The following is a 204,095-nucleotide window of genomic DNA, read 5'->3' as shown; positions in this document are numbered from 1 at the left end:
GCGCCCAGCAGTGGCATGCCGTAGCGCAGGTAGGGTCCGACGGTGGTGACGACCACGGTGGTGCGTGCGGTCATGGTCTCGAGTGCGGCGCGGTCGGTGGCGTCGACCACGATCAGTTCCCAGCCTGCGGCTGTGGGGCCGAGGTCGTCGCGGACGGTGGTCAGTTTGTCCAACGATCGTCCTGCCAGGGCGATGCGCGCGGATTCCGGTGCGGCGCCGGCGAGGTATTGCGCGGTCAGTGTGCCGACGAAGCCGGTCGCACCGAATAGGACCAGGTCGAACTCCCGAGCGCCGGACTCCTGAGCACTGCCTGCCATGATCATCTCCATCCCTGGTATGTCGCGATCACCGATGCTGTGGGCTGCTTTGTGGGGTTGTTCGATGCGGTTGTTCGGCGGTCGACAATCCAGGTGCGGTAGCCGTCGGCGAGGCAGACGGATCGATCAGTCTCCGAGGGGCAACTCCGGGGCGGTGAGCACATGTGTACGCGCGTTGAACACCTCCGGCGCCCCGCCGACGCGAACCATGCCTTCGACGGCACTCCACACCAGCATGGTGAGATAGTCGATCACGGTCTCGTGGGGCAATGACTTGTGGGTGGTCCACCAATGCGTCGCCAGTTGGATGCCGCCGACCAGCATGTACGAGGCCAGCTCCGTGCCCTCGGTTCGGACTCCGTGTTTCTGTGCGCGGTCGGTGATGACCGTGCACACCACCTCTGCGAAGAGTTTTTCGAACTCCGCGAGCGAGGATTGGTCGGCCGCGCCATTGCCCATGATGAAGCGGTAGACCTCGGGGTCTTCGTCGACGGTGCCGACGTACTCCGACAGCGCGGAGCGAACCAGCTGATATTCGTCGGCGTCCAGGCTGATCGCGCTGTAGACCCGCGGCATCAGCGTCGTTTCGATGAACCGCTGCATGGTTGCACGCACCAGGTCGTTCTTATCGGAGAAGTATCGGTACAGCACGGTCTTGGACACACCGATCTCCGCGGCGATCTCATCCATGCCTGCGTTGCTTCCGCGGGCGCGTACCGCGGCGAGCGCGCCGTCGACGAGTTCTTCTCGGCGATCGATCTTGTGCTGGCGCCACCGGCGTTTGCGGCCGTCGGTCCGGGCGCCGTGTACCGCTGACGATCGTTCGCCGACATCGACAAGGTCGTTGGTGGACAGCATCGGCTCCTCGTCTGTCGGTGCTCGGTCCGCTCCAGCTTATGTGCCGAGTACGTCGATCGGGGTGTTTTGGGGGGTGGATGCGGCAGGAACCACAGTGCCGACTGCCGGGCGTGCCGAGATTCGTTCGCGACTCGACTGCACTCCGGGGCACAGCAGAATGGGACCCATGGAGAAAGCCCCCGGCAACACCGCGGTGTCGAACCGCCCCGCCGAGCCGCTCGGTTTGGCCGCTGCGCTCGGCGAGGCGGACAAGCGCCGCGATCTCTGGCGAATGAAGGCGTTCGCCACTGGCTTGCTCGCTCTGGCCACGGCGATCTATCTGTTCTGTCGCTGGACCGAGTCACGCGGCGCGGGCGGCGATTGGGTGGGGTATGTGCGCGCGGCGTCGGAGGCGGGCATGGTCGGCGCGCTGGCCGACTGGTTCGCGGTGACCGCTCTGTTCCGGCATCCGCTGGGTATCCCAATTCCGCATACTGCGATCATCCGGCGGAAGAAAGATCAGCTCGGCTCGAGTCTGGGTTCGTTCGTCGGCACGAATTTCCTTGCACCAGAGGTCGTTTCGGCGAAACTCAAGTCCGCGGAGATTTCCTGGCGGGTGGGGCGGTGGATGGCCGATCCCGGTCATGCCGCTCGGGTAGCGCAGGAGAGTTCGATGATTCTGCGTGCCCTCGTCGGGGTACTACGCGACGAAGACGTCGAGCAGGTGATCGACAACACCATTGTGCGGCGGATCGCCGAGCCGCAGTGGGGTCCGCCTATCGGCCGGGTTCTGGCGGAACTACTCGCCGACAATCGTCAGCGGGCGCTGTTGGACCTGCTCGCCGAGCGTGCCCACCAGTGGGCGCTCGGAGCGCAGGAGACCATCGATCGAATCGTGTTGCGGGACGCGCCACCGTGGGCGCCGAGATTCGTCAATATGCTGCTTTCCGAACGGATCTACCGGGAAGTGGTCGAATTCACCTGGAAGATTCGATCCGATCCCGATCATGAGGTGCGGTCGGCGGTGAATCGCTTTCTGGAGGAGTTCGCCGATGATCTGCAGTACGACGATGCCATGATCGCCAAGGCAGAGCGGGTCAAGGCGCAGATCATGGGTCGTGAGGAGATCACCGGAATGGCCGAAGCCACGTGGCGCGCGGCCAAGCGGCTCATCCTGGAGTCCGTGGACGACCCGAACAGCACCCTGCGCCGCAAGGTCGCCGAGAATGTTCAGCAGTTGGGTGAGCGACTGTGCGCCGATGCCGATATGCGCGCCACAGTGGACGGGTGGCTCGACCGCGGCGCTCGCTACCTGGTGGAGAACTACGCGGACGAAATCAGCACCCTGGTCACCGACACGGTTGCCAGGTGGGACGCCGAGGAAGCCAGCAAGAAGATCGAACTCCAGGTCGGCCGGGATCTGCAGTTCATCCGGATCAATGGCACCGTGGTCGGTTCGCTTGCCGGACTGACGATCTACACCATTTCCCATCTGATGTTCGTCGGCTGATCGACACCCTCCGGGGTGTTTGCCGCACATCTGCTAGCAGACTGCTTGCAATTGCTAGCGCCCAACCCTAGAATCGATCCCGTACAACCGCCAGAAGGTGAGTGATGGCAGACCAGTCCGAGGTTCCAGCCGAGTACACCGACAGATCGGATGAGCACCCGTTCGACATCGGGGAACGCGGGGGCCGCGTCGCCAGCGCGGCGCACGACATCGGAGGCTTCATCAGGGCGCAGCGGGAGGCCGCACAAGTTTCGCTGCGACAGCTCGCTCAACTGGCGGGGGTGAGCAACCCATATCTGAGTCAGATCGAGCGCGGGTTGCGTAATCCGTCTGCCGAAGTGCTCACGCAGATCGCCAAGGCACTGCGGGTCTCCTCGGAGGTCTTGTACGTACGCGCTGGCTATCTCGAGCAGCGGGCGCCCAGTCCGGTCAGGGATGCCTTGCTCGCCGACACCTCGATCACCGAGCGCCAACGGCAGGCGCTGCTGGAGATCTACGAATCGTTTCGTCGGGAAGCCGAGGAAGCGATGAGGGGGGAACGCATGGGACAGCGACGTTCCGCCGGGACAACACACACTCCGCCACGTCAGGAGAACGAACCACTATGACCGAGACGAACGCCACCGTGACCAAGCCTTTGTTCGCCACCATCGGCGCGGGTGATGCTCTCTATGCGACGGTCAACGACATCGTCGCGCAGGTACGCGAGCGTGCCACCACTGCCGAGGTGCAAAGTCGGGTGGAGGACGCGCGCGAACGTTGGGCCGCGATGCCGGCAGATGTGCAGGCACAGTTCGAGTCGTTGCGTGAACGGTTGGCCGGGCTGCCTGCGGAACTGCCCGACGATATTGCCGAATTGCGCGAGAAGTTCACCGGTGACGAGTTGCGCGCATTGGCCGAGAAGTACTATCGCCAGACCCTGGATACCTACGCCGACCTGGCAGAACGCGGCGCGGAGACACTCGAACGGCTGCGGAGCAACCAGCGTGTCGATGAGCGGATCGGCCAGGTCGAAACACTGTACGACGACGCGGTGCATCGCGCCGAGGACGTGGTCGACCTGATCAACGGGCTGCTCGGGCGCCCGGTCGAGACCGACGATGCTCCGATCGTCGAGGCCGAAGTCGTCGAGGTGACCACCGAGTCCACGCCGGTTTCCGCTGGCAACGGTGCATCGACGAAGGTTGCGGCCGAGGAAACGGTGGCCGAGGAAACCACGGCCGAGGAAACTGCGGCCGACGAACCCGCGGCCACCGAGGCGCCGACCAAGAAAGCCCCACCCAAGAAGGCCTGAACACTTCGACGGTCGGTAGCCGCCGAAGCACTCTCGGAAAGAAGTGACCCGCCCGAAGCCTCGAGCGCCGCCTGGTATCGGTGCTCGGGGCTTCTATGATGGGTGATGTGAACATGGTGCAGAGTTGGGCCGGGAACATTCTGCTGGTGTTGCAATTGGCTGCGCTCGGGGCGACCGTCTTCGCGCTGATCCATGCCATACGCCAGCGTCCGGATGCCTTCACGGCGGTGGACAAGCTGACCAAGCCGATCTGGCTGACGATCCTCTCGGTGGCTGCGGTCGTGCTCCTTCTGGTTCAAGGCCTGCTCGCATTCGTCGCGATCATTGCCACCGGCGTCTACCTGGCCGATGTGCGTCCCAAAGTGGACGAGGTACAGCGCGGTCCGCGCTGGTGAGCCGATAGCGGCCCGGTCAGGAGAACACGACCGTGCGGCGGCCGTGCACGAGTACGCGGCCCTCCAGGTGCCAGCGCAGCCCACGGGCAAGCACCACCCGCTCGATGTCGCGCCCCTGGCGGACCATGTCGCGCACATTGTCGGCATGGTCGATCCGAATGACGTCCTGCTCGATGATCGGCCCCGCGTCCAGCTCCGCGGTCACATAGTGACAGGTGGCGCCGATCAATTTGACACCACGGCCGAAGGCTTGGTGATACGGGCGAGCCCCGACAAACGACGGCAAGAAGCTGTGGTGGATATTGATCGCCTTGCCTGCCCAGTGTTCGCACAGCTCGCCGGGTAGCACCTGCATGAACCGAGCAAGGACGACCGCGTCGGGATCGTAGCCGTCGACCAGAGCCCGGACTTCGTCGAAGGCGGGGCCGCGCTCGGTTGGGTCGGCGGAGAACGGCACGTGATGGAATTTCACGCCATGGGCCTCGGTCATCGCTGCCAGATCCGCGTGATTGCCGATCACTGCGTCGATGGTGGCCGGCAACTCGCCACTGAGCGCGCGGCCGAGCAGGTCGTGCAGGCAGTGCCCGTCTTTGCTGACCAGTAGTACGGCGTGGCGGCGCTCGCCGGAGTCGAGCAGTTGCCACTCGGCCGCAGGCAGATCGGCAGCAAGCTCGGTGAACCGTTCACGCAGCTGCGCGACCCCGAACGGCACCGTGGCAGCACTGATCGCCTGGCGAGTGAAGAACCAGCCGGTGTCCGGGTCGGAGTGATAGCCGGCCTCGACGATCGAGCCGCCGAAGCCGGCAATGAACGACGTGATCTCCGCGATGATGCCGGGGCGGTCCAAACAGCCCAAGGTCAGCACGTAGCGGCGGTCGTCCGGGGTGTGTGGAGCGGAACCCATGGTCACATCTTCTCAGGCGCACAATGTTGCTGCTGCGCGCGCCCATGGTGTCACCTGTGCACATTCGGCGCGGCCAGCCGAGCTAGGCGCTGGTATCGGTGTCAGAGGTTGTAGAACGGTTCCGCGAAATGGAACTCGCCGACTATTTGCGAGTCGTAGGCCGATAGCGATCGGACTTGAAAGTGGCCCACCCACGCGGGCTCGTCGAGGGTGATGCCGAGCCGCGCGGCCGGGACGAAGCCGAAGCGTGGGTAGAACTCCGGGCTGCCGAGCAGGCCGACCAGCGGCTCGTCGAGTGCGTCGGCGGCGCCCAGTGCCGCGTGTATGAGGGCCGACCCGACTCCGGCGTTCTGATGGTCGGCCAGCACACCTGCCGGGCCGAGCGCCAGTACCGGGAAAGGGCCGACGGTGGCTCGGGTCAGGCACAGGTGGCCGACCACGGTGTCGTGCTCGATCGCCACCAGCGCCAGTGTGGGAATCCAGCCCGCGTCGGCGCGTAGCCGGGACACGAGGCCCACCTCCGGCGGGTCCGCGCCACGGTCGGTGGACGCGTCGACCCCATCGGGTACCTTGGCGTACCGAGGTGCGAAGGCGCTGCGATACACGGCCGCAATTGCAGCGACATCGTCGGCGCGTTCGCGACGGATCAGCAAGATCGTCTCCTCCCGGGCGAAGTAGGCCTCATCCGTACACCCTGATCGACAGACCGTGGGTTCCCGTTCTTCGATGCGCCACCAGCTACGAGTGTGCGCGAAGCGGTGGAGCCATGCAAAGGGATTCGACGCTGGGTATGCCAGACTGTCGGCTCATGGCACAATCCGCGTCGCTGACCAGGGCCGAAGTGGCCGCCATGATCGACCACACGCTGCTGGCTCCGGATGCGACCGACGCGGCAGTCGCCGCGGCGATCGCCGACGCGCAGGCGCTGGGAGTTCTCGCTGTCTGCGTGTCGCCCTCGATGCTGCCGGTGCGCGCGTCCGGGCTCGTCGTCGCCACCGTCGCGGGTTTTCCTTCCGGGAAACATCATTCGTTGGTCAAGGGCGCAGAAGCGCGGTTGGCAATCGATCAGGGCGCGAGCGAGGTCGACATGGTGATCGACATCGGCGCCGCACGCGCCGGCGACTACGCGGCGGTGCTGGCCGACGTCGTCACGGTGCGCGAGGCCATCGGTGATCGTGCGCTGCTCAAGGTGATCATCGAATCGGCCGCGCTCTCCGACGAGCAAATCGTGCAGGTGTGCCAAGTTGCCGAACGTGCCGGCGCGGAGTTCGTGAAGACCTCCACCGGTTTCCACCCCGCCGGCGGCGCAACCGCACATGCAGTGCGCGTGATGGCGGAAACGGTCGGCGGCCGGCTCGGTATCAAGGCCAGCGGCGGCATCCGGACCGCCGAGGCCGCAGCCGAGATGATCGCCGCGGGTGCGACCAGATTGGGACTGTCGAGGTCGCGCGAGGTGCTCGAGGGCTTTCCGGCTCGAGCACGGGTCTCCGAGGGAGATTCGGGTAGCGCATCGAATACATAACAGTCGCCCACGGTTCAGCATTGCATGCCCGAGCTGCCATCCGCGGGCTCGAGCTGAGTGCGACCGCCGGCGAGCTCGACCGCGATACCGGAATCGGTGACTTCCACGTGTGTCGCTGCCAATCCGAGTGGGTAGCTCTGCAGTTTTTCCGTAAAGGTGTCGAGGATGCTCTGGACCAGGTCGGAGGGAATGCCGATACCGAACAGTTGCGCGGATGTCGTCTCCATCTGCACTGTTCCGTCCTGAATTTGCGGCTTCAATTCGAGTTGACCGAAGCCACCGAGCACGGTCAGCGTGAGCACGCCGGAGCTCGGCGAAGAACTCACTCGGCTGACCATTCCGCCAAGGGTCTGTTGAATGCCCTCGTTGCTCCAGGTGACATCGGCCGAGGAGCTGCCGATCACGCCGCCGTTCTGGTCGGCGACATCGACATCGTGCAAGACGGCGTGCACGGACATTCCGACCGCGCGGCCGAAATTGGCGTCGTCGGCGTCGACTCGTACCGACGACAGTTTGCCGTCCATCCAGGTGACGAGCATCGGCTTGGCGCCGAAACTCACATCGACCTCCGATCCCATCTCCTTCTCGAATTGGGTACTGATGCAGCTGGCGACCGCGTGCCTGGCGTACAGCTCGCCACCGATCAGGACCGTGGCGAGCAAGACCACGACCACCGACAGCGCGATCAACAGGGTGCGCCGGGTGATCCTCGAGGCGGACAGAGCGTTGGTACTCATGGCGGCGATTCTTCCCGACCTTTCTGTGCCATTTCTGAGGCAAGATTGAGGGGTTGGAAATGTGATATAGACCACTGCGGTTGAGCGTAGCCTGATCCGCATGGCCGGCGATGGGGCGAGCCACATGACCAGATCTGCAGAACAAGGATGGCGTGTCCTGCGGGGTTGGGCCGGTCGGCACGCCGGCTTCTTCACCATTCGGCAGGCAACGCGCACCGGGTGCGCGGCACGGGTGCGTGCCGGTCTCGACGACGGCTCGGTGATCAGGGTCGGGGCGGGGGTCCTGCGTTTGTCCGAGTGGCCCGAGCACCCACTCGACGAATACGCGATGTGGGCAGCCTGGTTCGACGGCGGTGTGGCGGTGTCCCACCACAGTGCCGCGGAACTCCACGGGCTGGGCACACTGCGCCCGCGGTACATGCATCTGTCGGTCCGTGTGGGTCGCGCGCCCACGACGCCCAGGGTGGTGGTGCTGCGCCGGACGCTGACCGAGGGAGATGTGCAATCAGCGGGGTCGTTCCTGGTGACGACGCCGGTGCGTACCGTGCTCGACCTGGCCGAGACCGGTATCGGGCAAACCGCTTTGAACGAGGTGGTGGCGGATGCGGTCGCTATTCACAGGTGTGCGGTCGCCGAGATCGTCGATGCCGGCGCCGCATTGTCGCCGCGCGCCGCGAACAGGATGTATCGGGCGGTGACGATGGCATAGCGGGGACGCACAGGGAGCGGCGCGTCGGGTGTTCAGGCCGAACCGAGTGGAGCCACTGCCGACCATGGCACCGACAGCACATTGTCGCGGAGGCGACGGCGGTAGTGGCGGACCGGGAAACCGTCGTCGCGCAGCAATTGCACCGCCGCGCGCCAGCGGACCCGGGGACCGAAAGGGGCCGATGTGGCGGCCCGGGCCCAGGCGTGGTCGGCGGCGGTGAGCATGGTGTGGATCGGCTCGCCAGGAACGTTGCGGTGGATGAGTGCCTTCGGTAAACGTTCGGCCAGATCCGACGGTCTATCGACGGTGAACGGATCCCATGCCAAGGTGAGCGACCGGGGGCCATCCTGGTCGAGCAGAACCCATGCGCATCGTCTCCCCAGCTCGTCGCATGTGCCCTCGATCAGCAGTCCATTGGGCGCGAGCCTGGATCGGACGGTCGACCACGCTTCGGTGACCGCTGTCTCGGGATACTGGCGCAACACGTTGAACGCGCGTACCAAGACCGGGCGCAGACCGGCCAATTCGAATCCGCCGCGGGTGAAGGCCACGCCGTCCTGATCGGCCGCTACACGTTCGGGGTCGATCTCCAGTCCGACCACCGACACGTCGGCGCGCACGGTGCGCAGTCGCGCAGCCAATTCGAGCGTGGTCCACGGATTCGCGCCGTACCCGAGGTCCACCACCAGTGGGTTCGACGCAGCGCGCAGGCGCGTGGTGACGACTTCGTCGTTGATCAGCCAGCGGTCGCTACGGCGTAGCCGGTTGACGCCAGTGGTGCCGCGGGTGATGGTGCCGACCGGTTTGGTCAGCGGGTAGGGTGATGATCTTCCAGCCATTGGGTTGTGAACTCGGCTTCGGCGCGCAACAGGTCGACGAGATTCACCAGCATCAGCTGTTCCAGCCGGGGACCGACCATGGGGATGAATACCTTCGCCTCCGAAGAGTAGCGCAAGGTGCAGCCGGTTTCGGTGGGGAACAATCGCATGGTGCCGCGCAGGGTTCCCGGACCGGCGGGAATGGACGCCGAGTATTTCCCGGTGATCTCTTCCGGCTCGTAGGCGCCGTAGTTCTCCTTGCGCGTGATCACCATGTCCTTGCGCATGACCGTTTGCGCGATTTCCGGAAGCATGTCGCGGGGTAGAACGTGGTTCAGTTCGATATCGATTCCGCCATCTCCCGCGTCCAGCCGGGCCACGTCGTGGCTGGGGGAGTACTTCCGCATTTCGGCCATTCGCGCGTGCCAGTAGTCGGGGTCCGACAGCACCGCGTACAGCTCTTTCGTCGTGTGTAACGGGTAGCGGGCGGAATAGTCCAGTCGGCGTGCCATGGGGACACAGGTTACTGGTTGCGCGGCGCGCACCCCGGCGGGCGGGTGATACCCGCGGGCGCGTCGCTCGCGGTGTGCGCTCGGCGCCGCCGCAGCGCCGGGCCGGTCGGGCTCGGTGGGCGCCGGCGCGGCTCAGCGGGCTGCGAGCCAGTCGGCCGTGAACTCGGCTTCGCGCTTCAGCAACTCGGTGAGGTGCTCGGCGATGGCCTTCTCGATCTTGCCGCCGAACAGCGGAACTTTCACCTCGATGGTGCCATCGGCGGTGACGGTGGCGGACGTGGCGTCGCCCGCCAGTGTGAGGGTGCCGCGAACTTCGGCGGGCGCGCCTTCGACCCGCGCTTGGAAGGCGCCCGTGTTTGCGTCCCACTGCTCGACTCGCGAAATGACCAGGTCGCCGGGGCGCACCGCGGTAATGGCGGCGGGTAGCTGTTCAGCGGGGATGGCTTGCACCAGTTCGACGCGCAGCCGGTCACCGTCGCTCGTGATCGATTCCAGCCGCGCATCGGGACCCCCGACCGCCGCGACGCGATCCTTCCAGTACCTGTCGTCTGCGAACGCTGAGAGCACAGCGGCGTGGGGGTGGGAATAGTGGGCCGTGTACGCCAGCGGTGTCGCCATGACCGGACACGCTACCGTCTGGTCGTGCGAAGTTCACGAGCGATGCTGTGGGACCTGCTCGCCGACACCGGTGCGCAGCTGCGCACCGACGTACAGCTGGCGGAGTTGACCACCTTACGAGTGGGTGGGCCTGCCGCGGTAGCAGAATGCACGACGACCGAATCGGTGGTCGCGACGGTGGGCGCCCTGGATGCGGCCGGTGTGCCGACACTGCTGGTGGCCGGCGGGTCCAACCTCCTCGTCGGGGACGACGGCTTCGACGGCGTGGTCGTTCGGATAGCTACGACCGGTGTCGACATCGGTACCGATGGAGTGATCGCCGAGGCTGGAGCGAATTGGGATGCGGTGGTCGGCTCGACGGTCGCCGCGGGCTTCGGTGGGCTGGAGTGTTTGTCGGGCATTCCGGGTTCGGCGGGTGCGACTCCGGTGCAGAATGTCGGAGCCTACGGCGCCGAGGTGGCCGGTCTGTTGCGCCGAATTCGTTTGCTCGACCGGGGTAGTGGCGAAATCCGTTGGGTGAGGCCCGACGAACTCGGGTTCGGCTATCGCACCAGCGTGCTCAAGCACCGAAGCGAGTCGGTGGTCCTCGCTGTCGACTTCTCGTTGCGTGCCGACGGTTCCAGCATTCCGCTGCGTTTCGGTGAACTCGCCGCCGAGGTGGGTGCCACGGCTGGTCGATCCCAGCCCGCGGCCCAGGTCAGAGACGCGGTGCTGCGGTTGCGTGCGGGTAAGGGCATGGTGCTGGATCCGGCCGACCACGACACCTGGAGCGCCGGCTCGTTCTTCACCAATCCGGTGATTTCGCCGGAACAGGCGCGTCACCTACAGCAAGCGGTCGCTGCCGAGATGGGTGAGATCACCATGCCGACCTGGCAGGCGCCCAACGGTGTGAAGCTTTCGGCCGGCTGGTTGATCGAGCACGCTGGATTCGTCAAAGGGTTTCCGGGCAGCGCGGCGCCTGCTCGACTGTCGACGAAACACGCACTGGCGGTGACGAATCGTGGTGGGGCCCGGGCGGCCGATCTGGTGGCATTGGCCAGGACGGTGCGCGACGGGGTTGCCGAGCGCTTCGGGATTCGGCTGGAGTTGGAGCCGGTTACCGTCGGCGTCGCGGTCTGATCGCCACGTCAGCCGCGCCGCGCGAATCGACCTGCGTCCGCCTGGTCGCGTGGCTTGACGACGATCTGATCCAGATTGACATGTTTCGGGCGCGATGCCACGAATCCGATGACGTCGGCGATGTCTTCGGCGACCAGCGGGTCGATGCCTGCGTAAACTTTCGCCGCGCGCTCGGCGTCACCATCGAAACGCACCAGCGAGAACTCGGTTTCCACTGCGCCGGGCGCGATTTCGGTCAGCCGCACGGGTTTTCCCAGCAGCTCACCGCGCAGGGTGCGGTGGAGCACGCCCTGTGCATGTTTGGCGGAGGTATAGCCGGCGCCGTAGTCGTAGGGGGTGAGTGCCGCGATCGACGTGACCGTGACGATCAACCCGTCACCGGAAGCGATCAGTTCGGGCAGCAAAGTCTTCGTGACGCGTAGGGTGCCGAGCACGTTGGTCTCCCACATCCAGCGCCAGTCGTCCACATCGGTGTCGGCCACTGCAGCCAGGCCCTTTGCGCCTCCTGCGTTGTTGACCAGCACGTCCACCCCGTCGATCGCGTCGGCGAACGACTGCACCGACTCGGCTGAGGTGACGTCGAGCTCCACTGCGGTACCACCGATCTCGTCGGCGAGGCGGTGCAACCGGTCGAGCCGGCGTGCACCGACGTAGACGTGGTAGCCCATTTCGGCCAGCTTGCGGGCGGTGGCCGCACCGATGCCCGAGCTGGCCCCGGTGACGACGGCGCTACGAGTGCTCATGGCCTCATCGTAGGTGTGCCGTCGGTCGGGTCCGGCAACCGTGGTCGGGATGATGGTTAGCCTGAAAGGCGTGGCTGTTCGGGACGTGTCGAGCGCGGATGGAACGACCATCGTCTACCGGGTGAGTGGCCCCGCCGATGCCCGTCCACTCCTGCTGGTGCACGGGTGGTCGGCGAACCTGTGCTGCTGGGGTCGCGCGGCCGACGATCTCGCGGCACGCCACCGGGTGATCGCCGTCGACCTGCGTGGCCACGGCTACTCGGGCACGCCGACCACGGGTTACGACGACCCCGGGAATTGGGCCGCCGATATCGCGGCGGTATTGACCGCCGAGAAGATCACCTCGGGTGCGGTGCTGCTCGGATGGTCCTATGGCGGGGTGGTGCTATCGGACTACCTCACCGTGCACGGCGCCGATGCGGTCGCCGGCGTCGTGTACGTCGGCGCGATGGCGAACATCGGTCCGGACGTGCCCGGTGCGACCACCGGGAGCCTGATGCAGGAGGCGATCCCCGGGGTGTTCGAGCACAGCGCCGGTCGGGCGGTGCGCGCCTTCGCCGCGTTCGGTAATGCCAATACCGGACCCGGCGCAGACAAGGGGGCCGATGCCCAGCGGTTGTTCGGGACCAGCCTCGCCACCGCGCCTGAAGTGCGCAAGGCGCTGTTCTACCGGACGGTGGACAATACCGCGACGTTGCGTGCGTTGGATGTTCCGGTGCTGGTGATGCACGGCACCGCCGATCGGGTCGTTCCGGTGGACAACGGCCGGTACATCGTCGATGCCGCGCCGAATGCACGCGGGTCCTTCTGGGAAGGCGCTCAGCACGGTTTGTTCATCGAGGACCGCCCGCGGTTCGTCGCCGAGGTGGAGACCTTCGCCGATAATCTGTGACTTATATCACTACCACAATGTGATAGGTCTCACTCGGTGCAACCAGGATGTCCGAGGCGGGCAACCCACCATGCACTATGAAGGTGTGAGTCAGCGCCTGGGCCGATGGCCGAACCGTATCGCGGTGCTTTCAGTGCACACCTCACCACTAGCCCAGCCAGGGGTCGGGGATGCGGGCGGGATGAACGTCTACATCCTGCAAACGGCCGTCGAACTGGCTCGACGCGGCATCGACGTGGAAATCTTCACCCGGGCGACCAGCTGGAATGCACCGCCGGTCGAGCAAGCGGCGCCCGGCGTCCTGGTGCGCAATGTGGTGGCCGGTCCCTTCGAAGGACTCGACAAGCACGACCTACCCACCCAGCTGTGCGCTTTCACCGCGGAATTGCTGCGCCACGAGGCCGGGCGAGTGCCGGGCTACTACGATGTCGTCCATTCGCACTACTGGCTGTCGGGGCAGGTCGGCTGGCTGGTCAAGGACCGCTGGCGCGCGCCGCTGGTGCACACCGCCCATACGCTGGCGGCGGTGAAGAATGCCGCCCTGGCCGAAGGGGACTCTCCCGAGCCGGCGACCCGGGAGATCGGCGAGAAGCAGGTGATCACCGAGGCGGATCGGCTGGTCGCCAATACCGCAGAAGAAGCCCGTCAGTTGGTCGGTTTCTACGGTGCCGACTCCGAACGGATCGACATCGCGCCTCCCGGCGCGGACCTGGCACATTACCGCCCCGGTGACCGGGATGCCGCGCGTAGGGCACTCGGATTGGCTGCCGGTGAGCAGATCGTCGCGTTCGTCGGCCGGATTCAACCGCTGAAGGCGCCCGACGTGCTGGTACGGGCCGCGGCCGAGGTACTGGGCGCCGATCCGCGGCGAAACCTGCGTGTGTTGATCGTCGGGGGACAGTCCGGCAGCGGGCTCGAAGGGCCGCGTGCGCTGCTCGAGCTCGCCAGCGAGCTGGGTATTGCCGATCGGGTCAGCTTTCTGCCGCCACAACCCCCGGAGCAATTGGTCCTGATCTACCGCGCCGCGGATCTGGTGGCGGTACCGAGCTACAACGAATCCTTCGGACTGGTCGCGCTCGAAGCGCAGGCCAGCGGCACTCCAGTGCTGGCCGCCGACGTCGGCGGCCTCGGCACAGCGGTGCGGCACGAGGCCTCCGGCGTCCTGGTTCGGGGGCACCGGACCCAGCACTGGGCCGATGCGTTGCGCCATCTACTCGACGACCCGGACCGGTTGCTCCGGATGGGCGCGCGTGCCGTCGAACATGCCGGGAACTTCTCCTGGGCGCACACCGCCGACGGATTGCTCGCCAGCTACGCCGCGGCGCTGGCCGGCCGTGCCGAGGCTGGCGCACCGTCCAGCGAGCGGATCGCCGCACTTCTCGGCGAGAGCAGCCAGGCCCGATCACAGGCGCTGTGGCGCCGTCGAACCGGAGCGCGCCGATGAATCGGGTACCAGCGATGGCGCAGGTCGTCGAGGACACGCTGCGCGACCGGGAGATCGACTACACGCGTTCCGGTGAAGCGACCTTCATCGTCGTGCTTCCTGGTGAGCGCAAGCTCAGGACCACCGTGATGCTGACGGTGGGCACACACGGCGTTCGGGTCGAGTCGTTCGTCTGTCGCAAGCCGGACGAGAACTTCGAAGGTGTCTACAAATACCTGTTGCGGCGTAACCGTCGGCTCTACGGTGTCGCCTACACTTTGGACCGGGTCGGCGATATCTATCTCGTCGGCCGCATGGCCGCGCACGCGGTGACCGCAGACGAGTTGGATCGGGTGTTCGGCCAGATTCTCGAGGCCGTCGACGCCGACTTCAATGTCCTGCTGGAGCTCGGCTTCGCCGAATCCATTCGGCGGGAATGGAAATGGCGTGTCGCACGCGGTGAGTCGCTGCAGAATTTGCGTGCGTTCGAACATCTGGTGGATTTCGGCGATCAGTCCTGACCGATTCGGTCGCCGGTCCGCTGTGCGTGGCCGGGATCGAACAGGGAGGCGAGGGGGTAGCTCTCGCTGTGGATATCGGGGCGCCGACGTTCGGCGTCCGGGGTGGTGGGGTCCGGGTTGCGCGGTGAACGCGGTGGTTCGGGTCGGCGTGCCGTACGCGGGGGAACCAACGCGACCCGGCCGAACACCCGTGGGAAGATTGCAGCATGACCCACACCCTTGTGCTCCTGCGCCACGGCGAAAGCGAATGGAACGCCCTGAACTTGTTCACCGGCTGGGTGGACGTGCGCCTGACCGACAAGGGCATTGCCGAAGGGAAGCGCGCCGGCGAGTTGCTGGCCGAGCATGGCATCTTGCCGGACGTTGCCTACACCTCGTTGTTGCGTCGCGCGATCTCCACGGCGAACATTGCACTGGATACAGCCGACCGGCACTGGATTCCGGTGGTTCGCGATTGGCGACTCAACGAGCGCCACTACGGCGAACTGCAGGGTAAGAACAAGGGGCAGATTCGGGACAAGTACGGCGACGAGCAGTTCATGCTGTGGCGCCGCAGCTACGACACCCCACCGCCACCGATCGCGGCGGACAGTGAATACAGCCAAGAAGGCGATACACGGTATTCGGGCATCGATGTCCCGTCCACCGAATGCTTGCTCGATGTCGTAAACCGTATGATTCCGTACTGGGAATCCATTATCTCCAAAGATCTATTGTCCGGCCGGACCGTGCTGGTTGCTGCCCATGGCAATTCACTGCGCGCATTGGTCAAGCACCTCGATCGGATCTCCGACCACGACATCGCAAATCTGAACATCCCGACCGGCATTCCGCTGCGCTATGAACTCGACGAGGACCTCCGCCCGGTGCGTCCGCACGAATATCTGGACCCGGACGCCGCGGCCGAGGGCGCTGCCGCCGTTGCCGGCCAGGGTGGCAAATAGCCTTTCCGGCAACCGAACTCGACACAACGCGCTGTCACCCATCTGGGTGACAGCGCGTTGTCGTTTCGACCTGTTCAGCGCGTCACACGGCGTGTTGCACGACACGCCGCGTGTGCGTGCGCAATTTGGCGATTTCGAGGTCTGTGGTCTGGGAAGTGAGCCATCATTCGGGCACTAGTGCAGGCCATGATCGGCATGGCCGGCCAATCGTGAGGGTGGGGGTCGAGCGATGCGGGATCGGCGCCAGTGAACGGTATACCAAGCCGCAGTTGATGTTACCCGGTATTCAAACCAACGGGTAGGTATGTAAAATCTGGTCGTTCGACCAGCTGAGAGGTGGATCACGTCCAATGAAGCACGCGTTGCGAGCCGTGGTGGCGGTAGTTGCCTCTGCACTGCTCGTTCCCTTTCTCGCGAGCGGCGCCGTTGCCGCGCCGCCCACCGGCCCGGATGGCGGGGCCGCAGGAGCAGCCTGGGAGGCAACCCATGATGCTCCCCAGGCGTATCCGAGAATTCATATCCAGTGGGATGTCCCCATCACCATGAGTGACGGCACCGTACTGAAGGCCAACGTCTATCGGCCGGCGGATGCCTCCGGCCGGCCGGCCCACACCCCGACGCCGACCATCGTCAACCTGACGCCCTATACCAAGCTGTTGGCGAACCTGATCGATCACTCGCAGTCCATTCCAGGATTGTCCGACGCGCTGATCCAGTTCTTCCGGCAGACCGATCTGACTGGCACCCCGTTCTCCGGCATCACCGATCTGACCAAGTCGTTCGGCGGTGGTCACCTGCGCAATTTCACCGTCGATCGCCAGCTGGTCAAGAGCGGCTACACGCAGTTGGTCATCGATGTGCGCGGCACCGGCTTTTCTCAGGGGATCTGGGATATCTTGGGCGCCCGCGAACAGCAGGACACCATCGAGGTGATCGAGTGGGCGGCGCGGCAGCCGTGGTCCAACGGACGCATCGGCATGAGTGGGGTCTCCTATTCCGGGATCAACCAGGTCCAGGCAGCAGAGAAGCGTCCGCCGGCATTGCAGGCGATCTTCCCGATCGTGCCGGGCAGCGATCTGGTCAACGACGTGCTCGCACCCGGTGGCGCGCTGGGTACCGGCTTCATTCCGCTGTGGCTGACCGCGGTCAACGGGCTCGGGCTGATTCCCGACGTGGCCTCGATCCTGTCCGGGCAGTTCGACACAACGTGGCTGGCCGATCGCCAACGCGATCCCTTCACGTTCATGGATGTGCTGTTCAATGCCATGACCACGGAAAACATCGAGGACGTCGACCCTCGGGCTCGGGACCTGCTGTCCGGGGACTCCGAAACGCGCCGTGACTGGATGGGTGATCCCAGTCGGATTCGAATACCGACCTTCGTCGTGGGCGGATGGCACGACCTGTTCTCGTACTCTCAGCCGATCATCTACAACGAGATCCCCGTGCCGCCAGGCCAGAAGCAGTTGCTGATGGGTAATACCTATCACATCAACTCGGGTAACGAGTACGGCCAGCCGGGGTTGCCGCCCCGGTTGGACGTGTTGCAGCGCGCATGGTTCGACAAGTGGCTCAAGGACATCGACAACGGGATCGATCGATTCGGTCCGGTCACCTTGCGCCAACAGGGTGGTGGTTGGATCACCACCGATTCGTTCGCCGAGCCGGCGGCCGAGGTGGACACTCAACAGACGGTGCACCGCAGAATGTACCTGTCCGCCGTGCCCAGCGGCACCGCGAACAGCGTCTATGACGGTTCGCTCAGCGCCGACCCCACCGGCGAGACGGCGCGCTTGACCGTCGCGCCCGGCTTGACCGGACTGTGCTCCAACGACGCCGCGCAGAACACCGCCGGAGTGTTGTCGGTCCTCGATGTCTGCGCGAAGGATTCCAGAATTCAGGAGTTGAATGCGCTGACGTTCACCAGCGTCCCGGTGGTCGAACCGACCACGATCTCGGGGCAGGTCGCTGTGCGGCTCAATACCGTCCAGGACGCGGCCGATGGCTATTGGGTGGTCACGGTGAACGATGTCGCACCCGACGGCCGGTCCAGCGTGTTGTCCTCGGGACAGATCCTGGCTTCGATGCGGGCCATCGACGAAGCGAACAGCACCCGATCGGCCAGCGGCGACTACACCAACCCGCGTCCGTTCACCTCGCTGGAGCATCGGCAGCCGACAATTCCTGGGGTGCCGACCACGCTGGACATCGCATTGCCGGCCACCGAAGCGATCCTGCAGCCAGGTCATCGTCTGCGCGTGGATGTCTATGCGGGGAACTTCCCCAAAGGGTTGCCGATTCTTCCGATGCTCATCGATACCGGGCTGCGGCCAGAGCACTTGCAGTTGGATCCTGCGCAGCCGAGCTTCGTCAATATTCCGGTCCGCGGCAACCCTGGTTGGTAGACCCGCGAGCATTCCGGGCGCCGCGGGTTCTCGCGTGCTGGGAAGCACTCGTCTCGGCCACTGCCGAGTTGGCTCCACTGCCGAGTTGGCTCCACTGCCGAATAGGCTGGGGCCGAGTCGAGTCCGCCGATGTCCGCCAGCACCGCAAGCCGGACGATCGGTACTGGTAGGGCAATGCGCGATGTCGAACACAACGTAAACCCCCGCCCAACACCACGGAAAGGGGGTGTGACCTGCGCGAAACTTCGTGTACCCGGAGTTGGTCGCCCGGTTGACGACCGTACGATTCAAGTGTGAGTGTTGCGCAGGCCGTGTTGTTCGCCGTTCTTGCGGCCGCCATCGGTCTGGCAGTGGGGGGACTGCTGATTCCCTATGTGAATGCTCGGCAGGCTGCCCGTCGGCAGGCCGAGTCCGGACTCACGACGTCACAGGTCCTCGATCTGATCGTGCTCGCTTCCGAGAGTGGCATCGCCGTCGTCGACGAGCATCGGGACGTCGTGTTGGTGAATCCTCGCGCGGAGGAACTCGGGTTGGTCCGCGACCGATTGCTCGACGAGCGAGCGTGGGCAGCTGTGGAAAAGGCGTTGGCCAGCGGCGAGTCCACCGAGTTCGACCTCACCGCCAAGCACCCCGTCCCTGGTCGCGGTCGGATCGCGGTGCGCGGCGTTGCACGGCAACTGTCGCGCGACGAGACCTCCTTGACCGTCCTGTTCGCCGACGACGACTCCGAGCAGGCTCGGATGGAGGCCACCCGCCGTGATTTCGTCGCCAACGTCAGTCACGAGCTCAAGACTCCCGTCGGCGCCATGAGTCTGTTGGCCGAGGCCCTGCTGGAATCGGCCGAGGACCCGGTGGCCGTACGTCATTTCGGTGAGCGCGTGCTGGGCGAATCGCGCCGGCTCGGGAAGATGGTGACCGAACTGATCGCGCTCTCACGTCTCCAGGGCGCGGAAAAGCTACCCGAACTCGAGGTGGTGGACGTGGATACCGTGGTCACTCAGGCCGTCGACCGCTCCGATACCGCAGCCGAGGCCGCAGGGATCACCGTCAGCACCGACAGACCGAGTGGACTCGAGGTGCTCGGTGACGAAACCCTGCTGGTCACTGCGTTGTCCAATCTGGTGGAGAACGCGATTGCCTACTCGCCGCCCGGTTCACATGTCTCGGTGAGTCGATCGCTGCGCGGCGACAACGTCGCGATGGCCGTGACCGACCGCGGCATCGGCATCGCCAAAGAAGACCAACAACGGGTGTTCGAACGATTCTTTCGGTCCGACAAGGCGCGCTCACGCGCCACCGGCGGCACCGGCCTGGGTCTGGCCATTGCCAAACACGTAGCCGCCAATCACAACGGAGAGATCACCCTGTGGAGCAAGTTGGGCACGGGATCGACTTTCACATTGCGAATACCTGCTCATTACGAAGCGAACTCCGATGACGACAGCGCTGTGATGAGTTCGAATGAAACAAGCCCGCGTCCCGTGGTACCGGGCCGATCGAATGGTGTGGAGGCACGCAGATGACGAGTGTTCTGATCGTCGAAGATGAGGAGTCGCTGGCCGATCCGCTCGCGTTCTTGCTGCGCAAGGAGGGATTCGAGGTGACCGTGGTCGGCGACGGCCCCTCGGCGCTCGCAGAATTCGACCGATCCGGCGCAGACATAGTCCTGCTCGACCTCATGCTGCCCGGTATGAGCGGCACGGACGTGTGTAAACAATTGCGTAGCCGCAGCGGCGTCCCTGTGATCATGGTCACGGCACGCGATAGCGAGATCGACAAAGTGGTGGGCCTCGAACTCGGCGCCGACGACTATGTCACCAAGCCGTATTCCGCGCGCGAACTCATCGCGCGCATCCGTGCGGTGTTGCGCCGTGGCGCAAGTGAAGAATTGGAGGGAGTCGGCGACACTGGCGTGCTGGAAGCCGGTCCGGTGCGCATGGATGTCGATCGACACACCGTGCTGGTGAACGGCACCGCGGTGACGTTGCCGCTCAAAGAATTCGATCTCCTCGAGTACCTGCTGCGCAATTCCGGGCGCGTGCTCACTCGGGGCCAGTTGATCGACCGCGTATGGGGCGCCGACTACGTGGGCGACACCAAGACCCTGGACGTACATGTCAAACGGCTGCGCTCGAAGATCGAAACCGATCCGGCGAAACCGGAGCATTTGGTCACCGTGCGCGGCCTCGGTTACAAACTGGAATCCTGACCGTCGGCAGGTGCGATCGTCTGGTCGCGCATTCGGTCGGCGTGCACGGTGGCCGGGTGGATGGCGATCAGGCCGAGTCCTTCCCGGCGCGTGCAGTGCCGCGCCAGCTCGTCGTAGGCCGGCGCGCCGAGCAACTCGGTCAGCTCGGCTGCATACGATCGCCATACCGGCCGCTGTCCAGTGTGCGCGTCGGGGGAGCCGGAACAGTACCAATCCAGATCGGCCCCGCCCGGCCCCCACCCGCGGCGGTCGTATTCGCCGATCACAGTGCGCAGGATCTGGACACCATCAGGGCGGTCCACCCACTCCTGCGTGCGCCGGATCGGCAGTTGCCAGCACACGTCCGGTTTCACTTCCAGTGGTTCGATTCCGCGGCGCAAGGCCATGGTGTGCAGCGCGCAACCGACACCGCCGGTGAAGCCTGGGCGGTTGAGGAAGATGCACGCGCCGTCTACCCGACGGGTCCGTAGCGCTGGTTCGTCGTCCAGTTCGTCGCGTTCCAGATAACCCTTCTTGGTGATCTTGCCCTGCGCGTTCGTGGCCTCGGGCATCAGCTGCCAATCCTGTGGCGTGAGCATTTTCACAGCTCGGCGTAGTCGCTTGCGGTCGTCGTCGTCGGAGAGGAACGCACCATGCGTACAGCATCCGTCGTTCGGCCGGTAGGCCAAGATGCCTTGACAGGCCGGTGTGCCGAATACGCACGTCCATTTCGACAACAGCCACGTGAGATCCGCGACAATCAGATGCTCATCGTTCGCTGGGTCGATGAATTCGATCCATTCACGAGGAAAGTCGGAATCGACCTCGGGGGCCGGAGCGATCTTTCCCGCTGGTGCCGGCCGGGTCGAGCCGCTTGTGGATGCGCCTACCGTCACAGTAGAGGACGCTAACAGTTCGGTCGCCTGGGCTGAAGTTCCGCCGTACCCAGTACCGTGTTGATGTGCGGCTCGGGGTACTCGATGTTGGAAGCAATACGGTCCACCTGCTTGTGGTGGATGCGCATCGTGGTGGTCACCCGCTACCGATGAGCTCGACGAAGGCCGCACTGCGACTAGCGGAGAACATCGATGATGCCGGTCGGATCACCGATGTCGGTGCCCAGCGGTTGATCGACACCGTCGCCGAGTTCGCCAGCATTGCGGAGACGTCGCGTTGCGTGGAACTGATGCCTTTCGCCACCTCGGCACTGCGAGAAGCGGCCAATTCCGACGAGGTTCTCGCCCGGGTGCGCGCCGCGACCGGCGTCGATCTGCGCGTGCTGTCCGGCGTCGACGAGGCGCGACTGACTTTTCTCGCGGTACGCCGGTGGTACGGCTGGAGCGCAGGACGCATCCTGAATCTGGATATCGGCGGTGGTTCGTTGGAAATGAGCAACGGCGGTGACGAAGAACCCGACGTTGCACTGTCACTGCAGGTGGGCGCGGGTCGCCTGACCAGGGAGTGGCTGCGTGAGGATCCGCCTGGCAAGCGTCGTGTCGCCGTACTGCGCGACTGGCTCGACGCCGAACTGGTGGTTCCAGCGAAGACGCTGCTCGAGCCGGGTAGGCCCGATCTCGCTGTCGGCACATCGAAGACATTTCGGTCACTCGCACGGTTGACCGGGGCTGCTCCGTCGGCGGCGGGGCTTCGGGTTCGTCGGACACTCACCAGTTCGGGTCTGCGCCAACTGATTGCGTTCATCTCGCGGATGACGGCCTCCGACCGTGCAGAATTGGAAGGCGTGAGTTCCGATCGGTCACGGCAATTGGTGGCTGGAGCATTGGTCGCGGAGGCGAGTATGCGGGCGCTGTCGCTGGATACCTTGGAGATTTGCCCTTGGGCGCTGCGTGAGGGGCTCATCCTGCGCAAACTGGATACCGATATGGATGGTGGACCCGAGGCACCCTGCTCTGTGGGACCGGCGACCGGAGACGGCACGCGGACCGGCGGTAGCACGCGGTTGCCCGGCTCGATCGGAGCAGTGTCGTCATGAGCGAGGATTCCAAGCAGCTGTCGGTTGCCGAACTGTTGGCTCGCAATGGCCAGCAGGGTGCGACTCCCTCTGGCGGTGGCAGGCGCCGCCGCAATGGCCGGAGTGTCTCGGTTGCAGAGCTGACCGGCGAGTTGCCAGTCGTTCGGGAGGGCGCCAGCCATTCGGCACATGCCGCGCCCGACTCCGAGACAGACGAGCCCGCGCAGGCTCCGGCGGTGGCCGACGCACCGGCCGTGGAGCCGGTGTCTGTCGCGTCGACACCCGGTATGGCATCCACGTCGTCGAACTCGGCCGTCCGGAGTTGGGAGCTGCCCACCCCTGGGCCAGCCGCCGCGCCCGAATCGCTGGCTGCGGATACTTCGATGGCCGATGCGTCGTTCCCTGGCCCGGTCGCAACGGACGCGTCGCCCAGCGACGCGCCGCCCGCTCGGTCCGGGCGTAGACGTCGACGTAGGCGGCCGGAGGAAGAAGTCGTCGCGGTAGGGGACGAGAGCAAACCATCCGACCACAGTGCTGTGGCAGATTTCGCGAGCGCCGATTCGAGCGACGGCCGGGTGGACACAGAGGAGCCCGGTTCCGCAGGGCCGGAGCGAGGTCGATTACACGGGCTCGCCGAACATTACGGAGTCCGCGGTGGCCGTGCCGCACGCCGCCGAGCGGCGGAGGCGGCAGAAGCACGGGAGGCGGCAGAAGCACCGGAAACAGCGGATTCGGTAACGGATCTGGGCCCGCCCACTGCGGCATGGTTGACGCCGCCCGCCGATTCCGACTCCGTTTCGCACCCGCTGCCCGACTCTGCGCCATCCGAGCCCGACCCGAGATCACCGGTCTCCGCTGCTGCTCAGCCGGAGGTTCGTCGCAGACCGTCCAGGCGCAGTGGTATGGGCGGGGACGGTCTGCCTCCATGGTCCGCGCGACGGCATCGGATGCCGGCTCCGCGGGACACTGCGCGTGAATCCGCCGATATGCCGACCGCGGCGTGGTCGTTGGCCAGTCAGGATCAGCAGCTCGTCTCCGGCCAGACGGTCGCCGGCGATCTGTTGCGTGGCAGTGTCGAGCGCGCCGAGCAGGACGACATGGATCGGCACGGGAGCACGGACGCCGGGAGTTCCGCGGACATGGGACGTTCCGAGGTCGCGGCATCCGAGGGTGTCACAGACGTCTACCAACCGATCGACGTGGCCGAGAAGGACAGCGATACCGGTATCGAGCGTCGCTCTCCGGACTCGGTGTCGCGTCCGATGCGTTCGGTGCATCAGGAGTCCAGACCGCACAGGGAGACCGGGATACGGGGCAAGGGGATTCGGGGCAAGGCCGGGATTCGGGGTAAGACCGGGATCCGAGGCAAGGCGGGGATTCCGGGCAAGGCGGGGATTCCGGGCAAGGCGAGGATTCGGGGCAAGGCGGGGACACAAAGCGAGACGCGGGCACCGAACAAGACCAGGACGCAGGGCAAAAAGACGACACTGCGAGCCGCGCCATCCGCTGGCAACCGGCGCCAATGGATGATCCTGGGAGGTCAGAGCGCTGGTGCGGCCGTCGCGGGAATAGTGTTGTTCAAAGGTTTCGAGCGTATGTGGGAAGTGCTTCCCTGGATGGCGCTGGTGCTGGCAATGATCGTGATTCTCGGCATGGTGGGTCTGGTGCGAGTTCTGCGGCGCACCGACGACATACTGAGCACCGTGATCGCGGTCGTCGTGGGCACTTTCGTGACGCTGGGGCCGCTGGCCTTTCTGCTCAGCACGAACTGAGTAGGGAGTGATCGTGGGAGATATCGAACGAGCTGGTCGGACCGAAGTGCGGCATGAGTCCGATCCGGCCGTGCCCTCGGCAGCCGTCTCTGCAGGTCGGACAGGTGGTACACCTCGGCACAAACCCATTGCCGTCGGTCTGTCGACCGCGTCGGTGTATCCGCAGAACACCGAGGCAGCGTTCCGCTACGCGGCTGAACTCGGCTATGACGGTATCGAGTTGATGGTCTGGGCCGAACCGGCGAGTCAGAGCATCGCGACCGTGCAGGGGTACTCGCGTACCTATGATGTCCCGGTGCTCGCGGTGCACGCACCGTGCCTACTGATCTCCCAGCGTGTGTGGGGCTCGGATCCGATCGCCAAGCTCGCGCGCAGCGTGCGCACTGCGGAGGCGGTCGGTGCACATACAGTGGTCGTCCACCCACCGTTTCGGTGGCAGCGCCAGTACGCGGCCGGGTTCTCCGACCAGGTGGTCGAGCTCGAGGAGTCCAGTCCAGTGATCGTCGCGGTGGAGAACATGTTCCCCATGCGGGCGGACACGCTGTTCGGCCGAGGCGACGGCGCGGTCAAACGTCTGGCACGACGCGGCCCGGGTCCTGCGCTCACTGCCTTCTCACCCTCTTACGATCCGACACTCACCGGTTTCCGCCACTACACCCTCGATCTGTCGCATACCGCGACTGCGGGCACCGACCCGCTGGCGATGGCGTCTCGTATGGGTTCCGGTCTGGTCCACCTGCACTTGGCCGACGGCCGCGGCGCCGCGCACGATGAACATCTCGTTCCGGGCGAGGGCACCCAGCCATGCGCAGACGTGTGCGCGAGTTTGGTCCGTAGTGGCTTTTCCGGTCAGGCGGTTGCGGAGATCAATACACAGAATGCACGCACGACCCAGGAGCGCGCGGCGATGTTGAAGCGTACACTGGTCTTCGCGCGCAAGCACTTGGATACGTCCTCGGCCCGTACGCCCGTGATCACGCAATAGCATGCGGGCGATCACCCCGCTGTGATGACTGTCGCATTTCCACCACCGGGAAATTCAGCGCGCATCCCCCCTGGTTCTACGCTGTACGAACAGCTCGTTGCGGCAGGCGACACGTGGCGCAGCGATGTCATCGCAACGTGCCCGTAGAGGATCAGGAGTAAGGATGACGACGGAACTGACAGCCGATATCGGCACAGTGGCCGCGAATGACGCGCCTTTCAGTCGGGTGTGTGCGCTGACTCCGTTGCCGGCGTCCGCTCCGGATTCCGGCCGCTACCTGGGCACCATCGACGGAATCTGGACCATTGGCACCAAGCTGCACGGCGGCACGATGGTCGCGGCAAGCGCGGCGGCGGCGACGAACTGGCTGCGGTCCTCTGAAGCCGCCCCGACCGGTATGGCTCCGATCGCCGCGAGTTCGGACTTCCTCGGTGCTCCGGATCCTGGTGAGGTCGAATACGAGGTGCGCGTGCGCAAGAGGGGTCGCCAGATCTGTCTCGCCGATGTCGACCTCGTCCAGGGCGGGAGGGTCATGGTTCGCACCGCTCTCACCTTCGGCCGGCTCGACGATGCCGATCCGATTCATATTTCGCACGACGTCGACATGCCGGTGCAGCCATCCGAGGATGCATTCAGCTATGAACCGGGCACCCCGATGGGTGAGGTGGTGCACGTGGGTCAGGGCGCCGAGGCCTATCTCGACAGTGAATGGGCTCGCTTCGCGCGTGGCGAGACCGGTGAACCCCGCCTGCGGATGTGGATACGTCCACGCGCGGCCGACGCGCAGGACCCCGATGTCGCCATGTTCTTTGCGATGATGAGCGCCGACATGAGCCCGCCGGTACCGATGAACCTCGGTCGTGTGGGGTGGGCGCCCACCGTGCAGCTGACGACATATCTGCGGCGTCGGCCGGCGCCGGGTTGGCTACGCATCATCGCCTCGGCGCACGAGGTGGGCGAGCGAATCTTCGACGAGGATCAGACGGTGATCGATTCCACCGGGGCGGTCGTCGCGCAGAGTCGGCAATTGGCCTTCGTTCCCCAACGTTGGGAGTGATCACGTCCCGTCTAGCCTTGAGGCCCATGACGAGAATTGCGGTAATCGGTGGTGGGCGAATCGGGGAGGCGTTGACCGCCGGGTTGCTGGAGTCCGGACGGATGACCAAAGACTTGGTCGTCGTGGAGACCCATCGAGAACGTGCCGATGTGATCGCCGGTCGTTTCGGTATTCGGGTCACCGACGACGTGGCCGATGGAGTGGTCGGTGCCGATCTGCTGGTGGTCGCGGTGAAGCCGCGCGATGTGGACAGTGTGTTGACTGCGCTGAGCAAGGCCGAACTCAGTGGCGACCGCGACCAGATACTCGTCTCGCTGGCGGCCGGGACGACGACAGCTCGACTGGAGGGCAAGTTGCCTGCGGGATTTCCTGTCGTGCGCGTGATGCCGAATACGCCAATGCTGGTGGGGCAAGGTATGAGCGTGATCGCGCCGGGCCGTTACGCGCGGGCAGAACATCTGGACCTGGTGACCGACGTGCTTGCCGCAGTCGGCAAGGTGGTCACCGTTGCGGAGAACCAGATGGATGCGGTCACAGCGGTATCCGGGTCCGGGCCCGCCTATTTCTTCCTGGTCGTCGAGGCCATGGTGGAGGCAGGCGTCGGCCTCGGTCTCGCCCGGGACGTCGCTACCGAACTCGTGGTGCAGACCATGATCGGCTCTGCCGCGCTGCTGGACAGTTCGGACCAGACGGCCGCGGAACTTCGTGTCGCGGTCACCTCGCCTGCAGGCACGACCGCGGCTGCGATGCGTGAGCTGGAGCGCGGTGGACTGCGTTCGATGTTCCTGGAAGGAATGCACGCGGCCAAGCGGCGCTCGGCTGAACAGGGCTCGTCGGTGGAGTGACCGTTTCGTTTCCGATTGGCCGAGCCTGATTTCTCACTCCCGTCGCAGTAACACCACTGGTCCCGCTAAGCTTCAAGGAGCACGTGCGTGTCTGTTCCGCCGGTGGGGAAGCCGGTGGCGCGGACGTGCCGGAGGTCGATGGTGCGATGGTGTCTTCGAACAAGATGTCTGCGGATTCTGGAACGTCCGGCGGCTCTGGCTCTGCAGGCGGCCGGGGCAGTTCCCGTGTGCAGCGCGAGGTCGGTTCGCCCGGGCAGTCCGTGCTCGGCAGCGGTACGCAATTCCTCACGGTTGCCGAAGTGGCGACTCTGATGCGGGTATCCAAGATGACGGTTTATCGGCTGGTGCATTCGGGCGAGTTGCCTGCTGTGCGGGTCGGCCGCTCGTTTCGGGTGCACGCCAAGGCTGTGCACGACTACCTCGAAACATCCTATTTCGACGCTGGATGAGGCGGTTTCGGAACCACCGGGGCGAGCCGGTACCATTCTCCTCGGTTCGTGCTCGCCCGTCGGTGCCAATGCTCTGAGTTGCCTCGAGCTGTCCGGCGGCGTGAACACGGGGCGTGAGCCTTGCCGAGCAAACCCAGCCGGGTCGGTTGGGATCCTCGGCGGACGTCCGGCAATCGCGCACGGGGAGCGTGCGCGCCGAGTAGAAAGAACGCGAGGACAACCCGATGGGTTCAGTGATCAAGAAGCGCCGCAAGCGTATGTCGAAGAAGAAGCACCGTAAGCTGCTTCGCCGCACGCGTGTCCAGCGTCGCAAACTCGGCAAGTAAGACTCGCTGTGCGATAGCCGACAAGACCCGTCACCAATTTGTGACGGGTTTTTTCGTTTGAAACTTTCAATTTTGAAATCGCCATCCGTATCGCGTGACTGAAGTCATCGTTAGATCCTGGTTAATATTCTGAGTGATCGGGTACCGAGCGGCTACGCTAGGGACTGGGAATAATCACTGTGGCGCCTGGCAATGGGAAGCGAGTGCCGGTGGGTTCTGAGGGTCGCGAAGGGCATACACCGAGGGTCGTGCTGGTCACCGGAGCCAGCCGGTACTTCGGTGGTATGGTCGTCGCCCGACTTGCCCAGGATCCCGGTATCGAGCGCATTCTGGCGGTCGACACGATGACACCTGGACGAGATTCGCAGCGGCGACTGGGCCGCGCGGAGTTCATCCGCGCGGATATTCGAAACCCATTGATCCGTAAGGTCATCGACGGTAGCGGAGTGGACACTGTGGTGCATGCCGCAGTGCTGTCGCGCCCACCGATGGGCGGCGGCCGCGCGGTGATGAAAGACCACAATGTGCTCGGCGCGATGCAACTGTTCGCGGTGTGTCAGAAGGCGCCATCGGTGCGCCGGGTCGTACTGCGGTCCTCGTCGGCGGTATACGGGTGCAGTGCGAAAGATCCGGCAAAATTCAGCGAAGAAATGAGTGCGCGTACCCCTCCGCAGGGTGGGTTTGCCCGCGATATGGTCGAAATCGAGGGCTACGTTCGCGGCTTGGCTCGCAGGCGCCCAGATATCGCCACGTCAATTCTGCGATTTGCCCCGATCGTCGGTCCTCGGCTGGCCGCGCGCGGCGTGCAATATCTGGGTTCACCGGTAACGCCCACCGTATTCGGTCGGGACGCGCGTATGCAGCTGCTGCACGAAGAGGACGCAGTAGCAGCGCTCACTTCGGCGGCGCGGACGGCAGCCAGTGGCGCCTACAACATCGCAGGTGACGGCGCGCTGGCCTTGTCCCAGGCGATTCGGCGGGCGGGCCGAATCGAATTGCCGGTGCCGTTCACGGTGTTCCGCACGGCGGGCCGTCTGCTCATGGGCCCGGTGATGCGTGAGTTCTCCGCCGAACAGCTCGAATACTTCTATTTCGGGTGTGGCCTGGACACCACGCGCATGCGAACCGTACTCCGGTTCGCGCCGCGTTGGACGACGGTGCAGGCATTCGATGACTTCATCGGGGGCGCAGCGTTGCGGCCCGTGGTCGATCCGGCGTGGATCGACGCCGCAGAACACAAACTGCTCGGCCTGATCGGGGCCGGTACGGGAGCATATCAATGAATGACGTAGCGAAGGTCATCCAACTCCATGACCCGCAGGCCGACGCGCGTCGACGGTCCATCCCGCAACGTTTGTCCGCTCCGAGGCCGGTGACATCGCTGGTGGAACATCGCGCAGCGGTCACGCCCCCCGCCGCGCAGTCGCTGTCGGGCCTGGTACGCGGCACACTCGGCAAGAGCATTACCAAGACTGCCGATTTCGCGCGGCGTAGGCTCAGCGGCGACTATCAGGTCGATGAGTTCGGCTTCGACGAGCACCTGCTCACATCGGTCGTCCTACCGGCGTTGCGCCCACTGTCGAACCTGTGGTTTCGGGTCGAGGTCAGCAGGATGGAGAACATCCCGGAGGCAGGCGGAGCGCTGATCGTGGCCAACCACGCAGGCACGGTGCCCATAGACGGTCTGATGCTGCAATTGGCTGTGCACGATCGCCACCCCAAACAACGGGTGTTGCGCCTGCTTGCTGCCGACCTGGTCTTCGAGATGCCGGTACTCGGCGCTGCCGCACGCCGAGCCGGGCATACGTTGGCATGCCGGGAAGACGCCGAGCGCCTGCTGCGCAGCGGCGAACTGGCCGGGGTATTCCCGGAGGGATTCAAGGGCGTCGGCAAGCAGTACGCCGACCGATACAAACTACAGCGCTTCGGGCGCGGCGGTTTCGTCGCCGCCGCCGTGCGCACCGGGGTACCGATCATCCCCTGCTCCATTGTCGGTTCGGAGGAGATCTATCCCAAGCTGGCCGATCTCAAGCCGCTGGCCCGGCTGCTGGGTTTGCCGTATTTCCCGGTGACGCCACTGTTCCCCCACCTGGGCGCATTGGGCGCGGTGCCATTGCCGTCGAAGTGGTACATCGAATTCGGTGCCCCCATCCCGACCGATGCCTACGAGCCGGAGGCGGCCGACGACCCGATGACCATGTTCGAGGTCACCGATCAGGTGCGCGAAACGATCCAGCACACGCTGTACAAACTGCTCACCAAACGCCGCAACGTCTTCACGGGCTGAGCGGTTTCACCGGCTGAGCGGTTTCACCGGCCGAGTGGTCTCGACATCGCGTTGCGTGCTCGAACGGGCTGGATGTGGACTCGGCGCAGACTGCCGAGGTCAGGCGTTGTCTCGGCGTCGCGTCACAGCTGCGGCGATAGCGCCCCCTGCCGCGCCCAGGACGAGGGCAGTCGGCACCCCGATCTTTGCGGCTTTACGCCCGGTTCGAAAGTCGCGGATCTCCCAGCCACGATTCTTGGCAACCTCTCGAAGATCCGAATCCGGGTTGATCGCCACGGCGGTACCGACCAGCGACAGCATCGGAACATCGTTGTGGCTGTCGGAATATGCGGTGCATCGCTTGAGGTTCAGGCCTTCTCGGATCGCGAGCGTGCGTACCGCGTGCGCTTTGCCGAGACCGTGCAGGATATCGCCAACCAGGCGGCCGGTGAACCTCCCCTCCACACTCTCGGCGACCGTGCCCAACGCGCCGGTCAACCCGAGCCGTTTCGCGATCACTTGGGCCAACTCGACGGGCGTCGCGGTCACCAGCCACACCTGTTGACCCGCATCCAGGTGCATTTGCGCAAGTGCGCGGGTGCCGGGCCAGATTTTGTCGGCAATGATTTCGTCGTAGATGTCCTCACCGAGGGCAGCCAGTTCGGTCGTCGAGCGCCCGGCGATGAACGCCAGCGCCTTTTCCTTTCCGCTGGCCATATCGGTGCTGTTTTCTTTGCCGGTGACCCGGAACTTCACTTGTTTCCAGGCGACGTCCATCAGATCGGAGGTCTTGAAGTACTTGCGGGCCGCCAGACCACGCGCGAAGTGCACGATCGACGCACCCTGCACCATGGTGTTGTCCACATCGAAGAATGCCGCTGCGGTCAGGTCTCGTGGCGCCTCGGCGAGTGTGGGCTGCGCCGTGCCCGCGGCGGCCAACTCTGCGTCGTGCAGTGTCAGCGCAGCATCCGCGCTCGCCTCGCCCGCCAGATTGGCGCGCAATTCCTCCTTGCTCGGGCCGAAGGGGCTGCGCGAGATGCGAGCGAGTTGGTCTTGCAAGCCCTGGCCCACCTGACTCAGGTTCCATCGCGCCGGAAACTCACCGAATCGTCCCGCGATGAATCCGGCCCTTGCCACCTTCGATCGTTCCGGCACCAGTACCTCCGCCCGTCGCGCGAACCAAGTCAACACTAGCCGGATCGAGTAACGGCTACCGCATAAGGCAGGGCCTGACACAATGGTGTGGCGAGGACCATGTCGCGGCTGGCGTCCGACCCTCGTTTCAATGTCCCTATGACAACTTCCACGCATTCGGTGACATTGCTGACGCGAGTGGGTTGTGGCCTGTGTGCCAACGCACTCGAGCAGCTACGCGTCGTCTGTGCCGAATTCGACATCGAACCCGAGACGGTCGACGTCGACGAAGCCGCCGAAACCAATCCCGAGGTGCGCGCAGAGTACGGAGACCGACTTCCCGTCGTTCTGCTCGACGGCCGCGAACACAGCTATTTCGACGTCGACGAGGCGCGATTGCGCGCGGATCTGCAGCGCTGAGCGCCGGCGCCGAGCCCGGTTCGGTCGTAGTGCTGGTGGAGGCCCAAAATGAGGCCAATTTCACCGACTTTGTCCAGGGCTTCACAAGCAGTTACGGTGGTGACACGCGACCCGCACGCCGAGGCCTGCGGGGCCGCCCGTAATCCGAAACTTCGACACCATGGCACCGGCCCGCCCCGGGCCAGAGGGTCGAGCGACGAACCTGTTGCCCGAGGGCCAGGACGAGGAGTCGACGACGTGACAGAGCAGCATGAGGCGTCATATGGCGTCTCCGGCAGGGCTCTGCAGAAGGACATCCCGCAGGCCACGGTCGGGCGGCTGGCTACATATCTTCAAGTTCTCGCCACATTGGCCGACGACGATATTTCCATCGTATCGAGCGAGGAACTCGCCGGCGCGGTGGGTGTCAATTCGGCCAAGTTGCGCAAGGACCTGTCTTTCCTCGGCCCCAGCGGTGTTCGCGGTGTGGGCTATGACGTGGCCAAGCTTCGCTCCCGGATCGAGAATGTGCTCGGCCTCGCGCACGGTCATCGCGTGGCCTTGGTCGGCGCTGGAAACCTGGGACGGGCACTGGTCGGCTACGACGGGTTCCAGCAGCGGGGCTTCACCGTGGTCGGCATCTTCGACAGCGATCCCGACGTGGTCGGCCTGTCGGTTGCTGGACTGGAAGTACGCGACATCGCCGGATCGAACGCTGCGATATCGGAGTTGCAACCCACCATCGCGGTCATCGCGGTCCCCGATCACGCAGCGCAACAGGTATGTGACCGACTGGTCGCGGCGGGTGTGCAGTCGATTCTGAGTTTCGCTCCTTGCGAGTTGATCACACCGCCGACGGTCGAGGTTCGCCGCGTCGATCTGGCGGTCGAAATGCAGATGTTGTCGTTCGATCGGGTGCGCAGTGCGGAGCAGGCCTCGCCGCCCGAAGTCGTGCACGCTGGTTCACGCCGGGTCGCGCACCGTCCGTCGACGCAGCGCCCGGCGCCCCCGCATCCGGCACTCCAGCATTCGACAACTCCGCATGCAGCAGCCTCGCATACGGCAACGGAGCCAAGCAGCAAGGGATCGGTGGTCACACCATGAGTGAGCGCAGCGAGCGAATCGATCAGCGCGCCTGGAGGAGCGGTCGAGTCCGGAGGAGGCAGCAAAGCATGACCAGCCACGGGTCGGCGCATGCCGGAAAGGGTGTGGCATGAGTGTTCTCCTGGTGGGCATCTCGCACCGCAGCGCGCCGGTGTCGGTGCTGGAGCGGGTGGCTGTCACCGACACCGACCGGCCGAAGCTGATCGACCGCCTGCTCGCCTCCAGCCACGTGTCCGAAGCGATGATCGTCTCCACCTGTAATCGGGTGGAGGTCTACGCGGTGGTCGACGCCTTCCACGGCGGGCTCGCCGAGATCAGCGACCTGCTGACCACGCATTCCGGCTTGCCGTTGGGTGAATTGACCAAGTACGCCTACGTCCGTTACGCCGAGGCCGCCGTCGAGCACCTGTTCGCGGTGTCCAGCGGCTTGGATTCGATGGTGGTCGGCGAGCAACAGGTGCTCAGCCAGATACGCGGCGCCTATATCTCCGCCGATGCGCAGCAGGCGGTCGGGCGGACCCTGCACGAGCTCGCTCAACAGGCACTGCGCGTCGGCAAGCGAGTGCACGCCGAGACCGGCATCGATCGTGCCGGCGCCTCGGTGGTGTCGGTTGCGCTGGATCGGGCGCAGCAGGCGCTGGGTCCGTTGGCCGGACGGACGGCCGCAGTGGTCGGGGCGGGCGCGATGGGCGGCCTTGCGGTGGCTCATCTTTCGCGTGCAGGAATCGGGCGCATCATCGTGGTGAATCGCACTCTCGGGCGAGCAAGCAGGCTCGCGGAGACCGCCGGTACCTACGGGGTCGCGGCCCACGCGCAGGACCTGTCTCGGATGGTCGAGGCATTGGCCGCGGCCGACGTGGTGGTGACTTGTACCGGAGCGGTGGGTGCGGTGGTGACGTTGGCCGATGCTCATCGCGCGCTCGCCGAACGTGAGCGAGGCGAGCAGTTCGCCGAGGCAGAAAGACCTCTTGTGTTCTGTGATCTCGGATTGCCGCGTGACGTCGAGCATGCCGTGGCCGGGCTCCCTGGGGTGGCGCTCATCGATATCGAGACATTGCAACGGGATCCTGCGGCGGGCGCCGCCTCCACGGATACTGCCGCTGCCCGTTCGATCATCGCCGAGGAACTCGCCAAGTACCTTGCCGGACAACGGATGGCCGAGGTCACTCCGACGGTTACCGCATTGCGGCAGCGTGCCGCGGAGGTGGTCGAGGCAGAGTTGCTCCGCCTGGATTCGCGGCTACCCCGGCTCGCCGACCCGGAGCGCGTCGAGGTCGCGCGCACGGTGCGCCGAGTGGTCGACAAGCTGCTGCATGCGCCCACGGTGCGCGTCAAGCAGTTGGCCTCCACCCCGGGTGGAGACAGCTACGCCGAGGCACTACGTGAGCTGTTCGAACTGAAACCCGGTGCCGCACAGGCAGTGGCCGCACCGATGGAGATCACTGCCCCGCCCGTCGGTGAACGCGCGGAGATCGCACTGACAGATGGAGAGATCGCGTTGGCCGACGACTTCACCGTTGGACATCGTGGCGAGGAACAGGGGCAGACGGCATGACCATGGTGCATCGACAAGGCGATGCGGCAGCCGACGGCGCTCGTGCGCCGTGGCGGATCGGAACCCGAGGCAGCCAGCTCGCGCTCACCCAAGCCGGGATGGTGCGCGACGAACTGGTCGCCGCGGGACACGAGGCCGAGCTGGTCGTGGTCAAGACCGCGGGCGACCTGTCGGCCGACCCGGTACAGAAGATCGGTGTCGGCGTATTCACCTCCGCATTGCGCGACGAACTGGCCGCCGGCGCGATCGACATTGCGGTGCATTCCTACAAGGACCTACCGACCGCGCAGGACCCGCGCTTCACCATTGCCGCAATCCCGCTGCGGCAGGATCCGCGGGACGCCTTGGTGGCGCGCGACGGTTTGGTGCTCGGTGAGCTACCAGCGGGGGCCAGGATCGGGACCTCGGCGCCGCGTCGTGCGGCGCAGCTACGAGCACTCGGCCTGAGCCTGGATGTCGTCCCGCTACGCGGCAATTTGGATACCCGGTTGCGCAAGGTCCATGAGGGTGAGCTCGACGCCGTTGTGGTGGCTCGGGCTGGACTCGCCCGCACCAACCGGTTGGATGCGGTCACCGAGGCATTGGAGCCGATGCAAATGCTGCCGGCCCCCGCTCAGGGAGCGTTGGCAGTGGAATGCCGCAGCGACGACGCGGCTCTGCTCGAGATCTTGCCGGGCCTGGATCATGCAGCGACCCGGGCCTCGGTGCTCGCCGAACGGTCACTGTTGGCGGAGTTGGAGGCCGGCTGCACGGCGCCGATCGGCGCGCTTGCAGAGGTGGTCGAATCGCTCGACGACGAGGGACGTCTGGTGGACGAACTCTCGCTACGCGCATGTGCCGCGGCTGTCGATGGATCCGATGTGTTGCGTGCATCGGTGATCGGCTCTCCAGCGGATGCGATGGAGCTCGGCCGCTCACTCGCCCGCGAGTTGCTCGACATGGGGGCGCGTGACCTGCTCGCCCTCGAAATGGACGACGGTCCCAGCATTCCAGTGACCAACTCGCCCACCACCGACTTGCCCAATCCCAGCCCAATGGAGAACAGCCAATGAGCGAGCGAAACACAGGCAGTAAGCCTTCGGGCGTGCCCGTGCCCAGCGCAAGCGAGGTGCAGGCATGAGTCGAGCCGCCAAGAAGCACCCCGGTCGGATCCTGTTCGTCGGGTCGGGTCCCGGAGATCCGGCGCTGCTCACTGTACGAGCCCGTGAGGCGATCGGTCGGGCGACGTTGGCGTTCACCGACCCCGATGTCGACAAAGGCGTCCTCGCCATGATCGGTAGCGCGGTCGAACCGGACCCCGATGGCGAGCGCCCGGTCGATGTGCGACCCGCTCTCGGTGAACCTGTCGATGTGGCCAAGACGTTGATATCCGAAGCCCGCGCTGGTCGCGACGTGGTCCGCGTGGTTGCTGGCGACCCGTTGACCACCGATTCGGTCATCGCCGAGGTCAATGCCGTTACTCGGTCGCACATGGTTTTCGAGGTACTGCCAGGTCTGCCCAACGGATCCGCTGTGCCCAGCTATGCGGGCATCGCGCTCGGCTCCGGACACACCGAGGCCGACGTACGCGGAGAGGTCGACTGGGCCGCCCTCGCTGCTGCTCCCGGCCCCCTCGTGCTGCATGCGACATCCGGGCATCTGGCCGAGACCGCGAGCGCTCTGGTCGAGCACGGAATGGCGCCGCAGACGCCGGTCGCTGTGACGGTGCGAGGAACCACACGCCAGCAGCGCACTATCGAGGCCACCCTGGCCACACTCAACAGTGCGGCCTCCGAATTGGTCGGCTCGCTGGTGGTAACCATCGGCAAGGTGGTCGGACACCGCTCGAAGATGTCGTGGTGGGAATCGCGTGCCCTGTATGGCTGGACCGTTCTGGTGCCGCGTACCAAAGACCAGGCTGCCGAGATGAGCGAACGACTCGTCACGCACGGCGCCATTCCGATGGAGGTCCCGACCATCGCAGTGGAGCCGCCACGCAGTCCGGCGCAGATGGAGCGCGCGGTCAAGGGGTTGGTCGACGGACGCTACCAGTGGGTGGTGTTCACCTCCACGAACGCAGTGCGAGCGGTGTGGGAGAAGTTCGCCGAGTTCGGCTTGGACGCCCGCGCGTTCTCCGGTGTGAAGATCGCTTGCGTCGGTGAGGCGACTGCGGACAAGGTCCGCTCCTTCGGCATCAATCCCGAGATGGTGCCCACCGGCGAACAGTCCTCGGAGGGACTGCTGGCCGACTTCCCGCCCTACGACGACGTATTCGACCCGGTGAACCGGGTGTTGCTGCCTCGCGCGGACATCGCTACCGAGACGCTGGCCGAGGGGCTGCGTGACCGCGGGTGGGAGATCGACGACGTGACCGCCTATCGCACGGTGCGCGCTTCGCCGCCGCCCGCGGAAACGCGTGAGATGATCAAGACCGGCGGGTTCGACGCGGTCCTGTTCACCTCCTCCTCCACGGTGCGCAATCTGGTGGGCATCGCGGGTAAGCCACATGCCCGCACGATCGTTGCCTGCATCGGCCCCAAGACCGCAGAAACTGCCATCGAGTTCGGGCTGCGCGTCGATGTGCAGCCGGACGTGGCACAGGTCGGTCCCCTGGTCGAGGCCTTGGCCGAGCATGCCGCCCGCCTGCGTGCCGAAGGGCTCCTGCCGCCGCCGCGCAAGAAGAGTCGCCGCAGTCGCTGACCCCCGGACGCGGTGACGCGGACGCGAAACGACCCTGGCCGAGTGCGGAACGTATCGCGTTGTCTCGGAATAGGTTTCGCGACCATGGCGAAAAAGGGCCGACCATGCTGTCGGCCATGTGCGCGCGCCGGCCCGCGGACAGCTCGGTCGCGTTGTCCGCGGGACACGACACGCGGTCTCACCCATGGGAGCTCAGTACCGCTTGCGCATCAGCGTGCGCACCATTGTGCAGGTGACGTCCGATGGTCGGCGGATGCCGATCAGCTCCGCGGTGTGCCTGATGCGCTTGTCGGTGGCGTAACTCGGTGCGTAGACACCCGAATCGAGCAGAGCGATCGCCAAGCGCATGGCCTTCAGCCGCCGGTTGTGGGTGACATACCATGCCCGTGGACGGCCCGGCGGTAGTGCGTGCTTTCGGATGGGGGCGTAGGGGCGATCGATGAGAACGGTTCCCGGCGTGTGCACTGATGTCCCTCCCGTGGAAATCAGGGGCGAGGCCCCTCGGGTCGTCTTCGATTCTACCGTGCCGGGACGACAAACTTCGCTGGCCACAACGATTTTCGCGTTTTGGGCCGGTGGGCGAGGGGCGTCGATACCGTGGCAGCCGTGGATCGCCGAAGACCACGACGTGCTCGCGCACCTGCCCGGTGTGGCCGTTGCACCCCGGTTCCGCATGGGTCTGAGCGTTCGCGAGGATCACACCGGGCGTATCGTGCGTTCCATGACCGGAATGGACCGCCCACGGCGGTTGCGCCGAACGCCGGCTCTGCGTCGGCTCGTGGCCGAAACAACACTGCAGCCACGGCAATTGGTCTTGCCGATGTTCGTGGCCGATGGTCTGGACGAGCCCCGTGCGATCGGCTCGATGCCCGGCGTCGTGCAACATACCCTCGACTCGCTGCGCAAGGCGGCCGCCGACGCGGTGACGGCGGGTGTGGGCGGGATCATGCTGTTCGGTGTGCCTCGCCCCGAGGACAAGGATGCGGTCGGCAGCGTTGCGTCCGACCCCGAGGGGATCCTCAATCGTGGGCTGCGCGCGCTCGCCGGCGAGGTGGGCGACGCCACTGTCGTCATGGCCGACACCTGCCTGGACGAGTTCACCGACCACGGCCACTGTGGCGTGCTCGCGGCCGATGGCGGCGTCGACAACGACGCATCCGTGGACCGCTATGTGCAGATGGCGCTCGCTCAAGCCGAGGCGGGCGCGGACCTGCTCGGCGCCAGCGGAATGATGGATGGACAGGTCGGCGCGATCCGTCGCGGTCTCGATGCAGTCGGACGAACCGATACCGGCATCCTTGCCTACTCTGCGAAGTACGCCTCGGCGTTCTACGGCCCCTTCCGCGAGGCGGTGGGTTCCTCGCTGGTCGGCGATCGCAGAACCTACCAACAGGACCCGGCCAACCGTCGTGAGTCGGTTCGGGAATTGGAGTTGGACCTGGCCGAAGGTGCGGACATCGTCATGGTCAAGCCGGCGTTGTCGTATCTGGACATTCTGCGTGATGTCGCCGACCGGTCGAGTGTCCCGGTGGCCGCGTATCAGATCTCCGGTGAGTACGCCATGATCACGGCGGCGGCCGAACGAGGCTGGATCGATCGTCGGGGCGCCGTTGTCGAGTCATTGCTCGGCATTCGCCGTGCCGGCGCGGACATCGTGCTCACCTACTGGGCCACCGAGGCCGCGCACTGGCTGGCGTGATCACCATGGCAGGACCGTTCGGCACTCGGCCAGCCCAGGTCTCGATGCCGAAGGACGTCGGTACCGCGCAGCAGTTGTGGTGGAGCGTCATCGGCCTGGGTGTGGTGTACCTCGTGGCGTCGATCGTTGCCTTGTTCACCCAGCGGCGGGTGGTCGCCGAAGACTTGATCGAGCAAGCTCGTGCGCAGGGCACGGCGCTGACGATGGCCAGCGCCGAGTCGATGGTCACACTCGCGTTCGTGGTCGTGGCGCTCGTCGGGCTGGCATTCACGGCGCTGGCTCTGGTGATCGTGCGCCAGTTCGCCCGCGGCAAGCGTTGGGCCCGGACGGTTCTGACGGTGTTCGGTGTCTGGGCGGCGGTGACCGGCGTCGGCGCACTGGTGGTGACCGAATCGGCGGCCGGGATCGCTGCGCTGGTGGCGGGCGGTGTGTCCATCGTGCAAGCAGTGTTCGCGGTCGGTGCAATCTATCTGTCCCATCGTCCGGACTCGGCTGCCTACTTCCAACCGGGCAGGCACTGAGTTGGTGGTGGAACAGGTTCTCGGTTTGTCCGAGACAGTTCGACCTGTACAGTGAGAGCTGTCACAGTGGACAGGGAAGCTGGTAGTCGAGTGCCTTGCGGTGGTTCGCGATACGTGCGGGAGTTCGACAGATGGCTTCGAAGGATCGGAGGCATCGATGCGAGTGGTGATCCAGCAGTCGCAGAGCGTTCGGCGAGATCTGGCCGTGTGGAGCCTGCTGGTTCTGTTCGCGGTGCTGACCATCGCCCTGTTGTTGTTGCCCGGCAGGACCCACTGATTTCACTCTCCATGGTTTCGCCCCGTACGGCCGTCTTGGTTTCGGCGTGACGGCGCCTGCGGTTCTGTTCTCCGAACCGGGTGCCCGCTGGCGGGCGGTGGCCTATGGGCCGATTCTGTGCGCTGTCGTTCTCGTTCTCGAGTTCGGTACGGGCGAATCCGTGCACTGGTTCGCCTTGGCATTCTGTGCGGTACTGATCGCCGGCTTTGTCGCGCTGCAGGTCGTCGCGGGTAAGCGGCACGTGAGTGTCGAACTCACCCCCACAACGTTGCGCTCGGGTACGGAGTCGATCGCGGTGACCGCGATTGCGCAGGTGCTTCCCGAACGCGACGAGAAGTTCCGGGGCGCGTTGGAGTGGGAATCGGCTCCAGCGCTGGGCGAATTGACCGGAGTGCCGCGCCGCCGCACGGGTATCGGGCTGCGACTGGTCGACGGCGCGCTAGTGCAGGCATGGGCCAAGGATCACAAGTCGTTGCGCGCGGCACTGGCCACGGCGACTGACCAGCCGGCCGCTCTGCGGCAGAACACTGTTGTGGAGCCCGGTGCCGACGAGGACGGAGTCGGCAGGTGAGGCGCCGGGGCATCGCGGTGCTGTTGGAGTTGGTTCTGGCGGTGCTCGCGTTGCTGGGAGCAATTGCGAGCTGGCGCAACAGTGTCCGTACCACAGACTTCGCGCCCTCGGGCGATGTGCCCGGATTCACCGCCGTACGCTACGCCCCACCTTGGCAGATCCTGGCTGCGGTGCTGGTCGCGGTGGCGGGGGTGCTCGCGATCGACGCTGTGGCCAGGATCGCGCGTCGGATCCGCGGACCGATCGACAGCGTGCGCTGACTCAGCGGCCGCTACTCGCCCTCGTCTCGGCGCCGATGCCTCCTGCGCGTGGTCGAGAATATTCGTGCAGCCGTTAGTATTTCGGTTGCAGTTGAAACGCGCCTCGATGAAGGAAGTGCTTGATGAGCAGACGTGTCGTGAAGATCTGTGCGGCGTTCGCCGTGACGGCGGCCCTGGGCGCCCCGGCCGCGCAGGCGAGCGCAGAGCCGGGCTTGCCGTTGCAGGACACGACCGCTGTCGATCTGCCGATTCTGGTACCGGATTCCGGTTCTGCGGGTCCATACAACTCGTTCATGTGTTTGCTGCATACGGTATCGGCCGAAGCGCCCTGCATGTACACCTGATCTATCGTCACTGTCCTCGATTCCAGTGCTGATAGATATCGAGAACGCGGCCGCCGTGCGTACCGGGGGCATTGAGATAGACGGTGACCGTCCCATCCGGATGCTCGGCCGCCTCCAGTACGACTTGGCGCAGTGACGCGTGCACCCGGCCGTGTTCGTCTCGGTAGATGGTCGAGTCGCTGCGCAGGCCAGCACCGATTCGGTCGGGTGGCACGATCATGGTGATCACTGCTGGAATCGGCCCTCCGGCCAAGGTCGTGGTCGCGTCGTGGTTGAGATGGATGCCGATTCGGCCGTCGCCGAGCCGGTCTCCGGGCTCGGCGACGGCGGAACCGGAGCCCAGCGCCGTGCCGACGGCGGCGATCCCAGCGAGCACACTCACGCTCATGATGGCAATCCGCATGCAGACCCTCCCAGCCGGTGGACGATGTCCCCGACATTACGCATCAGCAACCGATCAGCGATCGAAATCCGCGCGAATCATCACTCCGGCGTGTTGTCCGAGGCCCCCGGACCGGCTCGCCGCACTACACCCTGTCGTCGGATAGTTTCGCCCGGGCTGAGAGACTGGACATCGTGAGTTCTTCTCCGCGTGTGACCGGCGCAGCGGCGTCGGTTTCCACCCAGCTGTTCGACCGAGCGAGTTCGCTGATTCCGGGCGGGGTCAATTCCCCGGTGCGGGCATTTCGATCCGTGGGCGGCACGCCGAGATTCATCGCCTCCGCCGAGGGTTGCCGACTCGTCGATGTCGACGGCAACGAGTATGTGGACCTGGTCTGCTCCTGGGGTCCGATGATCTTGGGGCATGCGCACCCCGCGGTCGTCGAGGCGGTGGGCCGGGCGGCTCGAGCTGGCCTGTCGTTCGGTGCGCCCACCGAGGCCGAGGTCGAGCTCGCCGACGTGCTCGTGGACCGAGTCGCTCCGGTGCAGCGTGTGCGCCTGGTGAACTCGGGGACCGAGGCCACGATGAGCGCGGTTCGACTGGCTCGCGGGTTCACCGGTCGCGCCAAGATCATCAAATTCTCGGGCTGTTATCACGGACATGTGGATGCCTTGCTCGCCGACGCGGGATCCGGCGTCGCGACGCTCGGCCTGCCGACCTCGCCTGGTGTGACCGGTGCTCAGGCCGCCGACACCCTCGTGTTGCCGTACAACGACCTGGATGCGGTCGCCGCGGCGTTCGCGGAGAACCCGGGCGAGATCGCCTGCGTGATCACGGAGGCGGCGGCCGGCAATATGGGCGCCATCGCTCCCCTACCCGGGTTCAATGCGGGCCTGCGGGCACTGACCAGCGAGCACGGGGCCCTGCTGATCATGGACGAGGTGATGACCGGATTCCGGGTCGGCCGAGCAGGCTGGTTCGGCCGGGAAAACGTCGCCGGCGACCTCTATACCTTCGGCAAGGTGATGAGCGGGGGACTGCCTGCTGCAGCGTTCGGGGGGCGCGCGGATGTCATGGATCATCTTGCGCCGCTGGGACCGGTGTATCAGGCGGGTACGTTGTCGGGCAACCCGGTTGCGGTGGCAGCAGGACTGGCAACGCTACGCGCCGCCGACGACGGCGTCTACGCTGCGCTGGACCGCAATGCCGAACGACTCGGCGAATTGCTCGGTGCGGCGCTGTCCGCTGTGGGGATCGGGCATCGCGTCCAGTTCGCCGGCAATATGGTGAGCGTGTTCTTCGCCGAACGCCCGGTCACCGATTACGCCGCCGCTCAGGCGAGTGAGACCTGGCGCTATCCAGCGTTCTTCCACGCGTTGCTCGACCACGGTGTCTACGCGCCGCCGAGTGCGTTCGAAGCATGGTTCGTTTCCGCGGCACTCGATGAGAATGCGTTCGACCGGATCGCAGCCGCCCTGCCCGCCGCCGCACTCGCGGCGGCCGCCGCCACACCCGAAGGATCCCGCGCGTGAGCTCCGATCTCGATCAGCCCGATGCCGGCCGGCCCGATGAGCAAACCATCACGACCGGCGTCGACGCCGGTGGCTCGACTTCCGGCGAGGAGGGGGTCGGGGCTGCGCGAAACGTGGATACCGCGCCGCCGGCCACCGAGCCGGGTGGCGCGGCCTCCGACACGGCCGACCCGGCAGCGGGCATCGTCGCTGAAGCGGCAGCGGGCATCGTCGCAGAAGCGACCGTGATCGATGCGGGCGAGCAGTTCGCCAGCGCGGGTGCCGCGAGCGAGTCCCCGACCACGGCTGCCGATTCCACCGAATCCAGTGTTGTCGACGCGGGTGCGCACTTTGCCGCAGCCGCCGCGCGGACAACCGGTCCTGGAGAGGGGAATTCGGTCGATCCGGCCGAAAGTGAAGGTTCCGCTGCCGATTCGGCCACACCCGTCACCTCGGCCGCAAACCCGACCCTGACCGGTCGACGGCCGCACCCGGGCGCTACCGCGCCGGTGGAGACGATCGTGCATGTGTTGCGGCACGGCGAGGTGCACAACCCGAACGGCATCCTCTATGGGCGACTGCCCGGCTTCAGTCTGTCGGTCACCGGCCGAGCGCAAGCCGGTGCGGTGGCGCGGACACTGAACGATCACGACATCGCGTTGGTCATCGCCTCCCCGCTGCAGCGAGCGCAGGAGACCGCTGAACCGATCGCCGCACAGCACGATCTGCTCGTACAGACGGACGAGAACCTCATCGAGGCCGGTAACACGTTCGAGGGGCTGCGCGTTTCGGTCGGAGACGGCGCACTTCGCAAGCCGCGCCATTGGTGGAAGTTGCGCGATCCGTTCACCCCGTCCTGGGGGGAGCCCTACCTGCAAATCGCACACCGCATGCTCGCCGCAGTGAACAAGGCGCGCGTCCAGGGGGCCGGCCGCGAGGTCGTGCTGGTTTCCCACCAGCTGCCGGTGTGGACGCTGCGCAGATTCCTGCAAGGCCAGCGGCTCTGGCACGACCCACGCCGTCGGCAGTGTTCGCTCGCGTCACTGACATCGCTGGTCTATCAGGGAGACACTCTCGTCGACATCGTCTACTCCGAACCGGCAGGTGGTTCGAACCCCGCGGTACACGGCGCATGACTGGCTCGACCGCGGTAGTCGCCACTCGCAACCGGCGGGTGCTGTCGGTTCTACTCGCGTGTACGACCGTGGTCGCCGTGCTCGCCGGATGTGCGACCGGTTCGGACGCGGTCGCCTCGGGCGGTACGTTCGATTTCGTTTCGCCGGGCGGCAAGATCGATATCTTCTACGATCCGCCCGACACCCGCGGCACCATCGGTGAACTGTCCGGTCCGGACCTGATGGAGGACGGGAAGATCACCTCGGTCGCGGACTACCCGGGCGAGGTCGTGGTGCTCAACATCTGGGGTCAGTGGTGCGGTCCGTGCCGGGCCGAGGCGCCGGCCCTGGAGGAGGTCTACGAGGCGACCAAGGACAAGGGCGTCGCGTTCCTCGGCATCAATGTCCGAGACCTCCAGCAGGCCAAGGCCCAAGATTTCGTCATCGACAACAATGTCGGATACCCGTCCATCTACGACCCGTCCATGCGCACCTTGCTCGCGCTGGGCGGCAATTTTCCCACCAGTGTCATCCCCACCACGCTCGTCCTGGACAGGCAGCATCGGGTGGCCGCAATATTCTTGCGGTCCCTGCTCGCCGAGGATCTGCGACCGGTGGTCGACCGTATCGCCGCGGAGGAATCACAGTGAATCGCGACCGCCGTACCCGCAACACCCCCCGCGCCTGTCGGCCGCGTCAGGGCGCCCGACGCATCGGCGGGGGGTGGGCTGTCGACGATCGGTGGGCGGGGATCGCTACCGTGCCGCGCAGCGTTGCCGCGGCATCCTTGCTGGAATTCGCCGTAGTCGACGTCACCGCGGACGAACAGCAGCAAGAGCCGGCCGCAACGGAGCGTCGAGTATCGCTGCTCCGCGGCGGTCGCTCGAACGACGATGCCCGAGACGAGTCGGTGTGTGACCCGGGCGCACCGTGCCAGACGTCGGGGAGGCCCTGCCATGGTGCTTGCCGGAGTAGGTGAGTCGTTCCAGCAGACAGCCGCCTCCGGGCCGCTATTGCTGGCATTCGGCGCATGCTTGCTCGCGGGTCTGGTGTCGTTCGCCTCGCCGTGCGTGGTGCCGCTCGTGCCGGGGTACTTGTCGTATCTGGCCGGCCTGGTCGGCGCCGAAGCGCCACCCGTGACCGCTGCGGAGGCCGCGCGATCTCGCAGTCGACGACCGGTGGCGGGCACCATGGCACGGTCGTTGCGTTCGGGACGGGTCCGGGTTGCCGGCGCGGCCGGACTGTTCGTCGCCGGGTTCACGGTGGTTTTCGTACTGGCTACCGCCACGGTGTTCGGAGTCATACAAACGCTCAATGTCAACCGTGAGCTGTTGCAACGCATCGGCGGCGTGGTGACGATTCTGATGGGCTTGGTGTTCATCGGTTTGGTGCCGCTGTTGCAGCGTGACACCAGAATGGAGCCACGCAGGCTCACCGGTATCGTCGGCGCGCCGCTGCTCGGCGGAGTGTTCGCTCTGGGGTGGACGCCGTGTCTGGGTCCGACCCTCTCCGGGGTCATGGCGGTGGCCGCGGGTACCGACGGGACGACGGCAGCGCGCGGCGTCGCCTTGATCGTCGCTTACTGCCTCGGTCTGGGATTGCCGTTCATCGTGCTCGCGTTCGGGTCGGCCAGTGCGTTGCGTGGGGTCGGCTGGCTGCGCCGACATTCGCACAGCATTCAAATTGTCGGGGGCATGCTGCTCGTCGCAGTCGGCATCGCACTGGTCACCGGACTATGGGATCAGTTCGTAGCCTGGGTGCGCGATGCATTCGTCTCCGAGGTGATTTTGCCGATATGACCGTGACCGACCAGCCCCGCACGGCCCAGATCCCCGACAGGCCCCCACGCCAGTCCCGGGCCGGTAGGGTATGGGCGCTGTTGCGCAACACCTGGCGGGGGCTCACCAGTATGCGCACCGCACTGGTGCTGCTATTTCTGCTCGCGCTTGCGGCGGTCCCCGGTGCATTGCTGCCACAGCGCGACCTCAACGAGCAGAAGGTCGCGCTATACCTCGCCAACCGGCCCACGCTCGGTCCATGGATGGATCGCTTCCAACTGTTCGACGTGTTTTCCAGTTTCTGGTTCACGGCCATCTATGTGTTGTTGTTCATCTCGTTGGTCGGTTGCATCCTGCCGCGGTCCCTGGACCACTACCGTGCGCTGCGGACGCCGCCGGTGCGCGCGCCCCGCAATCTGGCGAGGCTGCCGTACCACTACTCGAGCACCGTCGCGCAATCTCCCACCGCGGTGATGGAGCGCACTCGAGCTCAGCTGCGCGGCTGGCGTGCGGAAATCCGCACTGGTCCTCGCGACGGCGAGCTGGCCCTGTCCGCGGAGAAGGGCTACACCCGGGAGTTGGGCAACCTGGTGTTCCATCTGGCGCTGGTCGGGCTACTGGTGGCGATCGCGTTGGGCAAGCTGTTCGGCTACGAGGGTCATGTCATCGTGTTGGCGAACAATGGCCCCGGCTTCTGCACCACCTCGCCGGCGGCGTTCGACTCGTTCAGAGCGGGCAATGTCAACGACGGTACCGGTATGACTCCGATATGCGTGCGTGTCCAACGTTTCGAGGCCGACTACCTGAGCAATGGACAAGCCGAGATGTTCACCGCGGACATTACCTACCAAGCGGGCGAGGACCTGCGGACGAATACCTGGCAGCCCACCCGGATACAGGTCAATCACCCGCTGCGAGTCGGCGGCGATCGGATCTACCTGCAGGGTCACGGGTACGCACCGACCTTCACGGTGACCTTCCCCGACGGACGGACCCGCACCGAGACCGTTCAGTGGCGTCCCGACGATGCGATGACCTTTCTGTCCAGCGGAGTTCTGCGCATCGATCCACCGGGCGGCATGTACCCCACCGACGAGGAGCGCCGCCGGAACCAGATCGCCATCGAGGGCTTGTTCGCGCCGACCGCGCGATTCCACGGGTCACTTCTGACCTCCGCATTTCCCGAAATGAACGACCCAGCCGTCGCGGTGGACATCTATCGTGGCGACACCGGCTTGGATACCGGCAAGCCACAGTCGCTGTTCGCCCTGGATCCCGAACAGATCCGCCAGGGTCGGCTGACCAAGGAGGACCGGGTCAATCTGCGCCCCGGGGAGTCGACCACCTTGCCCAACGGCACCACGGTCACGTTCGACGGCGCGCAGGAGTTCGTGAATCTTCAGGTCTCGCACGATCCTGCGCAGCAGTGGGTGTTGGTGAGTTCGGTGTTGATGATGGCGGGGCTGTTGGTCTCGCTGTTGGTCAAGCGGCGGCGAATCTGGGTGCGCGTGCACCTGGCCACGGACCCTGCGGGTACTGTAGGGCAACGACGCACAGTAGTAGAGATGGGTGGACTCGCCAGGACGGATCACGCCGGTTGGGGAGGCGAGTTCGACCGGCTACGCGTGCGTTTGTTCGATGACCCGACAGACGCAAAGGCAGTCGTGCCGCAGGGCGCCGACACTACTGCGCCACACGCCAGTGAGACCACTGCCACGGGAGAGTGACGATGCCGATCGACGAAACTCTGGCCAGATACAGCGATTTCTCGTTCAAGACGGCGATCGTGGTGTACGCGCTGGCATTGACCCTGCTGTTCTGGCAGTACGCGACGGCACGCGGCCACCGGGTCGTCGAACGCGAATTGGCATCGGTGGGTGGCGGGGCCGCGCCGCAGGGGCCGGGCCGGATCATCGAGCCCCAGCGCCGCTCGCTGTCGGAGCGAGTTGGGAACATGGCATTCTCGGTGCTCGTCGTTGCCGTCGCATTGCACGTGGTCGCCATCGTGTTACGCGGCTTTTCGACCCATCGCTTCCCACTGGGCAATATGTACGAGTTCATCACCATGGCGACGGCCGCAGCCGTGCTCACCGGGTTGTTGTTCCTGCGCGAACAGCGGCATCGGTCGGTGTGGGCGTTCCTGTTGGTGCCGGTGCTGATCCTGTTGTTCCTCGCGGGCACCGTGCTGCACAGTGAGGCTGCCCCGGTGGTGCCGGCGTTGCAGTCGTACTGGTTGCCGGTGCATGTCACCATCGTCAGCGTCGGCAGCGGTGTGTTCTTGTTCGCGGGTGTGGCGAGCATCCTGTTTCTGTACCGGTTGCGGCGTCAGCCGGACGGCGCGGAGTCGAACAATGTATTCGGGTCCATCGCCCGCCGGCTGCCCGATGCCCGCACCTTGGATCGACTGGCCTACACGGCCACCGTCATCGGTTTCCCGCTCTTCGGCGCGGGCGTCATCCTGGGCGCCATTTGGGCCGAGGCAGCTTGGGGACGCTACTGGGCCTGGGATCCCAAGGAAACGGGTTCGTTCATCACCTGGGTCCTCTACGCCGCCTACCTGCATGCCCGCGCCACCTCTGGCTGGCGGGCCACCAGAGCGGCGTGGATCAATATCGCGGCGTTCGCCGCAAACCTGTTCAACCTCTTCTTCATCAACATGGTGGTCAACGGTCTGCACTCGTATGCCGGGCTGAACTGATCGGGCTTGCCGGCTACTCGTTCGGGGGTCCTCAGTACGCGGTGGTGCCGAATCGGGCCTCGGGAACGTCCCGGGCCGGGACCCGCGGCGCGCGCAATGGATCGCAGGAAGGCTCCGCCGTCGAAGTCGCCGTCGAAGTCGCGGAATTGCTGGTCGGCTACCCGAGCATCGACGCCAGGACCACAGCTGCAGTGACGAAAGTCATGCTCCCGGCTGCGAACTCGTGGAGGACACGAAGCGGTACGAACATCGTCGCCGTCTCGAGTCGTGCCGGTGCCCACCGAAGTGGGCAATACCGCAGCAGCGCACATCTCTGGTGCTGCCCCGTCGACCCGCCTGTTGGCCCGTCGCACGACGCCGTGCGACGAGGAACTCACGGACGTCGAGCACAGCGGGGCTACCGCGGGCGACGCGGTCGCGCCGCGTCGATGTTTCTCAGGACCGAACTCAATGGTCCCCGGGACCGGGCTCGCCGTCGCGGTGCTGGCGGGATAGGTGCCAGAGGAACTCCGGGTCGTCATCCGGTCCGATGACGCGCTTGCGTTGTGGTGAACGGGTTTGCGGGGCGGTGGGTCCGGTCCTCTCCAGGCCGAACGCCTTCCAGCACAACACCGCGATTGCCACCACTGCGATGAGTGCCAACAGGTACGTCACGTCGCTCACCTCCTGATTACGAGGGTAGTCGCGGACGTGACCCAGGCACACTGCGGATACCAAAATTCAGCTGGGAACGAGACGGGCCCGTTGCCCGACGGGCCCGTCTGCCGAGGATCAGTGCGCGCTCGCCTCGGTGGTCAGCGACTTGAGCAGCTGGAGTACTTCGGACTCGCGGAACCGGCGATGTCCGCCTGGTGTCCGCAGTGAGCCGAGGCGTCCGGCATGGGCCCAGCGCGTTACGGTCTTGGGATCGACATGGAACAGGGCCGCAACCTGGCCCGGAGTCAGCAGGGTGTCCTGGCCGCCGACGGTGATCGCACTCATAGCAAACCTCTCCGTTCTCGACAGTTCCCTCATCAGATGGCGCCATCGTCGCACTGAAACCCCTAGGTACTCGAACTATCTACAGTTGGTAAAGCGGAGGTAATGGACAAAACGGATGTGCGCCTGCCCCGGTTCTGGGTCTGCACCGGGGGTGGGCAACAGCTTCGCATAGGCTGGAGCCGTGCGTGACGTAACTCCATCAGAAAGTGGTTCGGGACAGCGAACCACCGCCGCACGACGTCGGCTCGTCCCCAATCTGGCGCTGTACACCGGCGCCCGGTTGGTATTGGTGGTTGCGCTGACCGCGGTGATCATCCTGGCCGCGAGGCCGGTGGGGGTGGAGGTCCCCTTGGTGGTCGCGGTGTTGCTCGCCTTGATCATCGCCATGCCCCTGTCGCTGACCCTGTTCAAGGGGCTGCGTACCCGGGTCAACGAGGATATCGCCGTGATCGACGAGCGCAGGCGTAGCGACAAGGCTCGGTTGCGCGCTCAGCTGCGCGGCGTGGACCCGCAGATCCCGCCCGACGAGCCGACATCGCCGTGAAGTCCTGTGATCGCAGCGTGCCGCGTGACTGGGTCGACAATGCGGTGCGACTGATCGACGCCGATACCCAGCGCAGCGCGGACACCCATTTGCTGCGATATCCGTTACCCGTCGAATGGAACGTGCAGCTGTACCTCAAAGACGAGTCCACGCACATTACCGGCAGCCTCAAGCACCGTCTGGCTCGTTCGTTGTTTCTGTATGCGATCTGCAACGGCTGGATCACCGAGGGCACTACGGTGGTGGAGGCGTCTTCCGGCTCGACCGCGATCAGCGAGGCCTACTTTGCGAAGTTGCTCGGTCTCGACTTCGTCGCGGTGATGCCCGCGAGCACGTCCCCGCAGAAGATCGCGCTGATCGAGGCGCAAGGGGGTCGCTGTCATTTCGTGCAGCGCGCGTCGGAGATGTACTCCGAGGCGGCGCGGCTGGCGACCGAATGCGGTGGTCACTACATGGACCAGTTCACGCACGCCGAACGCGCCACCGACTGGCGGGGCAACAACAATATCGCCGAATCGGTTTTCCAGCAGATGGCTTTCGAGACCAACCCGGTGCCGGAGTGGATCGTGGTCGGCGCGGGCACGGGCGGCACCAGCGCCACAATCGGCCGCTATATACGGTATCGCAGGCACGCAACGAAATTGGCTGTGGTCGATCCGGAGAACTCCGCATTCTACGGTGGTTACGAACTGGGCGATACGGCCTACGGAACCGGAATGCCTTCGCGTATAGAGGGGATCGGTCGTCCCCGTGTGGAACCGTCTTTCGTCCGCCAGGTGGTCGACCGCATGTTCGAGGTGCCCGACGCAGCCTCCATCGCGACCGCCAGATGTGCGAGCACACGCCTGGGTCGCCGGGTTGGCGGATCGACCGGCACCAATCTATGGGGCGCCTTCGCGCTGATCGCCGAGATGATCGCCGAGGGATGCGCCGGCAGTGTGGTCACCTTGCTGTGCGACGGCGGGGATCGTTATACGGGAACGTATTTCGATGACGAGTGGGTCGCGGCCCAGGGATTGAGTCTTGCTGAGCCCACCGCGATCCTGGACAAGTTTCTGATGACCGGGACCTGGGACGCCTGAGCGGGTTTCCGAGTCCGCGATGACTGGACTCGAGCGGTCGTCTTGTTCGCCGACGCCGGAATCGGTCCCTGCGCGCCGTCGATCGTCAACTTTGCTTGACGAATGCACGGCCGTCAAGTTTAATTGACGCCATGAAGAAGGCAACCATTCTGGCGGACGCCGCGGGTAGTCCCGACCCCGAGGTCGGGCTGCGCGCGGTGCTCGCACTCCGACGGCTGCTCGAACGTCTCGAGGCGATCCAGGTGAACAACGCCCGTGCCCAGGGCTGGTCCTGGCAGGCGATCGCCGAAGCGCTCGAGGTCAGCAAGCAAGCAGTCCATCAGAAGTACAACAGGAAAGGCAGGGTTCGCTGATGTTCGAACGATTCAGCCGGTCGGCGAAATCGGTGGTCGTCGGTGCGCAGACAGAAGCGCGTTCCTTGCGCTCATCGACCATCGATGTGGAACACCTACTGCTCGGACTGTTGGCACAGGGTGAGCCGGAACTGACGGCATTGCTCGTACAGTCGGGGATCACCAGAGATGGCGTGCGCCGCAAGCTCTCGGAGAGCGGCAAGGGTGATCCCCTCGGCGTTGAAGACGCTGAGGCCTTGCGTTCCATCGGTATCGATCTCGACGCTGTCCGAGAATCGCTGCAGGCCCATTTCGGCGAGGACGCGCTCGATGATGCCGTCGCGCAATCACCGCGCTCCGGTCGCTCTTGGGGCTATCGGCACATTCCGTTCACCAAAGACGCCAAGAAAGTACTCGAGTCGGCGTTGCGCGAGGCTGTCTCCCGCAAGGACAAAACCATCGAGTCCGGACACATCCTGCTCGGCATCCTGCGGGTGTCGAACCAGACCACACTGCCTCTGTTCGTCACCGCCGCCGCGCTCGACGATTTGCGGCCCAAGGTGCACGCACTGCTCGACCGCGTCGCCTGAGCGAGCGGACATGTGTTGTCGTGGTCCAATCCAGGAGCGCATGTCTGCCACATGGGCCTAGCATTGGCCCATGCAGCTTGTGGTTCGGTTGATCATCAACGCGGCGGCGATATGGCTGGCCGCGGTCTGGGTCGACAAGATCGATGTCATCACCCCCGCTGAGGGCAATGGCGCGAAGATCATCGTCCTGCTCGCAGTCGCGGTGGTCTTCACCATGGTGAATGCGCTGGTCAAACCGATTGTCAAGCTACTGTCGCTGCCGCTGCTGATCGTTACGCTCGGTTTGTTCCTCCTCGTGATCAACGCCCTCATGCTGTGGCTCACCGCGGAGATCACGGCGCTGACCGACTATGGTTTGCGGGTCGAGGGGTTCTGGGCCGCAGTGTTCGGCGGCATCATTGTCTCGATCGTCAACTGGGTGCTCGGCGTTTTGGTCCCGGACTCCGACTAGAGCTCGTCGGGCCGGATGTGTTTCACGGTCCGACCGAGCCGGTAGCGAGTGCGGGGCTAGCCGAGTGCGAGCGCAAGAGCGACGGCGGCCGACCAGACCAGCAGTGTAAGGCCGGAGTCCCGCAGCGCAGGAATCAGTTCCGGACCGCCTTTGCCGCGACGCACCGGTGCGTTGGCCCGAATGGCCAGCGGAACAGCGATCAGGCCGGCCAGCGCCCACGGTGTGCGCACCAGCAGTACCAGCGTTGCGAGGAAGGGCACGGCGAGCAGTGCGAAGTGTACGACGCGTGTCCGCCTGTCGCCGAGTTTCACTGCGAGAGTGATTTTTCCGGACTCGGCGTCGGTCGGCGCATCGCGCAAGTTGTTCGCGACGAGTACTGCGCTGGAGCACGCACCCACCGAGACCGCGAGCAGGATACCCACCCAGTCGATCCGGTTGGCCTGGACGAACTGGGTGCCGAGCACGCCGACCAGACCGAAGAACACGAACACTGCGAGTTCACCGAATCCGCTGTAGCCGTAGGGCTTGTTTCCTCCGGTGTAATACCAAGCGCCAGCCAGGCAAGCGGCGCCGATGAGCAGCAGCCACCACGCACTGGTGGCGACGAGCACCAGGCCGACGAGGGCACCGGCGGCAAGGCTCACGATCGCAGCGTTTCGTACTGCGGTGGGCGCGGCCAGTCGCTGTCCGACCAGCCGTAGCGGGCCGACTCGGACGTCGTCGGTACCGCGGATCCCGTCGGAATAGTCGTTGGCGTAGTTCACGCCGACGATCAAAGCCATCGATACCAGCAGCGCGAGAACGGCTTTCCACCATACTGCCGCGTCGGCAGCCATGGCGGCGCCGGTTCCGGCGAGTACCGGGGCGATCGCATTGGGCAGGGTGCGAGGTCGCGCGCCCTCGATCCATTGCGCTGCAGTAGCCATGCCCCGCAGCCTAGTGCTCGCGTGGTGATCAGGTCTGGTCGGCCGTGGCCGCCTCCTGCAGTCGAGCGAGCCCGTTTTCGAAGTCCCGGCCAACGGACCTGTCCATGCGCAAGAGTTTGCCGATTACTGCGGTGAGTCCAGATTGAGTTCCGGTCATGCGCCAGGTCACCTCGGTGCCGGTCTCGACCGGATCCAGGATGAAGGTCACCTGGTTGGTTGCTTTCATCGGTTTCGAAAAATCCAGGCGCAGTGCGATCTCTCGCTGTGCGCTGTCGACGATCTCCATGGCGCCCGCACCCACTGTGCGGTTGCCGCTCCAGGCATAGCGTGCGCCGACACCGGAATTCCTACCGGAGTAGCTACGACGCATCTGCGGGTCGCGATCTTCCCACGGCGACCATCTGATCCATTCGTGAAGATCGTTGATCAACGCGTGCACTCGCGCGGGTTCGGCCGTGATCACGGCCGAACGGACCACCTCGAACTCAGCCATGTGGTGAGCCTAGGTGAGCGATCGCCTGGAATCGTGCAGCGCGCACCGTGTCGTCCGCTCGTGCTCGGCAGCGGCGACGACCGAGTGTCCCGCACGTGATCAGCGGACGGTCGGATGGGTGGACGCGCCTAGGGCGTCGAGTCGGTCAGCAGGTATTCCCGCAGTTTCGCTCGGTCGGGCTTGCCGGGACCGCGTAACGGGATCTCATCGAGGAGAGCCAGTTCGCGCGGGGCAGCGATGGCATCCAACTCCGCGACCACGTGTTCCCGCAATTCGGCCAGGCTCGGCGCTGCGCCCGCAGCGGGGACCACCGCGACCACGACGCGTTGCCCCAAGCGTTCGTCCGGCAGTCCCAGCACCACCACTTCGGAGATCGCCGGATGGTTGAGCAGTACCGCCTCGACGACCTGGGGAATCACCAGCAGGCCCCCGGTGGTGATCGCTTCATCGAGTCTTCCGGTGACGGTCAGCACACCATGGTCGAGCGTGCCCGCGTCCTCGGTGCGGAACCAGCCGGGATCGGCGAACGCGGGATGCTCGGGCTGATTGCGGTAGCCCGAGGCGATCACCGCGCCGCCGAGGATCACCCGACCGTCCTGGATGCGCACCTGTGCACCGGCGAGCGGCACACCGTCGTACACACAGCCACCACAGGTCTCGCTCATGCCATAGGTGCGCACCACCCTGATGCCTGCGGCGCGTGCCCGCTCGTAGACCGGCATCGGAGTCGGTGCGCCGCCGACGAGCACACCGTCCAGTTCGGCCAGCGCCGCGGCGGCGACCGGTGTGTCGAGAATCTTGATCAGCTGGGTCGGCACCAACGCGGTGTACCGGCGCTCACCACGCATGCCGGCAATGGCGCCGGCCATCGCCTCGGGCAGGAACCCGCCGGAAACATCCAACACTGTGGGTTCGGTTCCGGCCAAGATGCTCCGCAGCAGCACCTGCATGCCCGCAATGTGGTAAGTGGGCAGAGCCAGCAGCCAGGTGCCGGGTCCCCCGAGCCGTTCATGTGTTGCGACACCGCTGGCGCGCAGGGCTGCGGCCCCCAACATTGCGCCTTTCGGTACCCCGGTCGTGCCCGACGTGGTGACCACCAAGGCCACGTCGTCGTCGATCGGCTCACCTGCCGACAGGGCGTCGCTCAAGCGCCTGGCTTCGCGGCGATTGTTGGTGGGAATCGGCAGCCACGCTGCCCCGCTTCCATCGAGTGCCTCGCGCAGGTGTGGCAGCACGTCGCCGATACCCGATCCGGTGGGCATCGGCAGAATGCGCAGCGCCTTGCTCATGACCGGCCGTGCCATTCGATGGGCTGGGGGATGCTCAGCGCCGTCGAGGTCTCGGCGCGTGTGCTGCGCTCCTTCACGGTAGGGATCGTGTCATGTCCGCGTCATCGCACGCGGAACGGGTCGGTATGTCGCCGTGGTGCACTGGGGGAGCGCTCACCTGGACGGACTGTGGCTCAAGCACGACAGGCATCGAGACTGCGATTCATTCGTCGGATGGGGTACAGACCGGCCCGCCCGGACATCTCTGGCCGGGCGGCAGCCCGAGCGTTATCGTGCTCGCCGGTTGGCGCATTGGCAACTCGGCGCGACCTGCCCACGTGCCTACTGGCACCGATGCTACGCCGGCGACCAGCGTGAATCGCGTCGGAGCGGATGCGTGGGCGGGACCTCGACGACAACGATCGGCACACCGTCGGGATCTCGTACCCACATTTCGTGCAAGCCCCAGGGCTCCTGGGTCGGTGGACGGTCGATCGTGATGCCCTTGCGGGACAGTTCCGTGGCAGCGAGCCGCAGATCACGAACCTGCAGCCAGATCGCGCCCGAGAACGGCGACGAGGCGCCGTCCCCACCATGTCCGGCCACTTCGATCAGCGACTGACCAGCGAAGAAGACCGTGCCACCGGGGTATTCTCGCGCAATGGCCAAGCCCAGTCCGTCGCGGTAGAACGCAAGGGTGGTCGGATAGTCGGCGGGCCGCAGAAGGATCCGGCTGCTGAGGATATCCACGTCAGAAGTACCAGGGATAGGGAGTCCAGTCCGGTGTGCGTTTCTGCAGAAACGCGTCGCGGCCTTCGACGGCTTCGTCGGTCATATAGGCCATCCTGGTTGCTTCTCCGGCGAACAGTTGCTGGCCGACGAGCCCGTCGTCGAGCAGATTGAAAGCGTACTTCAGCATGCGTTGTGCTTGGGGAGATTTGCCGTTGATCTCCGCGGTCCATTCCAGGGCGACGTTTTCCAACTCGGCGTGGTCGACGACCTCGTTCACTGCCCCCATCCGGTGCATCTGCTCGGCGGTGTAGGGGCGGCCCAGGAAGAAGATCTCGCGAGCGAATTTCTGTCCGACCATCTTGGCCAGGTAGGCACTGCCGTAGCCGCCGTCGAAACTGCCCACATCTGCGTCGGTCTGCTTGAACCGGGCATGTTCGCGGCTGGCCAGAGTCAGGTCGCAGACCACATGCAGACTGTGACCTCCGCCTGCGGCCCAGCCGTTCACCAGTGCGATCACCACCTTCGGCATGAAGCGAATCAGTCGCTGCACCTCGAGGATGTGCAGTCGGCCGGCCCGGGCTCGGTCGACGGTGTCGGCGGTTTCGCCGCTGGCGTACTGATAGCCATTGCGGCCGCGGATACGCTGGTCGCCGCCGGAGCAGAAGGCCCAGCCGCCGTCGGTGGGACTGGGTCCGTTGCCGGTGAGCAGCACTGCGCCGACGTCGGCGGTCATTCTGGCGTGATCGAGGGCTCGATAGAGTTCATCGACGGTGTGCGGGCGGAACGCGTTGCGCACCTGTGGTCGATCGAATGCCACACGGACAGTGCCCTGCTCGATGTGTCGGTGATAGGTGATATCGGTCAGGTCCTCGAATCCCGCAACCGGGCGCCACAGTCTCGGATTGAATGTCACGGCTGCGATTATCGCGTGCTGCTGGTCCGATGGCAGCGTGCCTGTGGTCCATCACCCGACTTGACGGTGTAAAGCCACGCGTTACCGTGCAAGTATGAGCGAGCGAGTGAAACCTGTTATAGACCGGAGTGCGGTGAACGAATCCCGATACGAGGAACACGGCCGATTTCCGAAGGTCTCCCGTGCGCACGTCGGCCCGAACTTCGGCCCCTACATCGAAGCCATGCGGACGCTGCAGGATCTGGCCGTGTCCGTGGACGCACCCGACGACGTCTTCGCAGCGGCTGCAGCCAAAGCAGGTGAACTGATCGACCTCCTCGAGCCCTACCGTGCACCGGAGTTGCACGGACCCGCCGGGCGCACTGTCGAATTACCCGGGCGCGGCAGTCTTTTGCTGCCGCCCTGGCAGGTGGTCGAGGCCGGGCCGGGCGGTATCGAGATGACCGGGACTTTTCGTCGCTACCACCTCGGTGGCAACGGGGCGGCGCACGGCGGCGTACTGCCGCTGTTGTTCGATGACCTGTGCGGCATGATCGTGCACTACGCCGGTCGGCCGATCAGTCGCACTGCGTATCTGCATGTGGGCTATCGCCAGATCACTCCCCTGAACGTGTCGCTCAAAGTTCGCGGGCGGGTCGAACGGGTCGAAGGACGCAAGACTTTCATTTCCGCAGAATTGCGCAGTGAGCAGGACGATCTCCTCTCGGAATGCGAAGCGCTGATGGTGCAGTTGCAGCCCTGGCAGCCGTAGCCGGGTGAACGCTGGCGTGGGTGCGTATAGTTGCCCTCGCTCGATTATCGAAACCGATCCGAAGGAACCTGAAAGTGGTTGCAGCACTGTCTGAATCCCTGCTCGGCGACGTCAAGCGCCCGGCATTTCTCGCCGATGCCGTCGAGGTTCTCGACGCCGAGGTCTCGGACAAGAGTGGTGCGTCCGGCCTGGCAGTGAAGGGTGGCTACGCGGCGGTCAAGAAGATCGGCCCGTCCATCGTGCCCGATGCGCTGGAGTCGATGGCGCCCAAGCTCGTTGCGCAACTGGAGCCGTTCTGGCAGGAGTACGGTGCGTCGGGCTCCGGCAGATTCGCCGACCTGCTCGTCGCCCGATCCGACGCCGTCGCCGAGGCACTGCTCTCCGTCACCGACGCACGCGCGGAGGCATCGACCCGGCCCGCGCTGAAGAAGGTCTACTCCTCCATGCGTTCCGCGGCCAAGAAAAACGTGATCGAGGCCCTGCCGCGGGTCGGCGACCTGGTGGAGAAGCACGCCCGCTGACCGGAGAGGTCACACGGCGGGGTGGTGGAATTCGAGGTGGTAACGGTGGCGACCGGGTCACTGTAGGGCCACGATCTCGAGGCCGCACCGCTGCCGTGGAGCGCCCATCGCAATACAGCGCCCATCGCAATACAGCGCCCATCGCAATACAGCGCCCATCGCAATACAGCGCCCATCGCAATACGTGGCGAAACAGACACCTCCCGACGGCGACGTCGGTGAGGTCGTCTGCCAGGCTGGAGGCGTGAACCCGTCTACAGCACAAGCCCAGGTCGTCGTCGACGAACTGGTGCGTGGGGGTGTGCGGGACGTCGTCCTGTGCCCCGGCTCCCGCAATGCACCGTTGGCCTTCGCCCTGCAAGCCGCCGACGGCGCCGGGCGACTGCGGCTGCACATGCGGATCGACGAGCGGACGGCGGGCTTTCTCGCCATCGGTCTCGCTGTTGCGAGCCGGCTCCCGGTTCCGGTGGTGATGACCTCGGGGACCGCGGTCGCCAACCTCGGTCCCGCCGTGTTGGAGGCCAATTACGCCAGGATCCCGCTGGTGGTGCTCAGTGCGAACCGGCCGTATGAGTTGCTCGGCTCCGGCGCCAATCAGACCATCGAGCAGTTCGGCCTGTTCGGCAGCCAGGTCCGCGCCACCATCTCGCTCGGTCTTGCCGAGCAGGAGGCCGGCGACGCCGACCATCCGGCCTACGACCGGCAGAACAGCCAATGGCGTTCGGCGGTATGTCGGGTCCTGGCGGCGGCGCGTGGAACCCGCTCCGGGAACGCAGGGCCGGTGCACTTCGACGTACCGCTTCGTGAACCCCTCGTGCCCGAACCGATGTCCGAGCAATCGGCTCCCGCGGGTCGCTCCGATGCACACCATGCCTGGACCGAGACGCAGTACGCGACCCTGGATGTGCCGCTCGAACTCGATCTCACTCCCGACACGATCGTCATTTCCGGTCACGGGGCTGCGTTGCGTCCGGAGTTGGCTGCGGTGCCGACCGTCGCCGAGCCCACTGCCCCGATGCACGGCCCCGGGTTGCACCCGCTGGCGCTGCCGTTGTTGCGCCCTCGGCAAGCGATCATCACCGGTCGGCCCACCTTGCATCGACAGGTATCCAAAGTGCTGGCCGATCCGAGTGTCCGTGTCTACGCACTCACCACCGGACCGCGTTGGCCCGATGTTTCCGGCAATGTGGTCGGCACCGGGACGCGCGCGGTCACCACCGGTGCGCCGAGCGGTCAGTGGCTCGAGCGCTGTCGTGAACTGGATGCGCGAGCGGGCCAGGCGGTTCGTGCCGAGCTCACGCGGCATCCGAAGCCGACCGGGCTGCACGTCGCCGCCGTCGTCATGGATGCACTGCGGGCCGGTGATCGGTTGTTGCTCGGGGCATCGAACCCGGTGCGCGACGCCGCACTGGTTTCGCATCCGCGAGCCGGAGTCGAGGTGCTGTCGAATCGCGGAGTGGCGGGCATCGACGGCACGGTGTCCACCGCAGTCGGCGCCGCGCTGCAGCACGATGGGCGAACGATCGCACTGATCGGTGACCTCACCTTTCTGCACGACGCCTCCGGCCTGCTCATCGGGCCCGGCGAGCCGCGACCGAGCGACCTGACCATCGTGGTCGCCAATGACGACGGTGGTGGCATCTTCGAGCTGCTCGAACAAGGCGACCCGCAGTATGCGGGGGTGTTCGAACGGGTTTTCGGTACGCCGCACGGCATGGACCTTGCGGCGTTGTGCGCGGCATACCGCATTCCACACCGCCAAGTCGACCCCGAAGGACTGGCCGGCGAGTTGACTGGGCGTGCGCACGGCATCCGAGTGCTCGAGGTGGCCACCGAGCGATCGGGTCTGCGAGAACTCCATGCGGCGGTCCGGGCGCAGATTCACCTCTGATCCGAGCAGGCCGCTGGTTCTGGGCTCGGGTACCACTCGTTCTCGGGCTCAGTACGCAGACTCACCGTAGGAGGAGTCACCGTAGGAGGAGTCACCGGGGTCGTCGTCGAGCGGGACCTCGATGGACTGTTCGGCTACGTCTGCAGGGTCGGCGTCCCACACGTCGTGTTCCAGGACGCCACGCTCTGCGTCGTCACTCGGATCGGTTGCATCATCGGGATACGCCGCGTCGTCCGGGTACGCCGGAATGGACTGCTCCGCGAGATCAGCCTCCGGAACTGCATCCGTGGTGCGATCGGTCATCGCGTGCTCCTCTCCGCGTAGGCCGCTCGAAGGGTGCCCGCGGTAGCACACCGCCCTCGAGGCGGATGGTCGACTCCGACAGCATCGACAATGCCCGTGGTCGGGCCATAGGGCAAGCGATTCGTCGTCGATTGTCAATACACGTCGCGGACGTAACGCTTCTCGGTGACCAACTGTTTCCGGAACGCCAGCGCAGCGTCCTCGTCGAGTTTGCCATGAACCCGCGCGATCTGAAGCAATGCTTCGTCGACGTCTTTGGCCATGCGGCTCGCATCGCCACAGACATAGATGTTGGCGCCATCGCGCAACCACGACCACAGTTCGGCACCATGCTCGATCATGCGGTGCTGCACGTAGATCCGTTCCCGCTGGTCGCGGGAGAAGGCCAAATCCAGGCGAGTGAGGAAGCCGGATCGGAACATGTCCTCCAGTTCCGCGCGGTAGTAGAAATTCTGCTTCGCGTACTGCTCGCCGAAGAACAGCCAGTTGCGTCCCGTGCTGCCAGCGGCTCTGCGTTCCTGAAGGAAGCCACGGAACGGTGCAATGCCGGTACCCGGTCCCACCATGATCATCGGTACGGTCGGATCGCTGGGCGGACGGAAGTGCGGCGCACGCTGGAGGAAGATCGGTACCGGCACATCCACACGGTCGGCGAGGAACGTGGAGCACACCCCGCCACGACGTGTGGCCGAACCGGTTGCCGACGGGTCACCGTACCGCACGACCGCGACGGTCAGCTCCGCCTCCGCGGGGCTCACCAGAGGGCTCGACGAAATGGAATACTGACGCGGCTGTAGCTTCTTCAGCACACCGAGCCACTCGACCAGGTCCGCTCGAACCGGAAAATCGCGCAGCACGTCGACGGCCTGGCGATCCCACAAGAAGTTGGCCAACTCGTTGCGGTTGTCTTTGCGCAGTAACTTGGCCAGCCGGCCACTGCGATTGCGCTCGGCGAGGAAGCCGAGCAGCTCCCGGCTGACCTTGGTGACATCGAAATGTGTCCGCAACGCCTGGGCCAGCGGCAGTTCCTGCCGGCCGACCTCGACTACCCGGCGACCGTCCAGCTCGGTAGCGGCCAACCATTCGGAGACCAGCGAGTCGCTGTTCACCGGCCAAACTCCCAGCGAATCCCCTACCTCGTAGGTGGCGCCCAAGTCACGAAGATCGAAACCGAACCTGCGGACTTCTTTCGATGAATCGCGCGCCGAGAGCACCTCGTTGCGCACCAACGGTGCATACAACGGGGCGGTGCGAGTGAACAGCGCCGGCACGCGCGCGGTGCGGCTGGGTCTGGCAGTGGCGCGGGTCGCGGCCATTGTCGCAACACCGCCGTGCGCCGATACGTGGCCCGAGTCCTCCGGTTCGGGCGCCGGAAGATCGGGCGGCCGGGTCGAGGAGTCGGGCGTCGTTTCGGCGAGTGTGGCGAGCACGTTCTCGAGCCAGATCTCCGCCGCGGCCTCGTAGTCGGGCTCGCTGTCGGCGCGCGGGAGCAACCGCGTCGCACCCAATTCGGTGAGCTTCTCGTCGAGCTTGCGTCCGTATCCACAGAAATCGTCGTAGGAGGAATCGCCGAGCGCGAACACTGCGTATCGCACCCCGGTGAGTACCACGGCGCCGGTAGTGAGACGATCCCAGAAATCGGCGCCGTTGTCCGGTGGACCTCCGTCGCCGAATGTGCTGCTGATCACCAGGATGTCGCCGTCGATCGCGCCCGGGTCACACGAATCGAGCTCCAGAAGTTGCGGTGCGAATCCCTCTTCGGTCAAACGCTCGGCAACCCCGGCGGCGAATTCTTCTGCCGTCCCGGTCTGCGAAGCCCACAGGATGGTGATCGTGCGCGCCGAGGTCGCCTCGGTGGTCGTGGGAGCCGACCTCGCCAGGTCGGCGACGGGTGCAGCGCGTGAATACATTCCGGCCAACAAGCCATCGACCCACAACCTGCCCTGCGTGGACACTGGAGCCGCCTCCGGGAGCACGGGCCGGCCGGCGACCGGAAGCGCTTGCAGCGCGGCCAGAAAGCCACTGAGATAGATTCGCTCCGACTCGGTGAACGTCGGCGTGGTATCGGAAGCGAGGCCCAGTACGGTCGCCAGCGGATGAGCCGGTCCGGCTGTCGGCAGCGCAGGGGAAATCTCGGATCGGGGCCCCGCAGCGACCCGCCGCAACGTCACCGCGCACGCTTTGAACTCCGGCTGCAGGGATGTCGGGTCGACCGCGTCGTTGGTGACCGCGTTGATGGTCAGATACTCGCCCTGTTCGTCGTTCCAATGGAACGGCGCGAAGCAATCGCCCGGGCGTACGCGGTCGCTGATCTGGATCGGTAGTACGGCCCGGCCTCGCCGAGACGCGATCTCGACCTGGTCACCGGCGTGCATACCCAGGCGTTGCGCGTCGGTCGGGTGTACCTCGACGAATGGCGCGTCGTTCAGCTTGTTCAGCTTGCCGATCTTGCCGGTCTTGGTCATCGTGTGCCACTGATGCTGCAGTCGGCCGGTATTCAGCACGAACGGGAAGTCCTCGTCCGGCATCTCCTCCGGCAGCATATGCGGTCGTGGCCAAAAGACCGCGCGGCGGCTCGGCGTTGCGAAGGCCAACCGAGGCCGATGGCCGTTCTCGTCGACATACAGTGGCTGGTTGACCCCGTCGTTGCGGTATCGGATCGGATTGCGCCGGCTCGCCGATTGCGCACACGGCCACTGTATCGGTCCTGCCCGCAGCGCCTCGTAACTGACACCACGCAGGTCGTAACCGGTCGCCGGATTGGTGAACTTGGTGATCTCGGCAATGACCTCGGCGCTGGAGGCGAAGTCGAAGCCGGCAAAACCCATTGCAGTCGCGATATCGGCGATCAGCCGCCAGTCCGGTCGCGAGGCGCCCACCGGCGGGACGGATTGCTGCAGCAAGGTGAGGTTGCGTTCGGAATTCACCATGACCGCATCGGCTTCCGCCCACAGCGTGGCCGGCAGCAGTAGATCGGCGTAGGCATTGGTTGCGGTTTCGGTGTAGGCGTCTTGGGCGATGACCAGTTCGGCCGCCTCGAGGCCCGCGATCACGGTCTTCCGATTCGACACGGTGGCCACAGGATTGGTGCAGATTATCCACGCCGCTTTGATCGCTCCGGCGGCCAGACCGCGGAACATCTCGATCGTGCCCACGCCGGGCTCGGTACGCAACGTACCCGGCTCGAGGTCCCATGCTGTCTCTACGAATGCTCGGTCGGTAGCGGAGAGCAGGCTGCGTTGGCCGGGCAGCCCGGGACCCATATAGCCCATCTCGCGTCCGCCCATCGCGTTCGGTTGCCCGGTGAGCGAGAACGGCCCGCTACCAGGGCGACAGATCGCTCCGGTAGCGAGGTGCAGGTTGCACAGCGCGTTGGTGTTCCAGGTGCCGTGTGTGGACTGGTTGAGTCCCATCGTCCACAGTGACATCCACTCACCGGCCGCGCCGATCCACCGTGCCGCCGTGCGGATGTCGGCCTCGGCGAGCCCGGTGATCTCGGCCACTCGCTGCGGTGGATACTCGGCCAGAAACTCTGGCATCGCGTCCCAGCCCTCGGTGTGCTCGGCGATGAACTCGGTGTCGATGTCGCCTTCGACGACCAGCAGGTGTAACAGTCCGTTCAACAGCGCGAGGTCGGTGCCTGGGGCGATCTGCAGAAACAGGTCGGCACGCGCGGCGGTATCGGTGCGGCGGGGGTCGACCACGATGAGTTTCGCGCCTGCCTTCAGGCGGTCGGCCATCCGCAAGAACAGGATCGGATGGCAATCTGCGGTGTTCGCGCCGATGACGAAGAACAGATCGGTGTGGTCGAAATCATCGTAGGAGCCCGGCGGTCCGTCCGCACCGAGAGACTGCTTGTAGCCTGTCCCGGCGCTGGCCATGCACAGTCGTGAGTTCGCCTCGATGTGCGCAGTGCGCAGATAGCCTTTGGCGAGCTTGGTCGCGAGATACTGCGCCTCCATTGACATCTGCCCGGAAACGTAGAGTGCGATCGCGTCCGGGCCGTGCTCGTCCATGATCGCGCGGAGTCGGGTGGCCGCTTCGTGTACGGCCTCGTCGACGGGCAGTGGTGCCGGGACCTGGCCTCGTTCCGAGCGTCGATAGGCGGTCTCCATTCGCCCGGTGGCGCGCATCAGCTCTGCGTGGGTTGCGCCCTTGGTGCAGAGCCTTCCTGCGTTCGCGGGATGCAACTTGTCGCCGCCGACTTTTGTGATCACCGGTTTCCCGGTGTCATCGGCGGTGGTCTGCACCGTCATCCCGCAGCCCACGCCGCAGTACGAGCACGCCGTTCGGGCGGTGCGGTCGCTGCGGTCGGCCGCTGTGTCGGACATGCCTTCGATAATGCGGACCGCCGATTGCACATGATTTACCGTGCGTTATCGGCAGGTGACATTCAGCCTCACCGTGAGTGAATCGACCTGTGAGGTGTGATGGACGTCTCCGATTCAGCCCAGCTTGTATGCCCGGTGCACGGCGACCACGCCGCCGGTGAGGTTGCGCCAGCGCACCGTCGACCATCCGTTGGCCGAGATCCGGCGTGCGAGATTGCGTTGGTCGGGCCACTGCGTAATCGATTCGGCAAGGTAGGCATAGGCGTCGGGATTGCTGCTCACCAGCCGCGCCACGGTCGGCAACGCCTTCATCAGGTACTCCAGATAGATCGTGCGGAAAGGCTGCCGCACCGGAGCGGAGAACTCACACACCACCAGCCGGCCGCCGGGTTTGGTGACGCGGAGCATCTCGCGCAGCGCGAGGTCGACGTCGGCGACGTTGCGCAGACCGAACGAGATCGTCACCGCGTCGAAAGAGTTGTCGCCGAACGGCAGCGCCATCGCGTCGGCCGCCACCATCGGCACAGCGCGGAATCTGCCTGCCGCGAGCATGCCGCGCGAGAAGTCGGCGGCCAAGCACCATGCCCCGGATTTCCGTAACTCTCGAGTGGATACACCTGTCCCGGCAGCGAGATCGAGCACGCGCTCGCCCGGCCGAGGCAGCAGAGCCCTGCGTGTCGCCCAGCGCCAGTAGCGATCCTGTCCCGCAGAGATGACCGTATTGGTCAGGTCGTATCGTCGCGCGACGCCGTCGAACATCGACGCGACTTCGCGCGGCTGTTTGTCCAACGAGGCACGGTTCGGTTGCGTCTTCGCCACGCCACGACCCTAGCTCGCCGATCGGGCGGACCGGGCACGGCCATGGACGCGCGCCGGTGAGCTCTGAGCGCCAGCTCAGGCTGTGCGTGGCCACCGAACCCGTGGGCCGGTCACGTCGAGGTAGTGATCGATCAACTGCGCGCACACGACCGGCCAGGTGCGTGACCGCACCGACTGTCGGGCCGCGTTCGACAATCGCGTCCGCGCCGCGGGGTCGTGCATCGCACCGACAGCACTCGGCAGCAGCTCACAGAACCGTTGCACCGGAAGCAGATAGCCGCTGCGGCAGTGTGCGATCAAGTCGCGTGGCCCGCCCGCATCCGGTCCGACCACCGGCACACCGGACGCGAGCGCCTCCTGGACCCCTTGGCAAAACGTTTCGTGTTCACCCGGATGCACCATGACGTCCAGGCTCGCGTACGCCTGCGCCAAGTGGTCGCCACCCAGCTCGCCGGTGAAGACGGCGGTCGGCATCATTCTGGCCAGCCGCTGTCGCTGCGGTCCGTCGCCAACGATCACCAACTGGATCGTGGGGTCGGCGGCGAGCACTGCGAGCCGCTCGACGTGCTTCTCCGGTGCGAGCCGTCCGACGAAGCCGACCAGCAGGCGCCGTCGGCCGGCGAGCCAGCCGTCGCGCAGTCGGGCGGATCGAGCGTGCGGTGTGAAGCGGGCGCTGTCGACGCCGCGTGCCCACAGATGCACCCGTGGGATGCCATGCTCGGCCAGGGCGTCCGCTGCCGCTCGGGACGGGGCCAGGGTGCGGGTGGCGTGGGTATGAATGCGTCGCGTCCATCGCCACGCGGCTCGACTGGTCAGTCCGAGACCGTAGCTGCGTGCGAAGCCTGCGACGTCGGTCTGATAGATCGCGACAGTCGGTAGATCCAGGCGTAGGGCGGCGCCGAGACCGCCTGCGCCCAGGAGAAACGGCGAGGCCAGATGCACCACGTCCGCGCGGAATTCGTCGATGGCCGAGATGATTCCCGGCTGGGGTAATCCGACCGGTAGCGAGCTGACCTTCGGTACCCGGACTGCCGGCACTCGGTAGACCTGGAAACCTTCGTAGCCACTCGGCGCGGCCGGGAGGTCACCAGGGGTGTCCGGCGCAATGATCAGCGCGTCGTGTCCGTTTCGCTGCAGGTGCGTCAGCACCTGCAGCACAGAGTTCACGACACCGTTGGTATTGGGCAGAAACGATTCCGCGACGATCGCCACGCGCACGGCTTCAGCGTGGCCGGTCCACCGCACCGTGGCGCCACACCAGGGTGAAGCACCCGGAAAGTCTCGGCGAACTTCGCTGGACTCGGAGCCCGACCCTGCTGGAAGCTTCGTCTGCAGGAATTCAGTCTGCAGGAATTCAGTCGGTATCGACACGCATCCGGGCACGCGACAGTAGCCACAGTGCCGGCAGTCCGATGAGCCAGACGACCGCGAGGACGGACAGCGCGGGCACGAGCGCGACACGGACGTCACGGCCCTCGACCCGGACCAAGTCGGGATCGCTGCGGCGGTATTCCACCCGGATTCGTTCACCCGCGGTGAGGTTGGTCGGGTACAGGACGCCGAGCTTCGGATTGTGTGTCTCGCCGTCCGGCGTGACGTACCTGACGGCCGAGCGCAGCTGTCCTGCCGAGAGGACCTCCGCGGTCGCACTGCCTTTGTCGGAGCTGATCAGATGATCATTGCGCCACGCAGCCAGCACGAGCAGAACCATGAGCGCGCTGAGGGTCGTGGCGGTGATCAACACTCCGATCCCGGCCCGTCCCAGGCGAAACGTCCGCCTGGGCGACTGGCTGGTTTCCGACACCGCCACAGGCTACCGAGTCTCTGGGTTACGGTATCGGCCATGTCCCGAAATTTCAGCTTCACCGTGCCCTATGGTGTCCCGGTCGAAGAACTGCACCGGGTACTCACCGCTGATGATGTCTGGCGGGCTCGCTTCGCCGACACCGAGTCGGCGACGCTGGAGGTGTCGCACCCCGACGGTGTGGACACCATCTTTCTGCAGATGACCGAAAAGCCCGCGGCCGACAAGGTTCCGGCCCTGGTACGCAAGGTATTGAAAAGCGACCTCACCTTTTCTCGCACCGACAGGTGGCAGCCGCTGGTCGGAGAGGTTGCCAAGGGTACGTTCCGGGCTACCACCGGTGGCATCAACAGCACCATGGAGGGCACCTACCACATGCGCTCCACGGCCGAAGGCTCAGAGATCGAGGTGGTCGGCACGGTCGAGGTGCAGGTGCCCGTCGTCGGCGGAGCCATCGAACGTCTCGCCGAACAACTGCACCACCGAGTACTGGGCGGTGAACAGAAATTCATCGAGGAGTGGTTGGCCGCTGAGCCGACCGCCTGAGATCGCCGACCGCCCGATATCACTCACGACCGATGCCCTGGCGCACGCTGGGGCATCGTCGGCGTGCTCGCAGACTCGGCCGCCGATGGGTGGCTACGGTCGCTCGAAGCCGGTGATTCCACCGCCAGGAGTCGCTAGCCGAACGGCTGCCGTTCATCCAGGCGCAACGATGCTCGCCCTGCGGCCCGCCAGGCCCGAGCGGTCAGGTCGACATCCTCGTCGGTGACGAGATTTCCCATGACGCGAACGGCGGTTCGCCGCAGATATTTCGAGCGCATGACCGGGGGGCCGCCGAGCGGAACCACGCGCGGATGGGTGGCCATGCCGGCTATGCGCCGCGCCACCGAGAACGTGCGCCCATAGCGTGTCCGTAGCACCTGTGGCCAGATCCTGGTGAAGTCGGGCTCGGCCAGTAGATCGGCGAGCATGTGGCCGCTCTCCAAGCCGTAGTCGATCCCCTCGCCGTTGAGCGGGTTCACGCAGCCTGCGGCATCGCCGAGCAGTACCCAGTTGCGTCCGGCGACATTCGAGACCGCGCCGCCCATGGGCAGCAAGGCCGACGCCACCGAGCGCAGCGACCCTTCGAACTGCCATTCCTCCCGGCGTGCCGCGGTATAGTGCGCGAGCAGTGGTCGCAACGCGATCTGGGAGGGCCGTCGCTGCGTCGCCAGTGAGCCGACACCGATGTTCACCTCACCGTTGCCCAGTGGAAATACCCAGCCGTAGCCGGGAATCAGCTCGCCGGAAGCGTCGCGCAATTCCAGATGCGAGGTGATCCACTGGTCATCGCTGCGACCGGATGTGACGTAGGCGCGCACTGCGGTGCCGAAGGCATATTGCCGATGCCACGCGCGCCCGAGCAGCCGTCCGACAGGTGAACGCACGCCATCGGCGACCACCAAGGTCCGGCAGGCGATCGTTCGCGGTCCGGCGGTCGTGCGCGTGACGACGTGGGTGACCCGATCGCCGTCGCGGCCGAGGTCGATCACCTTGGTTGCATCCCACATGCGTGCCCCGGACTGGATCGCGGTCTCGCGCAGCTTGTCGTCGAGTTGCGTGCGTGGAATGGCACTTCCGTAGCTCGGGAACGAACCGCCCGGCCAGCTCAGCAGAGCCTCACGGCCGAATCCGGTCATCCGGAGGCCATGATTGACAATATGTGTACGCACCCACTCACCGAGGCCGAGCTGTTCCAGTTCGGCAGTCGCGCGCGGGGTCAGGCCGTCACCGCAGGTCTTGTCTCTGGGAAAGGTCGCGGAGTCGATGAGCGTGACATCCCATCCGGCCCGCGCGGCCCATGCGGCCGCCGCCGAACCGGCGGGGCCCGCGCCGACGACCAGCACCTCGGTTTCGCTGGGTACGGCGTCCTCGGTGCGCGGGGGAGTGGTTTCGGGTACACCCATGCGGTCCATACTTGCAGGGCCGGCTCGATCACCTCGACGCCGGTCGTGCTCGAGCAGGCCTTGGCCGAGAGCGGGTGTGGTGTGCGAGAGTGGCCGATCCATCGCAGAGTGACGGTGTCGATGAGCCCTCGATGAGGACACGCTAGGTTCTCTACCGTGGGGTCGGAGGCAGCGCTGGGAGAAGAGATGAGCAGATCGGCCATGAGCGAGCGCGGCGAGCGAATGACGGACACCGCGCGTCACGCGCGCGATAGCGATACCGCGCGCCACACGCGCGATAGCGATACCGCGCGCCACACGCGCGATAGCGGCCTGCGTGACGGCACCACGGTCGTGGCCGGGGTCGACCTCGGGGATGTCGCGCTCGCCGCGACTGTGCGCGACGGGTTGGACCGAGTCGAACAACTGTTGGTCGACGAATTGTGTGATGGTGCGGAATTCCTGCAGGAAGCGGCGTTGCACCTGGCGAAGGCGGGAGGTAAGCGGTTTCGACCGCTGTTCACCGTTCTCACCGGACAACTCGGGCCGCGTCCGACCGATCCTGCCTTGATCACCGCGGGTGCGGTGGTCGAACTCGTGCATCTGGCGACTCTCTACCACGATGATGTGATGGACGAGGCGTCGATGCGGCGTGGCGCTCCGAGCGTCAACTCGCGGTGGGGTAACAACATCGCGATCCTCGCCGGCGACTACTTGTTCGCGCACGCCTCGCGGCTGACGTCCACTCTGGGCCCCGACGCGGTGCGCATCATCGCCGAGACCTTCGCCGAACTCGTCACCGGCCAGATGCGCGAGACCGTCGGCGCCCGCGAATCTCAGGATCCGGTCGAGCACTACCTGCGGGTGGTGTGGGAGAAGACCGGTTCACTCATCGCCGCGGCCGGACGCTTCGGCGGCACCTTCTCCGGCGCGGGCGACGAGCAGGTCGAGCGCCTGTCGCGTCTCGGGGATGCGGTGGGTACGGCATTCCAGATCTCCGACGACATCATCGACATCTCCTCGGCAGCCGAGCAGTCCGGGAAGACTCCGGGCACCGACCTGCGTGAAGGCGTGCACACCCTGCCGGTGCTCTACGCGCTGCGGCAAACCGGCGCCGACGGCGATCGGCTCCGTGAGTTGCTCGCTCGCCCACTGGCGATCGACGGTGAGGTCGAGGAGGCGCTCGATCTGCTGGCCGGCTCGCGCGGCATGGCCTTGGCCAAACAGAAGCTGCAAGGCTATGCCGACCTCGCGCAGGCAGAGTTGTCGGCACTGCCGGCTGGGCCGGCCAACGACGCGCTGGCGCGGCTGGTGCACTACACCATCGAGCGCGTGTCCTGAACGATCGGCCGTGGAACCGTGCTCGTAGCCTCTGGCGCTGGAACTTTGCCCGGAACCCCCTTCGTTGAGCAGTCGTAGGACAGCTCGATGGATGGGGAACGGCGAGGAGACACATGCACGGGCGCGGATATGGGAACGGACTGAAGACCTTCGGACTGATGATCGGCCTGTCGGCCTTGATCGTGTTCGCGGGTGCGATGTTCCGGAGCCCGACGATCTTGGTCTTTGCGATCCTGCTCGCGGTGGGTACGAACGCGTACGCGTACTTCAACAGCGACAAGATCGCACTACGGGCGATGCATGCACATCCGGTCAGCGAACTGGAAGCGCCCGTGATGCATCGAATCGTGCGTGAGCTCGCCACCACCGCACGGCAGCCGATGCCGCGGTTGTACATCAGTCCGACGAATGCACCCAACGCATTCGCCACTGGACGGAGTCCGCGACATGCCGCGGTCTGTTGCACCAGCGGGATTCTGCAGATTCTGGACGAGCGAGAATTGCGTGCCGTCCTGGGACACGAACTCTCCCACGTCTACAATCGCGACATTCTCATTTCCTCGGTCGCGGGCGCGCTTGCGGCCGTCATCTCCGGGTTGGCCAACCTCGCCTTCTTCGCGTCCATGTTCGGTGGCAATCGCAATGGCGAAGGTCCCAATCTGATCGGTGTGCTACTGGTGTCGCTGCTCGGCCCGATCGCTGCGTCACTCGTCAAATTGGCCGTCTCTCGCGCGCGTGAATTCCAGGCCGACCAGTCCGGCGCCGAACTCACCGGCGACCCGCTGGCCCTCGCTTCTGCCCTACGCAAGCTCGAGCGGGGTGTCCAGGCTGCCCCGCTGCCACCCGAGCCTCGGCTGACGGCGCAGTCCCATCTGATGATCGCCAACCCGTTTCGGGTGGGGGAGCGGGCTGCGCGGTGGTTCTCCACCCATCCGCCGATGGCGCAACGCATCGCGCGATTGGAGGAGATGGCCGGCGGACCCCGTCGGTATTGACGGTGTCGCTCGCCGCGGCCCGAGGTCAGCGGTAGTTGACGAACTGTAGGGCGATACCGAAATCCGCGCCCTTCAGCAACCCGATGACCGCCTGCAGATCGTCACGTTTCTTGCTGCTCACGCGCACCTCGTCGCCTTGGATCTGGGTTTTGACGCCCTTGGGGCCTTCGTCGCGGATCAGTTTGGCGATCTTCTTCGCATGTTCGGAGTCGATGCCTTGCACCAGTGAGCCGGTGATCTTGTACACCTTGCCGGAGGAGGCCGGGTCGCCGGCGTCGAATGCCTTCAGGGAGATGTCGCGGCGAATCAGCTTCTCCTTGAAGACCTCCAGTGCGGCGCGGACGCGTTCCTCGGCAGAGGCGCTGAGCACGATCGTGGCGTCTCCGGACCATTCGATCGTGGCGCCGGTGCCGCGAAAGTCGTAGCGGGTGTTGAGCTCCTTCTCCGCCTGATTCAGGGCGTTGGCGACCTCCTGCCGGTCGACCTTGCTCACGACGTCGAAAGACGAATCAGCCACACTGCGCTCCTGTTCTGACGGTCCGGCGGGTCGGGCGATCCGAGTGCCGACCGGACACCGTCGGCTCGGCCCGGAACTCGAGAGTAGTCGGGTCGTCGGCACGATAGCCAGCCGGTTTGCATTCAGGGTGTGGGTTCGATGTATTCTGCTCAGCGCGCAGTAACAGTGCGTAAACGGCAGGTTGCCCGAGCGGCCAATGGGAGCAGACTGTAAATCTGTCGGTGAAAGCCTACGTAGGTTCGAATCCTACACCTGCCACTCCCACGAGGGCCTTGTACGACACCAGAGATGCGTACAAGGCCCTTTCTCGTCATTTGTGCTTGCCCGCTCCGCGTGCCCGATGCCGGCGTCATCCGCTGGCGCAGGTGTGCCGGACTCGGTAGCCGCAGATTTGGCAGCGCTTGTCGATGTCGCCAACTCGGCGTAGCGCTGCGAGTTATGGCTAGAACGGTTCTGACCACGCGGTTTGGTGGTGAGACTGGTAAGTGTGTAACCTCGTTCAAGACTTCGTCGCGCTGAGGTCGAATCCGCGGGCTCGGTGCGAGAGTAGTCATGCCCCCTTAGCTCAGTCGGCAGAGCGTTTCCATGGTAAGGAAAAGGTCAACGGTTCGATTCCGTTAGGGGGCTCGCCGGATTGCCGGTGGTGACCGACTCGGCATCGCTTTTCGTAGCCGCGGGTTGGGCTCGGCACCATGGTAATGCGACGCCGTGGCGGTGTAGCTCAGTCGGTAGAGCAAACGACTCATAATCGTTGTGTCGCCGGTTCAAGTCCGGCCATCGCTACCACAATCGATCAAGCCCATCAGGTACTGGAAAGAAGGCATATCGTGGCCGCGAAGTCCACCGATGTCCGGCCAAAGATCACCTTGGCCTGTGAGCAGTGCAAGCATCGCAACTACATCACCAAGAAGAACCGGCGAAACGATCCGGATCGGCTGGAACTGAAGAAGTTCTGCCCGAACTGTGGCACCCATCGGGCGCATCGCGAGTCCCGCTAGGCCTGCCCGTCACAATCCGCACCAGGACGTGTCGTCGACGTATGTGGGACCGTGACACCGCAAGAATCGAGCGTCGTAGGTCCCTGAGACGCTGCGACGGAAGGGAGTTCGCGGTGAACGCTTCGCGGACTCCGAATGGTCGATGGGGCCGGATAGGTACAGTCCTCCCGTGACAATCAACACCGGTACGAACGAATCGGTTCGAGCAGGCGAGCCTCTCGATCCCGCTGGCAACGCCGCGGTCATGGTCGGTCACCACTACCGCGTCGACGACTATTACGAGGTCGGCCGCGAGAAGGTGCGGGAGTACGCCCGGGCTGTGCAGGACTACCATCCGGTGCATTGGGACCAGCGTGCGGCCCAGGAATACGGCTACGACGACGTGCTTGCTCCGGTGACGTTCATCTCTCTGGTCGGGATCCTGGCCCAGCGCAAGCTGTTCGAACAGATCGTGTCCGGCTACGACCTGAGTCCCCAGGTCATGCAGACCGACCAGATTCTCGAATTCCACCGCCCGATCAAGGTCGGCGACCGACTCACCTGCGATGTCTACCTGGACTCGTTCCGGCAGGCGTTCGGCGGCGACATCATCGTGACCAAGAACATCGTCACCGCGCAGAACGACGAGCACGTGCTGACCACCTACACCACCCTCGTCGGCCGAAGCGGAAGCGACATCGACCCCAACCTCACCGCCGCCGTGCACAACGTGCTGATGCACGGCATCGGTGACGACGCGCCCGAGCCCCACTCAGGAGGCGCTCACCGTTCAGGAGGCGTTACTGCCTCGCCGACGCCGGCGACCGCGGTTCGAGCGCCCTCCACACGGTCCGCCCAACCGGTCACGGTCACTCCGAGGGATACCCACGGCACCAACGCTCTCGCCTTCACCGACATCGCCGTAGGGGACGAGTTGCCTGCCCGCACAGTTCGGCTCACCCGCGGCGATCTGGTGAACTACGCCGGGGTGTCCGGTGATGCGAATCCGATCCATTGGAGCGACGAGATCGTCGGGTTGGTCGGCCTCGACGGCGTGGTCGCGCACGGCATGCTCACCATGGGTCTCGCCGGCGGCTTCGTCACCTCCTGGCTCGGTGACCCCGGCGCGGTCAAGGAGTTCAACGTCCGGTTCACCAGCCCGGTCTATGTCGGAACCGACCGTGCCGCAGAAGTCCAGTACACCGGCAAGGTGAAGTCGGTCGATCCAGAGACCAGGACGGCTGTGGTGGCGATCGTGGCCAAGTCGGCGGGCAAGCGGATCTTCGGCCGCGCGACCGCGACGGTACAGCTCACCTGAGCTGGCGTAGCATCCCGGATTGGCTAATGGGGTGCGCGGTAACGTACACTCAGGTCTCTGGGGTCACCAGCCGTTGCGCGCTGCTCTGTGGGGCTGGCTCCACACGGTTCGTCAGAACCGTTTGTGGGCCGCGACCTAACGGAGTGGCGCGCGTGTTGTGTGGCAACGAGCACAAGTGAATCATCGAAACGTGGTTGGACAGCCGGCACCGTCCGACCGAAGGGGCGTAGCTCAATTGGCAGAGCAGCGGTCTCCAAAACCGCAGGTTGCAGGTTCAAGTCCTGTCGCCCCTGCCCTGGATGCCAGCGACGAGAGAGGATCGACGTGAGCGACGAGCGGGACACTCGCCGCGGCGCGCATGCGGCCGACGAGGGCGATGGCACCGCCGCAGCGACCCGGCCGAGCGGTAAGCGATCCGCCCGGCGGGCTCGTGGTGCGTCGTCGGAGCCCGACACGGGTGCGATCGCAACACTCGACCGTCCGTCGCGCACGGCAGCCACGAAGACCGATCGGGCCGAACGCAAGAAGCCGGGTAATCCGCTCAAGCGGGTGATCAAGTTCCTGCGGGAAGTCATCGCAGAACTCCGCAAGGTGATCTGGCCCAATCGGAAGCAGATGGTCACCTATACGAGCGTTGTTCTGGTGTTCGTGATTTTCATGGTCGCGTTCATCAGCGGGTTGGATCTGGCGTTCACCAAGGGTGTCACCTGGCTGTTCGGTTAGCCGAACGACGCCGACGCCGGTAGCCGAACCTGGGGCGGACGTGAGGGCGAGTATTGCTCACCATGCGCCCGGCCCGGCACGCAGAGGATGTACGTGACGACACAGGAAGCGAGTGCCCAGTGAGCACCCCGGAGAACGACACACACGACGAGTTCCCGGTCGATGACGCGGTGGCCGAGCCCACCGACTCCGTCGAAGAGGTCTCGGCCGGTGAGCCCGCGGTCGAGAAATCGGAGCCCGCTGCCACCGCTTCGACCGATGTCGATCCTGTTGCCGAGATGAAGGCTGCACTGCGCCGTGCTCCTGGCGAGTGGTATGTGATCCACTCCTATGCCGGGTACGAGAACAAGGTGAAGACCAACCTCGAAACCCGGGTGCAGAATTTGGACCTCGAGGACTACATCTTCCAGGTCGAGGTGCCTACCGAAGAGGTCACCGAGATCAAGAACGGGCAGCGCAAGCATGTCAACCGCAAGGTACTGCCCGGCTACATCCTGGTTCGCATGGAACTCAACGACGAGTCGTGGGGCGCGGTGCGCAATACCCCGGGCGTCACCGGGTTCGTCGGCGCCACCGCGCGGCCGTCGCCGTTGTCGTTGGACGACGTCGTGAAGTTCCTCGTGCCGGCCGCGGAAAAGAAGAAGAAGCCAGCGGCGGCCGCCGCGGTTGCCGAGACCACGCCCGGCGAGGTCGCACCGAAGCCGGTCATCGAAGTCGACTTCGAGGTCGGCGAGTCCGTGACCGTGATGGACGGCCCCTTCGCCACGTTGCCTGCCAGCATCTCCGAGGTCAATGCCGAACAGCAGAAGCTGAAGGTGCTCGTGTCGATCTTCGGCCGCGAGACTCCGGTCGAACTCGCATTCACGCAGGTGGCCAAGATCTAGTTGCGACGATCCGGTCGTGACGCATCACGACCGGCACGGCTACTCGCACGCAGCCGCCACCACGACTTGCAAAGAGCAAGGACAACAATCACCGAGGAAAGTACAGATGCCCCCCAAGAAGAAGAAGCTCGCCGGGATCATCAAGCTTCAGATCCAGGCCGGCCAGGCGAATCCGGCCCCTCCGGTCGGTCCCGCGCTGGGTCAGCACGGCGTCAACATCATGGAGTTCTGCAAGGCGTACAACGCTGCGACCGAGTCGCAGCGCGGCAACGTCGTCCCGGTCGAAATCTCGGTGTACGAGGACCGGTCATTCGACTTCAAGCTGAAGACGCCACCCGCCGCCAAGTTGTTGCTCAAGGCTGCGGGGGTGCAGAAGGGTTCGGCTGAGCCGCACCGCAACAAGGTCGCCAAGGTAACCCTCGAGCAAGTGCGCGAGATCGCCAAGACCAAGCAGGAAGATCTGAACGCCAACGATATCGAGCAGGCGGCCAAGATCATTGCGGGCACCGCGCGTTCGATGGGCATCACCGTCGAGGGCTGAGTGCTCCTGCGGTCCATCCGTGGAGTGCTCCTGCGGTCCATCGGTGGACAGACCGCGAACCAGGTGGGAGGGTCGGCCAGACCCGCTGACCACGCCTGAACCATGAATACGCCGGCGTCGGCCGACCAGCGCGCGAGCGCTCGAGACCGAGATCATACAGAGGTCCGAAGCACAGTCGGGTGATCGCCGCCGATCGAACAAGGACAGAGGAAGATGGCAAAACGAAGCAAGGCATACCTCGCCGCGGCCGAAAAGGTCGATCGGAGCAAGCTCTACTCGCCGTTGGCCGCCGCGCGGTTGGCCAAGGAGACCGCTACCACCAAGACCGATGCGACCGTCGAGGTCGCGGTGCGTCTCGGTGTCGATCCGCGCAAGGCCGATCAGATGGTCCGTGGCACTGTCAATTTGCCGCACGGTACCGGTAGAACAGCTCGGGTGATCGTGTTCGCCGCGGGCGAGAAGGCAGCCGAGGCCGAGAATGCCGGCGCCGATGCAGTCGGCGCCGAGGATCTGATCGAGCGGATTCAAGGCGGCTGGTTGGACTTCGACGCCGCGATTGCCACCCCGGATCAAATGGCCAAGGTCGGTCGCATCGCACGCATTCTCGGTCCCCGTGGTTTGATGCCGAACCCGAAGACCGGCACGGTTACCACCGATGTGACCAAAGCTGTCAACGACATCAAGGGCGGAAAGATCAACTTCCGGGTCGACAAGCAGGCCAACCTGCATTTCGTCATCGGCAAGGCGTCCTTCGACGACAGCAAGCTGGTGGAGAACTACGGCGCCGCGTTGGACGAGATCCTGCGCGCCAAGCCGTCGACCGCCAAGGGGCGCTACGTCAAGAAGGTGACGGTTTCGACGAACACCGGACCGGGCATCCCGGTGGACCCGAACCGCACCCGCAACCTCTTGGACGAGGACGCCTAGCGGCAGGACGGCCGATCTCGACGGTGGGAAGACCTCGCGCTTCCCACCGGACCTGCCAACAGCAGCGTCCCACTGTCCGACGTTCGCCACCGTTTTGGCGAATGACCCTGTACCCAGGTACAGTTGAGCAAGTTTTCGACCGAGTTCGATCACTACCTCAATTCGTTCTACCGAAGACCGTTGGTCGCCGTTCCCGCCTGGGTTCGGTCGAAGGTTCGGCACCATTGCCGGCGGCCCGCGCAGGGAGACCGAGGCTGGAAATCGATCCGGGTAGTACCCGGAATTGTCTACCTTCCGCCCCGGAACGCTCTGCGTTCGGGGCGTTCGTCGTGTCGTCGACCCCTGATCGGTAGTTCGTATCCACGAACCGACCCTCAGAGAGGAGGCGAAGTATGGCAAAGCCCGAAAAGGTCACCGCGGTTGCGGAGATCGCAGAGCAGTTCAGGAACTCGACGGCCACCGTGGTCACGGAATACCGTGGCTTGTCGGTGGGCAAGCTGACCGAGCTGCGGCGCGCTCTCGGCACCGACGCCACCTACTCCGTCGCCAAGAACACGCTGGTCAAGCGAGCGGCTGCCGAAGCCGGAGTGGAAGGTCTCGACGATCTGTTCGTCGGACCGACCGCAATCACCTTCATCTCGGGCGAGCCGGTCGATGCTGCCAAGGCTCTGAAGACCTTCGCCAAGGAGAACAAGGCGCTCATCATCAAGGGCGGCTACATGGACGGCGCTCCGCTGTCCGTGTCCGAGGTCGAGCGGATCGCTGATCTGGAGACCCGTGAGGTCTTGCTGGCCAAGCTTGCCGGTGCACTGAAAGGCAACCTCACGAAGGCCGCTGGTCTGTTCAATGCTCCCGCGTCGCAAGTGGCCCGGCTGGCCGCCGCGCTGCAGGAGAAGAAGCAGGCCGAAGCCGGCGGAGCTGCCGCCGAGTAACTCGCGGGGTGACTGGGCTGTAGCTCGCTCCTCAAAGCTCGCCCCCCGAGACATCACCTATCGAAAGGAAGACAACAATGGCCAACGTCGACGAACTGCTCGAGACCTTCGGCAACATGACCCTGCTCGAGCTGTCGGACTTCGTGAAGAAGTTCGAGGAGAAGTTCGAGGTGACCGCCGCTGCGCCCGTCGCAGTCGCCGCTGTCGGTGGCGCTGCCGCACCGGCCGAGGCGGTCGAGGAGCAGGACGAGTTCGACGTCGTTCTCGAAGGCGCCGGCGATAAGAAGATCCAGGTCATCAAGGTGGTCCGGGAGATCGTCTCCGGCTTGGGTCTGAAGGAAGCCAAGGACCTGGTCGAAGGTGCGCCGAAGCCGATCCTGGAAAAGGTCGCCAAGGATGCTGCCGAGGCCGCCAAAGCGAAGCTGGAAGACGCTGGCGCGAAGGTTTCGGTCAAGTAATTCGAGATCGAGAACAGCACTACGGGCGGGCTCCCTTTGGAGCTCGCCCGTAGTGCTATTCGACAGTCCGAACGTTGTCGCGGATAACAATAGTTCGTCGGGTTACTCTTCAGTCAGGTTCTGATGTGCCCTCTCTTGCATATGGGTTACAGTGACCGAGCCCACTAGTACTACATAGCGCACTGCAATCACCGAGCGAGCGGTGCGTCAGGTGGGTGGCTCGCTGAGAATTGTGGAGGTAGCCGTGGGCGTCGAGGTCAGAACCGAAGGTGTAACCAAGTCCTTCGGTTCGCAGCGAATCTGGCAGGACGTATCGCTGACGTTGCCGTCAGGCGAGGTCAGCGCGCTGCTGGGTCCGTCGGGTACTGGTAAGTCGGTATTTTTGAAGTCCTTGATCGGCTTGCTGCGTCCCGAACGCGGAGCGATCTATATCGACGGCACGGATATCACGACGTGTTCCAATAAGCAGCTGTACGAGATTCGCAAGCTGTTCGGTGTGCTGTTCCAGGACGGCGCATTGTTCGGATCGATGAACTTGTTCGACAATGTGGCCTTTCCGTTGCGCGAGCACACCAAGAAGAGCGAATCCGAGATCAAGAAGATCGTCATGGAGAAGCTGGAGCTGACCGGTCTGCTCGGGGCCGAAGCCAAGTTGCCCGGCGAGATCTCCGGTGGCATGCGCAAGCGAGCCGGATTGGCCCGCGCCCTGGTGCTCGATCCACAGATCATCCTCGTCGACGAGCCGGACTCGGGTCTCGACCCGGTACGCACTTCGTACCTGAGTCAATTGTTGATCGATATCAATGCGCAGATCGACGCCACGATTCTGATCGTGACCCACAACATCAACCTGGCCCGAACCGTGCCGGACAACATCGGCATGCTCTTCCGTCGCCAACTGGTCATGTTCGGTCCGCGGGAGGTCTTGCTCACCTCGGAGGAGCCGGTGGTCAAACAGTTCCTCAACGGTCGCATGATCGGCCCGATCGGGATGTCCGAGGAGAAGGACGAGGCGCAGATGGCGCGCGAGCAAGCACTGGTCGACGCCGGGCATCACCATGGCGGTGCCGAGGAGGTCGAGGGAATCATCCCGCAGATGCGCGCGACCCCGGGCACGCCGGTGCGCCAGGCCGTATTACGACGCAAAGAGCGCGTTCGCGAGATCATGCATACGCTGCCGCATGCCGCTCAGGTTGCGATTCGTGAGTCACTTGTGGAGAACGACGACACCCAGGTGATGGCCTACAACCACGGTGACCTGGCGAATTATCAAGGCGCCGACTACGGCTCCACCGTGCGCCGTAGTGCGACCAACGGGTAACATCTGCGATCGTGAATTCCACTCTGGCGCGATTGCGAGCACCCCTGGAGTCGGGGTTTGCCCAAGCCGGCAACATCATTGCGCTGCTGATCGACGTTGCGCGCAAGACCTTTCGCCGGCCCTTCGAATGGCGGGAGTTCATCGAGCAGTCGTGGTTCATCGCGAGTGTCTCGATTCTGCCCAGTGCATTGGTTGCGATCCCCTTCGGTGCGGTCGTGGCATTGCAGACCGGTTCGCTGATCAAACAGTTGGGCGCCGAAGCCTTCACTGGTGCAACCAGCGTGCTGGCGACGGTTCAGCAAGCGGCACCGGTCGTGACAGCGCTGATCATTGCGGGTGCCGCGGGCTCGGCTGTGGCCGCAGATCTCGGTTCGCGCACCATCCGCGAAGAGATCGACGCACTCGAGGTGCTCGGCGTCGACCCGGTGCGCAAGCTGGTGGTTCCCCGCGTGATCGGCATGATGCTGGTAGCGCTCCTGCTCAACGGTCTGGTTTCGGTGGTCGGCATCGCGGGCGGATATTTCTTCAATGTGCTGTTGCAGGGCGGCACACCGGGCGCTTACTTGGCGTCGTTCTCCGCTCTTGCGCAACTGCCCGACCTATGGATCGGTGAGATCAAGGCAGCGGTGTTCGGTCTGCTCGCCGGCGTCATCGCCGCATACAAGGGGCTGCATCCCAAGGGAGGCCCGAAAGGAGTCGGTGACGCGGTGAACCAATCCGTGGTGATCACATTCCTGGTGCTGTTCTTCGTGAACCTCGTTTTGACCTTGGTATACCTACAAATCGTCCCGGCCAAGGGCGCCTGACCTATGGCGACGTCGTATCGAACCCCGGTCGGCAAGTCCATGCACCGGGTTGGTGAAGTCGTGCGCAGCCCGTTGAACGTCATCGATCGCGCGGGCGAGCAGATGTCGTTCTACTCGCGGACCATCGCTTGGATACCGCGCACGATCGTGCACTACCGCAAGGAGGTCATGCGGCTGCTGGCCGAGGTCACCTTCGGCAGCGGTGCGCTCGCGGTGATCGGCGGCACCATCGGGGTCATCGTGTTCATGTCCGGCTCGGTCGGTGTCGTGGTCGGCCTGCAGGGCTTCAAGGCGCTCGATTCCCTCGGTAGCGGGGTACTCACCGGCTTCCTCACCGCCTACGTGAATACTCGAGAGATCGCGCCATTGGTAGCCGCGCTCGCGCTCTCGGCCACGGTCGGTTGCGGATTCACCGCGCAGTTGGGTGCCATGCGGATCTCCGAAGAGATCGACGCACTCGAAGTGATGGCCGTGCCTGGCATACCCTTCCTGGTCACCAGTCGAGTGATCGCCGGTTTCCTCGCAGTGATCCCGCTGTACATCGTGGGTCTGCTGGGCACGTTCGTGGCATCACGCTCGATCAGCATCTGGTTCAACGGCCAATCCAGCGGCTCCTACGACCACTACTTCAGTCTGTTCCTACCGCCAGAGGACGTACTCTATTCGTTCCTCAAGGTGCTGGTGTTCGCACTGGTGATCATCATGGTGCACTGCTACTACGGCTTCCATGCCACTGGCGGACCCGCCGGCGTCGGCGTCGCCGTGGGGCGCGCCGTCCGCGCCGCGATCGTCCTGGTGAACGTGCTCGACTTCTTCCTCAGTCTCGCGATCTGGGGGACCACGACGACAGTGCGGGTGGCCGGATGAGCCCGCGGACCAGGCCTTCGCGTTCGCTGCAGACGTTGCGTATCCGGGTACTCGGCATCGCCTTCTTCGTCGTGGTTGCGGTGTTCGTGTGGACGACGATCGCGATCTACAACAAGGAGTTCGTGCGGACCGTACACGTGGACCTGAAGACCGACAGCGTGGGTAATGCACTGACCCGGCACGCGGACGTGAAGGTTCGCGGGGTCACTGTCGGCCAAGTGCGGTCCAGCCGTTCCGAGAGCGGCGAAGTGACGCTGGACCTCGCGATAGATCCGGATCGGGCCAGCCAAATCCCGGTCAACGCCACTGCTCGGCTGCTCCCCAAGACGGTCTTCGGTGAGCGTTACGTGGACTTGGTGATCCCGGACGACCCCAGCGCGCAGCACCTGTCCGACGGTGTGACGCTGTATCAGGATGTCAGTGGCAATGCCATCGAGGTGAGCCAACTCCTCGACGACCTACTCCCGTTGCTGCGCGCCATTCCACCCCAGGATCTGGCCGCTACATTGGGTGCGTTGTCGCAGGCGCTGGCCGGTCGCGGTGCCGAGCTCGGTGAGACGGTGGACCGGTTGGACGATGCTTTCCGCGAGATCAATGGAGTGCTTCCGGACCTGCAGTCCGGCCTGCGCAGCTTCGCCGAAGTAGCCGCCACCTATTCCGACGCCGCGCCACAGTTGATTCAGGCATTGGACAACCTGCGTACCACCAATGCCACCATCGTGCAGCGGCGCACCGATATCGACGCGCTTCTCGCCATCGCGACGCCGACCGCGGCGAGCACAGCCGAATTCCTGATCGCCAACCGTGACAACATCATCGACCTGTCCGCGGATTCTCGGCCCGCGCTGGAATTGTTGGCGTACTACTCGCCGAACTATGTCTGTACCTTCGCGAACTTCGCTCAGCTGAAGCCGCGCGTCGACGAAATCTTCGGACAAGGCACCGGCCGTCCCGGCTCACGAGTGACGCTCGAGTTGACCAACCCTCGCGGCAGGTACCTCCCGAATCAGGACGAACCCCGCTGGCTGGACACTCGAGGACCGTGGTGTATCCCGGAAATGCCATTGGGCGTCGACCCCGGTCAGTTCACCGGCGGGCCGAACAACGACGGCTCCTACGCGGTACCCAGCCGTAACCCCGGTGACCAGAACATCGGCCATCTGTCACCGCCGCAGTACGGGACGTTCCCGGCGAGTGCAACACCGTCGATCGCAGGCTCGCCGATGGAGCAGCAGGTGCTGGCCACCATCTATGGCGCGGCCAACGGTGTCCCGCCGGACGAAGTACCGAGTTGGGTGACCCAGGTCGGTGCGCCGGCGTTCCGGGGAAGCGAGGTGAGTGTGCGATGAATGCCATGCGACAGCAGCTGCGCGGCTTGGGAGGGCCGCTGAGCAAACTGATCGTCTTCATCGTGGTAACGCTGTTCGTGACCGTCGTGCTCGCGCTGTCCATCGCCAATTACAGCGGTTCCGGCTCGGGGTTCAAGGCTCGGTTCACCGATGTCACCTCGCTCAACCCCGGCGACGAGGTTCGTATCGCGGGTGTACGGGTCGGCAAGGTCACCAAGGTCTCGATCGTCGATACCCGCTTGGCGGAGGTGGAGTTCGACCTCACCGACCGAGATTGGCTACCCGCCTCGACCACCGCAATGATCCGATACCGCAACTTGGTCGGCCAGCGCTATATCGCGCTGGAGCAAGGGGTCGGAGAACAAGGTCGTAAGTTGAACGCGGGCGCCACCATTCCCTTGGAGCAGACCCGGCCGGCCCTGGACCTCACCACGCTGTTCAATGGCTTCCGACCGTTGTTTCGCACGTTGACCGCGGAGGACGTGAACAAACTGTCCTTCGAGATCATCCAGGTGTTCCAAGGGGAGCAGGGCACCATTCACGATTTGGTCGCAACCACGGCGAATCTCACCAACAAGATCGCGGACAAGGACGCCGTGATCGGTGAACTGACCCGGAATCTGACTGCTGTTCTGGACACGATCAACGACCGTGGCGACCAGTTCGATCAAATGATCGTGAATACCGAGGCCCTGATCAGTGGCCTTGCCGCGGACCGCGACACCATCGGTCGATCGGTGACTTCGCTGGCCGACTTGACCTCGGCCACCGCCGATCTGCTCGTGCCGGTCCGTCCCACGCTCCAGGGGTCGATCGCCGGACTCAGAGAGCTCACCGGCACCCTGGTCGAACGCCAGGACGAGGTGAACGAGGCGCTGTACAACTTGCCGCTCAAGATGGAGAAACTCGGCCGAGTGGGCAGCTATGGCTCGTGGTTCCAGTTCTATCTGTGCGGCATCGACATCGTCGTCGGTCCAGGAGTGGCCGACGCGCCTGCGCTCAACCTGCCCGCGGGAATGCCGACGATCAACCAACCGCTCTACACCAATGCGGCGCCACGCTGCCACGGAAAGGCTCGTTGATGGACGATCGCATCCTGCTCGGCAGGCGCAGCCCAGCGTTCATGGGCGTGCTGGGCCTGACCATGGTGCTGTTGGTGACAGTGTCGGCGTTCTATCTGGATCAGCTGCCCATCGTGGGGGCCGGTACCAAGTACACCGCCGAGTTCTCCGAGGCCGCGGGCCTCAAAAAGGGCAACGAGGTTCGGATCGCCGGCGTGAAGGTGGGCGCGGTATCCGACGTCCGGCTCGACGGGGACCGCGTGGTGGTCGACTTCCGTACACGGGACGCCTGGATCGGCAATGAAACCACCGCCTCCATCCAGATCAAGACACTGCTCGGCCAGAAGTACCTGGCATTGGACCCTCGTGGATCGGATCCTGCGGACCCGGGAACGCGGATTCCGTTGTCGCGCACCGTGTCGCCCTACGATGTGGTGGATGCGTTCAGCGATGCAGCACGCAATATCGACCAGATCGACACCGACCAGCTCGCCACCAGCATGCAGGTGCTCTCCGAAGCATTCGCCACGACGCCGCCGGAGATTCGTGCCTCCATCGACGGAGTAGCCCGGTTGTCGGAGACGCTGGCCAAGCGGGACGAAGAGCTGAAGAAGCTGTTTGCCGCGACCAGGCAGACCACCCAGGTTCTCGCCGACCGCAGCGCCGAGTTCGAGCGATTGCTCGCCTCGGGTGGTCAGCTACTGGCCGAACTGAACTTCCGGCAGCAGTCCATCGCGCAACTGTTGTCCACCGCCCAAACGGTGTCTGCGGAGTTGACCGCGTTGGTGCAGGACAACGAGGAGCAGATCGGACCGGCACTGACGAATCTGCGTGCCGCGATCGATCTACTCAATGCCAACCAGCAGAACATTTCCAAGACCTTGGAACTGGCGGCGCCGTTCTACGGCTTGTACGCAAACGTGTTGGGCACCGGTCGCTGGTTCGACGCTGTGATCGTCAACGTGGCACCGCCCGGCCTGCCCGAGATTCCCGGTGATCGTCCGCCGGTCCGCACCATGGGAGGTAGATGACGTGGCGGAGAACTGGCGCAGCGATCCCCTTGGGGCGGTGCGACATTCCAGCCGGGGCGCCAAGGCGACCATGGTGCTGGTGGTCGTCCTTGCAGTTCTGGTGGCCGGAGTGCTCTGGTGGTTGTTCAACCGGATGAACACTACCAAGATCACCGCGTACTTCGATCGTTCGGTCGGCATCTACGAGGGTTCGGATGTGCGCATCCTCGGAGTCCCGGTCGGCTCGGTGGATTCGGTGCGGCCACAAGGCGACCAAGTCGAAATCGTGATGTCCGTGAACCGCAGGTTCGACGTGCCCGCCGATGCGCGGGCAGCGCAGATCACTCCCTCGGTGGTGTCGGACCGCTACATTCAGCTGACACCGGTCTACACCGAGGGGCCCAAGATGCCTCGCAACGCCACGATCTCCCGTGATCGCACCGTCACCCCGGTTGAGATCGACGAGATGTACAAGAGCATCACCGAGCTGTCGGAGGCGTTGGGACCCAACGGAGCCAATGCCGAAGGCGCAGTGAACGAGTTGGTGCGCACAGGCGCTGCGAACCTGGCGGGCAATGGCGAAGCGTTGGCCAACAGTTTCACCCAGTTGTCGCGCGCGGCGCGATATCTGTCGGAATCACGCGGCGACATCTTCGACACCATCGAGAATCTACAGACTTTCGTCAGTATGTTGGCGCAGAGTGATCAGCAGGTGCGGCAATTCAATACGCAATTGGCCGACGCATCGACCTTTCTGGCCAGCGAGCGCGAAAATCTCGGCGCCACATTGAATCTGCTGTCGATCGCGCTCGGTGACGTGGCTCGATTCATCGACGACAACCGGGATCTGGTTGCCAGCAATGCCGACGCTTTGGTCACACTCACCAAAACGCTGGCCGACCAGCGTGATGAGCTCGCTGCCGCCTTACCGGTGTTACCCGTGGCGCTGAGCAACCTGGTCAATATCCACAATGCCGAGTCGGGCACGCTCGATATGCGCGCGAACTTCCCGGAGTTGCAAGACCCGTTCGGGGTTGTGTGCAAGTTGCTCGATCTGTCCAAATTGCGGCCCGGTGATCCCCAGTTCGAGGCGCTCGGTCGGCAAATGCGGCCCGTGCTCGATCACTGCAAGGAGATCACCGACCAGATCACCGCCGGAGTGAAGACGCCGACACTGATCTTGCCGTTCGGCATTCTCAGCGGTGAGAACGAGCAACGCGATCCGGTGCCGGGCTCCGTGCCCGGCACACCGTCGGATCGGCTTCCGCCGTCGCAGGAGGGGAACCGATGACCGCACGAATCCGTACCGCCACCCGCGGACTCGGCGCCGCGCTGGTGCTCGGTGTCTCCGCGGTCCTGGTCACCTCATGCGGCGGCAACGGCATCTATGCTGTGCCGTTGCCCGGTGGCGCCGATGTCGGCGCCACCCCGATGCACATCGATATCCAGTTCGAAGACGTCCTCGACTTGGTGCCCCAGTCGGCGGTCAAACTCGAAGGAGTACCGGTCGGCCGGGTCGAGGAGATCACTCTCGGTGCCGACCAATGGACCGCTACCGTACGGACGTTGGTGAACTCCTCGGTGGAGTTGCCGGCCAATGCGCATGCCGAGGTCAGGCAGTCGAATCTGCTCGGTGAGAAGTTCATCGAGCTATCCCCGCCCACGGCCGATCCGGATCCGCAGCGGCTGCGTGACGGCTCGGTGATCTCGCTCGAACGCACCAGACACGCGACCGAGGTGGAGCAAGTACTCGGTGCGTTCTCGCTGCTGCTCAATGGTGGTGGCGTCGCTCAGTTGAAGCCGATCGTCACCGAATTGAACAAGACCCTCGGCGGTCGCGAGGACCGAGTGCGTTCCCTGATCGAGCAAGCGAACACGCTGATCGGTGGTCTGAACCAGCAGGTGGATGACATCACCAGGGCGTTGGACGGCCTCGACACGCTCAGCAGCAGGCTCAGCGGCCAGACCGACCAGATCGGCAAGGTTCTGGAGCAACTGCCCGAGGGCATCACGATCCTGGAGGAGCAGCGTCCGCAACTGGTCGGTCTGCTCGGCCAGCTGGATCGCCTCGGCCAAGCCGGCTTCGATGTCCTGAATACCGCGAAGGACGATCTGATTCGCGACCTCACCTCGCTGCGGCCCACGTTGCAAGAACTCGGTCGCGCCGCGCCGGATCTGGTGACCGCCTTTCCGCTGATCCCGACCTATCCGTTCCCGGACTCCTCGCTGGAGGGAACGTTCGGCGGACAGGTCAACGCCTGGCTGTCGGTGGACCAGCAGATCGGTGTCACCCTCGGCAATCTCGGCGTGGGCAAACCCGACCCGGTATACATACCGCCCGTCGGTCCGGAGGTTCCGGTGAACCCGACCAACCCCTATTACAACGGTAATGGCCCGCGGCCGGGCTGGCCGACGGTCTCGCTGTTCCCCTTGCCCCCGATCATTCCACCGCCACCTGCCGCAGGGCCGCCGCCGGCTCCGGATGCGCCGCCCGCGCCAGCGGTGGCGCCCGATCCGTTGGGCACGATCCTCGAGCAACTCGGTGTAGGGAGTGGTCCGCAGTGACACGTCTGGTCCGGTGGCAGTTGGTCGCCTTCGTGGTGATCGCAGTGGTGGGGGTCGTTTTCGTCGGTGCTAAATACATCCGACTCGATCACATGCTCGGATTCGGCGAATACACGGTGAAGTTGCGGGCTGCGCATACGGGCGGCATCTACAAGGGTGCCGAAGTAACCTACCGGGGCGTTCCGGTGGGCAGGGTCGGCGAGTCGGAGATCACCGGGGACGGTGTGGTGATGGACCTTCTGGTCGATACGGGCGCCCCGAAGATTCCGGCGTCGACGAAGGCGGTGGTGGCCAATCGCTCCGCGATCGGTGAGCAGTACGTCGACCTGCAGCCCGAGTCCGACTCGGGCCCGTACCTGCGGAACGATTCGGTGATCACCTCGGCGACGTTGCCGGTGCCGGTCGATGAGTTGATCGCCAGCGTGGACGGGTTCGCCAGCTCGGTGGACTTGACCGCATTGGGCACCACCGTCCGTGAGCTCGGCACAGCCTTCGACGGCAAGGGCGACGATCTGCAGGTTCTGGTCGATTCGCTCAACACGTTCAGTGAATCGCTCCACGCGACGCTGCCGCAAACCGTTCGGCTCATCCAGGACGGTCGAATCGCATTCGGCACCCAGGCCGAACAGTCGAGCGCCATTCGCCAGTTCGGCGACGGTCTGGACAAGCTCACCGCCCAATTGCGCTCCAGCGATCCGGATATTCGCAGGCTGATCGGTACTGGAACCGACGCGGGGGAGCAAGTCGGCGCACTGCTCGACGAGAGTGCTGGCACGCTCACCGAAGATCTGGCCAACGTGCGGCTGGTCTTGCAGGCGGCTTCGCCGAAGTTCTTCGCGCTGAGACCGTTGTTGCAGATGCTTCCGCAGTTGTCGATCGGCGGGTCTTCCACGGCGCCGGGCGATGGGACCAGCCATTTCGGCCTGGTGCTGGAGACCAACAATCCGCCGGCCTGTACGGTGGGCTACGAGGGCACCTATCGGATCCTCGAACAGATGAAGGCGCAGAACCCCGATTTCGACGACACGCGCGACGATTTTCCGTTCAACAAAGACGCCAAATGTCTGGTTCCATTCGGTAATCCGACAGCCGTGCGAGGTGGCGAACGTGCCGATTTGGCTGATCCAGCCATCGTCCAGCCGTGGGATTCGAATCCCAAGACCGATCCGGAGAAGTTGAACCTGACTCCGGCCGCGCAACAGTTGGCGTTCTTGCTCGGGGTCACGCCGAAGCGGTGAACAGGAGTGATGACAGTGGAGTGTCCGGCGTGAGTGACCGCAACGCGCAAGTCGGCGACGTGGCAGCGTGGGGTACGCCCGTGCCGTGCGCCGGCGAGGCGTCGTGATGACACCCGATGTATCCGAGCGATCCGATCCAGCTCTATCACAGGAGGAGTTGGAGCCGGCGAAGGCATCGACGCTCGCCAGAGTGGTGTTCGTCGGTTCGGTTGCTGTACTGCTCGTCGCGTTGGTCGCCGCGGTGGCGTTCGGCGCGAGGTGGGGGTACTCCGCGTCGACTTCCGATTCCCGCGGCGATGCGCGAGACGCGGCGCTGAATGGCGCGCGCCAAGCGGTGTTGAACTTGATGGCTATGGATGCCGATGACGTGCCCGGTTCGCTCGAACTGGCCAGGTCTTCGATGACCGGCGCTCTGCTGGAACATACGAACGAGATCGCCGACCAGCTCGAAGAGCAGGCACAACGCGAAGGTGACTGGACTTCGAAAGTGCTCAGCGGTGCTCTCATTTCGCTGGACAGTGAGCAAAACAGTGCGTCCACGTTGCTCGTCGTCCAACAGACCGGGAGCGACGAAGCTCAGGCGCCCATCGTGCAAATCCATACCCTGGCCGTCGATGTGATCAAGGACGGCGAGGTGTGGAAGGCCGAGCAGATCGCTGTGGTGGGCACACCGATATCGGCGAGCGCTGGTCCTTCGGCCGGCTCGCCACCTGCTCCGGCGGTGGACGAACCGCCGGCAGTGCCGGAACCGGGACCGTAGGAGGGGCCACTCATGACATCGCGCCGACCGGTCAACCGAGTCACTGCGAAGCGTCGCACCGACACCGAGGCGTCCACTGGTGTTCGGTCCGTTCGTACCGAACGTTCTGCGTCATCGCGCAAGTCTCGTGGAAGCAGGGTGTCCCGGTCCGCAGCGTCGACGAACGCTACCGAGCAGCGTGCCAGGTCGATGCCGGCGTCTCGGGGGCGCGCGGCTCCTGCAGCCCCGGATCGCTCATCGGAATCCGACGTGCGTCGCCCGCGTCGGGGTGTTACGGCCGGATTGCTGGTCGCTGCTGTCCTCCTGGGAGGATTCGCATGGATCGCGGCGCAAAGGCCCGGGGTCGACTCGCCGGCCGACCCGTCGAATCAGGCGTTCGTGAACGACGCGGCCACGCAGGAAGTGCGGGCGGCTGCGGCGCATGCGCTGGGGACCATCTACAGCGTGGATCAGGAGAACATCGAAGCCTACCGAGGCAATGTCGAGCAGGTGTTGACGGAGGAGATGTTCGAGGCGCAAGACGAATTCACCGGTTATACACTCGCGCAATTCGAGCGGGCCCAAGCCGGTGCCGATGCCGTCGCCGATCCAATTGCTGTGTCGTTGCTCACAGATGATCGCGCGGAACTGCTCGTGAACCTGATCGTGAGTACCACCAAGGACGGCGTTGCGCAACAGAGTAGCTACAACCCCGGCGTCGTGCACATGCAGAAGGTGGACGGACGCTGGCTGGTGAGCGACATCATCGACCCGTGACGTGGTCATCGCCTCGGGAAGGCGCAGCGCGCCAGGGGATCTCGTCGGCGCTTCGGGTAGGGCTGCCACTTGACGAGTTTCTCCCGACCCGTCACGCTATTCACAGTAGCGGCAGCCGCACAGCGGCCATAGCGCCACCGCGGACGGGATTCAGCCAGCGAATCCGGTCCGGCGCGCCAGGCGGGCAGGCCATTGCCTGGGTGGTACTTTGACACCTCCGCCGATAGAGGTGTAGTTTTGGACGTTGCGCTGGCTGCCTCCTGTCCATTCCTCGATTTGCACACGTAAGTTCACCCTTCCGGTGTTGCTTTCGATGGTGCCTGTTCGAGTTTCGTTCGGGTTGTGACCAGCGGAATTCGTAGCAGACAAGCGACGGTCGCGGACCACCACGCGACGCGCGTGAGGTGCTGGAAGGACGCATCTTGGCAGTCTCCACCCAGACCAAGGCAGTTGCCGGAATACCCGGAGCCCCGTTGCGGGTGTCTTTCGCGAAGATCCGCGAGCCCTTGGAGGTGCCCGGGCTTCTCGATCTACAAACGGAATCGTTCGCCTGGTTGATCGGTTCGCCGGAATGGCGCGGGCGGGCTGCCGCTCGCGGCGATGTGGGCCTAGTCGGTGGCCTCGAGGAGGTGCTCGAGGAACTCTCCCCGATCGAGGACTTCTCCGGCTCCATGTCTCTGTCCTTCTCCGACCCGCGCTTCGAAGAGGTCAAAGCCTCGATCGATGAATGCAAAGACAAGGACATGACCTACGCGGCTCCGCTGTTCGTGACTGCGGAGTTCATCAACAACAACACCGGTGAGATCAAGAGCCAGACGGTCTTCATGGGCGACTTCCCGATGATGACCGACAAGGGCACATTCATCATCAACGGCACCGAGCGAGTCGTCGTCTCGCAGTTGGTGCGGTCGCCGGGCGTCTACTTCGATCACGCGGTCGACAAGAGCACCGAGAAAGATCTGCACAGCGTGCGCGTCATTCCGAGCCGTGGGGCATGGCTGGAATTCGACGTGGACAAGCGCGACACCGTGGGTGTGCGCATCGACCGCAAACGTCGCCAGCCGGTCACCGTGTTGTTGAAGGCGCTGGGGTGGACCACCGAGGAGATCGTCGAACGCTTCGGCTTCTCCGAGATCATGATGTCGACCCTGGAGAAGGACAACACCACGGGTCAGGACGAGGCGCTGCTGGACATCTACCGCAAGCTGCGCCCGGGCGAACCGCCGACCAAAGAGTCGGCACAGACCCTGCTGGAGAACCTCTTCTTCAAGGAGAAGCGCTACGACCTGGCGCGCGTGGGTCGCTACAAGATCAACAAGAAGCTGGGCATCCACCTCGGCGAGCAGATAGCCGGCTCGGTGTTGACCAGGGAAGACATCGTCAACACCATCGAATATCTCGTTCGCCTGCACGCGGGCGACAAGAGCATGACCGCCCCCGGAGGGTCGGAAGTCCCGGTGGAAGTCGATGACATCGACCACTTCGGCAATCGTCGCCTACGCACGGTCGGCGAACTGATCCAGAACCAGATCCGGGTCGGCCTGTCCCGGATGGAGCGGGTGGTTCGCGAGCGGATGACCACCCAGGACGTCGAGGCGATCACACCGCAGACCCTGATCAACATTCGTCCCGTTGTGGCTGCGATCAAGGAGTTCTTCGGAACCTCCCAGCTGTCGCAGTTCATGGACCAGAACAACCCGCTGTCGGGTCTGACCCACAAGCGTCGGCTTTCGGCACTGGGCCCGGGCGGCCTGTCCCGAGAGCGCGCGGGACTGGAGGTTCGTGACGTTCACCCGTCGCACTACGGCCGCATGTGTCCGATCGAGACGCCGGAGGGGCCGAACATCGGCTTGATCGGCTCGTTGTCGGTCTATGCGAGGGTGAATCCGTTCGGATTCATCGAGACGCCCTACCGCAAGGTGGTCGACGGCCGGGTCACCGACGATGTCGTCTACCTCACCGCGGACGAGGAAGACCGCCATGTGCGTGCCCAGGCCAACTCGCCGGTAGATGCCGACGGACGTTTCCTCGAAGACCGGGTGCTGTGCCGCCGCGGTACCGAGGAGAACGAACTCGTCGCAGCGACCGACGTCGACTACATGGACGTCTCGCCGCGGCAGATGGTGTCGGTTGCCACCGCCATGATCCCGTTCCTCGAACACGACGATGCCAACCGTGCCCTGATGGGTGCGAACATGCAGCGTCAGGCGGTTCCCCTGATCCGCTCGGAGGCGCCGATCGTCGGTACCGGCATGGAACTGCGCGCGGCGGTCGATGCGGGTGACGTCGTGGTGAACGACAATGCCGGCGTGGTCGAGGAGGTCTCGGCGGACTACGTGACCGTCATGGCCGACGACGGGTCGCGCAAGAGCTACCGGATGCGCAAGTTCAACCGATCGAACCAGGGCACCTGCTCGAACCAGCGCCCCATCGTCGACGAGGGACAGCGGGTGGAACAGGGCCAGGTTCTGGCCGACGGACCCTGCACCCAGAACGGTGAGATGGCGCTCGGCAAGAACCTGCTCGTCGCGATCATGCCCTGGGAGGGTCACAACTACGAGGACGCGATCATTCTGTCGCAGCGCCTCGTGGAGGAGGACGTGCTCACCTCGATTCACATCGAGGAGCACGAGATCGATGCGCGCGACACCAAGCTGGGCGCCGAGGAGATCACTCGAGACATCCCGAACGTCTCCGACGAGGTCCTCGCGGACCTGGACGAGCGGGGCATCGTGCGCATCGGCGCCGAGGTGCGCGACGGCGACATCCTGGTTGGCAAGGTCACCCCGAAGGGCGAGACCGAGCTGACTCCCGAGGAGCGGCTGCTGCGCGCGATTTTCGGGGAGAAGGCCCGAGAGGTCCGCGATACTTCGCTGAAGGTGCCACACGGCGAGTCCGGCAAGGTCATCGGCATTCGCGTGTTCTCTCGCGACGACGACGACGATCTGCCGCCCGGCGTCAACGAGTTGGTCCGGGTGTACGTTGCGCAGAAGCGCAAAATCCAGGACGGCGACAAGCTGGCCGGACGGCACGGCAACAAGGGCGTGATCGGAAAGATCCTGCCCACCGAGGACATGCCGTTCCTCCCGGACGGCACTCCGGTCGACATCATCTTGAACACGCATGGCGTGCCGCGGCGAATGAATATCGGACAGATCCTCGAGACCCACCTGGGCTGGATCGGTCGGGCCGGATGGAATGTCGACCTCGTCGACGGCGCCCGCCCGGACTGGGCGCGGGCGCTGCCGGAGCACATGCTGGGCGCTCCGGCGGAATCGAACATCGCGACGCCGGTGTTCGACGGTGCGCGCGAGGAGGAGTTGACCGGACTGTTGGGCTCCACACTGCCCAATCGGGACGGCGAGCGCATGGTCGACGACGACGGCAAGGCCACGCTGTTCGACGGCCGCTCGGGTGAGCCCTTCCCGTACCCGGTCGCGGTCGGCTACATGTACATCCTGAAGCTGCACCACTTGGTCGACGACAAGATCCACGCGCGTTCGACCGGCCCGTACTCGATGATCACCCAGCAGCCGCTCGGCGGTAAGGCGCAATTCGGCGGTCAGCGCTTCGGGGAAATGGAATGCTGGGCCATGCAGGCCTACGGTGCGGCGTACACGCTGCAGGAGCTGCTGACCATCAAGTCCGACGATGTGGTCGGTCGCGTGAAGGTCTATGAGGCGATCGTCAAGGGCGAGAACATTCCGGAGCCGGGTATTCCGGAGTCGTTCAAGGTCTTGCTCAAGGAACTCCAGTCGCTGTGCCTCAATGTCGAGGTGCTGTCCTCCGACGGCGCCGCGATCGAGATGCGTGATGGTGACGACGAGGACCTGGAGCGTGCGGCGGCGAACCTGGGCATCAACTTGTCGAGGAACGAAGCAGCCACCGTGGACGATCTGGCGAACTAGCTGATCGACCGGATGTCGCCACAACACGGCATCCGGTCGCAGGCGCATTACCGGAGCGTCGGTCGAATGCACTCTCGGCAGGCACTCACTAATGAACTTTTGCTCGAATTCGACCCGCACAGGGGAAAGGAAGTTACGTGCTAGACGTCAACTTCTTCGATGAACTTCGGATCGGCCTGGCCACCGCCGAAGATATTCGCCAGTGGTCATATGGCGAGGTGAAGAAGCCGGAGACCATCAACTACCGCACGCTCAAGCCGGAGAAGGACGGCCTGTTCTGCGAGAAGATCTTCGGCCCCACTCGCGACTGGGAATGCTACTGCGGCAAATACAAGCGCGTTCGTTTCAAGGGCATCATCTGTGAGCGCTGCGGCGTCGAAGTGACTCGCGCCAAGGTGCGTCGTGAGCGGATGGGCCACATCGAACTCGCCGCTCCGGTCACGCACATCTGGTACTTCAAGGGCGTGCCGTCTCGGTTGGGGTACTTGCTGGACCTGGCGCCGAAGGATCTCGAGAAGATCATCTATTTCGCCGCGTACGTCATCGTGGCCGTCGACGAAGATCTGCGACACAACGAGCTGTCCACTCTCGAGGCCGAAATGGACGTCGAGAAGAAGGCTGTCGCCGATCAGCGCGACGCCGATCTCGAGGCTCGCGCGCAGAAACTGGAGGCCGATCTCGCCGAGCTGGAGGCCGAAGGCGCGAAGTCCGACGTGCGCCGCAAGGTCAAAGACGGCGGCGAGCGCGAGATGCGCCAGCTGCGCGACCGCGCCCAGCGGGAGCTGGACCGGCTCGAGGAGATCTGGAACACCTTCACCAAGTTGGCGACCAAACAGTTGATCGTCGACGAGGTGCTCTACCGCGAGTTGGTCGATCGGTATGGCGAGTACTTCACCGGTGCGATGGGCGCGGAATCCATCCAGAAGCTGATGGAGAACTTCGATATCGAGGCCGAAGCCGACCTGCTGCGGGAGACCATCCGCAGCGGTAAGGGCCAGAAGAAGTTGCGGGCGCTCAAGCGGCTCAAGGTCGTCGCAGCCTTCCAGGCCAATGGCAACTCGCCGATGGGCATGGTGCTCGACGCGGTTCCGGTGATCCCGCCGGAGCTGCGCCCGATGGTGCAGCTCGACGGCGGTCGTTTCGCCACGTCCGATTTGAACGACCTGTACCGTCGCGTGATCAACCGCAACAACCGCCTCAAGCGACTGATCGACCTCGGCGCACCCGAGATCATCGTCAACAACGAGAAGCGGATGCTGCAGGAGTCCGTCGACGCATTGTTCGACAACGGGCGCCGCGGTCGTCCGGTCACCGGGCCGGGCAACCGTCCGTTGAAGTCGCTGTCGGATCTGCTCAAAGGCAAGCAGGGCCGGTTCCGGCAGAATCTGCTCGGTAAGCGCGTGGACTACTCCGGTCGATCGGTCATCGTCGTGGGTCCGCAGCTGAAATTGCACCAGTGCGGTCTGCCCAAACTCATGGCCTTGGAGCTGTTCAAGCCGTTCGTGATGAAGCGCCTGGTCGACCTGAACCATGCGCAGAACATCAAGTCGGCCAAGCGGATGGTCGAGCGGCAGCGGCCGCAGGTGTGGGATGTCCTCGAAGAGGTCATCGCCGAACACCCGGTATTGCTCAACCGGGCACCTACCCTGCACCGTCTCGGCATCCAGGCCTTCGAGCCGCAGCTGGTGGAAGGCAAGGCCATCCAGCTGCACCCGCTGGTCTGTGAAGCGTTCAATGCCGACTTCGACGGCGACCAGATGGCCGTGCACCTGCCGTTGTCGGCCGAAGCGCAGGCCGAAGCGCGCATTCTGATGCTGTCGTCCAACAACATCCTGTCGCCGGCATCGGGTCGACCGTTGGCCATGCCACGCCTGGACATGGTGACCGGCTTGTACTACTTGACCCGCCATGAAGAGGGTGCGCGGGGCTCGTATCGGCCGGCTGCCAAGGACGCTCCGGAGCAGGGTGTGTACTCCTCACCAGCCGAGGCGCAGATGGCCGTGGATCGCGGCGAGCTCACGGTGCGTTCGCTGATCAAGGTCCGTTTGTCCGATCAGCGTCCGCCCAAGCACATCGAGGACGAGGTATTCCCCGAGGGATGGCGCCGAGGCGACGCCTGGACCATCGAGACCACCTTGGGCCGGGTGTTGTTCAACGATCTGCTGCCGGTGGACTATGCGTTCATCAACGAGCAGATGCCGAAGAAGCGTCAAGCGACGATCATCAACGATCTCGCCGAACGCTACCCGATGATCGTGGTCGCACAGACCGTCGACAAGCTCAAGGACGCTGGCTTCTACTGGGCCACCCGCTCGGGCGTGACGGTCTCGATGTCCGACGTGCTCGTGCCGCCGGAGAAGGCCGAGATCATGGAGCGCTACGAGGCGCAGTCGGATCAGATCGAGAAGAAGTACCAGCGCGGTGCGCTCGATCACCAGGAACGGAACAACGCCCTGGTCAAGATCTGGCAGGAGGCGACCGAGGAGGTCGGCAAGGCGCTGCGCTCGCATTACCCGGCCGACAACCCGATCATTACGATCGTCGACTCCGGCGCGACGGGCAACTTCACCCAGACTCGGACGCTCGCCGGGATGAAGGGCCTGGTGACCAGCCCCAAGGGTGAGTTCATCCCACGGCCGATCAAGTCGTCGTTCCGTGAGGGCCTCACGGTTCTGGAGTACTTCATCAATACTCACGGTGCCCGGAAGGGTCTGGCCGACACCGCGCTGCGCACCGCCGACTCGGGCTATCTGACCCGACGTCTGGTCGATGTCTCGCAGGACGTCATCGTGCGTGAGCACGACTGTGCCACCGAGCGCGGCATCGTGGTGCCGATCGCGGAGAAGCAGCTCGATGGCTCGCTCATTCGCGACGCGCATGTGGAGACCTCGACCTATGCGCGCACGCTCGCCGCCGACGCGGTCGACGAGCAGGGCGCAGTGATCGTGGCGAAAGGCGCCGATCTCGGTGACCCTGCGCTCGAGGCGTTGCTCGAGGCCGGGATTTCCGCAGTGAAGGTCCGGTCGGTGTTGACCTGCACCACCGGCACCGGCGTCTGCGCCACCTGTTACGGCCGTTCCATGGCGACCGGCAAGCTGGTCGATATCGGTGAGGCCGTTGGTATCGTCGCCGCTCAGTCCATCGGTGAGCCGGGTACCCAGCTGACGATGCGCACCTTCCACCAAGGCGGTGTCGCCGGCGACGACATCACCGGCGGTCTGCCGCGAGTCCAGGAGCTGTTCGAGGCTCGGGTACCGAAGGGGAAGGCGCCCATTGCCGAGGTATCCGGTCGCGTGCGGCTGGAAGACGACGACCGCTTCTACAAGATCACCATCATCCCGGATGACGGTGGCGAAGACGTGGTCTACGACAAGCTGTCCAAGCGGCAGCGGTTGCGGGTGTTCAAGCACGATGACGGCACCGAACGTTTGCTCTCGGATGGCGATCACGTCGAGGTCGGCCAGCAGTTGTTGGAAGGCGCGGCGGACCCGCACGAGGTGCTGCGCGTGATGGGCCCCCGGCAGGTTCAGGTCCACCTGGTCCACGAGGTCCAGGAGGTCTACCGCTCGCAGGGTGTGTCGATCCACGACAAGCACATCGAGGTCATCGTGCGCCAGATGCTGCGCCGCGTGACGATCATCGACTCGGGTTCGACGGAGTTCCTGCCCGGCTCGCTCACCGAGCGCGCCGAGTTCGAGGCCGCCAATCGTCGAGTGGTCGCCGAGGGCGGGGAGCCTGCGTCGGGTCGCCCGGTGCTGATGGGTATCACCAAGGCGTCGCTGGCCACTGATTCGTGGTTGTCGGCGGCATCGTTCATGGAGACCACACGAGTTCTGACGGATGCGGCGATCAACAGCCGCTCCGACAAGCTCATCGGCCTCAAGGAGAACGTGATCATCGGCAAGTTGATCCCGGCCGGTACCGGTATCAACCGTTACCGCAATATCCAGGTTCAGCCCACCGAAGAGGCTCGCGCCGCTGCGTACGCGGTGCCGTCGTACGACGACACCTACTACAGCCCGGACAGCTTCGGTCAGCCCACCGGTGCCGCGGTCCCGCTGGACGATTACGGCTTCAGCGACTACCGCTAGTCGCTGCTCGCTCGATCACAACGCGCACGGCCCCCGCTCCCGTCAGGGAGTGGGGGCCGTGCGTCGTGCGGCGTCAGGCCGGCGCAGTCACTTGATCTCGTTGTACTTCCGCAGGTCGAACGGCTCGACCAGAATGTTCTCCAGCCCGGCGATGACTGCCTTCAGGTGGGGCGTTTCGAAGTGCGTTGCCAGCGCGTCGGCGTCGACCCACTCCTCCAACAGCGCCATCCGGGTCGGGTCGGCGTAATGCTGATACAGCTCGTAGCTGATGCAGCCTTCCTCGGCACGAGTCGGTTCGAGAGCCGCTTCCAGCACCTCTCGTACTTCCTTCTCCTTGCCCGGCTTGGCGATGAAGCGGACATTGAGCACCAATGTCGACATGAGCGTCTCCTACTGTTTGCATTCACAATTGTCGAATCGCCGCTGAGGACTTCCTCGCCGTGAGCGGAGCCGTAGCCGTTTGCGACACCCTGTGGTCTGGCCGGGTTCCAGCGGACGACAGTGGTCTGCTGGCCTGCCCAATATCTGTCTTCGGGTGATGTCGGAGTCCCGGAGCGGGCCTCGGCCCTGACGAAGCGCATCGATCTTAGCTCGCTGGCCGGTAGGGCCGACCGGGCACCTTTCGAGGTCTGTGCGAGACGGTTGGTCGACAGGTACCCGGTCACGCCGTCCTGGCATCGCCGAGCAGTCAGCGCGGGATGTGGAAGTGAAGCAGTTCCCCGGCTGCCGGGGCGACATCGGACCACGAGCCGTCGAATCGAAGAATGGCCAGCGCGGAGGTGGGGAACTTCCCGCTGAGTTCGATGGCGGGTGCGCAGTCGCGATTGCTCGCCAGTTCCCATGCCGTCTGTGGCATGCCGGGCGCATGCCCGATCAGTAGCAGGGTCGCGACGTCGTCATCGGCGAGTTGGATCAGTTCGATCAGTGTGGCCGGCCTGGCTTCGTAGATCGCGGCGTCGAACACGACCGGAGCGGTCACTCCCAGGGCGGCGAGAGTCTCGCGGGTACGGGTGGCCGTGGAGCAGCGCACCGCGTCGATCGGAGGTTGAGTTTCCTGCAACCACCGACCGGCCATCCCGGCTTGCCGTCGGCCCCGCGGTGCCAACGGTCGCTGGTGATCGTCCACGCCATCGGGGTAGGCCGACTTGCCGTGCCGCATGAGGATCAGGGTGCGTGCCATGCAGATACCGTAGAGGCTCCGGAAGCGAGATTTCGACCATACTCGAGGCACACTGAAAGCGGCATCACATTTGGGCTGAAGCCGGCGCTCCAGTGGCACGACGAGCCACCGCCACAACACCAGGAGCGGCCACAGCCCACGTACTTTCGAGGATCAATACGATATGGCCTACGTAATCACGCAGCGTTGTTGCAACGACGCCAGCTGCGTCCCAGAGTGCCCGGTCGACTGCATCCGCCCGGCTCCGGACCAGCCGGAGTTCGCGACAACCGAGATGCTCTACATCGACCCGGACACCTGTATCGACTGCGGCGCCTGCGTCGACGTGTGTCCGGTGGACGCCATCTTCTCCGAAGACGACCTCCCGGACACTCAGGCCCGATTCATCGACATCAACGCGGCGTACTTTCGGCGGCACCCGTTGGAGTCGAACTTCGATCCGATCGTTACGCCCGCGCGGGCGCCGAAGGAACTGGGTACCTTGCGGGTCGCAATCGTCGGCGCAGGACCTGCGGCGTGCTACGCGGCCGACGAACTCTTGCGCCGGGCGGATGTCGAGATCGAGATGTTCGACCGCCTACCGACCCCAGGCGGGCTGGTGCGCGCTGGCGTCGCGCCGGACCATCCGGCCACCAAAGGGGTGTCGGACATGTTCGAATCCGCGTTTCGTCGTGAGGCGGTGCAGTACTACCTCAATGTCGACGTGGGCACGCACATATCGCACGAGGAGCTCCTGCGCCACCACCATGCAGTGATCTACGCGGTGGGTGCCGCAACCGACCGCAAACTCGGTATCCCTGGCGAAACCCTGGCCGGCAGCCACTCCGCCACCGAGTTCGTTGCGTGGTACAACGGCCACCCCGACTATGCGGACCGCACATTCGACCTGTCCGGCGAACGAGCCGTGATCGTCGGCAACGGCAATGTCGCGTTGGATGTCGCCCGCGTGCTGACCACCGACCCGGAGCAACTCGCGCAGACCGATATCGCCGACCACGCGCTGGCGGCCTTGCGGCACAGCGCAATCCGTGAGGTCGTGGTGCTCGGCCGTCGGGGTCCGTTGCAGGCGGCCTATACCTCGCCGGAATTCCTCGCCCTGGCCCACCTCGACGGCGTCGACGTCATCGTGAACGAGGCCGACATCGCACTCGACCCGGCCAGTCGGGCGATCCTGGACGACCCCGAGATCGAGCCGGCGCTGGCTTTGAAGCACACTCTCGCCGAGGAGTACGCCCATGGTCGCCGTGTTGCCGGCAACAAGCGGATCGTGTTTCGCTACTCGGCCTCGCCCACCGCGCTCACCGGCGTCGAGCGGGTGGAGTCGGTCGAACTCGTCCACAACGAATTGTCGAACGTGGGTGGCGAGCTGGTGGCCAGGCCCACCGACCGTACCGAGAGCATCGACACGACGTTGGTGCTGCGATCCATCGGCTACCGCGGTACGCCGATCGGCGGCGTGCCGTTCGACGAACGCCGTGGCGTCGTGCCCAACGAGAACGGTCGCGTGATCGGCGACGCCGGCACGCCATTGCCCGGAGTGTATGTCAGTGGCTGGATCAAGCGAGGGCCGCGCGGGGTGATCGGCTCGAACCGAACCGATGCCGAAGAGACCATCGAGGCGTTGATCGCCGACCTCACAGCGGGCAAGCTCGGCACCCCGACCGGCGACCGGGCTGCGTTGCAGAGGTTGCTCGAACAGCGTCAACCGAACATGGTGGACCGAGCGGGGTGGCGCGCGATCGATGAGGCAGAGCGGGCGGCCGGCAAGGTCGCCGGGCGGCCCCGGGTCAAATTCGCGACTCGCGACGAGCTGCTGAAGGCCGCGCGCGACTGATCGCTGTGGAGGTCGGTCGGTTCGCGCTTCCGACCGACAGCCGGCGAGTCCGTTCGCAGGGGCGGTCGCGTACTTCAGGCAGGGAGCGGCATGAGGCGAACCACCGTCGTGGTGGTCTCGCCGACCACGAACCACAGCCGTAATACCGGTTGTCCGGTCCGGTCACCGGGTTCGTATCGGCTACGCACGGTCACATGCTGGCGGGCCAGCACCGGCGTCACGTACTCGATCACAGCGCGGTGTGGCGCCGCGATCAGCTTGGGGTACTCGACCAAGAACTGCTCTACTGCCTGCCAATAGCTGGCATTGTTGACATGGTTGTATTGGTCGATATCGGTGGCACGCACCGGATACGGCAGGTCGGTATCCGACTCCGGCGGCGTGCTGTCGGTCAGATAGGGGCGCCACCGCAGGCGGTGCTCGCTGGACGTGCGGGCCAAGTGGGCGAGTCCTCGGTCGCTGATCCGGGCGGGCATCCCGGTGGACTCGCTGATATTGATCCAGAAAGCCTCGGTCTCGATCAGACCGCCGCTTCCACTGGTGATTCGCACCCGCATATTGGTCCAGCGCGTGGACATCGCCGAGCACCACCGCAGCAGTTGCACCTCGTCCGGCCACAGGATGGGACGGACGACATCGATGACCGTTCGACGGACGATCCAATTCGGATCGGTCTGCTGAAAGAATGTCTGGTGCAGGTTCTCCCAGGCGATATCTTGCAGGTAGCGGGCGATGGCGTCGAATCGCAACCGGTTGTAGGGGTCCACGTCGCCAGCCCGGACGGGCCACGCCGAAGCAAAGCCCATGCCCTCCTGGGAAAGCGGGGCGAGTGGCTGATCGAGTGACACTTGTGCTCCTCGCGCTGCACGGTGTGCCGCGTTTCTTCATACGGTGCTGTGGTGACGACTTTACGGGGCGAATCTTGTCACCTCACGTCGAGTCGTCGTATCTCATTCATAGTCCGTTCGCTGGCGCGTCGGCGAGGAAGGCGTCGTATCGGATCGACGCACCGAGGGAACCACCGGGCAGGGCGCACCGTTGCGAGAACGACGAATGAATCAATATCCCTGGTATGCACCTCCGGAGTTCACCGCCGCCACACCGGGGACGTTGCCGAGAGACCCATACCGGTCGATCGCGTACCGCACGCCGGCGATGATGTTGTCGACCGGGTTCCAGATGTCGTCGTGGCCGGGTGCTTTGTAGGCGTTGAAGGTGCTGTCGATGGTCTGCATCAACCCCTTCGACGGATGTCCGGCTATCCAGTTGCTGTCCCAACGATTCTCGGCGTACGGATTGCCGGCGGACTCGTGCTGGATGATCATCGCGATCGCCCGCTCATCGATGGCCGCGGGATCGTAGCCCATGGCGATGAGCTTCTGTTTGGCCTCCTCGACCCAGCGCCCGACGTCGCCGCTGGGTAGCGGGCCGGCCGGCGCGGACGGTCCTGGGCCGGCGCCGTACGAGGCGCCCGGCTGCGATCCGGAGCTGTCGGTGTATCCGCCGCCCATCACGCGGCTCGCTGCCTCCGGTGCTGGGCTGATGGCGGGCGCCCCCGACGAAATGCTCGTCGGCGATCCGAAGGAGCTCGTCGGCACGCTCGAGCTGCTCGCCGGTGCGGTCGCCGGGGTATCTGTTGGCAGGTTCGAGGTCGGCTCGCCGAGTGCGGCGAATGCGACCTCCAGCGCATCGACTGCAACGCCGAGCTGTGCTGTGGCGTGTTCGGCCACCTCTTGGGCGGTTTTCAGCGCCATGGTCAGCTCCCAGCTTCGGGAGGCCGCCTGCAGCGCTTCCTGGATGACGAGTAGCTCGACGTCGGCCTTGTCCGAGTGGGCGCGCAGATTGGCGATCCGCGCCTCGGCGGTCACAGTGCCATCGGGTGCGACCTCGAAGGGCGGAGTCTGTCCGAGCGCATCATCGCGCAGGCGCACCACCGTGGCCTTCGCCTCGGCCACGTGCTGTACATGCACAGTGAGCGCGGTGCTCAGGTCCAACAGTGCAGCGCTCACTGTCGATGCGCGGACCTTCTCGGTGTGCATTCGTGCTTGCGCCGCTTCACCCGCGGAACCGGACCATTTGTTCTCCTCGGCGAGCGCCCGGGTCGCGGCGGCGCCAGTATCGACCGCGGCATCGAGCCCCTGCGACAAGGTCTCGACCGAGATGCCGGCCGCGGACAGTTGCTGTGGTTGCCAGTTCGCCACGTCCGGGACGGTGAGGATCATTGCAGCAGACCGACGCCGCGCAGCCTCGCCGCGAAGTCGTCCTCGGCCAGTTCGTAGGCGCCGGCGGCATTGCGCAGGTTGTCGGCGATGGTGGTGAGTCGTGCGCCGATCCGGTGCAGACTTCGGTCGACGGCATCGGCCGCGTGCTGGGCAACCGGCGCGAAGTCGGTGCCCGGTAGTGCGGCGGCCGCCGCGACCAGCTCGGTGCCCGCTGCCGCGTTCCCCGTGTTCAGATCACCGATCGCCGCAGCTTCCTCGCGCAGCGTACGAGCGAATGCCTGCAGCGCCGCTGGATCGACTTCCAACGTCGTCGGTGCAGGTGACCGTTGATCGTTCTCGGTCATCGTCCCCCTTCCCTCCTGGACCGTGAGGTCGTGGTCAGCATAACAAAATCAGGTGCTCCGAACAGGGGACGAAGAAGCCGGCTAGGTTGTCGATGAGGCATCGGCACGTGCACGCCGTTGCGACGACAGAGAGGTCAGCACATGCGCGCAGCCCAGATCGGCACACTGGAAGGACCGGAGGCGATCCGGATCGTGGATATCCCGGAGCCGGCATCGGACCCGGGGGGCGTCGTGGTCGACGTCCACGCGGCGGGCGTCGCCTTCCCGGATGTGTTGATGACCCGGGGTCTCTATCAGATGAAGCCGGAGGTGCCGTTCGTTCTCGGGGGTGAGCTCGCGGGCATCGTGCGTGAAGCACCCCACGATGCACACGTGCGTGCCGGTGACCGGGTGGTCGCGCTGACACTGCTCGGTAACGCCATGGCAGAGACCGCAGTCGTGCCCGCACAGATGGTGTTCGCTCTTCCGGACAACGTGTCGTTGGAGGCGGGCGCCGGGGTGCTGTTCAACGATCTGACAGTGCACTTCTGCCTGCGCACTCGTGGCAGGTTGGCGGCCGGTGAGACGGTGCTGGTGCACGGTGCCGCGGGCGGGATCGGCACGTCGACACTGCGCATGGCCGCAGCTCTCGGCGCGGGGCGAGTCGTCGCCGTGGTGAGCACCGAGGAAAAGGCCACGGTAGCCCGCGCCAACGGGGCCACCGATGTGGTGTCGACCGATGGTTGGCTGCACGCGGTCCGAGAGTTGACCGACGGTCGCGGTGTCGACATCGTGCTCGACCCGGTCGGGGGAAACCGCTTCACCGACAGCATTCGTTGCCTTGCTCCCGCGGGCCGACTGTTGGTCGTGGGGTTCACCGCCGGGGATATCCCCACAGTCAAGGTCAATCGGTTGCTGCTGAACAATGTCGAGGTGGTCGGCGCGGCGTGGGGTGCCTGGGCGATGTCGCATCCAGGCTATCTGCAGCAGCAATGGGCCGAGGTGGAGCCGTTGCTGGTCTCCGGCGCAATCGCGCCGCCCGATCCGGTCGTCTACCCCCTGGACAAGGCCGCGGAGGCGGTCGCCTCGTTGGACAACCGCACCGCAACCGGAAAGGTCGTGGTGGCGCTGCGCTGAGGTCGTCGTGGTGGCGCTGCGCTGTGGTTTGTCGTGGTGGCGCTGCGCTGTGGTTTGTCGTGGTGGCGCTGCGCCGAGGCGCTCCGACGACACCGGGGTCACGACGTGCGCGGCCGGTGCGCACGTGGGTGTGGTTCGCGGAGGCCGTCTTCGCGCGGCGAGCGATATGCGGGTGCTTTGCTGGTTCCGGTCGGGCCCAGCGAACGCAACAGTGGCAGTGCGCGCCGCGCCACCACCGTCGACAGCACGATGACGCTGTGCGAGCGCACGACCGACGACGTTCGGTCGATGCTCAGCAGCACCGCTTGCAACCCGGCGTGCGAGTCGGCTCCGATCCGGCACAACACATCCCCCGATCCGGTGGTGGCGTAGGCCTCGAGCACGCTGGGGATCGCATCGAGCTCGGCAGTCACCGCGTCCAACGCGCCCTGGGCGATCTCCAGCGTGACGAACGCCTGCACATCGAACCCTGCCGCGGTGACATCGATCTGAGGGTCGTACGAAGCGATCACACCGGAGTCCTCCATGCGGGCGATTCGGGACTGCACTGTGGCGCGGGCGACCTTGGTACGACGCGACAGCTCGAGAATTCCGGCCCGCTGATGCTCGTGCATCGCGGTGAGTATGGCGAGGTCGAGTTCGTCGATTTTCGCTGGAGTACGCGGCATGATGCCTCCGTTCGGGCACCGGCCAGGCCGGCTGCCTGTCCGGCTGATGCTATTCAAATGGTCCAGCATTCCGGGCTCTCACCTAGCCGAATTGGCCATACTGCCTACTGTAAATCCGGGCTGTTGCCTATCCCGGACGGCCGGCTATTTCCTTGAGGCATGACCATCGAACACCTGCCCGATGCTTGGTCCGCGGCGGCTGCCGGAGACAGTGACATGCGCACTCTCGTGGGACTGGTCGAACACGACTCTCGAAACGATCCGTTCCCTGTCATCGGATGGGACGCCGTGGTCTGGGTGGTGGGCAACGCCACCCAGACCACCCACTTCTTGGAATCCGCGTTCGGTATGCGATTGGAGGCCTACTCCGGCCCCGAGACCGGCAATCGTGATCACAAGGCCTTCGTTCTGCGCAGCGGTGCAGCGCGTTTCGTCGTCGCTGGGGCAGTGGACCCGCACAGTCCGATGGTCGCGCACCACGATCGGCACGGCGACGGTGTGCTCGACATCGGGCTCGAGGTGGCGGACGTCGATCGCTGTGTCGCCTGGGCGCGCGAGCAGGGCGCCACCGTCTTGGTCGAACCGCACGACGACACAGACGATTTCGGTACTGTCCGATCGGCCGCACTGGCGACCTACGGCGAGACCCGGCACACGCTGGTCGATCGTTCCGGCTATCGGGGGCCGTATCTGCCCGGCTACGTCGCGCGGAGTTCGAGCTATCAGCCGCGAGATGGCGCACCCCGTCGCTTGTTTCAGGCGATCGATCATGTCGTCGGCAACGTGGAACTCGGTCGCATGGAGGAATGGGTCGAGTTCTACCGGCGTGTCATGGGTTTCACGAACATGGCCGAATTCGTGGGCGACGATATCGCCACCGAGTATTCGGCACTGATGAGCAAGGTCGTCGCCAATGGGAACCACCGAGTGAAATTCCCGCTCAACGAGCCGGCAGCGGGGAAGAAGCGCTCGCAGATCGATGAATACCTGGAGTTCTATCGAGGTCCCGGAGTCCAGCACATTGCGCTTGCCACGAGCGACATTCTCGCCTGCGTCGACGCACTCCGGCGCGAGGGCGTCGAATTCCTCGAGACGCCCGCGACCTACTACGAAGACCCCGAATTACGGGCTCGTATCGGACAGGTCCGGGTATCGGTCGAGGAGCTCCAGCGCCGCGGCATCCTGGTCGACCGGGACGAGGACGGCTATCTGCTGCAGATCTTCACCAGGCCGCTCACCGATAGGCCCACCGTCTTCTTCGAACTCATCGAACGCCACGGTTCCCTCGGTTTCGGCAAAGGAAACTTCAAAGCGCTGTTCGAGGCGATCGAACGCGAGCAGAGCAGCCGCGGAAACCTTTGATCGGTCATCCGGCGCGCCTGCTGGTCGTACCGCCGCGACCGGGGCGTCGGTAGAGTTCCTCCCATGCGGATCAAGTCGGCGGTCGCCCTCGCGGCAGCCTCGTTGCTCACGCTGGCGGCCTGTGGTTCCGGCGGCGAGCAGGAGATTCCGGGCTCGTCGCCTCCAGCGCCGAAAGTGCTGCCCTTGGGACCATTCGTCGGGGAGTGCGGCCATGTGACCGATGACGAGGTACGCGATCTCGGTGGGTTCGCAGAATTCTCGTCCGTATTCAGGAACGCCGTCGGCTGTAACTGGGTGTCGGCGGGAATCGATTCCCGCAGTATCACTTTCGCGTCCTACCGGGCCAGTCCGATCGAACGGGAACGGGAGTGGGTCATCATCAACGGTCGACCGCCCGAGTCGATCACGGTAGCTGGGCGGGAGGGCTTCGCGGCGATGGGTCCGGACGGGAGGATATGCGACCTGGCTGTGCAACTCGGCGACGATTTCTTCGAGTGGTCGACCGCCTTGGGTTTCTCCAACCTCTCCATGCAGCCCGAGAACCCGTGTGATCGGAGTCGCGCTTTGGCCGAGTTGACAGTGCAGCGGCTGCAATAGGGGGCGGGATGAACCTGAGTCGAGGCCCGAGCCGTCGGGTCGTTGCCGTTGTCCTCGGCGCGGTCATCGCGTTGTTCCTGACCAGCTGTGGTCGGGTCGTCTCCGGCTCCGCGCAGCCCGCCGGCGGAAGTGATCGAGCCAATACCCGGCCGGACGAGGTGAACTCTCGGCTGGACAAGCTGGACAAGTTGCTGAGGGAGTGCGACATTCTGTCCCCGAAGCAGATCGAAACGGCAGTCGGCAAGGGCACTGCCGTCGATGACTCGTTCTTCGGTGCGGTCTGCATGTGGGACCTGCGCGGCGGACCCAGCGGCCGCGGGATGGTCACGCTCAATTGGTACGAGAACGGCACATTGAGCAACGAGAAGCAGACGAACAACAAGCTCGGCTACCACACGACGAACATTACTGTCGAGGGTTCACTCGCGCTTCGGACCCAACGTCCGAACGATCCCGATTCCTGTGGTGTGACCGCGAGTGCGCCGGACAGAGGGGTGATCGGTTGGTGGGTCAACTACGAACCAGGCTCCAACCACACTGATCCGTGCGGTGCGGCCGTGAAACTGATGGAGATGACATTGAACCTGGCCAGGTAGACCGCGCCGGTTCCGGCCCACTTTGACCCTGTGTCCCGACCGCGGGTATCGTGGAGCGCTGTGCCCGGAAGCATGCGGGCAGGTTCGTGCGCGACCGTAGGCCAGCGAAAGCGGCTGAGAAGTTCAGCGTGCCCGGAATTCGGGCGCTGCGGCGTGTGCGACACGCCCGACCTCGGGACGCGAGAAACCTGGCCGGACGTGCGAGCGCGAGCTCGATGACAGCGGCGTGAAGGCCAGGCTCGGAGACGGTCGTTCGACCGCGACCAGCCAGGGGCGCCGCCAATTGAACACCGACATGAAATTCCAGACACCGCGTTAATCAACAAGGAAGCCGGTCTATGCCAACCATCAACCAGCTGGTCCGCAAGGGTCGCCGCGACAAGGTCGCCAAGACGAAGACTGCGGCCCTCAAGGGGAGCCCGCAGCGTCGTGGGGTGTGCACCCGCGTGTACACCACGACCCCGAAGAAGCCGAACTCTGCGCTGCGCAAGGTCGCGCGTGTTCGCCTGACCAGCGCGGTCGAGGTCACAGCCTACATCCCGGGCGAGGGCCACAATCTGCAGGAGCACTCCATGGTGCTGGTCCGTGGCGGTCGTGTGAAGGATCTCCCCGGTGTCCGCTACAAGATCATCCGCGGCTCGCTGGATACGCAGGGTGTGAAGAACCGCAAGCAGGCCCGCAGCCGCTACGGCGCCAAGAAGGAGAAGAGCTGATATGCCACGCAAGGGCCCCGCACCCAAGCGTCCGCTGATCAACGACCCGGTCTATGGTTCGCCGCTGGTCACCCAGTTGGTCAACAAGATCCTGCTGGACGGTAAGAAGTCCACCGCCGAGCGTATCGTCTACGGCGCGCTGGAACAGGCGCGCGAGAAGACCGGCACCGACCCGGTCGTCACGCTGAAACGCGCGCTGGACAATGTCAAGCCCTCCCTGGAGGTGAAGCCCCGTCGTGTCGGTGGTGCCACCTACCAGGTCCCGGTCGAGGTTCGTCCGGGCCGCGCGAACACTCTGGCATTGCGCTGGCTGGTCAACTTCTCCCGCGCGCGCCGAGAGAAGACCATGGTCGAGCGGCTTGCCAACGAGTTGCTCGACGCCAGCAACGGCCTCGGCGCCTCGGTGAAACGCCGCGAGGACACCCACAAGATGGCCGAGTCCAACCGAGCCTTCGCGCACTACCGCTGGTGATCTCTGCCCGGCCCGTCGCCTGGGTCGGGAGGCACAGCCGGAATGCGGCACTCACCGGCCGCTTCCTGCGTTGACATAGTGGCGACCACAGGGTCGTCCCCGATAATCCCAACTAGCTACGAGCGGGGAAGATTTCCGTGGCACAGGACGTGCTCACCGACCTGAACAAGGTCCGCAACATCGGCATCATGGCCCACATCGACGCGGGCAAGACGACCACGACCGAACGCATCCTCTTCTATACCGGTATCACCTACAAGATCGGTGAGGTCCACGACGGCGCCGCCACGATGGACTGGATGGCACAAGAGCAGGAGCGTGGTATCACCATCACCTCCGCGGCCACCACGTGTTTCTGGAACGACAACCAGATCAACATCATCGACACGCCCGGGCACGTCGACTTCACCGTGGAGGTGGAGCGGTCACTGCGGGTGCTGGACGGTGCCGTTGCGGTGTTCGACGGCAAGGAAGGCGTCGAACCGCAGTCCGAGCAGGTGTGGCGTCAGGCCGACAAGTACGACGTGCCGCGGATCTGCTTCGTCAACAAGATGGACAAGCTCGGTGCGGACTTCTACTTCACCGTGCAGACCATCAAGGAGCGGCTCGGCGCCAAACCGCTGGTGCTGCAGCTGCCGATCGGCGCGGAAGACACCTTCGAGGGCATCGTCGATCTGATCGAGAACAATGCCAAGGTCTGGCGGGGCGAGACCAAGCTCGGCGAACAGTACGAGGTCGTCGAAATTCCCGCGGAGCTGAAGGAGAAGGCCGAGCAGTACCGTCAGGAACTGCTCGAGGCCGTCGCGGAATCCGATGAGGCGCTGCTGGAGAAGTTCTTCGCCGGCGACGAACTGACCATCGAGGAGATCAAGGGCGCCATCCGCAAGATGACGGTGTCCTCCGAAATCTACCCTGTGCTGTGTGGTTCGGCGTTCAAGAACAAGGGTGTGCAGCCCATGCTCGACGCCGTCATCGACTACTTGCCCTCACCCCTGGACGTGGAGGCGACCACAGGGCATGTTCCCGGCAAGGAAAGTCAAGAGCTCACTCGCGCGCAGAGCGCGGACGAGCCGTTCGCGGCCTTGGCGTTCAAGATCGCGGTGCACCCGTTCTTCGGGAAGTTGACCTACATCCGGGTGTATTCCGGCAAGGTCGACTCCGGCGCCCAGGTCATCAATTCGGTCAAGGGAAAGAAGGAGCGTCTGGGCAAACTGTTCCAGATGCACTCCAACAAGGAGAACCCGGTTCCTGCGGCCTCGGCGGGACACATCTACGCGGTCATCGGCCTCAAGGACACCACGACCGGCGACACCCTGTGCGACCCGCAGAACCAGATCGTGCTGGAGTCGATGACCTTCCCGGACCCGGTCATCGAGGTTTCCATCGAGCCGAAGACCAAGTCAGACCAGGAGAAGCTGGGCACCGCGATTCAGCGGCTCTCCGAAGAGGACCCGACCTTCTCGGTGAAGCTGGATGCCGAGACCGGTCAGACCGTCATCGGCGGTATGGGTGAGTTGCACCTCGATGTCCTGGTCGACCGGATGAAGCGCGAGTTCAAGGTCGAGGCCAATGTCGGCAAGCCGCAGGTGGCCTACCGGGAGACGATCACCAAGCGAGTCGAGAAGCTCGAGTTCACCCACAAGAAGCAGACGGGTGGCTCCGGTCAGTTCGCGAAGGTCATCATCGGTCTCGAACCTTTTGTCGGTGAGGACGGCGCACACTACGAGTTCGAGAACAAGGTCACCGGTGGCCGCGTACCGAAGGAGTACATCCCTTCGGTGGATGCCGGTGCCCAGGACGCCATGCAGTACGGCGTGCTCGCCGGCTTTCCGCTGGTGAATCTGAAGGTTGTGCTGCTCGATGGCGCCTACCACGACGTCGACTCCTCGGAGATGGCGTTCAAGATCGCTGGCGCGCAGGCCCTCAAAGAGGCGGCGCGCAAGGCCGGTCCGGTGATTCTCGAACCGATTGTCGCGGTCGAGGTCACCACGCCCGAGGACTACATGGGCGACGTGATCGGCGACCTGAACTCCCGCCGTGGTCAGATTCAGGCCATGGAGGAACGCAGTGGTGCCCGTGTCGTCAAGGCGCTGGTTCCGCTCTCGGAGATGTTCGGCTACATCGGTGACCTGCGATCGAAGACGCAGGGCCGGGCGAACTACTCCATGGTGTTCGACTCGTACGCGGAGGTTCCGGCCAACGTGTCGAAGGAGATCATCGCCAAGGCGACCGGCGAGTGACACCGCCGGGGCAAGTGCCACACTTGTCCCGGCAGCCGGGCGTCAGCACGACCCCAATTCAAGTACCCGCACTGCTGCAACTGCACGCACCAACAAGTCCAGGAGGACAAAGAAGTGGCGAAGGCGAAGTTCGAGCGGACGAAGCCGCACGTCAACATCGGCACCATCGGTCACGTCGACCACGGCAAGACCACGCTGACCGCGGCGATCACCAAGGTGCTGGCTGACAAGTACCCGGAGCTGAACGAGAGCTTCGCGTTCGATCAGATCGACAAGGCGCCCGAGGAGAAGGCTCGTGGTATCACGATCAACATCTCCCACGTCGAATACCAGACGGAGAAGCGCCACTACGCGCACGTCGACGCGCCGGGTCACGCCGACTACATCAAGAATATGATCACCGGCGCGGCGCAGATGGACGGCGCCATCCTCGTGGTCGCCGCCACCGACGGCCCGATGCCGCAGACGCGTGAGCACGTGCTGCTCGCGCGTCAGGTCGGTGTGCCCTACATCTTGGTCGCGCTGAACAAGGCCGACATGGTCGACGACGAGGAGATCCTCGAGCTTGTCGAGATGGAGGTCCGTGAGCTGCTCGGCTCGCAGGAGTTCGACGAAGACGCGCCGGTGGTGCGGGTCTCCGGTCTGAAGGCGCTCGAGGGCGACGAGAAGTGGACCGAGTCGGTGCTCGAGCTGATGTCCGCGGTCGACGAGTCCATTCCGGACCCCGTGCGTGAGACCGACAAGCCGTTCCTGATGCCGGTCGAGGACGTGTTCACCATCACCGGTCGTGGCACGGTCGTCACCGGTCGCGTCGAGCGCGGCGTGATCAACGTGAACGAGGAAGTCGAGATCGTCGGCATCCGTCCGGACAAGACCAAGACCACGGTCACCGGTATCGAGATGTTCCGCAAGCTGCTCGACCAGGGTCAGGCGGGCGACAATGTCGGTCTGCTGGTCCGTGGTATCAAGCGTGAGGATGTGGAGCGCGGCCAGGTCGTCGTGAAGCCGGGCACCACCACCCCGCACACCGAGTTCGAAGGTCAGGCCTACATCCTGTCGAAGGACGAGGGTGGTCGCCACACCCCGTTCTTCAACAACTACCGTCCGCAGTTCTACTTCCGTACCACGGACGTGACGGGCGTAGTGAGCCTGCCCGAGGGCACCGAGATGGTCATGCCCGGTGACAACACCGAGATGTCGGTCAAGCTGATCCAGCCGGTCGCCATGGACGAGGGTCTGCGTTTCGCGATCCGCGAGGGTGGCCGCACCGTCGGCGCCGGCCGCGTCACGAAGATCATCAAGTGATTGTCTGAATCGCCGAGAACGGCGCCGCCCGGTATGGGCGGCGCCGTTCTCGTTTTCGAAAGCGATGTGCGAATCCACGACAACGTCTCGACCGGTCCCGAGCTCCCTCGACGGGTCCGCCGCACGCCGGTAGACGGTCCCGTCACAGCGTTGGTCGAGCGTGCCGGCTGAACATCGCCCGCGGGCGCGGCGAAAGGTAGTCTCGCGTTGTGGCCGCGGTGTCGCTGAGTAGTGCTGCGATACCCAGTCGGTTGGTTACCCGCGGGGGCGCAACGGAGGATCGGGTAGCGTTCGGAATCGAGTTGCTGTGGCTCCGAACCGGGCGGGCCCAGGGAATACCGCCGCCCTCGCCCTCGCGGGCGGCAACGGACACCCAAGGGCCTCTCCGGAGGATCGAGACAATGCACTCATCGAAGTTGTACCTGCTGGGTCGTTTTTGTGCGGGACATCCGATCGTCGTGCTCGCATTGTGGTCGGCGGCATCGACAGCCGTTATCGGCCTCGCAATCGGCGTCGGCGGCGAGACCACCGACGACATTCGGGTCCCCGGCTCGGAGTCCGAACGCGGGACCGGCGTGATCGGCGACCACTTTCCCGGCGCCGACGGTGCGACAGCGCAGGTGGTCTTCCATCGACCGGGCGCCGACGTGCTCGCCGGTCCGGGGACGGCGGTGATTCGGCAATCGTTGGCCGAGGTGGCGGCGCTCGACGGCGTATCGTCGGTCATCGATCCATGGCAGTTTCCTTCGCAAGTATCCGCGAGCCGCCAAACCGCATACGCCACCGTGATCTTCGATCGAACGGTCGGCGAGTTGGGGGCGGAAGGTGCCGCCGAGGTCAGCGCGGCAGTGCAACCGGCACGGTCGGTGGGCGTGGAAGCCGTGGTCGGCGGGGATTTGGGTTTCGTGACCAGTGGCGCGCAGACGGGGGGCGCGGAGACCATTGGCATCGGTGTCGCACTCGTGGTCTTGGTGCTCATCTTCGGCAGCGTCGTCGCGGCCGGCTTGCCGTTGGTCACCGCAGCGTGTGCGTTGGCATTCACCTTTGCGGCCGTTGTGCTGTTCGCCACGGTCTCCGATGTTGCAACGGAGGCGCCGCAGGTCGCGGCGATGATCGGACTGGGTGTCGGAATCGACTATGCGCTGATCCTGGTGACGCGCCATCGTGAGGAGTTGGCGCGTGGGGTCGAGATTCGAGAGTCGATTGCGGTATCTACCGCGACCGCAGGTCGTTCGATTCTGTTCGCAGGCGGCACGGTCGTCATCGCGGTCTGTGCATTGTTCCTGACCGGCCTGCCGCTGGTGATGAGCCTGGGCGCGGCGGCGGCGCTCGTCGTCGGCGTCGCGGTTGTCGCGGCTGTGACATTACTGCCCGCGCTGATGAGCATCGCCGGAGCTCGGCTGATGCCGAAGCGCCGAAACGTCGCGGAGCCCGAGCACACCTGGTGGGCCAGAGCGACGATCCGGGTAGCCCGGCGTCCCGGCTGGTGGCTGGCCGGGGCAATCGCAGTGCTCGCCGTGTTCGCCGCTCCGGCGACCACTATCGAGTTGACCATGCCCGACGCGGGTAGCACCGCACAGGGTTCCGAGGTTCGTCGAGCCTACGATCTGGTCGCTGCCGAGTTCGGGGCCGGAAATTCCGGGCCATTGTTCGTCGTCGCCGAAGTGGCCGAGGGCAGCGCCGGCGAGGTGGGGCGTCGTCTTCGAGAACTGGTCGGGGCAGACCCCGGAATCGCCTCGGTGACTCCGGCGCTCACATCGCGGGACGGCGGGGCCGTACTGGTCCAGGCTATTCCGAATGAGGCGCCGAGGGATCCGGCGACCGAGGCGACCGTCGAGCGACTGCGGGCCGAATTCGCCGCATTCGTACCGAATGCCGCCGTGACCGGTGCGACCGCGACGTACGTCGACTTCTCCGAGCAGGTGCGTGGGTCGACCGTTGTCGTGGTCGCGGTGGTGGTCGCCTTCTGCACGATACTGCTGTTGATCGTGTTTCGGTCCATCGCCGTGGCGCTGCGCGCTGCATTGGTCAACATCCTGTCGATCGCAGCCGCCTTCGGTGTGGTGGTGGTTGTCTTCCAATGGGGCTGGGCAAGTGCATTGTTCGGGATGGACGAGCCGACGCCGATCGCCGTGTTCGTGCCGCTGCTGATGTTTGCGGTGGTCTTCGGACTGAGCATGGATTACGAGGTGTTTCTCATCGCGCGGATACGTGAGGAGACGATACGTGCCGGCGGTGACACCACCCGCGGATTGATCGTGGGCATGACCACCACCGCCAAAGTGATCAGCTCCGCCGCAGTGATCATGATCAGTGTGTTCACCGCGTTCGCCTTCGCGCCCGAGCCGGTGCTCAAGCTGCTCGGGCTCGGCCTCGCGGCGGCGGTCCTGTTCGATGCCACGATTGTTCGTCTGATCGTGCTGCCCGCGGCGATCGCGTTGCTGGGAAACCGAACGTGGGAGCTCCCGCCGTGGCTGGATCGGATCCTCCCTCGCTTCGAGGCGGAACCGATCCATCGAGCCGGCCACGCGCGGCGATCCACCCCACCGTCGGCGAAGATCCGCTCGTAGTACCCGATCCAGGGGATCGATGGGGTGCAGAACTTCGCCTCCGCAACCATATTGCCGCGAGGGCGGGTACCTGCGTCGACGTCCCGGTTCGCCGGCTGGCTGGGAGTCCTGCTGCTATTCGTGCAGATTCACCACCAGCCGCATGACGAGCTCGCCGCCGATGATCCGGGTTCGGGTGGTGATGATCTCGTTGATGTACCGGACTCCTTCTACCATGCCGACGATATGGGTGAGCAGCATGTCGACCGAATCATCCCAGCGGCGCAGCGCTTCGGCCGCAGCGGTGAGTTGGGCGGTAGCGGTACCTCGGTTGCCGGTGAGTGTCAGCCGGTGTGTCCCGGTATCGACGGTAACGGACGCCGGTGGCCATGGCCCCCCGGTATTCGCCTGGCGCACTCCGGGCAGATCGACGCCAGGCAATTGTGCCGACCGGGCATCCGGGGCCAGTCCGCCGAGTAGATGCAGCGCCACCACTCGGGAGCCGAGCTGTCCGAGTACGTCCTCGATCGCCGGCACTGTTCCGGCGCGGTGGGTGGCCACCAGCACCGCTACTCGGTCGCCGGTGTGGGCAGCCAGGTCGTCGCGGCCGGAGAGCACATTCGCGGCTGCTGGGATGTTCGTGCGGGTCCAGCGCAGCCCGTGTGCGGTCCGGTGTACGACGGCGATGCGGATACCAGGGGCGAGGTAGTGCGGTGCCAGCACAGCGGCCAGATTGCCGATGAGACCGTCACCGTGGACCACGAGCGTATCGGGGCGTGAGGCGGCCAGGCAGCCGAGTGCGTAGCGCACCACGGCGAACGGCTCGACGAGAGTAGCGCGTTCCGGGGACAGGTCGTGCGGCAGCTTCCCCACGAGGCCGCTGGCGACTGCGGAGGCACCGATGACGACCCGCTCCTGGAACAGGCCCTCGACATTGTGCCCCAGCAGAAACGACGGATCCGACGGATGGGTCGGATTGATCACCACCCGGTCCCCGATCGCGAAATCATCGGCCCCCGGCCCGATGCCGACGATCCGAGCAGCACCCTCGTGACCAACGATGGGTGAAGGATCGTCCCGGTCACCGCGCAGGATCTGGATATCGGTGCCGCACAGGCTGACTCGTTCCGGGGCCACGGTGAGTTCGCCGTCCGCCGGTTCCGGGGTCGGCCGGTCGGCCAGCACACACGTGGCGCCGTGGCGGAGGATGGCGCGATGAGTCGTCGTCATGGATTCGGTCCCTCAGTGTTTGGTGACGGTGAGCGTGCCCTGGGCCATAGCTGCCGCGCCATCCAGGCTGTCGATATCGCCCGGGCGGCAGACCCGGACATGGTCGCCGAACCATTGCGCGCCGTATCCGGCGTCCGCATAGGAACGTGCAATCCCGAGTTGGCGGGCCAGCTCGTCGCGATACACCGAGCCCAGGCCCTCGACATATCCTCCACCCAGACCGAACAGATCGATGCGCGGATCGAAACATCGCAGCGACCGGATCAGCTCCGCAATCGGTTCCACCACCAGCGTCAAGACCCGTTGTGCCAGCGTGTCACCCGCCAGAACCCGGGCACTGAGTTCCGAACGCAACACGGGCGCACCAGCGACGCCGAGAGCTTCGGCCAGCCGGGGCAATGCGGGCCCGGCAGATACCGCAGCAACGTGTCCGGATCCGCCGCATGGGCAGGGCAGTTCACGGACGATCTCGGCCGCGGAGCTGACGGCGGGCAGATGCCCGACCTCGCCCTGCATGCCATGGGCGTCGACCGGCACCGATCGCTCGGTCAGATCCGCGATTCGCACAGCGATCCCGCTGCTGATGGTGAAGTAGGCGACACGTCGGTCGTCGGGCCGGGAGAAACGTTCGACGAAACTGGCCAATCCGGCAGTGACGTCATTGATCACCTGCCACGCGGCATCCGGCCGCCGCTGCCGCAACAGTCCGGCCAGCTGGAGTGGTTCGGTGAGTTCGCCTCCCCAAAGGGGACCCGAACCGTGCACGATCCCGTATTGCTCGTCCATGGCCGCACCGCAGGACATGGTGACGACCGCGCCTTCGGGTATTGCCGTGCACAAGGTGTCGAGCAGGTCGTCGATCAGTTCCGCAGGTTGTGCTCCAGGGCGGTTGAGCACGCTCGGTGCCGCAAGCTTGGTGAGCTCGCTGCCGGTACGGATCCGCAGCCAGGTGCCGCCGAGATCGACCGATGCCTTCGGGTGGACGGTGGTCATCGGCTCACCTGTACTTCCAGGCGGCTGCCGGCTACGCGCACGGTGACCCTGGTCAGGTCGGTGACCGCATACGCCGCAGCACCACCGCCGACCGCCACGGGGATTGCGCCGGAGCGGCGGGCCGCATCGAGTCCCGTGGGGGAATCCTCGAACGCCACGCACCGGTCGATGCCGGCGCCCAGCCCGGCGGCCGCCGCGAGGAAGCCCTCGGGATCGGGTTTCCCGGCCCGCACGTCTTCGGAGCAGATCAGCACCGCCGGCTGGGGCAGCCCGGCGGCGGCGAGCCTGCGCCGGGCCATTGCCCGCGATGCGGAGGTCACTACCGCCCATCGCCGGGCGGGAAGCCCAGCCAGCAACCTGCGGGCTCCAGGGATTTCGGTGACATTCGGTACCGGCGATTCCTCGAGGGTCCGCAGCCAGGCGAGTTCCGCATCGAGATCACCTCCAGCGGGCAGCACCATGGAAATGATGTCCCGGGCCACCCGCCCGGGCAGCGCGGCCCGTACCGCGTCGGGTGAAATACCGTGCCGGGCAGCGAATTGCAGCCATACCGCATCGATTGCCGCAGCCGAGTCGACGAGGGTTCCATCCATGTCGAAAAGCAGTGCCTCGGCCAGCAGGGTCGTGCCGGTCTCGCTCATTGCATCTCCAATACTTCTGCCGCCAGCCGGAGCAATTCCAGGTCCTCTTGCCACGAACGGCGTAATCGCTGATCACCCGGGTCGGTGTCGAGCACGATCGTGTCCGCGCCGAGATCGCCGAGGAATTTCATGTCGGCCCGGATCTGGCCCGGCGTTCCGTACCCGAGCGGGCGTATCGCGTCGGGGATCGGATCGGCCGCTGGGAGGAAGAACACCCGCGGGGCAAACAGCTTTCCCTTCAACAGTCTCTGCGTCCCGGCCGCGCAGGTCTTGCGACTGGGATGCAAGGGATGCCAGGCGGTGCCGATCCGGTTCACCCGGGCGAGTGCGGCAGCGCCATTGCCGCCGATCCATAGTGGCGGATGAGGTAGCTGGGCTGGCTTTGGGCCCGTGTGTATCCGATGCGCTGCCTGCATGCCCGGATATTCGATCGTGGCCGAGGTCCACGCGGCGACGAGAATATCGAGAACACCATCGGTGAGCCGGCCGCGTTCGTCAAACGGCACACCGAGCACGTCGAAGGCCGCCGGGGCCCAGCCGGCGCCGACTCCGGCGATGAACCGCCCACCGCTGAGCTGATCGATCGTCGCTGTGGCGCGTGCAAGGGCGATCGGATGCCGATGGGTACCGATCAGGACACCTGCACCGAGCCGGATGGTGCTGGTCTGCCCGGCCAACCAGGCCAGTGTGGCCAGGCTGTCGAAGAACGGAGCCGGCGAGCGACGGTGGGCATCATCGGTCAGGGCGACATGATCGGAGACCAGGACCGCATCGAACCCGGCCCGCTCGGCCTCCGTAGCCCAGGTCACCATCCCCGCGGGTGTGATCTGCGGGCCGAAATTGGGCAGGTTGATCCCGTACTTCACCGCACCGCCGCCGCTGATACGTAGATGCCGAAATCGGTACGTGCCAGCGCATTCCCGGATTCCTGGGAGGTTTCGGCGCGATCATCGAGGGCGAGGTAGTTACCACCGAGCCGGTTCAGCGGCCTGGCTGGGCGCTGCGGCCCGGCACGATGCTGGAATAGTTCGAGATTGAGCCCGCCGGCGGCCACCATGGCCATGACCGAGGTGCCCTCGGCCTCCGCTCCGAACTGTGCTCTCATGAAGGCGCGATCCGCAGCGATCTCGGTGCGCAGCACGAGCCGGCCCCGATGCGCGCGTGCCAGGTAGCTCACGGCAGCTTCGAGGTCGGACACGCTGTATCCGCTGTGGTCGAGGCCGAGCAGGGTGGGGAGGGCAGCATCACCAGGTGCATGATGGCCGTGGAAAAGCCGTTCGGATGTGCCGGCGAAGTAGCCGGGAGTCTCCGGCCACTGCTGGAGCTCGAACAGCGTTCCCCAGGGAGCACGGAAGTAGATCCACCGGTTGCCGCGGATGGGGCCGTCCGGGACCGTGATGACGTCACCGAGCACATCGAGGTCCGGCAGCTGGTGTAGATACGTCACCGCAGCATCGATATCGGCGACCCGGAAGCACAGATGGTTCGTGCCGATGTCGATGATGCTCGGTGGATCTTCCGAGGTCGAGGTGTACAGGGAAACTTCGATACCCGGCTCGAAACGCACCGTCGCCGCGGTGTGGTCCAGTGAGGCCGTGCCGACCAGATCATCGAAGAAACGCAGGGCCCGAGCGGGGTCTGGTACGGCTATACCGATGCGGTGCAGCGGGTCCGTGGTGTTCATGGGATCAGCAAAACCTTTCCACGCATGCCACCGGCACCGAAGTCCTTGTGCGCGGTGGCGGCTTCTTCCAACGGATACCGCCGGCCGACCGCCACATCGAGCTGCTTGTCACTCACGGCGGCGGTGAGTACGGCCAGTTGTTCGCCGCTTTCGGCGACATAGCTCTTACGTGGAGTGATTCCGCGGGTGGCGGCGGGTTGCTCGTTGTCGTCGATGGCAATGAACCGACCACCGTCGCGCACCGATCGGATCGAAGCAGCAATTCCGGCGGTATCGACGACCGCGGCGTAGCTGGCTTCCGGGAGCCCCGCGACGGTGGTGAACATCCGCCCAGCGCCGAGGAGGGGCAGCTCCCCGGCGTCGGAGGCGCGGGCGAGGCCGTCGACATCGTGCCCCCCGGATCGCAGCAGCTGCACCACGATGCGGCCGACCGCACCTGCCGCGCCGGTAACCAGTACCGCGGATCCGTCCGGCAGCGCCAGCTTGTCCAGAAGCTGCAAGGCGGTGAGTCCGGCGAGCGGAAGTGCCGCCGAATCCGTGAGTGGAATCCCGGTGGGTGCCGGGGCGAACAATGAAGCGGGTGCCGTGACCGACTCGGCGTAGGTGCCGTGGCCGCGGACCGGCTGGGCGATCATCCCGACAACCCGATCCCCGGGTGCGAATCCGGTTACGGAGCTGCCGGTTTCGGAAATCACCCCGGCGACGTCCCAGCCGAGGACGGTGGGAAAGGACAGTCCGATGGGGAGGAATCCGGAGCGGGTTTTGAGATCCACGGGATTCACCGCGGCGGCGGCCACACGGATCCGGATATCGTCGGGTCCGGTCTCGGGCTCGTCGATCTGGCCTATACGCAGCACATCCGGTCCGCCGGTCCGGTCGATCATGGCAGCTTTCATATCGCCCTCCTGTTCGGTTCACCGCCGGAGTGCCCGGCATGTCGTGCGTTCGCTTCCGCGGCGGTCAGGATCAGGCCGCCATCGGCGGTGATCGAGGCCCCGGTGATGTAGCTGGAATCCGGACCAGCCAGATAGGCGATCAGCGAGGCGATTTCGGCGGTGCCACCCGGACGGCCCAGCGGAATCGCGGGGCGGGCGATCTCTCGGTAGCGCTGCTCGTCTGCGACACCGTTCATGGCGGTCGCGGTTTCGCCCGGTGCGACCGCATTCACCCGGACACCATGTGTGGCGAACTCCAGTGCGAGGACTTTCGTGGCCATGCCCAGGGCGGCTTTGCTCGCGCAGTACAGTGCGCCACCGGTGATCGGCACTGTCTCGTGGATGGAGGTGACATTGATGATGCTTCCGGGTATCCCGGCGCCGATCATGTGCCTGCCGACAGCCGAGGCCAGCGCGATCGGCGCGAAGGCGTTCACCGCGAACACCTCGTGCGCCCGATCGGCATCCAATGCGGTGGCCGGGGTACGGTCGTTGACCCCTGCATTGTTGACCAGGCAGCTCACCGGCCCCGTAGCATCGATCGCTGCCATGATGGCGCCGGTCGCGGTGGAATGGTCGCGCAGGTCTGCTCGTACCGGCACGCACCTCACCCCGAACCGTGTGGTGAGATCCGCGGCCACTCTGGCGATCCGGTCGCTGCCCGAGGAATAGCCGAGCAGCAGCCGGTAGCCGCGTTCCGCCAATGCGGCGGCGGCGGCCCGGCCGATGCCGCTGCTCGCCCCGGTGATGAGCGCTGTTGCTGGTTCAGCCAATGCCGATCACCACCTTCGGCCGGGCGCGGCGGCCGGCGAGGAGTTCGAAGGCGCGGCCGACTTCCGCCAGCGGGACGACGGCATCGATCATCGGTGTAAGCATGCCGGATAGATCGTCGAACAAAGCGACCGCGCGGGCATACTGGTCGACTCCATGGCGCACCCCGGCGATTTGGATGCCATTGAGCGCGATCGACGCCGGCAGTACGGCTTCCGGTTGCGGGGAGACTCCTACCACGAGGCAGCGCCCGCCCGGCCGTAGTCGCCGTACTGCCGTGCCGAGTGCCCCTGGCGCGCCCGAACATTCGAGTACCACGTCGTAGCTGCTGCCCGCGGCCTCGGCGCTGAGGAATCGGGTCCGATACGACCCGGCGACCAGATGCGCTGTGTTCGAACCTGGTTCGGCGATATCGGCGGTCACCGGATACCGGGACAGCACCGCCGCGGCGAGGCTGCCCATGGTTCCGGCACCGATGACGAGTACTTCGTCACCAGGCTCCAGATCTGCGGCCTCGATCGCCTCCAGGACCGTGACCAATGGTTCGATCAGCACATGGGCCGGGAGCGGCCGCGCCCGCCCGCTCCCGAGCGAGATCACCGCGTGCCGTGGCATCGTGAGCAGCTCGGCGGCGGCGCCGGTCCATCCGTAGAGTCCCACCTCTTTCAGCGCCGAGCACAGATTGCGCCTCCCGGAGAGGCATTCCCGGCACGATTGGCAGCACAGCATGGTGCTGCCGGTGACGATCTCGCCGGGTGCCAGATCGGTCACCTGTGCTCCAGCCGATCGCACGGTGCCGACCCATTCGTGGCCGAACCGGTGTGGAAAGCCGGCGCGCCCGTCGGCGAGATACTGCGCGGTGCCGTGCAGCAGTTCGAGGTCCGTGCCGCACAACCCGACATAGCCGACGGCGATTAGTACTTCCGATAACCCGCATTCCGGGGGCGGTACATCGATGACCGTTGCCGAATGCGGCCGGTCTATCACAGCGGCGCGCATCGTCACCGCCTATTCGGCGGGCGCCGGCGTCGCCGCCAGTGCCCGCCGGGTACTTTGCGTGCTCACCGCTAGCAGTGCGACACCGACCGCACCGAGCGCCGCCCCGGCGAATGGCAGCACCGATACCGATGCCCCGCGGGAGAGCATTTCCGATCCGATCCATGCCCCTACGGCATTGGCCAGCTGAAAGCCGGCGATGTTCACCGTTGCGGCGAGGTGTGGTGCTTCGCTGGCGGCACTGATCAGTTTGGAGGCCAGCGGCGGGATGATGGAGAAACCGGCTGCGCCGAGGACGAACAACCACGGTGCCACGAACCAGCGCTGCCCGCCGAAAACACCCAGTAGGGCCAGTGCCACCACCAGCGCCGCCAGTGAGCAGTAGAGAGTGCGGTCGATCGACTTGTCGGCGAAGTGGCCGCCGAGCTGGTTTCCGACCACCGATCCAGCGCCGAATACGAACAGCAGCAGCGTCATGGTCGCCGGCGAAAAGCCGGAATGATCGACGAGGAACGGCTGGATATAGGTGAAGACGACGAACAGTGCCGCCTGGCTGAGCGCGGTCAGCCCGAGCGCCCACAGCACCGGCCCTTTGGTGAACACCGATATCTCGGAGGAGATACTGCCTGCCGGATGTGATGGAGCCCGGCGTGTCGCCAGCAAGAGCGCGACCGTGACGATCGTCTGGAAGACCGCCACGAGCACGAACGACCAGCGCCAGCCCAGCTGGTTGCCGACCAGTGTGCCGAGCGGTACACCGAGCACGGTGGCCAGGTTGAGGCCCAATGCAACCCGGGCGATGACCCTGCCCTGGAATTCGGGCGCCACCAGCGAGGTCGCCAGCACCAGGCACAATGCAAAGAACGTGGCATGCGGTAGCGCGGTGAGGACGCGGAACACGACCAGCACCGCGAAGTTCGGCGCCAGCGCAGTGCCGACATTGCCGATGATGAACGCCGCCATCGACCCGGCAATGAGCGGGGTACGCCGGATACGTGCGGTTGCGATGGTCAGGAGTGGGCCGCCGATGGTCACGGTTGCCGCGTAGATGGTGACCAGTAGCCCGGCCGTGGAGTCGGATACATCGACATCGCCCGAGATGTCCTGCAGCACACCGGCGACCAGGTATTCGACCGTGCCCACTCCGAACACGGCGAGCAGCATCAGTAGGATCGCCTTGTCGGCATCGACGCCGCGTGCGGGTGCGGCGCCCACGGTGGTCTTCTTACCGACCATCCCGGATGTCCTCCTTGTCGTCGTCGGCGCCGGTGTATTCCACGACGGCGCACCCCCAGGTGAAGCCCACGCCGATTCCGGTGAGCAGCAGTCGGTCTCCCGCATCGAGCTGTCCGGAGCGGTGCATATAGTCCAGACCGATGAACGGATCGGCGGCGCCGGTGTGGCCGATCTCGCGCCCCCGGGCCGCCAGTGTCTGTTCCGGATGCAGCTTCAGTGGTTCCAGACACTGCTTGCGCAACAGCACACTGCCGAAGTTCGGCAGGATCCAGGTGCTGATATCGGAGTGCTCGCTGCCCGAATCTGCCAGCGCTGTTTCCGCGCAGCGGGACAGGGCCGCGCCATTGCGGGTCCAGAACTCATCGATATCCCGGGTTGCTGTGAAGGCGGCGACCCGGGCGCGCAGATCGATCGGCGAGTCGGCACCGTACTGGGGCATGGATGTCGGCTCCGATCCCCGGTGCATCTGCTCCAACGCGGGATCGCTGACCACTGACGTCGACCGGATACGGAAGGGGCCGCCGTCGTACCCGAGTACCGCTGCACCGGCCCCGTCGCCGTAGACCAGTCCGCTATCGGAGCTCCAGCGATCGAACATCGGGAGCTGCCAGGCATCGGACGCGGTCACCACGCCCTTACCTTTGCCCGCACACCAGCGTCCGACCATCTCCATGCCCACTATCCCGCCGGCGCAGGCAGTACGGATCTCGATCGGTATGCAATCGCCGATGCCGAGCTGGTCCTGGATATAGGAGCCGCAGTTCCAGGCTTCGAGACCGTTGTGCAACACCACCGCATGGACGAGTAGATCGATGTCCCCGGGGTCGGTCCCCGCGTCGCAGAGGGCGGCCCGGCCGGCCAGTACCGCCATTTCCGGCGCAGTTTCACCGCGATCGGGGTCGGCCACGACGGCTGAGATCTGCTTCGTCTTCTGATGTTCGATTTCGTCGTAGCGGCCTGCTGCAACCATTTCCGTGGCGAATTCACGCTGCTGAGGCAGATATGATCCGAAACCCTCGATATAGAAATCATCCCAGCGCATTCCGGCTCACCCCGCATCCGCGAACTTGTCGCCGATACGCTGTGCCGCGGCGGCAGCGAGATGATCGAGCCCGGCGGCGAGTTCGGCGGGGGTGACATCGTTGACGAACCGGTGCCGTCCGATCCCGAGCGGTAGCGGCAGCCGCTGCTGACCGTCTCGGTGGCGCACCGTATCGGCCAGTGCGGCATCGAGGATACCGGGGCGGGTGAGTACCTCGTCCCAGATCGGAAGGCGCAGCTGGGTCATCACCGAAAGGATCTGGTCCAGTTCGGCCCCGCTGACATCGCCCCGGCGGAACCCCAGCACACTCGTGAGAGCCATATCGATGCAAACCGCCTCCCCATGTAGTAGACCGGGTAGTGCCGTGATCTCCAGCACGGGACTGAAGGTATGGCCGTAGTCGACGCAGCGTTCCAGGGTGGTTTCCCATAGATTCGGCTGCAGCTCCTCGAGCATCAGATGGATCGCCTCGGTGACGACCTGCCTGGCCGCCTGATCGGTTTGCGGGGTGGTTCCCTGGAAATGGTCGGCAATCAGTTCCGGGCCGAATTTCTGAAGTAGGGTAAACAATTCCGCTGACTTCACCAGTGCCAGCTTGAGAATCTCGGCGAGACCGTTGGCCAGATGCCGGTCATCGAGAGTACGTAGGAAGGTCCGGTCGGCGAAGGTGGCGATCGCGGGGGCATAGGTCCCGATCCGGTTCTTGCCTCGCTCGTAGTTGACCCCGGTTTTCACCCCCACTCCGGCGTCGACCAGCCCGACCAGGGTGGTCGGAATCCGGATGTAGGGCGTCCCGCGCCGGTACAGGCTGGTGGCGAAGCCGACCACATCTAGCAGGACCCCGCCGCCGATGGCGATGACCGGTTCCCGCCTACGGTCGATGCCGAATTCGTTCATCTTGTCGACCACTCTGGTGACCGACTCCCAATCCTTGACGGTTTCGTCGGCATGCACCACGAGGATCGTGGCGTCGACCCCGTTCGCGGTGAACCACGCCGCTATGCGGTCGCCATGCAGGGTGGCGACATTGGAATCGATGACGACCAGACGTCGATCCCCAGCTGCCAGCGGCGCCTCGGGACATGCTCTGAGCAAGGCGGTTTCGGACGGGTCGAACAGATCGTTCACAGCGATCACGTGATATCTGACCTGTTTGACCGACTCGACCGTCCATGTGGGTTGTATCGAGAAGCTCTGACTCAGACCATTTTTGAGCATTGCAACACTGCGCATGGTGCATCCAATCGAGTCCAAAGAAGCTGAATTCCTCTGGTAGCCCTGCAAAACGACCACGAAGTCATTTATCGCCGCCCTCGGTCCGGGCCTGCTGTGACCGGATGGCGAGGATGCTTGGCCCCCACTAGGCACCATACATTCATTTATCGATCACTACACGAGTAGTATCGGGGTGCCACGCAGTGACATCTGTCACGTGCACATTCGATCCGGGAGGAGTACTGTGCCGGGAAGACCGGGCCAGGGCCGCAAATTCGACTACGACACCGCATTGGACCGGGCAATGCACGCTTTCTGGCAGTCCGGCTACGAAGGCACCTCCATAGCCCAACTCACCAGGGAGATGGGCATCAACCCGCCAAGCCTGTATGCCTCGTTCGGCGGCAAGGAGGACATCTTCTTCGCCGCAATCGACAGGTACAACGCCACCCGCGGTAGCTTTCTGCGGCGCGCCTTCGACGAGATCGAACACTCCCCGGCACTCATCCGCCGCCTGTTGTTCGGCGCTGCACGGGCCTATGCACCGGACGGTTGCCCTGGAGGTTGCCTGATAATCAACAGCGCAGTAACCGTCAGTGACGGCAATCAGCATGTCGCCGACCGTCTGCGCACCATGCGCAATGCCAACATCGATCTGCTCCGGGAACGGCTCGCGGCCGATCGCGCTGGGCAGCGGATTCCGGAAGAGGTCGACCCGCGCGCCGTTGCAGAATTCGTAGGTGCGGTCATCCAGGGTATGTCTCAGCGCGCCCGGGACGGGGCCGATCACGAGACTCTTCGCGGCATGGCTGCAACGGCATGCAGCGCACTGCCGTTCGGTAGGTAGTACCTTCCCAGGCACCCGCGGAGCCGCGTTTGTGCATTCCATGTCGAACTTGGTGCGGGACAGAAGTTTACAGAATGTGATCTACATGACGCAGCTATCCCGTGATCAGAGGAGGTGCTTCGTTGTGCCTGATCAGCAGGTGCCCGCACGGCCGCCAGGGATGCTGCCGCGCCGGGCTCCCTAGCCGGAATCTGCATCCAGAGCGTTGCTAAGAAATGCTCGGCGCTGTACCTTTCAGTCAGCGCCCAGAACGACCGGGTGATCGATGCAGGGGGAGTGCATGTATGAACACGCAGACAACACCCCATGGTGGCACTGGTTTCCGGATCATCTCCCGCCGGATGCAGGTAGCCAACGGTGCGACACCGGGTTTGCCCGGATATGCGGAAGGCATTCCGGTAATTCTTGCTTCAATTTCGCAAGGTTGTCTCCGGAACTGGGAAGTGCTCTGTGAAAATGCATGAAGTGCATGGCCTTTCGGGAAATCGGCCGACGGTGACCGGGATGCCGGCTGGATCGCCGGGTGCCCGATGCTGTGGAAATAGCTTCATGCTTCTCTGTCGGTCGGGGTTTCTATCTTGTTCACCGAGAGCAATCTCTCCCATAGTCTGCAATTCCGTATCGATCGGCGCACATATCGCACGACTGTGATCGAAGCGAAGCGCAGAAACGCAGCGGGTGGGTTTCGTACTGCTCGTGATCGCAACTGTCAGGAGGAATCGGTGCTGGCGATTTCTTGTGGGGCTTCTATAGGAATCGGAGGTGCTGGTTGATTCTGCTGGAACACCTGCTGGGAAGTGAAGTGCCATGGTGGGTGAATGGGCTGTTCGAAGCGGCAGCCGGCGAAAATGGGGTCGGTATAGGATGAGCCGCGTCACGGGTGCGCCGGCACTGGCACCGCCGATTCCGGATGCTGCCACATGGAGAGAGTTTCATCCGCGACGCGCCGATGCAGGCCCGCAGGGGGAGGCTGTGCTCGATGCACTGGTCCGTCGCTGAACAGGTTGCCGGCGAGAGCGCTTTCTCCCAGCTGCACAGGCTGCTCGGAGCAGCCCGCCCGCCCGCGGCGACCGAAACGATCGAGCTGCATCTCGGCCAGCCTTCGCTGATCACCCCTGCTCCGCCCTTGCTGGACCCGGCATTGCCCGGTGACTGGAACCTGTATCCGCGGCCCGGCGGCAGCGACGAACTCCGAGATGCCTACGAGCAATGGCTGGAACGCCGGTTCGGTATCGATGGCGCGGCGCAACAAGGCCTGCTGGCCATCGAGCCGACACCCGGTTCGAAACAGGCAGTTTCGGTGGCAATCCAGCAGGCGGTGAGTGCCCCGGGGCAGACGGTCGTCCTGCCCAACCCCTGCCATCCGGCGTATCTGCACGCGGTCACTGCCGCCGGAGCATGGCCGGTGTTCTATCGGCCGGGTGGCGTGGGCATCACCTCACTGCAAGCTGCCATCAGTGCTTGCCGGCGGGCCGCTGCGATCGTCGTCTGCAACCCGGGCTCACCCGGCGGGGAGACCATATCTCGCGTCGATCTCGAGGCGATCGGGCAGCTGGCGAAATCGGCTGGGGCCGTCTTGATTGCCGACGAGTGCTCTATCGACCTATACCTGGACTACCCCGTCCCGGGCGTGATCGAGCTCGCGAGTTGTCCAGATATGGCCGGATTGCGGTTCGTTGCGGCACACTCCCTGTCCAAAAGATCGGCCGCCCCGGGATTGCGCAGCGGATTCATCGCCGGTGATCCGGGATCGGTGGGCCGATATGCTGCCTACAACCGCGTGTGCGGGGTGTCGCCATCGGAAACGGCCTCGGTGATCGCAGCCAGGTTGTGGTCCGATGACCATCACGTGGCCCGCGCCCGGCAGGCGCTGCGGAGGAACTGGGATCTGGCCGGCGAGATCCTCGGATACCACCAGGGTTACCGGCGGCCGCCCGCCGGGGTGTTCCTCTGGTTGCCGGTGGCCGGAGATGATCAGGTCACCAGGTACCTGTGGTGTGAGCATGGGCTGAAGGTAATGCCGGGACGCTATCTGGCCAGCCCGGATACCGCCGGTGGGAATCCCGGTGAGAACCATATCCGCATTGCGCTCGTGCACCGGGAATGTGTGATGGAGGAGGCACTGACCAGGCTGAGCGGCGCATTGCGCTCCTGGTGAGCGAAGCCGGAGTAACCAGTGGCGCCGGGCAACGCCCGTTGGGGTAGGACCCCATATCGCCAGCTGCAGCGGCGCGGACACTGGGGGAGAGGAATTCCCGACTTGCCGCCGAGGAGTCAGGGTGAGGTTCCCCCGCTTTCTCGGAGGGCTCTGATTGTAGTCCGATAGGATCGGAAAGAGTCATTCGTGGCAGCACCGAAGAAGTACCCGGACGAGTTGAAGGCGCGGGCAGTGCGGCTGTATCGGGAGTCCGACCCGAAGCCGACGATCCGGAAGCTGGCCTCTCGGCTCGGGGTGCATCACGAGGCGTTGCGGCTGTGGATCCGTCAGGCCGAGGCCGGCGAACGCGACGATCGGCCGACGACCGATATGCTGGCCGAGAACCGTGCCCTGAAGAAGAAGGTCGCGCAGTTGGAGCGTGTCAACGACATATTGCGCTCTGCGAGTGCGTATTTCGCCTCGGAGCTCGGCCAGACCCGGCGGTGATCATGCGGTTCGTCGAACAGAACAGCCAGCACCCGGTCGAACTCCTGTTGCGGGTCTTGGGCATCTCGTCCTCGACCTAACGGGCCAGTATTCAATGCAAGTCGATGATGCTGTGCTCGGTGTCACGAGTGCCGGTACCCCCAGCAGGCAATCCGGGCATTGCCCACCCAGATAGCCCGGATACTGGCCCAGTTCTTCGCGTTGCCACGCGCTGTAGCGCTCCCGCGGTCATAGCAGCCCGATGCCCTCGGACACGGCGCGCCAGTCCCAGACCGTGTCGGAAGCCCGGTCGCATTGAGCTGGTCGGCGAGATCGTAGACATCGGGGATGGAAGCCGCGTTTCGCCGAGATCAGCACCGGGCAACCCCTGCCGCAGCAGCCCGATACTTCCTCGTACGACGGCGCTACGCGGCGGTTGCCGGACGGGGCGGTAGTCGAGTCCAAGGAACAGCGAAGCTCGTTGTACCGCAACGTCACTGTCACTCGCCGGTCGGGAGTGCAGATCGAGGTCAGTTCCACCGGTGCCTCCGATGAGCCTCTGCCGTGTGCGATGCTGGAGGAGATAGCCCTGAATCCGGGACTCGAGGTGTCGCGATAAGGGCGATCCCCGGGCTGCGCAATTTCGTGCTCGCCACCGCGAGGGGTAATCACCAGCGGGTGCGGTGGTGGTCCCCTCGCAACCTGAGGACAGTACGCCCGAGATCACTAGAACCACGCGGATTCCGCTCCGGGTTCCGCCGTCAGTTCCTGCCGGTATCGACCGATCGGACTTCGGCGTTCGAGCAGTGCCCGGACGTCGAGGTGCGAGCGCGTGACGACGGTCGCCGTGTAGCGACCACGTTCGAGACGCGTCGATCCAGTAGTGACCGTCGCGGCTCGGTGCGGTGCCGTTCGGTCAGCGGATCTCGGCGGCCTGGGTGACTGCTGTTGTGCCATCAGCCAGTTCGACCGGCACGGCAACTCGGTGATTATCGACGTCGGCTGTCGGAGGTGCGCAGAGGAGCACCGACACGATGCAAGTGTCTCAGCGCTTCGCGGTAGGAGGCGATCAGCCCGGTTTCGTGGTAAGGCACACCGATTTCGGTGCAGTATTCGCGGACGATCACCTGGGCGTGACGCAGGTGAGGCGTCGGCATGCTGGGGAACAAATGATGCTCGATCTGATAGTTGAGCCCGCCCAGGGCGAGGTCGGTCAACACACCACCCCGCACGTTGCGGGAGGTCATCACCTGGCGACGGAGGTAGTCGGGCCGTTCATGGCCGGTCAAGGTCGGCATGCCCTTGTGGTTCGGGGCGAAGATGCATCCCATGTACAGGCCGAAGAGGCCCTGGTGGACCGCAAGGAACGCGAAGGCCTTGTCGGCGGGCAGAACCGCGAACAGTGCGGCCAGGTAGGTGGCGAAGTGGCCGAACAGTAGTGCGCCCTCCCAACCGCGGTGTTTGATCGACCGATTTCTGAGCGCACGTACCCCGGCGACATGGAGATTCAGGCCCTCCAGCAGCAAGAGGGGGAAGAACAGGAATGCTTGTGCCCTCCCGATGAGACGAGGCAGACCGCGGCTGGCCCGTGCCTGCTGTTGTGACCAGACCAGAATCTCGGGCGCGACATCGGGGTCGAGCGCTTCGTGGTTCGGGTTGGCGTGATGCCGGGTGTGCTTGTCCTGCCACCAGCCGTAGCCCAGTCCGATCCCGGCGTTGCCGACGAGCCGTCCCACGAGCTCCGCCGCGCGCCGTTGCCGAAAGACTTGGCGGTGTGCGACATCGTGCATCAAAAGCGCGATTTGAGCGAACACCACGGCCATGAACCCCGCGACCAGCAGCGTCCACCACGAATCGCCGATGAGCACGAATGCCGCCCAGCCGGCTGCGAACGCGACTCCGGCGAGGCCGAGCCGGACAGCGTAGTAGAACGGACGCCGGTTCATCAGCCCCGCGTCGGAGATCCGGCGCAACAGACGGGCGTAGTCGCCGTGGGCGCCGCGCCGTGGTGGCCGGGCGGGTGGCTGGGGGACCAAGGCAGGTGTCGTCATAGACCTTCCCGAGAGCTGAGTCGGAGACGCCACCTCCGTTCGCCGGCTGTGTCGGCCGGTCGATGCCGGATCGGGGCGCCGATTTCGATACCCCGAAGCTATCGGCTGGATTCTCGTTGCCCGTAACCCTCTGGTATGAAATGAAGTCGGACCCTGGGGTGATATCAGACCGCTGATCGAACGAACGTGGAGCGGGCGAAAACAAACCTCACCGCGACGGTTGCGACCCGGATGCAGGATGTGCTCGCCGCCGACCAGCTTCATGGTGACGGGCGCGTGTTGCAGGATCTCCCTTCGCCAGCGTGCGCCCAGCTCCGCCGAGTGGGTGGCGGTCACGCTACTCGCGTTCGAATGCTCTCGATCCTCGGGCGGCACACAGTTGTTCCCGCGATTCGAAGGGAAGATCATTCGATGACCAACCTCGACACACGCCCCAATCCGGAACTCCTGGATCGTGGTGCGGGCGAGGAACGTCCATTTCTGAGCAACCGCGCTCGTTGGCCTGTGCACACCGGTCGGTGGCATATACGAAGGGTCTCTCGCCTACTTCGGTAGCACCAATCGTGGGTGATCGAGCAGGGAGCGCCAGGCCAGCGCCCAGGGGAACCGATGGATGTGGTCCGCACCGGTTCCCGGTTCGTGCTGCTCGTAAACGTCGTCTCCGACGAGCACGGTGACGCCCCATTCCGAGAGGTTGCGCATCGCGTCCTGGATGGCGGGAAAGCGGATCTGCCCCCGGTTGGAGAACGGCATAGCCACCACGGGCAGGCCCTTGCCGACCGCTTCGACCAGCAGCCCGAGCGGAAGGGTGTCGGAGATGCCGGCTGCCCATTTGGCCAGGGAGTTGCAGGTTATCGGCGCAACGATCATCGCGTCCGCTGGTGGTAGCACATCGGGTGCGTCTGGTTCCTTGTACCGGCTGCGCACCACATGCCCGGTCTTGGCCGTCAGTGCTTCGGTGTCGATGAAGCGTTGGCCGTCGGGGGACGCGATCACGCACACGTCCCACCCGTCGGTCTGGGCCAGATCCACCAGTTTGCCGATATCCCGTGCTGCCGGAGATCCGGTGACGATCGCGTACAGCACAGGCGCGCCGTTGTCGTTCATGGCTCCCATGGTGTCAGCTGCGGACTCCGCACCACGCGGCGAAGTTCGCCAGGCTGTGCGCGGACCGGGCATCGTTGGCCGCGAGTGCGCGCACGGTTTCGTGCACCTGCGGGTGGTAGCGCGTCAGCTGTGGCGCGATCCGTCGCGCGGTGTGGAGCGCGTCGAGCGCGTGACGACGGTCGCCGTGTAGCAACCACGCTCGAGACAGGTCGATCCAGTAGTGACCGGCGCGGCTGGGTGCGGTGCCGTTCGGTAACCGGATCTCGGCGGCCCGGGTGACTGCTGTTGTGCCATCCGCCAGTTCGACCGGCACGGCAACTCGGTGAATATCGACGTTGGCTGAGCTGAACTTGGTTCCGTAGCAGTTGGCGCGTTCCTGTCCCGGCGCGGTCGAGGCCGCTGCCTCGGCCAGGTGCGCGTCGGCCAGGTCGGCATCGCATGTGCGGGCAGCCAGGATGGCAGCGCGGAGATGCAGCGCGCCCTGTACAGCCGCGCCCGCCGCAGCTGTCGGTGCGAGATCCACGAAAGTTGTTGCTCGGTCGATGGATCGCAGCCCAACCTGATAGGAGCCGTCGAACAGCAGGATCAGCGAGTGGTTCCATTCCGCGACAGCGGCGCGCAGGGGGTCATCACCACGGGCTGCCCAAGCGCGCGCGCCCGTTCGTCGGCCAGGTGCGCCAGGTCCAAATGCCCCAACCCATACAGCGACACAACGGCGAAGGAATACGCGGCCGAAAGGAGTTCGTGCGCGGCGGGCCGGTCGGCGGTCGGAAGATCGGACACCGCGCGGTGCAGGTGCCTCAACACATCGGGCAGGGTGCGCACCGCTTCGGCGTGTTTGGTTCGGCGGTCATATTCCTTGACCTCGGCAACGGCGTGGCGGAGGTCGGACAGGCTGAGCGGGTCGGTGTCCAGCTCCGGGTCATCGCCCTCGACCAGTGCTTGCCGCAGCGCCGGAACCCCGGCCTGCTCGGACGCTGGCGAGGCATTGCGGACGCCATAGGGCTGCTCGGTCAGGTCCGTCACGCTCACCGACAACGCGCGCGCTCGAGCATCTCCAAGTCTGGGCTGCTTCTGATTTCGGTCCCGGTGGCAGGTCTCCCGACAGGTTCCGGGGCGGGGTGGTTCGAGTTCTCCGGTGACGCTTTCGCTGCCATTGCTAAGCAACTGGTGCGTCTACTCGGTAACCCGGATCGCCATACGGTTGGCTCGGTTCCAGCGCTGACGTGGCTCGGTCTCCGGAATCTCGTGGTGAGCCTGGAGGTCGATGGCGAGGAGATTGTGCTGTGGTTCCGGAACCCGGTCTACCAGGAGTGGTTGGACGATGCAGAGGAAGCCGAAGCCGAAGCCGACGCGGACGACGAAGACGACGAAGACGACGAAGACGACGAGTATGACGACGATGAGCAGCAGGGCGAGGAAGACACTCCACGCGTCAGGAGAGCACGACTGGCCTCCGCATCGTGGGGACACCTGTCGGCGGGGCTGGCCGCCACTCTGTCCGGAATGCCCATCCACCAAGTGGTTACGTTCAAGGCCTCGGGAGGAAGGTTCGTTCGATTCGAGTATGTCCAGTCGGCCAAGCGTGGTGTCGAGTTGCGGTGCAACGTAGCTCCGAACGTCGAGATCGACGACCGGTTCAGGATGACTGCCGATGACGAGTCGCGATTGGAATCTCCATGTCGCGGAGCCGCTGGAACTACAGGTTGAGGCGTGGATCGACTGGTCCAGCAAAGCGGCAGATCTGGGCTCACTGGATCTTGTCACTGAGTAACCGCTCAAACAGCAGGCTGAAGCGGTCACTGCGCCCTGATGTCCTGTAATGCCGCGACCCGCGTGCTTTGGCTGTGCCGAACGCGCTCGGTAGATTGCGCACGTGCATATTGATTCGCCCGCCGAACGGCCGGACGGGGGCTGGTCGGTCGCCGTCCACGGTGCGCGACCGACCGAGTTGGTGCGAGCCTTCGATCCGGAGCTGCGGTATGTGGTGATCGAAGGTCATTCCCCGGTCACCCCCGGATGGCACCGTCTTCCAATGGCCTTGACCGATAAGAACGAATCGATTCGAACACGAACGGTTCGGCGAATCCGCTTCGACATATGCATGAGTCCCCAGGAAGTCATCCAAGCCGGACCGGAGCTGGACGACAGCGACCAGGGCTGGCTCTACGCGTGGCAGGTACCCACCGAGCCTCCTCGGGACTTGGTGCTGAGCCACAAGGAAGGCCGATCGCGAAGGGCCGCCATGGAGGGTATCGGTGTCACGTTGCTCATCGACCTCCCGCACCGCGCCGAGACGGCCATCCTGTGGAGCCCCGATCGACACGTGCTGGATGCCTCGCTGGAGCGGATTCGCTCGAACGGATGAGGTATGTCCGCACCTACTGCCCCCGCCGACTTGGGCTCAACCGAACGCACTACATTGCCGCATACCGCGCGCATCCCACCCGCCCGGGGACTGTTCTTCTCCCTGCTTCCTCATACTGGCCGCCCTCTGTGGAAGGGAGTCGGGTCAAGGGTGGGCGGATGCCCATCGGCGTGCCAACGCGACGAAGGAGCGCCCTTGATGCGGCTTCCTGGAGCGAGGCAATTGGGCCGATGAGGAGGCGGGGAGTTGCCATCGTGAGGAGTTCCGGCCTCCGAGACGGTGACACCGGTGATCGAGTCGGCTGCCTTCGGACTCCGCGGCTGGATGCGCCGGCCGATTCTCATCGGAGGTCAGGACGGCCGACCAAGCGCGGTGCCCGAGCTGTCCTCGCTCTTCCGATCCTGTCCGTTGCTTGAAGTGCCTCAATAGGATTCCCGGCGGCGGCGCGCACGCGCCGCCCTTGATCCTATATCGCTAAATTCGGCAGCCGACCGCGTTGGGAACCGGGGAGGCTGAATAGAACGGCTGAAACTCCCGGCTGTCGATACGAACCGCGCCGTGCTTACTTCGCCTGGTGCGGCCGGACGATGGCTATGGTCTTGTCGTCGTGGCGCTTCGATCGCGGCAGCCGAACGCCGTCGGGATCGGTGTCGGCTTCCCATCGGTGCGTGCGCCCCAGCAACTGCGCAAGGCCGTGATCATCGAGTCCGGCGACTTCTTCCCAGGAGATTCGCAGCGGCGTAAGCGGTTCCACGGCCCCGGCTGTAGCGAGTATCGCCCAGTGCACTCGATCCAGTGGATATCGGCGGGTGATCGAGGGCTGCGTCCGGCAGAGTGGTGTACGACCGACGCTGGGCCGAGTCTGAGCGTGATGAACGCCGAAGCCGACGCGATATGCGGCGCGGACTATCGCGAACGCAGCACCGAACGCGTCAACTCCCGCAACGGATACCGGCACCGCGACTTCGACACCCGGGTGGGCACGATCGATGTCGCGATCCCGAAACTCCGCCATGGCAGCTGCTTTCCCGACTGGCTGCTGGAGCGCCGCAAACGCGCGGAACGGGCACTGACCTCGGTGGTGGCGACCTGTTGTCTGCTCGGGGTCTCGACGCGACGGATGGAGAAACTCGTCGAATCCCTCGGTATCACCTCGCTGTCGAAGTCTCAGGTATCGGTGATGGCCGCCGACCTGGATGCCCAGGTCGAAGCGTTCCGTACCCGCGCCCTCGATCAAGGGCCGTACACGTTCGTTGCCGCTGATGCCCTGGTGCTGAAAGTCGGGGAGAACGGGCGCGTGGTCAACGTCCACTGCCTGGTCGCGACCGGCGTCAACGCCGATGGCTACCGCGAGATCCTCGGAGTGCAGGTCACCTCGAGCGAGGACGGCGCCGGCTGGCTGGCGTTCTTCCGCGATCTGGTCGCCCGCGGCCTGACGGTGTTCACCTGGTCACCTCCGATGCTCACCGCGGTCTGGTCGCCGCGATCGGGGCCACCCTGCCCGGCGCGGCGTGGCAACGCTGCCGCACCCACTGCACCGTCAACCTCATAAGCATCTGCCCGAAAACCTCGTGGCCGTGGGTGCGGACTTCGTGCACTCGGTGTTCGATCAGGCAGACTCCGAATCCGTTCACGCACAATACGATCGGATGCTCGATGCCTTGGCCGAGAAACTCCCGAAGGTCGTCGAGCACCTCGACACCGCCCGCGTGGACCTGCTGGCCTTCACCGCGTTCCCGAAACAGATCTGGCGCCAGATCTGGTCCAACAACCCCCAAGAAGTGGCCGAACAGTAGTGCGCCCTCCCAACCGCGGTGTTTGATCGACCGATTTCTGAGTGCACGTACGTGGCGGTGTGGGAGTGGTAGATGACCACCGGTTCCTCATTGAGCATCGGCACGAACCGATGCGGCCGATCCGATCCGGCAGGACCCGCGATCACACCACACGCCTCGTCGGGATGGTCCTGCCGTGCGTGCTCGATCATGGCCCGCACCAGGTTCGCCTGGATCACCAGCTTGATCGACTCGACGTGTCGACCACGGCGGTGGACCGCGCGACGGGAATAAGGAAGCGGGCGACGCTGCCGAGTTTCTCGCAGGTCTCCTCGAATTCGCGATCGGGCGTCGACTGCGCCACAATGCCCGCCCCCGCCTGCAACCAGGTGGCGCCGGCCTCGCGGTAGACCCCGCGCAGGACTAGGGCCGCGTCCATCGTGCCGTCGTGGCCGACCGTGAGCACGGACCCGCCGTAGAGCCGGCGCGGCCCGTCCTCGGCGGCGCGAATATGCCTGCGGGCGGCCAGCTTGGGCGCGCCGGTCGCGGTGACGGCGGGAAAGGTCGCCTCGAATGCGTCCCACGCGTTGCGGTTCGGGGCGAGCTTTCCCGAGACCCTGGAGCACAGGTGCTGGACCGAGCCTCGCTCGCGCACTGTCATGAAGTCCTCCACGGCGACGGTGTCCGGCCGGCAGACCCGGGTGAGGTCCTCGACCGCGATCTTCACCGAGATCGCGTGCTCGTAGATCTCCTTGGGATCGCGGAGCAGATTCAGTCGCAGCCGTTCGTTGTGCGCGTCGTTGCCCGCGGTCAGCGCGCGGGTGCCGGCCAGGGTTCGGGTGACCACGCGTCCGTCGGCGGCGACCGTCAGGACGATCTCTGGGCTGAATCCAGTCGCCTCGACCCCACCGAGCCGCAGCAGGAACGACCTGGCCGGGGTGTTGCCACGACGGCCGGCGAGGCAGGTATCTATCAGGTCGATCTCGTCGTCGACTGTGATCCGCCGCGACAGCACGACTTTCTCGAGGTCGTGTTCGCCGATTGCCGCGATCGCGCGCTCGACCTGCCGCCGGTAGGCCTGCGCGCCATGTTCGGGCACCCGGATCGGCGTCCACTGGGCAGCAGTGGTCGGGGTGGCGTCGAGTACAGCCGCGGCGGCCGCCGCGGCCGCGGCCGTATCCGTCGATCGGATGTGCGCCGAACCCTGGGTCAGGTGCACCAACACATGCGGAATCGACAGGTGGAGCAGGGGTCGGTCGTCGTCGGTGGTGATCCCGGCGATGGCATCGGCGAGCTCGAAGGCGGCCCAGCCGTAGGCCCGCCACCCCGGCACCCCGACGCTGTCGAGCAGCTCCTGGACCGCGGCCAGCGGCGAATCACCCCAGGAGCGTTCGGCCCGCACCGGACCGCGCAGCCGCAGGCCGTGCCGATCACCGATGACCTCGGCGCGGCACCCGCGGGCGAACGTCCATTCCTGACCGGACTCGTAAGCGACGAACTCGTCTTGCGCTGCGGCCGCGGCCAGCCGCGCGATCGCGGCGAGCGGTTCGTCGGGTAACGGAACGGAGAGCTCCTGAGAGCTCGTTTCGAATGTTGGGTTCACCATGACTCCCCTCGAGTCGGCGACAAAACGGTACGCCGGACGAAATCTTAAGGTGGTTGACACGGTGCTCCAAGGGGGTGACGACTGCCCCACGCCGCGGCGGCGGCGGATTCGCTGGCCTATTCCGCGCACCCGTGTGACGCGGTCATTTCTGTGAAATACTTTTTTTCGCAAAGTATTTCGATTTATCAGGAAACCCTTGGCGTGTGCGGAATGACACAGGGGATACGGCCCGGACGCCTGCGGACTTTCCGCACGCGCCCCACGTCGACGCCCCTGGCGGTACGAGTGGCCGGTGCGGGCCAAGCCCTGTGGCTCTGTTTCGTCGAAGCCCGCCCCACGGTGCAATCGATGTTCGTCCTGCGGTTGGTCGTCGGCGGAATGCTCTGCGACACAGTGCGGTTCACCGCCGATATCGTGCGCTGTGGTATCGCATGGCTGCTGGCCATCGCGAGCTCCTACATCTGGAACGGGTGCTCCGACCTGGTCTCGGATCGGATCAACGGGTCGGGCAGGCCGCTGGCGACGGGCATGCTGGAGCGCGCGGTCGCGTTCCGGGTCGCCGCGGCCACGGCGGCCGCGAGCCTGGTCCTGAGCGCGCTGGTGTCGGTCGGTCTGCTGCTGCATACGATCGGCGCCCTGCTGCTCGGCTACGCGTACTCGTTCGGCAGGCATGCGCTCAAACGTGGCGCGGTCGGCGTGACCTTCACGGCAGTCGCAATTGGTGTGCTGAGTTTCGACGCCGGGCGGGTGGCGTTCGGCGGAACGATCACCGCCGAGTTCGTCACCTTCACCGCCGGGTTGACGTTGTGGCTGGTCATTGGCGGTGCGGTCAAGGATCTCGACCATTTGCCGGGCGATATCGCGGCAGGCAGGCGTCCCTTCTTCGCTAGGGTCGGGTATCCGCGCGGCAGCGTAGGCGTGGCATGCGGCGCTGTGGTTCCGTCGGCGGGCATTGCCTATGTCGCGTTGGTGAGCGGGGTGCCGCTGAAGGCGGCGGCCGTCGGTTCGATCGTCGGTTCTCTCGCGCTGTGGGTGTGTCCGTGGCGCGGATTCACCGCGAATACACCGGCGGGCAGGCGGCGGCCGTACCGCGCGTTCATGCACACTCAGTATGCTGCTCATCTGGGTTGTCTCGTAGAGCTCGGGCTAGCTGCATGACGATCGCACTGTTATTGTCCGGCAACGTCTTCGGCTGGGTGTACGATGAAGCGAGTGCACCTGGGGTAGAAACGGGCGGATGTGGAAGATTGTCGTAACACGACTCTCTGTACGGAAATCGCGCGACGTGCCGACTCGATCGTCGCCGACTACGTGGCACGGCTGAAAGAGATAGACAGTCCGCTGGTCCAGCCGGAGGTGGTCGACAGTGTGGTGCGTCAGGCGCATTCCATTCTGCAGAGCCTGGCGGAGAACCGATCGGCCGAAGCCGCCGAGCTGAGCCGGCGCATCGGTCATGCCAGGGCGGTGGGGGGCGTTCGGCCTGCGGATTCGCTTCGGGCGGCGGCCCTGCTGTTCGATACCACGCTGCCGGTTGTTCGTGATGTCCTGATCGAACACGACGCGCTCGACGAATTCGTCGGTGTCGTCTCGGTTCTGCACGATGCCATCTACGGCCGCGTCCTCGCCGCGGCGGTGTCCTACGTGAATCTGCTGCTCACTCAAATCTATGAGTCACACTTCATGGAGCGTCGACGGATCGCGCGCGAACTCCACGATCAGGTCGCCCATACGATCGCGGTGGGCATGCAGCAGCTGGATCTGCGGTCGATCGACCTGTCGCGGCGTGACGGTGACCGCGCCGACGATCGGCTGGAAACCCTGCGCGAATCCCTGGTCGAGGCGCTGGTCATCGTCAGGGAACTGGCGGGCGATCTGCGCCGGACACCGACGAGGGACGGTTTCGGCGTCGCCCTGCACCGGTACGCCGACACCGTGGCAGTCAAGGGCACCGACATCCGGGTGGGAATCGACGGCGATCTGGAATCGATCGCGCTCGAGGTGCGCGACGAATTGTATTTCGTTGTCCGCGAGGCGATCCGCAACGCGGTGATACATTCGCGGTCCGGCGAGATCCTGGCCCACGTGGTCATGTCGGACAGCGTTTTCGAAGCCGTGGTCGAGGACTTCGGTGAAGGATTTGACCCAGAGAAGGAAGCGAACGACGAGCGCGGCACTCGCAGCGGACTGACCTCCATGCGGGAACGGATGGAGATCCTCGGCGGCACGTTGAAGATCGTCAGCTCGCCTGGCTTGGGGACCAGGATCACCGCACAGGTCCGGTTGTAGTCTACGTGGGGGGAATTATGGCCAAGCCTGGGCAGCATCGGATCGTGATCGCAGACGACCACACGCTGTTTCGGCACGGCGTCTGCCAGATCTTGGCGGCGGAGGACGATTTCGTCATGGTGGGAGACTGCGCAAGCGGTAGCGAGGCGGTGGAACTGGCCGCCGAGCACCAGCCCGAGGTCCTGCTTCTCGATGTGGAAATGCCCGGTGAGGGCCCCGTGCCGACGATCCGACGGGTGCAGAGTGTCTCGCCGTGCACCCGCATCGTCGTTCTGTCGATGCACGCCAGCAGCGATCTGGTGCGGGAGCTGACCTCGGCGGGCGCCTCGGCCTACGTCGCAAAAACCTCCGGCCGTGAAGAGCTGTGCGTCGGCATCCGCTCCGTCGTCGGCGACGATCACATGGTGATGTGCTACGTGCCGAGGTCGGCTGTGCCGAGCTCGCGCGCGACCGAGGGCCCGACTCTGTCGATGCGCGAACTGGAGATACTCAAGCTGGTGTCCCACGCGCTCGGGAACTCCGAGATTGCGGCGCAGCTGTATATCAGCGAGTCCACCGTCAAACGGCATCTGACCAGGATATACAAGAAACTGAAAGCCCGCTCCCGGATCGATGCGGTGCATCGGGCTGTCGCCGTCGGGCTCATCGCCGCACCCGGCGCAACCTCGCATTAGCGCGCCGCAATTCGCCTGACCCTCCCTTGTCCAGCCGGAAACGGTTGTGCATGCTTGATCTGGCTCGGTGAAACGGGCTGCGCGTGAGGGAGGGTCATTGAAATTGAGTACGGTTTTCAGGATCGATCATGCTGAGCCGCTGGCCGATAGCTTCCGGCGGGCTATGCGCTGACACTCCGCGGGCGTCACCATTATCACCACGATGTCCGGCGACGGTCCGGTGGGATTCACCGCGGGTTCATTTACCGCGGTATCGATACGGCCGCCGCGGGTTTCTTTCAATATCTCTAACTATTCATCAAGTATCGCGGCGATCCGGGCAGCCGGCCCCATCGCCGCGCACGTTCTCGGTGCCCATCAGGAGGCGCTGGCTCGGCAGTTCTCGGGTGCGGCCGCCGACCGCTACGCCGACTGCTTCTGTTGGCGCACAGGTGAAACCGGATCACCTATCCTGGCGGGTACGCCACTGGTCCTCCATGCCGATGTCGCGCGCCTCCTTCCGGTCGGCGACCACTTCATCGTCGTGGGAATGGTGCGTAGCGTCATCGCCGGCGGCGACGGGGAATTCGACCCGCTGATTTATCACGACGGTCGGTTCGGGCGGCCGCACGCATTGCCCGCCGAGCGGTGATCGGGTAGTTCAGAAAAGCGTCATCCGTATGTGATTGCGCCGTAATCAGTTTCAGCATCAGCAGCAGAGTATGTAGGAGAGTTTTCGATGATCGTCCTGGGTTACAATGGATTCACCCACAGTCGGGATATCAGAATTTCTGACCACGGCACGCAGGATATCGACCGCTATAATGTGCTCGGCCATGACGCCGCGGCGGCCGTCATCTTCGACGGAAAGGTCGTCGCGGCAGTCGAGGAAGAGCGGCTCAACCGCGAGAAGAAGACCTCGCAATTCCCGGTCGGCGCCATCGAGTGGTGCCTGGCGAAGGCAGGCATCGGGCTGGCCGACGTGGATTACTTTGCGTTCCCGTGGGCGGTCACCGACGAGGTGATCAGGTCGCTGGTACTCGACATCTTCACCATGTCGCCGAACCCGACAATCGGCTTCGCGCTGACCGCGGAGATCGGCGAGCTCTACTCGAAGCTGCTCGCGCCGGAGTCGATCGCCGAGGACTTCCGCGCGCGGACGGGCTTCGACGTGCCCGCCGAGAAGCTGATCCTGGTGCCGCACCACCTGGCACATCTGATGTGCGGGTACCAGATACGCGGCGGAGGCGACGCGGCGTTCTTCGTCAGCGACGGGCGTGGCGAGCGCGAATCGGCGATCGCGGGCCAGATCGTCGGCGGTGAGATCACGCTCTTCGACCAGATGACGATGGACAGCTCGAACTCCGTCGGCCTGTTCTACAACAACATCACCCGCTACCTCGGCTTCCTGCCGAACAACGACGAGTACAAGGTCATGGGGTTGTCGGCGTACTGCCCGGAGCCCACCGACCGCGCCCTCATCGACCGCCTGGTCACCCTGCACGATGACGGGAAGATCGAGTTCGCCGTCACTACCGACAACGCCCGCGGTGAGCACCCGTACCGCGACTACTTCGACGGCGTCTTCGGTGGCGACGACAGCATTCGGGAGACCTTCGAGTACCGTGCCAGGGTGGCCCGGGCGGCGCAGGACCTGACCGAGATCGCGACCCGGCACCAGGTCGCCACCTTGGCCGCGGCCGCCCAGTTGCCGAACCTGATCGTCGAGGGCGGCGTCGCGCTGAACTGCGTCAACAATACGAAGCTGCTGGAGAACAACGGATTCGACCGCGTGGATGTCAGCTACGGCGCCAGCGACAGCGGCCTGGCCATCGGCGCGGCGGCCTTCGTCGGCCAGCGGTATGGAAAGGTCACGCCCCAGGCCACCGGGACCTACCTCGGGCCGGAGTATACCCACGAGGAGATGATCGAGGCGACCAAGCCCTTCACGGACCGGATCAGCGTGACCGAGATCGAGCCGGGTGCCGTCGCGTCGACCACAGCGACGCTGCTGTCGGAAAAAGTCGTCATCGGCTGGTTCCAGGGTGCCGCCGAGTACGGCCCAAGGGCGCTCGGTGCGCGCAGCATCCTGGCCAACCCGATGTTCGACGACATCAAGGACATCATCAACCTGCGGGTCAAGCACCGGGAACCCTTCCGGCCCTTCGCCCCGATGGTGCTGGAATCGTCGGCGGACAAGCTGTTCGAGATGGGCAAGTTGCCGACCTCGCCGTACATGACCTTCGTTGTCCCGCTTCGCCAGGAATTCGTGGACAAGATCCCCGGCGCCTGTCACGTCGACGGCACCTCGCGGGTGCAGACGGTCAACGACGAGCAGAACCCGCTCGTCGCCGAGTTGCTGCGGGAGGTCGAGCAGGCCACCGGGATCGCGTGCCTGATCAACACATCGTTCAACGTCGCCGGTGAGCCGATTGTGTGCTCGCCGACCGATGCCATCAGTTGCTTCCTCGGCACCGAGATCGACTACCTCGTGCTGGGTCGGCTGCTGCTGCGCAAGACCGCGAACTAGCACCGGACGACAGGCCGGGTGTGACCGCGTTCGCGGATCACACCCGGCCTGTCGTCTGTCCCGGACAGCGTGCTCACGACCTCGCTTCGCGCATCGACGCTTCCATGCGGTCGGCGACGGTGGCTACGGCGGAAAGGCCTTCGAGTTCGTGCTGGAGCGCACGGGCCCTGGCCCGATAGGACGGAGTGCCGAGCACCTGATCGACGGCCTTGCGGATTGCCCGCTCTTTCGGCGATCCGGTGCGCAGATTGATCCCGGTTCCCGACCAGGCCACGAGCGCGGCGGCATCCTGCTTGCCTTCGCTGTCCCCGCCGACGACCAGCGGGACCCCGTTGGACAGCGCGAAGTGGATTCCGCCGTAGCCGCCGTTGGAGACCATCACGTCGACCTTCGGCAGCAGATGAGCGTACGGAATGAACTCCGCGACACGGGCATTGGCGGGGACCTCGCCGGTCAGTGGCTTGCCGCCGGTGGTCGCGACGGTGAGGACATCGGCTTCGGCGAGCGCGCGCAGAGTCGGCAGCAGCAGCCGCGAGGAGTCGTTGTTGTCGACGGTGCCCTGGGTCACCAGTACCACCGGCTTCCCGGAATCCAGTTCCGGCCACCAGGCTGGCGGCTCGAATACCGGTGGGGGCGGTGGGAGTACGGGTCCGACGAAGCTGATCAGCCCGTCGCGCAGGTCGGGGCGGGGAAACTCGAACGACGGGCAGGTCAGCTGCAGTATGCCGTCGGTGCGGGTCGACCCGTCCATGAAGTACACCGGCAGCTCGGCGCCGCCGGCCTCGCGCAGCCGCTCGGCGAAGACCTGATGGCAGGGTGCGAATACCACCCGGCGGACCAGGGTGTTGAGCAGGGCGTCCCGGAATCGGCTGAGCGGGGTACCGCCCGGCTGCAAGCCGAGCCCGATCGGTGGCGTATGTCTGCTGGAGACGTAGACCGGCACCACACCGGCGGTGTAGACCGCCGGTCGCCGGTCCCTCGGTTGCAGGGCCAGCGGGAGCACACCGCAGAAGGCGGAGTCGACCAGTACGGCGTCGACAGTGTCTTCGGCCAGCAGTGCGCGGATCGCCCGGTACTGGTGCGGCATCGGGTCCGCGAAAAGCGCGTTGATGTCGTAGCGCAGCTGCGCGATGCCCTTTTTGGTTGTTCGATCCGGAAATGCGGTATCGAGATCACTCGCGTCGAAGTCGCATTCGGACGGCAATGCCACATGCTCCAGTCCGGCACTGGTGACTTGCTCCGAAAACCTGCTTCCGGTGAGAACTCGTACGCGATGACCACGGCGCACGAGTTCGGTTCCGATGGGCACAAGCGGGGCCAGATGTCCGACAATCGGTGAGCAGCCGAGAATAAAATGTCCCATTGCCGAAGAATACGAAAGTAATTCGAGCGACGGCAGCGGGCGAAGCTCCCTGTGCGACCCTGCCGACAGCGGTCACGCCGCGTCGCGTCCTGTCGGCGGCGCGACGAGCCCGCTACCGGTGCGACCTATGATTGGGTCAGTGTTCCAATCGTTGCCGGGTAGTTGAGGGTCATCGATGTCCACTCGTTCCAGACGGGCGTACCGAACCGGGTTGTCGCGTGCACTGATCGTCGATGCGGCGCAGGCGCTCACGGTCGAGCGCGGTCTAGCGGGGTGGGGTATGCGCGACGTCGCCGCACGCCTTGACACTTCCTTGTCGGTGATATATCACCACGTCGGCGACCGGGACGCGGTGTGCGCGGCGGTCGTCGACCGGGTCTACGCCGAGATGGATCTACAGCTGGACACCACGAACTGGCGGGAGTTGCTGCACGGCGTGCTGACGTCGATGATCGACCATCTCTCCGGGTACCCGGGCGTCGCCACCTGGTTGCTGCGTAACGGTCCGCAGACCGAGGCGCTGTTGCCGGTGCTCGACGCCGGGGTGACCCTGATGCTCGAAGCCGGCTGGGGCGAGGAATCCGCGGCGGCCTACTCGGTGGCGTTCAACACCTGCCTCGGCCTCATCGCGCTCGGCGACCAGCAGATCGGCGCCGCTGATCCGGGCCTGTCCGGGCTGCTGGACATGCTCGATGCGGACTCCTCGGCCGGGCCGGGCGCCAAGCAGATGCAACAGATGGTCGAGCGGTTCACCACCGACGCCGAACGCGAAGCCACCCGGCGCGAGTACTGCCGGTACGCGCTCGAGCGTGTCCTCGACGGGCTGCAGGTGCGCCTCGATCAGCTGACGAGCGGTCCGGTCGCTCCGCGATAGCGAATCGCGGGGGCCGCGTGCGGATTTTCCGCGGTCGGCGGCGGACGGGTCGGCGACCGCTTGGGCAGCCAATGCGCGCATCGTACGATCCGAATATCGCTTCTCGCGTGGCCGAACACCGAGAGTCACGTGCGTCTTCATTGTGAATATCGAGGAATAGGAACGCCTGAACCATGGCGATTCGCGCAATTGCTCCCTATGCGATCCCCGGCGAACAGCAACTCCCGGCAAATACCGTTTCCTGGCGTCTCGATCCGGCTCGATGCGCCTTATTGATCCACGACATGCAGCAGTACTTTCTAGATCCGTTCGCGGATTCGAAATCGATCCTCATCGAGCGCATTGCGATGCTGCGGAATTTCTGTATCGAGGCCGGTGTACCGGTGATCTTCACGGTGCAGCCCGGGCACCAGGAGCGCGCCGAACGCGGCCTGCTGCTGGACTTCTGGGGTACCGGGCCGGACACCCGCGTCGAAATCCCGGCGGAGTTGCCGACCGAGGACGCGGTCGTGCTGACCAAGCGCCGCTACAGCGCGTTCCACCGGACCGATCTGCTCGGTGTCCTGGCAGAACGGGGACGCGATCAACTGCTGGTCTGCGGTGTCTATGCGCATATCGGTTGCCTGGCTACGATTGTCGACGCGTTCATGAACGACATCGAGCCGTTCGCGGTTGCCGACGCGATGGGGGACTTCTCGCTGCGCCACCACATGGGCGCGCTCGAACACATCGCCACCCGTTGCGGTTCGGTGGTGAGTGCGGCCGCCGTGCGCGACGTCCTGGCCGGTACCCGATGAGGCCGGGCCAGATCGCCGTCGTGACGGGCGCGGCGCGCGGCATCGGCGCTGCGGTCACCGAGACGCTGAGCAGGGCCGGGGCGACCGTGGCCGCGGTGGACCGCGACGCCGAGGCCGTCGCCGCGACCGCGGCGCGGCTGCGCGACTCGGGCTGCTGCGTCGTCGGCTATGGGCTCGATGTCGCCGACGAGCATGCCGTGGAGCAGGTCGGGGGGACCGTCGAAGCCGAGCTGGGACCGGTGGACGCGCTGGTCAATGTGGCCGGAGTGCTCTACCCGGGCGAGGTCGCCGACCTGACCACGGCGGACTGGGCCGCGACGTTCGCTGCCAACGCGGCGGGCGTGTTTCACATGTGCCGGTTCGCGGCCAGGAGCATGCGCCTGCGCCGGGCAGGCGCAATCGTCACCGTCGGGTCCAACGCCGCGCAGACCCCGCGCGTGGGGATGGCCGCCTACGCCGCGTCGAAGGCGGCGGCCACCCAGCTCACCAAGTGTCTCGGGCTCGAACTGGCCCCTTACAACATCCGGTGCAATGTGGTGTCACCCGGTTCGACGGACACCGACATGCAGCGGGCGCTGTGGCGCGACACCGACGGATCGACGGCGGCGATCGCGGGCGACCTGTCGGTGTTCCGGGTCGGGATTCCGTTGGGCCGGCTCGCCGAGCCGGACGACGTCGCGCGCCTGGTCGCCTTCCTCGTCTCCGAAGACGCCAGGCACCTCACCATGCAGAACATCTACGTCGACGGTGGCGCTTCGCTGCGTTGACGCGATCGAATTCGAGTCGGTAATGACGAACATTCCCTATACCGCCTGGCCCGCCGATCTGGCCACCCGCTACCGCGAATCCGGCGTGTGGGCAGGCACCACCTTCGGGCGAATGCTCACCGAATGCGCTGCGGTGCACAGTGATCGCCTCGCCGTGCTCGACGTGACAGGCGCATGGACCTACCGCCGCCTCGACGTCGACGCGCATCGGCTGGCCGCCGGGCTGGCCGCTCTCGGTATCGGGCGCGGCGACCGGGTGGTGGTGCAACTGCCGAATGTGGGTGAATTCGTCGTCGTGTGCTTCGCGCTGTTCCGGCTCGGCGCGCTACCGGTGCTGGCGCAACCCATGCATCGCGAGCTCGAGCTCACGCACCTGTGTGCGCACAGCGAAGCCGTCGCGCACATCGTGGCGCACCGCCATTTCGGCTTCGACTTCGTCGGTATGGCTGAACATGTCCGGGCACGGTGCCCGAGTCTGCGTCACCTCATCGTGCTCGGTGCGGCGGGTGAGCACGTGGCGCTGGCCGATCTCTACGCCGAGCCGGTGGCACGCCCGGACGCCGACCCCGCCGACGTCGCGCTCCTGCAGCTGTCCGGCGGCACGACATCGATGCCGAAACTCATCCCGCGCACCCACGACGACTACGCCTACAGCGTCCGGGCGAGCCTGTCTGCGTGCCCGCTGAGCGCCGACGATGTCTACCTGGCCGTGCTGCCGGTGGCGCACAACTTTCCGCTGAGTTCGCCGGGCATCCTCGGCGCACTGTATGCCGGTGCGACCGTGGTGCTTTCGCCGAGCCCCAGCGTGGACGACGCCTTCGCGCTGATCGAACGGCACCGGGTTACTGTCACCGCGGTGGTGCCGCCGATCGCGAGCCTGTGGCTGGCCGCCGCAGCGAACACCGAGCACGACCTGTCCAGCCTGCGCGTGCTGCAGGTCGGTGGGGCGCGGCTCAAGCCTGCCATCGCCGCGGCGCTGCCCGGCGCGCTCGGCTGCACGCTGCAGCAGGTGTTCGGGATGGCCGAAGGGCTGGTCAACTACACTCGGCTCGACGATCCCGCCGAACTCGTCGGCACCACTCAGGGGCTGCCGATGTCGCCACTGGACGAGATCCGCATCGTCGACGACAACGACGACGACGTCCCCGAGGGCACACCGGGGCACCTGCTGACTCGGGGACCGTACACGATTCGCGGCTACTACCTCGCGCCGGAACACAATGCCCGAGCCTTCACCACCGACGGCTTCTATCGCACCGGTGACATCGTCCGCGTTACGCCGACCGGGCATCTGGTGGTGGTGGATCGCGCCAAGGACGTCGTGAATCGTGGCGGCGAGAAGGTAGCGAGCGAAGAGGTGGAGGAACAGCTGGCCGCGCATCCCGCCGTCCGCGAGGTCGCCATCGTCGGCGCGGCCGACGATGATCTCGGAGAGCGGGTGTGCGCCTTCGTCGTGCCGACGGCGGATCCGCCGAAACCCAAGGCGCTCAAGTCGTTTCTGCGGAATCGTGGTCTGGCCGGGTACAAGATCCCGGAGCGCTACGAGTTCGTCGACTCCTTGCCGCTCACCGCCGTCGGCAAGGTGAGTAAGAAGCAGCTGCGGCAGCGCCTGGTCCCGGGCTGACGATGCGCCTGCCGTTGCGGTCGCCTGATGATCGAGTAGAGTCGAAATTAGAACAGCGATCCAACCTGTCCGTAGGGGGACCATGAGTACTACAGCGGTTCTGGATTCGGTACCGGCGGAGGATGACGAGGCGGAGAAGCCGGGCGGACTCGGTGTACTCCTGCGTCCCGTCCGCGTCCAGCTGTCGGTCGCGGCGGCGTTGCAGCTGGTCGGCGCGCTGGCCGGGCTAGCACCTTATGTCGCCATGGTCGAGATCGCCCGCGAATTCCTGGCCGCCGAACAAGGCGACCGCGCCACGGTCTGGATCTGGGTCGCGGTCGCGGCGGCAGGTTTCCTCGTGCACACGGCACTCGCGGCCGTGGCCTACACCATCAGTCACGTCGCCGACGCCGACGTCGGTTTGCAGATCCGCAGGCAGATGGTCGAACGTCTCGGCCGGGTTCCGCTCGGCTGGTTCACCGACCGCAGCTCAGGCCGGGTGAAGCGGGTACTCTCCGACGACGTCGCCTCGGTGCATCACGCGGTCGCGCACGTGGTCAACGATCTGGTCGCCGCGGTTGTGACGCCGACCGTCGCACTGGGCTATCTCTTCTGGCTGGACTGGCGGCTGGCGCTGTTCTGCCTGGTGCCGCTGGTCCTGTGGTTCGGCCTGGTCGCCTACATGATGCGCGACGAGGGTGCGCGTACCGCCCGCTGGAGTGCCGAACTCGACAAGGTCAACTCCGCGGTCGTCGAATTCATCGACGGCATCGCGGTGGTCAAAGCGTTCGGCCAGACCGGCCGCGCTCAGGATCGCTACCGCAAGGCAGGCGACGACCTGGCCCGGTTCCTCGCCGAATGGGCCGGTCCGATGCGGCGGCTCGACGCGATCGCCTCCCTGCTCATCTCGGCGCCGGTGATGCTGCTCGTCGCGCTCGGCGGTGGCGTGCTGCTCGACGCCGACCCCGCCGAGATCATCGCGTTCGTGATGCTCGCGGTGGGGCTCGGTGCCCCCGTGCTCGCCCTGGGATTCGGCGCGGCGGCGATGCAGGTCGCCACCGACGCCGCGGGTCGGGTCGCCGAACTGCTCGCGACGGCTGAATTACCTAGGCCCGCCGAGCCGTCGACGCCGCGGGGTGCGCGGGTCGTGTTCGACTCAGTGCGCTTCTCCTACGACGGCAGCACGACGGTGCTCGACGGCATCGACCTGGTGCTGGAGCCGGGAACGGTGACGGCACTGGTCGGACCGTCCGGGTCGGGCAAATCGACACTGGCGCGGATGCTTCCGCGCTTCTGGGACGTCGAGGAGGGCGCGGTGCTGATCGGCGGGGTCGACGTTCGCAACATCGCCGAGCGGGACCTGTACCGGCACGTGGGTTTCGTCTTCCAGGAGACCTTGCTACTTCGGACCAGCATCCGCGACAACATCGCACTCGGCAGGCCGGAGGCCGACATCGCCGAGATCGAGTCGGCGGCCAGAGCCGCGCAGATCCACGATCGGATACTCGCCCTGCCCCGCGGTTACGACAGCGAGATCGGTGCCGATGCGCACCTGTCCGGCGGTGAGGCACAGCGCATCTCGATCGCACGAGCGATCCTGGCTAACACCCCGGTGCTCGTCCTCGACGAGGCCACGGCCTTCGCCGACCCGGAATCCGAAGCGGCCGTGCAGGATGCGCTCTCACGGCTGACCGCGGGGCGCACTCTGCTGGTGATCGCGCACCGCTTGCACACCATCCGCGGCGCCGACCGCATCGTGCTGCTGTCCGAGGGCCGGATCGCCGAAGCGGGCCAGCACGAAGAACTGCTGGCCCAGGGCGGCCGGTACCAGCGGTTGTGGCAATCACAATCAGTGGTCACTGGGGAATCGGCATGATCCGCAAGCTTTTCCGCATCGTCGATCCGCAGGATCAGCCGCGGTTCATCCGGTGGATGGCGCTGATCGTCGCGTTCTCGGTGCTGCAGGGCATCTGCGTGCTGCTGGTCGTTCCGGTGCTGCGCGCGCTGTTCGACGGTGACCGCGACGCGGCGATGCCGTGGCTGGCGGCGCTCGCGGCGGCCACGGCGGCCGCCTGCGCGCTGTTCTACGGCCAGGCGATGTACGGCCAGCAGATCGCCGACGATCTGTTGCTCGGCATGCATCACCGGGTCGGAGACCACCTGGCCCGACTGCCGCTGAGCTGGTTCGGCACCGACCGGACCGGTCGTCTTACGCAGTCGATGTCGCAGGGGACGGCGAACATCATCGGCGTGCCCGCGCACCTGATGCAACCTGTCGTCAGCGCGGTGGTGACCCCGGCGGTGGTGACCGTCGGCACCTTCCTGTTCGACTGGCGGCTCGGCGCGGCACTGATCGTCGCCGGGCTGGTACTGCTCGCCACCCACAACTGGGCACAGTCGGCCATCGCCCGCAGTTTCGGGGCGATCGACCTGGCCGCGGTCGAATCCGCGGGCCGCGTCGTCGAGTTCGCCCAGACCCAGCCGGTGCTGCGGGCGTTCGGCAGGCACTGTGCCGACAACCCGCTGCTCGACAACGCGTTGCTCGGGCAGCGCCGCGCTTACGACGAGATGAACCGCAACGCGGTCTCGGCGCTGCTGGCGTTCTCGGTAGTCGTGCAGGCGGCCTTCGTCGCATTGATCGCGGTCGGGGTCGCTCTCGCGCTGGGCGGGACGCTCGATGCGCCGGAGTTGGTCGCGCTGTTGGTGCTGGTCGCCCGGTTCGTCGGGCCGCTGATCGAGGTCATCGATCACGCGGCGGCCCTGCGGATGGCTGCCGAGGACATCGATCGGATCGATGACGTGCTGGCCGTCGAGCCGCTGCCGGAGGGCTCCGTGCAGCGCGTCACCGAGCCCGGCGCGATCAGCTTCGACAAGGTGGCCTTCGGCTACGACGACCGCCCGGTGCTGCGCGAGGTCAGCTTCCAGGCTCGCCCCGGTACCTTGACCGCCATCGTCGGCCGCTCCGGGTCCGGCAAGTCGACGCTGCTGCGGCTGGCCGCGCGGTTCTGGGATGCCGACGCGGGCGCGGTGCGGGTCGGCGGTGTCGACGTCCGCGAACTGAGCACCGAGGCGCTGACCGGCCAGCTGGCGATGGTGTTCCAGGACGTGTACCTGTTCGACGACACGATCGAGGCCAATATCCGGCTCGGGCGTCCCGATGCCACCGACGCCGAGGTACGCGAGGCGGCCAGGCTGGCCTGGGTGGACGAGATCGTGGACCGGCTGCCGGACGGATGGCAGACGCGCGTCGGCGAGGGCGGCACCAGCCTGTCCGGCGGTGAGCGGCAGCGGGTGTCGATCGCCAGGGCACTGATAAAGCAGGCGCCGATCGTGCTGCTCGACGAGGCGACGGCCGCCCTCGATCCGGACAACGAAGCGGCGGTCGCGGCCGCGATGCGCGTGCTCGCCGACCAGCGGACGTTGCTCGTGGTCGCACACCGGCTACACACGGTCGCCTCGGCCGATCAGATCCTCGTCCTGGACGAGGGCCGGATCGTGCAGGTCGGCACCCACGACGAACTCATTGCCACAGACGGTCGCTACCAGGACTTCTGGCGCGAGCGCGAACGATCGAAGGGCTGGCGGTTGACGGTATGAGGCACAAGTACGGTCTGCTCGCGGCCCTGTATGTCAGTCAGTACCTCGGATTCTCCTTCTTCGGCATCGCGCTGATCGCGATCCTGCGCGAACGCGGCGCGTCGCTGGACGAGATCGCGCTGGTCGAGTCGGTGGCGCTGATCTGGGTCTTCAAACCGCTGTGGGCGCCGCTCATCGATCGGGTCGGCTCGTACCGCAAGTGGCTGCTCGTCCTGCAACCCGCCTTGGCCGCCGTCTTGCTGCTGGCGACGCCGCTGGATCCGATCGATGATCTCGGGTTGCTTATGGTGATCGTTGGCGTGGTCGCGCTGTTGTCGGCAACCCAGGACATAGCGACCGACGCGCTCGCGGTCCGGATCCTGGCCACCGACCAGCGCGGCTTCGGAAACGGCGTGCAGACCGCGGGCGGCTACCTCGGCGGCGTGCTCGGCGGCGGCCTGACCTTGGTGGTCTACGACCGGTTCGGCTGGGTGGCGGCGGTGGTGACTCTCGCCGTGGCGACAGTCCTGCCGATGATCCAGATCCTGCGATTCCCCGAGCCGCCGGCAGGCCCCGCGGTACACCGGGCGACGTTGCGGGCGGTGTTCCGGCGGCCGGGGATGCTGCGCTGGATGCTGCTCGTGTTGCCGCCGTTGATCGTCGGGCTCAACGGTGGCTACGCGCTGATCTCGCCGATTCTCGTGGACATGGACTGGTCGTTGACCTCAGTGGGGGTCACTACCAACGCGCTCGGGGGGGCGGCCGGTATCGCCGCCGGCCTCGCGGCGGGTGCGCTGATCTCGCGCACCTCTCGCCGTTCGATGCTGGTGTGGACGCAGTGTCTGCAGGTGCCTGCCCTCGCCTTGCTCACGATCGCCTGGCTGACCTCGTCCACCCCGGTGGTGCTGGTGGCCGCGATAGCGGTGCAGATGGCGATGGCCGGCACCATGACGATTGTCTTCACGATCACCATGGATCTGTGTGAAACCGACAGCGCTGGCACCGACTTCACGGTCGTCACCAGCTTCGTCCTGCTGATCGGGATCGTCGGAGGCATTGTCGCGACCGCGGCCGCCGAACCCCTGGGATACGCGACCGCGCTGAGTGGCGGCGCCCTAATCGCGCTGCTGGGTGTCGGGGTCGCCGCACGCGGATATCAGGATATCGGCGCCGCCAGGGCATCCGAGTCCGCAGTGTTGCGGTAGCCTGTTCCACAGCGAAATCGCGATTGCGAATCCGCCGCTTCGGATGATCCCGCAATCGCGATTTTGTCGTGTCCGCCCTGTGCGGCTCTTGCAAGTCGCGGTATTCGACAAGTCGGAATCGGGAATAGTGAACTCGCGAAAAATTTGAACTAATTAGTTTGAAATTTTCATAGTTACGGTGGCCTGGAAAATTAGGGGCTTGCGGAAGGCGTCCCGTCTCGAACCTGTAACTGTTCATCTGAACGGGGCTTCAACGCATCGATAGTTCACCTCCGAGACGCTTCGGCGCCGCCGGAATTTGGCCGTCGCGTTCCTCTGGGGAAAGTTCCGAGGTTGCAGGGAAAGCTCTTCTTGGTTAATGAGCCAAAGGTAGTAATTCCGTGTCCCATAAGGGGTTGTTTGCGTGTTCGATGGGCCTATTCGGCGCATCTCTTATTGCTCCGAGATCGGTATTTTGGGCATGCTTGTCGCTAAATCATTTCAATTGAGTGCGGCAAGAAGGGGGGAGTGTGATGTATTCCATAGCGCACCTTGATTCGTCCCACGTCCCGGGGAAAAGTGAACGGGCCGAAGTCTCTCTTTCGGAGTTGGTGCTGGGTGATTCACCGCGCAAGGCAGAGGACACCGCGCATATCCAGTCGCTGGCCGCGGTGAAGACCGAGCTGCCGCCGATCGTCGTCCACCGCCCGTCGATGCGGGTCATCGACGGTGGGCATCGGCTACGGGCGGCGCAGCTACGTGGCGACGAGACCATCGGTGTGCTCTATTTCGACGGCGACGAGCGCGATGCCTTCGTCCTCGCCGTCCGCCTGAACAGCGCGCACGGACTGCCGCTCACCCTGGCCGACCGCAAGGCCGCCGCCGCCCGGATCATCGGTTACCGGCCGGAGTGGTCCGACCGCGCGATCGCGAGCATCGCGGGGATTTCCGACAAGACGGTCGGCTCGCTGCGCGAGGAGTCCGGCGGGGTCGCACCGTCGGAGCGGCTGGGCCGCGACGGCCGCTATCACACCCGCGACCGGGTCGCCGGCCGCATCCGCGCGAGCGAGATCTTCGCCGAGAACCCGCAGGCCTCCGCCCGCGAAGTGGCGAGAGAGGCAGGCATTTCGGCCACTACCGCCAAGGACGTGCGGGCCAGGATCCGCCGCGGCGAGAATCCTGTGCCGGTGCAGCAGCGGTCGCGGACCTCGGCCGACACCGTCCTCACGCCGATTCCGGTGCTGCCGACCCTCGACCGGCGTGCGGTCGTGCGCAGGCTGCGCTCGGATCCGTCGATGCGCTTCTCCGAGTCCGGCCGCATGCTGTTGCGCTGGCTAGAGGCGGTCGGTGCCGACGGTGCCGAATGGGAAGCGCTGGCCGACAACGTGCCACGGCACTGCACCCCCGTCATCGCCGACCTCGCGCGGCTGTGCGCCGCGGACTGGCAGCGGTTCGCCGACACGCTGGCCAGCCGTAGCGGCGAACAAGCCAGTTGATGCTCGACAACGATCCATTGGTGGGAGAAGCATGGTGTTGCACGGATCTGTACCGCAGGTAGCCGTCGATGTGACAGCCGATACGAGGATTCCCGACAGCGAGCACGATCTCGTGCTGCTCGTCGCTCAGCTGCTCGGCGAAGTGCCGGCCGACATCGACGCGGCGGAGAACCTGATCGAGGCGGGCATCGACTCGCTGCGGGTGATGCGGGTGGTCGAGTCGTGGAACCGCAAGGGCCTCGGCGTGAGGTTCGCGGACCTGTTCGAACGCCCGACGGTCCACGACTGGTGGGAGCTGGTGTCGAGCCGAAGGGTCGATGCCGTGGCGCACGCGGTCGTCGTCGTCGACGAGACCGCTCCGTTCGAACTGAGCCCGATTCAGCACGCCTACTGGGTCGGTCGTGGCGACGATCAGCCGCTGGGCGGCGTCGGCTGCCACGTCTACCTCGAAATCGACGGCACCGGAGTCGATCCCACGCTGCTGGCGGCCGCGATCTGCGCGGTGGCTGACCGGCACGCAATGCTGCGGGTGCGGATCCAGAGTGACGGAACCCAGCAGATCACCCCGCCTCCCACCGGGCACAGCCTGCGGGTCCACGACCTGCGCGCGACCGACGATGCCACCACCGAGCTGATCCGCCTGCGTGAGACGCTCTCCCATCGCAAGCTGGCGGTCGAGCAGGGCGAGGTGTTCGACGTCCAGCTCTCGCTGCTGCCCGACGGCGCGAGCAGACTGCACATCGAACTCGACCTGCTGGTCGCGGATGTGTTGAGTTTCAACATCTTCCTCGACGACCTCGCACGGGCATATCGGGACGGTGCCGGAGCACTGCCGGCGCCGGGCTACTCGTTCTCGCGCTACCGCGCGGAGCTGACGACGCGGCGCGCAGGCAGCGTCGAGCGCGACCGCGCATACTGGCTGTCGAAGCTGGCGGAACTGCCTGCCGCCCCGCCGCTTCCGCTCGCGGTCGAACCCAACCGGATAACACGTCCGCACTTCCGTCGGATCGCCCGCTGGCTCGATCCGGAGGCCTACCAGCTGCTTGCCGCCCGCGCGCGCGAGCACGCGGTCACCGTGTCGATGATGCTCGCGACCGCGTTCGCCGAGGTGCTCGGCCGATGGAGCGGTACCTCCCGGATGCTGCTCAACGTCCCGATCTTCGATCGCCAGACCCTGCACCCCGAGGTGTCCGGGATGATCGCCGACTTCACCAACCTGATCCTGCTCGATGTCGACCTGGGCGCGGCCGGATTCGCCGAGCGGGTCCGCGATACCCAGCGCCGATTCCAGTCCGACGTCTCCCATACCGCGTACTCCGGCCTGGACGTCCTGCGCGAGCTCGCCCGTCACGGTGACGGACATGCCGGCGCGCCCGTGGTTTTCGCCAGCAACCTCAACAGTGGGGATCTACTCGGCGCGCAATTCCGCGACGCCTTCGGCGAACTGGGCTTCATGGTGTCGCAGACGCCGCAGGTGTGGCTCGACCACCAGCTCATGGAGATGGACGGCGGGCTCTATCTGAACTGGGACTTCGTCTCTGAGCTGTTCCCCGAAGGCGTCGTGGAGAGCATGTTCGACGCCTACTGCGCGGTGCTGGACTGGCTGGGTACCGCCGACTGGTCGACACCGGTGCCGATCGAGCTGCCGCAGTTCCAGCAGGTGGTACGGGGCGTGGTGGGGGCAACGGACGGGCCAGAGCCGGGCACGTTGCTGCACACGGAGTTCTTCCGCCGGGCCGCGGTCGAGCCGGACCGGCCCGCGCTGCTCTGGGATACCGACGGGGAGTTGACCTACGGCGTGCTGGCCGAGTCGGCCCTGCGGATCGCCGCGGCATTGGTCGCAGGTGGTGTGCGCCCCGGAGATCTCGTCGGCGTGACGATGCCAAAGGGGCCAGGCCAGATCACCGCGATCCTGGGCGTGCTCGCGGCAGGCGCCGCCTATGTGCCGGTGGGTGTCGATCAGCCGGCCGCCCGGCGCGCGCAGATCTTCGGCTCGGCCCAGGTGCGCTTGGTGCTCGCCGAGGACGCGGGCGAGGGCCTGCCGTCCGGGGTCGAGGTGCTGACACCGTCGGCGGCGGCGCATCTGCCGCCGCTGGCCGCGCCGGTGGACATCGGTGTCGGCGTCGCGGCGTACGTGATCTTCACCTCCGGATCGACGGGACAGCCCAAGGGCGTGCAGATCTCGCACCAGGCCGCGGCCAACACCGTGCACGACATCACCGAGTGCTACGGGATCGGTGCCGGGGACCGGGCGCTCGCGGTGTCGGCGGCGGATTTCGACCTCTCGGTGTTCGACATGTTCGGACTGCTCGGGGTCGGCGGTGCGCTGGTGCTGATCGAGGAGGCCGACCGCAGGGAAGCACGTCGTTGGGTGCGGCTGTGCCGCCGTCATCACGTGACGGTCTGGAACAGTGTGCCCGCTCTGTTCGACATGTATCTTACAGTGGCGCAAACCGATCCGGAGCCCGAATCCATCCGGCTGGTGCTGGTGTCGGGCGACTGGGTCGGCCTGGATCTGCCGGGGCGCTACCGCGAGCGGCGCCCGGACGGCCGATTCGTCGCGCTCGGCGGGGCCACCGAAGCCGCGATCTGGTCGAACGCATTCGAGGTCGACCGGATCGAGCCGGACTGGCGGTCGATCCCGTACGGATTCGCGCTGCGCAACCAGTGCTATCGCGTGGTCGACGCGGCGGGGCGCGACTGCCCGGACTGGGTCGTGGGTGAACTGTGGATCGGTGGCGTCGGGCTCGCCGACGGCTATCTCGCAGACGCGGCCAAGACTGCCGAGAAGTTCGTGTGGGCGCACAGCGCCCGCTGGTACCGGACCGGCGACCTCGGCCGGTTCCGGCCGGACGGCTGCCTGGAATTCCTCGGCCGCACCGACCATCAGGTCAAGGTGCGTGGGCATCGCATCGAGCTGGGCGAGATCGAGACCGCGCTGGAAGCGCACCCGGGGATCGAGCGGGCGATTGCGACGACGATCGGCGCGGGCGCGCACCGCAGGCTCGCGGCGGCCGTCACTCTCGTCGGCGCGACGCAGCTCGGTGCCGACACCCTCTCGGGATGGCTCGCCGACCGCCTGCCCGCGCACATGATTCCCGAGCGCTTCGCGGTGATCGGCGCGCTGCCGCTGACGGCCAACGGCAAGGTGGACCGGGCCGCGGTGGCCGCCGACCTGGCCCGGCTGCGACAGACTGCCGAGGAGCCGGGCGAGCCGCCGCGCAGCGCGATGGAGAAGGCTCTGGCCGAGCTGTGGACCGAGCTGTTGCCGGTCGAGCAGGCTACTCGAGCGGACAACTTCTTCCGGTGCGGCGGTGACAGTCTCATCGGAACGCGGCTGGTCGCGCGGCTGAGCGCGGCGGGGATCGCCGGCGCGGAGCTGCGTGGCCTGTTCGCCAACCCCACGTTGGCCGACTTCGCCGAGACCCTGCACTTCGCCGATACCCTGCTGACCGGTTTCGCGCCTGACCCGGACGGCCGCTTCGAGCCCTTTCCGGTGACCGACGTGCAGCGCGCCTATCTCATCGGCCGCAGACCGGAATTCACCCTCGGCGGTATCGGCTGTCACTACTACACCGAATTCGACGGCGAGAACATCGATCTCGGGCGGCTCGAGCAGGCCTGGAACACCGTCATCGCGCGGCACGACATGATGCGGACGGTCTTCGACGGCAACGAGCGGCAATGGGTGCTGCCCGAGGTCGGTCGCTTCGTCATCCCGGTGGCCGAACCCGAGGAGGTCGAGGCGGAGGCGGTCCTGGCCGCGATGCGCGAGGAGATGGCGCACCACACCTTCGATCCGACGGTGTGGCCGCTGTTCGATGTGCGGGCCGTGCGCTACGGCGGCCGCGTGCGGGTCGGTGTCAATCTCGACAACCTGATCGTCGACGCACTCAGCATCTTCATCCTGCTCGCGGAAATCGAGACGCTATACCAGGATCCGGCGGCGGCGTTGCGGCCTGTCGGGATCAGCTTCCGCGACTACGAGCGCAATACCTGCCCGAGCCCGGCGGCCGTGGCCGCGGCCCGGGAGTACTGGCTGGCGCTGATCGACCGGCTGCCACCGCCGCCCGAGCTGCCGATGGCGGTCGATCCCGCGCGTATCGAGGAGCCGCGATTCGCCCGCCGCGAGACCTTCGTAGACCAGGTGAGTTGGGCACGGATCACCGAGCGGGCCAGGGCACACGAGGTCACCCCCTCGGCGCTGTTGCTCGCCTGCTACGCCGAGGTTCTCGGGGCTTGGTGCGCGCGGCCGGACATGACCCTCACGCTGACCACGTTCCAGCGCAGTCCCGTGCATCCCGACGTCGACAGCATCCTCGGCGAGTTCACCTCACTGCTGCTGGTGGCCTACGACCCCGAACCCGGGTCCGGGCTGGTCGTGCGGGCCCGCGGCGTGCAGGAACAGATGTGGCGCGGTCTCGATCATCAGGCCGTCTCCGCGACCTGGGCGCTGCGTGAACTCGCGCGCCGCGCCGGTGCGGCCGAGGCGAGCAGGCCGGTGGTCTTCACCAGCGCCCTCGGCGTGCTGGACGGGGTGAACACCGGCAGCAGAACCCCCTACGGCGACACCTCGTGGGACATCTCGCACACCCCGCAGGTGTCACTGGACCTGCAGGTGCGTGAATACGCCGACGGTGTCGGGGTGAGCTGGGATTTCGTCGAAGGACTCTTCGCCGACGGCGTGATCGACCAGATGTTCGCCACCTACCGCGCCGCGCTGGACTGGCTCGTCACCGGGGATTGGGCCGCGGCGATTCCGGTCGCCCTACCGGTTCGTGCCTCGGCGCCGGTGCCGCGTGTGGAGAGCGGCAGGCCGCTACACGGCGGCTTCTTCGACTGGGCCCGGCGAGAGCCGGACCGGGTGGCCCTGGTGACCGCCGACGGTGACCAGGTGTCCTACGCGGACCTGGCGCAGCGGGCGCTGCGGATCGCCGGGGGACTGGTCGCCGAGGGGGTGGCGCGCGGCGAGCTGGTCGGGGTGACCATGCCCAAGGGGGTCGACCAGGTGGCGGCGATCCTCGGTGTGCTGGCGGCGGGCGGGATCTATGTGCCTGTCGGTGTCGACCAGCCGGTGCTGCGCCGGGCCGGGATGTACGACTCGGTCGGGGTGTGCTGGGTAGTGACCGACGAGCCGGACTGGCCGGCCGGAACGCGCACGATCTCGCCGAGGTCGCCCGGGGGCGAAGCGCTGGCAGGTCCGGTCGACCTCGCCTCGGATGCGTCCGCGTACGTGATCTTCACCTCCGGGTCGACCGGGCGCCCCAAGGGGGTCGAGGTCGGGCACCGGGCGGCGGTCAACACGATCGAGGACATCAACGAACGTTTCGGCGTCGGACCTGCGGACCGGGCACTGGCGCTGTCGGCGGCCGATTTCGATCTGTCGGTCTACGACCTGTTCGGGTTGATCTCCTTCGGCGGCTCGCTGGTCATGCTCGATGAGCAGGACCGGCGCGAGGCGCGCCGCTGGGTGGAACTGGTCAGTCAGCACGGGGTGACGGTGTGGAACAGCGTGCCCGCTCTGTTCGACATGTACCTGACCGCCGCCGAGGCCGACGGGGAACCGGATTCGATCCGACTGGTGCTGCTCGCGGGCGACTGGATCGGGATGGACCTGCCGGTGCGCTATCGCGCCCGCAGCACCGAAGGCCGGTTCGTCGCGCTGGGCGGTCCGACGGAGACCGCGATCTGGTCCAACGCCTACGAAGTCACCGAGATGGACCCGGACTGGAAGTCCATCCCCTACGGCAGGGCCCTGCGCAACCAGTGTCACCGGGTGGTCGACGCGCGGGGACGCGACTGCCCCGACTGGGTGCCTGGCGAACTGTGGGTCGGCGGGGTCTGCCTGGCAGCGGGCTACCGGGGCGACCCGGCGAAGACCGCGGACAAATTCGTGACGTGGCAGGGCAGGCGCTGGTACCGCAGCGGTGACATCGCCCGGTTCCGGCCGGACGGCACGCTCGAGTTTCTCGGCCGCAGCGATCACCAGGTCAAGGTGCGTGGGCACCGGATCGAGCTGGGCGAGATCGAATCCGCGCTGGCGGCGCATCCGCACGTCGATGATGCCGTGGTGACCACGATCGGGACCGGCGCACACCGCAGGCTTGCCGCGGCGATCACCGCCACGCACCGGGGAGCTCCGGTCGCGGTCGACGGGATGGCCGCGGTGGAGCGGGTGCTCGCCGAGGAGCTGGACAACGACGTGCGCATGCCCGGCCTCGGGGTCGAGGCGGCGATCGTGGAGGCGCGGATCGCGGCTCTGCTCGCCGCCGGTCTGACCGGGCCCGCCTCGGTGGACGAGATCGCGGCCACCGCCGGGATCGCCGAGGACTTCGGTGACCTGCTGCGGCTGTGGCTGGACTGGCTCGTCGAGCGGGACGTGATCACCGCGGACGCGGGACGTTTCGCGCCGGGCGCACGCTGGGGCGAGGTCATCGATCCGGCCACCTGGACGGCGAACGTGGCCGCCGCCGAGGGGACGGTGTTGCATCCGGTGGCACAGCGCCTGGTGGCCGCCGAAGCCGATCTCGCGGAGATCCTATGCGGGGACCGCTCGCCGCTGTCACTGATCGAGGATCCGGTGCTGGCGCCGGAGGCGCTGGTGTCCGGTCAGCCGGATGTCGCGGCCGCGATCGCGCGGATCGCGCGCTCGATCAGCGCGCTGGTTGCCCAGCTCGGCCGGCCTGTCCGAGTGGCCGAACTCGGCTGCCGGACCGGTATGGCCGCCTGGCACCTGCTGAGCGGTCTCGGCGCGGACGATGTCGAGCTGACTCTCCTCGACGCCTCGCCGCGGTTGCTGCAGCTCGCCGAACAGCGGCTCGACGGGTTCGCGCACCCGCGGTCGTTCCGCATGATGTCGGGTGGATTGTTGCCCGCCGACCTGCGCAACCAGTTCGACGTCGTGGTCACGGTCGTCGCGCTGCACCGGTACCGCGACCCGATCGACGGTGCGCTGGAAGCGGCCGAACTGCTCGCACCGCGCGGGCTGCTGCTCGGCCTCGAGCACAGCGAGCTGGCGCCGATCGGGCTGCTGACCGCCGCGGTGCTCGAGCGTGGCTTCGGCGGCACCCGGCGGAGTCCGATGCTCGACCGGGACCGGTGGACCGAGGTACTCACCGCGGCCGACCTGGCCGAGCTCGAGATCGTCGAGCGCGACGACTCTGCGCTACTGCTGCTCGCCGCGCGCACCACCGCCGACCGGCCGGTGCTCGATGTCGAGCAGGTACTGGCCGGGCTGCGCGCTGCGGTACCCGGCTACATGGTGCCCGAGCAATTGACCGTGCTGCCGCTGCTGCCGCTGAGCGCGCGCGACAAGGTCGACCGTGCCCGGGTGAGCCGGCTGCTCGATTCGGCGGGACAGTCCGACGAACAGTCGGGCGAACCGCCACGCACCGACGTCGAGGCCGCGGTGGTCGAGCTGTGGACGGCACTGCTGCCCGCTGCGGGCGCCGACCTCAGCAGACGGACGAATTTCTTCGCGATCGGCGGCGACAGTTTGACGGCAACACATTTCGCCGAGGCGGTGCGCCGCAGGTTCGGCGTGATCCTGGCGCTGCGGCAGATGTTCGCGGAGCCGACCGTGGCAGCGGTCGCCGACCTGATCTCGGCCCAACTCGACGATTCCATGGAGGACGGCACGATATGAGCGAGACGACACTGACCACCGCGCAGCGGAGCCCACAGGAACTGATCGCCGAGTTGAGCAAGGCCGGGGTCCAGTTGTGGGAGGAATCCGGCGTTCTCCGGTTCCGGGCGCCGAAGGGCGTGATGACCGGTGAGCGCGTGGCCGTGCTGCGCGCGCACAAGCCCGCGATCCTGGACGTGCTGCGCAGCACCGGCTTGCCCGTCGTGACGGCCGACGCCGCGAACGCACACGAGCCGTTCCCGCTCACCGACGTACAGACCGCTTACCTGATGGGCCGTCGGCATCGATACGCCTACGGCGGCATCGCGTGCCACATGTATGTCGAGGTCGAGTACGACGACCTCGACCCGGTGCGGCTCGAGCGGGCCTGGAACCGCCTGATCGCCCGGCACGACATGCTGCGCGCGGTCATCGACGAGGACGGCTCCCAGCGGGTGCTGCCCGAGGTCCCGCCCTACCGGATCGCCTACACCGATCTGCGGATGAGCGAGGCCACGAGCGTGGAGCGCTTTCTCACCACGGTCCGGGACGAGCTGGGGCATCAGCAGATCGACACCAGCCGGTGGCCGCTGTTCGAGTTGCGCCTGACCCGCACACCCGATGGGGCCGTACTGCACGTATCGGTGGACTTCCTGCTCGCCGACTGGGCGAGCATCTCGATGCTGCTCGACCAGATCGAACTGCTCGAGCGCGACCCGGATTATCCGCTGTCCGAGACCGAGATCTCGTTCCGTGACTACGTCGTCGCCGAACGCGGCATCCGCGACACGGCGAAGTATCAGCAGGACCGGGACTACTGGCTGAACCGGGTCGATGACCTGCCACCGGCCCCCGAGCTGCCTGTGTCCTCGCACGAGGACGCGCGCCCCACCTTCGCCCGCCGGGTGTTGCATCTGGCGCCCGCGGACTGGGCGGCGTTCAAGCAACGCGCGGGCGTGGCCGGGGTCACCGCGTCGGGTGCCGTGCTCGCCGCTTACGCCGAGGTCATCGGAATGTGGTCGAGGCGAACGGATTTCACCCTGAACCTGACCCTGCTGAACCGCCTGCCGCTGCACGCGGACGTGCCCGCCCTGATCGGTGACTTCACCTCGGTCACCCTGCTCGAGGTGCGCCCCGGTGCGGCGGTGACCTTCGCCGAACGGGCGCAGCGGCTCGGCACGCAACTGTTCGACGATCTGGACCACCGGCTGTTCTCGGGAATCGAGGTGATCCGCGAGGTCGCGCGCAGGCGCAGGCAGGACGAAGCCCTGATGCCGGTGGTCTTCACTGGGTCGATCGGACTGGAGAGTGGGACAGCCGAACCGTCGCGTGGCCGTCTCGGGTACGGCATCAGCCAGACCCCGCAGGTGTGGATCGACTGTCAGGCGCTGGAACGCGACAACGCATTGCAACTGAACTGGGACGTCCGTACGGAAGTGTTCCCCGACGGCATGGTCGACGACATGTTCGTCGCCTTCGAGGAGCTGCTCGGCAGGCTCGCCCGCGAGGACGGCGCATGGCAGTCGGCCGCGCCGGTCACGCTGCCGCGCGCGCAGGCGCGCCGCCGCGCCGAGGCGAACGCGACCATGGGGCCGATCCCGAACCAGCTGCTGCACGAACCTGTGCTCGCCGCGGCGCGGCGGCACGCGGACCGGGTGGCCGTGGTCGATTCGGCCGGTGGCCACACCTATCGCGAACTGGCCGAACGTGCGGGCGCGTTCGCCGCGGCGCTCACCGGTGCCGGGCTGGCACCGGGTGACATCGTCGCCGTCGAGTTGGACAAGGGCTTCGACCAGATCGCCGCGGTGCTCGGCGCGTTGGTGGCCGGTGGCGCGTACCTGCCCCTCGACCGAGGGAACCCGCAGGTGCGCCGGGACCGCATCCTGATCGACTCCGGTGCCTGTTTCGTGCTGGGCGCGCGGGCCGCGGGCGAGGTGCCGGATTCGGTCGTCTACCTCGGCGCCGATGCCGTCGCGGCGGCGGCGCCCATCCAACCGGTCACCTGGCGCGAACCCGACCAGCTGGCCTACGTCATCTACACCTCGGGGTCGACCGGAACGCCCAAGGGCGTCATGGTGAGTCATCGCGCGGCGGCCAACACCGTCGCCGACATCTGCGAGCGGTTCGCCGTCACGGCCGAGGACCGGGTGCTCGGGCTGGCCAATCTTGGCTTCGACCTGTCGGTCTACGACATCGTCGGCGCTCTCGGCGTCGGCGCCACCCTGGTGTTGCCCGACCCGGCGCGGCGCGGTGACCCCGGGCACTGGGTCGAGCTGGTCGAGCACTACGGCATCACGGTGTGGAACTCGGTGCCCGCACAGTTGCAGATGGTGAGCCACTACCTGTCGTCGAACCCCGGCATCGAGCTGTCTTCGCTGCGGCTGGCCCTGTTGTCCGGCGACTGGATCCCGGTGACGCTGCCCGACGAGATCCGGTCCCGCATCCCCGGGTTGCGGCTGATCAGTCTCGGCGGCGCGACCGAGGCGGCGATCTGGTCGATCCACTATCCGATCGAGGACGTCGACCCGGCCGCCACCAGCATCCCCTACGGTTTCCCCCTGCGGAACCAGACTTTCCACGTCTACGACCAGGAGCTCCGCGACCGGCCCGACTGGGTGCCCGGCGAGCTGTACATCGGCGGTATCGGCGTCGCCCTCGGCTACCGCAACGATCCCGAGCGCACCGAACAGCGCTTCCCCCGGCATCCGGTCACCGGCGCAACGCTCTACCGCACCGGTGATTACGGCCGATACCTGCCCTCGGGCGCGATCGAGTTCCTCGGTCGCGAGGACGATCAGATCAAGATCAGAGGCCATCGCATCGAGCTCGCGGAAGTGGAGGCGGCGGTCCTGTCGCATCCGGCGGTGTCCGGGGCGGTCGTGCTCGTCGACGGCACCGAGACGGTGCGGCGCAGGCTGGTGGCGTTCGTCGCGGTGACCGAGCCAGTGGACGAGCTGGGCCTGGCGGGCTATCTGCGAGACCTGTTGCCCGGGTACATGTGCCCGTCGGAGATCCACTCGCTGGAGGCGATCCCGGTCACGGCCAACGGCAAGGTCGACCGGGCCGCGCTCGCCACCCGGCTGCGTGGGCAGGCCACCGTCGAACCGGTCGGCGACGATCAGCCGAAGGCCGGGCTGGAAGCCACGCTCGCGCAACTGTGGACGGAGGTTCTCGGGGTCGAGCGGGTCGGCCGGACCGACGACTTCTTCGCCCTCGGCGGCAACTCGCTGCTATCCACCCAGCTGGTGGCCACGATGCGGGATCGGGTGCCCGAGGCGGCGGGAATGTACTTCGACACCCTGGTGCGCGAACTGCTGCCGGAGCCGACGGTCGCGGCCATGGCCCGCTACCTGGCGAGTACTGCCGAGACCGTGGTCGCCGAACAGGCGAGCCGCAAGATTGTCTCGCCGCTGGTGGTGCTCGGCAAGGGGGTCGAGGAGCCGGTGGTCGTGCTCGTGCACGACGGCACCGGCAAGTTCTACAACTTCGCCGAGCTGCCCACCCTGCTCGACCCAAACCGCAAGGCGGTCGGCCTCACCGCAGGCGACGCCGACACCTACCTGCGTACCGGCGCCGACCAGCTGATCGAGCGCCGCGCCGCGGCGTACGCGCGCTTGATCCGGGCCGAGGGCACCGAGCGGGTGCAGGTGGCGGGCTACGGCTCGACCGCGCTGCTTGCGCTGGAACTGGCGCTCGAACTCACCACGGCGGGAACGGCTGTCGAGCGCGTCGTGCTCGTCGACCCGTACCGGATCACCGACACGGTGCGCGACGACGCGGAACTCGAGTACCTGTTCGCGAAGGAGATCGGGGTGGACCCCGAGTCGGTGGGCTATCCGTCGACGCTCGCACAGGTGGCAGGCCATCGGTGGACGAGCACCTCGGCCGAGCGGCTCGCGGCGATCGGTGCGTCGGTGCGGATCGCCACCGACATCACCACGGCCCGCCGCTACGACATCTTCTGTGCCACCGTCGAGGCGCTGCGCGAGCACCGCGTCGAACCCTATGCGGGCGAGGTCGTCGTCATCGGCTCAGCGCCGGAACCCCAGCTGGCCGGGCTGGTCGACGAATTGTCCGGTTTACTGGGCGATCTCGTCGTCCAGCCGTCCGACGGCGCGACGATGAAGGTCCTCGCGGCGCTGCTGAACGGGACGAGGGTATGAGCGCGCGGATAGGGCTGCTCGGCGGCTACGGCGCGGTCGGCGCGCTGATCGCGGAGCGGGTCGCCCAGCGTGGGCTCGGTGCACTGTCCATCGCCGGTCGCGACGCGCGGGCCGGGCAGGTGCTCATCGCCGAGCGTCTCAACGGTGCGGGGGAATTCACCGAACTCGACCTGTACGACGCGGACGCGCTGGCACAGTTCTGCGACCGGTGCGATCTGGTGGTCAACTGCGCGGGGCCGACGCGGCGGATCCTGGACCGGGTCGCGGTCGCGGCGCGCGACGCGGGGGTGCCGTATATCGACATCGGTGGCGATCATCCGGTCCACGCCCGGCTGGCACCGGGAAACGACTGGCCCGCAATCCTTTCCGCGGGCATGATTCCCGGGCTGAGCGCTCTGCTGCCCCGGTATCTCGCCCGCGACTGCACCTCGGTGCAGTCGCTCACGGTGTACCACGGCGCCCGCGACACCTTCGGTTACTCCTCCGCCTACGACTATGTGGTCGGCATCGGTGACGGTGACGACATTCCGATGGCGGCCTGGCGCGACGGACCGAGCGAGGACGCGGCCCGCCGCGTCGTCGACCTGCGGCTGCCGCATTTCCCCGAACCGGTCACCGGGCAGCCGTACCTGTCGCCCGAGGCTCGTCGGACAGCCGCGGACTTGGGGCTGTCCACCGGCACCTGGTACTCGGTGCTGGAGGGCGAACGACTGCCTGTCGTGCTCCAACAGGTCGCGGGCAGCAGACCCGACGAGGTCGCGGCATTGACCGAAAAAGTCCGGCGGGCAGCCGAATTCGATCTGCTCGGCCGCACCAGGCACGCCACCCTGCTGTTCCAGCTGGACGGCAGACGCGACGACCGGGCGATCACCCGCTCGCTGGTCGTGCGCGCGGAAGGGGCAACCGTGCTGGTCGCCGCGGCCGCGCTGCCCGCGATCGAAGCGGTGCTGGCCGGGGCGGTGGCACCGGGCGTCCACTTCGCGGCCGAGGTGCTCGACCCCGGCCGCGTCGTCGACGACCTCGCCGCCGCCCCGGCCATCGTCCACCTGTCCGAGCACGACGTCGCCCTCGACGCGCTGATCGCGCCCGACGAAGGATCACTATGAGAACCACCGATCAGTCCAGGTTCCGGGTCTATCGCCCGGACCCGATGCCCCAGCTGCGGCTGGTGTGCTTCCCGCACGCGGGCGGCTCGGCCAGCTTCTACCGCTCCTGGATCGAACATCTGCCCGACGGTACGGAATTGGCCATCGCGATCTATCCCGGCCGCGAGGACCGGCTGGTCGACGCGCACCCGGAGACGCTGCAAGCGCTGGCCGAGGAGTTCGCCGCGGCGATGCCGCAGGGCGTCCCGACCGTCCTGCTCGGGCACAGCATGGGCGCGGCCGTGGCCTTCGAGGTGGCACGCCGGTGCGCCCGGACGCCGCAGCGGCTGATCGTCTCCGGACACCCGCCGCCGCATCGATTGCGGCCCAACGATGTTCACCTGCGCTCGGGGGCCGGTCTGCTGGCCGAGTTGCACAGTCTGGGTGGAGTGTCGGCCGCGTTGTTCGAGCACGCCGAGATCCGGGAGCTGATGCTGCCGATGATCCGCGCCGACTACCGCCTGATCGAGCGGTACCTGCCCGGTCCCCTCACCCCGCTGCCCATCCCGATCACCGCGGTGATCAGCCTCGACGACCCGGAGATCAGCGAGGACGAGGCACGGTCGTGGCAGGACTGCACTGTGGCCGGATTCGACCTGCACGCCATGCCCGGCAACCACTTCGCGCTGGTCGAGCGGCCGCACGAGTTCATCGGCTGGCTCGCCACGCTGCTGCCGACCGCCGAGTTGTCCTGGCCGTCGACGCCGTGACGAACCGAAAGGAAGCGCAATGACCGCAGACCTCACCGAGGCATCCGGGCCGGACGTCTTCGACCCGACCGCCGTCGCCGACGACGCCGAACTCTTCTTTGCCAGCCCCACCGCCACGCTCGTCGCCCGGGACCCGATCGCGGTCAGCGACACAGCCCCCCTGGCCGAGGCCGGCCGCTACGGCAGCGCCTTGCTCGCCAGATGCGCCGAGAATCTCAGCGCTATGGACCGGGCCTGCGGCGGACCGTTGCTGGTCGGCGCCGTGCCGTTCGCCTCGGAGGCACCCGCCCGACTCGTCGTCGCCCGCGACATCCGTCGCGGACCCGCCCTCGTGCGGTCCGCCGCCGGTGCGGCGCCGGACATTCCGCGTGCGGTGCGCGTGGATCTGGTGCCGTGGCCGCACCGGTACCGTACCGGCGTCGAACGTGCTGTCGCGCGCATGGCAGGGTCTGACCAGTACAAAGTCGTACTAGCCAGAGCCGTGGATGTCATTACCGCCGAGCCGGCGTCGGCGCGTGATCTGGTGCGCGGCCTGCTGCGCGGCGAACCGGATGCGACCGTCTTCGCCGTCCCTGTGGGGACAGTGCGCAACGCTGACCGTCGGATGCTGGTGGGCGCGAGCCCGGAACTGGTGGTCCGCCGGGGCGGACGCAGCGTGGTGTCCAATCCGCTCGCCGGGTCGGCGCCGCGCAGCAGCGACCCGGTCGAGGACCACCGGCGGGCCGTCGAGCTGCGACGATCGACGAAGGATCAGCGCGAACACCGGATCGTTGTCGACGCGGTCGCCGACGCGTTACGGCCGTACTGCGCGGCCATCGAGGTTCCTCAGCAGCCGTCGGTGATCGGCACCACCACCATGTGGCACCTGTCGACGCAGGTCCGCGGCATACTGGCCGACCCTTTGCCGAACGTACTCGAACTCGCCGCCGCCCTGCATCCCACCCCGGCCGTGTGCGGCTGGCCGTCCGATTTCGCGCGCAAGCTGATCGCCGAATCGGAATCGTTCGACCGCCAGTACTACAGCGGGCTGACCGGCTGGATGAACGAATCGGGTGACGGCGAATGGGTGCTGGCGCTGCGCTGCGCCGAAGTCGCGGCCACCAGACTGCGGCTGTACGCGGGCGCGGGTCTGGTGGCCGGGTCGGATTCGGCGAGCGAACTGGCCGAGACCACCGCCAAGTTCCGGACCTTCCTGACCGCGATCGGACTCGACGACGCGGTCACTCTCGACCCGAGCGCGCCGGGGGTGCGCCGATGAGCAGCGATCTGGCCGTGGCGCACACCGGCCTCGACTTCACCGCCTGGCCCGACGCGGACGCGGCCCGCTACCGCAGCGCGGGCTATTGGGCGGGCCACACTCTCGGCGCGGTGCTCGCCGACTCCGCGCGGCGCCACGCCGACCGGACCGCGCTCGTCGACACGATGCGTGAGTGGACCTACCGGCAGCTGGACCAGGACGCGGACCGCTTGGCAGCCGGTCTGTCCGCGCACGGCATCGAGCGTGGTGACCGAGTCGTCGTCCAGTTGCCCAACGTCGGCGAGTTCGTCGTGCTGTGCTTCGCGCTCTTCCGGATCGGCGCCGTCCCCGTCCTGGCCCAGCCAGCGCATCGCGAACACGAGATCACGCAGCTGGCCGCGCAGAGCGAGGCCGTCGCGCACGTGGTCGCCGATCAGCACGGCGTATTCGACTATCGCGCCATGTCCGAGCGGGTCGCCGCCGCGTGCCCAAGCGTGCGGACGACGATCGTGCACGGCGTTCCCGGCGCGCATGTGGCGCTGGCCGAGCTGCCACGCGCTGCGGTGTCTCAGGCAGGCCCCGCCGCCAGCGACATCGCACTGCTGCAGTTGTCGGGCGGGTCGACCGCTGTGCCGAAACTCATCCCGCGCACCCACGACGACTACGCCTACAACGCGCGGGCGGGTCTTGGCGCCTGCCCGCTCGGCCCGGACGATGTCTACCTCGCCGCCCTGCCGGTGGCCCACAACTTCACCTTGTGCGCGCCGGGGGTGCTCGGTGCGCTCACCGTCGGCGCCACCGTGGTGCTGTCGCCGAGCCCCAGTGTGGACAGCGTGTTTCCGTTGATCGAGCGGCACGGGGTGACGGTCACTGCCGTCGTGCCCCCGGTGGCGCTGCGCTGGCTGGATGCCGCGTCCGATACCACCTTCGACCTGACGAGTCTGCGGGTGCTCCAGGTCGGCGGGGCGCGTCTGAAGCCCGCGGTCGCGCGGCGCGTCGGTCCCCTGCTCGGCTGCGCCTTGCAGCAGGTGTTCGGTATGGCGGAGGGGCTGATCTGCTACACGGGCCTCGACGATGCCAACGAGCTGATCGTCGGTACCCAGGGCACACCGATGTCGCCTGCCGACGAGATCCGGGTGGTCGACGACGAGGATTGGCCGGTGCCCGACGGCACTCCGGGGCACCTGCTCACCCGCGGTCCGTACACCATACGCGGGTACTACCGTGCCGACGAGCACAATCGGCGCGCCTTCACCCCCGACGGCTTCTATCGCACCGGTGATGTCGTCCGCCGACTTGCCTCCGGCCACCTCATCGTCGTCGACCGGGCCAAGGACATCGTCAACCGCGGCGGCGAGAAGGTCGCGTGCGAGGAGATCGAGGAGATCCTCGGCGACCATCCGCTGATCCACAGCGTCACGGTGATCGGGCTGCCCGACGAGCTCCTCGGCGAGCGGTTGTGCGCCTTCGTGATTCCACGCGATTCGCTGACGAAGGCCGAACTCGTCAAGTTTCTGCGGGCGCGCGGTGTGGCCACCTACAAGATTCCCGATCACGTCGAATTCATCGAGGAGTTCCCACTGACAGCGGTCGGCAAGGTCGACAAGAAGGTGCTGCGTCTGCGCGCCGTGAACGAGGGAAGCAATGATTGCCATGACCGATGACCTGTTCTCGGTGCGGGGGAAAGTGGCCCTGGTGACCGGCGGAGCACGCGGGGTCGGCGCGCTGATCGCGCAGGCGTTGGTCGAAGCGGGCGCGCAGGTCTACCTCACCGCCCGCGCCGGCGTCGCCGCGGAGAAGGCGGCCGCCGAGCTGGCGTTGCTCGGCGACTGCAGGGCGCTGGCGGCCGACGTCTCGACCGAAGCCGGATGCCGCACGCTGGCAATGGAGTTCGGCAAGCACTCGGCGCAGCTGCACCTGCTGGTCAACAACGCGGGTGTGTTGCACGCGGCGCCGATCGACGAATTCGGCGAAGACGGCTGGCGCGACACCATCGCGGTCAACCTCGAAGCGGTGTTCTACCTGACGAAGTTCCTGCGGCCGCTGCTGAACGCGGCCGCCACGGCGACGGACCCGGCGCGCATCATCAATGTCGGATCCATCGACGGCCTGAATGTCCCTGCCGCGGAGACCTATTCCTACGGGGCGAGCAAAGCCGCCATGCATCACCTGACCCGGCACCTGGCGACCAGGTTGGCACCGCGGATCACCGTCAACGCCATGGCGCTCGGGCCTTTCGTCTCCGAGATGCTCGAGCGCGATCTGGCGGTCGAGATCGGGTCCCGCTCGGCCATGCGCAGACACGGCGGCATCGACGACATCGCCGGCATCGTCGGCTTCCTCGGCTCCCGCGCATCCACCTATGTCACAGGCACTGTCATCCCCGTCGACGGCGGGATCTCGGCGTCGCGGTGAGACCGTGCCCGAGACGAACGAATCCATCAGAGAGGCACAGGATGTCGACATCGAAGACCGCGCTCATCACCGGCGCATCGTCCGGGATCGGAGCCGCGTTCGCGCGTTTGCTCGCCGCCGAGGGCTACACCCCGGTCCTGGTCGCCCGGCGCGCCGACCGGCTGGCCGAGCTGGCCACCGAGTTGAGGAACCAGCACGGGGTGCACAGCGTGCCGATCACCGTCGATCTGGCCGAGACCGGTGCCGCCGAGAAGATCATGTCGACGCTGCAGGAATTCGGGCTCGGCGTGGACGTGCTGATCAACAACGCAGGCCAGTGCCCCAACCACACCTTCGCCGACGCGACGTGGGAGTCCCTCGCAGGGGAAATCCAGCTGATGATGACTTCGGTCACCGAGCTGACGCACCGTGTCCTGCCGCACATGCGCGAGCGGGGCTGGGGCCGCATCGTCAACGTGTCGTCGATCTCGGCGTTCGGGCCACCTGGGGAAAGCCTGCTCTACACCGGGATCAAGACGTATGTCCTGCACATGTCGCAGTCGCTGAACATGGAACTCGCGCCGCAGGGCATCCAGGTCACCGCGCTGTGCCCCGGACAGACCAGAACCGAATTCCACGACGTGATGGGCGTCAGGGAGATCGCGGACAAGATGCCGACGTTCTTGTGGCAAACCGCCGACGCTGTGGCCGCCGCGGGCTGGAAGGCGGTGTCGGCGGGGACCCCGGTGTGCATTCCCGGCGTGGCGAACAAGGTCTTCGCCTACCTGACCCGGCCGATGTCGGCGAATGTGATGTACCGGTTCGGGCGCGACTTCAACCCGTTCAAGGGCACCGCCGTCGTGGGCGGCTGACGGCTCGACATGCTCGACCACCAACTGCTCGACGAGTGCGTGAGTGTCGACGAGTTGCCGCGGGCGATCGCGCTCGGCGGTGTAGTCGTCGATATTCGCGCACAGTGGCAGCGCACCGCCGACGGTCCGCTGCTCGGGGCGCTCGCGATCGATTCCGAGATCGTCGGGCGCAGGCTGGATCCGGCAGGCGCCACCTGCATCTCCTGGGCGCGCCTGCACACCGGCGCCTGGATTCTGGTGAGTTCGTCCGGCCGCCGGGCCGCGGCCGTCGCCGCCACGTTGCGCGGCACAGGCGTCGGCCTGGTGACGAGTCTGGCGGGCGGGTACCGGGCGTTGTGCGCCGCCAACCGGCTGACCGTCGCCCTCCGTACACCCCATTTCGAACGCAGCGTTGACATGGTGCTCGCCACCCACGCGAAAGGTAGGTCGCCGCAATGAATCACACGAACGTCAACGACAAGCCGACGATCGCGACGAGTGAGAAGTTCTTCTTCTTCGTCGACTCGGCCACCGCGGGTCAGCATGTCGCCATGCTCGCGGTGTTCACCCCACCGGCGGACGCCGACGCCGATTACGTCACCCGGCTGTGTGGACGGCTGCGGAAAATCCGCACCTTCGCGCCGCCCTTCAACTACGTGCTCGATCGGCCGGCCCTGCGCAAGATCACCGCGTCGATGAGCATGCTCCCCGACGCCGCCGTCGACCTCGACCATCACCTGCGATACCACCGCCTGCCCGCCCCCGGCGGACAGGCCGAGCTGGACGACCTGATCGCCGAACTGCATTCACCGCGATTGGATTTCCGCCGCCCGCTGTGGGAGTACCACCTGATCGACGGTATGACGGGCGGGCGCTTCGCCACCTACGTGAAGTTCCATCACGCAGTGATGGACGGCGTCGGCTGGAATCAGCGCTTCGTCCAGTCGATGTCGCAAGACCCGGTGCCCGAGACACTGCGCCCGATCTGGACAGTGGGTCCTACCTCGGAGCGGCCGCAGCCGCCGCGCTCCGCCCCGCTGCGCGATGTGCTGGAGGCCCGGAACCAGATGAAGTACAACGCGAAACACGCACCGCGCGAGGTGGCCGCGCCCTACCGGGTACCGAAGACGCTGCTCAACGGCAGGCTGACCAGTCGTCGACGAGCCACCACGGTGAGCTACCCGGTCGACCGGATCCGGCGCATCGCCAAGCGGGCCGGTGTCACCGTCAACGACGTGCTGGTGAGCAGTGTGGCCGGAGGGCTCCGCGAATACCTGCGCCAACGCGGCGACCTGCCGCCGCAGCCGTTGGTGGCGAGCGTGCCGTTCAACGTCCGGGCACCCGGCGACGACGCCACCCTCAACGCCTACAGCACGATCCTGATCACGATGTTTACCGACATCGCCCATCCGGTCGAGCGCCTGCGCGCGGTGGCCAGATCGAGCACCATCGCCAAGGACGATATCCGCAGCCGCACCCCGGAGGTCGCGGTGATGTACTCGCCGCTGATCGGCGGTACGTTCGCGCTCAACCAGCTGACCGGACTGGCCGGGCGGACCTCGCCGCCGTTCAGCGCCATCGTGTCCTGTATCCCGGGCCCCGATACCGATCTGTACTTCGCCGGGACCCACCTGGACGCGATGTTCCCCATCGGACCGCTCTACCACGGCAGCGGCCTGATCGTCGCCGCGCTGACCATCTCGGGTGCGTTCGGGATCGGGTTCCACTGCTGTCCGGACACCGTGCCCGGGATCGAGCGGATCGCGGAGTACACCAGCGCGGCCCTGGATGCGCTGGAATCCGCGCTCACGGTGAGCACCGAGTAGCGCGGGCGAGGGGTAGCGCCGTGTTCGATGTTCTGACCCAGTTCCACGAATGGTTCGCGGCCCGTGCGCACGCCAACGACTACCTAGTCGAACTCATCTCGCTCGACAAGATGGACGGCTGGTACGCGGATCCACGCACCGGCGATGTGTACCACCAGAGCGGGCGGTTCTTCTCCGTCGTCGGGGTACACGCCAGTACCGCTTCACGCACGCCTGCGGCGTGGTCGCAACCCATCATCCGGCAGCCGGAGATCGGGATCCTCGGCATCATCGCCAAGCGGATGAACGGCACGGTGTACCTGCTCATGCAGGCCAAGATGGAGCCGGGCAACGTCAACCTGCTGCAGCTCTCGCCGACCGTGCAGGCCACGCGAAGCAACTTCACCCGGGTCCACCGCGGCGCCTCGGTGCCCTACCTGGAGTACTTCCTGCAGCCGCACCGCGGCAGGCCGGTGTTCGATTCGCTGCAGTCGGAACAGGGTTCGTGGTTCCTCGGCAAGCGCAATCGCAACATGATCGTCGAGGTCGACGACGAGGTGCCGGTGCTGGCCGATTTCTGCTGGCTGAGTGTGGACCAGATCGCCGACCTGACCCGGGTGCCCAATCTGGTGAATATGGACGCCAGGACGGTGCTGTCCGGGGTGCCCTTCTTGACCGGGGCTCCGGGCAGGCCCGACGGCGACGCACTGCATCCGCTCGGCGCGGTGCTGAGTTGGTTCACCGAGGTCAAGTCGCGCAATCAGCTCGATCGCAGGATCGTGCCGCTGGGTGGCCTGCCCGAGTGGGAGCGCGTCGACGGGGTGATCCGGCGCCCAGACGGCAGGCACTTCTCGGTGATCGGGGTCGATGTCCGGGCGAGCAACCGTGAGGTGCGGCAATGGTCGCAACCCATGTTGCGCCCGGTCGGGCGCGGCGTGATCGCGTTCTTGGCCAAGGATTTCGACGGGGTGGTGCATGTGCTGGTGCACGCCCGCACTGAGGCAGGCACCACCGACATCGTGGAGATGGGTCCCACGGTGGCCTGCATCCCGGACAACTACGCCGCCGCGGTCGGCCCGCCGCGGCCGCGTTATCTCGACCGCGTACTCGAAGCTCCCGTCGACCAGATCTTGGTCGACGTCGTCCATTCCGAGGAGGGCGGCCGCTTCTACCACGCGGAGAACCGTTACCTCGTCGTCGCCGTCGGCGACGACTTTCCCGTCGCCCTACCGCAGGACTACTGCTGGATGACCATCGAGCAGCTCACCGGCTTCGTCCGGTACGGGAACCACGTGAACGTCGGCGCGCGCTGCCTGCTCAGCTGCATGACCGACCTGATCCCGCAGGAGGCAACACGATGACCACGCGCGTATGGGACTACCTCGGCGAATATGCCGAAGAACGCACCGACATCCTCGACGCCGTGAATACAGTGTTCGACTCGGGGCGGCTGATCCTGGGGAACAGCGTGCTCGGGTTCGAGAACGAGTTCGCGGCCTACCACGGTCTGCCGTTCGCGACCGGAGTCGACAACGGCACCAACGCGATCAAGCTCGGCCTCGAGGCGCTCGGCGTCGGCCCCGGCGACGAGGTGATCACCGTCGCCAACACCGCGGCACCGACGGTGGTCGCGATCGTCGAGGCAGGCGCCACCCCGGTCTTCATCGATGTGCGCGAGGAGGACTTCCTCATGGACACCGACCAGCTCGCCGCCGCCGTGACACCACGGACCACGGCGATCGTGCCGGTCCACCTCTACGGTCAGTGCGTCGACATGGCGCCGGTGCGGCAGTTGGCCGTCGACCACGACCTGATGATCCTCGAGGACTGCGCGCAGGCGCACGGTGCGCGCCAGGGCGGGCAGATCGCGGGCACGATGTCGGACGCGGCGGCCTTCTCTTTCTATCCGACCAAGGTTCTCGGTGCCTACGGCGACGGCGGCGCCGTGATCACTCGTGACAAGGCGGTCCACCAGAACCTGCGGCGCTTGCGCTACTACGGCATGGAGGAGGTCTACTACGTGGTCCAGACGCCTGCCCACAATTCCCGGCTCGACGAACTGCAGGCCGAGATCCTGCGCCGGAAGCTGCGCAGGCTCGACGCCTACATCGCGGGCCGCAATCGGGTGGCGCGCCGATACGAGCAGGGCCTCGGCGACATCGACGGGCTGAGCCTGCCTGCGACCAACCAGGGCAACACCCACGTCTATTACGTCTACGTCGTCCGGCATCCGGCCCGCGACGCCATCGTCGAGGCGATGCGGGCCCACGACATCGCGCTCAACATCAGCTATCCGTGGCCGGTACACACGATGAGCGGCTTCGCCCATCTCGGTTGGCGCCCCGGTTCGCTGACGGTCACCGAGCGGTTGGCCAACGAGATCTTCTCGCTGCCGATGTATCCCTGCCTGCCGGAGGCCGAGCAGGCCCGCGTTGTCGAGGCGCTACGGTCCGTGATCGCGGCGCTGTGAGCGGCGGTCGCAACGGCGTCGGGGAGCCAACCTTCCGGGCCTGTGGGATCGAGGGCGCCGTCGTGTTCGATAGCCACGTTCATCACGACAGCCGTGGCCTGTTCAGCACGCCCCTGCGCGCGTCGCGGTTCCTTGCGGCGGCCGGGCGGCCGATGTTCCCGGTGCGCGATGTCAGCTTCAATGTCTCCGCGCGGGGTGTGCTGCGCGGCATCCACTACACCGCGACGCCGCCGGGCCGGGCGAAGTATGTCTGCTGCCCGCACGGGCGGGTCACCGACTTTTTCGTCGATCTGAGGGTCGGCTCTCCGACTTTCGGGCACTGGGACGCCGTGGAACTCGGCGCTGAGCTGGGACGCGCGGTCTATCTGCCGATCGGCATCGGGCACGCGTTCCTCGCCGAGACCGATGACGCGGTGATCGTCTACCTGATGTCCCAGGAGTACGTGCCGGAACAGGAACTGGCCGTGTCGCCGACCGATCCCGCGCTCGGCCTTCCTCTGCCCCGTGACCTGCCACTTCTGCAATCCGACCGGGACCGGTCCGCGCCGACTCTGGCCGAGGCCGCGGAGCTCGCCTTGTTGCCCGGCTATCAGGCGTGCCGCACCGCGGAGTCGGCGCTATGGGCGTGACATCGGAGCGGGTGGTGATCCTCGGCGCGTCCGGCTTTGTCGGTTCGGCGGTGCTGCGGGAACTGAGCGCGCGTCCGCTGCGGATCCGCGCGGTGTCGCGTACGCCGGTGCCGGTGCCCGCAGGCGCCATCGCCGAGGTCGAGGTCAGCCCGATGGATCTCACCGACGCGAACTCCGTGCGGGTGGCGATTGCCGATGCGGATGTGGTCGTGCACGCCGTCGCTCATATCGGTGGCGCCTCCTCGTGGCGCGTCGAGGACGACGACACCGCGGCCGAGCGGGTCAATGTCGGACTCGCGCGCGAACTCGTCGTCGCCGCGGCCGAGCGGCCGGGCGCACATCGGCTGCTGCGGGTGGTCTTCACCGGCAGCGTCACCCAGGTCGGTCCGATCGGGCGTGACATCCTCGACGGTTCCGAGCCCGATCGCCCGGCCTGCGCCTACGACCGCCAGAAGCTCGCCGCCGAGCAGGTGCTGCTCGCGGCCACCGACGACGGCGTGCTCACGGCGACCTCGTTGCGCTTGCCGACGGTCTTCGGCTATGCCCCGCACGCACCGGAGAGGGTGCGCGGCGTGGTCGCGACGATGGCACGACGGGCGCTCGCGGGCGAGCCGCTGACCATGTGGCACGACGGATCGGTGCGCCGGGACCTGGTGTTCGTCGACGACGTCGCCCGGGCGCTGGTCGCCGCATGCGACCACGTCGATGAGCTCTGCGGCCGTGCGTGGGTGCTCGGATCCGGTACCGGCGAGCCGCTGGGCGCGGTCTTCACCCGAATCGCCGAGCTGGCGGCCGCGAGAACCGGCGTCACCGTGCCGGTGATGACGGTCCCGGCGCCCGGCTACGCCGAGCCGGGCGATTTCCGCAGCGTCATCGTGGATTCTGCGGAGTTTCGCGCGGTCACCGGCTGGTCGCCCGCCGTCGACCTTGACGAGGCCTTGCGCCGCACGGTCGCCCACTTCGCCGCAAGCCGGTGAGCATCGATGAACAACCAAGTACAAGAACACAATTCGACGATCGATAGAGGAATCATGTGCCGTATCTGTGGTGGAAACGTCCAGGAGTTCATAGATCTCGGCCGCCAGCCGCTCTCCGATGCCTTCCTGACTCCGGCGGAGATCGCCGACGAGTTCTTCTATCGGCTGCGCGTCGGCGTCTGTGAGTCGTGCTCGATGGTCCAGCAGCTCGACGAGGTGCCGCGCGAGCGGATGTTTCACGCCGCCTACCCCTACGTCTCCGCCGGTTCGGTCCGGATGCGGGAGCACTTCGCCTCCACCGCACGGGAATTCCTCGACACCGAGCTGACCGGGCAGGACCCCTTCATCGTCGAGATCGGCTCCAACGACGGCAGCATGCTCGGCACCGTGCATGCCGCCGGGGTGCGCCATCTCGGTGTCGAGCCGTGCAGCGGCGTCGCGGACGTGGCGCGAGCCGCGGGCATCCGGGTGCGCTCGGACTTCTTCGAGGAGTCGGTCGGCGCCGAGATCGCCGCCGAACACGGCCGGGCCGAGGTCGTCTTCGCGGCCAACACGATGTGCCATATTCCGTACCTGGATTCGATCTTCCGCGGCATCGACGCGCTGCTGGCGTCGGACGGTGTCTTTGTCTTCGAGGACCCCTACCTCGGCGACGTCGTGGACAAGGTCTCTTTCGACCAGATCTACGACGAGCACTTCTACCTGTTCTCGGCGACGTCGGTGGCCGCGATGGCTCGACGCTTCGACTTCGAGCTCGTCGACGTCCGGCGCCTGCCGGTGCACGGAGGAGAAGTGCGGTACACGATCGCCAGGGCCGGTGCGCGCACGCCCAGCGCGGCGGTGGCCGAACTCGTCGCCGACGAGCGGACGCGTGGTCTGGCCGAGCTGCCCACTCTGCGCAAGTTCGCCGCCGAGGTGGATCAGATCTGCCGCGACCTCGAGCGCACCCTCGTCGAGTTGCGGGCAGGCGGCATGCACGTGGTCGGGTACGGCGCTACCGCCAAGAGCGCGACGGTGATCAACTACGCGGGCATCGGGCCCGAGCTGGTGACCTGTGTGTTCGACTCCACTCCAGCCAAGACCGGGCGGCAGATGCCGGGCTCGCACATTCCCGTGGTGCCGGCCGCCGGGTTCGCCGACTACGAGGCCGACTGCGCCGTGCTGTTCGCGTGGAATCACGCCGAGGAGATCCTGGCCAAGGAGCAGGCGTTCGCCGAGCGCGGCGGCCGATGGTTGCTGTACGTGCCGAATGTGCGGCTGGTCTGAACCGACGGGACGGGCACGGTGAGGTCGGGATCGTGCTTTACGGGGTGCCGCGGACGAGCTAAATTAGAACAATGATCTAATTTTCGCCATCTCAACGAATTGGAGCGCGTCACAATGCTCGGCTCGACGGAACACGACACACCGCCACCGCAGCGGGCCGGTTCGGCACGATGGATCGCCCTGTCGATCCTCGTGTTGCCCGTCGTGCTGGTGGCCATGGACATGTCGGTGCTCTACCTGGCGATCCCTTCGATCGGCAAGGACCTCGCGCCCAGTGGCAGTCAAATGCTGTGGATCCTGGACAGTTACGGCTTCGTGCTGGCCAGCCTGCTGATCGTCATGGGAAACGTGGGTGACCGCATCGGCCGCCGTAAGCTGTTGATGATCGGTGCGGCGGCCTTCGGCATCGCCTCTGCGGTCGCGGCCTTCGCGCCGAACACCGAGATCCTGATCGGCGCGCGCGCGGTCATGGGCATCGGTGGCGCGACCCTGATGCCTTCCACACTAGCTTTGATCCGCAACATCTTCGAGGACCCTGGCGACCGCACCAAGGCCATCGGTGTCTGGACCGCCGCCTTCGCCGGCGGTGGCGCGCTCGGCCCGGTCCTCGGTGGTGTGCTGCTCGACTTCTTCAGCTGGGGCTCGGTCTTCCTGATCAATGTGCCCGTGATCCTCGTCCTGCTCGTGCTCACGCCCATCCTGGTTCCCGAGCACTACAACCCCGTCAACTCCAAGTTCGACCTCGTCGGCGCCGTGCTCCTGCTGGCCGCGATCCTCTCGATCGTCTACGCAATGAAACGCTGTGCCGAGATCGCCGGATTCGACCGCCCCTCGGTCCTGTCGCTACTGGCCGGCGTGCTGCTGGTGATCGGTTTCGTCGTGCAGCAACGGCGTAGCGCCGCCCCGCTGATCGACCGCGGGTTGTTCCGCAACCCGGTCTTCGTGGCGGGTGTGGTCGCGGTGACCGTCGGCATGCTGGCGATGATGGGGCCGAACCTCTTCTTCGCGCAGTACCTGCAGTTGGTGCTGGACATGGGTCCGTTCGAGTCGGCGCTGTGGATGCTGCCGATGACGGTGGCCGCCGGACTCGGCGCCACGGCGGCGCCCGCGCTGTTGGCTCGGACCGGTTTCGGGCGCACGCTCGGCATCGGTTTCCTGATCTGCGCGGTCGGCCTGCTGGTCGTTGCGTTCAGCCGGTCTGTGGACGGGGTCTGGATCCTGCTGGCCGGCGGTATGCTGCTCGGCCTCGGCGCCACGATCGTCATCACGCCCGCCACCGAGTCCGTTGTTTCCCAAGCGCCGGAGGATCGGGCGGGGGCGGCCTCGGCGATTTCGGAGACCGGCTCCGAACTCGGTGGCGCGCTCGGGATCGCCGTTCTCGGCTCGATCGGTGCCGCGGTGTACCGGGTGTCGGTGGATGTCCCGGCGGCACTGCCCGACGAGGTTACGCACGCGGCCGGGGAAACTCTCGCCGGGGCGCACCAGGCCGCGGCGGGGTTGCCTGCCGAGCTGGGTGGCGCGCTGCTGGAGAGTGCGAGATCGTCTTTCTCGCAAGGGTTCTCGGTCGCCGCCGTTGCGGCGGCCGCGACCATGGCGATGCTGGCTGTCGTCGTGCCACTGCTGGCTCGCCGCCCGGGCGCGCCCGAACCGGAAACTACCGAGAAAACGCTCGACATCGCCCACTGAACAATTCCCGGATTTCCTGGTACTGGCACACGGCGGTATCAGGGAATTCGCGTATCCGGGTTCGGTCGGCGTGATTGCCTTCGTCCACGCCGGTGGTCGGGTGCGGACCGCCGATTATCTTGTGGCGCAGCGTAGTCGACGTAACATTGGCCATGATCGCCGATCGGAAACAATCCATCGACTGCCGTCGCCGAAATATCCGGCCTGGAAATGCGCGCCCGATCCGAAATAGGCGCATGCGAAATATCGTCGATTCGAGAAGGGAATCGGAATGGTTGTGAAGTCTGCCCTCGAGGTGGCTCGGGAAACACTCGAACGTCTGTTGCCCGGCCTGCTCGACGAGTTGGCCGGCACCGCGGCGACGATCGCCGAGCGCGATCAGCACAGTCTGGTTCCCGTGTGGGTTCGCCATAACGGACCGCGGCTGGTGGCACCGCGGGACTTGGGTGGGCTCGGCGCCTCGGCGGTCGAGGCCGTGCAGGTCCACATCGCGATCGGTGCCGTCGCGCCCGCACTCGGCGCTGCGACCACGATGCACCATCTCTCGATCGCTACCCTCGCGGTGTTCGCCGAGCAGGCCACCGACGAGGAGCGCGCGCTCATCCGTCAGCTCGCGGTGGACCGTCAGGTGCTGGCCTCCGGCTTCTCCGAGGGCAAGCCGGGCGGTTCGATCTTCCGACCGACCATGCGGGCGGCCAAGTGCGAGAACGGGTATCTGCTCACGGGCCGCAAGGCGCCGTGTTCGCTGGCGGAATCGATGGACGTGCTGGTCGCGAGCGTGGAACTGGAATCGGGTGAGCGTGCCGTCGCGCTTGTGCCCGCCAGCTCGGACAACCTCACCGTCGGCCCGTTCTGGCAGGCCACCACGCTACGCGGCGCCGAGTCCGGTTCGGTCGAACTCGACGAAGTGTTCTGCCCCGAGGGGCTCGTCGTCGAGAGCCTGCTCGAGGACCCTGACGGCACCAGCGAGATGATCGGCTACCAGTGGTTCGGCCTGCTGATCCTCGGCACCTATCTCGGCGCCGCGTACGCGCTGCTCGATGCGGCCCTGGCACGGGAGGGCAGTGTCGACGCGACACGCGTTGCCGGGATGTCCGGGTTCCTCGCCGCGATGGAGAACGCCCTGCTGAAGCTCGCCGCCGAGTTCGACGCAAAATCGGTGTCGCCGGATACCGCGGCCGAATTGCTCGCGCTGCGTGAAGCATTCGATGACTGTGTCGATTCACTCGTCGGAAGAGTGAAAACGGCCGCCGGCGGTATCGCCTACATGCGAAATGCCGACATCGGCTACCTCGCCGAGGTGTGCGCAGTGCATCGATTCCATCCGCCGTCGATGCGCGATTCCGGCGCGAACCTTGTCGCGTGGTTGCGCAAAGAACGCGAATTCGCCTTCATCTGAGCGTCGACCGCCGTCACGTAGAACACCACGATCGAATGAAAGCTGATCTGAGATGTCGCATAGATTGATCGAACGACTCGCCACCAAATACATCCCGCGCTTGATTAGCGAGCTCGAATCGAAGTCGATCTCGCCCTTCTACCGCACAATGCAGTCCGCCGTAGGCTCCTCGGTGCAGCTCGAGGACCGCCAGGTGATGATGTTCGGTTCCAACAACTACCTCGGCCTGGCATCGGAAGCGCGGGTGTTGCATTCGGCCAACACCGGCATCCACCAGTTCGGCAGTGCGACGACGGGCAGCCGCCTCCTCAACGGTTCGGTGCAGTTGCACGTCGACATCGAAGAGCGACTCGCCCAGTGGTACGGCACCGACGGTGCTCTGGTCTTCACCTCCGGCTACACCGCCAACGTGGGCGCCATCGGTGCGCTGCTCGGCCGCGAGAGCACTGCCGTCGTCGACGCGTACGCGCACGCGTCGATCATCGACGGCGTGCGGCAGTCCGGCGCCCGGCTGAAGTGGTTCGAGCACAACAGCGTCGACAGCCTGCGCGCTGCGATCGCCGAAGTGGGTGACACCAGCGAGACCATGGTCATCGTGGACGGGCTGTACTCGATGGAGGGCAGCCTCTCACCGCTCGCCGACATTGTCAGCGTCACCAAGGGCGCCGGTGCGCTGCTGATGGTGGACGAGGCGCATTCGCTGGGCATCTACGGGCCCAACCGTCGTGGGTGGGCCGAAGAGTGTGGTGTGCTGGATGAGGTCGATGTCCTGATGGGCTCCTTGTCGAAGGGCCTCGGCAGCACCGGCGGATTCATCGCGGGCAACGCCGAACTCATCGCGGGGCTGCGTGGGGCGGCGCGCAGTCTCATCTTCAGCACGTCGGCGACTCCGGCCAGTGTAGCCGCGGCGAACGAAGCGGTGCGGATCGTGATGGGCGAGGAAGGCAAGATTCTCGCGGCCCGGGTCGAGGAGTCTGCGCGAACGCTCACCGGGCTGCTCGTCGACAAGGGCGTCAACGTGGAGGGGGCGACCGGTCACTGGTCCCCGATCATCCCGATCGTCATCGGTGACGACGACCGCACCGTCGAGATCTGGAACGAGATCCTGCGTGGCGGTGCGTATGTCGGCGTGGCCCTGCATCCGGCGGTGCCGCGAGACAGGGCCCTGCTGCGCGTGTGTATCTCCGCGGCGCACAGCTCGGACGATCTCGTCAAGGTGGCGGAAGTGATCAGCAACGCGCTGGTGACCACCGCGACCCGCTAGATCGGGTGAGCTGGTCATGGGGCACTACCTGAGCAACGTCCGCGATCTCGAATTCAATCTGTTCGATGTTCTCGGCCTCGACGCAGTCTTGGCGTCCGGTGCGTTCGACGAACTGGACACCGAGACGGTCCGAGCGATGCTGGCCGAGGTCGACTCGCTGGCGACCGGGCCACTGGGGGAGAGCTTCGCGGAGTCCGACCGTAATTCGCTGGTATTCGATCCGGCGATGGCCGGGGTCCGGCTGCCCGAGGCGAGATTCATCACCTCGGGCGATTCGGATGACCTGTTTCCCAACACCATGCATCTGGTGCTGGCTCGTCCGGTCGGAGCCGCGCCCGGTTCGGAGGGACTGTCGCTGTTCTTCACGACAGGGGACCTCGGCGACCGCAACGGTGTCTTCGTGACCGGTGTCGAGAACAAGATGGGTCTGAAGGTCTCGGCCACCCTGCCCGAGCTGGCCGCCACCTGTGCGGTGCTGGCGAAGCTCGACGACGACATCATGCAGATCGATGAAGCAACGTTCTGACGAACGCACCCACCCCAAGCTGATTCCCGATTGACGAGGTCGAAGATGACGGATTTCCCCCACTCCGAAATAGAGTCGCTGCTGCGGGTAGCTCACGGGAAACTGACCACATCTCGCGCCGACGAGCCGTTGTCGGCCGCGGTGACCAGGCTCGTCGAATGCGCTATCGAGGCCGTGGGCATCCTGCGCGAGCCCGACAGCCGGTCCGCCGTCGAGATGATCGGGTACGCGCGGGCCGCGGTCACGGCGGCGACCTACGCGTTGCGCGAGGTCGACGGCAGGGACCGGCGCGTCCGGTGGCATCGCAAACTGGAGTCCGTGTGACCGCTCTCGCGGTTGGGTGATATCACCCACGAACGGGTCCAGCTCTGGATTGCCACCAGCGCCAAGACCAAGGCCCAGCGACCGTGCGCAAGAACGTCGCCGTGCTGAATCAGATACTCACCGAAGCGGTCCAGCGTCGACGCATCGCGATCGACCCGGCCAAGAATGTGGAACTACCGCAGTCGATCCAGGCGGAGAAGCGTTATCTTTCCTCCGTCCAAGTGGCCGCGCCGGCGAAGGCCGCGAGCAGGGTCACCGCCGACGCTGCGGTGGTGGGCGAATGGCGATACGCCAAGCTCACTGACGCCGCGCACCCACGGAGCGTCCTGGTCTACCTGCTGGCCTATGCCGGATTGCGATTCGGTGAGGCTGCGGCACTGCGGGTCTCGGATGGGATGTGAACGTGCTCCGGTCTCGGCGGCGGGTCCACTCCTCGGTGACCCAGATCAACGGTGGTGGAACCGCGCCATCAAGGAGTGCGCGGCGTCGGATGTACCGGCCGAGCTCACGCCACACGAACTCCGGCATACCGCAGCGTCGTTGGCGATCCGTGCCGGGGCGTCGGTCAAGGCTGTACAAACGGATGCTCGGCCACGCCAAGGCGTCCATGACGTTGGATCTCTACGGGCACCTTTTCGAGGACGAGTTGGACACCGTGGCCGATCGGTTGAACGCGCATCACCGAGCCGTGACCGAGGCCGAGTGTGGGCAAGGTGTGGGCAAAACGCTTCGGGCGGCTCGGTAATCAGCGCGCTTTCAGCCTTTGACCTGGCATTTTGTTGTGCCCTCGGCAGGATTCGAACCTGCGACACCCGCTTTAGGAGAGCGGTGCTCTATCCCCTGAGCTACGAAGGCTGGGTGGGTTGGTGACCTACCCGGGTCGTGGCTAGTCTACCGGTTCACAGGCACGTGGGCCGCATCGCGTCGATCGGAGCGGGTCGTAGGTCGAGATGGTGGGTGCTCGGCGGGCAGTGAACACTCGGTGGCCTACTCGAGATGCAGGGAGGCCGAGGCTTTGTATGTCCCTGGGGGGTATTGGACCGGTAGGTCATGGGCAGCTGCGTTCGCCGCGCGCGCCGGCGAGTCTTCGGCGCGCAGCCATGGGTAGGGAGCCTGTGCCTCGTCATAGTCGGCGATGTCGAACGTCCTTGTTTTCAGACGGTAGATCAACGATCGGCACGGCCAGTTGTTGACGATCCGACCACTATGGTTCTGGTACCAGTTGGAACAGAAGTTCCACGCACTGCTTTTCATCCGTCGCTGCAACCAGTCGTCCCAACGCTGTTCGGTGTCGGCGCGGACGGCGAGGTGGCGCCCGGGACGGTCGGTGAGGTACCGCACGCCTTGGCGGATGTAGCGGGCTTGCGACTCGAGCATGTAGATCACCGAGCCGGCGCCGAGGTTGGTGTTCGGTCCATAGACGATGAACATATTCGGGAACTCGGGTACACACATGCCGAGGTAGGCGTGGGGGGTTGCATTCCAGACGTCGGTCAATGCGCGCCCGCCGAGGCCGCGAATGGTTATCGGTGCGAGGAACTCGGTGGCTTTGAAACCGGTACCGTAGATGATCACGTCCGCCCGGTGCTCTACGCCGTCGATCGTGCGAATCCCAGTCGGTGTGATGGACTCGATAGCGCAGGTCTCGACTGTGACGTTCGGTTTGGTCAGCGCGGGAAAATAGTCGTTGGAGAACAAGACGCGTTTGCAGCCGGTGACGTAGTCGGGCGTCAGCTTGGCGCGCAGACCGGCGTCGGGGATTTGGGTGGCCCGGTGTCGATTGGCCAGCGCGGCCACTGGCCGGCCGCCCAGCGAAGGGGCGAGCGCCTCGTTGAACAGCCAGATGCCCAAGCGCAAGATGCGGAGGCCGAGTTCGCCGCGGGGAAACGCCGCGTACCCACGATCGAACAGTGCGACGTCCCGCTTCGGCAGTACCCATGCCGCCGAGCGTTGGAAGACGGTGAGGTGTGCGGCCCGCGGCTGGATGCGCGGGAGGTACTGAACCGCGCTGGCGCCGGTGCCGATGCTGGCGATGCGCTTGCCGGCCAGATCGACATCGTGGTTCCACTCGGCGGAGTGGAAGGCCGGCCCGGTGAAGGTGTCGACGCCGGGGATGCTCGGCAGGGCAGGGCGCGTCAGTTGGCCTACGGCCGGGATGAGGATATCGGCACACAGCTGTGCACCGTCGGCCGTGTGGACGGACCATGTGCCACTACGCTCATCGAATTCCGCATCGGTTACCTCGGTGCCGAAGCGGATGCGGCGCAGCAGGTCGAATCGTTCGGCGGTGTCGCGCATGTACGCGGTGATGTCCTGGTGCGGGGCGTAGCGTCGTGCCCACGTTTTCGGCGCGAACGACCAGCAGTACAGCGGGGACTGCACATCACATACCGCGCCGGGGTAGGTGTTGTCGCGCCACACGCCGCCGAGATCGTCGGCCCGCTCCAGGATGGTGAAGGTATGCACCCCGGCTCGTCGGAGCTCCATGGCAACGCCGAGTCCGCCGAACCCGGCTCCGATGATGATGATGGATGGCGTCGCCACTCGACCGACTGTAGGTACTAGAGACGCGATGTAACAGATAATTTCTGCTACATATGGCATGTTTTCGGTCACAACTGATCGCTAGAAATCGACCGACCCGCCTCGGTTGAGCGAGTGAGGGTCGATGCCGCACCCCTGGGGATCTCACACAATTGCACGTGCAACTGTGTGCACGGCACAGGTGCTTTCTCGGCTGACACGTGGTTTGGTTCATGCTGGTCAATTCGGTTCACAGAGTGTCGAAGTCGAAAGCATTTTTATGCCTGAGGGATTCGTTTGTCTCATTCGGGTGTGCATCCGGTTGATCGGCTAGCGCACCGGCGCTGCCGTCGACTAAAACAAATTGCTGTCAGGTAGTGGTGTGCAGGCGTGTCGGCGGCAACGCAGGGGGTGCCGCCGGCACGCCGGTGGGCGGAGCGCATCCAGGCTCTACCGTGGAGGAAGGCGCCGCGCAGCGTATACGGACTTCGCGAAGCGGGTCGCTTCTCTGTGTCGGCCGCCTCGGATGCATGCTCGGGTGCGCCGGTTCCGATAGTGCGTACGGCACCGCGCAGACCAGCTCAAACTTGGGTAGAACCGCGGCTGCGGAAGTCGTGACTCCCCCTTGGTCGGTACGGTCTATCAGTTCGGTAACATCGCCGATGTGATGTGGCTCATGATCGGCGTGTGACAGAACCATGCCGATGCGCGTGCACCGCCCCTGCCGAAGTCGCACGAGGCCCGACTGTTGGCAGATTTCATCGACTCGACTCGGTGGCTCGGCTGTCCACCGTGGCTTTCGGGTCGCTGTCGAGGTGCGCCTGCGGACGTCGCCGGGTCGTCGACGCCCATGCGACGGCTCAGAACCCCGGCTCGCGCTCGGTCTCGTGCACGAGTGGCTCGCGTCGGAGGCTTCCGAAAGTGGCCGAACGAGGACCTGGCTTCCGAGGGAAGTCGCAGAAAAGAAGGAGTTCCGATGTTGAGCACCATGCAGGACGAGCCATTGTCGCTTGCCACGTTGCTACGGCATGCGTCGACGTTCTTCGCTGATTCCACCGTGTCCACCTGGACAGGGACTGGTGTGCGCACCATGACCTATCGAGAGCTCGGCGCAGAGTCGGCGCGGCTGGCGAACGCGCTGCATGGGTTGGGAATCCGGATCGGTGACCGGGTCGGCACGTTCATGTGGAACAACAACGAGCACATGGTCGCCTACGTCGCCGTGCCCGCGATGGGGGCGGTCCTGCACGCGCTGAACATTCGACTGTTCCCCGATCAACTCACGTATGTCGCCGGTCACGCCGAGGACCGCGTGGTACTGGTCGATGCGACGTTGGTTCCGTTGTTCGCCAAGCTGCTGCCGAATTTGACCACCGTTCGTCACGTCATCGTGGTCAACGGTGACGCCGCGGCCATCACCGCACCCGATGGTGTCCAGGTGCACTCCTACAGCGAATTGCTCGCCGCGCAGCCGGATACCTACGACTTCCCGGTGATCGACGAACGCTCCGCCGCTGCGATGTGCTATACCTCCGGCACCACGGGCGATCCCAAAGGCGTGGTGTATTCGCACCGCTCCAACTGGCTGCACGCGATGCAGGTCGCGGCCAACGACGGCATGGGTCTGTTCGGTAACGACAGCATCCTGACCATTGTCCCTCTCTTCCACGCCAACGCCTGGGGCCTACCGTACGCGGCCCTGATGTGCGGAGCGGACCTGCTCATGCCGGACAGATTCCTGCAGCCGGGTCCGCTGCTCGAATGCATGGCTGCGCAACGTCCGACCTTCGCCGCCGCGGTGCCCACGATTTGGGGAGGTGTGCTGGCAGGCCTGGCCGCCAAGCCGCAAGACATCACCCACCTACGAACGGTCGTGGTGGGCGGCGCCGCTGTCCCGCCGGCGATGATGCGCACATTCCAGGACGAGCACGGCACGCGGGTGCTGCACGCGTGGGGCATGACCGAGACCTCGCCGCTGGGCAGCGTGGCCCATCCACCCGCGAGCGCTCGCACCGACGAAGAAAAGTGGTCCTACCGAGTGACGCAAGGTCGGTTTCCGGCTGGTGTGCAGGCGCGCCTGATCGCCGACGACGGGAACATCGTGCCCAACGATGGGAAGTCCTTGGGTGAACTGGAGGTGCGCGGCCCGTGGATCACCGGCTCCTACTATTCGCCCGACGGTGCGGCGGTCGACCCGGACAAGTTCCACGATGGCTGGTTGCGCACCGGTGACGTCGGCAAGATCAGCCCGGATGGCTACCTCACCTTGGTCGACCGGTCCAAGGACGTGATCAAGTCCGGAGGCGAATGGATATCGTCGGTGGATCTGGAAAACGCGGTCATGGGCCACCCGGCCGTCGCCGAGGCTGCTGTGATCGGAGTACCGGACGAGAAATGGGACGAACGGCCGTTGGTGGCGATCGTCTTGGCCGAGGGTGCGCAGAGTACCCCGGAACAACTGCGAGAATTCTTGACCGACAAGTTCGCGAAGTGGCAACTGCCGGAACGTTGGACATTCGTCCCCGAGGTGCCCAAGACCAGCGTGGGCAAGTTCGACAAGAAGCGGCTGCGCGCGCAGTATGCCGACGGTGGTCTGGACATCGTCACGCTCGACTGAGGCGGCTGTGGGAGGGCGCCGCGCCCTCCCACAGCATGTTCGGCACGGTCATCGCGATGGGCCGCGCTCGGCCCGACGCCAGCCGGTCAGCAGTTGCGCAGTTCGGGGCTCTGGTTGAGCAGCTGAGCCCTGGTGCCGATGAACGTGGTGTAGGTCTCACCGCCGACCGCGGACAAAGGGAACGCGGCCACGCGATGGCAGTTTTGAAAGGCGATCTTGACACCGAAGTGTCGTTCCAACCCAGCGCGAATAGCGTCCGAGGCCATCGCGCGCAGTAGCTGACCACGGGCCGCTTCGTCCGGCGGAGGAACCACATTGTCAGCAAATTCGCCAGTGCCGGAATGGAGTTCATCGGCGACACGGCTGACCACTTCCCAGGCGTAGGGCAGTGATGTGCGCACGACTTCGATGAAATCGGCGTCATCGACCTCGCCGCGCTCGGCGCGCTCGAGCAGTGCGGTGGGGACGTCGAGGGACATGGCACTCACCTCCAGGTGATGTCGGTGCAACGTCAGCCGAGTCTAATCGAAATTCGTTGTCAACAAGACTGGATTCGACGTGAAAGTGCCTTTTCCAGTGCGGTTTTCGTATCGCTGGCCAGTATGCGCACCAGTTCGCCCGCGGGTCTGTCGGTTGCCAGCGTGTGCGTTTGACCTGCCCAGAGGTTGACCTCGTCGAAATTGCCCGCCGACCGCGCGGCGGCCCGCAGTGCGGCTGTGGCGTAATGGATCTCGGGGTAACCCGTGGGTGCGGTAGCGCTGTGCTCCAGTGTGAAGCGGTTGCGTAGTCCGCGTGCCCTGCGGCCGGTGAACGCGCGAGTGAGCATTGTGGGGGTATCCGTGGTCAGGGCGCTCCGATGGACCGAATGGGTCCCAGCCTCGGGGCAGCGTAGGAACACGGTGCCCAGTTGTGCAGCCGCCGCTCCGGCCGCGAGCGTCGCGGCGATTCCCGCGCCCGTGGCGATGCCGCCGGTAGCCACCAGCGGCGCATCGACGGTGGTGGTCAACAACTGCAGCAGCGCCAACAAGCTCAGTGGGTCCGTCTGGTCGTCGGCGGTTCGGTCCACGAACGTGGCTCGGTGCCCACCTGCTTCCGCTCCTTGAGCGATGAGGACATCGGCGCCCGAGTCCACTGCGATGCGTGCTTCGGCGGGAGAGGTGATCGTGACCCAGACCTCGGACCCCGCCGTGTGCAGGCGCGCGATCTCCGCGGCGCTCGGACACCCGAAGGTGAACGACACCGCTGCAACCGGGTCGCTGACCAGGAGGTCGAGTTTGGCCTCCCAGTCGTCGTCGTCGAACCTCGCCTCGCCGAGATCGTGCTCGGCGCCGAGTTCGGCGAGATAGTCGGCGAGATCGGCGACTGGAGTCGGGGGGCCCGGTACGAAGAGATTCACTCCGAACGGCTTGGTCGTGGCCGCCCGGGTGGTCGCGATTCGAGCGGCTGTGTCGGCAACGCTCAGATATCCGGCTGCCAACTGGCCGAAGCCGCCTGCCTCGGTGACCGCCAGGGTCAGCTCGGGTGTGGAGGGTCCGCCCGCCATCGGGGCCAATGCGATCGGGACGTCGAGGTGGTCGAGGATCACGGTCCCAGTCTGGCTCATTCGGACCCATGATCTGGGTCTCACCCAGAAAATTTCTCGCCAGGTTGCGAAATGGTCACGAAAGAGTAGTGTTCCCACTGCAGCGGATGTCAAACCGTAATTTGGTTCGGCTTCACAAGATCGTTATCGAGCAGGTCGGGCCCCGAGGACGGCATCCCGGCCCTGTTCTTCGACACAAGGACGAAGTTTTGTCGCAGCACCACGTAGGCCCCGATTCCATTACCGTCAGCAGCCTTGTCGGCGATGGCGCCACCGGCCGGCCGACGCGGCACCGCGCCGAGCCGTCCTCCACCGATCGGGCGAAGGTTGCTGCTGGCGTCGCCGTCGCGACCGGTGCACTGATCGGTACCGCCGGGCAGCTGGCTCCGGCGATGGCTCAGGCTTCGCCGAGCCACAGTGCGCCCGACGCCAACGAAGCAACGGTTGTGATGCCGGCCCTGGGCGGCGCGGATATCATGCCGGTTGCACAGGTGCAGGCCATGGTCGATCAGATCACCGACAGCGTCCCGGCGCCGGCTGCGACCGTGGAGCCAGTTGCCGAGCCGATTGCTGCGCCATTCGGTATTCCGAACGTCCCCCCTGAGATCGCTGGACCACTGGCCCAGGCGGAACAGTTTCTCCAGGGCATGCAACCGAAAGCTGCGCCAGCACCTGCGGTGCGTCCGGTAGCCGGAGCGATCAGTTCCGGATTCGGCAGCCGTTGGGGTGGTATGCACTACGGCGTGGACTTTGCCGACGCGCTCGGTGCGCCCATCCACTCGGTGAGTAGCGGTACCGTGGTCGAGGCTGGTCCCGCTTCGGGTTTCGGTCTATGGGTGCGTGTACTACAGGACGACGGCACCACTGCGGTCTACGGTCACGTGAACGAGATGTTCGTCCACGCAGGTCAGCGAGTCAACGCAGGCGACGTGATCGCGACCGTCGGCAATCGAGGGCAATCCACCGGCCCGCATCTGCACCTGGAGATCTGGGATCAGGCCGGCACCAAGATCGATCCGATGCCATATATGGCGGCCAAGGGTGTGCCATTGCAGTGGGGTCCCTCCGAGCACTGACTTCATCTGCCTGGCTTGGTATTCCGACTGTTGTACGCGTGTCTACTGCCGGTTGTCCGGTGCACACGCCAGGTAGGAGGAGTTCGGTTCGTGCGTCTCGCACAGCCTCGTCCTGGGCGCCTCTGGATCACGAGGATCGCCCCGTGACCGAGTTGGACAGTATTTTCGAGTCCGGGTCACCGCACAGTCGTGTATATGCGGTGCTGGTGCATCATCCGCGGTCGAGTCTCGCTGATATTGCCGACCATCTAGGGATTTCCGAACGCCTCGCTGCGGACTCGCTGAATGTCTTGTGTGAGCTGCGCGCTGCGGTGTGTATCGAGTCGGCCGATGGTGAGCCGGTGTGGGATGCCCATGCGCCGGAGGCGTTGTCGGAAGCCGAAGCTCGGCGAAAGCAAGAAGCGATCAGCCAGATGCACACTGTCGCGCTGCGGCTGAGTGAGACATTTCGCTCGGTGCGCCGCTCGTCGCGTGGTGGCGGGGGCGCCGTGGTGCCGGTGTACGAGCGTGTGCAAATGCTTGCCGACTACGAGGAGATGCAGTCCGGCGCACGAGTGGGCGTCAAACTGGTCGAGCGTGGACCCTACCTCGGAGATATGGACAGCGAGCGTCAGTTGTTCCAGCTCAAGCGAGCAAAGCTGGGCCAAGGTATCCGCTACCAGACGCTGTATCAGGACACCGTCTATCAGGATTCCGAGCGCCTACGGTACGTGCTGTCCACCAATGCCAGTGGTGCACAGGCCAGGACATTGCCCGAGCCGCCGTTCAAACTGATCATCAGCGATGACGAACGGGCCAGCTTGGTGCTGCACGCCGACGAACGCAGACCCGACCCGATGGGCCTGCGCATCGTGGGCTCGCCGGCACTCGATGTGCTGGTCAAGACCTTCGACGTATTGTGGTCGATGGCGGCGCCCATATCGGTCAACCCGACCGCAGAAGTATTGGACGACCGGGACCGCGCAATCCTGACTCTGATGGGACTGGGCGCCACCGACGACACCATCGCGCGCAGACTGGGGATGTCCCGGCGCACGGTGGTTCGCCGCACTGCTCGGCTGCTGGAGCGGCTCGGGGCGAGCACCAGATTCCAGGCGGGGGTGCAGGCCGGACGTCGGGGATGGTTGTGAGTGACATCACCGATTCGGATCCGGCTGCTGTGTGACGAATCCTCGTACTCCTGTGGCATCGGCTCCCAGTCCGGTCTCCGCATGCGGGAATCGGGGGAGGAAGTGTGAAGCCGCGGCGTCAGTGAACCAGGAGGTCGTGGGCCGTGCTCGCGGCAGCCGCGAAAATCCAATACAGCGTGCGGGCTTGCCGATCGATCCCCTATATGATTGCGCGGTCCGCGCCGGTCCCGGATTCACGTCCTCGGCAGGGGAGTCCGGGTCCTGGCTCGATGCGAGAGGTGAATGCAGTCTGATGGAAACCGTCCGTCGATCCGCGCGTGGTAGCCGTCGCCGCAGGTCGGGTAGCCCGCTTTTCGGCCAACTGCTCACCGCCGCGGTCGAGTCCGCCGCCACTGAGGTCGCGATCCGGTTCAACCCGACGGGGAATCCTGCCGACGATCGAGAACTCACCTACGCCGAATTGGACGCTACGTCCTCGCGACTGGCTCGGGAACTGATCGAGCGCGGTATCGGGCCGGGTGACGTGGTCGCCGTCGGAATCTCTCGCAGTATGGACTCGGTGGTCGCGGTCTGGGCAATTGCGAAGACCGGCGCCGCCTATGTCCCGGTGGATCCGACATACCCGATCGACCGGATTGCACACATCGTGGGTGATTCCGGCGCCATTATGGGTCTCACCACCACAGCACATCGTGGAGCGCTCGGCACCGGCGTCTACTGGATCGAGCTGGACGACCCCGTGCAGTCCGCGCGGATAGCCGTGCGTCCAGGTCATCCCATCTCCTATGCCGATCGCGTCCGCGCGCTCGATGAGCGCCATCCCGCCTATGTCATCTATACCTCCGGGTCGACGGGGAAGCCCAAGGGGGTCGTGGTCTCGCACACTGGCTTGGCCGCCGTGGTGGCAGCGGAACGTGAACGCTGCGAAGTGACAGAGGAATCGCGGGTACTGCATGTCTGCTCGCCGAGCTTCGATGTGTCCGTACTCGAGATGCTGCTGGCCTTCTCCTCGGGTGCGATGCTAGTGATCGCGCCGCCAGAGGTGTTCGGTGGTGTCGAGTTGGCCGACCTTCTGCGCAGAGAACGCGTCACCCATCTACTCATCACTCCGGGGGCGCTGCAGTCGGTGGATGCAACGGGTTTGGCCGATCTCCAGTTCGTCACGGTGCTCGGCGAAAAGTCCGGCCCGGACTTAATCGGTCGTTGGGCTGGGGAGTGCAAGTTACACAACTGCTACGGGCCTACCGAGGCAACGATTCTCGCTACCGGCACATCCGCGATGAAACCGGGCGATCCGATCACTATCGGCACGGCCATCCCGGGAACCGGTGCTTTCGTTCTGGATTCGCGGATGCGGCCGGTGCCCGCGGGAGTGACCGGCGAACTGTATCTATCCGGTCCTGGGCTGGCGCAAGGCTACCTGAACCGGCCCGGGCTCACCGCTGCGCGGTTCGTGGCCAGTCCGTTCGGCGCGGACCGCGGCCTCTCCAGCGGACGTCTCTACCGCACTGGGGATCTGGTGCGCCGCAGTGAGTCCGGTGGCCAGGACGGCGGTGACATCGAATACCTGGGGCGCTCGGATTTCCAAGTGAAGATCCGTGGTTTCCGGATCGAACTCGGCGAGATCGACAACGCGCTCGGCGCTCACCCGGATATCGACTTCGCGGCCACCATCGGGAAAACGCTGCCGTCGGGAGCGGCTGTGTTGGTGTCCTATGTGCTGCCGCGGTCGGGGGTCGAGGTCGACACCGCCACGCTCACCGAGTTTCTCGCGGAGGCATTGCCCGCATACATGCTGCCTGTCGCCATCATCGAGTTGGACGAGATTCCGCTCACGCCGATTGGCAAGCTCGACCGCACCGCGCTGCCGGATCCGGGCGTCATCACACGCGAATTCCGCGCACCCACCACGCTGGTCGAGGAGATCATCGCCCAAGTGTTCGGCGCGCTGCTGGTACCCGCGGACGACGGCCGAGTGGGCGCGGACGACGACTTCTTCGAACTGGGCGGCAATTCGTTGTTGGCTGCGCAGGCCGCCGCGCGGATCGGGTCTGCGCTGGATGTGCGAGTGCCGGTGCAACTGCTGTTCGAAGCGACCACTGTGGCCGCTCTAGCCGCACACATCGAGCAGCAGGCGGGCTCTTCCGCGGGCCGGGCGCTGCGTGCAGGGCCGCGTCCTGGACGAGTGCCGTTGTCCTACGCGCAGCGGCGGATGTGGTTCCTGAACCGATTCGACCAGACCAGTGCGGTCGACAATATCCCGGTTGCGGTGCGACTGTCCGGGCGACTCGACATCGACGCGCTGCGGGCCGCGATCGGTGATCTCGCCGAGCGGCACGAGGTGCTTCGCACCCGTTACCCCGACGTCGACGGCGAAGGGTACCAGGTGATATTGCCTGCGACCGATCCGCGTGCCGTGCCGGAATTGGTCGTCGAGCAGGCCGACGAATCCGAGGTGTCCGCGCTCGTCGTCGCCACGGTGACCCAGGGGTTCGACGTGACCGCCGCGCCGCCGGTGCGGGTACGCCTGCTCGCGCTGAGTGACGCCGAGTACGTGCTGGTTTGTGTGGTCCACCATATCGCAGGCGATGGTTTCTCCATGGGCCCACTGACTCGCGATCTGATGAGCGCATATATGGATCGGTCGCGGGGTGGTGTGCCGCAGTGGTCTGCGCTCGAGGTGCAGTACGCCGACTTCGCACTCTGGCAGCGCGCGGTCCTCGGGGCAGAAGACGATCCCGACTCGATCATCGCGCAGCAGATTGCCTTTTGGCGAGCCGAGTTGGCTTCACTGCCGGAGCAATTGGAATTGCCAGCGGATCGCAGCCGTCCCGTGGTCGCGTCTCATCGCGGCGCGACTCTCGGTTTCGATATCGACCCGGAGGTGCACCTCGCACTGAGTCGCCTCGCCCAGCAGCACGACGCGACGTTGTTCATGGTGATGCATGCCGCGTTGGCTGTGTTGCTCGCCCGCTTGTCGGGTACTCGGGACATCGCCGTCGGCGCACCGGTCGCGGGTCGTGGCGAGGCGGCTCTGGACGATCTGATCGGCATGTTCGTCAACACACTCGTGTTGCGCACGCAGATCGATCCCGCGGTGCGCTTCGACGAGTTGTTGGGCAGGGTTCGCACGATCGACATCGAGGCCTTCGGTCATGCCGATGTCCCCTTCGAGCGTTTGGTCGAGCTTCTCGATCCGGTGCGTTCGACGGCACGGCACCCGCTGTTCCAGGTGATGCTGACCTTCCAGAACTTGGCGCGTACCGATCTGGAACTTCCCGGGCTCACGGTGGCTGCGGTGGATCTTGCACTGCCGTTGGCGAAATTCGACCTCCAGCTGTCGTTGATGGAGAATCCCGATCGGCATGGCGATGCCCAGGGCATCGCGGCAGCGTTCACCTACGCTACCGATTTGTTCGATGAGGCAACCGTCCAGGACTTCGTCGATCGGTTCGGCCGAATCCTGCGGGTAGTGGCCGCCGATGCCACCGTGGCTGTCGGCGACATCGACGTGTTGGCGCCCGGCGAGCGAGAATTGGTGCTCCACGAGTGGAACATCCCTGGCGCCACGATCCCGGAGATGACGCTGGTGGATCTACTCGCCGCGCAGGCGCGCAGGCGTCCGGACGCGGCAGCGGTCCGTTTCGGCGATACGACCCTCACCTTCGGTGAGTTGCAGGCCCGAGCGAATCGCGTAGCTCGTGCTCTGATCGCGCAGGGCGTGGGTCCAGATTCACTGGTGGCGGTGGCGGTTGCCCGTACCGAGGAGTTGCCGATCGCGTTGTTGGCGGTGTTGACCGCGGGTGCTGCGTACTTACCGATCGACACCACCTATCCCGTACAGCGGTTGGAGTTTCTGCTCACCGATGCGGCGCCTGCCTGCATCCTGGCCACCGCCGCGGAGCAGGAAGCCTTACCGCCGGTGGCTGTTCCGGTGATCTCGCTGGAGGCGACTCTGGAACAGGCTCCGGGCTTCAGCGATGCTCCGATCCGGGATGACGAACGTGTCGCACCGCTTCGCCCGGACAACCTGGCATATGTGATATATACCTCTGGTTCTACCGGCGTCCCCAAAGGGGTCGGCGTAGCGCACCGCAACGTCGTCGAGCTGTTCGCCAACACTCAGCTGCTGTTCGAATTCGACGAGACCGACGTATGGACCTTGTTCCATTCCTTCGCGTTCGACTTCTCGGTATGGGAGCTGTGGTGCGCGTTGGCGAATGGCGGCACGGTGGTCGTGGTCGACTACATGACCTCCCGTTCCCCGGAACAGTTCCGTGATCTGCTGATTCGCGAACAGGTCACGGTGCTCAACCAGACACCGTCGGCGTTCTATCAACTGGCCGAAGTCGATCAGGCTGCCGATCCGAACGACCAGGGAAAGCTCGCTCTGCGGTATGTGGTGTTCGGAGGCGAGGCGCTGGAACTACACCAGCTGCGGCGCTGGTATGCGCGTCATCCGGTTGATGCTCCGTGGTTGGTGAACATGTACGGGATCACCGAGACGACGGTGCATGTGTCGTTCTTGTCTCTGGATGAGCAGCTGGCCGAGAATACCGCCAGCGTGATCGGCCGGGCACTGCCGGGCTTGGAGGCCTATGTACTCGACGACCGGCTGCATCCCGCACCGGTGGGCGTGGCGGGCGAAATCTATGTCGCCGGTGCGCAGTTGTCTCGCGGCTATCTCGGCAGCGCTGGACTGACAGCGGGACGCTTCGTCACGAATCCTTTCGCCGCGGACGGGACTCGGATGTACCGTACCGGTGACATGGGTCGATGGGTCGGTTTCGGCGGTCGAGCGACGCTCGAATACGTGGGCCGCAGTGACCACCAGGTCCAGTTGCGTGGCTTCCGTATCGAACTCGGCGAGGTCGAGTCGGCGCTGGCGCGGTGTTCCGGCGTGGGCAGGTCCGTCGCGTTGGTTCGCTCCCAGGAGCACGTCGGTGACCGTCTGCTCGGCTATGTCGTTCCCGACACCGGCGCTGTTTTGGATCCTGCACTGATTCGCGCGCAGGCGGCACAGTTCCTGGCAGGCCACATGGTTCCGGATGCCATCGTGCTGTTGGATGCGCTGCCGCTCACGGCGAACGGGAAGCTGGATCGCGCGGCTCTGCCCGCACCGGAATTCATCGGTGCGGCGGCTTTCCGCGCGCCGAGCTCACCAGTCGAGCAGGCGGTGGCCGACGTGTTCGCTGAGTTGCTCGACGCCACCGAAGTCGGTCTCGATGACGACTTCTTCGCGCTCGGTGGCAACTCGTTGTTGGCCACCAAAGTGATTGCGCGGATCAACACGGCGCTGGATGCGCATCTCACTGTGCGCGAGTTGTTCGAGGCGCCTATGGTCGAAGCGCTGGCGGCACTCGTCGTGCCCGGCGCGGGCGGTCACTCCAAGCGGCCCGAGTTGGTGCGTACCGAACGGCCGGAGCAGGTTCCGCTGTCGTTGGCGCAGCAGCGGATGTGGGTGCTCAACCAGTTCGATCCGACCTCGTCGGCTTACAACATTCCGCTGGCCATCCGGTTGACCGGTGTGTTGGATGTCGCTGCGCTGCGCTATGCAATGGCAGATGTGTTGGAGCGCCACGAGACGTTGCGTACGCGCTACCCGGCGGACGGCTCGAGCGCCCTTCCGTACCAGGAGATTTTGTCTGTCGCCGACACACTGCCCAAGGGTGTGGAGGTGACCGCCACAGACGACCCGATCGGCCGAATCACCGAGTTGATGGTCTCCGGCTTCGACGTGACCGATCAGGTTCCGGTGCGTGTGCTGTTGCTGGAGTCCGGTCCGGAAGAGCATCTGCTGGCCCTCGTTGCCCACCATATCGCGGCCGACGGAGCATCTATGGCTCCCTTGGCTCGTGACCTGATGACGGCCTACCTGGCCAGAATCGGTGGCAACTCGCCGCGTTGGTCGCCACTGGAAGTGCAGTACGCGGACTTCGCGATCTGGCAGCGCACCGTGATCGGCGCGGACGACGACGAGCACTCGATCGCTGCCCAGCAGTTGGCTTACTGGCGCGACCAACTCGACGGACTGTCGGGCGGACTGGAACTGCCGCTGGACCGCCCACGTCCGGCAGTTCCCACAATGCGAGGCGCTACAACGGATTTCGCTGTGTCCTCGGAAGTACACGAGGCACTGATCAGGCTGGGGCGCCAGCACAACTCGACGCTGTTCATGGTCGTTCATGCCGCGCTGGCCGTATTGCTGGCCAGACTGTCCGGTGACACCGACGTAGCCATCGGCACCCCGATTGTGGGGCGTGGCGAGCGCGTACTCGATGATCTGGTCGGCATGTTCGTGAACACTCTGGTATTGCGCACAACGGTCGAGCCGAGTATGACTTTCACAGAGTTGGTCACTCGGGCGCGGGATACCGACCTGACGGCCTTTGCCAATGCGGACATTCCGTTCGAGCGGGTGGTCGAAGTGGTGGCGCCGGGTCGGGCGACCATGCGTACCCCGCTATTCGGCGTGGTGCTGTCGTTCCAGAACAACGAGCAGCCGACGCTGGAATTGCCCGGACTCACCATCACGTCTTTGGACGCGGATGCGGTCGCGGCGAAGTTCGACCTTCAGATCAACGTGCATCCCGATCATCATCCCGACGGTTCGATCGGTGAACTGATCACCAGCGTCACCTATGCTGTCGACATTTTCGACGAGTCCACGGTGCAGTCGTTCGGCCGGAGACTGGCGCGCATCCTGGAGTCTGTGGCGTCCGATCCGCAGATCCTGGCTGGTGACATCGAAATCCTCGAACATGCCGAGCAGCGGGTGGTAGCCCCGGCAGAATCGGTGCGCGTCGAAGAGTCCGTACCGTCTGCGGGCACCGCGTTGGCCCAGGCGTTGTCCGCCGTGGTCGAAGACGATCCGGATGGCCCTGCAGTGGTCATGGGTGAGACCGAGTTTTCCTATCGGGATCTCGACGTTCGTTCGTCGCGATTGGCGCGGGTGCTCATCGCGCACGGCTGCGGGCCGGGGACAGGTGTCGCCATATGGCTCGATCGCGGCGTCGAGGCAGTCGTCGCTGTCTGGGCGGTGCTCAAGTCAGGGGCCGCGGTAGTGCCGTTCGGTGAGCACGACGTGGCATATCCGCAAGGCCTGGTGGTCGATGTGGGGCTGACATTCGTCGGGTCACGGCCGACTCGCACGCTCAACTGGCTGGCTCTCGATGATCCCGAGGTCGTTTCCATGATTGCCGCCGAATCACCGCGCCCAGTAACATACGCGCACCGTATAGGGGCTCTCCGCGGCAACACATCCGCGTACGTCGGAGCTTCGGCGGTCAGCTACGACGACCTGGCGACAGCTGCCAGGCGATTGTGCCTACGTACGGACTTGACCTATGAGTCGCGTACTTTTCAGCACGGCAGTCCGGCGTCGCTAGCCGCTCTGGTCGAGGTGGTCGCCGCCGGATCGGTCGGTGCCTCGATCGTTCTGGTCGAACAAGGTCGTGATCTGACCGAATCGCTCGCTGACGAGTGGGTAAGCCATTTGGTCACCGATCAAGCCGGGTTGGATGGGCTCGACCCACTGAAGTTGGAGGATCTCCGCGCTGTGGTGCTCGACGATTGCGTCGACGCTGGCGATAGCCCCAGGACGAATATTGCGACGCTGGTCACACTCACTGAATTGTGTGACCCCAAGTAGCGGCCTACGACCCCAGTTCGTACGGCTAGGCTATCCAGTTGGCGTTTTCGATCGGCCTGTTTGTTCGGTGGAGTTCAATCGGTCCGGCGTGAGCGGTCGAGAAATGATGGATTGCGTAACAGTAGGAACGCAGGTTCGATGATCTTGGGGTCGGGGGATGCGTTCGGTAGCGATGGCAAGGTGAGGAAGTTTCGATGGTTCGGGCGGTTGGGCAGCAGTATGACGCGGTTGGGGGAGCAGAGGCTGCGGTGACGCGGCCGGTGCGAGTGCGACCCACGCGTGCGCGGCGGTCCGGGGTTACGACATTGCCGCAGTTGATGACGATGGCAGTCGAAGCAAATCCCACTGGTGTTGCTGTCTGTTGGGCTGACGCGCTCGGGTCTGGGCAGCGGTTGACCTATGCGCAACTGGATGCCGAATCGTCGCGGCTGGCGTGGTTGCTCATCGATCGTGGTGTCGGGCCGGAAGATTTGGTCGCGGTGGGCATACCACGCTCGATCGAGTCCGTGGTCGCGGTATGGGCGATCGCCAAGACCGGAGCGGGATTCGTTCCGGTGGATCCGAACTATCCCGCCGAACGGGTACAGCACATGGTGAGGGACTCGAACCCGGTGCTCGGGCTCACCGTTGCGCATGTGGCAGAGGACTTGCCCGCGGAAATCGAGTGGTTGACGATCGACACCGCCGAATACGCGCAGCGGCTGCAGCAGGTTTCGGGCGAGGCGGTGACCTACGCCGATCGAGTGCGTCCGCTGCGGGCGGAGCACCCTGCCTATGTCATCTACACCTCGGGGTCGACCGGTACACCGAAGGGCGTGGTGGTGACTCACGCGGGTTTGGCAAGTTTCTGCGCCGAGCAGCGTGATCGATATCGAGTCACGAGCACCGCACGCACGTTGCATTTCGCGTCCCCTTCATTCGATGCGTCGGTGTTGGAGTTGCTGCTTGCGGTGGGCGGCGCGGCGACGATGATCGTGGCCGCGCCACAGGTCTACGGCGGCGACGAACTGGTCGCGCTGCTTCGTCGGGAAGGCGTAACCCACGCGTTCATCACAACCGCAGCGCTCGCCTCGATGAACCCGGACGGCTTGGACGAGTTGGGTGTGGTGATCACCGGTGGTGAGTCATGTCCACCCGACCTGGTCCGTCGCTGGGCGAGGCCGGTATCCGGCGGCGAGCGCGCGTTCTTCAACGTCTACGGGCCGACCGAAACGACGATGGTGACGAACATCAGCCCACCCCTGACCGAGGGGGATGCGGTGACCATCGGCGCACCGATTCGAGCGGTCACCGAATACGTGCTCGACCAACGACTGGCACCGGTCCCGACCGGTGTTACCGGTGAGTTGTACATCGGTGGAGCCGCGCTCGCACGCGGCTACCACAACCGCCGCGCGCTGACCGCTACCCGCTTCGTCGCCAACCCCTTCGACGACAAAGGCTCCCGACTCTACCGGACCGGAGACCTGGTCAACTGGACACCAGAC

The 204,095-nt window shown here is 65.6% G+C and carries 178 protein-coding genes, 5 tRNA genes and 4 pseudogenes; 131 read left to right on the top strand and 56 right to left on the bottom strand.

Annotated features, from left to right (window positions below):
- Together K940_RS0108320 and K940_RS0108315 are read right to left on the bottom strand one after the other, a co-directional pair.
- Nucleotides 1-317, bottom strand: a 317-nt coding sequence (locus tag K940_RS0108320; protein WP_196812134.1) for a saccharopine dehydrogenase NADP-binding domain-containing protein, incomplete at its 3' end; no start/stop codon positions are given.
- A 126-nt stretch (nt 318-443) separates the two neighbouring features.
- Nucleotides 444-1,175, bottom strand: a complete 732-nt coding sequence (locus K940_RS0108315; RefSeq protein ID WP_051406989.1) for a TetR/AcrR family transcriptional regulator — start codon at nt 1,173-1,175, stop codon at nt 444-446.
- A gap of 166 nt (nt 1,176-1,341) precedes the next feature.
- On the opposite strand from K940_RS0108315, the gene K940_RS0108305 reads away from it, so the two are divergent.
- The 4 genes from K940_RS0108305 (at nt 1,342) to K940_RS0108290 (ending at nt 4,353) form a co-directional block, all read left to right on the top strand.
- On the top strand, nt 1,342-2,664 hold the full coding sequence (locus K940_RS0108305; RefSeq protein WP_036527880.1) for a DUF445 domain-containing protein: 1,323 nt from the start codon (nt 1,342-1,344) through the stop codon (nt 2,662-2,664).
- 104 nt (nt 2,665-2,768) lie between these two features.
- Entirely contained in the window at nt 2,769-3,272 is a 504-nt protein-coding gene (locus K940_RS0108300) for a helix-turn-helix domain-containing protein (RefSeq protein ID WP_028477150.1), read from the top strand.
- On the top strand, nt 3,269-3,958 hold the full coding sequence (locus tag K940_RS0108295; protein ID WP_028477149.1) for a heparin-binding hemagglutinin: 690 nt from the start codon (nt 3,269-3,271) through the stop codon (nt 3,956-3,958). The genes K940_RS0108300 and K940_RS0108295 overlap by 4 nt, the downstream gene beginning before the upstream one ends.
- 113 nt (nt 3,959-4,071) lie before the next feature.
- Nucleotides 4,072-4,353 (top strand): DUF2516 family protein, encoded by a 282-nt coding sequence (locus K940_RS0108290; RefSeq protein WP_028477148.1) that lies wholly within the window; start codon nt 4,072-4,074, stop codon nt 4,351-4,353.
- 16 nt (nt 4,354-4,369) lie between these two features.
- On the opposite strand, the gene purU is transcribed toward K940_RS0108290, so the two are convergent.
- Nucleotides 4,370-5,257: a formyltetrahydrofolate deformylase gene (gene purU / locus K940_RS0108285; RefSeq protein WP_028477147.1), complete on the bottom strand. Its 888-nt coding sequence runs from the start codon at nt 5,255-5,257 to the stop codon at nt 4,370-4,372.
- 101 nt (nt 5,258-5,358) lie between these two features.
- Nucleotides 5,359-5,910 (bottom strand): GNAT family N-acetyltransferase, encoded by a 552-nt coding sequence (locus K940_RS0108280; RefSeq protein ID WP_028477146.1) that lies wholly within the window; start codon nt 5,908-5,910, stop codon nt 5,359-5,361.
- A 155-nt stretch (nt 5,911-6,065) separates the two neighbouring features.
- Here K940_RS0108280 and deoC point away from each other — a divergent pair, with 155 nt between their 5' ends.
- On the top strand, nt 6,066-6,779 hold the full coding sequence (gene deoC, locus K940_RS27445) for a deoxyribose-phosphate aldolase (RefSeq protein ID WP_051406988.1): 714 nt from the start codon (nt 6,066-6,068) through the stop codon (nt 6,777-6,779).
- 14 nt (nt 6,780-6,793) lie between these two features.
- On the opposite strand, the gene K940_RS27440 is transcribed toward deoC, so the two are convergent.
- Nucleotides 6,794-7,516, bottom strand: a complete 723-nt coding sequence (locus tag K940_RS27440; protein WP_051406987.1) for a DUF2993 domain-containing protein — start codon at nt 7,514-7,516, stop codon at nt 6,794-6,796.
- A 124-nt stretch (nt 7,517-7,640) separates the two neighbouring features.
- Here K940_RS27440 and K940_RS0108265 point away from each other — a divergent pair, with 124 nt between their 5' ends.
- Nucleotides 7,641-8,225: a hypothetical protein gene (locus K940_RS0108265; RefSeq protein ID WP_036527878.1), complete on the top strand. Its 585-nt coding sequence runs from the start codon at nt 7,641-7,643 to the stop codon at nt 8,223-8,225.
- A 32-nt stretch (nt 8,226-8,257) separates the two neighbouring features.
- Here the strand turns inward: K940_RS0108265 and K940_RS0108260 are convergent, their stop codons facing one another.
- The 3 genes from K940_RS0108260 to K940_RS0108250 all read right to left on the bottom strand — a co-directional run bounded on the left by K940_RS0108260 (nt 8,258) and on the right by K940_RS0108250 (nt 10,173).
- The gene (locus K940_RS0108260) at nt 8,258-9,064 is read right to left on the bottom strand and encodes a hypothetical protein (protein ID WP_036527875.1); all 807 of its coding nucleotides are present in this window, start codon (nt 9,062-9,064) and stop codon (nt 8,258-8,260) included.
- The gene (locus K940_RS0108255; protein WP_028477143.1) at nt 9,034-9,555 is read right to left on the bottom strand and encodes a DUF2505 domain-containing protein; all 522 of its coding nucleotides are present in this window, start codon (nt 9,553-9,555) and stop codon (nt 9,034-9,036) included. Before K940_RS0108255 ends, K940_RS0108260 begins: the two co-directional genes overlap by 31 nt.
- A gap of 132 nt (nt 9,556-9,687) precedes the next feature.
- A complete protein-coding gene (locus K940_RS0108250) occupies nt 9,688-10,173 on the bottom strand; it encodes a DUF2505 domain-containing protein (RefSeq protein WP_028477142.1) in 486 nt (161 codons plus the stop codon).
- 42 nt (nt 10,174-10,215) lie between these two features.
- On the opposite strand from K940_RS0108250, the gene K940_RS0108245 reads away from it, so the two are divergent.
- Nucleotides 10,216-11,292, top strand: a complete 1,077-nt coding sequence (locus K940_RS0108245) for a UDP-N-acetylmuramate dehydrogenase (protein ID WP_036527873.1) — start codon at nt 10,216-10,218, stop codon at nt 11,290-11,292.
- 8 nt (nt 11,293-11,300) lie between these two features.
- Here K940_RS0108245 and K940_RS0108240 read toward each other — a convergent pair whose 3' ends face one another.
- Nucleotides 11,301-12,035 (bottom strand): SDR family NAD(P)-dependent oxidoreductase, encoded by a 735-nt coding sequence (locus K940_RS0108240; protein WP_028477140.1) that lies wholly within the window; start codon nt 12,033-12,035, stop codon nt 11,301-11,303.
- Nucleotides 12,036-12,105: 70 nt separating this feature from the next.
- On the opposite strand from K940_RS0108240, the gene K940_RS0108235 reads away from it, so the two are divergent.
- The 3 genes from K940_RS0108235 to K940_RS0108225 all read left to right on the top strand — a co-directional run bounded on the left by K940_RS0108235 (nt 12,106) and on the right by K940_RS0108225 (nt 14,871).
- Complete coding sequence (locus K940_RS0108235) at nt 12,106-12,927, top strand: alpha/beta fold hydrolase (RefSeq protein ID WP_028477139.1); 822 nt, start codon at nt 12,106-12,108, stop codon at nt 12,925-12,927.
- 70 nt (nt 12,928-12,997) lie between these two features.
- The gene (mshA, locus tag K940_RS0108230) at nt 12,998-14,371 is read left to right on the top strand and encodes a D-inositol-3-phosphate glycosyltransferase (protein ID WP_051406986.1); all 1,374 of its coding nucleotides are present in this window, start codon (nt 12,998-13,000) and stop codon (nt 14,369-14,371) included.
- Nucleotides 14,368-14,871, top strand: a complete 504-nt coding sequence (locus tag K940_RS0108225; protein WP_028477137.1) for a YbjN domain-containing protein — start codon at nt 14,368-14,370, stop codon at nt 14,869-14,871. Before mshA ends, K940_RS0108225 begins: the two co-directional genes overlap by 4 nt.
- On the opposite strand, the gene K940_RS0108220 is transcribed toward K940_RS0108225, so the two are convergent.
- A complete protein-coding gene (locus K940_RS0108220; protein ID WP_155980786.1) occupies nt 14,862-15,086 on the bottom strand; it encodes a hypothetical protein in 225 nt (74 codons plus the stop codon). The two genes, K940_RS0108225 and K940_RS0108220, sit on opposite strands and share 10 nt — an antisense overlap.
- On the opposite strand from K940_RS0108220, the gene K940_RS0108215 reads away from it, so the two are divergent.
- From K940_RS0108215 to K940_RS0108200, 4 genes are all read left to right on the top strand, one after another.
- Complete coding sequence (locus tag K940_RS0108215; RefSeq protein ID WP_028477135.1) at nt 15,078-15,815, top strand: phosphoglyceromutase; 738 nt, start codon at nt 15,078-15,080, stop codon at nt 15,813-15,815. The two genes, K940_RS0108220 and K940_RS0108215, sit on opposite strands and share 9 nt — an antisense overlap.
- 350 nt (nt 15,816-16,165) lie before the next feature.
- Nucleotides 16,166-18,220, top strand: a complete 2,055-nt coding sequence (locus K940_RS0108210; RefSeq protein ID WP_028477134.1) for a CocE/NonD family hydrolase — start codon at nt 16,166-16,168, stop codon at nt 18,218-18,220.
- A gap of 293 nt (nt 18,221-18,513) precedes the next feature.
- Entirely contained in the window at nt 18,514-19,743 is a 1,230-nt protein-coding gene (locus K940_RS0108205) for a cell wall metabolism sensor histidine kinase WalK (protein ID WP_028477133.1), read from the top strand.
- On the top strand, nt 19,740-20,429 hold the full coding sequence (locus K940_RS0108200) for a response regulator transcription factor (protein ID WP_028477132.1): 690 nt from the start codon (nt 19,740-19,742) through the stop codon (nt 20,427-20,429). Before K940_RS0108205 ends, K940_RS0108200 begins: the two co-directional genes overlap by 4 nt.
- Here K940_RS0108200 and K940_RS27435 read toward each other — a convergent pair.
- Complete coding sequence (locus tag K940_RS27435; protein WP_051406985.1) at nt 20,411-21,304, bottom strand: hypothetical protein; 894 nt, start codon at nt 21,302-21,304, stop codon at nt 20,411-20,413. The genes K940_RS0108200 and K940_RS27435 overlap by 19 nt on opposite strands.
- A gap of 65 nt (nt 21,305-21,369) precedes the next feature.
- On the opposite strand from K940_RS27435, the gene K940_RS27430 reads away from it, so the two are divergent.
- The 9 genes from K940_RS27430 to K940_RS0108150 all read left to right on the top strand — a co-directional run bounded on the left by K940_RS27430 (nt 21,370) and on the right by K940_RS0108150 (nt 30,101).
- Nucleotides 21,370-22,401, top strand: a complete 1,032-nt coding sequence (locus K940_RS27430; RefSeq protein WP_081706224.1) for a Ppx/GppA phosphatase family protein — start codon at nt 21,370-21,372, stop codon at nt 22,399-22,401.
- A complete protein-coding gene (locus K940_RS0108185) occupies nt 22,398-24,152 on the top strand; it encodes a hypothetical protein (RefSeq protein WP_028477131.1) in 1,755 nt (584 codons plus the stop codon). Before K940_RS27430 ends, K940_RS0108185 begins: the two co-directional genes overlap by 4 nt.
- 127 nt (nt 24,153-24,279) lie before the next feature.
- A complete protein-coding gene (locus K940_RS0108180; RefSeq protein ID WP_028477130.1) occupies nt 24,280-25,137 on the top strand; it encodes a sugar phosphate isomerase/epimerase in 858 nt (285 codons plus the stop codon).
- Between the two features lie 163 nt (nt 25,138-25,300).
- On the top strand, nt 25,301-26,194 hold the full coding sequence (locus tag K940_RS0108175) for a thioesterase family protein (protein WP_081706223.1): 894 nt from the start codon (nt 25,301-25,303) through the stop codon (nt 26,192-26,194).
- 26 nt (nt 26,195-26,220) lie between these two features.
- Entirely contained in the window at nt 26,221-27,039 is an 819-nt protein-coding gene (proC, locus tag K940_RS0108170; protein WP_028477128.1) for a pyrroline-5-carboxylate reductase, read from the top strand.
- 164 nt (nt 27,040-27,203) lie between these two features.
- The gene (locus tag K940_RS33495) at nt 27,204-27,488 is read left to right on the top strand and encodes a helix-turn-helix domain-containing protein (RefSeq protein WP_369797483.1); all 285 of its coding nucleotides are present in this window, start codon (nt 27,204-27,206) and stop codon (nt 27,486-27,488) included.
- 224 nt (nt 27,489-27,712) lie between these two features.
- Complete coding sequence (locus K940_RS31500; RefSeq protein WP_003402602.1) at nt 27,713-27,814, top strand: 30S ribosomal protein bS22; 102 nt, start codon at nt 27,713-27,715, stop codon at nt 27,812-27,814.
- A gap of 209 nt (nt 27,815-28,023) precedes the next feature.
- Nucleotides 28,024-29,097, top strand: a complete 1,074-nt coding sequence (locus K940_RS0108155) for an NAD-dependent epimerase/dehydratase family protein (protein ID WP_051406995.1) — start codon at nt 28,024-28,026, stop codon at nt 29,095-29,097.
- Nucleotides 29,094-30,101 carry a lysophospholipid acyltransferase family protein gene (locus tag K940_RS0108150; protein WP_028477125.1) on the top strand — a complete coding sequence of 336 codons (1,008 nt, stop codon included), beginning with the start codon at nt 29,094-29,096 and terminating at the stop codon, nt 30,099-30,101. Before K940_RS0108155 ends, K940_RS0108150 begins: the two co-directional genes overlap by 4 nt.
- A 99-nt stretch (nt 30,102-30,200) precedes the next feature.
- Here K940_RS0108150 and K940_RS0108145 read toward each other — a convergent pair whose 3' ends face one another.
- Nucleotides 30,201-31,217 carry an HAD-IB family hydrolase gene (locus K940_RS0108145; protein ID WP_028477124.1) on the bottom strand — a complete coding sequence of 339 codons (1,017 nt, stop codon included), beginning with the start codon at nt 31,215-31,217 and terminating at the stop codon, nt 30,201-30,203.
- A gap of 156 nt (nt 31,218-31,373) precedes the next feature.
- Between K940_RS0108145 and K940_RS0108140 the strand changes: the two genes are divergently transcribed.
- From K940_RS0108140 to K940_RS0108120, 5 genes are all read left to right on the top strand, one after another.
- Entirely contained in the window at nt 31,374-31,634 is a 261-nt protein-coding gene (locus tag K940_RS0108140) for a glutaredoxin family protein (protein ID WP_028477123.1), read from the top strand.
- A gap of 237 nt (nt 31,635-31,871) precedes the next feature.
- Nucleotides 31,872-32,717 carry a redox-sensing transcriptional repressor Rex gene (locus tag K940_RS0108135; RefSeq protein WP_028477122.1) on the top strand — a complete coding sequence of 282 codons (846 nt, stop codon included), beginning with the start codon at nt 31,872-31,874 and terminating at the stop codon, nt 32,715-32,717.
- Between the two features lie 109 nt (nt 32,718-32,826).
- Nucleotides 32,827-34,272 carry a glutamyl-tRNA reductase gene (locus tag K940_RS0108130; RefSeq protein ID WP_028477121.1) on the top strand — a complete coding sequence of 482 codons (1,446 nt, stop codon included), beginning with the start codon at nt 32,827-32,829 and terminating at the stop codon, nt 34,270-34,272.
- Complete coding sequence (gene hemC, locus K940_RS0108125) at nt 34,269-35,324, top strand: hydroxymethylbilane synthase (protein WP_051406984.1); 1,056 nt, start codon at nt 34,269-34,271, stop codon at nt 35,322-35,324. Before K940_RS0108130 ends, hemC begins: the two co-directional genes overlap by 4 nt.
- Before the next feature lie 64 nt (nt 35,325-35,388).
- Nucleotides 35,389-36,951, top strand: a complete 1,563-nt coding sequence (locus K940_RS0108120) for a bifunctional uroporphyrinogen-III C-methyltransferase/uroporphyrinogen-III synthase (RefSeq protein ID WP_028477119.1) — start codon at nt 35,389-35,391, stop codon at nt 36,949-36,951.
- A 192-nt stretch (nt 36,952-37,143) separates the two neighbouring features.
- Here the strand turns inward: K940_RS0108120 and K940_RS27425 are convergent, their stop codons facing one another.
- Nucleotides 37,144-37,416 carry a hypothetical protein gene (locus K940_RS27425; protein ID WP_036527871.1) on the bottom strand — a complete coding sequence of 91 codons (273 nt, stop codon included), beginning with the start codon at nt 37,414-37,416 and terminating at the stop codon, nt 37,144-37,146.
- 256 nt (nt 37,417-37,672) lie between these two features.
- On the opposite strand from K940_RS27425, the gene hemB reads away from it, so the two are divergent.
- From hemB to K940_RS0108085, 5 genes are all read left to right on the top strand, one after another.
- A complete protein-coding gene (gene hemB, locus K940_RS0108110; protein WP_028477117.1) occupies nt 37,673-38,650 on the top strand; it encodes a porphobilinogen synthase in 978 nt (325 codons plus the stop codon).
- A gap of 5 nt (nt 38,651-38,655) precedes the next feature.
- The gene (locus K940_RS27420; protein ID WP_081706227.1) at nt 38,656-39,171 is read left to right on the top strand and encodes a hypothetical protein; all 516 of its coding nucleotides are present in this window, start codon (nt 38,656-38,658) and stop codon (nt 39,169-39,171) included.
- Nucleotides 39,172-39,494: 323 nt separating this feature from the next.
- Nucleotides 39,495-40,019: a hypothetical protein gene (locus K940_RS27415; protein WP_051406983.1), complete on the top strand. Its 525-nt coding sequence runs from the start codon at nt 39,495-39,497 to the stop codon at nt 40,017-40,019.
- Nucleotides 40,016-40,279: a hypothetical protein gene (locus K940_RS0108090; RefSeq protein WP_028477116.1), complete on the top strand. Its 264-nt coding sequence runs from the start codon at nt 40,016-40,018 to the stop codon at nt 40,277-40,279. Before K940_RS27415 ends, K940_RS0108090 begins: the two co-directional genes overlap by 4 nt.
- Nucleotides 40,280-40,401: 122 nt before the next feature.
- Nucleotides 40,402-40,623 (top strand): hypothetical protein, encoded by a 222-nt coding sequence (locus tag K940_RS0108085; RefSeq protein ID WP_028477115.1) that lies wholly within the window; start codon nt 40,402-40,404, stop codon nt 40,621-40,623.
- Nucleotides 40,624-40,630: 7 nt separating this feature from the next.
- On the opposite strand, the gene K940_RS0108080 is transcribed toward K940_RS0108085, so the two are convergent.
- The gene (locus K940_RS0108080) at nt 40,631-41,026 is read right to left on the bottom strand and encodes a hypothetical protein (protein WP_028477114.1); all 396 of its coding nucleotides are present in this window, start codon (nt 41,024-41,026) and stop codon (nt 40,631-40,633) included.
- Between the two features lie 173 nt (nt 41,027-41,199).
- On the opposite strand from K940_RS0108080, the gene hemL reads away from it, so the two are divergent.
- The 6 genes from hemL to ccsB all read left to right on the top strand — a co-directional run bounded on the left by hemL (nt 41,200) and on the right by ccsB (nt 48,107).
- Nucleotides 41,200-42,537 carry a glutamate-1-semialdehyde 2,1-aminomutase gene (hemL, locus tag K940_RS0108075; RefSeq protein WP_028477113.1) on the top strand — a complete coding sequence of 446 codons (1,338 nt, stop codon included), beginning with the start codon at nt 41,200-41,202 and terminating at the stop codon, nt 42,535-42,537.
- Between the two features lie 449 nt (nt 42,538-42,986).
- Nucleotides 42,987-43,652: a histidine phosphatase family protein gene (locus K940_RS0108070; protein ID WP_369797482.1), complete on the top strand. Its 666-nt coding sequence runs from the start codon at nt 42,987-42,989 to the stop codon at nt 43,650-43,652.
- Nucleotides 43,649-44,281, top strand: coding sequence for a TlpA disulfide reductase family protein (locus K940_RS0108065; protein ID WP_028477111.1), 633 nt, complete (start codon nt 43,649-43,651; stop codon nt 44,279-44,281). The genes K940_RS0108070 and K940_RS0108065 overlap by 4 nt, the downstream gene beginning before the upstream one ends.
- Nucleotides 44,282-44,587: 306 nt before the next feature.
- Entirely contained in the window at nt 44,588-45,430 is an 843-nt protein-coding gene (locus tag K940_RS0108060) for a cytochrome c biogenesis CcdA family protein (RefSeq protein ID WP_028477110.1), read from the top strand.
- Nucleotides 45,427-47,136: a cytochrome c biogenesis protein ResB gene (locus K940_RS27410; protein WP_051406982.1), complete on the top strand. Its 1,710-nt coding sequence runs from the start codon at nt 45,427-45,429 to the stop codon at nt 47,134-47,136. Before K940_RS0108060 ends, K940_RS27410 begins: the two co-directional genes overlap by 4 nt.
- 2 nt (nt 47,137-47,138) lie before the next feature.
- Nucleotides 47,139-48,107 carry a c-type cytochrome biogenesis protein CcsB gene (gene ccsB / locus K940_RS0108050; protein WP_028477109.1) on the top strand — a complete coding sequence of 323 codons (969 nt, stop codon included), beginning with the start codon at nt 47,139-47,141 and terminating at the stop codon, nt 48,105-48,107.
- A 447-nt stretch (nt 48,108-48,554) separates the two neighbouring features.
- Here the strand turns inward: ccsB and K940_RS0108040 are convergent, their stop codons facing one another.
- Both K940_RS0108040 and K940_RS0108035 read right to left on the bottom strand, forming a co-directional pair.
- Entirely contained in the window at nt 48,555-48,761 is a 207-nt protein-coding gene (locus tag K940_RS0108040; RefSeq protein WP_028477108.1) for a hypothetical protein, read from the bottom strand.
- Nucleotides 48,762-48,878: 117 nt separating this feature from the next.
- Entirely contained in the window at nt 48,879-49,088 is a 210-nt protein-coding gene (locus tag K940_RS0108035; protein ID WP_028477107.1) for a BldC family transcriptional regulator, read from the bottom strand.
- Nucleotides 49,089-49,269: 181 nt separating this feature from the next.
- On the opposite strand from K940_RS0108035, the gene K940_RS0108030 reads away from it, so the two are divergent.
- The 5 genes from K940_RS0108030 to K940_RS0108010 all read left to right on the top strand — a co-directional run bounded on the left by K940_RS0108030 (nt 49,270) and on the right by K940_RS0108010 (nt 52,087).
- Nucleotides 49,270-49,632, top strand: a complete 363-nt coding sequence (locus K940_RS0108030; protein ID WP_028477106.1) for a DUF4229 domain-containing protein — start codon at nt 49,270-49,272, stop codon at nt 49,630-49,632.
- Entirely contained in the window at nt 49,629-50,714 is a 1,086-nt protein-coding gene (locus tag K940_RS0108025) for a PLP-dependent cysteine synthase family protein (RefSeq protein WP_028477105.1), read from the top strand. Before K940_RS0108030 ends, K940_RS0108025 begins: the two co-directional genes overlap by 4 nt.
- A 131-nt stretch (nt 50,715-50,845) precedes the next feature.
- Nucleotides 50,846-51,067, top strand: coding sequence for a hypothetical protein (locus K940_RS0108020; RefSeq protein WP_028477104.1), 222 nt, complete (start codon nt 50,846-50,848; stop codon nt 51,065-51,067).
- A complete protein-coding gene (locus K940_RS0108015; RefSeq protein WP_028477103.1) occupies nt 51,067-51,636 on the top strand; it encodes a Clp protease N-terminal domain-containing protein in 570 nt (189 codons plus the stop codon). Before K940_RS0108020 ends, K940_RS0108015 begins: the two co-directional genes overlap by 1 nt.
- 70 nt (nt 51,637-51,706) lie before the next feature.
- Entirely contained in the window at nt 51,707-52,087 is a 381-nt protein-coding gene (locus K940_RS0108010) for a phage holin family protein (RefSeq protein ID WP_028477102.1), read from the top strand.
- Between the two features lie 56 nt (nt 52,088-52,143).
- Here K940_RS0108010 and K940_RS0108005 read toward each other — a convergent pair whose 3' ends face one another.
- From K940_RS0108005 to K940_RS0107985, 5 genes are all read right to left on the bottom strand, one after another.
- Nucleotides 52,144-53,013, bottom strand: coding sequence for a 1,4-dihydroxy-2-naphthoate polyprenyltransferase (locus K940_RS0108005; RefSeq protein ID WP_028477101.1), 870 nt, complete (start codon nt 53,011-53,013; stop codon nt 52,144-52,146).
- 28 nt (nt 53,014-53,041) lie between these two features.
- Nucleotides 53,042-53,506, bottom strand: a complete 465-nt coding sequence (locus K940_RS0108000) for an SRPBCC family protein (RefSeq protein WP_028477100.1) — start codon at nt 53,504-53,506, stop codon at nt 53,042-53,044.
- 128 nt (nt 53,507-53,634) lie between these two features.
- Nucleotides 53,635-54,795 (bottom strand): o-succinylbenzoate--CoA ligase, encoded by a 1,161-nt coding sequence (gene menE, locus K940_RS0107995; protein ID WP_028477099.1) that lies wholly within the window; start codon nt 54,793-54,795, stop codon nt 53,635-53,637.
- Between the two features lie 336 nt (nt 54,796-55,131).
- Nucleotides 55,132-55,524: a VOC family protein gene (locus K940_RS0107990; protein WP_028477098.1), complete on the bottom strand. Its 393-nt coding sequence runs from the start codon at nt 55,522-55,524 to the stop codon at nt 55,132-55,134.
- Between the two features lies 1 nt (nt 55,525).
- Nucleotides 55,526-56,419, bottom strand: a complete 894-nt coding sequence (locus K940_RS0107985) for a 1,4-dihydroxy-2-naphthoyl-CoA synthase (protein WP_028477097.1) — start codon at nt 56,417-56,419, stop codon at nt 55,526-55,528.
- 94 nt (nt 56,420-56,513) lie between these two features.
- On the opposite strand from K940_RS0107985, the gene K940_RS0107980 reads away from it, so the two are divergent.
- The 3 genes from K940_RS0107980 (at nt 56,514) to menD (ending at nt 59,582) form a co-directional block, all read left to right on the top strand.
- Nucleotides 56,514-57,170 (top strand): PaaI family thioesterase, encoded by a 657-nt coding sequence (locus K940_RS0107980; protein WP_036527868.1) that lies wholly within the window; start codon nt 56,514-56,516, stop codon nt 57,168-57,170.
- Nucleotides 57,171-57,244: 74 nt separating this feature from the next.
- A complete protein-coding gene (locus K940_RS0107975; protein WP_028477095.1) occupies nt 57,245-57,691 on the top strand; it encodes a hypothetical protein in 447 nt (148 codons plus the stop codon).
- A gap of 244 nt (nt 57,692-57,935) precedes the next feature.
- On the top strand, nt 57,936-59,582 hold the full coding sequence (gene menD, locus K940_RS0107970; RefSeq protein ID WP_028477094.1) for a 2-succinyl-5-enolpyruvyl-6-hydroxy-3-cyclohexene-1-carboxylic-acid synthase: 1,647 nt from the start codon (nt 57,936-57,938) through the stop codon (nt 59,580-59,582).
- Nucleotides 59,583-59,630: 48 nt separating this feature from the next.
- Here menD and K940_RS27405 read toward each other — a convergent pair whose 3' ends face one another.
- The 5 genes from K940_RS27405 to K940_RS0107945 all read right to left on the bottom strand — a co-directional run bounded on the left by K940_RS27405 (nt 59,631) and on the right by K940_RS0107945 (nt 66,839).
- Nucleotides 59,631-59,885: a hypothetical protein gene (locus K940_RS27405; protein WP_036527865.1), complete on the bottom strand. Its 255-nt coding sequence runs from the start codon at nt 59,883-59,885 to the stop codon at nt 59,631-59,633.
- Nucleotides 59,886-60,019: 134 nt separating this feature from the next.
- A complete protein-coding gene (locus tag K940_RS0107960; RefSeq protein ID WP_028477093.1) occupies nt 60,020-64,216 on the bottom strand; it encodes a bifunctional nitrate reductase/sulfite reductase flavoprotein subunit alpha in 4,197 nt (1,398 codons plus the stop codon).
- Between the two features lie 114 nt (nt 64,217-64,330).
- On the bottom strand, nt 64,331-65,035 hold the full coding sequence (locus K940_RS0107955; RefSeq protein ID WP_028477092.1) for a demethylmenaquinone methyltransferase: 705 nt from the start codon (nt 65,033-65,035) through the stop codon (nt 64,331-64,333).
- 75 nt (nt 65,036-65,110) lie between these two features.
- Entirely contained in the window at nt 65,111-66,253 is a 1,143-nt protein-coding gene (locus K940_RS0107950) for a glycosyltransferase family 1 protein (protein ID WP_028477091.1), read from the bottom strand.
- 136 nt (nt 66,254-66,389) lie between these two features.
- The gene (locus K940_RS0107945; RefSeq protein WP_028477090.1) at nt 66,390-66,839 is read right to left on the bottom strand and encodes a DUF3592 domain-containing protein; all 450 of its coding nucleotides are present in this window, start codon (nt 66,837-66,839) and stop codon (nt 66,390-66,392) included.
- Nucleotides 66,840-66,878: 39 nt separating this feature from the next.
- Here K940_RS0107945 and K940_RS0107940 point away from each other — a divergent pair, with 39 nt between their 5' ends.
- The gene (locus tag K940_RS0107940) at nt 66,879-67,385 is read left to right on the top strand and encodes a DUF2505 domain-containing protein (RefSeq protein WP_028477089.1); all 507 of its coding nucleotides are present in this window, start codon (nt 66,879-66,881) and stop codon (nt 67,383-67,385) included.
- Nucleotides 67,386-67,519: 134 nt separating this feature from the next.
- Here K940_RS0107940 and K940_RS0107935 read toward each other — a convergent pair whose 3' ends face one another.
- Complete coding sequence (locus K940_RS0107935) at nt 67,520-68,788, bottom strand: geranylgeranyl reductase family protein (RefSeq protein WP_028477088.1); 1,269 nt, start codon at nt 68,786-68,788, stop codon at nt 67,520-67,522.
- A gap of 312 nt (nt 68,789-69,100) precedes the next feature.
- On the opposite strand from K940_RS0107935, the gene K940_RS0107930 reads away from it, so the two are divergent.
- Entirely contained in the window at nt 69,101-70,108 is a 1,008-nt protein-coding gene (locus tag K940_RS0107930; protein WP_028477087.1) for a polyprenyl synthetase family protein, read from the top strand.
- Nucleotides 70,109-70,221: 113 nt separating this feature from the next.
- Nucleotides 70,222-71,103: a zinc metalloprotease HtpX gene (gene htpX / locus K940_RS0107925; protein ID WP_028477086.1), complete on the top strand. Its 882-nt coding sequence runs from the start codon at nt 70,222-70,224 to the stop codon at nt 71,101-71,103.
- Between the two features lie 25 nt (nt 71,104-71,128).
- On the opposite strand, the gene K940_RS0107920 is transcribed toward htpX, so the two are convergent.
- Nucleotides 71,129-71,620, bottom strand: coding sequence for a YajQ family cyclic di-GMP-binding protein (locus K940_RS0107920; RefSeq protein ID WP_028477085.1), 492 nt, complete (start codon nt 71,618-71,620; stop codon nt 71,129-71,131).
- A gap of 175 nt (nt 71,621-71,795) precedes the next feature.
- On the opposite strand from K940_RS0107920, the gene K940_RS0107915 reads away from it, so the two are divergent.
- The 25 genes from K940_RS0107915 (at nt 71,796) to K940_RS0107795 (ending at nt 98,112) form a co-directional block, all read left to right on the top strand.
- Nucleotides 71,796-71,878: transfer RNA gene (locus tag K940_RS0107915), tRNA-Tyr, on the top strand.
- Between the two features lie 296 nt (nt 71,879-72,174).
- A tRNA-Thr gene (locus tag K940_RS0107910) sits at nt 72,175-72,247 on the top strand.
- Nucleotides 72,248-72,330: 83 nt separating this feature from the next.
- Nucleotides 72,331-72,406, top strand: a tRNA-Met gene (locus K940_RS0107905).
- A 41-nt stretch (nt 72,407-72,447) separates the two neighbouring features.
- Nucleotides 72,448-72,618, top strand: coding sequence for a 50S ribosomal protein L33 (gene rpmG / locus K940_RS0107900; protein ID WP_011211653.1), 171 nt, complete (start codon nt 72,448-72,450; stop codon nt 72,616-72,618).
- Between the two features lie 175 nt (nt 72,619-72,793).
- The gene (locus K940_RS0107895) at nt 72,794-73,915 is read left to right on the top strand and encodes a fused (3R)-hydroxyacyl-ACP dehydratase subunits HadA/HadB (RefSeq protein WP_028477084.1); all 1,122 of its coding nucleotides are present in this window, start codon (nt 72,794-72,796) and stop codon (nt 73,913-73,915) included.
- Nucleotides 73,916-74,135: 220 nt separating this feature from the next.
- Nucleotides 74,136-74,208: transfer RNA gene (locus tag K940_RS0107890), tRNA-Trp, on the top strand.
- Between the two features lie 31 nt (nt 74,209-74,239).
- On the top strand, nt 74,240-74,638 hold the full coding sequence (gene secE, locus K940_RS0107885) for a preprotein translocase subunit SecE (protein WP_028477083.1): 399 nt from the start codon (nt 74,240-74,242) through the stop codon (nt 74,636-74,638).
- 62 nt (nt 74,639-74,700) lie between these two features.
- Nucleotides 74,701-75,522, top strand: coding sequence for a transcription termination/antitermination protein NusG (gene nusG / locus K940_RS0107880; protein ID WP_369797478.1), 822 nt, complete (start codon nt 74,701-74,703; stop codon nt 75,520-75,522).
- 106 nt (nt 75,523-75,628) lie between these two features.
- Nucleotides 75,629-76,063, top strand: a complete 435-nt coding sequence (gene rplK / locus K940_RS0107875; protein WP_028477081.1) for a 50S ribosomal protein L11 — start codon at nt 75,629-75,631, stop codon at nt 76,061-76,063.
- 213 nt (nt 76,064-76,276) lie between these two features.
- A complete protein-coding gene (gene rplA / locus K940_RS0107870; RefSeq protein ID WP_028477080.1) occupies nt 76,277-76,990 on the top strand; it encodes a 50S ribosomal protein L1 in 714 nt (237 codons plus the stop codon).
- A gap of 392 nt (nt 76,991-77,382) precedes the next feature.
- Entirely contained in the window at nt 77,383-77,922 is a 540-nt protein-coding gene (gene rplJ, locus K940_RS0107865) for a 50S ribosomal protein L10 (RefSeq protein WP_028477079.1), read from the top strand.
- A gap of 77 nt (nt 77,923-77,999) precedes the next feature.
- Complete coding sequence (gene rplL / locus K940_RS0107860) at nt 78,000-78,380, top strand: 50S ribosomal protein L7/L12 (protein ID WP_028477078.1); 381 nt, start codon at nt 78,000-78,002, stop codon at nt 78,378-78,380.
- Nucleotides 78,381-78,624: 244 nt separating this feature from the next.
- Complete coding sequence (locus K940_RS0107855; RefSeq protein ID WP_028477077.1) at nt 78,625-79,701, top strand: ABC transporter ATP-binding protein; 1,077 nt, start codon at nt 78,625-78,627, stop codon at nt 79,699-79,701.
- 11 nt (nt 79,702-79,712) lie between these two features.
- A complete protein-coding gene (locus tag K940_RS0107850; RefSeq protein ID WP_051406980.1) occupies nt 79,713-80,507 on the top strand; it encodes an ABC transporter permease in 795 nt (264 codons plus the stop codon).
- Between the two features lie 3 nt (nt 80,508-80,510).
- A complete protein-coding gene (locus K940_RS0107845; RefSeq protein ID WP_051406979.1) occupies nt 80,511-81,374 on the top strand; it encodes an ABC transporter permease in 864 nt (287 codons plus the stop codon).
- A complete protein-coding gene (locus tag K940_RS0107840) occupies nt 81,371-82,723 on the top strand; it encodes an MCE family protein (protein WP_051406978.1) in 1,353 nt (450 codons plus the stop codon). The genes K940_RS0107845 and K940_RS0107840 overlap by 4 nt, the downstream gene beginning before the upstream one ends.
- Before the next feature lie 5 nt (nt 82,724-82,728).
- On the top strand, nt 82,729-83,805 hold the full coding sequence (locus tag K940_RS0107835) for an MCE family protein (protein ID WP_196812138.1): 1,077 nt from the start codon (nt 82,729-82,731) through the stop codon (nt 83,803-83,805).
- Nucleotides 83,805-84,815 carry an MCE family protein gene (locus K940_RS0107830; RefSeq protein WP_028477072.1) on the top strand — a complete coding sequence of 337 codons (1,011 nt, stop codon included), beginning with the start codon at nt 83,805-83,807 and terminating at the stop codon, nt 84,813-84,815. Before K940_RS0107835 ends, K940_RS0107830 begins: the two co-directional genes overlap by 1 nt.
- 70 nt (nt 84,816-84,885) lie before the next feature.
- Entirely contained in the window at nt 84,886-86,085 is a 1,200-nt protein-coding gene (locus K940_RS0107825) for an MCE family protein (protein WP_051406990.1), read from the top strand.
- Entirely contained in the window at nt 86,082-87,359 is a 1,278-nt protein-coding gene (locus tag K940_RS0107820) for an MCE family protein (protein WP_028477070.1), read from the top strand. Before K940_RS0107825 ends, K940_RS0107820 begins: the two co-directional genes overlap by 4 nt.
- Complete coding sequence (locus K940_RS0107815) at nt 87,356-88,597, top strand: MCE family protein (RefSeq protein ID WP_028477069.1); 1,242 nt, start codon at nt 87,356-87,358, stop codon at nt 88,595-88,597. Before K940_RS0107820 ends, K940_RS0107815 begins: the two co-directional genes overlap by 4 nt.
- 106 nt (nt 88,598-88,703) lie before the next feature.
- Nucleotides 88,704-89,357, top strand: a complete 654-nt coding sequence (locus tag K940_RS0107810; protein ID WP_155980784.1) for a hypothetical protein — start codon at nt 88,704-88,706, stop codon at nt 89,355-89,357.
- 138 nt (nt 89,358-89,495) lie between these two features.
- Nucleotides 89,496-90,113, top strand: coding sequence for a hypothetical protein (locus K940_RS0107805; RefSeq protein WP_231390287.1), 618 nt, complete (start codon nt 89,496-89,498; stop codon nt 90,111-90,113).
- 404 nt (nt 90,114-90,517) lie between these two features.
- Nucleotides 90,518-94,021: a DNA-directed RNA polymerase subunit beta gene (locus K940_RS0107800; protein WP_028477066.1), complete on the top strand. Its 3,504-nt coding sequence runs from the start codon at nt 90,518-90,520 to the stop codon at nt 94,019-94,021.
- Between the two features lie 137 nt (nt 94,022-94,158).
- On the top strand, nt 94,159-98,112 hold the full coding sequence (locus K940_RS0107795; RefSeq protein ID WP_028477065.1) for a DNA-directed RNA polymerase subunit beta': 3,954 nt from the start codon (nt 94,159-94,161) through the stop codon (nt 98,110-98,112).
- Nucleotides 98,113-98,199: 87 nt separating this feature from the next.
- On the opposite strand, the gene K940_RS0107790 is transcribed toward K940_RS0107795, so the two are convergent.
- A complete protein-coding gene (locus tag K940_RS0107790) occupies nt 98,200-98,493 on the bottom strand; it encodes a putative quinol monooxygenase (RefSeq protein ID WP_028477064.1) in 294 nt (97 codons plus the stop codon).
- 307 nt (nt 98,494-98,800) lie between these two features.
- Complete coding sequence (locus K940_RS0107785) at nt 98,801-99,292, bottom strand: histidine phosphatase family protein (RefSeq protein ID WP_028477063.1); 492 nt, start codon at nt 99,290-99,292, stop codon at nt 98,801-98,803.
- Between the two features lie 163 nt (nt 99,293-99,455).
- Here K940_RS0107785 and K940_RS0107780 point away from each other — a divergent pair, with 163 nt between their 5' ends.
- The gene (locus tag K940_RS0107780; protein ID WP_028477062.1) at nt 99,456-101,126 is read left to right on the top strand and encodes an FAD-dependent oxidoreductase; all 1,671 of its coding nucleotides are present in this window, start codon (nt 99,456-99,458) and stop codon (nt 101,124-101,126) included.
- 74 nt (nt 101,127-101,200) lie between these two features.
- On the opposite strand, the gene K940_RS0107775 is transcribed toward K940_RS0107780, so the two are convergent.
- The 3 genes from K940_RS0107775 to K940_RS0107765 all read right to left on the bottom strand — a co-directional run bounded on the left by K940_RS0107775 (nt 101,201) and on the right by K940_RS0107765 (nt 103,692).
- Nucleotides 101,201-101,974 (bottom strand): acyl-[acyl-carrier-protein] thioesterase, encoded by a 774-nt coding sequence (locus K940_RS0107775; protein ID WP_028477061.1) that lies wholly within the window; start codon nt 101,972-101,974, stop codon nt 101,201-101,203.
- A 210-nt stretch (nt 101,975-102,184) separates the two neighbouring features.
- Nucleotides 102,185-103,348: a transglycosylase SLT domain-containing protein gene (locus K940_RS0107770; protein ID WP_028477060.1), complete on the bottom strand. Its 1,164-nt coding sequence runs from the start codon at nt 103,346-103,348 to the stop codon at nt 102,185-102,187.
- Nucleotides 103,345-103,692: a type VII secretion target gene (locus K940_RS0107765; RefSeq protein WP_028477059.1), complete on the bottom strand. Its 348-nt coding sequence runs from the start codon at nt 103,690-103,692 to the stop codon at nt 103,345-103,347. The genes K940_RS0107770 and K940_RS0107765 overlap by 4 nt, the downstream gene beginning before the upstream one ends.
- A 141-nt stretch (nt 103,693-103,833) precedes the next feature.
- Here K940_RS0107765 and K940_RS0107760 point away from each other — a divergent pair, with 141 nt between their 5' ends.
- Nucleotides 103,834-104,808 carry an NADPH:quinone oxidoreductase family protein gene (locus K940_RS0107760; protein WP_028477058.1) on the top strand — a complete coding sequence of 325 codons (975 nt, stop codon included), beginning with the start codon at nt 103,834-103,836 and terminating at the stop codon, nt 104,806-104,808.
- Between the two features lie 98 nt (nt 104,809-104,906).
- Here the strand turns inward: K940_RS0107760 and K940_RS27400 are convergent, their stop codons facing one another.
- A complete protein-coding gene (locus K940_RS27400; protein WP_051406976.1) occupies nt 104,907-105,476 on the bottom strand; it encodes an Lrp/AsnC family transcriptional regulator in 570 nt (189 codons plus the stop codon).
- Nucleotides 105,477-105,635: 159 nt separating this feature from the next.
- Between K940_RS27400 and hppD the strand changes: the two genes are divergently transcribed.
- From hppD to K940_RS27395, 8 genes are all read left to right on the top strand, one after another.
- A complete protein-coding gene (gene hppD / locus K940_RS0107750; protein ID WP_028477057.1) occupies nt 105,636-106,838 on the top strand; it encodes a 4-hydroxyphenylpyruvate dioxygenase in 1,203 nt (400 codons plus the stop codon).
- Nucleotides 106,839-106,901: 63 nt separating this feature from the next.
- Entirely contained in the window at nt 106,902-107,435 is a 534-nt protein-coding gene (locus K940_RS0107745) for a DUF3558 domain-containing protein (protein WP_028477056.1), read from the top strand.
- A gap of 8 nt (nt 107,436-107,443) precedes the next feature.
- Nucleotides 107,444-108,031, top strand: coding sequence for a DUF3558 domain-containing protein (locus K940_RS0107740; protein WP_081706219.1), 588 nt, complete (start codon nt 107,444-107,446; stop codon nt 108,029-108,031).
- Between the two features lie 338 nt (nt 108,032-108,369).
- Nucleotides 108,370-108,744, top strand: coding sequence for a 30S ribosomal protein S12 (gene rpsL / locus K940_RS0107730; protein ID WP_014353064.1), 375 nt, complete (start codon nt 108,370-108,372; stop codon nt 108,742-108,744).
- Between the two features lies 1 nt (nt 108,745).
- Nucleotides 108,746-109,216 carry a 30S ribosomal protein S7 gene (rpsG, locus tag K940_RS0107725; RefSeq protein ID WP_014353063.1) on the top strand — a complete coding sequence of 157 codons (471 nt, stop codon included), beginning with the start codon at nt 108,746-108,748 and terminating at the stop codon, nt 109,214-109,216.
- A gap of 137 nt (nt 109,217-109,353) precedes the next feature.
- Complete coding sequence (fusA, locus tag K940_RS0107720) at nt 109,354-111,456, top strand: elongation factor G (RefSeq protein ID WP_028477054.1); 2,103 nt, start codon at nt 109,354-109,356, stop codon at nt 111,454-111,456.
- 114 nt (nt 111,457-111,570) lie between these two features.
- The gene (gene tuf / locus K940_RS0107715; protein ID WP_028477053.1) at nt 111,571-112,761 is read left to right on the top strand and encodes an elongation factor Tu; all 1,191 of its coding nucleotides are present in this window, start codon (nt 111,571-111,573) and stop codon (nt 112,759-112,761) included.
- Nucleotides 112,762-113,162: 401 nt separating this feature from the next.
- The gene (locus tag K940_RS27395) at nt 113,163-115,331 is read left to right on the top strand and encodes an MMPL family transporter (protein ID WP_051406975.1); all 2,169 of its coding nucleotides are present in this window, start codon (nt 113,163-113,165) and stop codon (nt 115,329-115,331) included.
- A gap of 114 nt (nt 115,332-115,445) precedes the next feature.
- Here the strand turns inward: K940_RS27395 and K940_RS0107700 are convergent, their stop codons facing one another.
- The 11 genes from K940_RS0107700 to K940_RS0107650 are packed head-to-tail and all read right to left on the bottom strand — an operon-like array spanning nt 115,446 to nt 126,071.
- Nucleotides 115,446-116,540: an alcohol dehydrogenase catalytic domain-containing protein gene (locus tag K940_RS0107700; RefSeq protein WP_028477052.1), complete on the bottom strand. Its 1,095-nt coding sequence runs from the start codon at nt 116,538-116,540 to the stop codon at nt 115,446-115,448.
- A 12-nt stretch (nt 116,541-116,552) separates the two neighbouring features.
- Complete coding sequence (locus K940_RS0107695) at nt 116,553-117,533, bottom strand: ROK family protein (RefSeq protein ID WP_028477051.1); 981 nt, start codon at nt 117,531-117,533, stop codon at nt 116,553-116,555.
- Nucleotides 117,530-118,174: an HAD-IA family hydrolase gene (locus tag K940_RS0107690; protein WP_036527859.1), complete on the bottom strand. Its 645-nt coding sequence runs from the start codon at nt 118,172-118,174 to the stop codon at nt 117,530-117,532. Before K940_RS0107690 ends, K940_RS0107695 begins: the two co-directional genes overlap by 4 nt.
- Entirely contained in the window at nt 118,171-119,040 is an 870-nt protein-coding gene (locus tag K940_RS0107685) for a TIGR03619 family F420-dependent LLM class oxidoreductase (protein WP_028477049.1), read from the bottom strand. The genes K940_RS0107690 and K940_RS0107685 overlap by 4 nt, the downstream gene beginning before the upstream one ends.
- Entirely contained in the window at nt 119,037-119,858 is an 822-nt protein-coding gene (locus tag K940_RS27390) for a VOC family protein (protein WP_155980783.1), read from the bottom strand. The genes K940_RS0107685 and K940_RS27390 overlap by 4 nt, the downstream gene beginning before the upstream one ends.
- Nucleotides 119,855-120,754 carry an NADP-dependent oxidoreductase gene (locus tag K940_RS0107675; RefSeq protein ID WP_028477048.1) on the bottom strand — a complete coding sequence of 300 codons (900 nt, stop codon included), beginning with the start codon at nt 120,752-120,754 and terminating at the stop codon, nt 119,855-119,857. The genes K940_RS27390 and K940_RS0107675 overlap by 4 nt, the downstream gene beginning before the upstream one ends.
- Entirely contained in the window at nt 120,751-121,566 is an 816-nt protein-coding gene (locus K940_RS0107670; protein WP_028477047.1) for an SDR family oxidoreductase, read from the bottom strand. The genes K940_RS0107675 and K940_RS0107670 overlap by 4 nt, the downstream gene beginning before the upstream one ends.
- Nucleotides 121,559-122,563 carry a zinc-binding dehydrogenase gene (locus K940_RS0107665; RefSeq protein ID WP_028477046.1) on the bottom strand — a complete coding sequence of 335 codons (1,005 nt, stop codon included), beginning with the start codon at nt 122,561-122,563 and terminating at the stop codon, nt 121,559-121,561. Before K940_RS0107665 ends, K940_RS0107670 begins: the two co-directional genes overlap by 8 nt.
- Before the next feature lie 9 nt (nt 122,564-122,572).
- A complete protein-coding gene (locus K940_RS0107660) occupies nt 122,573-123,796 on the bottom strand; it encodes an MFS transporter (RefSeq protein ID WP_028477045.1) in 1,224 nt (407 codons plus the stop codon).
- Nucleotides 123,786-124,838 carry a 3-oxoacyl-ACP synthase III family protein gene (locus K940_RS0107655; protein ID WP_028477044.1) on the bottom strand — a complete coding sequence of 351 codons (1,053 nt, stop codon included), beginning with the start codon at nt 124,836-124,838 and terminating at the stop codon, nt 123,786-123,788. The genes K940_RS0107660 and K940_RS0107655 overlap by 11 nt, the downstream gene beginning before the upstream one ends.
- A gap of 6 nt (nt 124,839-124,844) precedes the next feature.
- Nucleotides 124,845-126,071, bottom strand: a complete 1,227-nt coding sequence (locus tag K940_RS0107650) for a sedoheptulose 7-phosphate cyclase (protein ID WP_028477043.1) — start codon at nt 126,069-126,071, stop codon at nt 124,845-124,847.
- A 226-nt stretch (nt 126,072-126,297) separates the two neighbouring features.
- On the opposite strand from K940_RS0107650, the gene K940_RS0107645 reads away from it, so the two are divergent.
- The 3 genes from K940_RS0107645 to K940_RS0107630 all read left to right on the top strand — a co-directional run bounded on the left by K940_RS0107645 (nt 126,298) and on the right by K940_RS0107630 (nt 129,544).
- The gene (locus tag K940_RS0107645) at nt 126,298-126,900 is read left to right on the top strand and encodes a TetR/AcrR family transcriptional regulator (RefSeq protein WP_028477042.1); all 603 of its coding nucleotides are present in this window, start codon (nt 126,298-126,300) and stop codon (nt 126,898-126,900) included.
- A 979-nt stretch (nt 126,901-127,879) separates the two neighbouring features.
- Nucleotides 127,880-129,058, top strand: coding sequence for an aminotransferase class I/II-fold pyridoxal phosphate-dependent enzyme (locus tag K940_RS0107635; RefSeq protein WP_028477041.1), 1,179 nt, complete (start codon nt 127,880-127,882; stop codon nt 129,056-129,058).
- Between the two features lie 186 nt (nt 129,059-129,244).
- A complete protein-coding gene (locus K940_RS0107630) occupies nt 129,245-129,544 on the top strand; it encodes a transposase (protein ID WP_028477040.1) in 300 nt (99 codons plus the stop codon).
- A gap of 968 nt (nt 129,545-130,512) precedes the next feature.
- Here K940_RS0107630 and K940_RS0107610 read toward each other — a convergent pair.
- From K940_RS0107610 to K940_RS0107595, 4 genes are all read right to left on the bottom strand, one after another.
- Complete coding sequence (locus tag K940_RS0107610) at nt 130,513-131,574, bottom strand: acyl-CoA desaturase (RefSeq protein WP_028477037.1); 1,062 nt, start codon at nt 131,572-131,574, stop codon at nt 130,513-130,515.
- 543 nt (nt 131,575-132,117) lie between these two features.
- A complete protein-coding gene (locus K940_RS0107605) occupies nt 132,118-132,681 on the bottom strand; it encodes a flavoprotein (protein ID WP_028477036.1) in 564 nt (187 codons plus the stop codon).
- 13 nt (nt 132,682-132,694) lie between these two features.
- Nucleotides 132,695-133,204 carry a hypothetical protein gene (locus K940_RS0107600; RefSeq protein ID WP_028477035.1) on the bottom strand — a complete coding sequence of 170 codons (510 nt, stop codon included), beginning with the start codon at nt 133,202-133,204 and terminating at the stop codon, nt 132,695-132,697.
- 62 nt (nt 133,205-133,266) lie between these two features.
- A complete protein-coding gene (locus tag K940_RS0107595) occupies nt 133,267-133,707 on the bottom strand; it encodes a hypothetical protein (RefSeq protein ID WP_028477034.1) in 441 nt (146 codons plus the stop codon).
- A 63-nt stretch (nt 133,708-133,770) separates the two neighbouring features.
- Between K940_RS0107595 and K940_RS32250 the strand changes: the two genes are divergently transcribed.
- The 3 genes and pseudogenes from K940_RS32250 to K940_RS27380 all read left to right on the top strand — a co-directional run.
- Nucleotides 133,771-134,391, top strand: coding sequence for a hypothetical protein (locus tag K940_RS32250; RefSeq protein ID WP_028477033.1), 621 nt, complete (start codon nt 133,771-133,773; stop codon nt 134,389-134,391).
- 166 nt (nt 134,392-134,557) lie between these two features.
- Nucleotides 134,558-135,049, top strand: a complete 492-nt coding sequence (locus K940_RS0107585) for a hypothetical protein (RefSeq protein ID WP_028477032.1) — start codon at nt 134,558-134,560, stop codon at nt 135,047-135,049.
- Nucleotides 135,050-135,914: 865 nt separating this feature from the next.
- Nucleotides 135,915-136,830, top strand: a pseudogene (locus tag K940_RS27380) (IS256 family transposase); the annotation flags it as partial.
- 11 nt (nt 136,831-136,841) lie between these two features.
- Here K940_RS27380 and K940_RS34100 read toward each other — a convergent pair.
- Nucleotides 136,842-137,066: pseudogene (locus K940_RS34100) on the bottom strand (Mov34/MPN/PAD-1 family protein); the annotation flags it as partial.
- A complete protein-coding gene (locus tag K940_RS0107575; protein WP_028477031.1) occupies nt 137,060-138,430 on the bottom strand; it encodes a salicylate synthase in 1,371 nt (456 codons plus the stop codon). The gene K940_RS0107575 and the pseudogene K940_RS34100, both read right to left, overlap by 7 nt.
- Nucleotides 138,431-138,640: 210 nt before the next feature.
- Between K940_RS0107575 and K940_RS0107570 the strand changes: the two genes are divergently transcribed.
- The 5 genes and pseudogenes from K940_RS0107570 (at nt 138,641) to K940_RS0107550 (ending at nt 143,899) form a co-directional block, all read left to right on the top strand.
- A complete protein-coding gene (locus K940_RS0107570; protein WP_081706216.1) occupies nt 138,641-139,588 on the top strand; it encodes a UbiA family prenyltransferase in 948 nt (315 codons plus the stop codon).
- 153 nt (nt 139,589-139,741) lie between these two features.
- Nucleotides 139,742-140,716, top strand: coding sequence for a sensor histidine kinase (locus tag K940_RS27375; protein WP_196812133.1), 975 nt, complete (start codon nt 139,742-139,744; stop codon nt 140,714-140,716).
- A gap of 44 nt (nt 140,717-140,760) precedes the next feature.
- A complete protein-coding gene (locus K940_RS0107560; protein WP_196812132.1) occupies nt 140,761-141,390 on the top strand; it encodes a response regulator transcription factor in 630 nt (209 codons plus the stop codon).
- A gap of 187 nt (nt 141,391-141,577) precedes the next feature.
- Nucleotides 141,578-142,021 (top strand): annotated as a pseudogene (locus K940_RS27370) (flavin reductase family protein); the annotation flags it as partial.
- 87 nt (nt 142,022-142,108) lie between these two features.
- The gene (locus K940_RS0107550; RefSeq protein ID WP_028477028.1) at nt 142,109-143,899 is read left to right on the top strand and encodes a carbamoyltransferase C-terminal domain-containing protein; all 1,791 of its coding nucleotides are present in this window, start codon (nt 142,109-142,111) and stop codon (nt 143,897-143,899) included.
- Between the two features lie 73 nt (nt 143,900-143,972).
- Here K940_RS0107550 and K940_RS0107545 read toward each other — a convergent pair whose 3' ends face one another.
- Entirely contained in the window at nt 143,973-145,262 is a 1,290-nt protein-coding gene (locus K940_RS0107545; RefSeq protein WP_028477027.1) for a glycosyltransferase, read from the bottom strand.
- A gap of 175 nt (nt 145,263-145,437) precedes the next feature.
- Here K940_RS0107545 and K940_RS27365 point away from each other — a divergent pair, with 175 nt between their 5' ends.
- From K940_RS27365 to K940_RS34095, 30 genes and pseudogenes are all read left to right on the top strand, one after another.
- Nucleotides 145,438-146,136 (top strand): TetR/AcrR family transcriptional regulator, encoded by a 699-nt coding sequence (locus tag K940_RS27365; RefSeq protein WP_081706215.1) that lies wholly within the window; start codon nt 145,438-145,440, stop codon nt 146,134-146,136.
- Between the two features lie 173 nt (nt 146,137-146,309).
- Nucleotides 146,310-146,933: an isochorismatase family protein gene (locus tag K940_RS0107535; protein WP_028477026.1), complete on the top strand. Its 624-nt coding sequence runs from the start codon at nt 146,310-146,312 to the stop codon at nt 146,931-146,933.
- On the top strand, nt 146,930-147,700 hold the full coding sequence (locus tag K940_RS0107530; RefSeq protein WP_028477025.1) for a 2,3-dihydro-2,3-dihydroxybenzoate dehydrogenase: 771 nt from the start codon (nt 146,930-146,932) through the stop codon (nt 147,698-147,700). Before K940_RS0107535 ends, K940_RS0107530 begins: the two co-directional genes overlap by 4 nt.
- A 22-nt stretch (nt 147,701-147,722) precedes the next feature.
- Nucleotides 147,723-149,324, top strand: a complete 1,602-nt coding sequence (locus tag K940_RS0107525) for a (2,3-dihydroxybenzoyl)adenylate synthase (RefSeq protein WP_028477024.1) — start codon at nt 147,723-147,725, stop codon at nt 149,322-149,324.
- 82 nt (nt 149,325-149,406) lie between these two features.
- Nucleotides 149,407-151,179 carry an ABC transporter ATP-binding protein gene (locus K940_RS0107520; RefSeq protein WP_028477023.1) on the top strand — a complete coding sequence of 591 codons (1,773 nt, stop codon included), beginning with the start codon at nt 149,407-149,409 and terminating at the stop codon, nt 151,177-151,179.
- The gene (locus K940_RS0107515; protein WP_028477022.1) at nt 151,176-152,900 is read left to right on the top strand and encodes an ABC transporter ATP-binding protein; all 1,725 of its coding nucleotides are present in this window, start codon (nt 151,176-151,178) and stop codon (nt 152,898-152,900) included. The genes K940_RS0107520 and K940_RS0107515 overlap by 4 nt, the downstream gene beginning before the upstream one ends.
- Nucleotides 152,897-154,084, top strand: a complete 1,188-nt coding sequence (locus K940_RS27360) for an MFS transporter (RefSeq protein ID WP_051406970.1) — start codon at nt 152,897-152,899, stop codon at nt 154,082-154,084. The genes K940_RS0107515 and K940_RS27360 overlap by 4 nt, the downstream gene beginning before the upstream one ends.
- Before the next feature lie 512 nt (nt 154,085-154,596).
- The gene (locus K940_RS27355; protein WP_051406969.1) at nt 154,597-155,559 is read left to right on the top strand and encodes a ParB N-terminal domain-containing protein; all 963 of its coding nucleotides are present in this window, start codon (nt 154,597-154,599) and stop codon (nt 155,557-155,559) included.
- 31 nt (nt 155,560-155,590) lie between these two features.
- A complete protein-coding gene (locus K940_RS0107500) occupies nt 155,591-163,204 on the top strand; it encodes a non-ribosomal peptide synthetase (protein WP_051406968.1) in 7,614 nt (2,537 codons plus the stop codon).
- Nucleotides 163,201-167,346, top strand: coding sequence for a non-ribosomal peptide synthetase (locus K940_RS27350; protein ID WP_051406967.1), 4,146 nt, complete (start codon nt 163,201-163,203; stop codon nt 167,344-167,346). The genes K940_RS0107500 and K940_RS27350 overlap by 4 nt, the downstream gene beginning before the upstream one ends.
- Complete coding sequence (locus K940_RS27345) at nt 167,343-168,452, top strand: saccharopine dehydrogenase NADP-binding domain-containing protein (RefSeq protein ID WP_051406966.1); 1,110 nt, start codon at nt 167,343-167,345, stop codon at nt 168,450-168,452. The genes K940_RS27350 and K940_RS27345 overlap by 4 nt, the downstream gene beginning before the upstream one ends.
- Nucleotides 168,449-169,201 (top strand): thioesterase II family protein, encoded by a 753-nt coding sequence (locus K940_RS0107485; RefSeq protein ID WP_036527853.1) that lies wholly within the window; start codon nt 168,449-168,451, stop codon nt 169,199-169,201. Before K940_RS27345 ends, K940_RS0107485 begins: the two co-directional genes overlap by 4 nt.
- Nucleotides 169,202-169,220: 19 nt before the next feature.
- Nucleotides 169,221-170,459 carry an isochorismate synthase gene (locus K940_RS27340; RefSeq protein ID WP_051406965.1) on the top strand — a complete coding sequence of 413 codons (1,239 nt, stop codon included), beginning with the start codon at nt 169,221-169,223 and terminating at the stop codon, nt 170,457-170,459.
- Nucleotides 170,456-172,102 carry a (2,3-dihydroxybenzoyl)adenylate synthase gene (locus K940_RS27335; RefSeq protein WP_051406964.1) on the top strand — a complete coding sequence of 549 codons (1,647 nt, stop codon included), beginning with the start codon at nt 170,456-170,458 and terminating at the stop codon, nt 172,100-172,102. Before K940_RS27340 ends, K940_RS27335 begins: the two co-directional genes overlap by 4 nt.
- Nucleotides 172,092-172,853, top strand: a complete 762-nt coding sequence (locus K940_RS0107470) for an SDR family oxidoreductase (RefSeq protein ID WP_028477019.1) — start codon at nt 172,092-172,094, stop codon at nt 172,851-172,853. The genes K940_RS27335 and K940_RS0107470 overlap by 11 nt, the downstream gene beginning before the upstream one ends.
- Before the next feature lie 41 nt (nt 172,854-172,894).
- Nucleotides 172,895-173,704: an SDR family oxidoreductase gene (locus tag K940_RS0107465; protein ID WP_028477018.1), complete on the top strand. Its 810-nt coding sequence runs from the start codon at nt 172,895-172,897 to the stop codon at nt 173,702-173,704.
- Between the two features lie 9 nt (nt 173,705-173,713).
- Nucleotides 173,714-174,142, top strand: coding sequence for a hypothetical protein (locus K940_RS27330; protein ID WP_051406963.1), 429 nt, complete (start codon nt 173,714-173,716; stop codon nt 174,140-174,142).
- Nucleotides 174,139-175,509: a wax ester/triacylglycerol synthase family O-acyltransferase gene (locus K940_RS0107455; protein WP_028477017.1), complete on the top strand. Its 1,371-nt coding sequence runs from the start codon at nt 174,139-174,141 to the stop codon at nt 175,507-175,509. The genes K940_RS27330 and K940_RS0107455 overlap by 4 nt, the downstream gene beginning before the upstream one ends.
- Nucleotides 175,510-175,529: 20 nt before the next feature.
- Nucleotides 175,530-176,849 carry an NDP-hexose 2,3-dehydratase family protein gene (locus tag K940_RS0107450; RefSeq protein WP_028477016.1) on the top strand — a complete coding sequence of 440 codons (1,320 nt, stop codon included), beginning with the start codon at nt 175,530-175,532 and terminating at the stop codon, nt 176,847-176,849.
- The gene (locus K940_RS0107445) at nt 176,846-177,958 is read left to right on the top strand and encodes a DegT/DnrJ/EryC1/StrS aminotransferase family protein (RefSeq protein WP_028477015.1); all 1,113 of its coding nucleotides are present in this window, start codon (nt 176,846-176,848) and stop codon (nt 177,956-177,958) included. Before K940_RS0107450 ends, K940_RS0107445 begins: the two co-directional genes overlap by 4 nt.
- Entirely contained in the window at nt 177,955-178,587 is a 633-nt protein-coding gene (locus K940_RS0107440; RefSeq protein WP_028477014.1) for a dTDP-4-dehydrorhamnose 3,5-epimerase family protein, read from the top strand. Before K940_RS0107445 ends, K940_RS0107440 begins: the two co-directional genes overlap by 4 nt.
- Nucleotides 178,578-179,564 carry an NAD(P)-dependent oxidoreductase gene (locus K940_RS0107435; protein ID WP_028477013.1) on the top strand — a complete coding sequence of 329 codons (987 nt, stop codon included), beginning with the start codon at nt 178,578-178,580 and terminating at the stop codon, nt 179,562-179,564. The genes K940_RS0107440 and K940_RS0107435 overlap by 10 nt, the downstream gene beginning before the upstream one ends.
- 6 nt (nt 179,565-179,570) lie before the next feature.
- A complete protein-coding gene (locus tag K940_RS0107430) occupies nt 179,571-180,830 on the top strand; it encodes a class I SAM-dependent methyltransferase (protein WP_231390285.1) in 1,260 nt (419 codons plus the stop codon).
- Between the two features lie 114 nt (nt 180,831-180,944).
- On the top strand, nt 180,945-182,516 hold the full coding sequence (locus K940_RS27325) for an MFS transporter (RefSeq protein WP_036527850.1): 1,572 nt from the start codon (nt 180,945-180,947) through the stop codon (nt 182,514-182,516).
- A 271-nt stretch (nt 182,517-182,787) separates the two neighbouring features.
- Nucleotides 182,788-183,915: an acyl-CoA dehydrogenase family protein gene (locus tag K940_RS0107420; protein WP_036527848.1), complete on the top strand. Its 1,128-nt coding sequence runs from the start codon at nt 182,788-182,790 to the stop codon at nt 183,913-183,915.
- Between the two features lie 52 nt (nt 183,916-183,967).
- Complete coding sequence (locus K940_RS0107415) at nt 183,968-185,179, top strand: pyridoxal phosphate-dependent aminotransferase family protein (RefSeq protein WP_028477010.1); 1,212 nt, start codon at nt 183,968-183,970, stop codon at nt 185,177-185,179.
- A 16-nt stretch (nt 185,180-185,195) separates the two neighbouring features.
- A pseudogene (locus K940_RS0107410) lies at nt 185,196-185,624 on the top strand (acyl-CoA dehydrogenase family protein); the annotation flags it as partial.
- 126 nt (nt 185,625-185,750) lie between these two features.
- Nucleotides 185,751-186,029: a hypothetical protein gene (locus K940_RS27320; protein ID WP_036527845.1), complete on the top strand. Its 279-nt coding sequence runs from the start codon at nt 185,751-185,753 to the stop codon at nt 186,027-186,029.
- An 83-nt stretch (nt 186,030-186,112) separates the two neighbouring features.
- Nucleotides 186,113-186,430: a hypothetical protein gene (locus tag K940_RS0107400; protein ID WP_028477008.1), complete on the top strand. Its 318-nt coding sequence runs from the start codon at nt 186,113-186,115 to the stop codon at nt 186,428-186,430.
- Nucleotides 186,431-186,636: 206 nt separating this feature from the next.
- Nucleotides 186,637-186,774 (top strand): hypothetical protein, encoded by a 138-nt coding sequence (locus K940_RS34095; protein WP_196812139.1) that lies wholly within the window; start codon nt 186,637-186,639, stop codon nt 186,772-186,774.
- Nucleotides 186,775-186,811: 37 nt separating this feature from the next.
- Here K940_RS34095 and K940_RS0107390 read toward each other — a convergent pair.
- Both K940_RS0107390 and K940_RS27310 read right to left on the bottom strand, forming a co-directional pair.
- Nucleotides 186,812-186,884, bottom strand: a tRNA-Arg gene (locus tag K940_RS0107390).
- A gap of 132 nt (nt 186,885-187,016) precedes the next feature.
- Complete coding sequence (locus K940_RS27310) at nt 187,017-188,516, bottom strand: flavin-containing monooxygenase (protein WP_369797481.1); 1,500 nt, start codon at nt 188,514-188,516, stop codon at nt 187,017-187,019.
- A 1,012-nt stretch (nt 188,517-189,528) separates the two neighbouring features.
- Between K940_RS27310 and K940_RS0107380 the strand changes: the two genes are divergently transcribed.
- A complete protein-coding gene (locus K940_RS0107380) occupies nt 189,529-191,169 on the top strand; it encodes a long-chain fatty acid--CoA ligase (protein ID WP_028477007.1) in 1,641 nt (546 codons plus the stop codon).
- A gap of 86 nt (nt 191,170-191,255) precedes the next feature.
- On the opposite strand, the gene K940_RS0107375 is transcribed toward K940_RS0107380, so the two are convergent.
- The gene (locus tag K940_RS0107375; protein WP_028477006.1) at nt 191,256-191,648 is read right to left on the bottom strand and encodes an SCO5389 family protein; all 393 of its coding nucleotides are present in this window, start codon (nt 191,646-191,648) and stop codon (nt 191,256-191,258) included.
- Nucleotides 191,649-191,707: 59 nt separating this feature from the next.
- Nucleotides 191,708-192,772: a nitronate monooxygenase gene (locus K940_RS0107370; RefSeq protein WP_081706214.1), complete on the bottom strand. Its 1,065-nt coding sequence runs from the start codon at nt 192,770-192,772 to the stop codon at nt 191,708-191,710.
- Nucleotides 192,773-192,960: 188 nt separating this feature from the next.
- Between K940_RS0107370 and K940_RS0107365 the strand changes: the two genes are divergently transcribed.
- The 4 genes from K940_RS0107365 to K940_RS27305 form a co-directional block, all read left to right on the top strand.
- A complete protein-coding gene (locus K940_RS0107365; protein ID WP_028477004.1) occupies nt 192,961-193,827 on the top strand; it encodes a M23 family metallopeptidase in 867 nt (288 codons plus the stop codon).
- A gap of 143 nt (nt 193,828-193,970) precedes the next feature.
- Nucleotides 193,971-194,957 (top strand): LuxR C-terminal-related transcriptional regulator, encoded by a 987-nt coding sequence (locus K940_RS0107360; RefSeq protein WP_028477003.1) that lies wholly within the window; start codon nt 193,971-193,973, stop codon nt 194,955-194,957.
- A gap of 292 nt (nt 194,958-195,249) precedes the next feature.
- Complete coding sequence (locus K940_RS0107355; RefSeq protein ID WP_028477002.1) at nt 195,250-202,608, top strand: non-ribosomal peptide synthetase; 7,359 nt, start codon at nt 195,250-195,252, stop codon at nt 202,606-202,608.
- A gap of 248 nt (nt 202,609-202,856) precedes the next feature.
- On the top strand, nt 202,857-204,095 hold a 1,239-nt coding region (locus K940_RS27305), incomplete at its 3' end, for an amino acid adenylation domain-containing protein (RefSeq protein WP_369797480.1).

It is taken from the genome of Nocardia sp. CNY236 (assembly GCF_000482385.1).
Lineage (GTDB): Bacteria > Actinomycetota > Actinomycetes > Mycobacteriales > Mycobacteriaceae > Nocardia.
Note: the sequence above shows the minus strand (reverse complement) of the source record. Positions and strands in the feature narration are given on the sequence as shown.

Bases quoted from the DNA above. Each gene is read 5' to 3' on its own strand.
- K940_RS0107485 (WP_036527853.1), top strand. From the start codon at position 168,449: ATGAGAACCACCGATCAGTCCAGGTTCCGGGTCTATCGCCCGGACCCG.
- K940_RS27355 (WP_051406969.1), top strand. From the start codon at position 154,597: ATGTATTCCATAGCGCACCTTGATTCGTCCCACGTCCCGGGGAAAAGT.
- K940_RS0108020 (WP_028477104.1), top strand. From the start codon at position 50,846: ATGAAGAAGGCAACCATTCTGGCGGACGCCGCGGGTAGTCCCGACCCC.
- K940_RS0107655 (WP_028477044.1), bottom strand. From the start codon at position 124,838: ATGCGCTGGGATGATTTCTATATCGAGGGTTTCGGATCATATCTGCCT.
- hemC (WP_051406984.1), top strand. From the start codon at position 34,269: ATGACCATGGTGCATCGACAAGGCGATGCGGCAGCCGACGGCGCTCGT.
- K940_RS0107515 (WP_028477022.1), top strand. From the start codon at position 151,176: ATGATCCGCAAGCTTTTCCGCATCGTCGATCCGCAGGATCAGCCGCGG.
- K940_RS0107745 (WP_028477056.1), top strand. From the start codon at position 106,902: ATGCGGATCAAGTCGGCGGTCGCCCTCGCGGCAGCCTCGTTGCTCACG.
- K940_RS0108035 (WP_028477107.1), bottom strand. From the start codon at position 49,088: ATGAGTGCGATCACCGTCGGCGGCCAGGACACCCTGCTGACTCCGGGC.
- ccsB (WP_028477109.1), top strand. From the start codon at position 47,139: ATGCCGATCGACGAAACTCTGGCCAGATACAGCGATTTCTCGTTCAAG.
- purU (WP_028477147.1), bottom strand. From the start codon at position 5,257: ATGGGTTCCGCTCCACACACCCCGGACGACCGCCGCTACGTGCTGACC.
- K940_RS0108130 (WP_028477121.1), top strand. From the start codon at position 32,827: ATGAGTGTTCTCCTGGTGGGCATCTCGCACCGCAGCGCGCCGGTGTCG.
- K940_RS0107375 (WP_028477006.1), bottom strand. From the start codon at position 191,648: ATGTCCCTCGACGTCCCCACCGCACTGCTCGAGCGCGCCGAGCGCGGC.
- K940_RS0107700 (WP_028477052.1), bottom strand. From the start codon at position 116,540: ATGACGACGACTCATCGCGCCATCCTCCGCCACGGCGCCACGTGTGTG.
- K940_RS0107445 (WP_028477015.1), top strand. From the start codon at position 176,846: ATGACCACGCGCGTATGGGACTACCTCGGCGAATATGCCGAAGAACGC.
- K940_RS0107355 (WP_028477002.1), top strand. From the start codon at position 195,250: ATGGAAACCGTCCGTCGATCCGCGCGTGGTAGCCGTCGCCGCAGGTCG.
- K940_RS0108120 (WP_028477119.1), top strand. From the start codon at position 35,389: ATGAGTCGAGCCGCCAAGAAGCACCCCGGTCGGATCCTGTTCGTCGGG.
- K940_RS0107525 (WP_028477024.1), top strand. From the start codon at position 147,723: ATGACGAACATTCCCTATACCGCCTGGCCCGCCGATCTGGCCACCCGC.
- nusG (WP_369797478.1), top strand. From the start codon at position 74,701: ATGCGCCCGGCCCGGCACGCAGAGGATGTACGTGACGACACAGGAAGC.
- K940_RS0107835 (WP_196812138.1), top strand. From the start codon at position 82,729: ATGCGACAGCAGCTGCGCGGCTTGGGAGGGCCGCTGAGCAAACTGATC.
- K940_RS0108185 (WP_028477131.1), top strand. From the start codon at position 22,398: ATGAGCGAGGATTCCAAGCAGCTGTCGGTTGCCGAACTGTTGGCTCGC.
- K940_RS27410 (WP_051406982.1), top strand. From the start codon at position 45,427: ATGACCGTGACCGACCAGCCCCGCACGGCCCAGATCCCCGACAGGCCC.
- K940_RS0108060 (WP_028477110.1), top strand. From the start codon at position 44,588: ATGGTGCTTGCCGGAGTAGGTGAGTCGTTCCAGCAGACAGCCGCCTCC.
- K940_RS27320 (WP_036527845.1), top strand. From the start codon at position 185,751: ATGACGGATTTCCCCCACTCCGAAATAGAGTCGCTGCTGCGGGTAGCT.
- K940_RS0107430 (WP_231390285.1), top strand. From the start codon at position 179,571: ATGAACAACCAAGTACAAGAACACAATTCGACGATCGATAGAGGAATC.
- rpsL (WP_014353064.1), top strand. From the start codon at position 108,370: ATGCCAACCATCAACCAGCTGGTCCGCAAGGGTCGCCGCGACAAGGTC.
- K940_RS0107470 (WP_028477019.1), top strand. From the start codon at position 172,092: ATGACCGATGACCTGTTCTCGGTGCGGGGGAAAGTGGCCCTGGTGACC.
- K940_RS0108210 (WP_028477134.1), top strand. From the start codon at position 16,166: ATGAAGCACGCGTTGCGAGCCGTGGTGGCGGTAGTTGCCTCTGCACTG.
- K940_RS0108085 (WP_028477115.1), top strand. From the start codon at position 40,402: ATGAGCAGACGTGTCGTGAAGATCTGTGCGGCGTTCGCCGTGACGGCG.
- K940_RS0108010 (WP_028477102.1), top strand. From the start codon at position 51,707: ATGCAGCTTGTGGTTCGGTTGATCATCAACGCGGCGGCGATATGGCTG.
- K940_RS0108000 (WP_028477100.1), bottom strand. From the start codon at position 53,506: ATGGCTGAGTTCGAGGTGGTCCGTTCGGCCGTGATCACGGCCGAACCC.
- K940_RS0108200 (WP_028477132.1), top strand. From the start codon at position 19,740: ATGACGAGTGTTCTGATCGTCGAAGATGAGGAGTCGCTGGCCGATCCG.
- K940_RS27390 (WP_155980783.1), bottom strand. From the start codon at position 119,858: ATGAACACCACGGACCCGCTGCACCGCATCGGTATAGCCGTACCAGAC.
- K940_RS0107935 (WP_028477088.1), bottom strand. From the start codon at position 68,788: ATGGGTGTACCCGAAACCACTCCCCCGCGCACCGAGGACGCCGTACCC.
- K940_RS0107740 (WP_081706219.1), top strand. From the start codon at position 107,444: ATGAACCTGAGTCGAGGCCCGAGCCGTCGGGTCGTTGCCGTTGTCCTC.
- K940_RS0107520 (WP_028477023.1), top strand. From the start codon at position 149,407: ATGAGTACTACAGCGGTTCTGGATTCGGTACCGGCGGAGGATGACGAG.
- K940_RS0107570 (WP_081706216.1), top strand. From the start codon at position 138,641: ATGACACAGGGGATACGGCCCGGACGCCTGCGGACTTTCCGCACGCGC.
- K940_RS27365 (WP_081706215.1), top strand. From the start codon at position 145,438: ATGTCCACTCGTTCCAGACGGGCGTACCGAACCGGGTTGTCGCGTGCA.
- K940_RS0108305 (WP_036527880.1), top strand. From the start codon at position 1,342: ATGGAGAAAGCCCCCGGCAACACCGCGGTGTCGAACCGCCCCGCCGAG.
- menE (WP_028477099.1), bottom strand. From the start codon at position 54,795: ATGAGCAAGGCGCTGCGCATTCTGCCGATGCCCACCGGATCGGGTATC.
- K940_RS0107550 (WP_028477028.1), top strand. From the start codon at position 142,109: ATGATCGTCCTGGGTTACAATGGATTCACCCACAGTCGGGATATCAGA.
- K940_RS0107785 (WP_028477063.1), bottom strand. From the start codon at position 99,292: ATGGCACGCACCCTGATCCTCATGCGGCACGGCAAGTCGGCCTACCCC.
- K940_RS0107940 (WP_028477089.1), top strand. From the start codon at position 66,879: ATGTCCCGAAATTTCAGCTTCACCGTGCCCTATGGTGTCCCGGTCGAA.
- K940_RS0107820 (WP_028477070.1), top strand. From the start codon at position 86,082: ATGACCGCACGAATCCGTACCGCCACCCGCGGACTCGGCGCCGCGCTG.
- K940_RS0108260 (WP_036527875.1), bottom strand. From the start codon at position 9,064: ATGGCTGGAAGATCATCACCCTACCCGCTGACCAAACCGGTCGGCACC.
- K940_RS0108315 (WP_051406989.1), bottom strand. From the start codon at position 1,175: ATGCTGTCCACCAACGACCTTGTCGATGTCGGCGAACGATCGTCAGCG.
- K940_RS0107435 (WP_028477013.1), top strand. From the start codon at position 178,578: ATGGGCGTGACATCGGAGCGGGTGGTGATCCTCGGCGCGTCCGGCTTT.
- K940_RS0107465 (WP_028477018.1), top strand. From the start codon at position 172,895: ATGTCGACATCGAAGACCGCGCTCATCACCGGCGCATCGTCCGGGATC.
- K940_RS0107665 (WP_028477046.1), bottom strand. From the start codon at position 122,563: ATGCGCGCCGCTGTGATAGACCGGCCGCATTCGGCAACGGTCATCGAT.
- K940_RS0108250 (WP_028477142.1), bottom strand. From the start codon at position 10,173: ATGGCGACACCGCTGGCGTACACGGCCCACTATTCCCACCCCCACGCC.
- K940_RS0108175 (WP_081706223.1), top strand. From the start codon at position 25,301: ATGACGACGGAACTGACAGCCGATATCGGCACAGTGGCCGCGAATGAC.
- proC (WP_028477128.1), top strand. From the start codon at position 26,221: ATGACGAGAATTGCGGTAATCGGTGGTGGGCGAATCGGGGAGGCGTTG.
- K940_RS0108265 (WP_036527878.1), top strand. From the start codon at position 7,641: ATGACCAGATCTGCAGAACAAGGATGGCGTGTCCTGCGGGGTTGGGCC.
- K940_RS0107825 (WP_051406990.1), top strand. From the start codon at position 84,886: ATGGTGCTGGTGGTCGTCCTTGCAGTTCTGGTGGCCGGAGTGCTCTGG.
- K940_RS27400 (WP_051406976.1), bottom strand. From the start codon at position 105,476: ATGCCGCGTACTCCAGCGAAAATCGACGAACTCGACCTCGCCATACTC.
- K940_RS0108225 (WP_028477137.1), top strand. From the start codon at position 14,368: ATGAATCGGGTACCAGCGATGGCGCAGGTCGTCGAGGACACGCTGCGC.
- K940_RS0107760 (WP_028477058.1), top strand. From the start codon at position 103,834: ATGCGCGCAGCCCAGATCGGCACACTGGAAGGACCGGAGGCGATCCGG.
- K940_RS0107635 (WP_028477041.1), top strand. From the start codon at position 127,880: ATGCACTGGTCCGTCGCTGAACAGGTTGCCGGCGAGAGCGCTTTCTCC.
- K940_RS27325 (WP_036527850.1), top strand. From the start codon at position 180,945: ATGCTCGGCTCGACGGAACACGACACACCGCCACCGCAGCGGGCCGGT.
- K940_RS0107545 (WP_028477027.1), bottom strand. From the start codon at position 145,262: ATGGGACATTTTATTCTCGGCTGCTCACCGATTGTCGGACATCTGGCC.
- K940_RS0107380 (WP_028477007.1), top strand. From the start codon at position 189,529: ATGTTGAGCACCATGCAGGACGAGCCATTGTCGCTTGCCACGTTGCTA.
- K940_RS0107980 (WP_036527868.1), top strand. From the start codon at position 56,514: ATGAGCGAGCGAGTGAAACCTGTTATAGACCGGAGTGCGGTGAACGAA.
- K940_RS0108065 (WP_028477111.1), top strand. From the start codon at position 43,649: ATGACTGGCTCGACCGCGGTAGTCGCCACTCGCAACCGGCGGGTGCTG.
- K940_RS27360 (WP_051406970.1), top strand. From the start codon at position 152,897: ATGAGGCACAAGTACGGTCTGCTCGCGGCCCTGTATGTCAGTCAGTAC.
- K940_RS0107765 (WP_028477059.1), bottom strand. From the start codon at position 103,692: ATGACCGAGAACGATCAACGGTCACCTGCACCGACGACGTTGGAAGTC.
- K940_RS0107845 (WP_051406979.1), top strand. From the start codon at position 80,511: ATGGCGACGTCGTATCGAACCCCGGTCGGCAAGTCCATGCACCGGGTT.
- K940_RS0108255 (WP_028477143.1), bottom strand. From the start codon at position 9,555: ATGGCACGCCGACTGGACTATTCCGCCCGCTACCCGTTACACACGACG.
- hemB (WP_028477117.1), top strand. From the start codon at position 37,673: ATGACCGGAATGGACCGCCCACGGCGGTTGCGCCGAACGCCGGCTCTG.
- K940_RS0107610 (WP_028477037.1), bottom strand. From the start codon at position 131,574: ATGACGACACCTGCCTTGGTCCCCCAGCCACCCGCCCGGCCACCACGG.
- K940_RS31500 (WP_003402602.1), top strand. From the start codon at position 27,713: ATGGGTTCAGTGATCAAGAAGCGCCGCAAGCGTATGTCGAAGAAGAAG.
- K940_RS27335 (WP_051406964.1), top strand. From the start codon at position 170,456: ATGAGCAGCGATCTGGCCGTGGCGCACACCGGCCTCGACTTCACCGCC.
- K940_RS0108300 (WP_028477150.1), top strand. From the start codon at position 2,769: ATGGCAGACCAGTCCGAGGTTCCAGCCGAGTACACCGACAGATCGGAT.
- K940_RS27420 (WP_081706227.1), top strand. From the start codon at position 38,656: ATGGCAGGACCGTTCGGCACTCGGCCAGCCCAGGTCTCGATGCCGAAG.
- K940_RS0107530 (WP_028477025.1), top strand. From the start codon at position 146,930: ATGAGGCCGGGCCAGATCGCCGTCGTGACGGGCGCGGCGCGCGGCATC.
- K940_RS0108150 (WP_028477125.1), top strand. From the start codon at position 29,094: ATGAATGACGTAGCGAAGGTCATCCAACTCCATGACCCGCAGGCCGAC.
- K940_RS0107810 (WP_155980784.1), top strand. From the start codon at position 88,704: ATGACACCCGATGTATCCGAGCGATCCGATCCAGCTCTATCACAGGAG.
- K940_RS34095 (WP_196812139.1), top strand. From the start codon at position 186,637: ATGACGTTGGATCTCTACGGGCACCTTTTCGAGGACGAGTTGGACACC.
- K940_RS0107650 (WP_028477043.1), bottom strand. From the start codon at position 126,071: ATGCGCAGTGTTGCAATGCTCAAAAATGGTCTGAGTCAGAGCTTCTCG.
- K940_RS0108140 (WP_028477123.1), top strand. From the start codon at position 31,374: ATGACAACTTCCACGCATTCGGTGACATTGCTGACGCGAGTGGGTTGT.
- htpX (WP_028477086.1), top strand. From the start codon at position 70,222: ATGCACGGGCGCGGATATGGGAACGGACTGAAGACCTTCGGACTGATG.
- K940_RS0108215 (WP_028477135.1), top strand. From the start codon at position 15,078: ATGACCCACACCCTTGTGCTCCTGCGCCACGGCGAAAGCGAATGGAAC.
- K940_RS0107690 (WP_036527859.1), bottom strand. From the start codon at position 118,174: ATGAGCGAGACCGGCACGACCCTGCTGGCCGAGGCACTGCTTTTCGAC.
- K940_RS0107840 (WP_051406978.1), top strand. From the start codon at position 81,371: ATGAGCCCGCGGACCAGGCCTTCGCGTTCGCTGCAGACGTTGCGTATC.
- rplA (WP_028477080.1), top strand. From the start codon at position 76,277: ATGGCAAAACGAAGCAAGGCATACCTCGCCGCGGCCGAAAAGGTCGAT.
- K940_RS0107960 (WP_028477093.1), bottom strand. From the start codon at position 64,216: ATGTCCGACACAGCGGCCGACCGCAGCGACCGCACCGCCCGAACGGCG.
- rplL (WP_028477078.1), top strand. From the start codon at position 78,000: ATGGCCAACGTCGACGAACTGCTCGAGACCTTCGGCAACATGACCCTG.
- rpsG (WP_014353063.1), top strand. From the start codon at position 108,746: ATGCCACGCAAGGGCCCCGCACCCAAGCGTCCGCTGATCAACGACCCG.
- K940_RS27310 (WP_369797481.1), bottom strand. From the start codon at position 188,516: ATGGAGCTCCGACGAGCCGGGGTGCATACCTTCACCATCCTGGAGCGG.
- K940_RS27330 (WP_051406963.1), top strand. From the start codon at position 173,714: ATGCTCGACCACCAACTGCTCGACGAGTGCGTGAGTGTCGACGAGTTG.
- K940_RS0107605 (WP_028477036.1), bottom strand. From the start codon at position 132,681: ATGAACGACAACGGCGCGCCTGTGCTGTACGCGATCGTCACCGGATCT.
- K940_RS27440 (WP_051406987.1), bottom strand. From the start codon at position 7,516: ATGAGTACCAACGCTCTGTCCGCCTCGAGGATCACCCGGCGCACCCTG.
- rplJ (WP_028477079.1), top strand. From the start codon at position 77,383: ATGGCAAAGCCCGAAAAGGTCACCGCGGTTGCGGAGATCGCAGAGCAG.
- K940_RS0107575 (WP_028477031.1), bottom strand. From the start codon at position 138,430: ATGGTGAACCCAACATTCGAAACGAGCTCTCAGGAGCTCTCCGTTCCG.
- K940_RS0107370 (WP_081706214.1), bottom strand. From the start codon at position 192,772: ATGAGCCAGACTGGGACCGTGATCCTCGACCACCTCGACGTCCCGATC.
- K940_RS0107660 (WP_028477045.1), bottom strand. From the start codon at position 123,796: ATGGTCGGTAAGAAGACCACCGTGGGCGCCGCACCCGCACGCGGCGTC.
- K940_RS27405 (WP_036527865.1), bottom strand. From the start codon at position 59,885: ATGACCGATCGCACCACGGATGCAGTTCCGGAGGCTGATCTCGCGGAG.
- K940_RS27395 (WP_051406975.1), top strand. From the start codon at position 113,163: ATGCACTCATCGAAGTTGTACCTGCTGGGTCGTTTTTGTGCGGGACAT.
- K940_RS0107770 (WP_028477060.1), bottom strand. From the start codon at position 103,348: ATGATCCTCACCGTCCCGGACGTGGCGAACTGGCAACCACAGCAACTG.
- mshA (WP_051406986.1), top strand. From the start codon at position 12,998: ATGCACTATGAAGGTGTGAGTCAGCGCCTGGGCCGATGGCCGAACCGT.
- K940_RS33495 (WP_369797483.1), top strand. From the start codon at position 27,204: ATGTCTGCGGATTCTGGAACGTCCGGCGGCTCTGGCTCTGCAGGCGGC.
- K940_RS0107790 (WP_028477064.1), bottom strand. From the start codon at position 98,493: ATGTCGACATTGGTGCTCAATGTCCGCTTCATCGCCAAGCCGGGCAAG.
- K940_RS27350 (WP_051406967.1), top strand. From the start codon at position 163,201: ATGAGCGAGACGACACTGACCACCGCGCAGCGGAGCCCACAGGAACTG.
- K940_RS0108005 (WP_028477101.1), bottom strand. From the start codon at position 53,013: ATGGCTACTGCAGCGCAATGGATCGAGGGCGCGCGACCTCGCACCCTG.
- K940_RS27340 (WP_051406965.1), top strand. From the start codon at position 169,221: ATGACCGCAGACCTCACCGAGGCATCCGGGCCGGACGTCTTCGACCCG.
- K940_RS0107780 (WP_028477062.1), top strand. From the start codon at position 99,456: ATGGCCTACGTAATCACGCAGCGTTGTTGCAACGACGCCAGCTGCGTC.
- K940_RS27345 (WP_051406966.1), top strand. From the start codon at position 167,343: ATGAGCGCGCGGATAGGGCTGCTCGGCGGCTACGGCGCGGTCGGCGCG.
- K940_RS0108245 (WP_036527873.1), top strand. From the start codon at position 10,216: ATGCTGTGGGACCTGCTCGCCGACACCGGTGCGCAGCTGCGCACCGAC.
- hppD (WP_028477057.1), top strand. From the start codon at position 105,636: ATGACCATCGAACACCTGCCCGATGCTTGGTCCGCGGCGGCTGCCGGA.
- K940_RS0107535 (WP_028477026.1), top strand. From the start codon at position 146,310: ATGGCGATTCGCGCAATTGCTCCCTATGCGATCCCCGGCGAACAGCAA.
- K940_RS0107455 (WP_028477017.1), top strand. From the start codon at position 174,139: ATGAATCACACGAACGTCAACGACAAGCCGACGATCGCGACGAGTGAG.
- K940_RS0108295 (WP_028477149.1), top strand. From the start codon at position 3,269: ATGACCGAGACGAACGCCACCGTGACCAAGCCTTTGTTCGCCACCATC.
- K940_RS0107695 (WP_028477051.1), bottom strand. From the start codon at position 117,533: ATGACCACCGTCCACCCGAAGGCATCGGTCGATCTCGGCGGCACCTGG.
- K940_RS0107500 (WP_051406968.1), top strand. From the start codon at position 155,591: ATGGTGTTGCACGGATCTGTACCGCAGGTAGCCGTCGATGTGACAGCC.
- K940_RS0108290 (WP_028477148.1), top strand. From the start codon at position 4,072: ATGGTGCAGAGTTGGGCCGGGAACATTCTGCTGGTGTTGCAATTGGCT.
- K940_RS0107420 (WP_036527848.1), top strand. From the start codon at position 182,788: ATGGTTGTGAAGTCTGCCCTCGAGGTGGCTCGGGAAACACTCGAACGT.
- K940_RS0108080 (WP_028477114.1), bottom strand. From the start codon at position 41,026: ATGCGGATTGCCATCATGAGCGTGAGTGTGCTCGCTGGGATCGCCGCC.
- K940_RS0108015 (WP_028477103.1), top strand. From the start codon at position 51,067: ATGTTCGAACGATTCAGCCGGTCGGCGAAATCGGTGGTCGTCGGTGCG.
- K940_RS0108240 (WP_028477140.1), bottom strand. From the start codon at position 12,035: ATGAGCACTCGTAGCGCCGTCGTCACCGGGGCCAGCTCGGGCATCGGT.
- K940_RS0107830 (WP_028477072.1), top strand. From the start codon at position 83,805: ATGGACGATCGCATCCTGCTCGGCAGGCGCAGCCCAGCGTTCATGGGC.
- rplK (WP_028477081.1), top strand. From the start codon at position 75,629: ATGCCCCCCAAGAAGAAGAAGCTCGCCGGGATCATCAAGCTTCAGATC.
- K940_RS0107675 (WP_028477048.1), bottom strand. From the start codon at position 120,754: ATGAAAGCTGCCATGATCGACCGGACCGGCGGACCGGATGTGCTGCGT.
- deoC (WP_051406988.1), top strand. From the start codon at position 6,066: ATGGCACAATCCGCGTCGCTGACCAGGGCCGAAGTGGCCGCCATGATC.
- K940_RS0107415 (WP_028477010.1), top strand. From the start codon at position 183,968: ATGTCGCATAGATTGATCGAACGACTCGCCACCAAATACATCCCGCGC.